The sequence below is a fragment of the Paenibacillus sp. FSL K6-1318 genome (genome assembly GCF_037976905.1).
Lineage (GTDB): Bacteria > Bacillota > Bacilli > Paenibacillales > Paenibacillaceae > Paenibacillus > Paenibacillus amylolyticus_A.
In genome coordinates, this window is sequence record NZ_CP150270.1 from 5,909,571 (window position 1) to 6,140,256 (window position 230,686).

209 protein-coding genes, 1 tRNA gene, 3 rRNA genes, 2 pseudogenes and 1 riboswitch (1 of these 216 running past the window's edge) are annotated in these 230,686 nt (G+C 46.3%); of the genes and pseudogenes, 23 read left to right on the forward strand and 192 right to left on the reverse strand.

Annotated features, from left to right (window positions below):
- The 9 genes from NYE45_RS26525 to NYE45_RS26565 all read right to left on the reverse strand — a co-directional run.
- Positions 1-487, reverse strand: partial view of an ATP-dependent Clp protease ATP-binding subunit gene (locus tag NYE45_RS26525; RefSeq protein ID WP_076292149.1) — the 5' end (the start) only. Its footprint begins 1,976 nt before the window's first position; the window shows 487 of its 2,463 coding nt (coding positions 1-487); its start codon is at positions 485-487; its stop codon lies off the left edge, out of view.
- 185 nt (positions 488-672) lie between these two features.
- Complete coding sequence (locus NYE45_RS26530) at positions 673-1,743, reverse strand: protein arginine kinase (RefSeq protein WP_062836167.1); 1,071 nt, start codon at positions 1,741-1,743, stop codon at positions 673-675.
- Positions 1,744-1,771: 28 nt separating this feature from the next.
- Positions 1,772-2,296 carry a UvrB/UvrC motif-containing protein gene (locus NYE45_RS26535; protein ID WP_264935652.1) on the reverse strand — a complete coding sequence of 175 codons (525 nt, stop codon included), beginning with the start codon at positions 2,294-2,296 and terminating at the stop codon, positions 1,772-1,774.
- Positions 2,297-2,327: 31 nt separating this feature from the next.
- Positions 2,328-2,789 carry a CtsR family transcriptional regulator gene (locus NYE45_RS26540; RefSeq protein ID WP_062836165.1) on the reverse strand — a complete coding sequence of 154 codons (462 nt, stop codon included), beginning with the start codon at positions 2,787-2,789 and terminating at the stop codon, positions 2,328-2,330.
- A gap of 461 nt (positions 2,790-3,250) precedes the next feature.
- Positions 3,251-4,426: a GNAT family N-acetyltransferase gene (locus NYE45_RS26545; RefSeq protein ID WP_340014579.1), complete on the reverse strand. Its 1,176-nt coding sequence runs from the start codon at positions 4,424-4,426 to the stop codon at positions 3,251-3,253.
- A gap of 184 nt (positions 4,427-4,610) precedes the next feature.
- Positions 4,611-4,727, reverse strand: a 5S ribosomal RNA gene (rrf, locus tag NYE45_RS26550).
- Between the two features lie 137 nt (positions 4,728-4,864).
- Positions 4,865-7,791 (reverse strand): 23S ribosomal RNA (locus NYE45_RS26555).
- Positions 7,792-7,998: 207 nt separating this feature from the next.
- Positions 7,999-8,074, reverse strand: a tRNA-Ala gene (locus tag NYE45_RS26560).
- A gap of 108 nt (positions 8,075-8,182) precedes the next feature.
- Positions 8,183-9,735, reverse strand: a 16S ribosomal RNA gene (locus NYE45_RS26565).
- Together the 16S, 23S and 5S rRNA genes with 1 tRNA gene alongside form the textbook arrangement of a ribosomal RNA operon.
- A gap of 757 nt (positions 9,736-10,492) precedes the next feature.
- Between NYE45_RS26565 and NYE45_RS26570 the strand changes: the two genes are divergently transcribed.
- Complete coding sequence (locus NYE45_RS26570; RefSeq protein ID WP_340014580.1) at positions 10,493-11,860, forward strand: molybdopterin-dependent oxidoreductase; 1,368 nt, start codon at positions 10,493-10,495, stop codon at positions 11,858-11,860.
- Positions 11,861-11,982: 122 nt separating this feature from the next.
- Here NYE45_RS26570 and ligA read toward each other — a convergent pair whose 3' ends face one another.
- The 16 genes from ligA to uvrB all read right to left on the reverse strand — a co-directional run bounded on the left by ligA (position 11,983) and on the right by uvrB (position 38,592).
- The gene (gene ligA / locus NYE45_RS26575) at positions 11,983-14,004 is read right to left on the reverse strand and encodes an NAD-dependent DNA ligase LigA (RefSeq protein ID WP_340014581.1); all 2,022 of its coding nucleotides are present in this window, start codon (positions 14,002-14,004) and stop codon (positions 11,983-11,985) included.
- Positions 14,005-14,127: 123 nt separating this feature from the next.
- Entirely contained in the window at positions 14,128-16,482 is a 2,355-nt protein-coding gene (gene pcrA, locus NYE45_RS26580) for a DNA helicase PcrA (protein ID WP_340014582.1), read from the reverse strand.
- 532 nt (positions 16,483-17,014) lie between these two features.
- Positions 17,015-17,710, reverse strand: a complete 696-nt coding sequence (locus NYE45_RS26585; RefSeq protein ID WP_340014583.1) for a heptaprenylglyceryl phosphate synthase — start codon at positions 17,708-17,710, stop codon at positions 17,015-17,017.
- A gap of 115 nt (positions 17,711-17,825) precedes the next feature.
- A complete protein-coding gene (locus tag NYE45_RS26590) occupies positions 17,826-18,701 on the reverse strand; it encodes a phosphatidylinositol-specific phospholipase C/glycerophosphodiester phosphodiesterase family protein (protein ID WP_340014584.1) in 876 nt (291 codons plus the stop codon).
- Between the two features lie 135 nt (positions 18,702-18,836).
- Positions 18,837-19,718: a dTDP-4-dehydrorhamnose reductase gene (gene rfbD / locus NYE45_RS26595; RefSeq protein WP_340014585.1), complete on the reverse strand. Its 882-nt coding sequence runs from the start codon at positions 19,716-19,718 to the stop codon at positions 18,837-18,839.
- Positions 19,715-20,740: a dTDP-glucose 4,6-dehydratase gene (gene rfbB, locus NYE45_RS26600; protein ID WP_340014586.1), complete on the reverse strand. Its 1,026-nt coding sequence runs from the start codon at positions 20,738-20,740 to the stop codon at positions 19,715-19,717. Before rfbB ends, rfbD begins: the two co-directional genes overlap by 4 nt.
- 54 nt (positions 20,741-20,794) lie before the next feature.
- Positions 20,795-21,343 carry a dTDP-4-dehydrorhamnose 3,5-epimerase gene (rfbC, locus tag NYE45_RS26605; RefSeq protein ID WP_340014587.1) on the reverse strand — a complete coding sequence of 183 codons (549 nt, stop codon included), beginning with the start codon at positions 21,341-21,343 and terminating at the stop codon, positions 20,795-20,797.
- A gap of 180 nt (positions 21,344-21,523) precedes the next feature.
- On the reverse strand, positions 21,524-22,402 hold the full coding sequence (galU, locus tag NYE45_RS26610; protein ID WP_340014588.1) for a UTP--glucose-1-phosphate uridylyltransferase GalU: 879 nt from the start codon (positions 22,400-22,402) through the stop codon (positions 21,524-21,526).
- Between the two features lie 75 nt (positions 22,403-22,477).
- Entirely contained in the window at positions 22,478-26,125 is a 3,648-nt protein-coding gene (locus NYE45_RS26615; protein WP_340014589.1) for a DEAD/DEAH box helicase, read from the reverse strand.
- Positions 26,126-26,235: 110 nt separating this feature from the next.
- Positions 26,236-28,749 carry a DUF3656 domain-containing protein gene (locus tag NYE45_RS26620; RefSeq protein WP_340014590.1) on the reverse strand — a complete coding sequence of 838 codons (2,514 nt, stop codon included), beginning with the start codon at positions 28,747-28,749 and terminating at the stop codon, positions 26,236-26,238.
- Between the two features lie 325 nt (positions 28,750-29,074).
- Positions 29,075-30,970: a stalk domain-containing protein gene (locus NYE45_RS26625; RefSeq protein WP_340014591.1), complete on the reverse strand. Its 1,896-nt coding sequence runs from the start codon at positions 30,968-30,970 to the stop codon at positions 29,075-29,077.
- A gap of 46 nt (positions 30,971-31,016) precedes the next feature.
- Positions 31,017-32,183: a trypsin-like peptidase domain-containing protein gene (locus NYE45_RS26630; protein WP_340014592.1), complete on the reverse strand. Its 1,167-nt coding sequence runs from the start codon at positions 32,181-32,183 to the stop codon at positions 31,017-31,019.
- Positions 32,184-32,459: 276 nt separating this feature from the next.
- Positions 32,460-32,672 carry a hypothetical protein gene (locus tag NYE45_RS26635; RefSeq protein ID WP_062837045.1) on the reverse strand — a complete coding sequence of 71 codons (213 nt, stop codon included), beginning with the start codon at positions 32,670-32,672 and terminating at the stop codon, positions 32,460-32,462.
- A 336-nt stretch (positions 32,673-33,008) separates the two neighbouring features.
- Entirely contained in the window at positions 33,009-35,867 is a 2,859-nt protein-coding gene (uvrA, locus tag NYE45_RS26640) for an excinuclease ABC subunit UvrA (protein ID WP_340014593.1), read from the reverse strand.
- 314 nt (positions 35,868-36,181) lie between these two features.
- Complete coding sequence (locus tag NYE45_RS26645) at positions 36,182-36,376, reverse strand: hypothetical protein (protein ID WP_340014594.1); 195 nt, start codon at positions 36,374-36,376, stop codon at positions 36,182-36,184.
- A gap of 224 nt (positions 36,377-36,600) precedes the next feature.
- The gene (gene uvrB / locus NYE45_RS26650; protein ID WP_340014595.1) at positions 36,601-38,592 is read right to left on the reverse strand and encodes an excinuclease ABC subunit UvrB; all 1,992 of its coding nucleotides are present in this window, start codon (positions 38,590-38,592) and stop codon (positions 36,601-36,603) included.
- A 169-nt stretch (positions 38,593-38,761) separates the two neighbouring features.
- Between uvrB and NYE45_RS26655 the strand changes: the two genes are divergently transcribed.
- Positions 38,762-39,559, forward strand: a complete 798-nt coding sequence (locus tag NYE45_RS26655) for a flagellar motor protein (RefSeq protein ID WP_062837042.1) — start codon at positions 38,762-38,764, stop codon at positions 39,557-39,559.
- On the forward strand, positions 39,543-40,367 hold the full coding sequence (locus NYE45_RS26660; RefSeq protein WP_340014596.1) for a flagellar motor protein MotB: 825 nt from the start codon (positions 39,543-39,545) through the stop codon (positions 40,365-40,367). The genes NYE45_RS26655 and NYE45_RS26660 overlap by 17 nt, the downstream gene beginning before the upstream one ends.
- A gap of 113 nt (positions 40,368-40,480) precedes the next feature.
- Here NYE45_RS26660 and NYE45_RS26665 read toward each other — a convergent pair.
- The 4 genes and pseudogenes from NYE45_RS26665 to NYE45_RS26680 all read right to left on the reverse strand — a co-directional run bounded on the left by NYE45_RS26665 (position 40,481) and on the right by NYE45_RS26680 (position 45,746).
- Positions 40,481-42,183: pseudogene (locus tag NYE45_RS26665) on the reverse strand (molecular chaperone HscC).
- Between the two features lie 247 nt (positions 42,184-42,430).
- Positions 42,431-43,609 carry an ABC transporter permease gene (locus tag NYE45_RS26670; protein WP_340014597.1) on the reverse strand — a complete coding sequence of 393 codons (1,179 nt, stop codon included), beginning with the start codon at positions 43,607-43,609 and terminating at the stop codon, positions 42,431-42,433.
- The gene (locus NYE45_RS26675; protein WP_340014598.1) at positions 43,602-44,798 is read right to left on the reverse strand and encodes an ABC transporter permease; all 1,197 of its coding nucleotides are present in this window, start codon (positions 44,796-44,798) and stop codon (positions 43,602-43,604) included. Before NYE45_RS26675 ends, NYE45_RS26670 begins: the two co-directional genes overlap by 8 nt.
- Before the next feature lie 12 nt (positions 44,799-44,810).
- Complete coding sequence (locus tag NYE45_RS26680) at positions 44,811-45,746, reverse strand: ABC transporter ATP-binding protein (RefSeq protein ID WP_339170599.1); 936 nt, start codon at positions 45,744-45,746, stop codon at positions 44,811-44,813.
- A gap of 210 nt (positions 45,747-45,956) precedes the next feature.
- On the opposite strand from NYE45_RS26680, the gene NYE45_RS26685 reads away from it, so the two are divergent.
- Together NYE45_RS26685 and NYE45_RS26690 are read left to right on the forward strand one after the other, a co-directional pair.
- On the forward strand, positions 45,957-47,168 hold the full coding sequence (locus NYE45_RS26685) for a sensor histidine kinase (protein ID WP_340014599.1): 1,212 nt from the start codon (positions 45,957-45,959) through the stop codon (positions 47,166-47,168).
- Positions 47,169-47,188: 20 nt separating this feature from the next.
- The gene (locus tag NYE45_RS26690) at positions 47,189-47,878 is read left to right on the forward strand and encodes a response regulator transcription factor (protein WP_340014600.1); all 690 of its coding nucleotides are present in this window, start codon (positions 47,189-47,191) and stop codon (positions 47,876-47,878) included.
- Between the two features lie 92 nt (positions 47,879-47,970).
- Here NYE45_RS26690 and NYE45_RS26695 read toward each other — a convergent pair whose 3' ends face one another.
- The 5 genes from NYE45_RS26695 to ftsE all read right to left on the reverse strand — a co-directional run bounded on the left by NYE45_RS26695 (position 47,971) and on the right by ftsE (position 54,034).
- Positions 47,971-49,299, reverse strand: a complete 1,329-nt coding sequence (locus NYE45_RS26695; protein WP_340014601.1) for a PDZ domain-containing protein — start codon at positions 49,297-49,299, stop codon at positions 47,971-47,973.
- A 64-nt stretch (positions 49,300-49,363) separates the two neighbouring features.
- Positions 49,364-50,836 (reverse strand): S41 family peptidase, encoded by a 1,473-nt coding sequence (locus NYE45_RS26700; RefSeq protein ID WP_289390471.1) that lies wholly within the window; start codon positions 50,834-50,836, stop codon positions 49,364-49,366.
- A gap of 136 nt (positions 50,837-50,972) precedes the next feature.
- Entirely contained in the window at positions 50,973-52,253 is a 1,281-nt protein-coding gene (locus NYE45_RS26705; RefSeq protein WP_145149303.1) for a M23 family metallopeptidase, read from the reverse strand.
- Between the two features lie 187 nt (positions 52,254-52,440).
- Positions 52,441-53,358, reverse strand: coding sequence for a permease-like cell division protein FtsX (ftsX, locus tag NYE45_RS26710; protein ID WP_062837032.1), 918 nt, complete (start codon positions 53,356-53,358; stop codon positions 52,441-52,443).
- Positions 53,348-54,034: a cell division ATP-binding protein FtsE gene (gene ftsE, locus NYE45_RS26715; protein ID WP_024631580.1), complete on the reverse strand. Its 687-nt coding sequence runs from the start codon at positions 54,032-54,034 to the stop codon at positions 53,348-53,350. The genes ftsX and ftsE overlap by 11 nt, the downstream gene beginning before the upstream one ends.
- A gap of 254 nt (positions 54,035-54,288) precedes the next feature.
- On the opposite strand from ftsE, the gene NYE45_RS26720 reads away from it, so the two are divergent.
- The gene (locus NYE45_RS26720) at positions 54,289-55,722 is read left to right on the forward strand and encodes a VanW family protein (RefSeq protein ID WP_340014602.1); all 1,434 of its coding nucleotides are present in this window, start codon (positions 54,289-54,291) and stop codon (positions 55,720-55,722) included.
- A 231-nt stretch (positions 55,723-55,953) separates the two neighbouring features.
- Here the strand turns inward: NYE45_RS26720 and NYE45_RS26725 are convergent, their stop codons facing one another.
- From NYE45_RS26725 to NYE45_RS26740, 4 genes are all read right to left on the reverse strand, one after another.
- A complete protein-coding gene (locus tag NYE45_RS26725) occupies positions 55,954-57,507 on the reverse strand; it encodes an MDR family MFS transporter (RefSeq protein WP_091036416.1) in 1,554 nt (517 codons plus the stop codon).
- Positions 57,508-57,579: 72 nt separating this feature from the next.
- Entirely contained in the window at positions 57,580-58,263 is a 684-nt protein-coding gene (locus tag NYE45_RS26730; RefSeq protein ID WP_340014603.1) for a hypothetical protein, read from the reverse strand.
- 34 nt (positions 58,264-58,297) lie between these two features.
- On the reverse strand, positions 58,298-59,026 hold the full coding sequence (locus tag NYE45_RS26735; RefSeq protein WP_340014604.1) for a polymer-forming cytoskeletal protein: 729 nt from the start codon (positions 59,024-59,026) through the stop codon (positions 58,298-58,300).
- A gap of 14 nt (positions 59,027-59,040) precedes the next feature.
- The gene (locus NYE45_RS26740; RefSeq protein ID WP_340014605.1) at positions 59,041-59,664 is read right to left on the reverse strand and encodes a YhbD family protein; all 624 of its coding nucleotides are present in this window, start codon (positions 59,662-59,664) and stop codon (positions 59,041-59,043) included.
- A 131-nt stretch (positions 59,665-59,795) separates the two neighbouring features.
- On the opposite strand from NYE45_RS26740, the gene NYE45_RS26745 reads away from it, so the two are divergent.
- Positions 59,796-60,584, forward strand: a complete 789-nt coding sequence (locus tag NYE45_RS26745) for an alpha/beta hydrolase family protein (protein WP_340014606.1) — start codon at positions 59,796-59,798, stop codon at positions 60,582-60,584.
- A gap of 198 nt (positions 60,585-60,782) precedes the next feature.
- Here NYE45_RS26745 and argH read toward each other — a convergent pair whose 3' ends face one another.
- From argH to argC, 7 genes are all read right to left on the reverse strand, one after another.
- Positions 60,783-62,186 (reverse strand): argininosuccinate lyase, encoded by a 1,404-nt coding sequence (argH, locus tag NYE45_RS26750; protein WP_340017443.1) that lies wholly within the window; start codon positions 62,184-62,186, stop codon positions 60,783-60,785.
- A gap of 106 nt (positions 62,187-62,292) precedes the next feature.
- Positions 62,293-63,528 (reverse strand): argininosuccinate synthase, encoded by a 1,236-nt coding sequence (locus NYE45_RS26755; protein ID WP_091013058.1) that lies wholly within the window; start codon positions 63,526-63,528, stop codon positions 62,293-62,295.
- Positions 63,529-63,621: 93 nt separating this feature from the next.
- Positions 63,622-64,587 carry an ornithine carbamoyltransferase gene (argF, locus tag NYE45_RS26760; RefSeq protein ID WP_047840650.1) on the reverse strand — a complete coding sequence of 322 codons (966 nt, stop codon included), beginning with the start codon at positions 64,585-64,587 and terminating at the stop codon, positions 63,622-63,624.
- Between the two features lie 198 nt (positions 64,588-64,785).
- Positions 64,786-66,039 (reverse strand): aspartate aminotransferase family protein, encoded by a 1,254-nt coding sequence (locus tag NYE45_RS26765; protein ID WP_169479733.1) that lies wholly within the window; start codon positions 66,037-66,039, stop codon positions 64,786-64,788.
- A gap of 383 nt (positions 66,040-66,422) precedes the next feature.
- Positions 66,423-67,262: an acetylglutamate kinase gene (gene argB, locus NYE45_RS26770; protein ID WP_340014607.1), complete on the reverse strand. Its 840-nt coding sequence runs from the start codon at positions 67,260-67,262 to the stop codon at positions 66,423-66,425.
- A 317-nt stretch (positions 67,263-67,579) separates the two neighbouring features.
- The gene (argJ, locus tag NYE45_RS26775; protein ID WP_340014608.1) at positions 67,580-68,818 is read right to left on the reverse strand and encodes a bifunctional glutamate N-acetyltransferase/amino-acid acetyltransferase ArgJ; all 1,239 of its coding nucleotides are present in this window, start codon (positions 68,816-68,818) and stop codon (positions 67,580-67,582) included.
- 129 nt (positions 68,819-68,947) lie between these two features.
- Positions 68,948-69,997, reverse strand: coding sequence for an N-acetyl-gamma-glutamyl-phosphate reductase (gene argC, locus NYE45_RS26780; protein WP_340014609.1), 1,050 nt, complete (start codon positions 69,995-69,997; stop codon positions 68,948-68,950).
- 331 nt (positions 69,998-70,328) lie between these two features.
- On the opposite strand from argC, the gene cls reads away from it, so the two are divergent.
- Entirely contained in the window at positions 70,329-71,777 is a 1,449-nt protein-coding gene (gene cls, locus NYE45_RS26785; RefSeq protein WP_340014610.1) for a cardiolipin synthase, read from the forward strand.
- Positions 71,778-71,933: 156 nt separating this feature from the next.
- On the opposite strand, the gene NYE45_RS26790 is transcribed toward cls, so the two are convergent.
- The 28 genes and pseudogenes from NYE45_RS26790 to NYE45_RS26925 form a co-directional block, all read right to left on the reverse strand.
- Positions 71,934-72,842 (reverse strand): YitT family protein, encoded by a 909-nt coding sequence (locus NYE45_RS26790; protein WP_062837019.1) that lies wholly within the window; start codon positions 72,840-72,842, stop codon positions 71,934-71,936.
- Between the two features lie 131 nt (positions 72,843-72,973).
- Positions 72,974-74,087, reverse strand: a protein-coding gene (prfB, locus tag NYE45_RS26795; protein ID WP_339167413.1) for a peptide chain release factor 2 whose coding sequence is annotated in 2 segments (ribosomal slippage) — positions 72,974-74,014 and positions 74,016-74,087 — 1,113 coding nt in all. Because the reading frame shifts where the segments join, the coding sequence is not laid out codon by codon here.
- A gap of 286 nt (positions 74,088-74,373) precedes the next feature.
- Complete coding sequence (gene secA / locus NYE45_RS26800) at positions 74,374-76,878, reverse strand: preprotein translocase subunit SecA (RefSeq protein WP_340014611.1); 2,505 nt, start codon at positions 76,876-76,878, stop codon at positions 74,374-74,376.
- Between the two features lie 753 nt (positions 76,879-77,631).
- A complete protein-coding gene (gene raiA / locus NYE45_RS26805) occupies positions 77,632-78,195 on the reverse strand; it encodes a ribosome-associated translation inhibitor RaiA (RefSeq protein WP_047840659.1) in 564 nt (187 codons plus the stop codon).
- A 421-nt stretch (positions 78,196-78,616) separates the two neighbouring features.
- Positions 78,617-78,814, reverse strand: a complete 198-nt coding sequence (locus NYE45_RS26810) for a cold shock domain-containing protein (RefSeq protein WP_024631599.1) — start codon at positions 78,812-78,814, stop codon at positions 78,617-78,619.
- 268 nt (positions 78,815-79,082) lie between these two features.
- Complete coding sequence (locus tag NYE45_RS26815) at positions 79,083-79,808, reverse strand: hypothetical protein (protein ID WP_340014612.1); 726 nt, start codon at positions 79,806-79,808, stop codon at positions 79,083-79,085.
- Between the two features lie 15 nt (positions 79,809-79,823).
- The gene (locus NYE45_RS26820) at positions 79,824-80,312 is read right to left on the reverse strand and encodes a hypothetical protein (protein WP_340014613.1); all 489 of its coding nucleotides are present in this window, start codon (positions 80,310-80,312) and stop codon (positions 79,824-79,826) included.
- A gap of 14 nt (positions 80,313-80,326) precedes the next feature.
- Positions 80,327-80,881 carry a hypothetical protein gene (locus NYE45_RS26825; protein WP_340014614.1) on the reverse strand — a complete coding sequence of 185 codons (555 nt, stop codon included), beginning with the start codon at positions 80,879-80,881 and terminating at the stop codon, positions 80,327-80,329.
- Positions 80,882-81,780: 899 nt separating this feature from the next.
- Positions 81,781-82,128, reverse strand: coding sequence for a hypothetical protein (locus NYE45_RS26830; protein WP_340014615.1), 348 nt, complete (start codon positions 82,126-82,128; stop codon positions 81,781-81,783).
- Complete coding sequence (gene fliS, locus NYE45_RS26835; protein ID WP_340014616.1) at positions 82,115-82,516, reverse strand: flagellar export chaperone FliS; 402 nt, start codon at positions 82,514-82,516, stop codon at positions 82,115-82,117. The genes NYE45_RS26830 and fliS overlap by 14 nt, the downstream gene beginning before the upstream one ends.
- A 23-nt stretch (positions 82,517-82,539) precedes the next feature.
- A complete protein-coding gene (fliD, locus tag NYE45_RS26840; RefSeq protein ID WP_340014617.1) occupies positions 82,540-84,429 on the reverse strand; it encodes a flagellar filament capping protein FliD in 1,890 nt (629 codons plus the stop codon).
- Positions 84,430-84,449: 20 nt separating this feature from the next.
- A complete protein-coding gene (locus tag NYE45_RS26845) occupies positions 84,450-84,836 on the reverse strand; it encodes a flagellar protein FlaG (protein ID WP_340014618.1) in 387 nt (128 codons plus the stop codon).
- Positions 84,837-84,964: 128 nt separating this feature from the next.
- Positions 84,965-86,203 carry a flagellin lysine-N-methylase gene (gene fliB, locus NYE45_RS26850; protein ID WP_340014619.1) on the reverse strand — a complete coding sequence of 413 codons (1,239 nt, stop codon included), beginning with the start codon at positions 86,201-86,203 and terminating at the stop codon, positions 84,965-84,967.
- Between the two features lie 131 nt (positions 86,204-86,334).
- Positions 86,335-88,053, reverse strand: a complete 1,719-nt coding sequence (locus tag NYE45_RS26855) for a flagellin (protein WP_340014620.1) — start codon at positions 88,051-88,053, stop codon at positions 86,335-86,337.
- 144 nt (positions 88,054-88,197) lie between these two features.
- Positions 88,198-88,443 (reverse strand): carbon storage regulator CsrA, encoded by a 246-nt coding sequence (gene csrA, locus NYE45_RS26860; RefSeq protein ID WP_127549079.1) that lies wholly within the window; start codon positions 88,441-88,443, stop codon positions 88,198-88,200.
- Between the two features lies 1 nt (position 88,444).
- On the reverse strand, positions 88,445-88,891 hold the full coding sequence (locus tag NYE45_RS26865) for a flagellar assembly protein FliW (RefSeq protein WP_340014621.1): 447 nt from the start codon (positions 88,889-88,891) through the stop codon (positions 88,445-88,447).
- Positions 88,892-88,979: 88 nt separating this feature from the next.
- Positions 88,980-89,549 carry a DUF6470 family protein gene (locus NYE45_RS26870; RefSeq protein ID WP_340014622.1) on the reverse strand — a complete coding sequence of 190 codons (570 nt, stop codon included), beginning with the start codon at positions 89,547-89,549 and terminating at the stop codon, positions 88,980-88,982.
- Positions 89,550-89,562: 13 nt separating this feature from the next.
- On the reverse strand, positions 89,563-90,483 hold the full coding sequence (flgL, locus tag NYE45_RS26875; RefSeq protein WP_340014623.1) for a flagellar hook-associated protein FlgL: 921 nt from the start codon (positions 90,481-90,483) through the stop codon (positions 89,563-89,565).
- 24 nt (positions 90,484-90,507) lie between these two features.
- Positions 90,508-92,064 carry a flagellar hook-associated protein FlgK gene (gene flgK / locus NYE45_RS26880; RefSeq protein ID WP_340014624.1) on the reverse strand — a complete coding sequence of 519 codons (1,557 nt, stop codon included), beginning with the start codon at positions 92,062-92,064 and terminating at the stop codon, positions 90,508-90,510.
- A 19-nt stretch (positions 92,065-92,083) separates the two neighbouring features.
- Positions 92,084-92,587, reverse strand: a complete 504-nt coding sequence (locus tag NYE45_RS26885; RefSeq protein ID WP_062836995.1) for a flagellar protein FlgN — start codon at positions 92,585-92,587, stop codon at positions 92,084-92,086.
- A gap of 11 nt (positions 92,588-92,598) precedes the next feature.
- A complete protein-coding gene (gene flgM, locus NYE45_RS26890; RefSeq protein ID WP_062836994.1) occupies positions 92,599-92,883 on the reverse strand; it encodes a flagellar biosynthesis anti-sigma factor FlgM in 285 nt (94 codons plus the stop codon).
- Between the two features lie 173 nt (positions 92,884-93,056).
- On the reverse strand, positions 93,057-93,464 hold the full coding sequence (locus NYE45_RS26895; RefSeq protein WP_340014625.1) for a TIGR03826 family flagellar region protein: 408 nt from the start codon (positions 93,462-93,464) through the stop codon (positions 93,057-93,059).
- 151 nt (positions 93,465-93,615) lie between these two features.
- Entirely contained in the window at positions 93,616-96,228 is a 2,613-nt protein-coding gene (locus NYE45_RS26900) for a fibronectin type III domain-containing protein (protein WP_340014626.1), read from the reverse strand.
- 49 nt (positions 96,229-96,277) lie between these two features.
- Positions 96,278-98,614, reverse strand: coding sequence for a fibronectin type III domain-containing protein (locus NYE45_RS26905; RefSeq protein ID WP_340014627.1), 2,337 nt, complete (start codon positions 98,612-98,614; stop codon positions 96,278-96,280).
- Positions 98,615-98,686: 72 nt separating this feature from the next.
- Complete coding sequence (locus tag NYE45_RS26910) at positions 98,687-98,881, reverse strand: hypothetical protein (protein ID WP_340014628.1); 195 nt, start codon at positions 98,879-98,881, stop codon at positions 98,687-98,689.
- Positions 98,882-98,932: 51 nt separating this feature from the next.
- Entirely contained in the window at positions 98,933-99,541 is a 609-nt protein-coding gene (locus NYE45_RS26915; protein WP_340014629.1) for a ComF family protein, read from the reverse strand.
- Between the two features lie 352 nt (positions 99,542-99,893).
- Positions 99,894-100,852 (reverse strand): annotated as a pseudogene (locus NYE45_RS26920) (helicase-related protein); the annotation flags it as partial.
- A 178-nt stretch (positions 100,853-101,030) separates the two neighbouring features.
- A complete protein-coding gene (locus tag NYE45_RS26925) occupies positions 101,031-101,255 on the reverse strand; it encodes a hypothetical protein (protein WP_340014630.1) in 225 nt (74 codons plus the stop codon).
- Between the two features lie 107 nt (positions 101,256-101,362).
- Between NYE45_RS26925 and NYE45_RS26930 the strand changes: the two genes are divergently transcribed.
- On the forward strand, positions 101,363-101,545 hold the full coding sequence (locus tag NYE45_RS26930) for a helix-turn-helix transcriptional regulator (RefSeq protein ID WP_340014631.1): 183 nt from the start codon (positions 101,363-101,365) through the stop codon (positions 101,543-101,545).
- 240 nt (positions 101,546-101,785) lie between these two features.
- Here NYE45_RS26930 and NYE45_RS26935 read toward each other — a convergent pair whose 3' ends face one another.
- Complete coding sequence (locus NYE45_RS26935; RefSeq protein WP_340014632.1) at positions 101,786-102,202, reverse strand: LytTR family transcriptional regulator DNA-binding domain-containing protein; 417 nt, start codon at positions 102,200-102,202, stop codon at positions 101,786-101,788.
- 22 nt (positions 102,203-102,224) lie between these two features.
- A complete protein-coding gene (locus tag NYE45_RS26940; RefSeq protein WP_340014633.1) occupies positions 102,225-102,350 on the reverse strand; it encodes a cyclic lactone autoinducer peptide in 126 nt (41 codons plus the stop codon).
- 339 nt (positions 102,351-102,689) lie between these two features.
- On the opposite strand from NYE45_RS26940, the gene NYE45_RS26945 reads away from it, so the two are divergent.
- The gene (locus tag NYE45_RS26945; protein WP_340014634.1) at positions 102,690-102,815 is read left to right on the forward strand and encodes a hypothetical protein; all 126 of its coding nucleotides are present in this window, start codon (positions 102,690-102,692) and stop codon (positions 102,813-102,815) included.
- Positions 102,816-102,862: 47 nt separating this feature from the next.
- On the opposite strand, the gene NYE45_RS26950 is transcribed toward NYE45_RS26945, so the two are convergent.
- The 5 genes from NYE45_RS26950 to NYE45_RS26970 form a co-directional block, all read right to left on the reverse strand.
- On the reverse strand, positions 102,863-103,492 hold the full coding sequence (locus tag NYE45_RS26950) for a hypothetical protein (RefSeq protein ID WP_340014635.1): 630 nt from the start codon (positions 103,490-103,492) through the stop codon (positions 102,863-102,865).
- A gap of 262 nt (positions 103,493-103,754) precedes the next feature.
- On the reverse strand, positions 103,755-103,907 hold the full coding sequence (locus NYE45_RS26955) for a YolD-like family protein (RefSeq protein ID WP_340014636.1): 153 nt from the start codon (positions 103,905-103,907) through the stop codon (positions 103,755-103,757).
- A gap of 325 nt (positions 103,908-104,232) precedes the next feature.
- Positions 104,233-104,856 (reverse strand): glycoside hydrolase family protein, encoded by a 624-nt coding sequence (locus tag NYE45_RS26960; RefSeq protein ID WP_340014637.1) that lies wholly within the window; start codon positions 104,854-104,856, stop codon positions 104,233-104,235.
- A complete protein-coding gene (locus NYE45_RS26965) occupies positions 104,843-105,121 on the reverse strand; it encodes a phage holin family protein (RefSeq protein WP_340014638.1) in 279 nt (92 codons plus the stop codon). Before NYE45_RS26965 ends, NYE45_RS26960 begins: the two co-directional genes overlap by 14 nt.
- 2 nt (positions 105,122-105,123) lie before the next feature.
- Positions 105,124-105,492, reverse strand: a complete 369-nt coding sequence (locus NYE45_RS26970; RefSeq protein WP_340014639.1) for a hypothetical protein — start codon at positions 105,490-105,492, stop codon at positions 105,124-105,126.
- Between the two features lie 215 nt (positions 105,493-105,707).
- Between NYE45_RS26970 and NYE45_RS26975 the strand changes: the two genes are divergently transcribed.
- The gene (locus NYE45_RS26975) at positions 105,708-106,256 is read left to right on the forward strand and encodes a stalk domain-containing protein (RefSeq protein WP_340014640.1); all 549 of its coding nucleotides are present in this window, start codon (positions 105,708-105,710) and stop codon (positions 106,254-106,256) included.
- Here NYE45_RS26975 and NYE45_RS26980 read toward each other — a convergent pair.
- The 51 genes from NYE45_RS26980 to NYE45_RS27230 form a co-directional block, all read right to left on the reverse strand.
- Complete coding sequence (locus NYE45_RS26980) at positions 106,250-108,145, reverse strand: phage tail protein (RefSeq protein ID WP_340014641.1); 1,896 nt, start codon at positions 108,143-108,145, stop codon at positions 106,250-106,252. The genes NYE45_RS26975 and NYE45_RS26980 overlap by 7 nt on opposite strands.
- Positions 108,146-108,155: 10 nt before the next feature.
- Positions 108,156-108,674, reverse strand: coding sequence for a hypothetical protein (locus tag NYE45_RS26985; protein ID WP_340014642.1), 519 nt, complete (start codon positions 108,672-108,674; stop codon positions 108,156-108,158).
- Positions 108,675-108,728: 54 nt separating this feature from the next.
- Positions 108,729-108,860, reverse strand: coding sequence for a hypothetical protein (locus tag NYE45_RS26990; protein WP_278294822.1), 132 nt, complete (start codon positions 108,858-108,860; stop codon positions 108,729-108,731).
- A gap of 55 nt (positions 108,861-108,915) precedes the next feature.
- The gene (locus NYE45_RS26995) at positions 108,916-109,233 is read right to left on the reverse strand and encodes a hypothetical protein (protein WP_340014643.1); all 318 of its coding nucleotides are present in this window, start codon (positions 109,231-109,233) and stop codon (positions 108,916-108,918) included.
- Positions 109,230-110,354 (reverse strand): tail fiber protein, encoded by a 1,125-nt coding sequence (locus tag NYE45_RS27000; protein WP_340014644.1) that lies wholly within the window; start codon positions 110,352-110,354, stop codon positions 109,230-109,232. Before NYE45_RS27000 ends, NYE45_RS26995 begins: the two co-directional genes overlap by 4 nt.
- A gap of 139 nt (positions 110,355-110,493) precedes the next feature.
- Entirely contained in the window at positions 110,494-110,889 is a 396-nt protein-coding gene (locus NYE45_RS27005; protein WP_340014645.1) for a hypothetical protein, read from the reverse strand.
- A 5-nt stretch (positions 110,890-110,894) separates the two neighbouring features.
- Positions 110,895-111,464 carry a phage tail domain-containing protein gene (locus NYE45_RS27010; RefSeq protein WP_340014646.1) on the reverse strand — a complete coding sequence of 190 codons (570 nt, stop codon included), beginning with the start codon at positions 111,462-111,464 and terminating at the stop codon, positions 110,895-110,897.
- The gene (locus NYE45_RS27015; protein ID WP_340014647.1) at positions 111,461-115,903 is read right to left on the reverse strand and encodes a phage tail tape measure protein; all 4,443 of its coding nucleotides are present in this window, start codon (positions 115,901-115,903) and stop codon (positions 111,461-111,463) included. The genes NYE45_RS27010 and NYE45_RS27015 overlap by 4 nt, the downstream gene beginning before the upstream one ends.
- A gap of 220 nt (positions 115,904-116,123) precedes the next feature.
- On the reverse strand, positions 116,124-116,438 hold the full coding sequence (locus tag NYE45_RS27020; RefSeq protein ID WP_340014648.1) for a hypothetical protein: 315 nt from the start codon (positions 116,436-116,438) through the stop codon (positions 116,124-116,126).
- A 12-nt stretch (positions 116,439-116,450) separates the two neighbouring features.
- On the reverse strand, positions 116,451-116,594 hold the full coding sequence (locus tag NYE45_RS27025; protein WP_340014649.1) for a hypothetical protein: 144 nt from the start codon (positions 116,592-116,594) through the stop codon (positions 116,451-116,453).
- A 46-nt stretch (positions 116,595-116,640) separates the two neighbouring features.
- Positions 116,641-117,006 (reverse strand): hypothetical protein, encoded by a 366-nt coding sequence (locus tag NYE45_RS27030; RefSeq protein WP_340014650.1) that lies wholly within the window; start codon positions 117,004-117,006, stop codon positions 116,641-116,643.
- A 105-nt stretch (positions 117,007-117,111) separates the two neighbouring features.
- Positions 117,112-117,696 carry a major tail protein gene (locus NYE45_RS27035; protein ID WP_340014651.1) on the reverse strand — a complete coding sequence of 195 codons (585 nt, stop codon included), beginning with the start codon at positions 117,694-117,696 and terminating at the stop codon, positions 117,112-117,114.
- A 5-nt stretch (positions 117,697-117,701) separates the two neighbouring features.
- Entirely contained in the window at positions 117,702-118,022 is a 321-nt protein-coding gene (locus NYE45_RS27040) for a hypothetical protein (protein WP_340014652.1), read from the reverse strand.
- Between the two features lie 2 nt (positions 118,023-118,024).
- Positions 118,025-118,399: an HK97 gp10 family phage protein gene (locus NYE45_RS27045; RefSeq protein ID WP_340014653.1), complete on the reverse strand. Its 375-nt coding sequence runs from the start codon at positions 118,397-118,399 to the stop codon at positions 118,025-118,027.
- Positions 118,400-118,402: 3 nt separating this feature from the next.
- Positions 118,403-118,768: a phage head closure protein gene (locus NYE45_RS27050; protein ID WP_340014654.1), complete on the reverse strand. Its 366-nt coding sequence runs from the start codon at positions 118,766-118,768 to the stop codon at positions 118,403-118,405.
- The gene (locus tag NYE45_RS27055; protein WP_340014655.1) at positions 118,755-119,051 is read right to left on the reverse strand and encodes a hypothetical protein; all 297 of its coding nucleotides are present in this window, start codon (positions 119,049-119,051) and stop codon (positions 118,755-118,757) included. The genes NYE45_RS27050 and NYE45_RS27055 overlap by 14 nt, the downstream gene beginning before the upstream one ends.
- A 5-nt stretch (positions 119,052-119,056) precedes the next feature.
- The gene (locus NYE45_RS27060) at positions 119,057-119,407 is read right to left on the reverse strand and encodes a hypothetical protein (protein WP_340014656.1); all 351 of its coding nucleotides are present in this window, start codon (positions 119,405-119,407) and stop codon (positions 119,057-119,059) included.
- Between the two features lie 34 nt (positions 119,408-119,441).
- Entirely contained in the window at positions 119,442-120,602 is a 1,161-nt protein-coding gene (locus NYE45_RS27065) for a phage major capsid protein (protein WP_340014657.1), read from the reverse strand.
- Positions 120,603-120,623: 21 nt separating this feature from the next.
- Complete coding sequence (locus NYE45_RS27070) at positions 120,624-121,373, reverse strand: head maturation protease, ClpP-related (protein WP_340014658.1); 750 nt, start codon at positions 121,371-121,373, stop codon at positions 120,624-120,626.
- Positions 121,366-122,511 carry a phage portal protein gene (locus tag NYE45_RS27075; protein ID WP_340014659.1) on the reverse strand — a complete coding sequence of 382 codons (1,146 nt, stop codon included), beginning with the start codon at positions 122,509-122,511 and terminating at the stop codon, positions 121,366-121,368. Before NYE45_RS27075 ends, NYE45_RS27070 begins: the two co-directional genes overlap by 8 nt.
- 15 nt (positions 122,512-122,526) lie before the next feature.
- The gene (locus NYE45_RS27080) at positions 122,527-124,203 is read right to left on the reverse strand and encodes a terminase TerL endonuclease subunit (RefSeq protein ID WP_340014660.1); all 1,677 of its coding nucleotides are present in this window, start codon (positions 124,201-124,203) and stop codon (positions 122,527-122,529) included.
- Positions 124,200-124,484: a hypothetical protein gene (locus NYE45_RS27085; RefSeq protein ID WP_340017444.1), complete on the reverse strand. Its 285-nt coding sequence runs from the start codon at positions 124,482-124,484 to the stop codon at positions 124,200-124,202. Before NYE45_RS27085 ends, NYE45_RS27080 begins: the two co-directional genes overlap by 4 nt.
- 189 nt (positions 124,485-124,673) lie before the next feature.
- A complete protein-coding gene (locus NYE45_RS27090; RefSeq protein ID WP_340014661.1) occupies positions 124,674-124,841 on the reverse strand; it encodes a hypothetical protein in 168 nt (55 codons plus the stop codon).
- A gap of 4 nt (positions 124,842-124,845) precedes the next feature.
- The gene (locus NYE45_RS27095) at positions 124,846-125,181 is read right to left on the reverse strand and encodes an HNH endonuclease (protein ID WP_340014662.1); all 336 of its coding nucleotides are present in this window, start codon (positions 125,179-125,181) and stop codon (positions 124,846-124,848) included.
- The gene (locus tag NYE45_RS27100; protein ID WP_340014663.1) at positions 125,178-125,369 is read right to left on the reverse strand and encodes a hypothetical protein; all 192 of its coding nucleotides are present in this window, start codon (positions 125,367-125,369) and stop codon (positions 125,178-125,180) included. Before NYE45_RS27100 ends, NYE45_RS27095 begins: the two co-directional genes overlap by 4 nt.
- Before the next feature lie 253 nt (positions 125,370-125,622).
- Positions 125,623-126,165, reverse strand: a complete 543-nt coding sequence (locus NYE45_RS27105) for a site-specific integrase (RefSeq protein WP_340014664.1) — start codon at positions 126,163-126,165, stop codon at positions 125,623-125,625.
- A gap of 84 nt (positions 126,166-126,249) precedes the next feature.
- Positions 126,250-126,912, reverse strand: coding sequence for a hypothetical protein (locus NYE45_RS27110; RefSeq protein ID WP_340014665.1), 663 nt, complete (start codon positions 126,910-126,912; stop codon positions 126,250-126,252).
- Positions 126,909-127,424, reverse strand: coding sequence for a hypothetical protein (locus tag NYE45_RS27115; protein ID WP_340014666.1), 516 nt, complete (start codon positions 127,422-127,424; stop codon positions 126,909-126,911). Before NYE45_RS27115 ends, NYE45_RS27110 begins: the two co-directional genes overlap by 4 nt.
- A 399-nt stretch (positions 127,425-127,823) precedes the next feature.
- Positions 127,824-128,225 carry a hypothetical protein gene (locus NYE45_RS27120; protein WP_340014667.1) on the reverse strand — a complete coding sequence of 134 codons (402 nt, stop codon included), beginning with the start codon at positions 128,223-128,225 and terminating at the stop codon, positions 127,824-127,826.
- 14 nt (positions 128,226-128,239) lie between these two features.
- Positions 128,240-128,443 carry a hypothetical protein gene (locus NYE45_RS27125; RefSeq protein WP_175380578.1) on the reverse strand — a complete coding sequence of 68 codons (204 nt, stop codon included), beginning with the start codon at positions 128,441-128,443 and terminating at the stop codon, positions 128,240-128,242.
- Positions 128,440-128,673, reverse strand: coding sequence for a hypothetical protein (locus NYE45_RS27130; protein WP_340014669.1), 234 nt, complete (start codon positions 128,671-128,673; stop codon positions 128,440-128,442). The genes NYE45_RS27125 and NYE45_RS27130 overlap by 4 nt, the downstream gene beginning before the upstream one ends.
- On the reverse strand, positions 128,670-128,909 hold the full coding sequence (locus tag NYE45_RS27135) for a hypothetical protein (protein ID WP_340014670.1): 240 nt from the start codon (positions 128,907-128,909) through the stop codon (positions 128,670-128,672). Before NYE45_RS27135 ends, NYE45_RS27130 begins: the two co-directional genes overlap by 4 nt.
- Positions 128,906-129,112 (reverse strand): hypothetical protein, encoded by a 207-nt coding sequence (locus NYE45_RS27140; protein WP_340014671.1) that lies wholly within the window; start codon positions 129,110-129,112, stop codon positions 128,906-128,908. The genes NYE45_RS27135 and NYE45_RS27140 overlap by 4 nt, the downstream gene beginning before the upstream one ends.
- The gene (locus NYE45_RS27145; protein WP_340014672.1) at positions 129,109-129,504 is read right to left on the reverse strand and encodes a hypothetical protein; all 396 of its coding nucleotides are present in this window, start codon (positions 129,502-129,504) and stop codon (positions 129,109-129,111) included. The genes NYE45_RS27140 and NYE45_RS27145 overlap by 4 nt, the downstream gene beginning before the upstream one ends.
- A 141-nt stretch (positions 129,505-129,645) precedes the next feature.
- Entirely contained in the window at positions 129,646-129,915 is a 270-nt protein-coding gene (locus NYE45_RS27150; RefSeq protein ID WP_340014673.1) for a hypothetical protein, read from the reverse strand.
- 54 nt (positions 129,916-129,969) lie between these two features.
- On the reverse strand, positions 129,970-130,368 hold the full coding sequence (locus NYE45_RS27155; RefSeq protein WP_340014674.1) for a hypothetical protein: 399 nt from the start codon (positions 130,366-130,368) through the stop codon (positions 129,970-129,972).
- Between the two features lie 102 nt (positions 130,369-130,470).
- Complete coding sequence (locus NYE45_RS27160; protein WP_340014675.1) at positions 130,471-130,860, reverse strand: DUF3797 domain-containing protein; 390 nt, start codon at positions 130,858-130,860, stop codon at positions 130,471-130,473.
- Complete coding sequence (locus NYE45_RS27165; RefSeq protein WP_340014676.1) at positions 130,857-131,240, reverse strand: hypothetical protein; 384 nt, start codon at positions 131,238-131,240, stop codon at positions 130,857-130,859. Before NYE45_RS27165 ends, NYE45_RS27160 begins: the two co-directional genes overlap by 4 nt.
- Positions 131,222-131,434, reverse strand: coding sequence for a hypothetical protein (locus NYE45_RS27170; RefSeq protein ID WP_340014677.1), 213 nt, complete (start codon positions 131,432-131,434; stop codon positions 131,222-131,224). Before NYE45_RS27170 ends, NYE45_RS27165 begins: the two co-directional genes overlap by 19 nt.
- A 12-nt stretch (positions 131,435-131,446) precedes the next feature.
- On the reverse strand, positions 131,447-131,635 hold the full coding sequence (locus tag NYE45_RS27175) for a hypothetical protein (RefSeq protein WP_340014678.1): 189 nt from the start codon (positions 131,633-131,635) through the stop codon (positions 131,447-131,449).
- Complete coding sequence (locus tag NYE45_RS27180; RefSeq protein ID WP_340014679.1) at positions 131,636-131,839, reverse strand: hypothetical protein; 204 nt, start codon at positions 131,837-131,839, stop codon at positions 131,636-131,638.
- An 80-nt stretch (positions 131,840-131,919) separates the two neighbouring features.
- A complete protein-coding gene (gene dcm, locus NYE45_RS27185; RefSeq protein WP_340014680.1) occupies positions 131,920-133,098 on the reverse strand; it encodes a DNA (cytosine-5-)-methyltransferase in 1,179 nt (392 codons plus the stop codon).
- Positions 133,099-133,122: 24 nt separating this feature from the next.
- On the reverse strand, positions 133,123-133,503 hold the full coding sequence (locus NYE45_RS27190; protein WP_340014681.1) for a zinc-finger domain-containing protein: 381 nt from the start codon (positions 133,501-133,503) through the stop codon (positions 133,123-133,125).
- Positions 133,500-133,865: a hypothetical protein gene (locus tag NYE45_RS27195; protein ID WP_340014682.1), complete on the reverse strand. Its 366-nt coding sequence runs from the start codon at positions 133,863-133,865 to the stop codon at positions 133,500-133,502. The genes NYE45_RS27190 and NYE45_RS27195 overlap by 4 nt, the downstream gene beginning before the upstream one ends.
- A 29-nt stretch (positions 133,866-133,894) precedes the next feature.
- A complete protein-coding gene (locus tag NYE45_RS27200) occupies positions 133,895-134,422 on the reverse strand; it encodes a Holliday junction resolvase RecU (protein ID WP_340014683.1) in 528 nt (175 codons plus the stop codon).
- On the reverse strand, positions 134,419-135,396 hold the full coding sequence (locus NYE45_RS27205) for a helix-turn-helix domain-containing protein (protein ID WP_340014684.1): 978 nt from the start codon (positions 135,394-135,396) through the stop codon (positions 134,419-134,421). The genes NYE45_RS27200 and NYE45_RS27205 overlap by 4 nt, the downstream gene beginning before the upstream one ends.
- A gap of 24 nt (positions 135,397-135,420) precedes the next feature.
- Positions 135,421-135,744, reverse strand: coding sequence for a hypothetical protein (locus tag NYE45_RS27210; RefSeq protein ID WP_340014685.1), 324 nt, complete (start codon positions 135,742-135,744; stop codon positions 135,421-135,423).
- On the reverse strand, positions 135,734-136,180 hold the full coding sequence (locus NYE45_RS27215; protein WP_340014686.1) for a hypothetical protein: 447 nt from the start codon (positions 136,178-136,180) through the stop codon (positions 135,734-135,736). The genes NYE45_RS27210 and NYE45_RS27215 overlap by 11 nt, the downstream gene beginning before the upstream one ends.
- Entirely contained in the window at positions 136,177-136,335 is a 159-nt protein-coding gene (locus NYE45_RS27220) for a hypothetical protein (protein WP_340014687.1), read from the reverse strand. Before NYE45_RS27220 ends, NYE45_RS27215 begins: the two co-directional genes overlap by 4 nt.
- 269 nt (positions 136,336-136,604) lie before the next feature.
- On the reverse strand, positions 136,605-137,300 hold the full coding sequence (locus NYE45_RS27225; RefSeq protein ID WP_340014688.1) for an ORF6C domain-containing protein: 696 nt from the start codon (positions 137,298-137,300) through the stop codon (positions 136,605-136,607).
- A gap of 231 nt (positions 137,301-137,531) precedes the next feature.
- Entirely contained in the window at positions 137,532-137,882 is a 351-nt protein-coding gene (locus NYE45_RS27230; RefSeq protein ID WP_340014689.1) for a helix-turn-helix transcriptional regulator, read from the reverse strand.
- A gap of 98 nt (positions 137,883-137,980) precedes the next feature.
- On the opposite strand from NYE45_RS27230, the gene NYE45_RS27235 reads away from it, so the two are divergent.
- Together NYE45_RS27235 and NYE45_RS27240 are read left to right on the forward strand one after the other, a co-directional pair.
- Complete coding sequence (locus tag NYE45_RS27235; protein ID WP_340014690.1) at positions 137,981-138,646, forward strand: S24 family peptidase; 666 nt, start codon at positions 137,981-137,983, stop codon at positions 138,644-138,646.
- 17 nt (positions 138,647-138,663) lie between these two features.
- Positions 138,664-139,887, forward strand: coding sequence for a site-specific integrase (locus tag NYE45_RS27240; RefSeq protein WP_340014691.1), 1,224 nt, complete (start codon positions 138,664-138,666; stop codon positions 139,885-139,887).
- Between the two features lie 1,448 nt (positions 139,888-141,335).
- Here NYE45_RS27240 and NYE45_RS27245 read toward each other — a convergent pair.
- The 50 genes from NYE45_RS27245 to prfA all read right to left on the reverse strand — a co-directional run bounded on the left by NYE45_RS27245 (position 141,336) and on the right by prfA (position 205,334).
- On the reverse strand, positions 141,336-141,740 hold the full coding sequence (locus NYE45_RS27245) for a hypothetical protein (RefSeq protein ID WP_340014692.1): 405 nt from the start codon (positions 141,738-141,740) through the stop codon (positions 141,336-141,338).
- Positions 141,741-142,096: 356 nt separating this feature from the next.
- On the reverse strand, positions 142,097-142,819 hold the full coding sequence (locus tag NYE45_RS27250) for a response regulator transcription factor (protein WP_026081439.1): 723 nt from the start codon (positions 142,817-142,819) through the stop codon (positions 142,097-142,099).
- Positions 142,820-142,826: 7 nt separating this feature from the next.
- Complete coding sequence (locus tag NYE45_RS27255; protein WP_074092506.1) at positions 142,827-143,987, reverse strand: sensor histidine kinase; 1,161 nt, start codon at positions 143,985-143,987, stop codon at positions 142,827-142,829.
- 47 nt (positions 143,988-144,034) lie between these two features.
- Positions 144,035-146,758 carry a stalk domain-containing protein gene (locus NYE45_RS27260; RefSeq protein WP_340014693.1) on the reverse strand — a complete coding sequence of 908 codons (2,724 nt, stop codon included), beginning with the start codon at positions 146,756-146,758 and terminating at the stop codon, positions 144,035-144,037.
- A 272-nt stretch (positions 146,759-147,030) separates the two neighbouring features.
- The gene (locus NYE45_RS27265; protein ID WP_340014694.1) at positions 147,031-147,741 is read right to left on the reverse strand and encodes a hypothetical protein; all 711 of its coding nucleotides are present in this window, start codon (positions 147,739-147,741) and stop codon (positions 147,031-147,033) included.
- A gap of 148 nt (positions 147,742-147,889) precedes the next feature.
- Complete coding sequence (locus NYE45_RS27270) at positions 147,890-151,618, reverse strand: SwmB domain-containing protein (RefSeq protein ID WP_340014695.1); 3,729 nt, start codon at positions 151,616-151,618, stop codon at positions 147,890-147,892.
- Positions 151,619-151,835: 217 nt separating this feature from the next.
- Positions 151,836-153,038, reverse strand: coding sequence for a methionine adenosyltransferase (gene metK, locus NYE45_RS27275; RefSeq protein WP_105600112.1), 1,203 nt, complete (start codon positions 153,036-153,038; stop codon positions 151,836-151,838).
- Positions 153,039-153,293: 255 nt separating this feature from the next.
- Positions 153,294-153,566 carry an alpha/beta-type small acid-soluble spore protein gene (locus tag NYE45_RS27280; RefSeq protein WP_017691962.1) on the reverse strand — a complete coding sequence of 91 codons (273 nt, stop codon included), beginning with the start codon at positions 153,564-153,566 and terminating at the stop codon, positions 153,294-153,296.
- 149 nt (positions 153,567-153,715) lie between these two features.
- Entirely contained in the window at positions 153,716-154,282 is a 567-nt protein-coding gene (locus tag NYE45_RS27285; RefSeq protein WP_340014696.1) for a hypothetical protein, read from the reverse strand.
- Positions 154,283-154,426: 144 nt separating this feature from the next.
- On the reverse strand, positions 154,427-157,024 hold the full coding sequence (locus NYE45_RS27290; RefSeq protein ID WP_340014697.1) for a hypothetical protein: 2,598 nt from the start codon (positions 157,022-157,024) through the stop codon (positions 154,427-154,429).
- 171 nt (positions 157,025-157,195) lie between these two features.
- Positions 157,196-160,810 (reverse strand): S-layer homology domain-containing protein, encoded by a 3,615-nt coding sequence (locus NYE45_RS27295; protein ID WP_340014698.1) that lies wholly within the window; start codon positions 160,808-160,810, stop codon positions 157,196-157,198.
- 515 nt (positions 160,811-161,325) lie between these two features.
- Positions 161,326-161,667 carry a hypothetical protein gene (locus NYE45_RS27300; protein ID WP_017691958.1) on the reverse strand — a complete coding sequence of 114 codons (342 nt, stop codon included), beginning with the start codon at positions 161,665-161,667 and terminating at the stop codon, positions 161,326-161,328.
- A gap of 192 nt (positions 161,668-161,859) precedes the next feature.
- Positions 161,860-165,834 (reverse strand): S-layer homology domain-containing protein, encoded by a 3,975-nt coding sequence (locus NYE45_RS27305; protein WP_340014699.1) that lies wholly within the window; start codon positions 165,832-165,834, stop codon positions 161,860-161,862.
- 165 nt (positions 165,835-165,999) lie between these two features.
- Positions 166,000-167,127, reverse strand: coding sequence for an MraY family glycosyltransferase (locus NYE45_RS27310; protein WP_289390507.1), 1,128 nt, complete (start codon positions 167,125-167,127; stop codon positions 166,000-166,002).
- A gap of 372 nt (positions 167,128-167,499) precedes the next feature.
- Positions 167,500-168,258 (reverse strand): WecB/TagA/CpsF family glycosyltransferase, encoded by a 759-nt coding sequence (locus NYE45_RS27315; RefSeq protein ID WP_340014700.1) that lies wholly within the window; start codon positions 168,256-168,258, stop codon positions 167,500-167,502.
- 7 nt (positions 168,259-168,265) lie between these two features.
- Positions 168,266-169,447: a polysaccharide pyruvyl transferase CsaB gene (gene csaB, locus NYE45_RS27320; protein ID WP_340014701.1), complete on the reverse strand. Its 1,182-nt coding sequence runs from the start codon at positions 169,445-169,447 to the stop codon at positions 168,266-168,268.
- Complete coding sequence (locus NYE45_RS27325; RefSeq protein ID WP_340014702.1) at positions 169,423-171,444, reverse strand: DUF5693 family protein; 2,022 nt, start codon at positions 171,442-171,444, stop codon at positions 169,423-169,425. Before NYE45_RS27325 ends, csaB begins: the two co-directional genes overlap by 25 nt.
- A 217-nt stretch (positions 171,445-171,661) precedes the next feature.
- Entirely contained in the window at positions 171,662-173,383 is a 1,722-nt protein-coding gene (locus tag NYE45_RS27330; protein ID WP_340014703.1) for a phospho-sugar mutase, read from the reverse strand.
- 110 nt (positions 173,384-173,493) lie between these two features.
- On the reverse strand, positions 173,494-173,925 hold the full coding sequence (fabZ, locus tag NYE45_RS27335) for a 3-hydroxyacyl-ACP dehydratase FabZ (RefSeq protein WP_036613058.1): 432 nt from the start codon (positions 173,923-173,925) through the stop codon (positions 173,494-173,496).
- A gap of 525 nt (positions 173,926-174,450) precedes the next feature.
- Positions 174,451-174,675: a DNA-directed RNA polymerase subunit beta gene (locus tag NYE45_RS27340; RefSeq protein WP_340014704.1), complete on the reverse strand. Its 225-nt coding sequence runs from the start codon at positions 174,673-174,675 to the stop codon at positions 174,451-174,453.
- 12 nt (positions 174,676-174,687) lie between these two features.
- A complete protein-coding gene (locus NYE45_RS27345; protein WP_062836972.1) occupies positions 174,688-175,527 on the reverse strand; it encodes a flagellar hook-basal body protein in 840 nt (279 codons plus the stop codon).
- A gap of 419 nt (positions 175,528-175,946) precedes the next feature.
- On the reverse strand, positions 175,947-176,831 hold the full coding sequence (locus NYE45_RS27350; protein ID WP_340014705.1) for a flagellar hook-basal body protein: 885 nt from the start codon (positions 176,829-176,831) through the stop codon (positions 175,947-175,949).
- A 102-nt stretch (positions 176,832-176,933) separates the two neighbouring features.
- Complete coding sequence (locus NYE45_RS27355; RefSeq protein WP_062836970.1) at positions 176,934-177,932, reverse strand: rod shape-determining protein; 999 nt, start codon at positions 177,930-177,932, stop codon at positions 176,934-176,936.
- A gap of 219 nt (positions 177,933-178,151) precedes the next feature.
- Positions 178,152-178,439 (reverse strand): sporulation transcriptional regulator SpoIIID, encoded by a 288-nt coding sequence (gene spoIIID / locus NYE45_RS27360; RefSeq protein WP_024632710.1) that lies wholly within the window; start codon positions 178,437-178,439, stop codon positions 178,152-178,154.
- A gap of 170 nt (positions 178,440-178,609) precedes the next feature.
- On the reverse strand, positions 178,610-179,350 hold the full coding sequence (locus NYE45_RS27365) for a M23 family metallopeptidase (RefSeq protein WP_062836969.1): 741 nt from the start codon (positions 179,348-179,350) through the stop codon (positions 178,610-178,612).
- A 470-nt stretch (positions 179,351-179,820) separates the two neighbouring features.
- Entirely contained in the window at positions 179,821-181,161 is a 1,341-nt protein-coding gene (gene spoIID, locus NYE45_RS27370; protein ID WP_340014706.1) for a stage II sporulation protein D, read from the reverse strand.
- 472 nt (positions 181,162-181,633) lie between these two features.
- On the reverse strand, positions 181,634-182,980 hold the full coding sequence (gene murA / locus NYE45_RS27375; RefSeq protein WP_082762960.1) for a UDP-N-acetylglucosamine 1-carboxyvinyltransferase: 1,347 nt from the start codon (positions 182,978-182,980) through the stop codon (positions 181,634-181,636).
- Between the two features lie 521 nt (positions 182,981-183,501).
- A complete protein-coding gene (locus NYE45_RS27380) occupies positions 183,502-183,759 on the reverse strand; it encodes a DUF1146 family protein (RefSeq protein WP_076332551.1) in 258 nt (85 codons plus the stop codon).
- Between the two features lie 604 nt (positions 183,760-184,363).
- Positions 184,364-184,768, reverse strand: a complete 405-nt coding sequence (locus tag NYE45_RS27385; protein WP_062836965.1) for a F0F1 ATP synthase subunit epsilon — start codon at positions 184,766-184,768, stop codon at positions 184,364-184,366.
- 60 nt (positions 184,769-184,828) lie between these two features.
- Positions 184,829-186,232, reverse strand: coding sequence for a F0F1 ATP synthase subunit beta (gene atpD / locus NYE45_RS27390; protein WP_047840699.1), 1,404 nt, complete (start codon positions 186,230-186,232; stop codon positions 184,829-184,831).
- A gap of 95 nt (positions 186,233-186,327) precedes the next feature.
- Entirely contained in the window at positions 186,328-187,200 is an 873-nt protein-coding gene (atpG, locus tag NYE45_RS27395) for an ATP synthase F1 subunit gamma (RefSeq protein ID WP_036612560.1), read from the reverse strand.
- A 327-nt stretch (positions 187,201-187,527) separates the two neighbouring features.
- On the reverse strand, positions 187,528-189,042 hold the full coding sequence (gene atpA / locus NYE45_RS27400; protein ID WP_047840700.1) for a F0F1 ATP synthase subunit alpha: 1,515 nt from the start codon (positions 189,040-189,042) through the stop codon (positions 187,528-187,530).
- 16 nt (positions 189,043-189,058) lie between these two features.
- Complete coding sequence (locus tag NYE45_RS27405) at positions 189,059-189,607, reverse strand: F0F1 ATP synthase subunit delta (RefSeq protein WP_062836964.1); 549 nt, start codon at positions 189,605-189,607, stop codon at positions 189,059-189,061.
- Positions 189,604-190,092 carry a F0F1 ATP synthase subunit B gene (gene atpF / locus NYE45_RS27410; RefSeq protein ID WP_062836963.1) on the reverse strand — a complete coding sequence of 163 codons (489 nt, stop codon included), beginning with the start codon at positions 190,090-190,092 and terminating at the stop codon, positions 189,604-189,606. Before atpF ends, NYE45_RS27405 begins: the two co-directional genes overlap by 4 nt.
- Positions 190,093-190,207: 115 nt before the next feature.
- Positions 190,208-190,432, reverse strand: coding sequence for a F0F1 ATP synthase subunit C (gene atpE / locus NYE45_RS27415; RefSeq protein WP_017691934.1), 225 nt, complete (start codon positions 190,430-190,432; stop codon positions 190,208-190,210).
- A gap of 78 nt (positions 190,433-190,510) precedes the next feature.
- Positions 190,511-191,329, reverse strand: coding sequence for a F0F1 ATP synthase subunit A (gene atpB, locus NYE45_RS27420; RefSeq protein WP_062836962.1), 819 nt, complete (start codon positions 191,327-191,329; stop codon positions 190,511-190,513).
- Positions 191,330-191,374: 45 nt separating this feature from the next.
- A complete protein-coding gene (locus NYE45_RS27425) occupies positions 191,375-191,752 on the reverse strand; it encodes an ATP synthase subunit I (RefSeq protein ID WP_062836961.1) in 378 nt (125 codons plus the stop codon).
- On the reverse strand, positions 191,745-191,999 hold the full coding sequence (locus NYE45_RS27430) for an AtpZ/AtpI family protein (protein ID WP_145051553.1): 255 nt from the start codon (positions 191,997-191,999) through the stop codon (positions 191,745-191,747). Before NYE45_RS27430 ends, NYE45_RS27425 begins: the two co-directional genes overlap by 8 nt.
- A gap of 186 nt (positions 192,000-192,185) precedes the next feature.
- Positions 192,186-193,343: a UDP-N-acetylglucosamine 2-epimerase (non-hydrolyzing) gene (wecB, locus tag NYE45_RS27435; protein WP_062836960.1), complete on the reverse strand. Its 1,158-nt coding sequence runs from the start codon at positions 193,341-193,343 to the stop codon at positions 192,186-192,188.
- Positions 193,344-193,393: 50 nt separating this feature from the next.
- Positions 193,394-194,023 (reverse strand): uracil phosphoribosyltransferase, encoded by a 630-nt coding sequence (upp, locus tag NYE45_RS27440; protein WP_017691929.1) that lies wholly within the window; start codon positions 194,021-194,023, stop codon positions 193,394-193,396.
- 433 nt (positions 194,024-194,456) lie between these two features.
- A complete protein-coding gene (gene glyA / locus NYE45_RS27445) occupies positions 194,457-195,704 on the reverse strand; it encodes a serine hydroxymethyltransferase (RefSeq protein ID WP_167350929.1) in 1,248 nt (415 codons plus the stop codon).
- Between the two features lie 217 nt (positions 195,705-195,921).
- On the reverse strand, positions 195,922-196,515 hold the full coding sequence (locus NYE45_RS27450) for a TIGR01440 family protein (protein WP_340014707.1): 594 nt from the start codon (positions 196,513-196,515) through the stop codon (positions 195,922-195,924).
- Positions 196,516-196,656: 141 nt separating this feature from the next.
- Positions 196,657-196,738: riboswitch (ZMP/ZTP riboswitch) on the reverse strand.
- A 96-nt stretch (positions 196,739-196,834) separates the two neighbouring features.
- The gene (locus NYE45_RS27455) at positions 196,835-197,407 is read right to left on the reverse strand and encodes a low molecular weight protein arginine phosphatase (RefSeq protein ID WP_062836957.1); all 573 of its coding nucleotides are present in this window, start codon (positions 197,405-197,407) and stop codon (positions 196,835-196,837) included.
- Positions 197,408-197,465: 58 nt separating this feature from the next.
- Positions 197,466-198,026, reverse strand: a complete 561-nt coding sequence (locus tag NYE45_RS27460) for a manganese efflux pump MntP family protein (protein ID WP_076332549.1) — start codon at positions 198,024-198,026, stop codon at positions 197,466-197,468.
- A 178-nt stretch (positions 198,027-198,204) separates the two neighbouring features.
- Positions 198,205-199,443: an L-threonylcarbamoyladenylate synthase gene (locus tag NYE45_RS27465; RefSeq protein ID WP_340014708.1), complete on the reverse strand. Its 1,239-nt coding sequence runs from the start codon at positions 199,441-199,443 to the stop codon at positions 198,205-198,207.
- Positions 199,444-199,641: 198 nt separating this feature from the next.
- Positions 199,642-200,301, reverse strand: coding sequence for a stage II sporulation protein R (gene spoIIR / locus NYE45_RS27470; protein WP_340014709.1), 660 nt, complete (start codon positions 200,299-200,301; stop codon positions 199,642-199,644).
- A gap of 256 nt (positions 200,302-200,557) precedes the next feature.
- The gene (locus NYE45_RS27475; RefSeq protein WP_340014710.1) at positions 200,558-201,778 is read right to left on the reverse strand and encodes an FtsW/RodA/SpoVE family cell cycle protein; all 1,221 of its coding nucleotides are present in this window, start codon (positions 201,776-201,778) and stop codon (positions 200,558-200,560) included.
- A gap of 273 nt (positions 201,779-202,051) precedes the next feature.
- Positions 202,052-203,272 carry an FtsW/RodA/SpoVE family cell cycle protein gene (locus NYE45_RS27480; RefSeq protein ID WP_340014711.1) on the reverse strand — a complete coding sequence of 407 codons (1,221 nt, stop codon included), beginning with the start codon at positions 203,270-203,272 and terminating at the stop codon, positions 202,052-202,054.
- Between the two features lie 85 nt (positions 203,273-203,357).
- Entirely contained in the window at positions 203,358-204,242 is an 885-nt protein-coding gene (prmC, locus tag NYE45_RS27485) for a peptide chain release factor N(5)-glutamine methyltransferase (protein ID WP_340017445.1), read from the reverse strand.
- A 24-nt stretch (positions 204,243-204,266) separates the two neighbouring features.
- Positions 204,267-205,334 carry a peptide chain release factor 1 gene (prfA, locus tag NYE45_RS27490; RefSeq protein WP_062836950.1) on the reverse strand — a complete coding sequence of 356 codons (1,068 nt, stop codon included), beginning with the start codon at positions 205,332-205,334 and terminating at the stop codon, positions 204,267-204,269.
- 517 nt (positions 205,335-205,851) lie between these two features.
- Between prfA and NYE45_RS27495 the strand changes: the two genes are divergently transcribed.
- Complete coding sequence (locus NYE45_RS27495) at positions 205,852-206,706, forward strand: carbon-nitrogen hydrolase family protein (RefSeq protein WP_340014712.1); 855 nt, start codon at positions 205,852-205,854, stop codon at positions 206,704-206,706.
- A 140-nt stretch (positions 206,707-206,846) separates the two neighbouring features.
- On the opposite strand, the gene ychF is transcribed toward NYE45_RS27495, so the two are convergent.
- Positions 206,847-207,947, reverse strand: a complete 1,101-nt coding sequence (gene ychF / locus NYE45_RS27500) for a redox-regulated ATPase YchF (protein WP_340014713.1) — start codon at positions 207,945-207,947, stop codon at positions 206,847-206,849.
- A gap of 192 nt (positions 207,948-208,139) precedes the next feature.
- Positions 208,140-208,610: a GNAT family N-acetyltransferase gene (locus tag NYE45_RS27505; protein ID WP_340014714.1), complete on the reverse strand. Its 471-nt coding sequence runs from the start codon at positions 208,608-208,610 to the stop codon at positions 208,140-208,142.
- Between the two features lie 213 nt (positions 208,611-208,823).
- Between NYE45_RS27505 and NYE45_RS27510 the strand changes: the two genes are divergently transcribed.
- Both NYE45_RS27510 and NYE45_RS27515 read left to right on the forward strand, forming a co-directional pair.
- Positions 208,824-209,258 carry a hypothetical protein gene (locus NYE45_RS27510; protein WP_340014715.1) on the forward strand — a complete coding sequence of 145 codons (435 nt, stop codon included), beginning with the start codon at positions 208,824-208,826 and terminating at the stop codon, positions 209,256-209,258.
- Between the two features lie 295 nt (positions 209,259-209,553).
- Complete coding sequence (locus tag NYE45_RS27515; protein WP_340014716.1) at positions 209,554-211,482, forward strand: leucine-rich repeat protein; 1,929 nt, start codon at positions 209,554-209,556, stop codon at positions 211,480-211,482.
- A 184-nt stretch (positions 211,483-211,666) separates the two neighbouring features.
- Here the strand turns inward: NYE45_RS27515 and fni are convergent, their stop codons facing one another.
- From fni to NYE45_RS27560, 9 genes are all read right to left on the reverse strand, one after another.
- Positions 211,667-212,734 carry a type 2 isopentenyl-diphosphate Delta-isomerase gene (fni, locus tag NYE45_RS27520; RefSeq protein ID WP_340014717.1) on the reverse strand — a complete coding sequence of 356 codons (1,068 nt, stop codon included), beginning with the start codon at positions 212,732-212,734 and terminating at the stop codon, positions 211,667-211,669.
- A 326-nt stretch (positions 212,735-213,060) separates the two neighbouring features.
- A complete protein-coding gene (crtI, locus tag NYE45_RS27525) occupies positions 213,061-214,542 on the reverse strand; it encodes a phytoene desaturase family protein (protein WP_340014718.1) in 1,482 nt (493 codons plus the stop codon).
- Entirely contained in the window at positions 214,539-215,687 is a 1,149-nt protein-coding gene (locus tag NYE45_RS27530) for a glycosyltransferase family 2 protein (RefSeq protein WP_340014719.1), read from the reverse strand. Before NYE45_RS27530 ends, crtI (NYE45_RS27525) begins: the two co-directional genes overlap by 4 nt.
- Before the next feature lies 1 nt (position 215,688).
- Complete coding sequence (locus NYE45_RS27535) at positions 215,689-216,450, reverse strand: lysophospholipid acyltransferase family protein (protein ID WP_340014720.1); 762 nt, start codon at positions 216,448-216,450, stop codon at positions 215,689-215,691.
- Positions 216,419-217,186, reverse strand: coding sequence for a carotenoid biosynthesis protein (locus NYE45_RS27540; RefSeq protein ID WP_076332536.1), 768 nt, complete (start codon positions 217,184-217,186; stop codon positions 216,419-216,421). The genes NYE45_RS27535 and NYE45_RS27540 overlap by 32 nt, the downstream gene beginning before the upstream one ends.
- Positions 217,186-218,058, reverse strand: coding sequence for a phytoene/squalene synthase family protein (locus NYE45_RS27545; protein ID WP_340014721.1), 873 nt, complete (start codon positions 218,056-218,058; stop codon positions 217,186-217,188). The genes NYE45_RS27540 and NYE45_RS27545 overlap by 1 nt, the downstream gene beginning before the upstream one ends.
- A complete protein-coding gene (crtI, locus tag NYE45_RS27550) occupies positions 218,055-219,518 on the reverse strand; it encodes a phytoene desaturase family protein (RefSeq protein WP_340014722.1) in 1,464 nt (487 codons plus the stop codon). Before crtI (NYE45_RS27550) ends, NYE45_RS27545 begins: the two co-directional genes overlap by 4 nt.
- Positions 219,515-221,065 (reverse strand): phytoene desaturase family protein, encoded by a 1,551-nt coding sequence (crtI, locus tag NYE45_RS27555; protein ID WP_340014723.1) that lies wholly within the window; start codon positions 221,063-221,065, stop codon positions 219,515-219,517. Before crtI (NYE45_RS27555) ends, crtI (NYE45_RS27550) begins: the two co-directional genes overlap by 4 nt.
- A 265-nt stretch (positions 221,066-221,330) precedes the next feature.
- Entirely contained in the window at positions 221,331-222,275 is a 945-nt protein-coding gene (locus NYE45_RS27560) for a MerR family transcriptional regulator (RefSeq protein ID WP_340014724.1), read from the reverse strand.
- Between the two features lie 374 nt (positions 222,276-222,649).
- Between NYE45_RS27560 and NYE45_RS27565 the strand changes: the two genes are divergently transcribed.
- The 7 genes from NYE45_RS27565 to NYE45_RS27595 all read left to right on the forward strand — a co-directional run bounded on the left by NYE45_RS27565 (position 222,650) and on the right by NYE45_RS27595 (position 230,303).
- The gene (locus NYE45_RS27565; protein WP_340017446.1) at positions 222,650-224,020 is read left to right on the forward strand and encodes a phospholipase D family protein; all 1,371 of its coding nucleotides are present in this window, start codon (positions 222,650-222,652) and stop codon (positions 224,018-224,020) included.
- Positions 224,021-224,146: 126 nt separating this feature from the next.
- The gene (locus NYE45_RS27570) at positions 224,147-224,770 is read left to right on the forward strand and encodes a TetR/AcrR family transcriptional regulator (RefSeq protein WP_340014725.1); all 624 of its coding nucleotides are present in this window, start codon (positions 224,147-224,149) and stop codon (positions 224,768-224,770) included.
- On the forward strand, positions 224,767-225,108 hold the full coding sequence (locus NYE45_RS27575) for a multidrug efflux SMR transporter (protein WP_017691902.1): 342 nt from the start codon (positions 224,767-224,769) through the stop codon (positions 225,106-225,108). Before NYE45_RS27570 ends, NYE45_RS27575 begins: the two co-directional genes overlap by 4 nt.
- Positions 225,108-225,422: a multidrug efflux SMR transporter gene (locus tag NYE45_RS27580; RefSeq protein ID WP_062836933.1), complete on the forward strand. Its 315-nt coding sequence runs from the start codon at positions 225,108-225,110 to the stop codon at positions 225,420-225,422. The genes NYE45_RS27575 and NYE45_RS27580 overlap by 1 nt, the downstream gene beginning before the upstream one ends.
- 302 nt (positions 225,423-225,724) lie before the next feature.
- The gene (locus NYE45_RS27585; protein WP_340014726.1) at positions 225,725-225,856 is read left to right on the forward strand and encodes a hypothetical protein; all 132 of its coding nucleotides are present in this window, start codon (positions 225,725-225,727) and stop codon (positions 225,854-225,856) included.
- A gap of 229 nt (positions 225,857-226,085) precedes the next feature.
- Complete coding sequence (locus NYE45_RS27590; RefSeq protein ID WP_340014727.1) at positions 226,086-227,033, forward strand: TetR/AcrR family transcriptional regulator; 948 nt, start codon at positions 226,086-226,088, stop codon at positions 227,031-227,033.
- Positions 227,034-227,066: 33 nt separating this feature from the next.
- Positions 227,067-230,303: an efflux RND transporter permease subunit gene (locus NYE45_RS27595; protein WP_340014728.1), complete on the forward strand. Its 3,237-nt coding sequence runs from the start codon at positions 227,067-227,069 to the stop codon at positions 230,301-230,303.
- The last annotated feature ends 383 nt before the right edge of the window (positions 230,304-230,686 follow it).

The following is a 230,686-nucleotide window of genomic DNA, read 5'->3' on the forward strand; positions in this document are numbered from 1 at the left end:
GCGTTGGTGTGCTGACATTGGCAGGTGTTCCATTATGGCTGGATACAGCCTCACTGCTGCCAAGCAACTGCAACACTTGTTGACGTGCTTTGTTCAGGCTAATTCCCAGGTTATTGAGCACACGTGCTGCAACACCCTCGCCTTCACGAATCAATCCAAGCAGAATATGCTCTGTGCCTACATAGGTATGGCCCAATTTACGAGCTTCATCCATAGACAGTTCAATTACTTTTTTCGCACGTGGCGTATATGCAATGTTGGTAGGTTGCTCTTGGCCACGGCCAATCAGCGTTTCTACTTCATCCTGAATTTTTTCCAATCCGAGTCCCAGGCCGATCAGTGCTTTGGCTGCGATGCCTTCGCCTTCACGAATGAGGCCGAGCAAAATATGCTCAGTACCGATGTTATTATGACCGAGACGGACAGCTTCTTCCTGCGCGAGTGCGAGCACCTTTTGGGCCCGTTCCGTAAATCTTCCAAACATCATATCTCCTGCACCTCCATGGTTTTGGATAAAACGAGGGTCATCTAATGAAATAACCGTCGTATTCTTCATATCATTTTTGTTTGCAGCCGTGCTGCGAATAAAGTCATTCGGCATTCATACATGCCTTATTATATAAAAGCCGCAATGCGGCATGAAACCATAATTCAATACAATATCAGGCTAAGCTAGGACTGCTTCGCTGCATTGATCGTATCACGAATCAACTGAGCACGATAGATGTCACGCTCATCTGTGCGCATATCTTCCCCGAATGTTTTCTGCAAGAATCCCGGCTGAGTCATCACATTCAACTCATTCATTACCGTGATGGACAACCCATCCAGCAATCCGAGATCCACGCCAAGACGTACATCCGATAAGCGCTGTGCAGCTTCCTTTGAATCAACAATAGCTGCATGAGACAATATGCCGTAAGAACGCATGACACGATCCGTGATCCGAAGTCTGGAGTCGGTAATTAACCGTTCTCTGGCTGTACGCTCATGACCAATCATTTGTAATACAACACTATGCAGGTTCTCGATGACTTCCTGTTCGGTCTGTCCCAATGTAATCTGGTTCGAGATCTGGAACAGGTTACCCATGGCCTCGCTGCCTTCGCCGTAAATTCCCCTTACAGTCAATCCTACTTGGGAAACTGCGGTTAAAATGCGGCCAATCTGCTGCGTCATCACCAGGGCAGGCAGGTGCATCATCACCGATGCTCTGACACCTGTACCTACATTGGTAGGACAACTGGTTAAGTATCCTCTGCGATCATCAAAAGCATAATCCACGTGCGCTTCAAAAGCATCATCTATTGCGGAAGCTTTCTCCCAGGCTTCTTTCACCTGGAACCCCGGATAGAGGCACTGGATACGAAGATGATCCTCTTCATTAATCATAATACTGACGGACTCATCCTCACTGAGAATAACTGCACCATTCCTGGATTCATTCGCAAGACTTGGACTGATAAGATGTTTCTCCACCAGCACCCGTTTGTCGAGTTCGTCAATATCGATCAGATCCAACGTATGAAAATCCCCAAAGGCATGAACCTCATCGTATTGAAGTACTTCGCTCAGCTTATTCAGCACCTCTTCCGATTGCTCATTGGAAGCCAGCATCGGAAACGGAACATGCTGAAGGTTGCGTGCGATCCGGACACGGCTGCTAATGACGATTTCGGAATCAGCCGCATCACTGCGCATCCAGTCGCTGAGCGCCTTCTCTGTAAAGCGCAGATTAGGCATTACGCATCCCTCCTACTCATGACAAACTTTACTCCTGAGCTATCCCTTTTTCAAGTCCTCTGATCTGGTCACGGATCTGAGCCGCCTCTTCAAATTCCTCTTGGGCGATGCTCTCCTGGAGCTCACGCTTCAGATCGGCGATTTGCCGTTTCACCTTGATGCGACCACCAGCTCGTGCAGGCACTTTGCCTACATGGGACGTACTGCCATGAACCCGCTTGAACAAAGGGTCCAGACGGCTGTCAAAATATTTATAACATGAACTGCAGCCGAACCGGCCTATTTTGCTAAATTGTGAGTACGTCATACCACACTCTTCACATTGAAGTGCTTTTGCAGGTGGTGTTCCTGCCGATCCACTTTTGCCGGCTGGATCAAAATCGAGCAACCCGGACAACAGATTGTGAATGGAAAATCCACCTGATGTTCCTGGGATCATCTCCCCTTTTTCACGGGCACATGACTCACAAATATGGAATTCCGTCTTCTCTCCATTTACAATCTTCGTAAAATGAAGTGTCGCCGGACGTTTATTACATTCTTGGCACAGCATATTGATGTACCTCCTTTGACCCCGATAGTTTTCATTTACCGAGCAAAGATATTAACATCGCCTTCAACATTCTGGCACGAATTTGATCCCGGTAAGGAAGTTTGACCAATATAACCTCTCTAGATACAGCAGCTCGCATCAACCCGGCTTCCCGCTTGCTCAAGAATCGCGCTTCTTCCAGTTGATAGATCAGACCTTCGGCAGCTGTCTGCCCGATCTCATCACCAATACTATGATGCAAATGATTATGCAGAGCTGATTGGGCCGGTAATTCAATGCGCTGTATGCGAACATAACCACCACCGCCGCGTTTACTCTCTACCAGGTATCCCTTCTCGAGGGTAAAACGTGTGCTGATGACATAATTGATCTGGGAAGGTACACATGAAAATTGATCTGCCAGATCATTACGCTGAATTTCAACCATTCCTTCGGGACTTTCATGCAAAATACTCTTCAGATATCGTTCGATAATATCAGAGATATTACGCATCCAATCATCCTCCACTGTCTGAAACGTTAAGTCAATAAGGACCCACACGCCCCCACAGAGTACACCTTCTCTACCCATTTAACCAATCAGGAAAACAGCGAATCTTGCTTCCACAGACGTCAACAGGAGAGCGAAGGAAGCACGAAGGTCCTTTAATATTTCCTTGATCCTCCGATGAAATGAATCCCGTATATTGGCGATCACGCATCAGATTGTAGAAAGAAAGCTACTTAAGTATTAAACCTTTAGTTGACTTTGACTTTCTTTGACTTTATAACCATTATAGCATATTTTGTGGGTTTGCCAAGTGGGGTCACTATTCATTTTTTACGATTTTACACGAAATATTCCCCAGACACAAAAAAACCTCTCCAAAATTGCTGGAGAAGTCCTTTTGTCTTTCGATAACGCCGTATTTCTATATAAGCTAATCAAGTTGAACAGAACAGCGAGAATGGGCATCAGAAGAAATCGAGCAAGTAGGTTTCCCTTACAGGAATCGCTTGTTCCAAAGCCTTGATTGTTGCTTCTGGTCCGTGAATTCTTCCGATTCGTGCCATTTCTAGTGGTCTGCGATATCCCATCAGCACCGCCGTGAGAGCTTGAATATCTACCTTAATGGTCTGATCATCAGTGATTGGCTCGGATGTTTTCCATATGGACGCCGTTCCGTTCATCGCCACGTTTAGTTGCCATACCCCTTCATTCCACGGAGCGTGGGTATCTTCTACCTGAAGAACAATCTGTACGGGTGAATCCTGGCTTGCAAATGGATACTGAGATATAAACTGCTCCACACTAACGATGCGTGCCATAAAGTAAGGTACAATCTCCTGCTGAATCCGTGGGTTATCCAATTGGAAAGCGAGCGTATCACTGGCTGGTGCCTGCAACGTAACTTCCTGGATCATGGAATCATGATTCGCAATGAAGGTCCACAGCCCTTGTCTAGCCTCTTCATTCAAATAGATGATCTCTTTAATGGTAAACTTATTTTCCTTTACCTCATATAAAAGATAACCTTGTGCTACATCAGCTTCATCATAATATACAGCCTTCTGGCTGGTCCCATTAACAAGAACTGAATTTTCCCACCTTGCATCATCCCGAACCAAAGTTCCGTTATAACGCTCAGCGTAAGCACTGTATACTTCCTTTAGTGTGCTGAGGCTCGGATCGCCACGTCGGATCGTTCCAGGTGTCGCTTTTTTCGAAGGCAAATGAGCTGTAGGTACTTTATAGCGTTTAAATTCAACATAAGTCTCCCACCCATACTTCCGATAGAAACCAAAAGAGAATGGATGCAAGAACGATATACTTTGTTTGTTACGTTTCATTTCTTCCAACGCATGCTTCAGCAGACCCGCTACCCAGCCTTTGCGTCTATACTCTGGCCAGGTGGCTACACCAGCAATACCGCCCATTTCGAACGATCTGCCATGAATATAGGTTTGAAAAGGGATAATGTGAAGTTTGGCTCCTAGCTGCCCATCCTCGTATACACCCCATATATCCTGTGACGAAAATTGACTACGCCGCTTTTCCTTTTGTTCATCACTCATTACCACTTGAAAAGCATATTCGGAAAGTGCCATCGCTGGTTCAAAATCATTTACCGTCAATTTCTGAATTTCCATCTCATCCTGCACCCCGTTCTCTAGAATGTTGAGATCATTTTCAAAATGAAAGTCTGATACGCCATCTATGTATCCACTATGAGTGTGTCAGAGGATTCCTGCAAAGTCAAATAAGAGATGCTTTCGCACCCCCTAAAATAAACAAATAAAAACCACCACCGAATAACATCGGCAGTGGTTCTTCGCTTGGCGGCGTCCTACTCTCCCAGGACCCTGCGGTCCAAGTACCATCGGCGCTAGAGGGCTTAACGGTCGTGTTCGGGATGGGTACGTGTGGAACCCCTCCGCCATCGCCACCAAACATGATTTTTCGAAGCTAAGCTTCTCGAAATCTCTGCAAGAAAATATCAGTCCATGAATGAACTAAATCTCCAAGCCCAGAGTGTTGTTCTCTGAAAACTAGATTCGAAACGAAACACGCGAGTTACAACTTGCTAATTGGATAAGCCCTCGACCGATTAGTACTGGTCAGCTCCATGCATTGCTGCACTTCCACCCCCAGCCTATCTACCTCGTCGTCTTCAAGGGGTCTTACATACTGGGAAATCTCATCTTGAGGGGGGCTTCACGCTTAGATGCTTTCAGCGTTTATCCCGTCCGTACATAGCTACCCAGCGGTGCTCCTGGCGGAACAACTGGTACACCAGCGGTACGTCCATCCCGGTCCTCTCGTACTAAGGACAGCTCCTCTCAAATTTCCTACGCCCACGACAGATAGGGACCGAACTGTCTCACGACGTTCTGAACCCAGCTCGCGTACCGCTTTAATGGGCGAACAGCCCAACCCTTGGGACCTACTTCAGCCCCAGGATGCGATGAGCCGACATCGAGGTGCCAAACCTCCCCGTCGATGTGGACTCTTGGGGGAGATAAGCCTGTTATCCCCAGGGTAGCTTTTATCCGTTGAGCGATGGCCCTTCCATGCGGTACCACCGGATCACTAAGCCCGACTTTCGTCCCTGCTCGACTTGTAGGTCTCGCAGTCAAGCTCCCTTATGCCTTTGCACTCTTCGAATGATTTCCAACCATTCTGAGGGAACCTTTGGGCGCCTCCGTTACTCTTTAGGAGGCGACCGCCCCAGTCAAACTGCCCACCTGACACTGTCCCCGCACCGGATTACGGTACCAGGTTAGAACCTAGATACGATCAGGGTGGTATCCCAACGTTGCCTCCATGGAAGCTTGCGCTCCCACTTCAAAGGCTCCCACCTATCCTGTACAGATCGTACCCAAATTCAATATCAAGCTGCAGTAAAGCTCCATGGGGTCTTTCCGTCTTGTCGCGGGTAACCTGCATCTTCACAGGTATTAAAATTTCACCGGATCTCTCGTTGAGACAGCGCCCAAGTCGTTACGCCATTCGTGCGGGTCAGAATTTACCTGACAAGGAATTTCGCTACCTTAGGACCGTTATAGTTACGGCCGCCGTTTACTGGGGCTTCGGTTCACAGCTTCGGATTGCTCCTAACCACTCCCCTTAACCTTCCAGCACCGGGCAGGCGTCAGCCCGTATACTTCGCCTTACGGCTTCGCACAGACCTGTGTTTTTGCTAAACAGTCGCTTGGGCCTTTTCACTGCGGCCCCCTCGTGCTATTCACACTACCGGGGCACCCCTTCTCCCGAAGTTACGGGGTCATTTTGCCGAGTTCCTTAACGAGAGTTCTTCCGCGCGCCTTAGAATACTCTTCTCGCCTACCTGTGTCGGTTTGCGGTACGGGCACCATCACCTGGCTAGAGGCTTTTCTTGGCAGTGTGAGATCATGACCTTCGCTACTGTAATTTTCACTCCCCATCACAGCTCAGCCTTAATGATGTGCGGATTTGCCTACACATCAGCCTTACTGCTTGGACAGACATCCATCAGTCTGCGTCACTACCCTACTGCGTCCCCCCATTGCTCATAACGGCTTACGGTGGTACAGGAATTTCGACCTGTTGTCCTTCGACTACGCCTTTCGGCCTCGCCTTAGGTCCCGACTTACCCTGAGCGGACGAGCCTTCCTCAGGAACCCTTAGGCTTTCGGCGGATCAGATTCTCACTGATCTTTTCGTTACTCATACCGGCATTCTCACTTGTATAATGTCCAGCGCTCCTTACGGTACACCTTCAACCCTTATACAACGCTCCCCTACCCCTGATGCAAAGCATCAAGCCATAGCTTCGGTGGTGTGTTTAGCCCCGTTACATTTTCGGCGCAGAGTCACTCGACCAGTGAGCTATTACGCACTCTTTCAATGGTGGCTGCTTCTAAGCCAACATCCTGGTTGTCTGTGCAACTCCACATCCTTTCCCACTTAACACACACTTGGGGACCTTAGCTGATGGTCTGGGCTGTTTCCCTTTTGACAATGGATCTTAGCACTCACTGTCTGACTCCCGGAAGTAAGTCTATGGCATTCGGAGTTTGACTGAGCTTGGTAACCCTTGCGGGCCCCGCACCCAATCAGTGCTCTACCTCCACGACTCTGTTTTCCGAGGCTAGCCCTAAAGCTATTTCGGGGAGAACCAGCTATCTCCGAGTTCGATTGGAATTTCTCCGCTACCCCCACCTCATCCCCGCATTTTTCAACATGCGTGGGTTCGGGCCTCCAGTGCGTGTTACCGCACCTTCACCCTGGACAGGGGTAGATCACCCGGTTTCGGGTCTACGTCCACGTACTAAGTCGCCCTATTCAGACTCGCTTTCGCTGCGGCTCCGGCTCTTCACCTTAACCTTGCACGGGAACGTAACTCGCCGGTTCATTCTACAAAAGGCACGCCATCACCCCTAAAACGGGCTCTGACTTTTTGTAAGCACACGGTTTCAGGTTCTATTTCACTCCCCTTCCGGGGTGCTTTTCACCTTTCCCTCACGGTACTGCTTCACTATCGGTCGCTAGGAAGTATTTAGCCTTGGCAGATGGTCCTGCCGGATTCATACGGGGTTTCACGTGCCCCGCACTACTCGGGATCCGTCTCGGAGGGAACAGACTTTCAACTACAGGGCTTTTACCTTCTTTGGCGGGCCTTTCCAGACCTCTTCGCTTAACCGGTTCCTTTGTAACTCCATGTGAGACGTCCCACAACCCCAAAGAGCAAGCTCTCTGGTTTGGGCTTCTCCGCGTTCGCTCGCCGCTACTGACGGAATCACTATTGTTTTCTCTTCCTCAGGGTACTTAGATGTTTCAGTTCCCCTGGTATGCCTCACACTAACCTATGTATTCAGTTAGGTGTAACTGGAAATTACCCCAGCTGGGTTTCCCCATTCGGACACCCCCGGATCAAAGCTTGCTTACAGCTCCCCGAGGCAGTTTCGTTGTTCGCCACGTCCTTCATCGGCTCCTAGCGCCTAGGCATCCTCCGTGTGCTCTTAGTAGCTTAACCATTGCGCTCGTGTTCGAGCTGTCGCTCCGCTTGGTTTGGACTACGTCCAAATCCAAAAGTCGCTCCATTTCGATCACTCGCTCCAGCAATCTACCGTTTTATTTAAACTTGTTTAACACAAGTTTAGCTAAAAGGAATGTTCTAATTCGCGTTTGTTTCGTTTCGATATCTAGTTTTCAAAGAACAAGCCAAATAGATGAAATTGTTTGGTGGAGCCAAGCGGGATCGAACCGCTGACCTCCTGCTTGCAAGGCAGGCGCTCTCCCAGCTGAGCTATGGCCCCTCAAATTCCATCAAAACTGAACAAATGGATAAGTAACGGTATTGCTGTTGCAGGTTCTAAGAGCCTGCTTATTTGAATGTTTCCGTTGCAGGAAACGATTCTCCATAGAAAGGAGGTGATCCAGCCGCACCTTCCGATACGGCTACCTTGTTACGACTTCACCCCAATCATCTATCCCACCTTCGGCGGCTGGCTCCTTGCGGTTACCCCACCGACTTCGGGTGTTATAAACTCTCGTGGTGTGACGGGCGGTGTGTACAAGACCCGGGAACGTATTCACCGCGGCATGCTGATCCGCGATTACTAGCAATTCCGACTTCATGCAGGCGAGTTGCAGCCTGCAATCCGAACTGAGACCGGCTTTGTTGGGATTGGCTCCATCTCGCGATTTCGCAGCCCGTTGTACCGGCCATTGTAGTACGTGTGTAGCCCAGGTCATAAGGGGCATGATGATTTGACGTCATCCCCACCTTCCTCCGGTTTGTCACCGGCAGTCTATCTAGAGTGCCCACCCGAAGTGCTGGCAACTAAATATAAGGGTTGCGCTCGTTGCGGGACTTAACCCAACATCTCACGACACGAGCTGACGACAACCATGCACCACCTGTCTCCTCTGTCCCGAAGGAAAGATACATCTCTGTACCGATCAGAGGGATGTCAAGACCTGGTAAGGTTCTTCGCGTTGCTTCGAATTAAACCACATACTCCACTGCTTGTGCGGGTCCCCGTCAATTCCTTTGAGTTTCAGTCTTGCGACCGTACTCCCCAGGCGGAGTGCTTAATGTGTTAACTTCGGCACCAAGGGTATCGAAACCCCTAACACCTAGCACTCATCGTTTACGGCGTGGACTACCAGGGTATCTAATCCTGTTTGCTCCCCACGCTTTCGCGCCTCAGCGTCAGTTACAGCCCAGAGAGTCGCCTTCGCCACTGGTGTTCCTCCACATATCTACGCATTTCACCGCTACACGTGGAATTCCACTCTCCTCTTCTGCACTCAAGTCACCCAGTTTCCAGTGCGATCCGGGGTTGAGCCCCGGGATTAAACACCAGACTTAAATGACCGCCTGCGCGCGCTTTACGCCCAATAATTCCGGACAACGCTTGCCCCCTACGTATTACCGCGGCTGCTGGCACGTAGTTAGCCGGGGCTTTCTTCTCAGGTACCGTCACCTTGAGAGCAGTTACTCTCCCAAGCGTTCTTCCCTGGCAACAGAGCTTTACGATCCGAAAACCTTCATCACTCACGCGGCATTGCTCCGTCAGGCTTTCGCCCATTGCGGAAGATTCCCTACTGCTGCCTCCCGTAGGAGTCTGGGCCGTGTCTCAGTCCCAGTGTGGCCGATCACCCTCTCAGGTCGGCTACGCATCGTCGCCTTGGTGAGCCGTTACCTCACCAACTAGCTAATGCGCCGCAGGCCCATCCCCAAGTGACAGATTGCTCCGTCTTTCCAGTTCTCTTCAGGCGAAGAAAACAACTATTCGGTATTAGCTACCGTTTCCGGTAGTTGTCCCAAACTTGAGGGCAGGTTGCCTACGTGTTACTCACCCGTCCGCCGCTAAGTATCAAGGAAGCAAGCTTCCTATCAACTCCGCTCGACTTGCATGTATTAGGCATGCCGCCAGCGTTCGTCCTGAGCCAGGATCAAACTCTCCAATAAAGATGAATTTCAGTAGCGCGGTTAAACACTATGAAAAACATCTCAGTATTTGAAAAGAGCGATAAGCTCATTTTGAATCTGACGATTCATTGTGAATCAAAAGTTACTATCCATTTGTTCAGTTTTCAAGGAACTTGTATGTCCGTTTTTGTTTATGCTTGTCAACCGGACAGGAATCTTATCATAACATGTTAACTAACTTACTGTCAACACTTTGTTTTCGTCACCGTTCAAATCATTTCGACAATCATTCGTTTGAGGCGACAAGAAATAATATATCATGTTGTCATTTATTTAGCAAGCATTTTTAATTAACCTTATGACTATCTTAATTTTTTCACCAGTGGCACCATGCATCCAACCTATATTCAACACATGAACACATTATCTGGAACAAAGCTAAGACACCATTAATGTGTACTTCATGTCAAAGAAACAGATCATTTCTATAATTACTCACTTCTATAACCATAAGTAATGAAGTATCTAGATGAGGTCTAGCTAGAGCACCCCATCGGGATAACGCCCCTGCCCTACTGTTAGTTTGAAGAAAGTGATCCAAAAACTCTATAATAAGGTATATAGATATAGGGATAAGGATAAGCAGTCAAGTTTGCTACTTTCATAAGTAGTCATGAACAAACGTTTAACCATCTCACATGCACCTATACACAGATGGCGCACTCCATTTACAGCTGGCTATTACATAACAAAGTCCTGAATAAACTCATTACTAACCTATATGGGGTGATCGCACTTGAAACAATGGTTGAAGAACATGCGTAAAGGTTACGGCAAGAAGCTGGTTTCCATCCATGCCTGGAATGCCTGGATTGTTGTGATCCTTGCTATATCCGGTCTTATGCTGGTAGGTGGTTTTTGGCGAGAGATACTTGGAATCGGACGTGTATGGTTAAAATGGCTACATATCATCGTTGGGCTAGCCATGCTGGCACCTGTTTTATATTACTTGATTTTAGCCGGAAAGCACTGGAAGCAGCTTCGTAACAGACCTTGGCAAAAGGTGAACACCATCATTGTTCTTGCGCTGCTGGTCGGGTGGCTACTTTCAGGTATTGTACTATGGCAGTTCAAGCTGGCCGGACCACGATGGTCGAATGCGGCACTGCTGATCCATGACCTGCTGACTTGGGTGGGCTTACCTTATATTATCTATCACTCCATCACTCGAACCAAATGGTTAAAGAACCCTGCACGTCGCGCGGTGAAAACAACTTCTCCTTCATTACAAACTCAAAATGCAGCTGAGACAAATGCCACAGCAGACGAAAAGGGTACGCTAGCAGCCGCTTCTTCTTCCGAAGCCTACAGCTCCAAGGAAGATCCGATCAATCAAGCCGAGCGACCTCAACCGGTGTATACACGACGAGCTTTCATCCGTTCTGCTGTCGGCGTTGGCCTCGCCGTGACTCTTGGACCTACATTTATATCCTGGGTAGGACGAAATCTAAAGATCGATAACAGTATTGATAGTATGCTGGAGAACGATCCTAACCGTATGGTTCCTTTGCCACAACCGCTGTCTGCCTCTTCACCTCCCATTGGAGGCGGAGCTGAAGGTCATTTCCGCGTATATACAGTTACACCCATACCGTCCTTCTCCAATGCTAACTGGTCTTTCCGAATTGACGGACTGGTTGAACGGGCACAGGTTTGGAACTGGGAACAGTTTGTGAAGCTCGCGCGTACCGTACAGGTTAGTGATTTTCACTGTGTAACGGGCTGGTCTGTATATAAGAATACCTGGGAAGGTATTTCTCTTGCACAGCTTTTGAAACAAGCCGGAGTAAAGTCGGAAGCTCATAGTGTTAAGTTTTATTCAGGTGACGGCGTGTATACAGATGCCATTACGATGGATCAAGCGCAAATGGAGGATATTATGGTCGCTGTCATGCATGATGGTAAACCTATCCCGGCTGATCTTGGCGGCCCAGTACGGCTCGTCATCCCTCAGATGTATGCCTATAAATCAGTAAAGTGGTTGAATCGTATTGAACTCATCGACAGCGAACACATTGGTTACTGGGAAGAGCGAGGATATGATAAGGATGCCTGGCTTACAGGCGCATCTCAGCGTATCCCTAACAATTTAAGCGGATCATGATCAATTAAGACTGGTGAGTGCTCATTTGTTGTAAAATCATTCAGCTAAAAAACAAAAGCCCCCGACCACGTATTCGTGTCTTCGGGGGCTTTCTTATATGAGCTCTTTTGTTCATTTATCCTCTAACTCTGTGGATTCAAAAGACGTACAAGTTCGTCCTCATCCTCAATCGTAGGAATACCAAGATCATGGGCTTTGGTTAGCTTACTACCTGCCTTCTCTCCGGCAATCACCAGATCTGTCTTTTTCGACACACTGCCTGTCACCTTCGCTCCGAGCGCTTCCAGTCTTTGCGTCGCCTCTTCCCGCGTCAGTTGGTGCAGGGTTCCGGTCAGTACGACGGTTTTGCCACTGAAGAAGGAATCTTCCACAACAGCAACCGCTGGCGCCTCAGGTGCCTGAGCTTTTACGCCCAAGTTGAGCATTTTCTCAATCGCAGCCTGTGTAAATGGATCTGCAAAGAAGGTCACGATACTCTCTGCCACGATACCACCGACGTCGGGTAGTTCAACCAGTTCTTCTACGGTTGCATTCATAATGGCGTGCAGATCTCGGTAATGATCGGCAAGCATGCGCGTAGTGGATTTACCTGTGTTCGGAATACCCAGTGAGTATAAGAAGGAAGCCAAGTCTCTATCTTTACTGAGCTCCAGCGCAGCGATAAGGTTGTTCGCTTTCTTTTCGCCAAACCGTTCCAGCTTCACCAGATCATCAAACTGTAGCGTATACAGGTCAGCAGGCTCACGTACGTTCAATTCATCATACAGCTGAATCGCTGTTTTCTCACTGAACGTCTCAATGTCCATGGCATCCCGGGAAGCAAAGTGGGAAATACGTGCCACCGTTTGCGGTTTGCATGCCAGTCTGTTGTTACAGAACAGATGCGCTCCACGTTGCTCCAGCGGGAACCCACATGCAGGACACTGTTCAGGGAAGACGATCTCCTCGCCATCACTCTCCTCTGTCACTTTACCCAGAATCTCAGGAATGACGTCATTGGAGCGGCGGATAAAGACCCGTGTGCCCAGAGCGAACTTCAGATTTTTACGCTCAATATCGCCGACATTGTTCAGAGTACAGTTCTGTACCGTTACCCCGGCAAGTTCAACGGGTTCTACCCGTGCCAGCGGAGTTACTTTGCCAGTACGACCCACATTCCATACCACAGCGTTAAGAACCGTCGTGGTCTCTTCTGCCTCGAATTTATATGCCACTGCCCAGCGAGGGAACTTATCGGTATAACCCAGCACCTCGCGGGTGCGCATGTCTGTAATTTTGATAACAGCTCCATCGATTAGATAGTCCAGTTGACCCCGGTTCTCTTGAATCGCAGCCAGTTGCTCCATTACATCATCAAACTCTTGGAAGTACGTGATGGATGGATTCACTTTGAAGCGGTTCTCACGCAGGAAGTCCATCATCTGCTGATGATTGGCAAACTGAATGTCATCCGAGTAACCTACGTTATAAAAATATGCATTCAGCCGTCGCTCAGCCGTCGCCTTCGGATTCAGGTTTCGGAGCGCTCCTGCTGCTGCGTTACGCGCATTCTTGAGCGGCTCTGCCGCCGTCTCATTGTATCGGTCCAGGACAGACAAATTCATGATGCCTTCACCCTGTACTTCAATCGTGCCACTTGTGTAAGGAATTTTAAGCGGAACGGATCGGATCGTTCTCACCTGTGCCAAAATTCCTTCGCCTACAGTTCCGTTACCACGAGTAGAGGCTTGTACCAACTCACCGTTGGTATACGTCAGGTTCAGCGTCAATCCATCAAACTTCAACTCAATGACATAACCCGGTTCCGGCAATGGCGTTTCGGGATTTTTACTGTTATAGTCATTAATCAGTTTCAGTACACGGGTATTCCAGCTGCGCAGCTGCTCAATATTCTGTGCTTTGTCCAGACTCCATAATGAGGATAAATGGCGATGAGGGGTAAACCCCTTGAGCAATTCGCCACCAACACGCTGGGTTGGAGAATCCGGCAGAACCATGTTGCTTTCCTGTTCCAGCGTAACCAGTTCATCGTACAGAAGGTCATACTCCTTGTCGCTGATCTGCGGCTGATCCATCGTGTAGTACTGATAATTATGCTGATTCAGCTCGGTAACGAGTTGCTCCATCCGGTGCATCGGGTCCATACAGGGCCATCCCTCCGTTAATTTGATCTATATATGTAGAACGAACCCTCCTATTGCACATGAACTCTGATAACAGAATAACTTTCTGTACTCTCCGTTATCGTGCAAAAGGAGGTTTCGTTCTTATTCTACTTTTGTAATTGGGGCAAAGCCGGCAAGCAAACGTTTCACACCCACCGGAGCCGGGAAGGCAATCTGCAGTTCGGTATCATTACCTGTCCCTTTAACTGCAACAATTGTACCTGTCCCCCATTTACCATGCTGCACTTTGTCTCCTGCCTTGAACCCTGCTTCACCATTAGAAGCTACCGGCTTGGAAGCAGATGATGGCGTAGAGTATGCTGGGCGGGACGTACTCGTGGTCACACGCGAAGTTGGCGTGGAGGAGGTAGCAGATGAACCGCTCTTGCTTTGGTGATCGAAGAGCTTGGTGCCACCACCGAAGTTACTTCCTCCACTGGAACCTAGTCCACGTCCACCATATGAGCCGCCTCCGCTACTGCCGCGGCGGTAACGATCACGAGCCATGGAGGTGTCTTCCTTGAGCTCATCCGGAATTTCATCCAGGAAGCGGGAAGGCGGGTTCGCTGTGGTACGTCCAAACAAGGTACGCATCTGGGCACAGGACAGGAACAGTTGCTCTTCCGCACGGGTGATCCCTACATAAGCAAGTCGGCGTTCTTCTTCCAATTCTTCATTGTCCATAAAGGCACGGCTATGCGGGAAGACCCCTTCCTCCATACCTACGATAAAGACAACCGGGAACTCCAGACCTTTGGCGCTGTGCATGGTCATCAGGGTAACCGCGTCGCTCTGATCCTCTTCATCATCGTTCATGCTGTCGATGTCAGCAATCAATGCAAGATCGGTGAGGAATGAAACGAGCGTTTTGTCTTCATTATTTTTCTCAAATTCCATCGTTACGGACAGGAACTCTTCAATGTTTTCCAGCCGTGCACGAGATTCGAGTGTGTTTTCATTTTGCATCTCTAGACGATATTGGCTCATCTCAAGGATCTTCTCGGTCAGTTCAGTTACAGACAGATACTCTACCATCTGATGCAACGCAGCGATCATGTCGTAGAACTCCACCAGCGCATTTCGTGTACGGCCAGCAAAACCAAGATCATCCACGACCTGTAGCACACGGAAAATGGAAATTCCACGCTCTCCAGCCGCAGCAGCGAGCTTCGCTACTGTTGTATCGCCGATGCTACGCTTCGGTACATTAATGATCCGGGTAAGACTGATATCATCGTCGGGGTTGGATAACAGGCGCAGATACGCCAGGATGTCCTTGATCTCTTTACGATCATAGAACTTTATGCCGCCGACAATCTGATACGGAATATCAGACTTGATCAGAATTTCCTCTATAACCCGGGACTGGGCGTTGGTACGGTACAAAATGGCATGGTTCTGATAGGATTTGCCGTTCTTCACATTTTTACTAATCTCGGAAGTAACAAAATACCCCTCATCATGTTCGGAATCCGCACGGTACACCTTGATCTTTGAACCACCCTCTTTGTCCGTCCACAGTTTCTTCGGTTTGCGCCCTGTATTCAGGCCGATCACTTCATTCGCTGCATTCAGGATATTGGACGTAGAACGATAGTTCTGCTCCAGTAAAATTGTATTTGCTTCAGGGTAATCTTTCTCAAAGTTCAGGATATTGCTGATATCCGCCCCGCGCCACCGATAGATCGATTGGTCACTATCCCCTACAACGCAGATGCGGTGATGGCTGTCAGCGAGCATGCGGCACAGCATGTACTGTGCACGGTTCGTATCCTGATACTCGTCCACGTGAATGTACTGGAATTTCTTTTGGTAAAAGTCGAGGACTTCCGGTACTTCCTTGAACAGTTGAATAGTCTGCATAATAAGATCATCAAAATCAAGTGAGTTGTTGGCTCTTAACTTTTTCTGATACATCTTATATATCTTCGCTACAATACCCTCGAAATAGTCTCCAGCCTGCTTCTCATATTGCTCCGGACTGATCAGTTCATTCTTAGCCGTGCTCATCATGGATTGAACTGCTTTGGGCTCGAATTTCTTGGTATCGATATTCTGGTCTTTCATACAGCTACGAATTACAGATAATTGGTCCGATGAGTCCAAAATACTGAAATTGGAGGTAAAGCCGATACGTTCAATATCACGGCGCAGAATACGCACGCACATGGAGTGGAATGTGGATACCCAAATGTCGCGGCCCTGGGAGCCACCAACCAGTTGGGATACCCGGTCTTGCATCTCACGGGCGGCTTTGTTCGTAAAGGTAATCGCTAAAATGCCCCACGGGGGTGCCTTCCGTGTTGCAATAAGGTAGGCAATCCGGTGTGTCAGCACCCGGGTCTTGCCTGAGCCCGCTCCGGCCATAATCAGCAGCGGGCCATCCGTCGCCTCGACGGCTTGCCGTTGGGGGGTGTTAAGCCGTGCAACGGCATCATGTATATTTACAGGTTGCATGCATGCATGCTCCTTTCGTTGGTTGGTCTATAAAGCAAAAATTTATAGGTTACACTCGCCACTCCGATGACAGAATAATCTTCCGATCGCTGTTATTCCCTGATTTTTCGATCTACTTTTTCAAAGGTGAAAATCCGGTAATAAAGGCGAACGCTCCGCTTCTCCAGCTTATTTCTGTCCTCTTCGTTCTCGTGTAAAAATTAGTTTAGCTTATATTTAGGGGTAGTTGAAAATTACAAGAGCGCACACTTCGTTTCTTCAGATTGCTTCTGCACTCTCCGTTTCCGTGTAAACATAGTCCCTGTATACGAATTTCTTAGTAAAAGAACAATATAGGATAATAAGCACATGCTTACAGCTTAGCTTTCTTACAAAAAGCTTTTAGGGAACGCTCCGCTTATCCAGCTTATTTCTGTTCTCTACGTTTACGTGTAAACGACATTACGCTCATATAACTTGTTTAATTAGCAAGGGCAAAGTTCTATTTTAACAGATCATAAGGGGAAAATGGGGGATTGGTAAACTAAACCGATTAAATGGTTCCTTTCACGGCCAACACCGTCTCAAGTGCCTTATTCAAATTGCTGTACACAATGTTGCCTACCACGACGGTATCTGCCACCTGGGCAGCTTGCGCTGCTTTCTCTGGATCATCAATTCCGCCGCCATAGATAAGGTGTGCCCGATCCAGTTGTCTATATGTCTCACCAACAAGCTCCATATCTCCGAACGTTCCGCTATACTCCATGTATACGATTGGCAGATTGAGCAGACGCTCTGCAGCCTGGGCATATGCCACCGCAGCTCCTGTCGTCAGTTCCGTATCTGCACCAGTCAACCGAGCTACCGTGGAGTTTGCATTCAGGACGATATAACCCTCGGCAATCAGCAGATCCCACGGGATGAGATAACCATAACGCTCTATCGCTTGCTGGTGGTGCCCAATCATCCATTTGCTGTCCGTTGCATTCAATACCATCGGGATCAAATATCCGTCAAATCCAGGAACAACGGCTTCCAGATCAGATACTTCAAGCACACATGGCAACTCATAACGACGCACACGGGACATCAGGTCTACCGTGTTATCATAGGTAATTCCCGAAGATCCGCCAACGATAATCGCATCGGTCCCCGACATGCAGACCAGATCGAGTTCTTCGTCCGTAATTTCCCGGTCCGGGTCAAGCTTAAATACATGTCTCCACTGCTTAATCATGTCTATCAACGAACATTCCTCCAGAGGTTCTTCTGCATCCTAGAAAGCTTGTAAACTAAGTCTAAGTCAGCAGGCAGTGAGTGTCAATGTTCGTATAAAAAGGGGAACAGAAAAACATGTATTTTTACGGTTTCCAGGCAAAACGTGTATTCATTTCATCCAACTCCTGCTCCGTCAGCACGTCAGAGTATACCCCGTACACGCCCCATTTCTCATAGTTAGCCACCTGTTCAGTGTCATTGATGGTATGCACGTAGGTGACTGAGCCTGCACTATTAAGCTTGGCAACGAAATTCTGGTTTACTTTATATTCCGGCATGGTTACGGCATCAATATCATTCTTTTGCACAAAATCAACAACCTGAGCTTCTGTATCCTGTGTGGCATATAACGTATAGATAATGGAAGGGAATGCATAGACTTCTTTCACCGTTTCGAGCATCGGTTCGTTATAGATCTGTACAACCACCCGGTCCAGCACAGAGGGGTCATGTTCTTCCGCTGCATCCACCAGAGACTTTAGTACCTGCTGAATATCCTCGTCCTTCTGTTCCTTGGTATCGGTTACGATATACATATCCGGATACTCGGCCAGTACATCTATAATGCCATCGGCATCCATGGGTTGATACATACCCAAAATAGGCGTATTCATAAATTCATCATGAGTCAGCGCCCCGGCCTGTTTATCTTCAGGAAGCTCTTCGTCTTGTCCTAGCATTTTGCTCATATTAGCGGTCCACTCATGTCTGGCTACAGCTTTGCGATCCGATGTCAGCATAAAGTCGATCTCAAATACACGTGTGCCTTTCTCGTAATTGGCAATCATCGCTTCATAGGCATTGGTGTATGGTTGATCACGAATGCTGCCCATGGCATGGGCGATTAATCTATAAGCGGTAAATCCGTCCCGTTGTTCTTCACTCTGGCTTTCATAGGCGAAAAAGAGTGTACCCACGGTAACGATCAGTAGTGTCAAAACGGCGGCGATGCGTTTCATATCACATTCACATCCTCAGTACCTTTTTGTTAGCTAACTACCCGAATTGAGGAGGTGCAAAACAAAATAGCCGCCCGGAGGCGGCTGTTAAATGGTGGGATAGATTTGGGAGATCAATAACGTAGGTTAATATGCTCAGTCTGTTTTTTGCACACTTAACTCATTCAAAAATGCAATCAACGCCTCACGCCAGGGTCTCAGAGGTTCCAGACCGTTCGTTCTAATCGCCAAATGATCCATGACAGAGTATGCAGGACGAGGGGCTGGACGTGGGAACTGTTCGGTTGTACATGGAGTAAGTTCAGCCGTTGGCTTGAATCCACCATGCTTATTCGCTTCATCGCTTATTGCCTGTGCAAACTCGTACCATGTGCAAGTTCCGGAGTTGGAAGCATGATAGATGCCATACTTTTCACTCGCGGAAAGGATATGGATGAATCGGGCAAGATCCACCGTATAGGTGGGCGAACCTTGTTGGTCATGAACAACTTGCAGATGCGGACGTTTCTCCATAAGTTCCAGCATGGTTTTGACAAAATTACTGCCATAGACGCCAAAAACCCATGATGTTCGAATGATAAACCATTGCGTGCACAGACTTTGAACCAACCGTTCCCCTACAAGCTTGGACTTACCATACACACTCTGCGGATTCGTTACATCGTACTCTCGGTAAGGTGTGCTCCCGCTCCCATCAAATACATAATCGGTACTGATATATACCAATTTTGCTTTCACACTCTCGGCGGCAACCGCAATATTTCTAGTACCTGATGCATTGATAGCGTATGCTGTATCCTCATCTACCTCAGCCTGATCGACTGCCGTGTAGGCAGCACAGTGAATAATGATGTGAGGCTGGAACGTCGTAATCATGTCTGTGCACTGCTGTTGGTCGGTAATGTCCATCTGATTTCTATCACAGGCCAGTACTTGATGCCCCTCTGCTTGAAAGGTCTTCACCACATCATAACCCAGCTGTCCCGCCGATCCAGTCACCATAACTCTATAGTTCATTGGGACGAATCACCCATCCGCTTACCGTACTGAAGCTGGAAATAATCCTGATACGCGCCTGATTGAATTCTCGTCCACCAATCTTGATGTTTCAGATACCACTGAATCGTCTCCCTGATCCCAGTTTCAAAATTGTGTGCAGGTTGCCAGCCGAGCTCTGTACGTATCTTGGTAGGATCTATACCGTAACGCCGGTCATGTCCCAACCGATCCTGTACATATTGAATCAAGCTCGCCGGCTTACCCAATTGCTCCAATACGCTCTCTACAATATATATATTAGTACGTTCGTTATTTCCGCCAATGTTGTATACCTCTCCGGATTGACCTTGATGAATCACGAGATCAATTGCGCTACAGTGATCCTCGACATAAAGCCAGTCACGAATATTGAGTCCGTCGCCATATACCGGGATGGCTTCATCATTCAGTGCGCGGGCTATAATTAGCGGAATCAGTTTCTCCGGGAATTGGAAAGGTCCGTAGTTGTTGGAGCAACGTGTAATGTTTACAGGAAGTCCAAAGGTTTCATGATAGGCTCTTACAAGCAGGTCACCACCAGCTTTACTGGCAGAGTAAGGACTGTTAGGCATCAAAGGTGTATCTTCAGTAAATAAACCTGTTGCACCTAGTGATCCATACACCTCATCCGTCGATACCTGAACAAACTTGGTGACTTGATACTTCTTTGCCGCATCCAGCAGAACCTGAGTACCCATCACATTGGTACGGACAAAGATATCGGGTGACAGGATACTGCGATCTACATGAGATTCGGCAGCGAAATTCACAACCACATCGATGCCTTGGGCAAAAATAGCTTCCATCTCCTGTACATCTGCAATATCTGCTTTGATAAATGTATATTGAGGATTCGCCTCTACCGTATGCAAATTCTCCAAATTCCCCGCATACGTTAATGCATCCACATTGATAATTTCATAACTCGGATGTTCACGAAGCATATATAGCACAAAGTTGCTGCCGATAAATCCGGCCCCACCCGTAACCAGTAGTTTCATGCTGTCTCTCTCCCTCTGCCTCCAGATACAGAAGTATCTGAAAAGTCTGTTTAATTAGTCGAAGTTCAGTTCGGCATCTTTCAGTAAAGGATGCTTCTGGTCCTTCTCCGATAATATAGGTTTCGTCACAGGCCAATCAATGGCGAGCGCAGGATCATTCCATAGAATTCCACGGTCATGTTCAGGCGAATAATAGGCGTCTACTTTATAAGTTACCTGAGAATGAGATACCAAGGTGCAGAATCCATGAGCAAACCCCTGAGGAACAAGCAGTTGCCGCTGGTTGTACTCACTTAGAATGACACTTTTCCATTGTCCAAAGGTTGGGGAAGATTTCCGCACATCCACAATTACATCATATATAGCCCCAGATATAACCCTCACCAGTTTAGTCTGCGCCTTGGGATGAAGTTGGTAATGAAGTCCACGCAGAACACCAGCTTCAGCCGACAAAGATTGATTGTCCTGAATAAAGACGTGTTGTATCCCATTCTCATGCAGGACCTGTTCATTATAACTCTCCATAAAATATCCACGATGATCACCATAAACCTTGGGTTCCAAAATGGCTGCGCCATCCATAAACAGCGGAATTACCTTCATGACATCCCTCCGTTTTGCTGTTGACATCATTTCTTCATATTGACTATGTATATGTAAGGTGTCGGGTAAGTGTTTGTTCATTGGCCTGTATAACCCTTATATTTAATCTTCCATAAAATAAACCAAAGCCCAGCCGCGATATCATGCTTCGGCTGGGCTTCAAGAGAAAAAGGAAAACTGTTATTGATTCTTTACGACCTGCTCCAAATACTTTAAGAGATCTTTCCGCAGATCTGGTCGTTGCAACGCGTAATGAATCGATGTCTCAATAAAACCTAACTTCTCACCAACATCATGACGGAGCCCATCAAAGTGATATGCGAGAATCTGCCGTTGTTCGTTCAACCGGGACAAAGCATCTGTGAGTTGGATTTCTCCGCCTACGCCAACAGATTGTTGACCTAGTATCTCAAAGATATCCGGTGTAAGAATATAACGTCCCATAATAGCCAGGTTGGAGGGCGAATCCTCGGTCTTCGGTTTCTCAATTAAACGGCGCGCGCGAAAGACACGTTCATCGGTAGGAGTCAGCAATTCTCCGTCCACAATTCCGTAGCGGGATACCTCGCCCCAATCAACAGGCTGTACACCAACAATCGGAGATTGCAGTTCATCGTAGACATCGATCATCTGCTTCAGGCAGGGATGGTCCGCTTCCACAATGTCATCCCCTAACAGGACGGCAAAAGGTTCGTTACCTATAAACTTGCGGGCGCACCAGATGGCGTGACCAAGTCCCTTCGGTTCCTTTTGACGGATATAATGGATATCTGCCATCTCGGAGGGTTTGCGTACTTCGTTAAGCAAGTCCCATTTTTGTTTGTCCGCCAGATTCTGCTCCAGCTCAAACGAATAGTCGAAGTGATCTTCAATGGCCCGTTTCCCTTTACCCGTCACAATAATGATATCTTCAATGCCAGAAGCTACGGCTTCTTCAATAATGTACTGGATCGTCGGCTTGTCCACGATGGGTAACATTTCTTTTGGCATCGCCTTGGTGGCAGGCAGAAACCGGGTACCCAGCCCTGCGGCTGGAATAATCGCTTTGCGAATACGCATACGAACCCACTCCTTTTGCTAGATACATATTTTAATATATTTAATGATTCTGAGTGCTTGGATGCTTGGACTTCATTATACCATTAGCAATTCGCGGATATCCTGTTCGGATAAGGTCGTCGATCCCCCGTCTCCCGGTTCGATCACTTCGGCAATTAAGTCCTTCTTCTGCTGCTGGAGCTCCAAAATCTTCTCTTCGATCGTACCTTCGGTAACCAGGCGGATGACTTGCACCACTTGTTTCTGTCCCATACGATGGGCACGGCCAATGGCTTGTTCTTCCACCGCAGGATTCCACCATAGATCATATAATATAACGGTATCTGCACCCGTTAAGTTTAGCCCTGTTCCCCCAGCCTTCAGTGAAATCAGGAACAGTTCAGCTTCGCCCTCATTAAATCTGCGGCACATCTCAACACGGCTCTGTGCAGGGGTCTGACCATCCAAGTAGAACAGATTTCTTCCCTGTGCTGCGAGCGTCTGACGAATCAGGTTCAACATGCTCGCAAATTGGGAGAAGATAAGAATACGTTTGCCTGCAGCCAAACAATCCTCGACCGTTTCGAGCAACTGTTCCATTTTCCCGGAATCGCCTTGATACCCATCGACAAAGAGGGCCGGATGACAACACAACTGACGCAAACGCGTGATGCCAGCCAGAATTTTGATACGATTCTTCTGGAATCCGTTATCCTCCATGTCCTTCGATGCTTCATCCTGAAGTTGAGAAAGATATGCGGCGTACAGTTTCTTCTGTTCAACCGTAAGCTCTGAGCGCTGTACCGTTTCAATTCGATCAGGCAATTCTTCCAGCACATCCTTCTTCAGGCGGCGCAGAATAAACGGACGCACCATCCGCGAAATCCGTTCTGGAGGTAGGTCACGGAACCTTCTATAACTTGGAAACAGCCCGGGGAATACAGCTTCAAAAATGGACCACAATTCATCCAGTGAGTTCTCTACAGGCGTTCCTGTGAGTGCAAAACGACGCGGAGCCTGAATTTGTTTCACTGCCTGCGCGGTCTGGGAAGAAGCATTTTTAATCGCCTGAGCTTCATCCAGAATGAGTGTATGGAATGTTCGGCCCAGATAGGTGTCCAGATCCCGCCTTAACAGAGGATACGACGTCACAATCACATCTGCCTCATCCATACCTGAAAGCATGCTGGCTCGCTCTTCTTTCTGACCGGCTGCGATCAGGACTTTCAGATGTGGGGCGAACCGCGTAAACTCATTAGCCCAGTTATAGGTCAGCGAGGCAGGCGCAACGACCAGTACCGGAGGATGAATGACCCTCGTTCGGATCGTCAGTCCATCCTGCTGCACCGTGGACCATAAACCATCCGTATTCTCTGAAGCCACCTTATCCAATGGGAGTCCCGTTTCGGGATCGATGTCGGAAGTCGCCAACGTTTCACCGCCCCATAATGAGCCACTCTCCCGGTATTTATCAACGCCCGCATTGTCCGTATTGTACTCGGGCTTCTCCTGAAGTACCGCTGTGATATACGCGATGCTTTGCAATGTTTTTCCAAGTCCCATATCATCCGCCAGAATGCCGCCAAAACGATAATAAGCGAGGGTACGCAGCCACTGGTATCCACTGTTCTGATAATCACGCAGGATAGGAGTGAGAGCTTCCGGTAATGCAAAATCCATCCGCTCGGGATCTCGCAGATCATCGAGGAAACGTTTCAGGGAGCCTCCCCACTTCACATGACCGGAAACCTCATCCCTGCCTGGCAATTGTAACGCCCGGACAGCTGGCAGCAGGATATGGCTGCTCTTGATGTCACCTGCTCCCAGTCCGAGGGAATCGGCCATATGAGCGAAACTGTCTGCACCTTCATTTTCAAGCGAGAGAAACACACCGCTCTTGAGACGGAAATATGGTTTCTTTTCCACAATGCGACGCATGAGTTCCTGAAGCTCCTCCTCGTCCACACCTTCCATCTCGAATGAAATCTCCAGCCAGTCCAATCCTCTTCCCAAATCTGCTCGTACTTTCGGCGGTGTTGGATAGGATTGCACCATCGCCTTCACGGCGTTCGGCATGTAGATGTCTACCCGTTTCTCAAGTTCAGGCACCAGATGATACATGACATCATAGATGGCATCTTCCCGTTCACTAGCCCAGACACTACCATCCCTTTCGAGAAAGGATCGATCAAGCCGTTCAATCAGATTCCGCTCTTTGTATCGGTCACGCACCAAAATAACCTTTTTTTCTTCTTCGTCTATTAAATACTCTGCAAGCGGATTAATAACCATGACCTCATAGTCGAATTCCAGACGCGCTGTGATCCGTTCACGATAGAAGTCGATGTACAGCTTCGGGGAAAGTTCCGGTTCCGCAATCTGTTCACGCACCTGTGAATCAATGGACAGATGTCCGAGCGTACGCAGTTCTGGCACGACATGCTGAACAAACTCATCCACCTGCTGGGTCGAAATATCGATGCTTTCCTTGATCCCATATGAAGTGAGCGCCCCACTCAAATCCTCCAGACTTCGCATCTGCATTGGTTCCAACATATGCAACTGTCCTTCCACTACGGCAGCATCATAGGCAGGAAGAAGAATCAGCTCACGCAGTCCGGAAATTTCAAGCTGATATCCCTCATTTGTTCCTTGGGCAATCCGGTAAAACAAAGGCAGTACTCCCTCACCGAGCGTGAGTGGTCCATTGGCGAATCCTGTACCCTCCATCCGGCTGTCAGCCTGGAGTAGTAATTCCAGCAGCGGTTTCCATACGAGCGGAGCAATTAAAATATCACGTCCATCTGAAGCTCCCAAATAACCGGAAATAGATTGGCGATATGCCTCCTCGCTCTGTCTCATTCGAATAAGCATCGAGAGAATCGCCTGATCCTGCGGTGTGAAAACATGCAACAGTGGATCATAGTGGAACAACTTGGTAAATGACATTGGCTCGCCCTTCTCAATGCAGTTCAGGAATTGCTTCACTTTCTGCACCACATACAGACGTTTGTTACCCACTTTCAATTCAAGAGCGAGTTTCCCACCACCCTTGTGAACTTGTATCAGCTTGAGTATAAACTGAATCTGCAACTCTTCCCGTAAGGAGGATCGGCTGACAGGAGCGGTGTATTTACGATCATTTCCGTGCAGCGTTCTCCGATCCTTGGCAAACATGGACAGAATCTGATCCGCCGTACGGTAAGAAGGTTTATCTGCTGATCGGCCCCAACCCGAAGCTGAGCTTGGACGACCTTCCTGGGCAAAGTGAGCCGGAGGAGGCTCTGGAGCATTATTCAGTTGCTCTCGTTGTGAAGCAAACTGAGGGCGCTCCCACATGCTCTCTTCGACCAGCGTCCCTACCCTGGACTTGGAACCTGAGCTGGTGGAACCAGGTCCTTGGACTCTAGAAGAATGAGATGTCTTTCCAGAATCACGCGTGGCATTACGCTCCTGCTGCTCACCCCATTCGTGAATAGCCAACAGAACAGCAGCCACATGTTTGCAATAGTCATAATGCCTGCCATCACCCGGACAGCTGCAGCCTGCTACAATCTCACCCAATCCATCTACATCCACCGTCACCTGATAACGCTCCGATCCACGTACCTGTGCCTCGTAATGGAGCTGATCTTCACTGACCACCAGATTGGTCACCCTGCCAGATTGGTTATAATCTTCTCCACGCTTGAATGCCGTGACCCCGCACAGCAATTTGATATCCATGATTGTGAATGGCGCCACGCTTCTTCGCCTCCTGTGTCATGATGTAAAAAAACCCCAAGAGCTCCTTAAAGCAGAGTTTGGGGTTGCTTCATGCTTGCTTGTAAATGTTGATGTAACACACAATCCGTTTATTTCACCAATTGACCACGTGTAACGCCCAGTTGGTTCGTTGCTTTTAGTGTTTTCCACACTTGTGTACCACTGATCTCACCGCGCAATGCACGGTTGTACAGATCAATGACTTCGCGTACCTGATCCGGTGTCTCTTCCAGGAACTCCACACGGTAACGGGATACACCCAGATCCATAAAGTTGGTCAGATACTCGGCACCTGACTGCTCCACTGCGTTGTATACCGTATTACGGCAACCTTCATCCACACGTACAGGGTGAGACATGCCGATCCGGTCTTGCAGGGATGCACGCTGTTCCTCACAAGGACGTCCACAGTTCGTGAAGTCCGTTCCTTCACTCATGAATGTACAGTACACACAGTGCTCCGTGTGGAACATCGGCAGATGCTGATGGATAACCACTTCGGTCTGACTTGTACGAGAGTGGCCCAGCAAATCAACCATTTGTTGAATGTTCAAGTCATAGGATGGGGTAATCCAGTCACATCCGGCTTCCAGGAACAATTCTACTGCTTTGTGATTGGCGATGTTCAATGAGAAGTCACCGATCAGTTCCGGGTGCTTCGCATCCGGGTTTTCCATCCGGTGACGAAGGTAGAAGTACAGTGCTCCTGTATTACGTACCAATACTGCATCCGGCTTCAGACGCAGGATGTTGTTATGATATCCGTTCTCCCCTGGCATATGAATACGCGGTGTTGCCAACGCGATCTTGCGACCAGCGGCATGCACAGCTTCCACGGCTGCCGGGAACTGCTTGATAAACTCGAAGTCGGCATAGATCATGCCGATTCCTGCTTCAATCGCTGCCTCCACTTGTGGTAGGCTGCGACAGAGCGCGGTCAGTTCTGCTTGACCGCGAGCGACTGGCGATGCTGGTTTAACCGAATCGCCGTACACATCTACCGCCCGCTTCACGTAGACGGGCGGTTTAGGACGCTCGCCCGCGAGTTGTTCTACCGCCTGACGGCGAATGTTATTCAACTCGCGCATTGGGATGATGACGTCACCGTGAAGGTTGACGTCCATTCCTTCCAACTGGAACACGGTGCCTCCCAGACGTCCGAACTGCTCTTCGAGCAATTCATGTGTCATTGGACGCTTCTGTGCGATGTCCAGTTCCATCTCGGAATCAATACGGACGGTCGTGCCCTTCTGCACATCTGTCCACCACGTGCTAAGCGGCTGCCCCGGGCTGCCGATAACTTTTACTTTCACTGGGAATACGCGGTACGGCTTCTCAGTCTCGAAACTTTGACGCAGACGTTTGTCCAACGCCGGGTCATTCGTTTTCCACACTTTGTCGCCAACTTTCACGCGACGCAGATCAACGTCACTGCGGCCTGGCACAACGTCAACGATCCAGCCCTCTTCGGCTTCGCCTTCGAGTTTTACGCCTTTGCGACGCACATCGTATACACGTCCGCCCTCTTCCTTCTGAGTCGGATCTCCGGCGTCAAATACAATCCCGTCTCCACGTTTCACAGGTGCATCCAGCTTCAGAACCACACCATCGCGCAATACTTGATCTACACGACCGAGGTAGACACCACGGCTTTTCGGGAATGTTCCATCCACCAGTTCTTTGTTGTTTGTACCGCTCAGGAAACCATGCGTAAATCCACGGGAGAAGCTCTGTTGTAATTCGCGAACTTCTTCCTTGCTTGGCGGCGTGTTATCTCCATCAAAATAACGGTCAATCGCTTTACGATATTTGCTTACTACGTTTGCTACGTATTCCGGCGTTTTGAGACGTCCTTCAATTTTAAAAGAAGTTACTCCTGCTTCGATCAGTTCCGGCATCAGATCAATCGCTGCCAGATCCTTCGGAGACAACAGATAGGCTACATCACCCATCGGTTTGTGCTCTCCATCCACCATCAGGTCGTATGGAAGACGACAAGCTTGTGCGCACTCCCCACGGTTGGCCGAACGTCCTCCCCACATTTCGGAAGTCAGACACTGCCCCGAGTAGGATACACACAGCGCACCATGAACAAATACTTCCATTGGAAGCTTCGCCTGCTCACCAATCTTCTGGATCTGCTTCAGGTTGTTCTCCCGTCCCAGAACGACACGTTCCATATCAAACGGCTTCGTAAACTCAACCGCTTCTGGTGACGTAATCGTCATCTGTGTTGAACCATGTATCGGGAAATCCGGCGAGATCTCGCGGATCATCTTCACCAAACCCAAGTCCTGAACAATTACAGCGTCCACGCCAGCATCGACACATGCATCAATCAGTTCTTTGGCATCCGTCAATTCATTTTCAAAAATCAATATATTAAAGGTCAAAAAACCTTTTACGCCATAACTGTGCAAAAACGCCATAATCTCCGGCAGCTCGTCCATGCGGAAATTGTTCGCCCGTGCCCGTGCATTAAACTTTTCGACTCCGAAGAAAATTGCATCTGCGCCATTGGCTACCGCCGAACGCATACAATCCCAGTCACCAGCGGGTGCCAGAAGTTCAACGTCTTCTCTTCGTATTGTTGCTGTTTTCATGTAGATCCTCCCCATAACCGGCTATCCGCCGGATTTCATCCCTATATCCTTAAATATCTGAACACGTCAAGCTAAACCTGTACCTAATCCGGTACACCTGCATTGTCACTGTATTGCTATATCTATACATTATGTCTGTATTGCCTGAACTCCAACCTTACAGTCATCCATATTCATCAGATCAGCAGTCATAACTCCTGAACTAGTATAGTGTACCACTTCTGCACCGACTCTTCTACGCTTTCCTGAAAAAACCGTTTACCATTTTCATTTCCAGCACGACAAAAAAACCGAAAGGTCCTTTGACCCTCCGGCTCCACTACAATTATTTAATAAATGTAAATGAGTTCACTGCTTTTTCCAAGGCGGCTGCCTGGACTTCTGTCTTATTGGCATCATTCAGACCACTTGTGATTGTATAGGTTGTTCCGTCCTTTTCAAACACGATCTGGCGACCCGCATATGGCACTCCCTTGTCCAGTTCATGATACGTAAAGGAAAATGCAGGCACACCCGCAAACGTCAGTTCCTCACTGCGAAGCAACTTGAAGTTCTTACGGGTTTTGGTCGCTTCCGCATAAGCTTCTCTCAGTTGACTTACCGTCATTTCGATCGACTTGTCTTCGCTCGCCGCAATGGAGAATTCTCCGCCGGTAAAGGTGTACACCACAGGTGAATATTCGAATCGATCACTATACGGCGTCCAGTAACGCGGAATATCCACACTGTATTTATAACGTTTGGACGTACGTGTAAGTGTCTTCGTTTTGTCTGTCAAATAAGGATCTTCATCCAGCTGACCGAAATTATCGGCAACCGTATCAAAATCAATCTCCACGCTCTTCATAATCCGTTCAAACCATGCCCGATCCGCAACCTGCTCCTCAGGGAACGTATACTCTGCATAATATCGATACCCATTCTTCTGCAAAAGAACATCGAACTCGGTCTGCCAACCCCCGCCAAAGTTATAACGGAATTCATTCACCTCGGCAGTCTCTCCCGAGATATCCATCGTATATGAGCCAATTGGCTCGTAACTCTCTGGTGTAAATGTCTCGCGCATCCACTTATCCAGTTGGCCGCTCCAATCTTTTACTGTTGTACCTGCCTTCGCCGAAGTAACACGCCATTGCAGATACGCACCATCCTTGGCTTCATAGATCATCTGATTGTTGTCCATTGACCATCCTGCAGGAATCTTCAATTCGATACCATAGTCATCATTCCACGCGGAGCGCATGCCATTATCTACGGTGGACAGATCCTTGATCGTTCGATCCGACTCTGCATAGGTTGGCTGGAATGAATTGAGCAGTGCCGCGCGTTTGCCCAGATCTTTATAATTCAGGGCTTCGTAATCCGCGAGGTACACATCATATTGACGGCCTTCGCTCCGATACTGGCGCATCTCCCACAACATGCCGTCTACATCTTTCACAATAATCCGTGCATGAGGCGTCTTGCCTTTTGACACCGCTTCACGATCCAGCACCGTATCTCCCGATTGCTTGGCCTCCTGCACGAGTTGCTGCAACAAATCATCCGAATCCAGAGCCACATCCTGGTCACTGACATACACTTCAAGATAATAACTGTTGTCCGCTGCGCCGAAAGTTATCATGCGCTCCTGCTCACCAGTCTGGAAGACCATGAGATCTGCCGGGTAGTTAATGGACCAACCGTAAAAGCTGTTACCGATTCTGGTTTTGCCTTCGTCCAAATGGGTACCATCCTCATCGTCCACCGAATCATCGGTTTGCAACAGACGAATCACCATTTCTCCCGAACTGTTTGGAGCAAGCGTCGCTCCGATACCGGCAGCAACCGGACGAAGTGGGACCATGAGTACGCCATTCACCATCTTGGGAGCGGCACCCATCTCATGTTTCACACCATCCACCCAAGCAATCGTACTGCCAATCGTTAGCGTGACCGTGTGCGGACCTTCCTTGATTTTGACGACATCATTTTTCTCCAATCGGATTTCGCTGCCAAATGCTTTCTTGAATACACCCACAGGCACCATCGTTACTCCCTTGACCTTGTACGGTTTGGCTATGGCCTGCTTATCGCCGTTAATGTAGGCGCTCGTGCTACCCGCTTTGACCCGCAGTTCACTCGTCGTCAGATCAGATGCCCATACAGGCAGTGCCGCGCCAATAGTCAGCATCCCGGTTAATACACCTGTGCTCAGCACACGTATCCATGACTTTTTCATTCCGTTCTTTCGTCCTCTCTCCATCCGGGTTGATTGCCGGGCTATATTATTCTTCATCTGCAAGGAACGCTTGATCTTCCTCGTCCTGGATGTCCGCACGATCAGCAAGCACTACCGTACGGGTGACGATATCACCATCCGTTTGCATCAAGAGCTTTACCTTTTGCCCAGGCAGATACTTTTTGAGCAACTCATTGATATCCACGACAGAGGACACACGTGTGCCTGCCACACTATAGATGACATCGCCCTCTTTGATTTTGGCTTTCTTCGCTTCAGGAGACAGTACGCCCGTAATCGTTAATGGGTCATCTGTAGGCAAGCCCACAATAGCAGACCAGCTTTCTTCCAGCTGTAACCCCAGACTTGCTCGTTTTATTTTTCCATATTTAAAAAACTGATCGATGATATATTGAACGGTATCCACCGGAATCGAAAATCCCAGGCTTTCTACGCCGACCGCAGAGAATTTCATGGAGTTAATACCGACCACTTCACCCTTCAGGTTGACCAGCGGTCCTCCGCTATTTCCTGGGTTAATGGCCGTGTCAGTCTGAATCAACCGGTAGGTCGCCTCAACACCACGATTCAAGCCGCTAATTACCCCTACCGTTGCTGAGTTGCGCAATGAAAAGGAAATCGGCGTACCTATAGCGATCACCGTCTCACCAACAGAGGTTTGTGAGGCTTTGGCGAAGCTCGCCGGTTTAAGTGATTTAGCATTGATTTTGATTAGCGCCAGATCACTTAGTGCATCACTGTATGTTTTCGTAATTTTGTATGTATTGCCATCCGTCGTTACGACCACCGGATTCTCTAATCCATCAACCACGTGAGCATTCGTCACGATCCATCCGTTGGAACGAATAATGACCCCTGTACCATGTGCAAGATTATAACGGTCGTCTGATGTTGCACCGTCCTGCACTTCGGTAGATTTCCCAATAATGCCTACGATCGAAGGAGACACTTTTTCAATCACTTTGGGAATGGCTTCACTTCCCTTGTACGTGTACGTTCCGGATTTGGCATCATATTGTCCACTTCCACCAAATGCCTTGACCAGATCCTTCGTGTTCACATAGACTTGACCATCTACTACTTTGGCTTGCATTGCCGTTTTGGATTCTGCCGCACCAGCCGTTGCCGCCACACTAATTGAGAGTACAGCAGCCATCAGTATGGCTATCCCCTTTTTACCCATCACACTCATTATCTCACCTGACCCTCTCTATACATCCTTCTTGCGCGACTCGACATCGGATTCATCGCTGAATCTATTCTCTCTTTCTCTCATCTGCAATTCCGGTATCCTTCAATGTATCATACAAAATCTGGATATACAATTGTTTTAAGTCCCTATTTTGGTAGAGAAGATAGAATCCTCTTCAATCCTTCAAACTAAATGAAAAAAACACCCTCCATGTCTCTCTGGAAAGTGTTCGTCTGTACCTCTTTTGCTTACATTCCATCCACTTCAGTAGCATTCCTACTGAGCAAACCAACCGGTTATCATCGCATAATCTGTCATTAGAAATACCAGTAGGCTGACTATTGCAAACCCAATCGCAAACAGATTCTTCTTCGGTGCCCGAAGCAGGCGAACGACTCCGATAAAAATCAGGATCGTAAATAAGATGACAAAAATATCAAATGCATTAAAATTCGATGTACTCGCCGTGGCAGCTTCTGCAAACAGCATGGATAGACAGACCTCCTCACCATAGTTGAACAGCTAACGCATACCCTAATATCTTCCTCTATGTTATCTGTACCCTGCTTGTAATGCAAGACCTATCATCCATAAAAATGAAAAAAATCCAATTTGGTCGAATATTCCTTCAACGCTTGTCCCTACACATATGTAAACACTTTCACGAAAACATTATAAGTCTGAGGAAGGCTCTACATACTCCAAAATTAAAACCCTTCCTGTCGGAAGCAGAACACATCAGATCGTAGTCCAATGCCTCACACTTTTCGAAAAGAAGGGCCTATTCACTATCGTTTATTGTTCAATAATCTCGACTACAAGGACTTAGTCCACCAATTGAAGCGCCTTGCTCCGCTCGGTATCCCGCTCCAGAACCGGCCTCAAGTACTTGCCTGTATAGGAAGCTTCCACTTTAATAATATCCTCAGGTGTTCCAGTTGCAACAATGGTTCCTCCACCGCTACCGCCTTCTGGACCCAGATCGACAACATAGTCTGCCGTTTTGATCACATCCAGGTTATGCTCGATCACTAGCACCGATTCCCCAGAATCAACCAGACGGTGCAATACGTTCAGCAAACGATCGATATCATCGACATGCAAACCGGTTGTCGGCTCATCGAGAATGTAGATCGTTTTCCCCGTACTGCGGCGATACAGCTCGGAAGCAAGTTTCACCCGCTGGGCTTCACCACCAGACAATGTAGTTGCAGGCTGTCCCAGATTAATATAACCCAGACCCACATCCATCAGTGTCTGCATTTTGCGATGGATCTTCGGAATGTTCTCGAAGAACTGGGTTGCATCTTCAACCGTCATTTCCAACACATCGGAAATGTTTCTGTTTTTATATTTCACTTCAAGCGTTTCCCGGTTGTATCGTTTGCCTTTGCAGACTTCACAAGGGACATAAACGTCCGGTAAGAAGTGCATCTCGATCTTGATAATGCCGTCTCCACGGCAGGCTTCACAACGTCCACCTTTGATGTTAAAGCTGAACCGGCCTTTCTTGTATCCACGTACTTTGGCTTCGTTCGTCTGAGCAAACAAATCACGGATATCATCAAAGACACCTGTGTACGTAGCCGGGTTGGAACGAGGTGTCCGCCCGATTGGCGACTGGTCAATATCGATAACTTTATCGATATGTTCCAGACCACGAATTTCTTTATGCTGACCTGGACGTACCCGAGCACGGTTCAGATCACGTGCCAGCGTTTTGTACAGGATCTCATTGATCAATGTGGATTTACCTGAACCGGACACACCTGTTACCGCAGTAAACACACCTACAGGAATCTTCACATTCAGATTCTTTAGGTTATTTTCTTTGGCTCCGCGCACTTCCAACCAACGGTCTCCTACACTTCTACGTTCTGTACGAATAGGAATGAATTTGCGCCCACTCAGATATTGACCGGTTAAGGAGTTCTCATCATTCATGATCTCTTCCGGTGTACCCTGTGACATGATGGTACCTCCATGGATACCTGCACCAGGGCCAATATCAATAATATAGTCGGCAGCCATCATCGTATCCTCATCATGTTCAACCACAATCAACGTGTTACCAATATCCCGCATATGCGCAAGCGTTGAGATCAGACGGTCATTATCCCGTTGATGCAATCCGATACTTGGCTCATCCAGAATATACAGTACACCCATCAGGCTGGAACCAATCTGTGTGGCCAGTCTGATCCGCTGAGCTTCCCCACCGGACAACGTTCCGGCAGCACGACTCAGTGTAAGGTAATCCAGACCTACGTTCACCAGGAAACCAAGACGGCTGTTGATCTCTTTCAAAATCAGCTTGGCAATCGTCTGCTCTTTCTCCGTCAATTCCAATGTATCGAAGAATCGGCCAGCTTCACCAATGGACAAACTAGTCACATACGCCATGTTGTGATCATTAATCGTAACCGCGAGACTTTCCCGTTTCAGACGCTGACCTTTACACGTACCACAAGGCTTCGCACTCATGTAACCTTCAATGAATTCACGGATACCTTCAGATGCCGTATCACGGTAACGACGCTCCAGGTTATTGACGATACCTTCAAAGGTAACCAGTGCTTCCTTGCGTTGTCCAAAATCATTTTCATACCGGAAACGGATTTTCTCCGTACCTGTACCCTGTAACAACTTGTTCATCTGTTCAGCCGGCAGTTCTTCGACAGGCACATTCTGCGGAATGTTGAAGTGTTCACATACTGACTTGAGGAACTGCGGATAATAGGTCGATGTTCCACCTGTCCAAGCATCAAAAGCACCGTCTTCAATCGTCTTGCTGCGATCCGGTACGAGCAGATCAGGGTCAACGATCATTTTGACACCCAATCCATCACAATCCGGGCAAGCTCCGAAAGGACTGTTGAATGAGAACATCCGTGGTGCAAGTTCTTCAATACTGAATCCGCACACCGGACAGGCAAAGTTGGAACTGAAGCGCAGCTCTTCTTCACCCATAATGTCCACCAGGAGTTGTCCTCCGGATAGATTCAGTGCTGTTTCAATAGAGTCGGCCAGACGCGCCTGTACATCATCTTTAACGACAATCCGGTCAACAACGACTTCAATCGTATGCTTCTTGTTTTTCTCCAATTGAATATCTTCTGACAAGTCACGCAGTTCCCCGTTCACCCGTACACGAACAAAGCCCTGCTTGGACACATCCGCAAATACACTTTTGTGCTCGCCCTTACGGCCAGAGATAATAGGTGCCAGAATCTGCAACCGGGTACGCTCTGGGTATTGCATAATGCGGTCAACCATTTGTTCTACGGTCTGGGAACTGATCTCTACCCCGTGGTCTGGACAATGTGGATGACCCACACGTGCAAATAACAGACGCAGATAATCATAGATTTCGGTCACGGTTCCCACCGTGGAACGCGGGTTACGACTTGTTGTTTTCTGATCTATTGAAATGGCAGGAGACAATCCTTCGATGGAATCCACGTCCGGTTTCTCCATCTGTCCGAGAAACTGCCGTGCATAGGCTGACAATGATTCTACATAACGTCGCTGTCCTTCGGCATAGATGGTGTCAAAAGCCAGCGAGGACTTGCCTGATCCACTCAGACCGGTCAATACAACAAAGCGGTCACGCGGGATGGTAATATCGATATTTTTCAGGTTATGCGCTCGTGCGCCTTTAATGACAATGTTATCGCTCGCCAATAGTATTCATCCTCTCAAATTTACTAATCCAAACCTTACCTTTCGATCCCTCCCAAACCCTCCCTTCCAAGGGAGGGCCCCATAGGGCGCAGCCCTCTGGACACCCGAAACAAACGGTGCAACGGTGAGGGGTCGGGTCGTGCTATGTGAAGGGTGGTCGTGTGCCCGCGGCTCCGTATAAGGTTCCGGCCAATTGCCGGAACCTTATACGGCCGCTCTACTGCGAGGGGACGCTCTCAGCTTCGCCACGTTCGCGGCAAGGTCGCCATTGCCTTCGGCTCGGCTCCGAGGTCAACACCGGGGCGCTCTCAGCTTCACCACGTTCGCGACAAGGTCGCCATTGCCTTTGGCTCGGCTCCAAGTTCAACACCAGGACGCTCTCGGCTTCGCCACGTTCGCGACAAGGTCGCCATTGCCTTTGGCTCGGCTCCAAGTTCAACACCAGGACGCTCTCGGCTTCGCCACGTTCGCGACAGGTCGCCATTGCCTCGGCTCGGCTCCGAGGTCAACACCGGGCGCTCTTGGCTCTCAGGGGGACACGACTCCCAAATGCTTTCCTATAAACCTTTTAACCAATTTCAACTTTTCTATCAGTATAGACCTGATTTCAAGATTTCAACATCTCTTATTATCGGTAGATATAGATGATTTCCTTACTCAACAAGAGAACGGCCAATTGGCCGTTCTCTTGTTACAAATCCATCTTTACTGAAGCATATGAATGAGCAGTATCTTATTCAGCGCGAAGTTCCAACAACGCATCGCGAAGCTCGGCAGCACGCTCAAACTGCAGGTTTTTGGCTGCATCTTTCATCTCTACCTCTAGGCGCTGAATAAGTGCCTGGCGATCTTTCTTCGACATCTTCTCGGCTGCGCCTGTGAGATAGTCTTTCTTAGATTCGGCAACTTTGGTTGCCTCAATCACATCACGCACTTTTTTGCGGATCGTCTGTGGTGTAATGCCATGTTTCTCGTTGTATTCGATCTGAATCGCACGACGACGTTCTGTTTCCTTAATCGCCTTGTCCATCGAATCAGTCACTTTGTCACCGTATAGAATGACGCGACCCTCGCTGTTCCGTGCTGCACGACCAATCGTTTGGATCAGTGAGCGTTCGGAACGCAGGAATCCTTCTTTATCAGCATCCAATATGGCTACGAGAGATACTTCGGGCAGATCGAGACCTTCCCGGAGCAAGTTGATTCCGATTAGAACATGGAAAACGCCCAGCCTTAGATCACGTAAAATCGCCATCCGTTCCAACGTTTTGATCTCGGAGTGCAGGTAACGAACCTTAATTCCAATCTCCTTGAGATAATCTGTCAGGTCCTCGGACATCTTCTTCGTTAATGTTGTGATCAACACACGCTCGTCTTTGGCAATCCGGTCGTTAATCTCACCGATCAAGTCATCGATCTGTCCCTTCGTTGGACGCAGTTCAATAATTGGATCAAGTAGTCCGGTTGGACGAATAATCTGTTGCACCATCGTATCCGTATGCTCAATCTCATAAGGACCTGGTGTGGCCGATACATAGATAATCTGATCCATCTTGCCTTCGAACTCGTCGAATTTGAGTGGACGATTATCCAGCGCTGACGGCAGACGGAAACCATGTTCAACCAATACCGTCTTCCGCGCTTGGTCACCATTGTACATCGCACGGATCTGTGGCAGCGTCACATGAGACTCATCGACCACAATCAACATGTCATCCGGGAAGTAATCCATCAGTGTGTAGGGCGTATCACCGCGTTCGCGGAAAGTCAGCGGACCGGAATAGTTCTCAATCCCTGAACAGAATCCGACTTCCTTCATCATCTCGATATCGTATCGTGTGCGCTGCTCCAGTCGCTGAGCCTCCAGCAATTTCCCCTGCTCACGCAACACTTCAAGACGCTCCTCCAGTTCACGCTCAATGTTCACCAGCGCAACCTTCATCGTCTCTTCTTGTGTTACGAAGTGAGACGCCGGGAAGATGGCAATATGTTCACGTTCGCCAATCAGTTCTCCGGTTAACACGTCAATCTCCGTAATTTTTTCGATCTCATCACCGAACAATTCAACCCGAATCGCATGTTCGCCCTTAGAGGCAGGGAAAATCTCAACTACATCCCCACGGACACGGAATGTTCCGCGCACAAAGTTAATATCGTTCCGTTGATACTGAATCTCTACCAGACGGGACAAAATCTGATTGCGTGGTTTCTCCATGCCTACCCGAAGTGAGAGCAACATGCTTGAATACGAGTGCGGTGAACCCAAACCATAAATGCAGGAAACACTCGCTACTATGATGACGTCCCTGCGCTCAAACAATGAACTTGTCGCTGCGTGCCGCAGTTTGTCGATCTCTTCATTAATACTTGAATCCTTCTCGATATACGTATCGGAGGACGGGATATATGCTTCTGGCTGAAAGTAATCATAATAACTGACGAAATACTCAACCATGTTATTAGGGAAAAAATCTTTGAACTCACTTGCAAGTTGCGCTGCCAACGTCTTGTTGTGCGCAATAATCAGCGTCGGACGTTGCAGCTGAGCAATCGTCTGGGCAATCGTAAATGTCTTACCCGTACCCGTTGCACCCAGCAGTGTCTGATACCTTTTCCCCTCCTGAACACCCTTCACCAGTTCTTTAATGGCTGCAGGCTGATCACCTTGGGGAGAAAACTCTGACTCGATCTCGAACGTTTTGTCGCTCATTATAATATCGCTCATTGCCGTATCTCACCCTATCGTCTAAAATAATAGTCACTATATATTGTCGAAGTTCCCCGAATTTTCATATGGGAAAACTTATAGTAATAGGAATATTTGTTCCCGTTTAATTATACCTCGTTCGTTTTAGTGATGCAAACGTGAAATGAAGATAGGAGTGGGTTAATTTATGGATATTGCGACACTTATCGGTATTATTGCCGGAATTGCCGCAGTCATTAGCGGTTTTTTGTGGGAAGGCGGTCAATTGTCCGGTCTCCTGCAAAAAACGGCTGCTTTAATTGTATTCGGTGGAACGATTGCTGCTGTGGTTGCCAGTTTCCCAGCGCATCGTCTGCGTACGATTCCTGCTGCCCTGCGTATGGCTTTTGGACGCAACAATAATGAATCAGGCTTGTGGGTTGAAGAACTGGTCGAGATGTCTTCGATCGCGCGCCGCTCAGGTGTACTTGCATTGGAACGTAAGGTTATGGATCATCCGCATCCATTTTTGCAAGATGGTATTCAGATGGTTGTCGATGGTACGGATCAGGATGTGGTTCGCCAGATCCTGGAGATGGAAATTGACTCAATTGAACAAAAACATGAGGGATATGCCAAAATATTTGAATCCGCTGGTGGTTATGCCCCAACCATGGGGATCATCGGAACCGTGATGGGACTTATTCAGGTCCTTGGCAGTTTGACCGATCCCACAGGACTCGGACCTGCCATTGCTGTTGCCTTTACCGCAACCCTGTATGGGGTCGCCAGTGCCAATCTTATCTTTTTGCCCATTGCCTCCAAGATCAAATCCAGAGGTGCCGACGAAGTGCAGACCATGGAAATGCTTCTGGAAGGTGTACTTGCCATTCAGAACGGTGAGAATCCCCAGCTTGTACGCAAAAGACTGGAGTCCTTCACCCTCACGCATCGTCAACACATACGCCCCCTAGCAAAGGAGGGATTGGATGAGTCGGCGCAGTAAAAGGCGCGGAAAACGTGAAACTGTCGATCATCGGGATCGCTGGATGATTACTTATGCCGATCTCATTACCCTGCTTTTGATCTTTTTTGTCATCATGTACGCCATGAGCAATCTGGATTCCGGTAAATATGACGTCGTTACTCAATCCTTACAAAATACATTCAACGCGTCCGACTCTGTACTTGAGCTTGGTGAAGGACTCGGTGAGAAACCCGGACAGGCGATTACAGAGACCCCACCATCCGAGGTTCAGGGTGAAGGAACGCCTTCCGATTCCGGGACTGCCACGCCAGAAGATGACGACAAGCCTCTCACAGAGCGGGAAGAGCAATTCAGATCACAGGAACAGGAACTGCAAAATCTGTTCAATGTGATTACCCAATATATCGAGGATAATAAACTGGAAAATCAGATTTTTGTTGCGGACAAGCCACAGGGCCTATCCATTACCCTAAGTGATCGTTTCCTTTTTGACCAGGGACAGGCCGCTCTAAAGGATGGTGCAGCACCAACGCTCAGTAAGCTTGCCAGCCTGTTCCGTGATCTGAACACCGTTGTCAGCATTGAGGGTCACACCGATAATATTCCTGTGGGGGCAAACTCAGCCTATACAGATAACTGGCAACTTTCAGGTGAACGCGCACTGTCTGTATTACGATTCTTTCTGGATACAGAGAAGCTCAACCCTGACGGTTTCCAGTATGCCGGGTATGCGGATACTCGCCCAACGGGTGACAATACCACACCTGCTGGAAGACAAAAGAACCGTCGAGTGGAAATTACTGTCTTGCGTCAGCTCCAACCTTAATTTTCACAGTTAAAACTGCTTCCATGTTTTCTCATCATTTAAAACATTAAAAAGCACGATCTCTCTGTTCCTCTTCGAACAAGACCGTGCTTTTCGTTATGATGTTACACTTCTCACCATAATCGCTGACTATTTTCAATTCGATCCAACGTCTCCTTCAATTTTTCTGCCTCCTTCTTAATTTCACGATGGTCTTGCTGTTTTAACTTCTGTTCAAACTCCAACATGGCATCCAGGATCACTAAACGTTGCTCCGCCAAAGTTTCTTCGTACAAGCGTTCTCCACGCGCCAAGAGATGCCGGTTCTCCATGCGTTCACGAGGATGCACTTTGATAGACTCCAACTCTTTGAAACGTTGGGCAATCTCTTCTTGGGACAGACCGCTTTCTTTCTCTTCTATGATAGCCACTTTCTTCTCACCCGTATCCACGGAAGATACCTCCACTTCCAATATGCCGTTAATATCGTAGGTGAAGCGAACATCTATAGCCTGTTCGCCCTCCGGTGCAGATGGCACATTAATAGTCAATTCACCAAGTTTAATATTGTTTTCAACTAGGCGACTTTCCCCTTGATAAACATCAACAGAAATTTCAGTTTGATGGTCCCTTGACGTGTAATAACGTTTAACCCTGCTTACCGGAACAACCGTATTCCGTTCAATGATTGGGTCAAAAATACCTGATTCATATCGACCGTTGCCTAAGGATTTTAACACCGAAGTCCCCAACGTATATGGACTTACATCCGTCAGAATAACCTCTTCCACGTCAGCATGGCGAGCTTTCATAGCAGCTTGAATTCCCACGCCAATAGCGATAGCTTCATCCGGATGCAAGTAATTTGCTGGTAGTCTGCTAAACAGTTTGCCCGTAAACGAATAGATTACAGGCATGCGCGTTGCTCCTCCGACAAGAATGACAGCATCCAATTCATTGAGTTGCACGGCGGCATCACGCAGCGCACGTTCCACGGGCTTTTGCAACCTAGCAAGTAGCGGTTTCGCTAACTGTTCAAATTGTGCACGCTCAATGCTCATCTCTTTCACGCCATCTTCAAGTGTCAAGGTCATCGTTCCTTCACGCCCTTCACTTAATGCCTGCTTGCATAGCTCTGCCTGCTTCCAAAGCGCCATCTGTGCCTTGTCAGACATATCATTCTGCTGAATTTGGTGATGATTCAAGAACCAATGCGTAATCAGTTCAGTAAAATCCTCTCCTCCCAGAAAGTTATCCCCTGCTACTGATTTCACTTCCATAATGCCGTCAAACAGCTCCAGGATGGATACATCGAAGGTTCCCCCTCCAAGGTCAAAAACAAGGAATTTTGTCTCTGGTTTCTGTTGATGCAAGCCATACGCAATGGCTGCAGCGGTTGGTTCACTGAGCAGTCGCTCAACTTTCATTCCTGCCAGTTGTCCAGCACGTTTGGTAGCTTTTCGCTGAGTATCACTAAAATATGCCGGAACACTAATGACAGCTTCTGTGACTTCAACACCTAATAGGCTTCAGCATCAGCTTTCAAAGATTTCAAAACAAAAGCTGACAACTCTTCAGGCAAAAATTGATATGTACCCAAACTAAACGTTCTGCTTGTTCCCATGTACCTTTTAAATACAGATGCAGTATTTGATGGATGCGTGATCAACCGCTCTTTGGCGACCTCGCCTACTACTATCTCTCCATTGTCATCCACACTTACCACTGAGGGTGTCAATCGATTCCCAAGGGCATTCGGGATAATAACGGATTCCCCATTGACCCAGCATGATACCAAACTATTCGTTGTTCCAAGATCTATTCCTATAATTGTCATAAAGCTTCTACCCTTCTTTCTGTTTAACATCTAAACTATTAACATCTACATTTACATAGAAAAACCTCATGCCTTGTTATGTGCTGGCTGCAACATATCATACGTGACAAATTGTAACCTGTCCAGTTCAGTTCCAGACTAACAACTCTCATAGTTCGATAGCAACAGACATATGTATACCTCCCCACTAATATCAAAGAAACCGAATGCAAATGTGCGTTCGGTTTCTTCAGAATTCAGCATTACCTTATGCATCCACACCCGGTTGACTGGGACGCAGAATCGCAGAACCAACCGTCAACAAAATGGCAGCCATTCCGAACAATATTAATAGTGGCAGTGTAATATCCGATAACGTACCGCCAGCGGAGATCGTTTCTACCGCCTGAATCGCCCATTTCTGTGGGACAAAGTTGGCGAGCTTCTGCATATAATCAGGCATCAACGAGATCGGCCAGAAACAACCACCTATCATACAAGTTGGCATAATGACGAGTGAATTCAGCATGTTCGCATTTTTGGGATTACGGATTAATCCTGCAACCGTACTCGCAATCCCCATCGAGACCAGCATGAATGCCGCCAAGATCATGAAATGAATTCCAAAAGGGATACCCGCATCATAATGCAGCAGCCACCTGCTGACTCCCAAAACCAGAACAATCTGAATCATGCCAATGACAAAGCTGCCCAGGAAATTGCCAAGCGCAATCTCATATGCGCGTACGGGTGCCGTATATACTCTAGCCATCGTGCGTTTCCTGCGATCTTCCATAATCACAGCAACTGCACTGGTCAGCAGGCCCATCATAAACATGATTGTAAATCCAGTCACATTGTTCAGGCCTGACTTGGGATAGATCTGCAGATCTGTGCCTTCACCAGAAACCTGTTGCTTTCCTATCTCCTCTAATAACAGTTCAAACGACTTCTGTGTGCTCTCCACTATGTCAGTCTCACTTGAGACTCGACCTGCCGCTACCTTAACAGCTGAAGCAGATTGTTGCAGGCCGCTAGTCAAACCTTCAACAGCCGCTCGTAGTGTATAGGAACCTTCACTTATGCGCAGTTCTACCAGTTGAATTTCGGTGGCCTTACCCTGAAACAGATCCTCCGTATAACGTGCCGGAATGATGATGCCAGAACTTCCTTTTTGCTGAGCAATAGCTTCCTTCACTTCTGCTTCATTGTTCATTGGCTTGAGCAGATACTCCTCTTTGCCAGCAAGTTCATTAATCATCCATGTCCCTGCTACCCCTGTATCCTCATTGACGTAGGGAATGACAGTCCGTGTACTCTGCTCACTTCCAAAAAGGGCAACCGCTCCCGTAACCACCAGGCAAGGCAGAAACAGAAACGTAATGAAGCCCATTTTACGGCCAAGTGTACGTCTGATCATCAACCAGGCGATGTGTAGACTATTCATATCGGTATCCTGCCTTTCTATAGATCAATCCTGAGATGAACAACAATACAACGCATACCACGCCTAACATTAGAATGCTGTACACAATCTCTCCTACAGGTGCATCCAGCATCATTCTCAGAAAACTCTGGAGCGCCCAGTGATTAACCGTAAATCCGCTAATCCGTTGTACGAAATCAATCGGAATGGGCATGAATCCACCGCTGATGAATGTCATGATAACGATGATACCTTGTATGGAAGCACTGGCCGAAGCCGTGCTTTTGCATACCAATGCTACGATCACGCCAAGCGTCATGGATGCCAATGTGATGAACACACAAGTCAGCACGATATACCAAGGATGCGTTCCCCAATCCACACCGTAGAGCCAATATGTCATAAGGATAATCGTCGTTGCTTGCAAGAAAGCGAGCAGACTATTTCCTGCAATTTTGCCAGCGAAAATAACTCCATTGCCTATAGGCGCAGCCTGAAGGCGAATTAACGTTTTGTTATCACGCTCTCCAAAAAGGCTGGTGCTGGTTGTCATGCCTGAGTACAACATGAACATCGCCAGCATGGATGCTGCATAGTATTGGGAGGCACTATACGCCGTACCTGTCTTACCGGGATTAATGACAGCAATGGAGGTGGAATTAGCCGCACCAGACTCCGAATAAGCGGCCATGGCAGCAATCACTTCCGGACCGAGCACTTTGGTAATCGCCATCTGTCGGTTCAATTCATCCGTAAAACGTGTGAATAAAGTTTCACCCAACGTATTAAGTGTGTTGTCCTTTCCTCGAATCCACTGTAACCGGGCCTTTTTCCCCATCATCACGTTCTGTTCAAAATCCGAAGGAATCATTACGGCAAAGTCCAACTTGCTGGTACGCAGCGAATAGACAGCCTCTTCTTCTGTTGTAAAGTACTGAACTTTAACCATCTCCGCTACCACTGGAGAGTTCACGAATGTATCCAGCGCTTGATTAAGCGTATCTGGTCCTCCGCCTGATTCGGAATTCATATGGATTATCCCCACACGTACTGTATCCGGAATAACATCATCCGCCGTACCCATCGTACTGGAAAGGGCCGTGCCCAATATGAAAATCAATAATAATGGCAGAATGAACAGGTTCAACACTACAGATCGAATCTTAAGAATACGTCTCAATTCAAAGATGCAAATATGCCATATATTCATCTCTCGCTCCCCCTAATCCCGAAGCGTACGCCCGGTCAGATTGAGGAACAACGTTTCCAGATCCGGCTCTTCCACCTTGAGCGACTGAATGGATATTTCATGTTTGCTGCAAATGAAAAGCAGATCCTGGAGATCCTGCTGTGCCGAAGGCAGCGTAATGGTCAGTGTATTCTCTGAAACGTCTACCATCCGGACGCGGGGGTGAAGTTTCAGTTCTTCCACGACGTCAGGACCGATACCGGAAGTGGAGAGTACTACTTTTTCCTCCGATGCTACCCGTTCTCTCAGCTCTGCTTCAGTCCCACAGGCAATGATTCGTCCCTGATCCATAATCGCAACCCGGTGACTAATCGCAGCAACTTCCTCCATGTAATGACTTGTATATATGATCGTTGAACCCATCTTATTGAGTGTGCGTACCGATTCAAGGATATGATTCCGAGATTGCGGATCAATGCCAACTGTCGGTTCATCCATAATAATCAGATCCGGGCGATGTGTAATCGCACATGCGATGTTTAACCTGCGTTTCATACCGCCGGAGAAGGTTGCGGGAGCATCCTTTGCTTTATCCTGTAACCCTACAAATTCAAGGGATTCCTGTACCCTCTCCTTAAGCAATTTTCCACGCAGTCCATACAGTCTGGCAAAAAAAGTAACATTCTCCGCTGCAGTCATCGTTTCATATAAAGCCAGATCCTGCGGAACCAGTCCGATCTTGCGCTTTACTTCAAGCGGTCGCTCCTTGACCGATATCCCGTCTAATCTGATTTCGCCCTGATCCATATTCAGGAGCCCTGCAATCATGCTGATGGTGGTACTTTTTCCTGCTCCATTGGGACCGAGCAATCCAAAAATTTCGCCTTTTCCAACACTAAGGTTCAAATGATCCACGGACAGCCTGCTGCCGTATCGTTTCACAACATGATCCACTTCAAGTATCCCCATCCCTTTTTCGCCCCTCTTCCGTTTCGGCTTTCGCCGCTGGATTTCATAATTTTATTGTAACGGATCGTAATCTGTAGCGAAGGTACGAAAAGTCATGAATCGAAGGTGACTTAAGTCATCTCCTGATTCGAATGCTGCTTATGGTATAATCAAGGGCGCATTACCGAGAGATTTTCTACTCCACTTTTATATAAAGGATGTCACAACCATATGCCGATGCGGTTTCTGCAATACGGATTAATTATCGTTCCAGCAGTGCTGTACCTGTTGATGCTACCCTTGGAAAACGACGCCGTCTATACCCTGTATATCATCATCGCGCTTGGTCTCTCCGTGTGGAAAGATTTCACCCGTTCAAGTGCACAGCAATGGCTGTTGCTTCTGGCCGAAATACTCTGGAGCTGTTGGCTGATTGCTTCGTATGGACCATTCATGTTATTCCTTTCTCTATCCGTGCTATACGTGTATATGTACAGACTGGAGGGGAGCCGGCGGTGGCTGATGTTTGGAAGTCAGCTTGTGGTAAGCAATATTGCATTGCATTGGCATTATTCTGACCCACAGGCGTGGCAGCCAGGGTTAACTGCACTGTATACAAACGCCACTGCTCTATTCTCCGCAGAGACAACAGCGATGGTTCTTGGCAACCTGTTTGTGCTCATCACAGCGGCTCTGTCCTGGCAGGGATCAAGAACGGCCAGCAGCCGCGGACAACTGGAACAAGTCTACGACGAGCTTCGCAGCAAACATTACGAGCTACAAGAAGCGCGTGCGCAACTGCTGTTATTTACAAAGCAACTTGAAGGAGCGGCTCAGGCAGAGGAACGTACCCGCATCTCAAGACAGCTTCATGACGATATCGGCCATCGACTTATTCGCACCAAAATGATGTCGGAAGCCGCCCTGTTGACCCTCCCCCGAGATCAGGAAAAGGGAACAGAAATGGTGAGACAGATTCGTGATCAATTGGCCACCAGTATGGATGATATGCGCAGCACACTGCACAAACTGCAGCCGGATTCTTATGTATCCAATGCCTACGCACTGGATCGCCTCCTTGAGGAAGTGGGCAGAGATACTGGCGTGAAGACACATTATGAAGTTCATGGCCCATCCCATGTGCTGTATCCCAGCATACAAATCGTTTTGTACAAAAATGTCAAAGAAGCCGTAACGAATGCACTGCGGCATGGAAATGCCTCTTCAATCTCAGTGGAGTTGGTGTTCGGGGATCAGAAAGTCTGTATGAGCGTAAGTAATGATGGCAGTATCAATCCCCATTCGACTAAGGGAAATGGCATAGGACAGGAAGGCATGCGTCTGCGCACACAAATGGTGGGAGGAGCCTTGGAGATCCAATCGGCTTATCCGTATACGGTGATTACACGCATTCCAATAACGAACAAAGTTGATATACTCTGAAAAAGGAAGTGAATGTTCTCATGTCCGAACGGAATGATGTGAACCAAAAGAGTGATGCAGCCCACCCTCCACTTATCCAACTGATTCTTGTGGACGATGATTACTTCATTCGTGAGAGCCTTAAAGTACTACTCGAACTGGGCTCCGGCATTCGCGTTACAGGCACAGCCTCCAATGGACAGGAAGCGCTGGAATTGCTTGAAGCAGGAACGCCTGCGGACGTGGTGTTGATGGATATTCGGATGCCGGAATGTGACGGAGTCGAAGGCACACAACTTATCAAGGTACGTTTTCCTGAAATCCAGGTGCTCATGCTGACTACGTTTGACGACGATGAGTATATTATTCAGGCATTACAGAATGGGGCAAGCGGTTATTTGCTCAAAAACGTCCCGCCTGAGCGGATCATTCAAGGCATCAAGACCGTACATAACGGCGATATGTTAATTCATCCGGATATTGCTCGCAAGCTAACAGGACTTCTTCGTCCTGCTACGACTCCCCTGACACAGAATCCAATCGAAGCCTATGGACTGACACGTATGGAGCTGGCGGTTGCCGAGGCCATATCGGAGGGGCTATCCAATAAGGAAATTGCCGCCAAACTGTTCCTCAGTGAAGGCACCGTCAAAAACTACGTCACGGATATTCTCGGCAAGTTGAGCTTGCGTGATCGGACTCAAATCGCCATCTTTATGTTAAAAAAATAACAAAAAAAGGTATTTCCCTTGCCTGCGACGGCGCTCGGAAATACCTTTTTCATTACTTGATTTATGCAACATATTCAATCCCATATGCTTAGTTACATCTCTATGGACCCTTTGTCACTAACCACAGGAGCAGGCGGTAACGCCAGTGGAACTTCATCCCTGTGTGGTTTTTTCAGACGAGCAAACAATTTGAGATTTATGATATGGAACAGCGTCAGTGGACGTAATCGAATTGCCCATACCTCGTGATTGTCCGGTGCCATAATGATCCCAAGCTGATGATGCTCCCCTTCATAGATCGCCCGTTGCATGAACTTGCTTTCTCCCTGGTGATTTCGCACCTCAAGTTTGCAAAAAGCCGGGTTCATCCGCAGAGCGCGATGCAACTCTTCCGGCGAATGTACTAACTTACCATTCACCTTGTACAACGTCTCTCCTGCTTCAATCCCCAAATCTGCAGCAGGACTCTCCGGGATAACAGCCAATACCTTCAACCCATGCTGCGGATGAACAAATACCGGACTGCGATTTTGCTCTTCAAATGCGCTGTACCATACCAGAAGTTCATGTCCAATAAATGCAATCAATGCAGCAATCACCATAAGTGGAGACCACCATGCAGCAAGCAAACTGAACACGAGCAAGGTTGTCCCATAGATCATCAAACGCTTGGATGTAATCTGCACCTTCTGTCCCGGAAGCATACTCTGCGTGATCTCACCAAATCCGAGCATGATGGGCAATGCAACCAGCATATAACTATGTCCTGCATTCATAAGTGGATTCCATGCCAGCTCCGCGCCACCTCCTGTGACGGGAACAAGAATCAGTAGGGGAATCGCCCAGAACTGTTGTAGTTGATATCCACCAACCAGTTTCCCACGTTTTCCCTCGAAGAGAAGCGGTGATGCCATCGACACTCCCTGCATACGTACCAACAGGGCTTCACCCATATGTAGGAGGGCCGCCAAAACAAGCAGTGCAGGCATATCCAGAGTACGTAGCGTCTCCGTGATACTGCCCATCCAACCGGATGGTTGCCAGCCTGAAGCCAGATTCAAACCAAATTGCACCACACCCAGCAACCCTGCCGCGTAGGCAAAACACAGATATCGGATACGAAACAAGGATAGAACTAACGTTGCAGCCCATATGCATATGAGACTTCCCAGCATAAGATGTGCACCGAGAAATAGGGACACGATTGAGACAATGGTACCGATGAGTATGCCTCCGAGCACCGCACGAATCGTCTGTGTTATCGAGCTTTGCAAACGGACATGAAACAATTTACGCTCCTGTAGTAACTGACGATGATAGATCAGCGCAATCAGGATCACCGCAATATAATAAAACGGCTGAATAAACAACTGCAACAAAGCTTCTCCTAATGTAGTTAACCACGGCCATACCCATTCCATTGTGGTCGGTCACCCCTCTCCTTCAGCCGGTTCAGAAAAAAAGAAGGCTGAAAATCAGCCTTCTTTATGGCTTCGACACTGCGGACGAAATATCCTTTGAGACATTTTCGATCGCGCGTTTCAGCTGTGCATCATATTGAGGATTGGCAATACGTTCAATCAGAGCCGCTTCCAGTGATTCAGCGGTTTTCTCGTCAATCTGGCCTGTAGCCTGAATGCCTTTTTGCTTCTGGAATGCCTTGACCGCTTCTTCTGTCTTCTGGTCGTAGTATCCGTCCACACGATCCGGTTTGAAATCGAGTCCTCTCAGCATCGTCTGCGCACTTTTCACATCCGTGCTATTGCTGTCATATTTCAGTGGTAACTTCTCTTTATTAATCGGTGCAACCGAGAAATAATCCGGTTGGTCTACCGCAATATCCGGTTTGATTCCTTTTTCATGAATCCAGTCCCCGTTCGGAGTGAGCCACTTGGCAATGGTGATCTTCAGCAAGCTGCCATCACCCATTTGCTTGTCATAACTCGTCTGTACGGTTCCCTTACCAAAGGAGTTTTCACCAATCAACTTAGCACCTGCTGACTGTTGCAAGGCTCCGGCCAGAATCTCCGACGCACTCGCGCTACCTTTGTTCATCAGGACTGTGACTGGATAAGCTTTCGCTGATCCATTGGATTTACTTTGTTCCTTTTTGCCGTTCTTGTCTTCGACTTGCACAATAACCTTGCCTTTAGGAACAAACTGTTCAGCAATATCAATCACGACTTGCAGTACACCGCCTGGGTCATTACGAACATCGATGACCAGACCTTTCATGTTCTGCTTCTCAAGTTTCGCCAATTCTTCCTTGAAGCGATCGCCCGTATTCAGAGAGAATTGGGTAATGGCAATAACGCCAATTCCGCCGTCCTCCATGTGAGCATATACGGTCTCCAAATCAATGTCATCCCGTACAATAACAAATTCAATCAGTTCGGAAGATCCGGCACGTTTAACCTGTACCTTCGCTTCACTGCCTTTAGGGCCTCTGATTTTGTTAACAGCCTTGTTCAGTTCCAATCCCTGCAGGGATTCTCCGTTTACAGACATAATCATGTCTTTCGCACGAATACCCGCTTTCTCGGCAGGTGATCCTTTGATCGGGGAAACTACAACCACGTTTCCATCCTGTGAGGATACCTCTGCGCCAATACCGGTAAATGAACCTTCGATCGACTCTTCAAACTGAGCAGCTGTTTCCTGCCCCATATAGTTGGAGTACGGATCACCAAGGGATTCCATCATGCCGTTGATCGCACCGTCAATCAATTTGGTCTGATCCACATCTTTATAATAGTTGCTTGAGATCAAATCCATCGCGGTTTCAATCTTCTTCAAATCGTTCTTCTGCTGCGTATTGCCGGTTACACTGGCCAGCAAACCTTCGCCCGGTGTGGCCTGGCTCGCTATTCCCGGATACGTCATTAATACCAGGGTTAGTAAACTACCGCCAAGCAGACCCACAATGACAAGCAGTAGCGCCGATCTTTTCTTCATCATCCGTTTGTCACCGCCTTTAGTTTTGAAGCGTGTCAGATTCCATGATTGCCAGAATCCATTCCCTGAACATGCCAGCTTAGTATATGTCTAGCTTGTACGGAATATGTTTTTTCCATTCGGTCTGTGGATGAGGAAATTACAAATAGTTCATTGGATTGACTGCCGTACCATTATCTCGTACTTCAAAGTGCAAGTGAGGTCCAGTAGAGTTCCCTGTATTTCCTGACTCAGCAATGGTATCACCTTTGCTCACGGTGTCCCCCTTGCTGACTTTAAATCCACCTTCGCGCAAGTGACCATATAACGTCCATAGTCCGCCACCATGGTCCACAATAACCGTATAGCCATAACCGCTATACCATTCAGCCATGATTACAATTCCGCCGGAGGCAGCATGTACAGAGGTTCCCACAGGCACAGCGAAATCGACACCAGCATGCATCTTGCCCACTACACCCGTAATTGGATGGGTACGGGGACCGAATGGAGAAGAAATACGTCCTCCAGATACCGGTCTTGAGAAGATACCATTACCGGACGAATAGGTAGGCTCACTACTGCTATCCGAGCTGACTCTAGTTGGAGCCTTGGCTGCTGCCTTCGCCCGAGCGGCTGCGGCGGCTTTTGCTTTGGCTGCGGCTGCTGCCTGTTGTTCACGCAATTTATTTTTCTCTTGAAGAAGTGCTGAACGTTTGCTGGCAATCTGCATCAATACATCTTCCTGCTCTTGTGTCAGCTCTTCTGATTCTTCAATCTTAGCATCATATGAAGCTAGAAGCACTTGCTTTTCCGCTTCTTTTTCATTCAATTGGGACTTACGCTGTTTCTTCTGTGAATACAGGCTCTTGGCTTCTGCATATTGCACATCCAGTTCTGCCTTTTTGTCCACAACCAGTTGCTTGTCCGCTTTGTGCTCATCCAGCAGATGCTGATCCTGATCCACGATCGTTTTGAGTGAATCCGCACGAGTCAAAAAGTCAGTGAAGCTGGTGGAAGACAACAATACATCCAGATAGGATACAGCACCGTCCGTATACATCAGACGCACGCGCGACTCCAGAAGTTTCTCCCTTGCAACAATACGTTCTTCTGCCGCTTGAAGGTCTTTCTTGGTTGTACGGAGATCTTCCTCCGTGTTCTCGATTTGCAAGGATACACTGGCGAGTTCATCACTAACGACATTGATCTGTTCCATGACAACCTTCAGATAAGCATTGGTTTTGTTCTTGTAATGCTGAGCTTCCTTTTTGTTGGAAGCTGCTTTTTTCTGCTCCTGCTTGGCAGTAGCTGCCTTGTTCTCCAGTTGCTGAATCTGCTGGTCAATATCGCTGATGCTACTCTTGGCATATCCGTCAGAAGGTTGAAGCGTCATACCGGCCAATAACGTTAGGGCCAGCAGCGAAGCGGTTTTTTTCAAAATGATGATCCCCCATCCTATGATTTCACAAGAAAGCAACCTGCACAGGTGGTGAACAGCATGTTCTTTGCTTTCTTCCAACTTAAAAGACTCCGTCTTTCCTACATATCGTCAAACAGCGTCCATTAATGAACCTGCTTTACCATTCTTTTCGACATATTCTGCAATTCGATCGATGAAAACAAGATTAAACGTTGAGTGATTTACGAATGGATAGTGTACTTCCCAAAATACCTACCAGCACACCGAGTCCGATCAATAGTGTTCCAAATAGCAACCAGATTTCGCCGAGCGGAATCAAGTTAAGCATCTGCATGAATACATCCTGACCAATCGTGTTCATCAACTGACTGTATCCAACAAACAGCACCCCAACCGTAATGACTGAGCCAATAAATCCAATGAGTGCACCTTCAATAAAGAAAGGCCAGCGAATAAAGGTGTTGGTTGCGCCAACCAGCTTCATAATGCCGATCTCCCGGCGACGGGCCAGAATCGTTACGCGAATCGTATTCGAGATCAGGAACATGGACATCAGACCCAGTCCCCCGACAAAAATAAATCCGATATTACGAACAAGCTTCGTAAATTTGAACAATACTTCCACCGTTTCCTTGCCGTAGTTCACTTTCATAATCGGCTTCTCCGGGTGTTTTTCGTTCAGGGCTTCGATTTTTTGCGCCACAAAAGTGACGGTTTCCGGTTCAATGACCTCAACTTCAATGGTCTCCGGCAGTGGATTGTTGTCCACATCGAAACCGCTAAGCACGTTATCTGCACTGTCTCCAAGACGTTCACGGAACTCCTTGAGTCCTTCTTCCTTGGAAACAAAACGAATCTCGCTTACTTCAGGCATCGCGCTGATTTCTTGCTCCAGTGTGTTACGCAGGTTCTCGTCCACATTCAGTTCGAGGAACGTGCTGATCTCCACCTGGCTATCAACCTGATTCGCCATGGAATTCACATTGAGCACCAACAGCATGAACACGCCAAGAATCAACAGCGACACAATGATGGACATGATGGAGGCCACAGACATCCAGCCGTTGCGGAATACGTTTTTGAATCCCTCCCGCAGATGGCGCAAGAGAGTACTAAAATTCATAACCGTATTCCCCTCTCATCTGATCCCGTACAATCTGTCCACGTTCAATGGCGATTACCCGTTTACGCATCGTATTCACGATATCTTTGTTGTGGGTCGCCATAACAATGGTTGTTCCCCGGAAATTAATCTCATCCAGCAGTTGCATAATGCCCCATGACGTCTCCGGATCAAGGTTACCTGTAGGCTCATCCGCGATAATAACCGATGGGTTATTGACGATAGCCCGTGCAATCGCAATACGTTGCTGTTCCCCACCTGAGAGCTGTGAAGGTTCACGATTCGCCTTACTGCGCAGTCCCACCAAGTCAAGTACTTCCATCACTCGTTTCTTGATATGACGCTTCGGTGCTTCAATAACTTCCATCGCAAATGCCACATTCTCAAATGCGGTCATCCGTGGCAGTAGACGAAAATCCTGGAACACAACGCCGATGTTACGACGCACATAAGGAATCTTTCTTGGCTTCAACTTACCAATATTAAATCCGTTAATGGATATTTGTCCTTTGGTCGGAACTTCTTCTCTGTACATCAATTTCATAAATGTCGATTTGCCTGCGCCGGACGGACCGACGATATAGACAAATTCATTGCGGTCGATCTTCACCGACACCCCTTGTAATGCGTGGGTCCCATTGGCGTAGGTCTTCCACACGTCCTGCATTTCTATCACATCATCACTTCCTGCTCGCATAGTTAGCCATTATCATTTCGACACAATCCCGGCATTTCCTTTAAAAAGACCTGAATTTCATCAGGAAAAAATCCACGTCGTCCCTGTTTTGATGGTGAAGCATGGATTCATATGAAGTTTATTGTAACAAATTTGTTACCTATTGAGTACCCGAAAGTTTTCCTGCATTGGATCATATATATAGAAAGTGTTACAAAGTCGGGAACAACTGAAGTATAAAGGAGCGTACGGTTATGAAAAAAATACATTTGACGGTCATTGTTCTATTCTCCATCCTCTTGATCGGCTCCGCGTCCTATGGATTGCTGTATATGTACGTGAATCAACCTGCCCTGCCCAAAGACGTTCATGTTGGCGGCATGCCGGTGGAAGGGAAGAACCATAAAGATGTACTCCAAGAACTGGAGGAGAAGATCAAAAAGCTCGAGGACTGGCCTGTCACTCTTGAGTTGACTGAACCTGACCCCAAGACGATGACGTACAGCGCAGCTCAGGTGGGTGTAAGCTACAACGTTAACGGCTTCAAGTCCGCGATAAAAGAGCTTGAGGAAGGCGACATATGGGAACGCGCTTATGCACGTTATCATTTTCCGAAAGAGTTCTCTCTGGATATGAGTTACGACTTGCGATCACTCCAAGAACATCTCAGCCCTGCCTGGGAAAAAGAAACCTTTGGTACACCTGCGAACGCCGTTCGACGCATTACCGCAAGTGACAAAATCCAGTATATCCCGGAAAAAGGCGTCCGCCGCATTGATTGGAATACACTCACAAATCTCATTCAAACCAAGCTTCACCAGGATTTCAGTGTACTGAACCCGGATGAGAAAACCGCCCCATTGCTGATCCAGGTACCACTGTATACGCTGAAGCCTGAAGTAACCCTTGACTCCCTGCGCCAGGAAGGCATTGACCGAAAGATCATCCAATTCTCCACGGGTCTTGGCAATAGTAGTGAAGGCCGGATACATAATGTCAGTGCAGCAGCGGAAGCGATTAACGGCATGATTTTGCCACCGGATGCCACATTCGATTATGAGAAGGTCGTCCGTAAAGCGGAGAAAGATTACGGGTTTCGTGAGGCCCCGGTCATTGTCAATGGAAGACTGACCCCCGGAATTGGCGGGGGAATCTGCCAGGTATCCAGTACGGTGTATAACGCAGCGCTGTTGACGGGTCTTGATATTATTGAGCGTCGCAACCACTCCCTGCCGGTCATATATTTGCCGAAAGGACTGGATGCCACCTTTGCCTCGGGGGCCATCAACTTTCGTTTCAAAAACAATACTGGAAAATCCTTACTCATTCATGCAGAGGTGAAGAACCACCAATTGATGGTGAAATTTTTCGGCACATTCCCGGAGAACGTCAGCTATGCACTGGAATCTCGCACCATTGAAACATTAAGTATTCCGGTGAAATATGTGTCCAGTACGGTACTGCCTGATGGTGCACAACAGGTGCTGCAAGACGGACAGCCTGGATATATTGTCGAGACGGTACGAACCAAGAGGGTAGACGGTAAAGTCGTCGAATCCAAAACGATTACACGAGATACGTACAAAGCACAGAATCGTCTAATTGCCCGCTCAGGTCATAGCAGTCTGCCTGATCCACAAGAACCTTCTGTTGTCGAGGACGGGATTAGCGATACGAAACAGCCTTAATTTTTTTCAAAGCAACCGACAACTTACAGATCACGAAAGGGTACAAACAAGGTCCTGCCGTAATTCATGGATAAGCATAAGCTGATCACACGAAAACAAAAAGACACACTTCCCGTCCCCTTTTGAGGATACGTGAGAAGTGTGTCTCTACATTTTTAAGATAAGTTATTCGAGTTTTATCAAGCTAGGATTAGCTTTAATACCGTAACTTACGGTTTACTGCATAACGGCTTAGTGACCGCCTGTGTATTCGCCTTGCTCTTCGCCTACGACCATTTTCTCTTTTCCCATGAAGAAGGAAGCGACCAACGCGAGTGCAGCCGGAATCACAGCCCAGGCGAACAATTGCACGATGGACGAAGACAGGGCATGTGTGATGGTGTCCAGCACCTGAGGCGGAATCGCCTGTCTGAGCTCTGGTGAGAGCAACGCATGTGGATCGGTCAGATCAACTCCCTGTGGCACGCCACCCGCTGAAGCACCGCCTGCTTCAGCAGCTGAACCAGCGAGAGCATCATTCATTTTACGCGTAAATACCTGGCTCTGTACGATACCAAAGATCGTAATCCCCATCGTCATGCCGAGTGACCGCAAAAAGTTAAGCGTGGAACTCGCCGCACCGCGTCTTTGCGGTTCAAACGCGTTCATAGCCGCATTGCTAAGTACCGAGAATGACGCTCCGACACCAAGTCCAACCATGACCATGTAGATACGTATCGTCCAAAGGGAAGAATTCTCATCCAGTGTAGTCAGCAATCCGAGTCCAATAACAAGCAAAGCCAACGTAGGAATCATAATATTGCGATACTTAATTTTGGTCATCAACACCCCGCCCAAAGACGCCGTCACAACGGACCCGAGCATCATGGGCAACAGTACGAGACCGGAGTTGGTCGCTTTACCACCGAGTACTCCCTGTATGAAGATCGGAATGTACACGGATGCTGTGATGAATGCCGCACCACTGAACATACCAATGACGTTACTTGACCAGTAAACCCGGTTGCGGAACATGCCGAAGGAGATGATTGGTTCCTTGGCTTTCGTTTCTGCAAAAAGGAAGAGCAACGCTAATGCTACAAATCCGGCAAACAAGCCAAGAATCTGCCAGGAACCCCAGGCAAACGTTTTGCCGCCCAGTTCCAGACCAAAGATCAGGCACACAACAGCACCGATCAGCGTTACAGCACCCAGCCAGTCAATCTGTTGGGATTGATGCTGATGGGATTCTTTATAAAAGAACGCAATAAACACAAATGCAATCAAGCCGAGTGGCAGGTTGATATAAAATACCCATTCCCATGTCGCATACTGGGTAATGTAAGCACCAAGCAGTGGTCCAAATACGCTGGACAGGCCGAAGACGGCTCCAAACAATCCACCTAATTTACCGCGTGATTCTGGTGCAACCACATCAAACATGATCGTAAAGGCAATCGGCACCAGTGCACCTGCACCAATACCTTGAATCGCTCTGTACATCGTCAATTCCACAATAGACGTTGCCGTTCCGCACAGCGCTGAGCCAAGCATAAACACAATAATACCAAATACAAAAAACTTCTTCCGTCCATACATATCGGATAGCTTACCGAATATCGGCATCCCTGCCATCTCAGCCACCATATATGCGGAGGTAACCCAGACGAACTTGTCGAGCCCACCCAGCTTCCCGACAATATCCCCCATAGCTGTTGCCACGATGGTATTATCCATCGAAGCCATTAGTATGCTGAGCAGTAACCCTGCCAGCACCAATCCAATACTGTTTTTACGTGCAACCATTGTACTCAATCTCTCCATTCACGCTCTATTCATATGACTGCATTAGTATATCCGAAAAGAAGTCTTCGTTAATCAGTCCAAGGACCGATTGCTTTGCAGCAAAACTTCCGATTGCGGATGAATTTGCAGAGATGAACGGTATTCCACTGTACCAATCCGGCAGCCTGGACCGATTTTTATTTTATCGCCACGGACAATTTCGGCCTCTGTATTCTCTAATTCGATGTCGTCACCTTCGATAATCTGTGCCTTGAGAATTGATTTATTCCCCGTAAACAAGTCATTCAACCGGCCACTCTTCACCGAGATGATGGAACCGCCCATTTCCTTGACCTCGGATGGACCCATGATTTTGAGTGTCATCTGTTCAGCGCTGAGCATACCCGCTATCGTCAAACGGCCGTTCAACTTGATATTTTCCGCCTGACAATCCCCGGAAAGATGAAGTTCACCTACCACTTTTATATGCTCGGCTTTGACATGCAAGCCAGAGGTCCGGATTCCATCCTCACCATCGCTGCTGGCGGCTCGTTCTGTCAGGGTAAGGGTTCCGGTAATTTTAATATCTGTGGACTCAAGCGATCCGTATATGACCGATGTACCCGTACATTTGAAACGATCACAAGATAGATTGTCGTTAAAGGACGCGTCCCCTACGACCTTGATCTTACCGTACACGCCACCAGAAGAACTGCCATCACCAACGATGCTGATATCCATTTTTTTGTCCAATGAATGCCCATGATTGTTATTCATGTCGATCCCATCCCTTTCTCTCCGTATCCAAACTTTAAATTCGCTGACTGCTGCCCACCTTGGCATCCCGATCAACCTCAAGTTCACCTGAATACTCGACCAGTCTGATGTTACAGCCACGACCAATATGAATGTTGCTTCCCCGCACAATATCAGCTTCGGTATCTTCCAGCACAATCTCATCTCCCTCAATTAAGGATGTCTTAAAAGAAGGGGTGCCGCCCAGACCAATACTTTTCCAAAATCCATTCTGTTGTTCCTTGCGACGAATATCGATACGCTCTCCGCCAATCTCTTTGGCTGAAGAAGAGGTATGCAGCCTGATCTCCACTGTTCCTGCATTCAGTAAACCGCTGATCTTAATATTGCCCCGTACATTCAGGGACTCACATTGCACATCGCCTTCAATATCGATCACACCGCCAATATCAATTCGTTCCCCATCCACTCTTCCGCGTACGGTACACTTTCCGTTCACTTCAAGCTCAGGGCTATGGAGATATCCGTTAATCGTCGTCATGCCATCCACCCGAACACGAGAACTGGTTAAAGGGCCATTCAACGTGCACATGCCGTTAATCGTTGCACTCTCGGAGCTCAAAGCGCCATGCATTTTCAATGTTCCATTCACTTCCATAGAGGTGCAGTCCAGGTTACCGTTCACCTTAGCCATGCCATCAATAGATACACGGTGAAACTCCCCGCCTGCCGTTTGACTTATGCCCGCCACATTCAGATCATTCCGCTTATTCCGCTCTTCCATAGATGATCCTCTCCTTAACCCAATTTGAGTTTTAATTCTTCCATAAATGTTCCCATCGGCTGTCTAAGAACTACCTTCACACCATTGTCAAAATAAAACTCCGTTCCTGCTGTCACCAGCATGAATGAAGGAACACCCATCTTACGAATAAGCACGAGTTCGCTGGGTTTGCCTGTGAAACGATAATAATATTCAGACATCACATCGATCAGCAATGCACCCTCTTGCCGAGTAATATCTCCGCTCATTAACAGCTTATCTAGAACATACAGCATCATAATCTGTTCCAAAGCATACAGCGGTTGTTCTCGACCTTCTTCTTGCAACAGATCCAGCGAGATTTGTGAAACAATGTTTCGCTCTAATAGTTGTGAAGCAGACATCTCCACTTCACCCAACGTAGGCGAGAACACGTCTGCCAGCTCATCCAGCGACAATCCGTCTTTCATATTGAGAATCTTGTCAATGCGCAGTAAAATCTGTTGTTTTGGAAAAAAGGTCTCTTGTCCAGTGTAGGACGACTTCCGAATGAACCATTCCTCCGGAATGAGATTTTTCCGCTTCCAGCGGTATAACTGGCCGTAGGAGATTCCTGTCAGGTCCAGCAGTTCTTTTTTGGAGATCAAATCATCCGTCATATATGGTCCCCCTTTATATTGAAATCAGTGTAACATAACATTGTTACGTTGTAAAACGTTTGTTATTGCATTCGATGAGCATTGCGTATAACCTGTTAAATATCAAAGTATGAAAGGGGTTTCTTATACTCATGGCACTTATTAAATGTGATTTTTACTCGGATACGCTTGGATTAAGTACCAGCATGCATGTCATTCTGCCGCAACAAACCCACACTCAGATCGGTATGGAGAATGTGACCGGCAAAGGACTGCACCCAACGCTGTACCTGTTGCACGGTCTGTCTGATGATGATTCCATCTGGCTGCGTCGCACATCGATCGAACGTTATGTGGCCAACCTCGGGATCGCCGTTGTTATGCCACAGGTACACCGCAGCTTCTATACAGATATGGTAGAAGGCGGACGTTATTGGAGCTTTATCAGTGAAGAGCTGCCGGCACTTGCTCGTTCTTTCTTCCCGCTGTCGCATAAACGTGAGGATAACTTCGTTGCAGGTTTATCTATGGGTGGCTATGGCGCGTTCAAGTTAGCTCTTCGAAAACCAGATCAATATGCGGCTGCTGCCAGTTTGTCCGGAGCACTCGATATGTCTGCACATATGGATAGAAACGCATCCTCAGCATTACAACAATCCGAATTGCTGCGAATTTTCGGACCCGATGTGGCAGGTACAGAGAACGATCTGATCCATCTGTTAAAAGAAAATCAATCTGGCGAAAGTCCTCGACCTGTGCTCTACCAATGCTGCGGAACGGAAGATTTCCTGTATGAGGATAATCAAACTTTCCGTCAAGCCTGTGAACAAACGGACTTCGAACTGACATACCAGGAAGGGCCTGGTGAACATGAATGGGGCTACTGGGATGCCAAGATTCAGGATGTATTGAAATGGTTGCCTTTGCCCAAACGGGACTAGTGGAGCATTGGGAGCTACTGCGGATAATGAAGGCTGGTACTCCGAGGACAGAATAACCTTCCTTCCGTTCGCGGTTGAGTTGAATATATCTAGATCACTGTAATACACAAAGAAGCAGGCCGTTGAGAACAAAGTTCTCTGGCCTGCTTCTTTGTTGTATTGTTGTATCTGTAAGGGTACCTTATAGTAGCGGTGGTATTAACCGCGGTTTGTAATCCATTGCTCGGTGATTTCCAGTACCTTCTCACTGCGTCCAATGGCTTCAGCGACTTGACCCGAAGCTGTTCCGCCGTAAACATTACGAGCGTTCACTACCGCTTCCGGTTGAAGCACGTCATAGATCCGGTCATCGAACAGTGGTGAGAACTGACGGAATTCATCAATCGTCAAATCCAGCAAATACTTGCTGTTCTGGATGCAGTACAGCACCGTTTTACCAATCACTTCATGCGCCTGACGGAAAGGCAAGCCTTCGCCTACGAGGAAGTCGGCAATATCCGTAGCGTTGGAGAAATCCTGGTTGACCGCTTGACGCATACGATCCTTGTTCACCGTCATTGTCGCGATCATCGGAGCGAACAATTGCAGTGCGCCCTCCAGCGTTGCTACCGTGTCGAACATGCCTTCTTTATCTTCCTGCATGTCTTTGTTGTATGCCAGTGGAAGAGATTTCAGTACTGTCAGCAAACCGATCAGGTTGCCGTACACACGTCCTGTTTTACCACGAACGAGTTCAGGAACGTCTGGATTTTTCTTCTGAGGCATGATGCTGCTGCCAGTACAGAACGCATCGTCCAGTTCAACGAACCCAAACTCTGTGCTGCTCCACAGTACCAGCTCTTCACTCAGACGGGACAAGTGAGTCATGATCAGCGAAGCTGCTGCCAGGAACTCAACGATGAAGTCACGGTCGCTTACTGCATCCAGACTGTTCTCGTACACCCCATCAAAGCCCAGTTGTTCCGCCACAAAATGACGGTCAATCGGGAAAGTCGTACCCGCGAGTGCACCTGCGCCCAGTGGCAGGATATTAATGCGTTTGTAGCTGTCCATCAGACGCTCCGCATCCCGTTGGAACATGGATACATACGCCATCAGGTGATGTGCGAATAGAATCGGCTGTGCCCGTTGAAGATGCGTATAACCCGGTACGATCGTATCGAGGTTATCTTTCGCTTGTCCAATCAGTGCTTCCTGCAAGGAGTGCAGCATGCCTACAAATCCAACTACGTGCTCGCGCAGGTACAAGTGCATATCCGTTGCCACCTGATCGTTCCGACTGCGCCCTGTATGTAATTTGCCGCCTACAGGGCCAATCGTCTCGATCAGATTTTTCTCAATATTCATGTGGATGTCTTCGTCCGATACGGAGAATTCCACTTCACCTGCACGAATTTTGTGCAAAACGGTGATCAGACCTTCTTTGATGGTCTCTACATCTTCCGCCGGAAGAATACCACATTTGCCCAGCATCGTTACATGGGCCAGACTGCCCTGAATATCTTCCTCAGCCAAAGCTTTGTCAAAATTGATCGATGCCGTATATTCCTCAACCAAATGATTGGTTTGTTTTGTAAAACGTCCTCCCCACAGCTTGCTCACGGTGAGTACTCCCCTTTCGCTCATGGACAAAGCCGCTCCTGCCAGATGTGCAAGAACGGCCTGCCTTGTCATTTATATTGATGTAGCTTTATTGTGCAGGTTGAAATTAGTTTTTGTTTTGCTCCACGCCGGAGTTTACTTTCAATCGCAGTGCATTCAAGCGGATAAAGCCTGTTGCATCGCCTTGATCGTAGGCTTGCGTTGGATCAGCTTCCATCGTAGCGATGTCCGGATTGTAGAGGCTGACAGGGCTTTTCACGCCTGCGCCGATGATGTTGCCTTTGTACAGTTTCACACGAACCGTACCTGTAACGTTCTTCTGACTTTCGCTAACCAGCGCTTGCAATGCAAGACGCTCTGGTGCGAACCAGAAGCCGTTGTATACCAGTGTGCTATAACGTGTGATCAAGCTATCACGCAGGTTCATCACTTCACGGTCCATCGTGATGGACTCCATTTTGCGATGTGCGGTGAACAAGATTGTTCCACCTGGTGTTTCGTATACGCCACGGCTCTTCATCCCAACAAAACGGTTCTCAACCATATCTACACGGCCAATACCATGTTTGCCACCCAGTTCGTTCAGTTGCTCCATCACTTGCAGTGGGCTCAAGCGCTCACCGTTCAGTGCAACACAGTCACCTTGTTCGAATTCCAGTTCAACATATTCCGCTTGATCTGGTGCATCTTCAGGTGCACTGCTCAGCAGGAACATGTCTTTGTTCTCATCCGCACTTGGATCGAACCAAGGATCTTCAAGCACACCACTCTCATAGCTGATATGCAGCAGGTTGCGGTCTGTCGAGTACGGTTTAGCCGCAGATGCGGTTACCGGAATACCATGTTTCTCAGCGTAAGCAATCATCTCAGCACGTCCAGGGAACTGGTTACGGAATTCTTCCAGACGCCAAGGTGCAATCACGTTAATGTCTGGTGTCAGCGCAGCCGCGTTCAGCTCAAAGCGAACTTGGTCATTTCCTTTACCCGTAGCGCCGTGAGCGATGGCTGTAGCACCTTCTGCACGAGCGATATCCACCATGCGTTTAGCGATCAGTGGACGAGCGATACTTGTGCCGAGCAGGTATTGTCCTTCATAGAGGGCTCCTGCCTGGAACATCGGATAGATGAAATCTTTGGCGAACTCATCGCGCAGATCGTCGATGTATACTTTGGAAGCGCCTGTTGCCAGTGCTTTCTCCTCCAAACCATCCAATTCATCCTTTTGTCCAATATCCGCTGTGAATGCAATAATCTCAGCATCGTACGTTTCTTTCAACCATTTCAAAATTACAGATGTGTCCAACCCGCCTGAATACGCGAGTACAATTTTTTCCTTAGCCATGTTCAATGGTCCTCCCCAAGATCAGTTGCTATAAACTTTTATCTATCATCGCGAAATCTGCGCCTAAAATCAACCCATAAAGGCAAACAGCATCTATTCGCTCATTAACGCAGCCATTAATGCTTTCTGTGCATGCAAGCGATTCTCCGCCTGATCAAAGATCAAGGAGTTCGGTCCGTCAATTACACCGGCACTCACTTCTTCGCCGCGGTGTGCGGGCAGACAGTGCAAGAACATGTAGTCTGGCTTCGCGCCTTTCATCAGTTCCTCGTCCACTTGATATGCGGCAAATGCCTGCTCACGAATCTTCTGCTCTTCTTCAAAGCCCATGCTCGCCCATACATCCGTGTACACGATATCTGCATCTTTGGCTGCTTCTTGTGCACTGTAAGTTACAGTCACTTCAGAACCGCTCTCCTGTGCAATGATGCGCGCCTGCTCCACAACCGCACTATCCGGCTCATAGCCTTCTGGCGTAGCTACAGCAACATGCATACCCATCTTCGCTGCACCGAGCATCAGGGAGTGCGCCATATTGTTGCCATCTCCGATGTAGGCCATTTTCAGACCTGCCAGCTTGCCTTTGTGCTCCAGCACCGTTTGGAAGTCTGCCAGTACCTGGCAAGGATGCGCCGCATCGCTCAGGCCGTTAATGACAGGAACATCCGCATGCTCTGCCAGTTCAGTTACATTATGGTGTCCAAAGGTACGGATCATGATGCCGTCCAGGTAGCGGGACAATACTTTGGCTGTATCATGTGTTGTTTCCCCGCGACCCAGCTGGATATCATTTTTGCTCAGGAAAAGTGCGTGCCCGCCCAATTGGAACATGCCCACTTCAAAGGATACACGCGTACGTGTGGATGATTTTTCAAAAATAAGTCCGATCGTTTTGCCTTTCAACGGTTGAAAGGGCACACCGCTTTTTTGCTTGCCTTTAATCTCAATCGCGAGATCAAGCAGATAACGAATCTCCTCGGCCGTATAGTCCGTGAACTCGATAAAATCCCGGCCTCTCAGATCAATCTTCTGAATCTTTTCCGTCTGTTGTGCTGTCATCTATAATGTCCTCCTTATTTCCGGTTCCCTGCACCCGCATGGGCAGAAGAGAAGCCACGTTGACACTTTGGCTTGGTGCTTCTCAAGTTTATTCATTTCCACCTTCTGCAAGCTCACCGCGCGGCTACAGGGATTCATCATCTCGTTCTGCTTCGAGGCCGGTAATGGCCCCGAGACAGAAAGGTTCTCATTTTTATGTTAGGCTTTCGCCGCTACGTGCTCTTCGATCAATGTGGCTACAAGGGATACCGCCTCGTCGATCTCTTCTTTGCTCACATACAGGTTCGGAAGCAAACGAATCACATTCGGTCCTGCAGAGACGAACAAGATACCGCGTTTTTGCCCAGCAAGCACTATATCGCCTACCGGCTCAGCACATTCGATGCCGACCAACAATCCTAAGCCACGAACTTCCTTCACAAAGGAATTGCCGGCCAAACGATTCCGCAGGGAGCTCATCAGGTATTCACCCATCTCTGCTGCACGCTCTGGCAAGCGATCTTCTAGCATCGTTTCGATTGTTGCGATTACAACGGATGAAGCGAGCGGTGTTCCACCAAACGTCGTCGCATGGCTACCTGGCGTGAACGCATCCCGCAGGAAACCTTTACCCAACATCGCGCCTACAGGGAAACCACTACCGATACCTTTGGCAACGGTGAACACGTCTGGCTCAATGCCATAATGTTCATGCGCAAACAATTTACCCGTACGTCCCATTCCCGTTTGAACTTCATCAACAATCAACAGCAACCCGTGCTCGTCACACAATTTCCGTACATGTTTGACGAATTCCGGCTCAACCGGATATACACCACCCTCGGCCTGAACCATTTCCAGCATAATGGCTGCTGTGTTGGGTCCAATTGCCGCTTCCAGTGCAGGAATATCATGCAAAGGTACGGTTACAAATCCGGCTGGCAATGGCAAAAATCCTTCTTTCACCTTATCCTGTCCGGTTGCTGTCAACGTTGCGAGCGTCCGTCCATGGAAGGACTGGGCAAAGGTAATCACTTCATAACGATCTGTGCCTTTCACCTTCTGGTGATAACGACGTGCGACTTTAATAGCTGCTTCGTTCGCTTCGGCACCACTGTTACAGAAGAACACTGCGTCAGCGCATGTATTGGCTGTCAGCAATGCTGCTGCTTTCTCCTGACCTGGAATCTGGAACAGGTTGGACACATGCCAAAGCTCATCAATCTGAGCTTTCAGCTTGGCTCCAACTTTCTCCGGTGCATGGCCCAGGCTAGTTACAGCGAGTCCGCACATGAAATCGAGATAACGGTTGCCCTGATCATCCCACAACCAGCTGCCTTTCCCTTTGACCAGACTGATTGGATAACGCGCATACGTTTGGAAAAGCGAGCTTTCCGTCTGTGCCGCTGCACCTGTTGCTGTTGCCCCCGCTACCGCTGTGCCAGAACCTGGCTGTTCGTTGCCTTTTGCCATGACCATATCACTCCTTATTTGTTGGTACACGAGCAATTATATAAGAAACCTGATTTACACTAGACACAGATTGCAGAACTATCTTTCGAACGTATGCATACTCCACTTTGATGACAGAACAACCTTCCGATCGCTGTTATCCCTGGATTTTTTTTATTCCCCTTCAATGGGAAAATCCTGTGATAGTGTATGCTTCCGAAGTAGCTTTCTTTCAGAAAGCTTTTAGGCGCACGCTCCGCTTCTTCAGGTTATTTCTGTCCTCTCCGTTATGCATTTTTATTCTTCAGATTGGTTCTGCACCCTACGTTATCGTGTAATATTAGATTTTTTATAAAAAAAGCCATGCACATATTTTTTATCTTGTATAAGAACCCAAATAAACCTTATTGCATACGGATGATTCTGGTTCCGATGATTTCTCCGCCGAGCACTCGGCTCAGAATTTGGGGTTCGCTGCCGTCTACGATGACGACCTCACGTACTTGACCATGAATACACGCGATTGCTGCACGCACTTTGGGAATCATGCCACCGTAGATTTCTCCGGTCTGGATCATGTCCTCAATCTCCTGTACAGATACAGAAGGCAGTACTTTTTTCTCGCCGCCTACGTTCTTCATGATGCCTGGAACGTCGGTCACGACAATCATCCGACTTACGCCGAGATGAGACGCCACTGCACCCGCAGCTGTATCTGCGTTGATGTTGTAGCGCTGTCCAGTTGCATCTACACCAACTGGTGCGATAACTGGCATGTAACCCATGTTCACGATGCCTTGGATAATCTCTGCATTCACGCTAGTGACATCGCCTACCCAACCGATCTCTGCGTGGTTTGTAACAGGCTTAGCCTGGATCAGACCACCGTCCACGCCGGACAAGCCTAGTGCACGACCACCCACACGTTGAATCAGACGCACGATCTGTTTGTTGATACTGCCCGCAAGCACCATCTCCACTACGTCCAGCACAGGTTCAGTCGTCTTGCGTAGGCCGTTAACGAATTCGGTTTCGATACCAAGCTTCGCCAGGTTATCCGAGATCGCAGGACCCCCACCATGCACGATAACTGGTTGTGTACCTTGAGACTGTAAATCACGCAGATCCGCAAAGAAAGACTCCGGCAATGCCGCCAGCGTGCTGCCTCCACATTTCATGACAAACGTTTGTTTCTCGGTACCTGCTTCCGTTGCGGTACTCTCATTTGGCAATGTTGAATTCATGAGGAAGCTCCTTTCATTCAAATATTCTAAAAGGCTTTAACACTTAAGTAAATCCATGTTAGACGGGTCTAGCCGTTACAAATTCGGATCGTTCTTTTGATCGCTGTTGTCTCCAGGTTTTTTTTGATTCCCTTATCTAAAGGGAAAACCCGGAGACAAAAACGCACGCTTCGCTTCTTCAGAATCAATTCCGACTTTTTCACTATCCCCGTCAATGATGTAACTCAAAAGTTTAATCCTTATAGGTGTTCTACATATTTTTGAAAAGCAGCCTTTCAATTATGAAGCTGCTAGATTAATAAAAACAATATAAAATATTACGTGCGGTATGCTGCGTTAATTCGGACGTAGTCATACGTCAGGTCACAGCCCCAGGCTGTAGCCGTTCCTTCGCCGTGGTGCAGATCCACCACAATGCGAACTGTATCGGTCTGCAAATACGCCAATGCCACTTCTTCGTCAAACACGACGGGACGGGACTGTGCGAGCACCGAGATCTCTCCCAAACGAATATCCACGGTATCCGGGTTCACCGGCTGTCCTGCACGCCCTACGGCTGCAATAATCCGTCCCCAGTTGGCGTCAGCGCCAAACATGGCCGATTTCACCAGACTAGACCCAATGACAGTTTTGGCGATTGCTTGCGCGGATTCATCACTTACCGCACCTGTAACTTCTACCTCAACCAGTTTGGTTGCACCTTCACCATCGCGAGCAATGGCTTTCGCCAGTACTTGGCATACATAGGTGAAGCCGGCTGCAAAAGCGTCCCAATCCGGGTGCTCCATCGTCAGCTCTTCATTGCCTGCATATCCACTGGACATAGCTACCAACATGTCGTTTGTACTTGTATCCCCATCGACTGTAATCATGTTAAATGTATGATTAGTTGCCTGGCGTAGCAGGCGCTGCAACGCTTCTGCACCAATGACCGCGTCAGAGGTCATGAAAGCGAGCATTGTCGCCATATTCGGATGAATCATACCCGAGCCTTTGGCGGCACCTGCAATTGTTACTGTCTTACCGTTAACTACAACGGAGACGCAGGCTTCCTTTTTCACCAAATCCGTTGTTAGAATCGCTTGTGAAAATTGTTCCGCCTCATTCGACTCCTTGCCCAGATGCGCCGGAAGTCCAGTGATTCCTGAATGTACAGCATCCATTTTGAGCAATTCCCCAATGACACCTGTGGATGCCACAGCCACGTCCTCTTCTGCCACACCCAACTCACGCGCAGCGGCCGAACGCATCGCATAAGCATCTTCTTCCCCTTGTTGCCCTGTACATGCATTGGCATTACCACTGTTGACGATGACAGCCTGAAGGCGTCCATTGCTCAAGCTTTCGCGCGTAACTTTGAGTGGTGCAGCTTGAAATACGTTCGTCGTGTATACAGCAGCAGCTGTAGCCGGTACATCACAGCGGATTGCTCCGATGTCATTGCGAGATGTCTTTTTCAATCCACAGTGAAGTCCACCAGCCGTGAATCCCCCAGGGGTTACAATTGTTCCGTTCTCAACCACGGTAAAACTTTGTTGCTTCACATTCGTTCCCATATCATATCCCCCGTATGCGTTCAGCTATATGCTGATGATCGCCTGCTTAACCTGATCCGTTCTCCCTAAGTGACTCCGAGAATGCACTCTTACACTTCATATTTCAATGCACCTCTTGAATTCCATCTCTTATGGATATACCGGTGTCATGTTCAACCCGAGGTTCTCCTCCCATCCCATCATCAGGTTCATATTTTGAATCGCTTGCCCGGAAGCACCCTTCACCAGGTTGTCGATGACCGAAATAATCGTCAAACGCCCTGTGCGAGGATCCACCGCAAATCCGATATCACAATAGTTGGACCCGTACACTTCTTTGGTAGAAGGCCAGATGCCCGGTTCACGTACACGTACGAAAGGTTTGTTTTCATAATATTTGCGATACAGATCCACGATCTCCCGGTCACTGTGTTCCCCAACGAGGCTTGCATACATCGTACTCATGATTCCACGTGTCATTGGCACCAGATGTGTTGTAAAGGTAACCGTTACAGGCGTTCCCGTTATATTACCAAGCACTTGTTCGATCTCGGGAATATGTTGGTGTTTGTTGAGTTTATAGGCTTTAAAATTCTCATTCATCTCTGCATAATGGTTTGTCAGACTTGTTCCGCGTCCCGCTCCGGATACGCCTGATTTGGCATCAATAATGATGGTAGAAGGGTCAATCCAGCCTGCCTCTACTGCAGGAATCAGTCCGAGAAGAGTAGCCGTTGGATAACAGCCCGGGTTGGATATAAGATTCTGTCCCTTCACTTCTTCGCCATACACCTCAGCCATGCCATATACCGCTTGTTCCAGCAAATCAGCTGGAGGAGCCGGATGTTTGTACCACTCTTCGTACACCGTTCCGTCCTTGAGTCTGAAATCGCCAGACAGATCAATGACCTTAAGTCCTGCTGCCAGCAGGCTTGGTACGAGCTTCGCACTTACGCCGGACGGGGTCGCTGTGAATACCAGATCCGCACGACTCGCAATTTCAGCCGGATCTACACCGTCGAGTGGCCTGCGAATCACGTCCGTCAAATGTGGGAATCCATCTGCGATGGACTCACCACTGCTCGATGATGAGATCACTGATGTGATTTCAACCAACGGATGGTTCTGGAAAAAACGAATCAGCTCCACCCCGCCGTAGCCGGTGGAACCGACGATTGCTACTTTTAATTTGTTATTCACTCTCGCTCCCCCAATCTCGATGTATGCGCTACTTGTGCTATGCCTAGGCTCTAATGAGGCCTGAACACAGCAATTCCGTCGCTTATATGCATATTTGTGTATTATTATACGACTCTGGTTATATAAATACAACACTCTATCATCAATTTCACATGGATTTCCTCCCAATCCGAACATATCTTTTTTTCACATCCGGGACGAATAGATATACTTCTGTTAAAATACGTATTAGTAGGAAACATTACAATCAGGGTCTCATTCATAACTAACCTGCTAATCAAGGACATATGAATAGATTCATGATGGTCATTATGAGACGTGGGGGACTATAGTGCATATCGAATCCATTTTACTTATTGTGCTCCTGGGCCTGAATATTATTTTTGCGGCAGCAGTCGTTTTCTTCGAACGGAAGGATGCTAGCGCTTCCTGGGCTTGGCTGCTCGTCTTGAACTTTATTCCGGTGTTTGGGTTTGTACTTTATCTTTTAACCGGTCAGAACCTGACCCGATACCGGCTTTTCCAGTGGAAAGAACGTAAGAAGCTCGGGCTGGAGGAACGCATTGAAGCCCAGCTCACACAGTTGCATGACAACCGAACACCCTTCCACAACCAAGCAACCGAAAGTAGTCAGGACATGATCTATATGAACCTGAAGCAGAACGGCGCTCTGCTGACAGAGGATAATGCGGTTGAGATCATTACGGACGGAACAGACAAGTTCCAGCGACTCTTGGACGACATCGAAGCGGCTAAGGATCACGTGCACGTGCAATATTACATTTATAGAGGCGACCGTCTGGGTAAAAGAATTCGGGATGCACTTATCCGCAAAGCGCGGGAAGGTATCAAAGTCCGTTTGCTGTATGACGCGCTCGGATCGCGACGGGTATCAAAACGATTTTTCAAAGAATTGCGCGAAGCAGGCGGTTTGGTTGAAGTCTTTTTCCCTTCCAAATTCAGTCTGATCAACTTGCGTATGAACTACCGAAACCACCGGAAAATCGTCATCATCGATGGTAACCTTGGATACACGGGCGGGTTCAATGTTGGAGATGAGTATCTCGGCTTGAACTCCAAATTCGGTTACTGGCGCGACACACATCTGCGTATTCAGGGGAATGCCGTTCATGCGTTGCAGACCCGTTTCCTCCTGGATTGGAATGAAGCGTCCAAGCAACACGATACACCTTACGTTCCAGCGCATTTCCCTCATATCGAGGGTACAGGAAAGATTGCCATGCAGATTGTCTCCAGTGGACCGGATGCAGAGACCGAGCATATCAAGAACAGTTATCTCAAAATGATTAACGGGGCCAAACAATCGATTCTGATTCAAACGCCTTATTTTATCCCGGATGCCAGTGTATTCGAAGCTATTCGTCTCGCGTGTCTGTCCGGCATTGATGTTCGCATTATGATTCCAAATAAACCCGACCACGCTTTCGTATATTGGGCTACGCTATCTTATATTGGTGAGTTGTTGAAGGTTGGCGCCAAGGTATTTATATATGATAATGGCTTCATTCATGCCAAAACACTTATCATTGACAGTTTGGTTGCATCCGTGGGGACCGCCAATATTGACTACCGCAGTTTCCGCTTGAACTTTGAGGTAAATGCCTTTATGTACGATGAAACAATTGCGACAGCACTCGTACAAACCTTTGAGCACGACTTGCACGTATCTCGGGAGATGACGCTCGATGAATACAAAAATCGCAGTTTGATTATTCGCTTCAAAGAAGCCATTTCCCGTCTGCTATCTCCGATTTTGTAGCGGTCAATATAAGATAAATTAAGGTTAAGTTGAACTTTTAATAAAAGAAAAGCAGGTACTCCCTCTCCGTTATCTCAGAGAAGGATGTACCTGCTTTTTTCTTGAAATTCCAAACCAATGTGCCTATATGGCTCACTCGCTATATTTTAAACTCGCTCACACATGTTCTCCCCGTTTAAAGCCTTCGCCAAGCACTTCGTGCGCGTTACTGATAATGACAAAAGCTCCCGGGTCCACAGACCGGATCAACGCTTTGAGTCTTGGCACCTCATTTTGCCCAACCACTACCATCAGTACCGTTCGTTGATCATCGGTGTAACCGCCTTTGGCTTCCAGCTTCGTTAATCCGCGATCCAGATCATCCAAAATCACTTTGCTAATCGCTTCTGTCTGGTTGGAGATAATATATGCCACCTTGGAGAAGCCTAGCCCCATCTCAACGGCATCGATTACTTTACCGGTAACATACAACCCAATCAGCGCATAGAGAGACTGCTCCAATGACAATACAAAAGCAGCCATAATAATAACGGTAGCATCCATAATGACGACACAGAGGGAGTAACTCAGGCCACTGTACTTCTGCACAATCCTGGCGAGAATGCTCATGCCACCTGTTGATCCTCTACCCCGGTATACAATTCCGATCCCGAGACCAACGCCTATTCCACCATACAGTGAACCAAGTAACGGATTCGTTGTTGGGATGGCCCAATCCTTTGTGAGATAGACTAAGAGCGGCAGGACAATACTGCCCAGGACTGAACGAATACCATACTGCTTACCAATAAGCAGAAAACCCGCGATCAGAAGTGGGATATTAATCGCCCATTGGGTATATGCCGGCTCCCAATTAAGCCATTCCTTACCCAGAATTGATAACCCGGACACTCCACCCGAAGCGATCTGATTCGGTAATAAAAATAAATTAAAGGCCACTGCAATTAAAAACGAACCTAAAATGATAGATATCGTATCCACGACGTTTCTCCATGGACCATTGAGTGGAATGAGGCTAGTTATCCTCTTTTTGCGATTATTGTGAAGTTGTGATCGTTGTTGCATGTTCTCGTGCTCTCCTTTGTTGTGACTGATCAGTTGTTCGCTCATTTTTGCTATCTTATAAATTTATTCAAAAAAAGCTCCTGTACACACCAGCATACGCCTACACGTATGGGTCCATACAGGAACTTTTATTAATCGGTTTCTACTTTAATCTGGCTACGCAAATAACCATCGATGAATGCATCGAGGTCGCCGTCCATTACTGCTCCTGTATTTCCAGTCTCTACGCTTGTACGGTGATCCTTTACCATACTATAGGGATGGAACACATAGGAGCGAATCTGGCTACCCCACGAAATATCCGACTGATCCCCTCGGATTTCATCCAGCTGTTGTTTTTGCTCTTCGATTTTACGCTCATACAATTTCGAACGGAGCATCGTCATCGCTCGCTCACGGTTCTTGATCTGTGAACGTTCATTCTGACATGTTACAACTACACCTGTTGGTAAGTGAGTAATCCGTACGGCAGAGTCGGTAGTATTGATATGCTGTCCACCCGCGCCACTCGCCCGGTACGTATCGATCTTGAGATCCTCTGTACGGATGTCCAGTTCAATCGTATCATCAATCTCCGGTACCACATCACAGGATACGAAGGACGTATGTCTACGGCCCGATGAGTCAAAAGGAGAGATCCGAACCAGTCGGTGTACACCCTTCTCGGCTTTCAGATAACCATAAGCGTTATGTCCTTTGATCGACAACGTAACACTCTTGATCCCCGCCTCATCACCTGGCAGATAATCCAGTACCTCAACCTTGAAGCCACGCTTCTCGGACCAACGAGTGTACATCCTTAGAAGCATCTGTCCCCAGTCCTGGGACTCGGTACCACCCGCACCCGGGTGAAGCTCCAAAATTGCATTCATCTTGTCGTACGGCTGATTCAGGAGAAGCTGAAGTTCGAACTCTGCGACCTTGTTCACGATCGCTGTAATACTGTTACCAATCTCGGCAGCGAGGTCTTCGTCGCCTTCTTCGTCCGCCAGTTCGATCATCATTACCGCATCATCGTAGTCCTGTTGGAGTTTGGTGTATTGATCCACAGATCCCTTCACCGCATTTAGTTCAGCAATTACGGATTGCGCCTTGTCACTATCGTCCCAGAAATCCGGGGCAGACATCTTCACTTCAAAGTTGCCAATCATCTCTTGCTTCAGATCTAAGTCAAAGAGACCCCCTAAGGTTTGTTAGTTTCTTGCCTATTTCACGCAGGTCATGCTTCACGTTTGGATCGATCATGTGCAATTCCTCTTTTCATTAAGATAAGCTCCCCGCATCCAGGGCATTCCTCCAGACCAAGCATTAGATGCGCCAACCTGGTGTTGAGATCACTGATATATCAGTATATCTCTTTCCCGCGATCATGGTCATATCATTATAACTATGCACCATTAATCGGTTTTGCATCCTTCACTTCATCCTATGGAATACCCGGCTGCGAGGAGCTGTTCATGTCATGCTATTTAAGTTGACCAAGTTAATGTTACACCCGCCACTCCGATTACAGTAGCATCTTCCGATCGCTCTACTCTTGACCGTGGCAGTGTTTGAACTTCTTGCCACTACCGCATGGACATGGATCGTTACGTCCGATTTGGTCAGAAACCTTCACTGGACGTTTCTCAGCAGGCTCACCGCTTGTCGAGATCTGACTTTCCTCAACAACCGCTTGACGCTCCTGATTGCTCTCGATCTGTGCTCTCATCACATATGTCGCTACTTCTTCTTGAATCGAAGCGATCATCTGATGGAACATCTCGAAGCCTTCGAACTGGTACTCACGCAGTGGATCTGTACCGCCGTAGGCACGAAGGTGGATACCTTGACGCAATTGATCCATTGCATCAATATGATCCATCCACTTGCTGTCTACTGCACGGAGCACAACCACTTTCTCGAACTCACGAACCATCTCTTCGCCAATTCGCTCTTCACGTGCATTGTACTTGTTCTGAACTTTCTCAAACAGATACTCGATAATCTCTTCTGCTTCCTTGCCCCACAGATCATCTTTCGTTACCGAACCGTCATCCAGCAATTTGCTGTTCATGTAATCGGCAACTTCCTGCAGCTCCCAGTTTTCCGGAATATCGTCACCACAATGAGCTTCAACGATACGTTCAATGGAAGGTTTGATCATATCCATAACGATCTGTTTAATATTTTCGGACTCCAGTACCTCGCGGCGCTGTTTATATATAATTTCACGTTGTTGGTTCATGACATCATCATATTGGAGAACGACTTTACGCACGTCAAAGTTGTTACCTTCAACACGCTTCTGCGCTGATTCTACTGCACGGGTAATCATCCGGCTCTCGATCGGTTGGTCTTCTTCAAAACCAAGGCGCTCCATCATGTTCAGTACATTATCTGCACCGAAACGTCTCATCAATTCATCACCCAGTGACAGGTAGAATTGTGTTGAACCCGGGTCACCTTGACGTCCCGCACGACCACGCAGCTGATTATCAATCCGGCGTGATTCGTGACGCTCTGTACCGATGATATGAAGGCCGCCTACTTCAGCTACACCTTCACCCAAGATAATATCCGTACCCCGTCCAGCCATGTTGGTTGCAATCGTTACCGCACCCGCTTGTCCAGCTCCTGTGATGATCTCTGCTTCTTCCGCGTGGTACTTGGCGTTCAGTACCTGGTGTTTAACACCACGGCGCTTAAGCATGTCAGACAGGCGTTCAGAGTTCTCGATGGACACTGTACCTACCAGAACCGGCTGATTCTTACTGTGGCGTGCCACGATCTCTTCTACAACCGCTTTGAACTTGCCATCGATGCTCTTGTACACAACATCTGCCATGTCATCCCGTTTGTTCGGACGGTTGGTTGGAATTTGCAGTACTTCGAGACCGTAGATTTTTTTGAACTCTTCTTCCTCGGTTTTCGCTGTACCTGTCATCCCCGCAAGTTTACGGTACATCCGGAAATAGTTCTGGAAGGTAATCGTAGCCAGCGTCATGCTCTCGTTTTGTACTTCAATGCCTTCTTTGGCTTCAATAGCTTGGTGCAATCCATCACTGTAACGACGTCCAGACATCAGACGACCTGTGAATTCATCAACGATCATAACCTCTTCATCACTGACAACATAATCTACGTCACGACGCATGATTACGTTGGCTTTCAAGCCCTGTACGATGTGATGGTTAAGAGTAACGTTGGCATGATCATACAAGTTCTCGATACCAAATGCTTTCTCTGCTTTTGCCACGCCCGCCTCAGTCAACGCTACGGATTTCACCTTGATGTCTACCGTAAAGTCTTCTTCTGGCACCAGACGTTTCACAAAACGATCTGCTGCATAGTACATGTCTGTCGACTTCTGAGCTTGTCCAGAGATAATGAGTGGCGTACGCGCCTCATCGACCAGGATGGAGTCCACTTCATCAATGATACAGAAGAACAATGGACGTTGTACCATTTGCTCTTTGTAGAGCACCATGTTATCACGCAGATAGTCAAAACCAAACTCGTTGTTCGTTCCGTACGTAATATCACATGCATACGCATGTTGTTTCAAAGCATGGTCCATACCGCTCAGGTTAACCCCTACCGTCATGCCCATGAATTCATAGATTTGTCCCATTTCCTGGCTATCCCGCTGTGCCAAATAGTCATTGACCGTGACCACGTGTACACCTTTGGACATCAACGCGTTCAGATATACCGGAAGTGTTCCTACCAGCGTTTTACCTTCACCCGTTTTCATCTCGGAAATACGGCCTTCATGCAGCGCGATACCGCCCAGCATCTGTACATCGTAGTGGCGTTTGCCCAGTACACGGCGTGAAGCCTCACGTACGGTTGCAAATGCCTCTGGAAGAAGTTCATCTGTCGTTTCTCCCTTTTCAATACGAGCACGATATTCGGCCGTTTTGCCTTTCAATTGTTCATCAGACAACGCCTGAAGTTGTGGTTCCAGTTTATTGATCACATCGACCGTCTTCATCAGACGTTTAACATCACGTTCGTTCATGTCGCCGAAGATCTTTTTGACAAGTCCTAGCATGGTATACCCCTTTCGTGCAAAACAGAATAGACCCCCTGTTGCCGCCATGCGACACCATCGGATGGATGTTGCTCCACTTGCCCGGGGGTGACAAACAATATAAAAAGTAATATGGATGAATCAACTCCAGGCTTGCCAAGGGTTCCTCATGAAGCTGATTCGGTGTTCAAACGGATCCGGTTATTAAAAAACTAGCCGAAGCCCGAGCCTTGCGAATCATGTTCATGGTGCTGTGCCTGTCATTGATTATGATTAGCGATCATTCGTTGACAATTCCTCATCAGGACAATGATTCTCTTTGCATAAATTGTAACAGTTTGTAAGGGCCGCCGCAACACGCCACGGCACACTTCTTTGAACTTCTGAGACATATCAAACCGAGTTTAAGTGCAAAAAATCATAGTCGTTAGCGGAAGCCTTCGATTGTCTTGTTTCGTTTTGCAGGATAGACAGCCCTAGCAACGAATTTTGATGGTAAATTTGGATGAAAATCTCAATATCCAGTTCTCGAATACATGTGTACGAATATTTTCGTAATCATGCGAGTCTGGTGGTAAACTTGTACAGATTGTGATTCTTCTTACTATCTATTAGACGCAGCAGCATAGGGAATAGTTTCACCATTTTATTTCCAAAGGTCATTTCCCAGCTCCTCTACGCACAAAAGAGCCCCATCCCCTAAGGGATGGAAGCTCTTGTTAAGTCTAATACAGGAAACTGCAGTTCCTGTGTTCATTATTATTAACGTTAAGATTAACCTTGTTCGATCAATCCGTACTTACCATCGTTCCGTTTGTAAACAACGCTAACTTCTTCACTGTCAATGTTGGAGAATACGAAGAAGTTGTGGCCAACCATGTTCATTTGGAGGATTGCCTCTTCCACGTCCATTGGTTTCAACATAAAGCGTTTCGTCCGTACAACTTCCAGATCATCGTCATCCGTGTCCGCATCCAGTTCAGCTGTAGCTACAGTACCTGTTGGATCTTCAACGAAGAGTGTCTTCAGGCTGCCTTCCTGACGGAACTTACGGTTAATTTTTGTTTTGTGTTTGCGGATCTGACGTTCCAGCTTGTCCACCACGGAGTCAATGGAAGCGTACATATCGTCGCTCTCATCCTCAGCGCGGAGCACAATGCCTTTCAAAGGGATCGTCACCTCTACCGTATGCAAACCTCTCGTCGTGCTCAATGTAACAGCACCGTCAGAGTTAAGGGGTGCATCGAAATACTTCTCGAGTCTACTCAACTTTTTGTCGACATAATCCTTCAAAGCATCAGTAACCTCGATTTGTTGACCTCGAATACTTAAATTCATAGGGCACTCCTCCTTTTTCCTTTGCCACTTCATTATAACACGAATGTAAGCGCCATGTAAAAACTCCCGGTGACCGAATAATGACATCTGTTCAAGCCACATCTGCCAACATAGGCATAACGCCATATTTCGCGATATTTCATCATATTCAGCCATAATCGAATATTTACTTGGTATGAATTATTAGGCGCTTGATGATGTAATTAACCGTTTTTGAGCTTGCTCAATCTATTATGTAAAATGAACTTCAATCTATCTCTTGAATCTATTAAATTCATTAAGATAATGTTCCTCGAATGATCCTCAAATCACAAATCTATTAGAACAAAAAAAGACCCCGGAAAGTACCGGAGTCTGATGCTAGCGATAATTCAATTTGGTAACCATCTAACCATATATGTAGGTCGGATTGTCCGGATGATTATAATTTGATTACGTTAGCTGCTTGCGGTCCACGCGCGCCTTCGACGATGTCGAATTCTACGGATTGACCTTCTTCCAAAGTTTTGAATCCTTCGGATTGAATTGCGGAGAAATGTACGAATACGTCGCCGCCATCTTCAGTCTCAATGAAACCGTAACCTTTTTCTGCGTTGAACCATTTTACTTTACCTTGCATGCACTAACATTCCCTTCGTCATCAAATGAAGTGAAGCTTTCGGCCTTAACCTCTGCCCACAATTCAGATAATACCATCCAAAGTTATCCATTGTCAATTGGTAAAGTAAATGTTTTCTTGGAATTTTTTGTAGATTATTGATAGAGTCTGATGAATTTTCGCTAATCAACGTGTGAGTGCTCGAAAAAGACTAAAACGAGCTAACATGTTACAGTTCTAGTCTGCCTTAGAAAATAGTATGTAAGCACGTCATGTTGTGTAACTAACATTATTTAGAACAGATTGAAGTATACACCTGCTCTGGATTAAGAAAATTGAGGAACACTAGTCCCAAGTTGTTATGCGCATTTTCTAATTGATCATTATAATCAACGTTATAACAAGCCATATATACCTCTGGAGAACAAAAATTCTCACTTAAGTAGCCATGGGCTAATTTGAGGTAATCAATCTTTTTCTTATCTCTTGAACTTAGCCTATCCATTGGCAAGTTAGTAGGAATTACAGTGGTAATATTAGTTTTACACTCAACAAACTCCAACGGATCATTATCATCTATATAAAATACTGAATCAATCTTGCTTAGATTACCTACTAACTCATCTTCATTTCTAATAGTAGGTTCCATAAAAACCTTATTTCTAGTCAAACTCGTAGTGTAGGGGCCGTACCTGTAAACAACTGCCTCAAGAATTTCTGATTTAATTTTATTAAATATGTTGCTATCCATATGATATATTGTTTTCAGTATTTTTTTCATTCGATCCTTCAAGTCATCTCTTATAGCATGTCTGGGTGAATTGAAGGTCTTATCGATCAAAACATCTACCTTCTCTATATATTCAGGTTGAGTGATTTCATGATTTTTTCTTTTACTATTGAAAACTCTGGACATCAGGACAAATGCAATGGGAGATAGTTCAATTATTGATATCAGTTCATTAACCTCAGGACGTGTGCTAGGATTTCTGTAATCGGTAAATGTAAGAGCCACTTTTTCTAACCTTTCCTAAAAAGATTGTATCTTTTTAAGTGGGATAACTAACGCCGAAAGACCCATTTTCATCGTTAAATCATGAATAATTTCCCTAACATACGGCCAAGCATTCAATGTAACATTTCTTTCTGCAAAAACACTTAATACATTTGCATATTCTTCACTAATCACTGTTGCATCAACCTCGTCAATGTTTAAATAGTATTCTAATTGCATATCCAGTTCAATATTGAAAAGTGTATCCTTAAATAAAATCTCATTAAAACTTTGTTCTTCATCTGACTCGTTAACATATGCTTTAACCTTAAACTGAAACGGAAATACTACTTTTAAGTCGATTTGTTGCGCATCTTCTACTGCGTAATCCAAAGCTACATCAAGAGATGGATTACTATGATTAAACTCCTTATTCTTCTCACATCGAACCGCTTCAAAAACAATCTGATTGAGCTGCAACGACTCTATAAATTGACTGTATTTCGTTTCATTAAATTCACTCATAACCCAAACTCCTATTATGCAATTTTATAAAAATCTCTTAATTGTTGCGAACTATGTTCATTAATCACAACTTCATTTTTTCTTTCAAGGTATGGGAGATTCTCTACTTGAAGATCAAATTTAATATAGTTAGGAGCATCCTTAATATACGCAATTATTTCTTCTATAGACTCTCTATTCAACTCTTGCTCAAGTATTTCCTCAGCAATTTCAATTTGGTTTTGTAATATATCTCTCAGCAACTTGTAATCATTGATACTCAACTTTCGTTCATCTAACACATCAATAATTTCATTGAATACCTTCACTCCTCTTTGAGAGAATCCTTTATCCACTTTCTTGACCTCTTTTATCCAGTCCTGATATCCTTCGTCTGTTGTAAATTTGAGGCTGAGCATGTAACCAAATAATTTCTCAATTTTAATTCGAAAATAATCCGAAAATCTTTGCACCATCATCTGAATTTCCGTTTTCTCTTGTTGCACCCCTCTGAATGAGTAACCTCCATTAACCCATTTTTTTATTGTAATTGCGTTATTCAAAATAATCGCCTCCATAGTCAGAGACATCTCGACCCCTCCCACTCTTCCACAATTGAATGTGAACGTGAATACATTCCTGCTACTCCATTGTTACCATGTATATGAGTAAAAAACCGGAACATCACGAAAAGTTTAGAAACAGGGGCCATGCCTCATCAACTTACTAAATAGGTTATTAACCAATTTCTATTTAGGTTAGACACATACCTCGTCAGCATCACAGATACCTATTCCCTTGTTAAATGCATATTAAAAAGATTATCCTAATTATAACAGATCGATAATAGGGTTTTCCATCTCAATACCTGTCTATAATTGTCGAAAAATGTCGAAAATATTAAGAATTTCACTCTATTCCCTTCAACATTACGATACATTTCAAGTTCTAATCCACTAAAACTATATAACTACGCAACCTCCCCATAGCATCTCTAGCAAGCCCTGTCTTCTTTTTACGAGAGACAGTTTCTTATAAGAACAATATATGGATATAATTCCAACCCAATATCATGCTACTTCTGAACTCTGCAATAAAGAAAGTTTACCTATGGATATGATTATTAGATCTAACGTGTTGCTCTCACTAAGCACTCCCTTTTTATATATTCCTTTTTCATCAAGTTCAATTTGAGATTCAAGAAATAAATTCGTGTTTCTTGCTTGGCGTGGATTCAACATGTGATAACTCTATGCGCCACGAAGACCCTATGCTTCATTTTCGGAATCAGATAACCCAATAATTCCTACGTGGTCCTAAGGACTTCTTCCAGCAGTCTACTCGTTTAATTCCAATTACGGTAGTATAAAACCATAAACTAGAATTATCCCCTTTAAGTGGACACTTGAAAAACCTTCATTCACATCATCGACTAATAAAATCGCTTCTATTGGTCATATGTTGCGAATGAAGGTTTTTGTGTGAATTTTTATTTTTTTCTGTCCATCAAAAAACTATCTGGTGTATATCCTGCTTCATACGCGTTTCTTTGTACTTTCGCCTGTCCTCGCTTATGCAACCAGTCCTGTGCTTCCAGTCGAAGCATGTTCATTCGAGCTAGAATCTCCTGATCTTTTTCCAATAGCCTATTAATGATGGCCTTCTCATGTTCACTTGCCTGTTCTTGAGAAAAGTGTTCAATCAATTGATCCACAATCTCTTGTCGTACTTCAGTAAAGGATTCAAGTTGTTCGTACTCCAAGTCATATAATCTAGCTAAAATGTCATTAGTCTTAATCTGCAGTTGACTAATACACTCTGACCTATCCATGTGCATTCACAGGTTGATCTCCCTGACCTGTCACAAGCTTCGACGCTTGAATCCACGTTTCACGAAGTTCAGACAAATAACCTACAGCTTCTTCAGCCTTAGTTTCATCCCGATGAATGTTGGCTTCAACAAGCAAATAATTCGTGTATTCATATAAAGAGTATAAGTTTTTTGAGACATCATAATCCTGATTCAATGTACTCATTAATTCACTAACAATAGTCTGAGCTTTTCCCAGATTCAAATTAACCTTTTCAATATCCTGTTGTTGCATAGCAGCAATGGCTGTCTTCGCAAAACGAATAGCTCCATCATATAACATAATGACTAACTGTGCGGGATTAGAAGTTTGGACAGAGGATTGACGATATTTATCATATGGAGAAGTGATCAAAAGTCTCACCCTTTATTTTAAAATTAATTACCAAATTGAGATAGAAGACTGGACGACTGTGACTGCAACTGCGTCATTGCTTTTTCCATGGCAGCAAACTGTTTATAATAACGATTCTCTGTAGTCGTAATATTACGTTGCATCGTATCAATTCTGCTATTATATTCCTTCAGTTTCCTACCCATCGGATTTTCTGCACTAAACGTGCTCGTAATATCTGTCGTAAAACGGTTCGTACCTGAACGATCAGATATCCTTTGAATTGCAGTAGAAGCCTTGTCTGACAATTTATCAAATAACCCGTCGTTTGGAGAAGAAACCGGCCCTTGGAATACATCAATCACAGCCTGTGGATTGGTACTGATCATACTTCTGAGCTTAGCTTCGTCTTTTATGATTAGTTTCCCGTTCTCAGAATACGTACCTGTAGTAATCCCCATCGCACTAAGAGGCCCAAGAGCTCCCGTGATTACACTACGCATATCTGACAGTACCGACTTGATGATATCATTATTCTTCAGCATCCCACTCTGAGCTTTTTCAGTCCATGCCAGAATTTCAGATTCTTTCATTTCTTTTTTATTTTCGTCTGTGAGTGGTCTAAAATCATTATATCTGGTTTCTCTAATGGTCGAGTTCAATGATTCAATAAGTGTGTTGTAATCATTAATGAAACCTTTAATGGTCTCAAGCGCCTTATCTGGATCAGTTTGGTTTTTGATGATGACAGGGTTATCAACCCCGTTCACTTTCGTTTCTTCTTGCATTGTCAATTGTACACCATTAATGGTAAAGGTATTGGTTCTAACATTATTAATCTTTTGACCATTTACCTCAACAATAGCATCTCTACCTACCATGTCTTGTCCATCTTTATCTTTGGCTAATGTCAAAGGAGTAGCACTTTCTTTGACTGGCTCTGCTCCCTTAAATAAAGCTAGAAATTCATAAGACTTACCACCAAGCTTAATTTCATCTCCACCGTTAGTGGCAAAGCTCAATTTACCTTGATCGAAACTTGCGGTTACCTTTGCCTTTGGATTACCATTAATCTCATCTAATATACTCTGAATGGATGCTGTATCTTTGAATTCGAATTTCTCACCATTTATACTAAAACTGTACGTCTTAGCAGCCGCCCCTGGGTCTGGTGCCTTACCATCAAGTAATGTCTTTAAGTCAGCAAGCTTCTTGTCTGCTGTAACGGTTGTTCCTGCTCCTTTTGTTTCTATACTCGTTCTCTTAGAGAACAAAGCAATAATTGAGTTACTACCTGACGGAGTCTCGATAACTACTTTTCCGTCGGCTCCACCTGATTTTGAAGCAAATGAGAGCTTACCCGTAGCTTCATCATAACTTGCAACAACATCAGCTTTCGCATCAGCATTAATGACCGAGATCAAGGATGCAATCGACGTGGCGCCTTTGAATTTATCTTTGAAGCTCACACCATTAATCGTAATATCGAATTTCTTCGCATCGTACTCCGCTCTCTCCGTAGCACTCAAGTTAGAGAGATCAACGCCATCCAGAGAAGCTAAGGTAGTGTTACGGCTAACCCCAGGGCCTAAACCTGATGTTTCAAGCGTCTTTGCCACTGCCAATTTTTCCACACTGACTTTCATTTCAGCCATTGTTGCACTTGCACTCGCTTCCGCTTTGACTGCGGTTGTATTACCCGATACTACTGATTTATTCGCATTAAGTGCCGATGAAGCACCATATTTATCTGTTAATTTATTGGCACGAAAGTCATATAACTTACTACTTACCTCACGATAGCTCTCACGCTGCCATTGCAATATCTGTTTATCTTGGTTCAATCGATCCAGTCGCAAATTTTTGGTAGCCATCATGCTTTTGACCATACTATCGATATCCATACCTGAAAAGCCGTTAACGCGTGTAACCATTGTACACCTCCAGATCTATGTTATATCTTCTCGTCGACTAAAATTCCGGCAAGCTCCATCATTTTAGCAACCAAATCCAATGTTTTCTCAGGAGGAATCTCACGGATTAATTCCCCTGTATCTCTATTAAGTACTTTGACCATAATCTCATGTGTTTTCTCGTGAATACTAATATCCAAAGTCGTTTGCGGGCCTTGCAGGGATTTCACTGCATTCTCAATCGTTCTAATCAATTGTTCTTGACCAATAGATAAAGGAGCTCCTTGCTTCTCCAACTGACTCAAACTCAAACCTTTAGTTACATTTGAGTTCAACTCTCCTCGTTGCATCTCAGATGCTGAAGTTGTATCCCCTTGTTGACTGACAGATGATGACGTATTAGCGGATAATGAGAACTGTACATTCATCTTTACCACTACCTCCGGCTGCATATTTACTTTTTATATCGGTTATCATCGCGATTCTCATTAGAGCTTTATGAAAAATATGTATAAAGACCCTGGACAATGTCAAGGCCTTTATATGAATGGCATATTTAATTTTTGATCAGAATTGACATGTATCCCATAGAAGTGAAGTCATTGTCTTCCAACAACTCAAGTACATTATTTAAGTACGTACCATTGTGCTCTACTGTTTTGGCAAAAGATTGTACAAGCTCAACCACAAGATCCATAGTTAAACCCTTATGGAAACCAGACATACCAATTAAATGCAGTTTAATCATAGAGAAATGAACGACCATCATAACATAATCATCATATACTCGATTGCGGCCAAACGGGAACAAATTTTTAAAAACATAGTTCACGAGGTAATTTTCTAGAATATACTCATGTTCTTTCATAAAAGGACTATAGTGTTCTTCACTTGCTGCCTTGTATCTTTGAGCAATCTCTTCCTCTGTAGATTCCTCGGTGTATACAATACCATTCAGTGTCTCCACAACACATTTCATATATCTTGAACTTTTAAATCCATGTCCAAAACGATAATCCATAAGCTCCTTACAGAGCTTCATCTGCACAATATGATTTCCCGGAATATCCATTAAGTACTCTTTCGTGCTAGGGTCTTCCAACATTCTTGAATATGATGTAATTGTATCTAACACTGCCTCATATTTTTCTTCGTTAACTTGAGACTGAATCTTCTGGTAAAACAAACCTAAAATAATTAATCTTTCAGATAATGTGTAGTCACGATTTTGCAAGACCTGAATAGTGAAAATTCGCAAATTCCAAAAATATGACGTTAATTTATTTTTTGCATTCGGATTATTAGTAATAATTTGCTTCATAATCCAAACTTTATTATCTTCACTTTCTTCAATTTCATTAAACTGAATTCCTTCAGGTTTCAACAACGTAAGTCTCGCTGCCTCTGGACAAGATAATGTCGTTGATTTTTCTATAACACCATCTACACTATTAACACTTCTTGGATAGGTATTACAAACGTTCGAAAGATAACCTTCACCTAAGCTGAGTTGAACCTTGCAAAGGTTCTCTTCTGAAAGGAATGTACATCTTCCTTCGCTATCCATTTTAATTTTTGCATATTTTTGAGAACTGGGTTCAGAGCGGTGTCTTGCAATATTTTTATTAAATAAAGGTTTGAATTCAACATCACGTGATTTGGCATACTTTTTATACGTAGATTGATCGATATCTACTCTCCATCCGACACAACAAGAATCTTCACATGCTGAGCCTATACAAGCGAACTCCTGCATATACTCGGGAACCAGAATAGTTCGGCTTTTAGTTGTCATGTAGCTTACCCCTTATCTAACTTTTGTAAATAAAAATAGATATCCTCACGTAGAAGATATCTATTTCAACTTGCAAATGTACAAGATTCCGAAGGAATTGGATAACCAATTCCTCCAGAAAGATTTTAAAATTAACGAAGCAATTGCAGAACGCCTTGTGGTTGTTGGTTTGCTTGTGCCAACATTGCTTGAGCTGCTTGAGCCAAGATGTTGTTTTTCGTTTGGGACATCATTTCTTTCGCCATGTCTACGTCACGGATACGGGATTCCGCTGCAGTCAAGTTCTCAGAAGAAGTTCCCAAGTTGTTGATTGTGTGCTCCAAGCGGTTTTGAACAGCACCCAATTTGGAACGCTCGCTGGACACAGAAGCAATCGCTTTGTCTACAATTGTGATTGCATTAGCTGCATTCGTGTTGCTAGTCAGATCAAGAGCTTTCTCAGCGTTTGTGTTGTTAGTTCCATTTGTTACGTTATCTGCTGTAGAGAAACCTGTACCAGAACCAGTGATTCCCAGTGCAGCAGCACGCATATCGTTAACACCCAATGACAGGGATTGGTTTTGGTTTGCACCGATTTGGAATGAAGCAGAACGATCTTCAGTTACAGCAGGCTGAGTTACTTGAGGCTCTGTTGTCACTTTAGTCGTTTCTGTTTTCAATTTAAATGTGCCATCCAACGCTGTTGCATCCCCTGCATCAAGATCAAACTTAATGCCATTAGCATCATAGTTGAATGCAGCAGTTCCATCCCAAGAGAATTCTGTGGAAGAAACAGAGTTTCCATCCTTATCTTGAAGGTCAACAGTTAGTTTACCTGCAGCAAAGTTAACTTTCACTTGCGAAACATCGGCAATAAGCTGATCGCTAGTTGCATCAATCTTAAAGTTAGTCAATGTAGCTGCATCTGCTGCTGTGCTATTGTTTGTCGCCCAGTCTTGTGCAGTAGGGATAGTGCTGATTGGAGCTGTAGTTACATTACCAGAACCAGCATTTGCATCTTTCAAGTCAATTTTTACACTCTCACCTACAGCCCAGTCTGCAGCATCGGCTCCTTTAAAGGAGAAAGAAATACCCTCATTATTGAAGGAATACGTATCAGTTGCATTATCATAAGCTAATGCTTGTGCATCGATTTTCAAAGATGCCGGTGTACCAGCAGTATCAACGCCATCAAACGAGAGCGTGAAACCGTCAGCGCCTCTTGTGATAGAAATTTCATTTTTACCCGCAGCAGCTGTAGCATCGACTTTCGTCCAATCAAAACCATTTGCAGCTGTTCCGGCAAATTTAACGTCAAACGCCACTTGGGAAGAATCTGCACTCCAGCTTACTGGCTCTTTACCAACTGTAACAGTTTGGTTAATTGCTTTATTAACATCAACTGTTGTAGCTGGAGTAGTTACCGCTGCTTTTGTTACAAATTTATCAGACAAATCACCGTTCAACAATTTCTTCGTATTGAACTCAGTTGTGTTACCAATACGGTTGATCTCGGAAGTCAACTGGTTCATTTCTTTTTGCAATTCGCCACGGTCTTGCTCTGTGTTTGTATCATTCGCAGATTGAACAGAAAGTTCACGCATACGTTGCAGGATGGAGTGAGTTTCGTTCAATGCACCCTCAGCTGTTTGAATCAAAGAGATACCATCTTGAGCGTTACGAGTAGCTTGGTCCAAACCACGGATTTGTCCGCGCATTTTTTCGGAAATTGCCAAACCAGCAGCATCGTCACCAGCACGGTTGATACGAAGACCAGAAGACAATTTTTCGATGTTTTTGTTCGTGTTAGCAGTGTTAGTGCTCAGTTGGCGGTGTGTGTTCAACGCCGCGATATTATGGTTGATAATCATTAGAAATTTCCTCCCTGAAAATAAGTTAGTTCCACATCCTTGTGGTAAACGCTGCGACATTAAGGTCGGCCGCCCTGCCGAAGCAGCGTCTAAATTATATATCGACGAGAGGTGTGCAACTGTTTATAGCAAAATGGAATATTTTTAATCTTTTTTCAATTCCGAGTTACGCAGGCGTTCCATAAATGCTTCAACATTGGCGGCAAGAGGCGTAGCTGACTCCCGGTTAGCTTCCTGAATGGACGCATATATCTCCTGACGATAGATATCAATATGTTTGGGTGCAGAGATTCCGATTCTCACCGTATCTCCTTCTACAGCTAGCACCGTAATCTCGATCTGATCCTGGATGATGATAGACTCGCCTTTTTTTCGCGACAATACGAGCATCTCACACACCTCCTTTAGCGGAATTCAACTGTTCTTCTGGCCAGATCAGACAGCGCGTCTCATACCCCGATTGATGTAGTACAACTTGCTTACCTGTTCGGTTCTCTGGGTTCAACACAACTGGAGCCAATAGATTCATCGTAGATCGGCTTACCTGTGTATGAATCGTGACCATAGAATACACTTCAACCTGGTCACGAATCTCAAGTTCATCTCGATCTGCCTCGGGTAATTCAAAGCTATATCCAGGAGAGAAGAGGAATGGATTAACAAGCAGGAAGGAAAGCTCTTGCTCCTGAAGAGATTGTAAATATACAAAGGGAGTATCCTCCCACGGAATTAATGCAAATTTGTGCTCATCATCGAATCCAGGAAGACCCTTGGAAAAGGAATAAATAACCTCATCTTTCACTTCGATCTCGCCCCACATACTTGTCTTAATTTTCATAATAACGAAGCCTCCCAAACAAAGATTTTACGCAAAAAGAGCTGTAGATGTCTGCTTCAAGACTGTCTACAGCTCTACTTTATAGTTGTTACATTCCGACATCAATAGCTGGTGGCGTATACTGTATTGATGCATATTGTTTCACATAGATGTCCAGTTTACCTCGCTGGTACTCAATTTCAGGCCGATTGACCGTAACATTCAGCTCTGAAACGGCTGGGGTAAACTGGAGTTCTGGCGCACGAACATTGACACGAACTTCTACATTGTCAATTGATGCTGGTCCTCGCATTTCCGGAAAAGAAGTCCCCTGCCAATCCTCACCAATAATATTAGCAATCGTATTACCTGGTCTATGAATCTCTGCCAGTTGATCTCCTTGTTGAACACGATTAGCAATGTTTTGTAAGAAAATCTGCTGAATACCAGAATAAATCCGCGCATTCATATCAATCATATTCCCACCATTATAAGCTGCGAATGCTTTAGATTGATCAACATTCAGCTCTGGGGCATGACTTTGAACTGTTAACTTAGCAGGTCTTGTGTGAAGCTGCACATCCGCCTTAGGCTGACGCAATGAGAATTGCCCAAGATCAGCATCTATGCTTAATAGAGATGGTGTCGTTCTAATCTGAACAACAGGAAGAGTATTCATACCACTCCTCCTTTTATCTCAGAAAGTCCACAAGAGACGGTGATATAATCTTCGAACCTGCTGATAGTGAGGCGTTATATATGTTTTCCTGTATTTTAGATTTCATGATTAGCTCTGCATAATCGGCATCCTCAACCTTTGCCTGAAGATCTGTCAGGTTCACACCCAGATCATCCAAACGTCCCATCATCAAATCAATTCGATTCGTTTTGGCTCCAATTTCAGAACGGATGGCCAGCATTTTATCCATTCTGCTGTCAATGGTACCAAGTTGATTAGATAATTCCTTCTGATCTCCATCTGTTAATGCCTGGAGAATGGTATTCATGACAACAAAAAGGTTGTCTTCTTCTGTATCGGTACCAAATACTTCGTTACCCGTTACATTAATCGGTAATTGAACACCTTCCCCAACAATGAAATTGATCTTACCTGTATCGGTAATGACAGAAGCAGCATCTGTTGTATCTGAAGATCCATTCCCATCTTTGGTAAATTGATATGGTTTGATATCATAGGTTTCACCATTGAATACATATTTACCATTTAGTTTACTATTAGCTACATCAATGAGCTGTTCTTTTAACTGACTAACCTCTTCTTTGACACTATCAAGGGCAGATTGAGGGTTTGTTCCGGTGGATGCTTGCACAGTCAACTCACGCAAACGCTGTACGATACTCCCTGCCTGATCCATGACTGTATCGTTAAAATCTAGCCAAGATGTCGCACTATCCACATTCTTCTGGTATTGTTCATTCGATGCCAGTTCTGCACGGTAACGCAGAGAGTAGGTAATACCTACCGGATCGTCTGAAGGCTTGTTAATTTTCATGCCAGTTGCCATCTGTGTCTGTGTATTATTCATTTGTTGCGCGTTGCGGTTCAGGTTCAACAGCAACTGGGAGCTCAACATATTATTCGTTATTCTCATCTGTTTAGGCCACTCCTTCTCTCATTATCTGCCTACAGTACCAGTAGAATTAATCAATTTATCAAGTAGTTCATCATATGTGGTCATAAAACGAGCCGATGCACTGTAAGCGTGTTGGAATTTAATCATATTCGCCATCTCTTCATCCAGTGATACGCCGCTTACAGATTGACGACGAGTCTCTACCTGCTGTACAAGAAACTCAGTATTAGATGTCTGACGAGCAGCTTCCTGTGATTGGACACCCAATTGGCCAACGATTGCACTAAATTGTGCACCAATGGTTGCGGTACGCAGACCATCTGCGGTCTTCATAGGCGTATCTTTGAGATTGGCAAGTAGAATGGCCAAAGTGTTATTTCCTTTCACTATACTCTCAGTTCCAGAAGCATCCGTAGTAGTCCGTAAAGAGGTAGCAATTTTGTTCGGATCAGCCAGAATCTCAGCATTTAATGAAATATTTCCAGCTGTGATTGATGTTCCTCCACCTGCTGCTGTAAAGAAAGGAAGTCCTGGGGAATTGGTTCCATCCATGCTATATCCAAGCTGATGCAGGCCGTTCAAACCTTTCACCGTAACCTTGAGGTCCGTAGTTAGTGTACGCGTCGTACCCGTATATGTAACACCATCCAAGATCGTGTTATCAGGTAAAACAGAGCCGGCTGGAATTGTGATTTCAATATCTCCATTAGCTAGTGTATTAGCTAAGTCATCCATTTGTTTCTGATAATCAATCACCAAGGTATCTCTGGATTTAATCATCCCGTGAACCTCGCCGTTGTTAAGTGTACCTGCTGTATACGCATCATTCAGAAAAGCTGAATCTACCACTACTTGCGCAGCTCCACCTGTAACAAGTGCCTCTCCACCCATCTGAATCTGGTATCCTTGTGGAGAATCTGTAACATTAATATTGATAATCTTGGACAATTTATCTGTCATCAAGTCGCGCTGGTCGCGCAAATCATTGGCGTTATCACCAAGAGACTCGACTTTCACGATGGCACTATTGAGGTTTGCAATGTTACCCAGATAACCCTGGATTTCATTAGCTTTCACTTCGATATTGTTATCCAAGTCCTTGTTAAGATTATCTAATTGGCGGCTAATCTGATTCATCGCATCCGTAAGAGCGAGAGTTGTTTCTTTGACAATCCGACGTGCCGTAACGTCCTCAGGATTCTTACTCAGATCTGACCATGATTTATAGAAATTATCCATAACGGTTCGAAAGCCAGTGTTTGATGGTTCGTTTACAATAGCTTCAAGTTTCTCAAGTGTGTCTCGTTGAATGGACCAACTCCCGAAGTTGGTACTTTCATTGCGATACTGGTCATCCAGAAATTTCTCACGCACACGTGTAATGGAGTTGAACTCTACACCTGTACCGAGTTGTCCCGGTGTTGTACTATGCAAAAATGCAAACGGCTCCATTGGAATGGATGCCTGCATGTTTACCTTTTGACGTGAGTAACCTTCCGTGTTGGCATTGGCTACGTTATGGCCTGTTGTGCTAAGAGCTGTCGTCTGTGTGAACAAACTGCGTTTAGCCGTTTCGATTGAATGAAATGTAGATGTCACCTGGTTTCCCCCTAATTAATCAGGCACGCGTGTCAAACAGACCGATTCGCCCTGGATTGCCGTTCTTATCAGCAGGATGCTGATATGTGGCATCCTGTTCTGGCCGAGAAGCAAAGATGTCCATTGAAAGATCAATAAACATCAACGATTGCTCGATCAGCTTTTGATTCAGTTGATTAATTTCTTTTAATTCATGTAGTGTTCCCGCTAGCTTCTTCTGGACTTCGAGCAATCGCTGTTTGTCAGCCGGATCAAAAATCAGTTTGGAAATCTCCGTAATGTTCAGGTTCAACATGGACTTAATTCCACGTTCTTGAAGCAGTTCGTGAACTGCGCTCTGCCGTTCGATTTCCAGAGGCTCCTGTTGTTTCATGAACCGGGATTCTTTGTTCAGAACGGCAATGAGTTCATCCACATCGTTTTTGACAATGACCTGTCTCTTGACCTCGCTGAGTGCCAGCATATCGCGGTGACTTTGTTCCATTTGCTGCAAAACTGCAATTAATCTATCCAGTGCTGCCATTACGTGATCACCTATTCCTTATCAAAAGACTTAAAATACGGTAGCAACTTGTCAGCAAGCTTGCTACTATCTACCTGATACGTTCCGGAACTCACCTGTTCTTTCAGTTCTTGTATCCGTTGTACGCGTCCTGCATCCTGTGTACGACTTTGTTCCTCAAGCATCTTCATCGCCTCCGGAGAAATGGATACTTCGTCCTTACGGCGGCTCTTCTTGGCATCAGCCTGCTGATTGGATTCAACGTTCCTTTGATATGAATTGATGGCGCCAATTCTACTCGGTTCATTGATTTTCATATGAACTACACTTCCTTCCACGTTAGAATTTTACATTGATATGCGTTTTTCTTACTTTATCTTTATGTTATCGAAATGATTAGGATAATAAAAAAAACCGATAATCTTTAATAAGTTTATCGGTACGTTTCAAAACATTTGTTATAGCAAGATCTGTATTTAAGACCTCGTTCCTATGAATCGCGTAGTTTGTCGAGAGCATTGTAGGTTCGTCCGCCTATATTGCCGTTATCCTTCTGACCTACATCACGAGCTGCACCAGCCAAGTCTTTCGTCAAACGATTACGACAAGAGTCACACATATGACCTTCACGAATCAATGTTCCGCATACTTCACAAGGATACATCATATTCGGGGCATTTTCGATGGAAATCCGTCCCTCACGGATGAACTTGGTAATGGTTTTGATCGAAACTTCTGTTGCATCAGATAGTTCCTGTATGTTGGTGCCTTTGTTTTCGCGCAAATACTCTACACAGATCTGATATTCCTGTTCCATTTCCTTAATACAATTCGAGCATACATCTCGAAAATTCAACGCATATAATTTACCACAGCGAGGACAGTTACCTAGATTCATCGCTAAAACGCCCCTCTCAAACTTCCATTTCCGAATAGATAATAACTATACATTACCTTATTTTCTCTGATGAATCCATAGTCTATTTGCAAAACAAAAGAGGGGAGAAGGATGCACATATACGCAACCCCGCTCCCCAAATTTTACATTCCTAATTCAATGTTCTAATACTTAGTACAGAAGACCATACGCTTGTGTTCTGATCGTTGAAGGCCCGAATGCGATATTTATGCAAACTGGACGGTAACAGGTCAGAATGAATAAACGTTGCATCACTGACCGTCGCCAAAATGAGCCCATCAGCTTCAATTTCGTAAAACGAAGCTCCTGCTACAGCGTCCCACGTCAGAATAACATTCGTTCTGTCCGAAGTTCCTTTCAGCACAGCTGTAGTTAATTGAGTCGTTCCCATTAAAATCTCATTCCAAGCTCCCGCACCGGAAGCATTTTTGGCACGAATACGGAAGGTATGTTCCGTATTTGGTGCAAGTCCGCTCTTCGTATAAGCAACTCCACTCACGGCCACTACCGTACCATCAATCTCTAGGTCATAACCGGTAGCTCCAGTTACAGCACTCCATCTCAGTGCTATAGCCGCTGTGGTTGCAGAGTTAATACTCAAGCCTGAGACACTGGCAGGTAACGTAGTTTGGGACAATATTGCTGTCCATGCACTCACATTAGTGTCGGTCAGGGCACGAATACGATATTTATGAATCGTTCCACCAAATACTCCATTGTGTACATACATGAGATCACTCACCGTAGCAACTACTATGCCATCTGCCTCAATCTCATATTTAGTTGCACCAGCAACTTCATTCCATGTCAGCGTAACTGCCGTTTCTTCAGGTACACCTTTCAGCGTTGTGGGTACATTCAACTGGGTCGAAGCAGTTACGATCTCACTCCAGCTACCCATGCCGGCAGCATTTTTGGCACGAATGCGGAAGGTATGATCTGTATTGGCTAGAAGACCACTTTTTGTATAAGCAGATCCACTCACAGAAATCACAACACCGTCAATTTCCAAATCGTAAGCGGTAGCGCCTGTAACAGGGCTCCATTTCATTGAGATGGCAACAGATGTAGCGGTATTTAGCATGAAACCGTTAACTGTAGCAGGGATCGTGCTTTGCGTCAGCACTGCTGTCCATGCACTTGTGTTGGTATCTGTCATCGCACGAATACGATACTTATGCGCTGTTCCTGGCAACTGTCCTATGTGACTATAGCTCGGCTCTTCTACCGTAGCAACTACTACTCCATCCGCCTCAATCTCATACTTCGTTGCATCAGTAATAGCTGCCCAAGTTAAGTTGATTGCAGTTTCTTCCGACGTTGCTTTTAATACCGGTGTATTTAGAAGTGTCGTTCCATTGATGAGTTCACTCCAAGCCCCTACACCAGCGGCATTTTTCGAGCGAATACGGAAGGTATGATCTGTATTGGCTGCAAGACCGCTCTTCGTATAAGCTACTCCTGTTACTGGGACAATCGTTCCGTCAATCTCCAGATCATATCCCGTGGCTCCGGTTACTGCTGTCCATTTCAATGCAATGGCTACGTTCGTAGCCGAGCTAAAGGTTAATCCTGTAACGGAGGCAGGGATGGTGCTCTGCGTCAGGATTGCTGTCCATGCACTTGTGTTGGTATCTGTCATCGCACGAATACGATACTTATGCGCTGTTCCTGGCAGCAATGCTGCATGGCTGTAACTAGGCTCTTCTACGGTTGCCACTACCGATCCATCAGCCTCAATCTCATACTTCGTTGCATCAGTAATAGCTGCCCAAGTTAAGTTGATTGCAGTTTCTTCCGACGTTGCTTTTAATACCGGTGTATTTAGAAGTGTCGTTCCATTGATAAGTTCGCTCCAAGCACCTACACCGGCGGCATTTTTCGAGCGAATACGGAAGGTATGATCTGTATTGGCTGCAAGACCGCTCTTCGTATAAGCTACTCCTGTTACTGGGACAATCGTTCCGTCAATCTCCAGATCATATCCCGTGGCTCCGGTTACTGCTGTCCATTTTAATGCAATGGCTACATTCGTAGCTGAGCTAACCGTTAATCCTGTAACGGAGGCAGGGATCGTGCTCTGCGTCAGGATTGCTGTCCATGCACTTGTGTTGGTATCTGTCATCGCACGAATACGATACTTATGCGCTGTTCCTGGCGACTGTCCTATGTGACTATAGCTCGGCTCTTCTACCGTAGCAACTACTACTCCATCCGCCTCAATCTCATACTTCGTTGCATCAGTAATAGCTGCCCAAGTTAAGTTGATTGCAGTTTCTTCCGACGTTGCTTTTAATACCGGTGTATTTAAAAGTGTCGTTGCATTGATAAGTTCGCTCCAAGCACCTACACCGGCAGCATTTTTCGAGCGAATACGGAAAGTATGGTCTGTGTTCGCTGCAAGACCGCTCTTCGTATAAGCTACTCCCGTTACTGGGACAACCGTTCCATCGATTTCCAGATCATATCCCGTGGCTCCCGTCACTGCTGTCCATTTTAATGCAATGGCTACATTCGTAGCTGAGCTAACCGTTAATCCTGTAACGGAGGCAGGGATCGTGCTCTGCGTCAGGATTGCTGTCCATGCACTTGTGTTGGTATCTGTCATCGCACGAATACGATACTTATGCGCTGTTCCTGGCAACTGTCCTATGTGACTATAGCTTGGCTCTTCTACTGTTGCCACTACTACTCCATCCGCCTCAATCTCATACTTCGTTGCATCAGTAATAGCTTTGCCCAAGTTAAGTTGATTGCAGTTTCTTCCGACGTTGCTTTTAATACTGGTGTATTTAGAAGTGTCGTTCCATTGATGATTTCACCCAAGCCCCTACACCAGCGGCATTTTTCGAGCGAATACGGAAGGTATGATCTGTATTTGCTGCAAGACCACTCTTTGTATAAGCTACTCCCGTTACTGGGACAACCGTTCCATCGATTTCTAAATCATAACCTGTGGCTCCCGTCACTGCTGTCCATTTTAATGCAATGGCTACGTTCGTAGCTGAGCTAACCGTTAATCCTGTAACGGAGGCAGGGATCGTGCTCTGCGTCAGGATTGCTGTCCATGCACTTGTGTTGGTATCTGTCATCGCACGAATACGATACTTATGCGCTGTTCCTGGCAGCAATGCTGCATGGCTATAACTAGGCTCTTCTACCGTTGCCACTACTGCTCCATCCGCCTCAATCTCATATTTTGTTGCGTCGGCTACATCAGCCCACGTCAGATTGATTGCTGTTTCTTCCGACGTTGCTTTCAAGACAGGTGTGTTCAACAGCGTTACTCCGCTGATCAGATCACTCCATGCCCCTGCACCGGCGGCATTTTTCGAGCGAATACGGAAAGTATGGTCTGTATTTGCTGCAAGACCGCTCTTCGTATAAGCTACTCCCGTTACTGGGACAACGGTACCATCGATCTCGAGGTCATAACCTGTGGCTCCGGTTACTGCTGTCCACTTCAGAGTAATAGGCGCGTTGGTTGCCGCACTAATCACTAATCCATTAACGGAATCAGGTAACGTATTTTGTGATTTTACTGCCGACCATGCGCTAACGTTATTATCACTTATAGCTCGTACACGATACTTATGTGCTGTTCCAGGTTTGAGCCCCGTGTGCGAATAGATTGAATCTGATATATCTCCAACGACAACGCCATCCGCCTCAACTTCATATGACGTTGCACCATCAATTGGTGACCAGATGAGAACAACTTCTTCTTGTGAAGGGTTGGACTGAATAACGGGTGTACTCATCTGGGTGATTCCTGTAGTTACATCACTCCAGCTTCCTGCACCACCAGCATTTTTAGGTCTGATTCTAAAAGTGTACTCTGTATTAGCTGCAAGGCCTGTTTTACTATAAGTGGTGCCTGTTACAGCAACATTAGTCCCATCAATCTCCAAATCATATCCGGTAGCACCCTTTACCGCAGTCCAAGCTACCGTTAATTTGTTGAATGTGGCATCAGTAACCGTCAGCCCATTGGTACGGTCAGGTACTGTTAACTGGTTTACCATTTTACTCCACGCACTCTCATTGTTAGCCGAGAAGGCTTTTAGCACATAGGTATGCGTTGAATTAGCTTCAAGCCCTTCATGTACATAAGAAGTTACGTTTCCTAATTCAATTGGTGTACCACCATCAATCTGCAACTGGTAGCGATCTGCAGACTCAACCGCCATCCACTGAATCGTATTCTTGCCTTCCTCTGGCGTTACGGCCAAAACGGGTTTCTCAAGCAAGGTAGTTAATGCAACCGGCTCACTCCACTCACTAGCTCCTAGTCGGTTAATTCCACGTACTCTATAGGTGTATGCAGTATTGGGTGTAAGTGAAGAACTTGTATATTTGATTCCGTAAAAAGGTCCTTTGACTACGCCATTCTCTTCAATCTCATATTGGACAGCTTGTGGAACAGCAGACCAATCGAGATTAATAGCTACATCACTGGCGTCAGCCGCCAAATTAGCCGGAACAGCTGGAACCGTAGTAACAGGCTGTGTTGTCCCCGGCTCTTTTACAAAACTAAATGATTCTGCTTTCCGTATGTAATACGGATTCAGGTTAGATACAAAATCTACTACCGCTCCTGTATCTGCATTAATCACAAGACTTAACTGTGTAGTCTCATAACCTTGCACATATCTTGGCGTAGTCATTCCAAACTCATCAACGGTGGAATTATTCCATACCCCAACATTGGTTCCAGATTGTCTGTATTCCATAGTCGTGTAATACTCCCATACCTCAGCAAAGTCGATGATAAAGGCATTGGTAACTTTGCCGGTATAAGTAGATGTGTAGGAGCCAAATGAAATGATCTTGGTTATATCCTCAACTGCCCCATTGATCGATTGACTTCTCCTAAAAGAATATCCTGATGTTGAAATCTCGTATGATCTCGCCCAACTCAGTTTAACTGATTTTTGATTCACCTGTAGTTGGCCGTTGTTGTTAGTCAACACATACTGGTAATCATTACTTGATGAGACTATCCCGCTTCCTACCGCCGCATGTGCCCGGTTCCCCCCGTACACGCCAAACTGCCCGAATACCAGCATGAATACTAGTAGACGGACAGTCCCAAAGTAAAATCTGTTTTTTCTTTTTCCTGCGACCACTCTTGTTCTCTCCTTCAAAAGATATGATGTGCCACTCCCTATGCTGTCACCTGTGGTGAACGGCAAAACTATCTATTCTGCGTGAGAAAACCAATCCCTCTTTTTTACATGTAAATTTTTTCTTATACCGCTTTCATTCATAATTTCTTTAAACAACCATATTGCAAACGGTATAAATGGAAAGGAGATACGCACAAATATACCAATCATTAATAAAAGAACATATTTTCCTGTCGACAATAAATCATAAAGTATAAATCCACTCATCTAAAGTCGCTGAACATTACTGGACAGTCATTTATTATTTGGATTTAGCTCCTACGATCTTGCCAGTGTCAGTGTGAAAATCTCGACCGGAAGCTCCATGGAGAAGCCAGCATTTAGGATAACCTGCCCACAAGCGTCCAAGGTGCTACCTGTTGTGTATATATCATCGATTAGCAGTATCTGTATGGGTTTGGCATGTGAAATGCCCTTTTCTGTTGACAGATGAGATCCTCTGTAGAGCTTTTCAATTAACTGCATGCCATCCGGGTTGATGGAAAAAGCGTTCTTCATCGTTTCAATACGCTCACCGCGTGATTTGAAGCTTTGTTTGGTGGTGTTGATCTGGCGCCGCAACAGATCAATGATGGGTAGGCGGCAGGCGGTGGCGAGCCCAGCGGCTAGCCGCTCCGCCTGATTGAAGCCGCGCTCGGCCAGGCGCTCGCCGCTCACGGGAACATAGGTGACCGCGTCAGGCCGCCATTGCGGTTTCGTTTGTTGAGCAGGCTTGGCGAGATGAGCCACGGGAGCTGGGGGTTCTTTTGCCAAAGCAGAATTCTGCTCCTCACTCATCGCTTGAAAGGCTTGAATCATCAGCGCGGTTAGGAGCGGCGCGTATCTTTCATGGCCTCGGAATTTGTACATGCCAATCCATTCTTTCATAAGAGTGTTGTATTGTACGGCGCGCGGTTGAAGATAAAAGAACGGTTTTGCATGTGTGGACGAGCACAGTCCGGGCATCCGACACCCCGACCACAGCGCAGGCGCGGATGGAACGGATCCATGGAATCTGCTTCACACAACGTGAGCATATGCCTGGATAGGTAGAAGACAGCATGGCTCGAGTGCCGCATGTCAGACAAGTCGCTCCCGGTGGGGCGAGCAGGTGATGAAGACGCCCGGTCAGGTGCTGCGCATAATCAGTTATGTTACTGAGCCAGTTGAACATAGGGGAGTAAACCTCCAGTTTTGGGAATGTAATATGAAATGTGGAACCGAACTTGGCAGATGACAATTAGGTTTGGGATGGTGGATGCAGATAGCCTTTGCGACGAGCGATGGTATTCATTTTCCGGATCTGTGCAACGGCCTTCACCTGAGAACGTGTCCGACGAGACGAAGCAAAAACCACTCTACCTGCCGGGTCATCCATGGAACGCCCTGCTCTGCCCGCCATCTGAACCAGCGAAGCTTCATCAAAGAGACCATTGTCTGCATCCAATATAAAAACATCGCTACACGGAATGGTTACACCACGCTCCAGAATTGTGGTGGTTACGAGCAGACGAATGGTACGTTCACGAAAAGCAGTAACTTTGGTAGCGCGGTCAGGATCCTGAGATGAAGTTCCTTCGATATGGATTCCGGGAAAAGTACGACGCATTAGATTCACAAACGCCTCAATCTGGGCAATGCGTGTCACAAAGACAAATACCTGGGCGTCACGCTTCAATGAAATTTGGATGTTATTTTTAATTACAGCTGGTAATTGCCGTCTTTGAATACACTGGGCCACTGTAGCCATCTTGATCAGTCTTGGCACGGGCAAAGGATGACGGTGGAAACGTACCGGGACTTTGGCATGAGTGAGTTTACCTTGCGCCGCTTCCCTCTGTAGCCGAGCTGGCGGTGTAGCAGACAGATAGACGAAATTCCCCCCGGTTTGCAGGAAGATGACGCGGCATGCGCGAGCATGGGATCGTTGTGATACGGGAAAGCATCCAGTTCGTCGATGATGACGAGATCGAATCCCTGGTAAAAACGCATCAGTTGATGTGTGGTCGCAAGCGTAAGCTGAGCATCTTTCCAGCGTTCGTCACTACCTCCGTAAAGGGTAGCGAGTGAGGTGTCCGGAAAAGCTTTGGCCAGACGCGGAGCTAGCTCCAGCACTACATCCCTGCGCGGCGTAGCGACCAGTGCTCGTCCACCGTGGTCCAATGTATGTTGGAGCAGGGGGAAAATCATTTCTGTTTTGTGTATAACTGTGCATTGTATGCGGCGTATGCGGGTTGTGCATTCTGTACATTCCATGTCATGCATTGTTTGCGATTTTTGCGGGGTTCGCGGTGCTTGTGTGGTCATTACGTGGTCAAAGGTGGTCAAAAAGAAGGAGCGGAAAACATCGATTATATCGGTGCTTTCCGCTCCTTTTTCACATAACTTTGCTCGCATCCGACACTCCAATTTTATAAGCGTATATTACGGATTTTCGTGTTTGTTCCAGAAAGAGATTTTCTAAGTCGAACGCCAAGTCATCTATGGATTTTCCGCTATTGATCATATCTACAAAACACTTGTACTCTCCGCCGCTTTCATCAGAAACAACCATATCTACTATTCCGTTGATCCTCTTCTCTCCTGGTTCTTCTTTCCCCATGATGAACCTCCCGTGTTGTTAATTTGAGATAAATTAGAATATAATAACAATTGAAACCATAAGGCATGAGGTGTAAATGGATGTATCCCGAACCTGGGAGGAGCCGTTTGCCATACCTCTTAGCCAAAAATAAAATGAAGGCTGTAGACTTAGCGAGAGATGTTGAAATTTCCCAAGGTTTCCTCTCAGAAGTCATGGCCGGGAAAAAATTCTTCTCTTATCCACTCGCGCCGAAAGTCGCCCACCGACTCGGCTGTAAAATGGAAGAGTTGCAAGAATGGAAGTACTAGGCGAACGGCGGAGGCGCAAGCCCCTCCCCGGGCGAAACTTAGCCATAAGCGAATTTTATCCATGAACCTCTCTCTTAATCCATTTATTACATACCTCATATCTCTATTAAATCCCATAATTAGACTCTTGTAAAAGGTTTTTCGCCCGGCGAATTTTATTTATTCGACACCATATTTCGACAGACATTACGCGAGAAGTATGCTTACATTAACTAGTAAAAAAAATAGCCGCATACGCGACTATCTGCTGAATTTAAGGAATGTTTTGAATATGGCGCCAGAACTGCACTTATCAGCGATTTGAGGAAACTCTTCTATGATGGCATCCAGCCTATCCTTAACAAACGTACACTTTTTAGACTGCTTGTTGACATCATTTTCGAAATATGCCAGCTTGAAATTCATATCAACTGAACGTATATTTTCGACATTGATGATGTTACTACGGTCTGCATTTCTAAATTTGTAACCACTTGCGTTCAAGGTGTTAACCCAATATACCATGGTGCCTGCCAGGTAATAATGCTCTTTCGCGGTATGGACAATAACCATGTATGAATCAGCTTCAAGATGAGTTATGCCCTTGATAGGTATATTGGTACCCCCAGACTTTCCATCCCTCTCTTTCGTTACAGAAAGTTCCTTGAGTTCATACAAAACTTCCACCTCACCGAATTTACTATTTTTTCAGCAACTCTTTAGGAGTGTCGCCTTGATATATAAAAAGCACACTCGCAGGCGTAACGATCAGCGCAGCAAGCGAGGCTAGTCCAGTAGCAAGTCCATAAAGGTATCCTTTTTTCATTGTTTCACCTCCTTCAACTTAATAAGCGTTAAGCACTGCACAAAAAATGCTATCGCTATTACAGACGACATGAACAAAAAGTTTGTTGCTATAATTATTATCGACAGAATGCGTAATTTTGGATAGTGAATAGGGTCTATTTTTGATTGTTCTTCTATCCTGCTTGGCGCATACATAAAGGCCAATAATATACTCAATGAATTTAGCAACAATATTAATACTGTAGATAAATCAATCAATGAGATGACAGTAAATAAAACAGTTGTAACAACAACGCATTTATCACCAGACTTCAGGTGAATCCCTCCGGAAGTGGATCGAAGAATTGCGAATGAAATCATGATAGTGATAATCTCTTTGAGTTTCCCGATGCATAGTCCGATGAATAGCGATAGCAGGATAATCGCCACTGTGTTTATCACGACTGCGATTGTGAACCGAAATACATCCGCTGAGGCAGGATGATGCGGCACGCGGTTCTTCAGACCCGCGCCAACCGATTAGAGATGTTTTCAATCATTCATGATGCTCCTATCCTTTTTGACCGAGAAATAAAGTAAGTAACCGAGCGTGATCGAAAACAAGAGTATCAACAAAAACAGGCTGTTCACGTACAAAACAAATGAAATTATGCACAAAAACAAAAACATTAGAATACTTGTGATAACCTCTTCAAGCCTGAATTTCAGCTTTTCAAATGGAAGCGGTATACCATATCCGAACTTATTAGGGATAAATCCCAGCAAAGAAACGATAACAGCCGTTGCTGTTTGAAGTACATACCCGTTTGTTAAGCTTGATTGTGCGGCTTCTATAGAACCGAAGAGTGTATAAGTTAGGCCCACCTGAATCAATCCAAAACCAGCAAAACCAGCTAGAGTAATGATGAATGATCCGATCAATGGAACTCTGACAATGGCGGCATAGTAAAATACAAAAATTAAGATGTTAATCAGTGGGGCGTAGTTGGCTAGCTCTAATTCATTCCGCAAAATGAAACTTTGAAGGTTCATCAGTAAAATTACCGTTAAAGCTGACCAAACGTGCTTGAATGGTTTATACCTAAAAAGATACATACTAAGCAGAAACCATGAAAATGCTTCTATGGTAGAAAAAAACATGAACCCAAACGCCTCTTGCATTGCAACTGCACCACCCTATTCGAAGTAACTAATATAGTTATTATATAGGAGTTAGTGGCAATTACATAGCCAAATTCATACAATTATCAGGTGTTAGCAGAGATTATTTCTGCAATCGAAATTTCTTTCTCTTCATCTTCTAACAACAGGTTGACTCTACCTCTACTTTGATTAATACCAATTACAACCCCGCTGTAATATTCGTCGTCAAACGGGCTGAACACTACCAGATCTACCTTGGTTTTTTCATGGTGAGATTCTGCTAAAGTGCGAACAATTTCTTCAATAATTGCTCATCCATAATGGGTTTCCCTCTACGTTGTTGTTCTTTCTGATGCCGCAACATTGCTTCCCGGTGCTCAGGCAAAATCATGCGTGAACTTTCAAAGATTCCATTGCCTTCAAGTTTACCCATAATATATTCCTCCAATTGATAAGAACGTACGTTTGTTTGTATTATATGCGAACATACGTTCTTTAGGCAACTGAAATATCAGGAAATTATGGAATTTGACATAGAAACATTTCCCTATATATGATAGGCTGACGTTATAAGAAACATCCTCAGGGAGGCGTTCCGAAATGAAACACAAGAAATTTACCAAAGGATTAGTCAAAGTTCTAAACTTTCTTTTCCTCAGACCCCAAACCACGCTTTACTCACCACTAACTTTAGGTTAAATAAACGACTCTGCGGCATATAAGCCAACAGAGTCGTTTATTTTTCCGAACGCTTGGGCTTATGGAGTATTTAGTGTTGCCGTTTTAGTCTTCTGATTCCAATCGATCTTGGCACCTGTGATATTATCGCCTGCTGCGCGTAATGGGATAAGCACCGTGTTATTGATCATGACCGCACCTTCAATCTGTTTACCATTTACGATTGCCGTTACCTTCTCTTCCGCATCAGGTTTCTGAGTATCAGACGCATTGAATAGTTCAAGCTCAGCCTGTCTTCGCCGCACCAGTCCATTCAAGACGTTACCGCCTGCTTTGTTATACTTGGTTATACTCGCGGCAATCTGGGCTACTGAGCGGCCGTTACATAGCTGCTTCAAATTTCCCGGTCCGGTGTTATAGCAAAAGCTTGTGAGAGCATCGAATTGGTTTTGGTTGAGCTTGTCCGTCACAGGGACGTATGACGGGTTATTAACGTATGCCTCGTATTTGGTAAGATCCGAAACCAGCATAGCGTCAGCCTGTGCCTGTGTGATCTTCTGGCCTTGTTTTACATCCGGGCCATAATGCCCCCAACCGATTGTCCAATACTGCTCTGTAGATACTGGCTTGTATGCTGTGAGCTTGCATCCTTCAAACGATTTAATTAGTTTAATCCCTGTATTTGAAATCTTACGCTTCTGCATCTGTATCCGCCCCTCTCTTGGCCTGTTTAATGATCTGATTTCCATAGACAGCAAAAGCGCCCACCAGGACGCCTTGTATACACGATTCAGCCGACCACCCCAACATCCAAGCGGTCACCAGTAGCGAGAATCCAGTGACGATGAAAACGATAGACCAGTCTGGGACAACAGGAACTTTCTTCACAATGAATCCTATCGCCCAGCAGCAAGCCAGTACCACCAACAGTCTCGGATCTATTAATACATAAATGCTATTCCAATCCATTATTAAAGACCTCCCCTTACGAATACCGCCGTAACGATAGCGATTATAGTGCCGCCGAGAACGAATGTGAGAAACTGGAACCATTGCTTGTTATTTGTGGTCCGCTCCTTCACACTGTCCTGTTGCGTCTGCTGTAGCCAGTTAAACAACTTCATTTCCAGGGTATCAATCTTGGTCATCACCTGATCGAACTGGACTTGCATCATTCTAGTAGAGTCCTTCAGTTGTCGGATCTCATCGTCATGTCTACCCGTTGTTTGCTCGATAAGTTTAAATCTAGCCTCGTCTGATAAAGTCTGCGCAGATAACCGCGTGAACTCTGCGCTTAAATTCTGCAGCTGTACCGTTAAGTCGTCTGTTTTCGTGCGCAACCCTTCAATTGTCAGCACCTCCTCTTTCATGCCCCTCTCCTCCATCTCTCTCTAAAGATTTAAAATGCAAATAGCCCCCAACAAATACGGGAGCAAATGAAGATATTCAGTTATACAAGCATAAGAACCACCACCTTATTTCGGTTATGGTATAAAACTTTTTCCAGTGTTTACCGTAATAGATGATATAGTCTAATTAAAAGGAGATATGCCCCTTGAGAAAGTCTTTGGTAAAAACTGTCGTGACTCTCGGTATTGGAATGATGATCGGATCGGCAACATTAGCTGCCGCAGCTCCATCCACAATCCAAGCCGTTATTTCAAACTTTAAAGTTGTCGTTAACAATGAACAAGCAAACCTGAAAAACGCCCCTATCGTCAGTGAAGGTGTGACTTATTTGCCAGTGCGCGAAGTGGCCGGCCTGCTTGATGCAGATGTAAAATACGATGCTAAGAATAAACAAATCACTCTTAATTCGAAAGGAGATAACACCGTGATAACAGAAACTGAGCAAGAATGGGTATTCCTTCGTGACATCGCTTCTAAATACACCCTCAAGGTTCAACAACAAAAGAGCGGATCTCATGATCTCTTTGATGTAAAATCAGGCGACTCTGTACTGTTCACCGTTGATTCCACGAAACTTGAACAAGGTTACACGGCCTATACTGAAGATGGTCACCCTATTTCGGTTAAAATCAACCAAGGCAACCAAATCCTCATTAGCGAATCCGACCTGAAGGCAGCTGGGATAATTCAATAATCCCCGCCGCCTCTGCTTTGCGCGAATATTTGCGTAAATACTGATGCCACGACACGCCCCAGTGAATTAACTGGGGTTATTGTGATTTCGTGATAATCCCCCCGGTTGATTTTCCCGCTATTATCTTTCGAGAGGAATGGGATAATATCTATTTCTTCGCCAGATGTACTCAATCCAGGCACCAACACACCATCCACCCTTACCTGAACTGATTCGGGCATAGGACCTTCCCATATCCCGAATTCAATTTCATGGGAATGTGCAGGAATCGTATGCGTATGGTCCATATTGTGAGTATGTGGCGCTATCGTAACCGTATGATTATGTGATGGTATTGTTACGCTGTGCCTATGATCGGTAGTTAATGAATGGCCGTGTCCGCCAGATGCGACGAATGTGATAGGTGTTCCGTCTGCTTTCATGAGCGCAGTACCCGTAGGAATGCCGTGATTATGATCCAGAACACTATTTACGTATTCTGGAATGTTAATGGCGAAGAGATCCCAATCATCCAATGTGGATGACGATTCAATCCGAGAAGGCTGAGTTGAAGTTGTTGGCGTTTCTCCGCCGCCATTAGCTGTTGTATTCCTGGTACTTGGACCGGATGAAACTGAAGGAGCTGATTCAATAGCTCGGCTATATCCCCGGAAGGGTTCTACTCTGAACGACAACGCAACCTTATTCACCCTGGCAGTCTCTGCCGGGAGCCAGAACCGCAATACAGCTGGATGTGTTGGATCACAGTTATCTGCAAAGTCGTGACTATCATAGTTGGTAGCACCTTGGGCATATACCTCACTGATATGCATCCGGTTTCTCAAGTCCGCTATGCTTCCTGCAATGTCCTGGGACTTGTTCGCAATCTCGAGTGTCACGGCTCCCGGATCTCCAAGCAAGTTTCCTTTGCTCACTTTAACGACTCTGGCCTTGATGTCGATGCCCAGGTCAGAATCCTGCACCCGAACCATTGCCCCAGAAACGAACCGGTCAATCGGATCATTAGTGAGTGCGTAAATCTCCGCAGCATCCACCGTGTATTGGACGCTTGGCTCTTTCAGTTCGTCCAGTAGCGTCTGACAACGTGCCAGAAGCGTTTCAGGATATTCAAACCTCCGATCCACAAAGATGGTCTGTACGATCCCGTATTTCTGGATGTACTCCGGTTCCGCTTCGATATACGGCTTACCGCCATTGATATCCGCGAATGTGAGCTGATTTACACCTTCACCATATCCAAGTCCGAAAATCCTAGTGGATACCTTAGACGGGTCCACAGTGCGTGAGATGCCCTGCAAGTTAACCCCGTACCGGATGTATGCCTCTTCTTGTTCAGACGGCTTTATCAGATTCAGTTTCCATGGATAGACGGTTGTATCAAACGTCCACATATATTCATCCGGGAAAGGTTGTGGAATAGAGAACAGCGCACCCAACAAATTCTCATTTTCCCAGTTGTATTCAAACTGACGGTCAAACTGGACTGTGCCCAGCTGCCAACGCTTCACGATCTGTTTGGACAAGATGTATTGAATAACATCCCGCGTATACACACCCAGGTTGCCGACTGTGTGATACAAAAAAAGCACGTCATCCAGCAAAGTGGCCAGAACGTGCTCGCATGTATATGTGATTGTTGCCCCGTCAGAGCCGCGCCTTGTTTGGCTCGGCAAGATTCGGAATAACTCCAACCTCTCATCCCCGTCATGGATTTCCACAAAGTAGAGTGGTTGACACTCGCTATTCTTGGTATCATCTGCCGGAAGGCTGAATGATGCAGTCCATAGGGCATTCATTGGAGCCTCATAGCTCACGTCAAAGGCGTTTTCAAGGTACGCCACCTTGCGCATCTGTAGATCATAAACGGTTACGTATGCTGGTCTTCTCATTTCCTGCCTCCTATACGAATCGGTCTTGGAATGTAATCCGCATTAACACGGATCGGCCAGTATCCGGGTCCGTATACGTAATTGTGTTGTTACCCAAGTTCAAGTCAAAGAAATTCCCATCCATATTGAACAAGGCGTTGTTTCCGTTATGTGTGACTTTCAGGTTTTTCGAATCTATTATGATTCTGTCACCTGGATTAATCGGTCCTACGTAATCTATATAGTCAACATGGAACCGGCTTCCGTTTGCTTTCAGGGTCCCAACCCCATGCATGATTGCTTTTTGTAGTCGTTCACGAATGAAGGTAGCCGAAAGGCCGCCTTCACCGTCCAACTTTGCCGTATTGGATATTTCACGGACAAAATCCGCATGCAGTTCGCCCACACCGTCCATAATTACGGTTCCTGTCATTTCAGCACTGGAAGCAGCGGTTAACCCTCCCACTCCGTTCAGTGCCGCTCGACCGAAGACGAATACGGATATCTGCCGATTAAACGCCATACGGTTAAAAGCTCCCCGGTTAAACACGGCCTTCCCTCCTTCTGGACAAAATAAAAACACGTTCCGTTATGGGCGTGTTCGTTAGACGATATTTCCGTTTTGGTCCATTCCTGCTGCTTCCAAAGCCTCAGCTACTTTATCACGGCTTTGAACGGGAACAGATTCCAGCTTGATCAAACCTTTATGGATCATCATTACGTATACAGCCAACATAGTTTCACCTCCCCTCAAGAGCACTACGGCCCAACGGATCAGAATCCTAGCAAGCTTAACTCTCATCAGGCGAAACCACACTGAGCACGAGCATGTGTAGTTCCATGAGGGCAAGCTGATTAGCGTTACTCTCGGCTGCTAATCTTTGATTCTCTAGCTTAGATTCTGAAAGCTGTTGCTTTAGGAGGTCCATTTCCTGCGAAATATCTGGCAATGGATCGTCATACTCTCCTTCAATCTCGTATCCAGTAAAATCCGATATACCTCGGAAGGCGAACACTTCCGTCTGATCGCTGTACCCAATGATACTGTCCGATGTTTTGACGATTCGCTGCGCTTCGAATGTAACTCCAAACGCTGTTAGATTCTTCATGATCGGATCAACCCCCCATTAGATATTTGCTCAGATGTTGAACCGCTAGGTTGTGTACCATATTTGACGATTTCCCCTGCTGAGTCAGCGTAGATACCTATATTGTTGCCGCTGCCGAGCATACTATTTGAATACACCTTGGATAAAGTAGATGCCCGGATACCATAAGCTTTGCTCGAAATCGTACAATTAAACACATTCACAACTGAGTACGTCGTATATAGTCCAGGCTGCGTAGAAGTTGCGGTCATCGTAAGCGCAAACAGAGATATCGCTTTGACGTAATTAACCAATAGCGGTGTGGCGCTTGCCCCTTGGTTAATCGTCAAGTACCGCAACTCTATATTTGACAATGTCGATCGTTCAACTGTAATCAATCCTGAAATTACAACAGGAGACCCGCTTGAGGGTCCAAGGATTTTGAGGATTCCCGTTCCGAATTTGTTGCTGATGATTAAGTTTTCTGTATACGTCCCCGCGGCTACATTTATGGTGATATCATTAACGAACACAGCGGGCACTAAAGACAGCGCCTTATTAATTGTTTTAAAGGATTGACCTGTGGATAGGCCATCATTACTGTCGTTACCTGTAGCGGCGTTAACGTAGTAGTCAATGTTAGCGGTCGATAAATCAATGCCCGATGAAACAGTAGCCCATACCGATCCGTTATAATACTCCAACTTACCGGACCTAACACGCATTCCATGAGGTTCGCTAGTGGCGGCATTAGCATTTACATGATTGTCGAGAACTGTTTGAACAGCGTTTGCTTTGGTTGTCGCATCTGTTGCCGCCGCCAATCGTGCATCATTAACCGCCTTCGGTGTAGCTGCTTCTGTTTGGCTACTTGATCCGGTATCGCTAGAGAGCTGCACAATCCCTTTCTCAGTCAAGGAAGCATCCTGTGGCGCTGGTATATTGTTCAGCCGTTCGTCAAGGTCTGTAATGTTGTCTCGGAATGTATCATGATCGTATGCGGTGAAGTATCTCGCCAGTTTCGTTCCCGCCGCCCACGATTTAGCCACGCCCTCAAACCCTCTGGTTACGCCAGCAAGGTCGTTTCCGGTCTTATCGGTGTAAAGTATGGTTTCAGCAGCTTCATCCGTCCCAATGGTCAATTGGTTTGGCGCTGGAGGTAAAACTGAACCATCCAATACCGTGATACTAGTTTGGCTATCGTTAATGTCTGCCGCTAGCTCGGTCTGTCTGCTATTGACCGCAGCCGGGTACATGGTTTCAAGCATCAGTCATTCCTCCTTAACTTAGTGTCGCAGCAACTGCTCCAGTCAAAATTTTAAATACATCATTCGCGAGAATACTTCGCGGCGATTCTAATGCTCCAAAATACAATAAGTTCCCTCCTGTGGCTGCATCCCGTAAACCAATGTGCGACAATGTGCCCCATTGAGATGTGGCAATTGCGAAAGGGATATCTTCAATGTTCTTGATCGTTGGCTTGCCTCCTTCAATTGCTGGAGGCCCAAACACAATTGGTAGTCGCGCATATCCTCCGCCTGAAACTTCCTGTCCTGTATCGGCTGCTGTTGGATTTGTTGTATAAAGCGCAACATAAATCGTGGTAGGTCGTGTCCAAGTTGTATTACGGAAAGCCTGATTAAGTAAAGCATTTGCTAAGTAATTTGACACGTTCATGCGTATCACCCCTCTAATAAAAATTCATTCGTTATGCGTAACCGGCTCAGAGGAACGGCTCCTTGGTTCGTAATCACGATCAATGGAGCCGTTCGGACATTCCCCTTACTGACGATCTGTTCTTGATGAGGCGATGTCGTGATCAACGTCTCTTCAATCTGTTCCAAGCCATAAGCAAAGGGATCATGTGCAATCAGGGACAAGGAGAACATACCCAGTCCCATAATCCGTTCTGGATCAAAACCACCCGTCAGTTGCACGATAAACGCCTGATTCGGCCTCTCTCGCTGTCTCAGTTCGAGTTTGCGAGGTTTTCCGTAGCTGTCCACTAAATGGGAAGCCAAACTCATGACGGCCTGTTGTAGCGCCATATAGTCCTTTGTAATCATCGCGCAGTCATAAACAAACGTTCTCGACCCGATATCAGCGCCGAAATTGTATTGTCCATTACGTCCAGGAATGTTCAGTGTTCGATCCACCGTATCAGGTAGACCCGGACGTCTGGACGTGCCGCGCACCAAGAAGCCCAACTCTATGTTGGACTTCCCGCCAAGCCATATCATTTCATTACTCATCGTGCACCTCCTGTGCCTCGCGTTGCCTGTTGTGCCATCATGAACATTTCAGCTGCCAGTTCCTTAGCGATTGCTCGGATATCCTCGTCCCTTCGAACGTTGAATATAGTCCCGGCAAAGATGCCTTCCATGTTGAGTGTCACAGGCCCCATTCCTGTTGATTCTGATCCATTTGAATTACCCACGGAAGGTTGAACTGCTTTAGCCATATCTCTGGCCTGATTCTGGACATTGGACATCATGTTTGCCATACCTTGAACCAGTCCGGCCCCAGCCATTTCGCCGATCCAGGCCATTTCACGAGATGGCGAGTGGATATCCAGTGCCTTTTGCATCGTTGTCCGGACGGAATCCGCAATTGCCTTGGCTTTCGCCTGTACTGCACCTTGCATGGATGTCAAACCGTCAAGCAAGCCCTGCATCGCTTGTTTACCAATGGTAGGCAAGTCTGCTTTCATGGCATTGAACTGGTTCGTGGTTCCGAATCGGATCGCCTTGACCTTTGCATCGAAATCAGACTTGAGTCCGTCTATTTGTGTTGCAGCATCCACCCGCAATTGTGAAATTTGCTTGTTGGTATCCTCGCGCAATCCAGTGAGCTCCCGAACCGCTATCGCTCGGGATTCTGCCGACTTCGTTTGCCAGAGGTTTGTATACTCTGCAAGCTGTTCGTCAGTCAGTGTGTTCAGTGCTGCCAGCTCAGGAGCCGCTTTCGGCCCCATCTGCCGCAATTCCTCAAGTAGACCCTTGTCGATCCCTCGCGCCGCCAGCGCCTCAATGTTCGATGCCCATGTAGCCAGGTAGTCGACTTGGCCCCGTAAGTTATCCAGTAGCTGTTGACCGGATGTTTCTGATTTGGCTACAACCTCATCAAACAATCCTGCAAAGTCGTTGATGGCCTTGGCTCGCTGTTCCACAGCCTGTTCGTAAACGCCATTTAGCCGCATCTCTTCAGCTGCGACATTTGCATTAATCTCTTTGGTTTTGGCGAGGAAGTCCTCGCTGGCTTGAGTAAGTTGGTTGTAAATTTCCAACTTAACTTTTCCTGCTGCCTCTTCAGCTGCTTTCGCCTCAGCAGATCCGGCCTTGTATCTAGCTTGGACCCGTTCCCATGCTTTGAGTTGTTGAGCAAGAGACATTTCGTTGGCCGCTGCCGCTCTTTCGATATAGTCCTTGGATGACTCAAAGCTCGACTTAGCTAATTCCTGTTTGATTTTGTAGGCTTCTTTTTCCGCCGCAATATACTGGGTAGTACCGGCTTTGTATTTGGCCTGAACCTTCTCCCACATCGCCAACTCCTGTTGGAGTGTAGCCTTGCCTGTGGAAGCTCTGGCATCGATGTAAGCCTTGGAAGCCGCAAATGAATCCTTGGCCGCTTTTTCAGCCGATTTGGTTTGTTGCTCATGGGCTTTCTTGATCTCAAGTGTAACCTTCTGAACTTGGGCAGCAGTCTTTGCATATGAGGACTTTACTTTCTCCAATGCAGCTACATAGCCGGCCGTGTCGATGTTACCCATCTTGAAATTGAACTGAGCTGTAGCGAAAGCATCTTTGAAAGCCTTGTTGACCTTGGTTGCCGTTTCCTTGGCTGCCTTGGCTGCTGTTTTTGTTTTGTTACTGATACCGTTAGCCAAACCTTGGCCGATGTTTTCCCCGTATCCGGTTGTGAGACGCGAAGGAGAGTGAATATCGAAAAACTTCTTGAAGAATCCGCCAATGGCTTCGGAGATCTCCTTTGCCTTATTGACTACAACATCTTTCATGTTGCCAATACCCTGGACCAGACCTTCGATGATGTTTTTCCCGACATTCTTCATGGTCTCGAAAGCCGTACTGAATATGCCCTTGATACCCTTCCAGACTGTTTCGGTCACTCCCTTGGCCGCTTCCCAAGCACCGGACCAATCACCCTTGAAGATTGCCAGCCACGTTTTTATGATCCCGGAGATAACACCAATGGCCGTATCAACAACAATCTTGATTGCATTCCAGGCGCCAGTGAACACGCTCTTGACGACATTTAAAACTGTCTTGAATAAGGTTGTGATTGTGGCGCCCCAGGTATCCCAAAACGCCTTCAGATTGTTGAACACAGTCTTGATGACCGTGAATATCACAGTGAAGGTCGCGCTGAATAATGTCTTCAGGATTTCAAAGACACCTTTGAACGCAGCTGTAATTGTCGAACCCCATTTATCCCAGAACGCTTTAATATCGTTGAATACAACCTTCACAAATTCCAAAATAGCTTTGATCACTGTGTTAAAGACTATATTCAATCCTGTCCAGAACGCCTTGAAGAACAGGGTGATGTCATTACCCCACGTAGCCCAAAACGATTTAATGCCGCTGAAGATCGATTTCACAACTTCAGTCAGGGCCTTCAGAACCGTGTTAAAGACAACCTTGATACCAGACCAGAGTGTATTGAATAGTGCGGTTATCTCCCCGCCCCAATTCGCCCAGAACGATTTCAAAGCACCGAATATTGCCATCGCTGCCGTTTTAATGCCTTCCCACACTGCGTTAAGCGCATCACGCACCGTCTCGTTCGTGTTGTACAGGTAGGTAAGACCTGCGACTAGCGCAGCAATAGAGGCAATAACAATACCGACCGGACCTGTCAATGCAGTCATTGCCGGCCCTAGCATGGTCAATCCGGCTTTGAGTTCTGGCAATAGACCTATAAAACTGGTTACAGGTCCGACAATCAGAGCCAACCCTGCCGTGATTGCACCAGCCACAGCCACAAACGATTTCGCGCTCTCAGGTAGATTATTGAACACATCAACAACCGATTGAATTGCTGCGGCTGCGGCTCGAAGCGCAGGGATAAGTGCTGAGCCTATCGTAATCTTTGCCGTTTCAACTGATCCGCTCAATTCTTCAAGCGCACCTTTGAACGTATCCATCTTCTGGGCCGCAACCATTTGTGCATCAATCTTGTCCATGGCCGCTGCCATTTCTTCAATTCCCGTTGCGCCTTCTTTGTACAAGATGTTACCAGCACGGATCGCATCTGAACCGAACATGGTATTCAGAGCGGCTTGCCGCTGCATGTCGTTCAATCCACCCAGTTTGTCATTCAAGATTCCAGCGATTTCGGACATGTCCTTGAGTGAACCGCTAGCGTCATAAAAGGATGAATATACCCAGCCGTTTGCTTCTGCCATTTCTTTTGCTTGCTTGAAATACTTCGCTGTTACAGTTTTTGCTCCATCCGCCTGAGCCAGATAACGCGCTAGTGCTGAGGTGATACCATCGACACTAACCTCCGCAGGCACAATCCCTCTTTTCGCTAGGTATTCCATCGCCTTGGCAGTGTCTAACGTTAACAAGCCGAGATCCTTAAAGGTGGCATACGCCTCGTTGGTCGTAGGCTGTAGGCGCATAAGCATCGTTTTGAGAGATGTACCCGCATCCGACCCTTTAAGGCCGTTCTGAGCGAATGCAGCCAATGCCGTGGCTGTATCTTTGAATGATAAACCTACCGAGGCCGCAACTGAAGCTGATTGAGACAAACCGAACTTCAGCTCGTGAACGCTGGTTGCTGATGCGTTCGCTGCCCCGGCCAAAATGTCAGCCGCATCTTGGACGGAAAGCGAATCGGCTTTAAACGCATTAAGCGCCGTAGATGCAATTTCTGCCGCATCCGCTAGTTCCAGTTCACCCGCAGTCGCTAATGACAATGCGCCGGACAAACCGCCGTTCATGACATCTTGGACTTTTACCCCGGCTTTGATCAATTCTTCTATACCTTGAGCTGCTTCTGTGGCGCTATACTTGGTGTCTGCACCCATCGTGATTGCTAATTGTTCAAGTTCGCCGCGAAACTTACTTACTTCAGCCGGATCCATGACGGAATATGCGTTTGCCATGCCCTGTTCAAAATCCGCTGCGCTTTTAACAGCAACGCCAAGTCCTGCGGCAAGCACGCCTCCTAGAACCGTGATCCCGGCGCCAACCTTTTTCATTTGCTCGTAGGAATTGCCCATCGCTTGCTGAGCTTGTTCAAATGATTCTTCGAACTCTCTACCAAGCTTACTTACCTCTCTGGTTTGCTCGGTAATTTCGCCAGTCGTTTCGTCTAACCGCCTGTTTAGCCCCTGCAAGTCCTGCTCTGTCTTGACAACCTCACGCTGGAATGCCCTGTATTGCCCTTCGGTAATATCCCCTCTGGCAAACTGTTGGTTCACTTGTTCCTGTGCTGCTTTTAATCGGTTTAGCTTCTCCTGTGTATTACTGATCGCACTTGCCAAGAGACTTTGCTTTTGAGCAACCAATTCAGTGTTACCAGGATCAAGCTTCAGCAGCTTTTCAACCTGTTTGAGTTCAGTTTGAATATCTCTGGACTTTTTATTGACGTCACCAAGAGCCTTGGTTAAACCTGTTGTTTCTGCTCCGATGACAACGTTAATCCCTTTAATGGTTTCTGCCACACAGCCCACCTACCTTATGTTCCAGGCAGGCATTGGCTCGCTACTTAATGTGCGGCACGCTCTGTTCCTTAATTTTCACTTGTACAATCTGCTTGCAACGTAGACATTTGATCTCCACATCCGCAGTCCGCGCTTTAAACAGTAGGTGGCCGCACTTGGGACACCTCACTTGTTGTAGATCCATAAAATCACCACACAGTCATTTCGAGTTACAAATCGCTTAGGTTTGGGATTCGACCATGATTTTCAGCCGTTTCATCTCCGCTGCCAGCTTTTTCTTTGTATTAGCAATGCGAACGTCGATGCCTTGAATCTGCCTCTTTGTTAGACCGCCTTTACCAGGACGCTGCATTAGAACGGTCAATAAAGCGTTGAAGGTTCTTACTTTCTCGTTCTCATAATAGGCAGTGTATACATGGCCGCAATGAGGACAAGAGAATCCCACTCGATCCACTCTCGGAAGAACTTTCTCTTTGCCATAACTGACCAGCACGAATTCCTCTCCGCAACCATCAGTACATTCCACTTTCATCATACGGCCAACCTCCTACTTGCCATAAAAGGCATCAATATCCGCCTGAGTGGCTTCTCGTGGACCCTCATCCTTCTTGTCATTGCCTGTGAAGCTTTTAGCAAGATCAATCAGATCACCACAGCTCAGGTTGTTCAATTCTTCAAAGCTGAGCCCCACCCGTTTGCCAATCGCGATCAGATCTAATTCCAGACGAGAATCCCGTTTAGGTTGCGACTCCGCCTTTGACCCCGTTGTTTTTACGAAAAAAGCCTTCCGTCGCTTCCTCCAAAGCCGCTGCGAAGAACGCCTCATCGGACAAATCCAAATCGTCACCCAAGGAAGCTAACCACGGTTCGAAACTCGGAAACTCTTTACCGTAAGCATCCGCCTTCGCCATCGCCCATACCATCTGCAGGTTGGACAATATGTCGATGTTGGTTATATCGACCTCACCACCTTCCATGGTGCCTCCAACCATTTTCATCATGTCGCCAAGAAGATCCGTCTTAAATTCCTTCTTGTAAAAAAGAAGAGCCAGAGCGGTTGCTCTGACCCGTACTGTTTGGTTTCCGATTGTTAGTTCACGCATTTTCATCGTCTCCATTCTCTATTTTGGATAAGTCGAGGTCGTCCGCCTCCGTTGCACCCGTCTGCACCTCATCGTCAGACGGGCTTAACATGGCATTAGAGGCGTTTACTCCCCCGCCGTGAATGTTGGTGTGTAAACTGTCGTAAAGAAGGAATTAAACTGTGTAGCGTTTGTTGCGCTCAATTCTAAGTCACCCTTGACGATGTTTACTCCGTCTATCTCAATTGGCGACACAGTTACCGACAGCGTTTCACCAGTGATCTCAATCGAATCACTCTTGGTCGTCAATTCTTTCGCCATCCGCGCTGCTTGGCAATCGTAATATACGAAACGACGATTCCTCTTATCACCTAGAACCTGACCTGAGAGAGCGAACTTCTCTGGCATTCCATCAGAAACTTCCACCAAAAGACCATTATCGTCAATCTTCCATCCGAACATCCGGACTTTGACTTCATCGGGAATCAAGGCCATTTCCAGTTCAGCCGTATAACCGTTATTACTTGTTACTACAAAATACGCAGTATTGTCTGCATAAAAGGAGGAAGCCTCGCCTTGAGCCTCTGGCGACCAACGAACCGCACCGGGAATTGGAATCGGAACTTCCCAAGCCGGCTGCTCGGTAGCAGCATCATCGAAAAACGCAATGTGTACCTTATCCAAACCAAACGTTACTTTATTTTCTGTCATATATTTCACCCTCCAATAAGTTGTATTTCATAAATAACTTGATGTAGCTTTTCGCTTTCCAGGTACGTTTCCGATTTACTGAACGGCAACTGCATTTCCCGCAATTTGTCCTTCACCTTTTGCTCCGCCACCAGATCCTTCTTCTCTGTGTAAAGTTCTACCTGGTAGACAGATACTTCAGCGTGATTAAAGTTGTCAGCCATGAAGTCATTTCCGTAGGCGAACAGATACACAAGGTAAGGCGCCTTCGGTTCCGTTGTGAAATGCGAATAAGCGACTGGATACCCAATCGCTTGAAGACCTTGATATAATTCGGCTTGGTTCATCTTCATCCCCCACTGCGAATGATCGATTTAATTCGATTCACCATGTCCGGTAACTCTCGGTCGACCGCCGGTCTGATATGTGGTTTCCCCGCGACCCGCCCACCGCGCCTTTTGGCATGACCGTTCTCGAGCAAATGCGTAAGACCCGGTTTGTTTTTGTTATAAACGCTATAACGAAGGCCGCTGCCATCTGATACTTTCTTCCTTGCCCAACCCGCGGCATATCTTCCGCTTTTCTTTGGTGAGTTGGCGGAAATATCCTTTGTCACCTTCCGGGATGTCTTGTCTAACTCTTTCTCAATTCCGCTAGTGACATCCTCGGTATACGTCTTTACGGCCGAAGTGATTTCGTTGGCTAGGTTATCAAGTGAGACCACGATTTATAGCCTCCCCTCAGCAATAATGGTGAACGTGGCGTTCAGTTCATCGTCATTGATGATGCTTTTCACATCGTACGACACGTTTTTAAACCGGATCTCGATCCGCGTTTTCTTTTCAGCAAACAGCTCGTCCAACGCTTTGGAATATCGGACCACAAATCTGGTGACATGTTCCGTGTTGGTTTGAGCTGCTGCCATGAATTCCGAACCCTTGGTTGTTTTGACCATGGACCAGAGCCTACGCAGTTCGCTGAACACCTCTGACTCGTTCCCGATATCATCCTTGACAATAACCGGTCCCATGACTGTGATCCGCTTGTTGAATCTACCGCTATGGCTGTTCGCGTTATATTTATTGTCCCTCATCTGCATCAACCTCACTTAAAACCTTGTCCAACATGAGATTGTTGATTTGAGTCAGGAAGTTGATGTTAAAGTACTCCAGTGCATCGTTGTAAACGTACCGGGATCGCTCAAACACCAACTCCTTGAAAACTTCATCGGTTTGGATGTCATAATCACCACAAGACCTTACCAAGGCATCGTTTGAAGCCTTGAGGATCCTCAATAGGTTCCCATCTTCCTCATCGTCCAGGTGCATACGATCCAAAAATTCCTTTACAATCTCTTCCGTGACAGTTCCGGCCACCGGAATCACTCCTTCAGGGCAGATTCAGCAGCAAGGGCTTCTTCCTTACCCTTCACTTTCTCGCCGTTGGAGAGTTCATAGGTTCCGCCCCCAACATGATGTGGGAATGTCTTCTCATCATCGGGATCGTCCGGTTTTTTGTTGGTCGAGTCCTTCACTGGCGAAGCGGAACTTTCATTCTCCTGAACCTCAGCCAGATAGATTTTGTTGTACTTCGGGTGAATGTTCGAAAGAAAAGAAATCCGATCATCATTGGCCTCGTACCCCTCTGCTGGATAAGTCTCGCCAGGCTGATAGATTCGATCATCGTGCCCGGTTTCTTGGAACCGGTTGACCACTTTCGCTTGTAAACTCATGCAATCCCCTCCTTCAAAGAGTTAGACACCCCAATTAAGGAGTGTCTACACCTTCTGCGCTGAATTGGATGTCCAGGTCATAAACCAACGCGGCCTTGTTGTCTTTCGGTCTACCGTTCGCAAATTGCTTGATAGTGTAAAGCATTGCATCTTCGATAGCGAGGGTTTGATCGAACTTGTTCGCCTTGTACCCGCCTGCAATTACAGCAAGGTATTGACCCTTCACAAAGAACAACGCCTTTTTGGCTGGGATTTCCTCGGACTCAACCAATTGAATGTTATACGGGAGAGATGTAACCCATTGACCGTTTGCTGTTTGAATCGTATTACGAAATTGAACGCTGATGAGATCAATTGGATTAACTACCATAACGACCTTATTAGATACCTTACGAGCCTTGCCTTTCTCGTCAGTCGTTAAGTTCTGAACAACTCCATGAAGCTCCCCGGCCACAACTTCACCCATCAGAGACGGAGCAAACGTCAATGTTCCAGAGGATGTTTTCGGAGTAACGGCACCAGTTGAAGCGTCTCGGTTCATCATCAATCCAATCGGCTCGCTTTGCGCAGGACCGCGACCGTTAACCAGTCCGAATTCAAGACCGACCGAGTAACTTTCCACCAGCACCGTGCGAACATAACGCTCAACCCATGTCGGCCCCAGTTCGAGCATGTCTTTTGGAATTACCGCAAAAGCAGTGAGTTTCAGTTGACCAATTTTCTCTTCTCGGAATGCTGCGCTAATCTGTCCTTTGATCTCTCCGTACAGATCGCCCCACGCATAAGCTTTAGTCGCATCTGAATAGATAAACCGTGTTACTGCGCCGAGGTCCTGCAAACCGATTGCTTCCAGGAGAGGATGTTCAGTTACCAAATCCTCGAAAACCCGTTCTTGCGTTGTCTCCGGCAGGATCATGTTATCCGTGAATCCGCCGCTGATGATAACCTCGTTAAAGAATTTTTTCTCTTTCGAAGTCAACACGTTGTGCCCGCGAGCGGCAAGGACCTGTGAATCAGTATTATCATTACGAACCTGTGTCGTGATTTTTTCCGTCAAATCTTCCGCAAGAGCGTCTTGCATTTCGTTCCATGCAACAGCCTGACTCTCGGCATCAGCACCGTCTTTCACCAGAGCCATGTAAGCTGCTTTCTTAGCTTCGAAATTCTCCATTTTACCTTTGAGTGTCATTGTCATTTGAATGCCTCCATTTTCCCATTAAAAAATGAACCTTGGTCCGGCAGAAGCTGCTGGATTTGGTTCATCCTTAGGGTTTTGATTTTTTAATTGTCTTACTTCATTCTGCAATGTAACGACCTGCGCCCTGAGTTCAGCGACTACTTCTTCCTCTTTTACCACACCCGAAGCCGTGGATGTCGCAAAACCAAGGTCAACTGCCTTCTGTGCGCTGAACCATGTTTCTGCATCGACCATGTTCCGAACTTCCTCGCGGGTGATGTTGGCCTTGGTCATATAAATATCAATGATTCCTTCTTCCAGTTCGTCCAGGACATCCGCTTCTTTTCTCATGTCCGTTTTGGTTCCCCAAACAAAAGAACTGGCTTCGTGGATCATGTACATCGACCCAAGGCCCATAATTAATTCGTCAGCAGCCATTGCGATCACGGAAGCAGCCGAACAAGCCCACCCGTCAATATTGATGGTTACCTTGCCGCTATGCTTCTTCAGGCGATTGTAAATAGCTATACCGTCAAAGGCATCACCCCCAGGGCTATTCAGGTTAATAACAATGTCGCCGCTAATACTCTTCAGTGCATTATCGATGTCGGCAGCTGAAACCGAATCCTCCCACCACGAATCACCGATGATTCCATAGATCGTGAGTTCCGTTGAATTAGCGGCCTCATTGCGAACTGTTTCAAACTTACGCGCGACTTTTTGCAACTGATCGGTATAAGCTTGATTCTTGAATGTCTTGAAATAATCTTGTTTCGTGATTTTACGCATTTGTATCACCCCCTTCCGGATCAGAAGAAGCTGACTGATAGTTCTTCGTTAACACATACTCATCAAGTGCCGGATTGTCCACAGGTTCATCTCCCAACATAATTCGGATATCATTTCCGCTGTAAGTTCCACTGGCACGCAACTTATCAACCGCATTCGCCAGCTCCAATGGGTTCATTTCAGCAATGCCGCGAACCTTGATTCTCTTTCCGGCAATGTAATCTTTCTTATCTACCAATTTGGCGTTCAGTTCATCTTCTATTTTCTTGACCAATGGTTGGATGCAGAACTTGATATATGCCTTAATAGCAGTTTCGTATTCAGACATATCACCATGAATTAAAGATGTTGGTATGCCAATGATATTTGCAACATCATCCGTCAAATCTCGCTTAACCTTTGCCAGCTCATCAACCGATTTCCCGTTGTTCGATCCGTCATTCACTTCGCTATATTGAAAACCTTTGAGCAATGGCACCAGTGCAACGGAATTGCGCCTGAACGAGTCAAACAACCTGTTAATGAAGTTCTGCAATCTCGTTTTGTTGTCATCGTTTATTACTTGCGTTGAATCCAGACTAACGGTACCCCTAATCTGATTACTTAGTTTTTGAGTCTCAAGCATCCTGCCAAACAGATCCGAGTAATCATCAAAAGCGCCTTCCATGAATTTTGATAGCTTTTCGTTGTTATAGGTCCAGTGAAGAACCTCATCCATTTGAAACGTGCGCTTGAAGGTGTAGTCTTTGACAACAACGTCTCTAAACACATCGGGAAATACCGCGTATTCGTCCCGAGTAAAACTGTCAGCGATTAGCAAGTCATTACTGTCTGAAAGCACAATCAACACTTCGTTATCATCAATCAGTTTGTGCGTGACTCGCTGCCAAAACTCGGCTGCTGATTGATCAGTGTTCGGCCTTACATTCAACAAATAGTCCCAATCATCACTCACGCGCTTATCGTCTTTCATGATCCTGAATTCACTTTGGCCAATCGTACGCCCAATGAAATTGATACACGTTTCAAGCGCCATTTTCTTGAGATAAGCCCTACTGGATGAATCTATACCAAAATCCAAGTCAAACAACGATTCCAGCTCTTTATTGCGCCTCAGTACACTGTCCAAGAACCCCATGATCCACCTCCTTTCCTAGAATTCCAGATCTTCCAACGCATCTAGTGCATCTTCCATGCTGTCTTCTGTCAGTTCCTCGAAACGATAAAGGCCGCAAATGAGCGCTTGGAATCCGTCTGTTTTCCTTCGGATCGGTTCCTTCTTGCCGTAAACCTTGTTACCGTCTTTTTTGATCGTCACAAGGACGTTGTTGGTGTACCAGCGCATTAATGGGTTGTCACCCCATATGAACATACCTTTGGCGAAATACATCTCTACACGCGGCGCTAAGAGGCCGTGAATAGCTTCCGGCCTACGAATAACCTCAACCTCGAAGCCGACAGCCTCAAGCAATGGTTTCAGCATTTCCATTCGGTAGTTATCACCAATGACTTTCTTGATGCTGTATTTCATCCTCATTGTGACGAACCAATTCACGATATGTTCCAGGTTAATCATTTCCTCGTTCAAAACAGTGAGTAACCCTTTGGACTCCCATTCCTTAATCGGAGCAAATTTCTCTTTGCTGTCCACTCGTTTCATGGAGTATCCGTAATACTTATCAACAAACTCTTTTCTGGTGAATGAGTGAGTAATAAACGGTACCTTTCCGTCATGTTTGAAAACTAAACCGACAGATGCAAAATCTCGTATTTGCGCAAAGTCAATGCACCCAATGGCTTCCTTGCCCTCTAGATCCGGTAACGGTTGATTAGTTGAAGCAATCTCTTCCCATTTTGCTACAGATCGTTCCAAGTCGGTGACTGGAAGATTCATACGTTTAGTCATGAACTCTTCTCGGTTTGAAGGATCGTCCGCCAGGTCTTCGTATTCCTCATAGATCGTGTCATAAAGACCCTGAGAGTACTCATTCCTCGGTTCGCTCAGCATTGGGTTTGCCAATTCCCATAGTTTTGGACTATCAACTTCTTTTTCATCGTTCAGCTTGCAAAGGAATGGGAAGACTGAGTTTACCCTGGCCTCACCACTCAGAACCTTCTTGGCTTTGTCTTTGAACTTGTCCAAGAATCCGTCCCGAACATATCCGTCTGTTCCGATGTAGAACTCTCGTGGGTTTTTCTTCTTACCCAAACCAGATATGTGAACCCGGACGTCAGAGTTATCCTCGAAATAGTGGATCTCATCGAACACAACCGCGCCATCACGAAGACCGTCCTTCGTATTACCGTTGGACGTTCTGAATTTGAAAATGCTATCAGTTTTTTTTGAGAGCACCTGCATTGCTGTCGGCTTGAAGTGATTCGATAATATCTTTTCCCGCTTGATGGTCTTAGCAGCTTCCTCCACAGAAGTCTTTGCTTGCTCTTCCGAGTTTGCTATAACGGATATGTTGTATTCCCTGATGCCGTGAAGATCGCTAATCAGAAAATGACATATGACAGTGATTAGTCCGTTTTTACCGCCGCCCCTGCCCATCATCCAAAGGAACTTCCGATAGAAGACTCTGTCAGTATCCCTAAAAAATAAAAAAACGAAAGCAACCAAGAACTTTTGGAATGGCTGCAAAGGGAAATACCACTTCGCCGCAAACCGGATACAGTTCTCAATCATGTCGTCGTTGAAATACAAATCGTCACGGGAAAGAACATCCCGTTCCAGGTATTCAATTAACTGTTCTCGTTCCTTGTTAAACTTAACTTCCCCCGTATGGTAAAGCTGGATATAAGCATCAACGTGTTTCTGCCGAATCATATCAGATCACTTTTCGTTCCGCCCCTAGTTGATGGACCTGATTGCTCAGGCTTCGGTACGTTCAAGTTCAATGAATCCAGGATCTTTATCATACGGTCGTTTGTTTTATGCAAGTCGGTAATCGACGGGTTTGATTTTGGACCGTGCATACCAGAGATTTGAATCCCCTTTTTTTCAATATCCCAAATTAGTTTATTTTTTAGATCCCAAAGTGATAGATAGTCTTGTACCAAATCTTTGTGATAAGAAGGAGGTGGCCCGTTCGCTTTCAACTGTTTCATAAGATCACGCTCAATTTGCTTTCTTAACTTATCTCCGTCTGCTGCAGTCAACAAAATCACCCCCTTTTATTAATTTCCATCTATTCCCAATATACCAACGTGATATATTTACTCTAAAAAACCCGACAGAACACTCCCACACCGGTGCCCGGGCCCCGGGGAATCGCCAAACCTTTTGACCCGGGGGTACTATTCTTTCAAATATTCTTCGAGTTGTTTCTTTTCTTCTTGAACTTTAGCGAGCTCGAGCGAACGGTTAGTTAAATCCTGATCCAGTTCAGCCATGATTGCCTTGGTTCTTTCTTCTTTTCTCTGAACCTCGTCCAATCTCTTTTCAATCAATTCCTTGATGTACATATCCCTACCACCTTTCATCTTTTTCCCACTTGTTCACGTTCCGTTCAAACACCCTGTCATGCTCCCTGTTATGGCAGTCAACACATACCGTCTCAAGGTTATCTATATCAAGCGCCAGGTCTGGATGATCCTCAAGTTCTTTGATGTGATGGACCACAAGCTGTATCTTCTTACGACCAGCTGATTCGCTGTACTCGTTCGTGTCAATGCTCACCAGTCCGTTGCGTTTACATGGTTGGCACTCATAGTTGTCACGCTGCTTAACCTCAGTCCTCAGTCGCTTCCAATCTCCACTGTCATAGAACTTCCGCTTCTGCTCAATTGTTTTGTACATGATCACACCAGAGTAAATGCTTGGCTAACGATTCTGCGGATTGTTCCTTCGCATTCTTGTAGCGCCAAATCCTTTGGCATACCATTATCAACCGCCTCTTGATAAGTCTTGGCAATCCCCTGAAGAAGCGGAGTTACCCATGGTTCGAACTTCACATTCACTTGCAAGCCTGTTGCTTTTACCTTATCATCCACACCAAATCACTCCGTTCTCACATTTTGTATAAATATTCAGTCCATTTAACGCACAAATAACCCTTTTAAAATAAGGGTTTATCGCGTCTGTTTCGGTATCTTTCCCGTCACATTGCAGTGATTTCTGTATAAATATCGAGTTATTCATATCTTATTAGAGAGCATAACTGCGATCGTTTAAATTTTCCCTTATCCCATAAGGCTTTGGAGTCGTTATTAATTTTGAGTTATACACTCGCTAATTATGAATAACTCATAAGTCGAAGTTATCCATGGCAGCATCCATCATGTCCTGGTCCATGCCAATGTAACGTTTTGTAATCGACTTATCAGAATGGTTAAGAAGATTTTGCACAAGGCTTATGTCCTTAGTCTTTTGGTACATATGGTAGCCAAATGTCTTGCGCATGGTGTGTGTCCCAATGTCAGCTAACCCAAAACGCTTTGCTGCCTTGCGCATGACCTTATAAGCCATGTCTCGCTTAATTGGTCTGTTCTCTCCTTGCCTGGACTGAAACAAGTATTCGTCCCGTTCCATGCCTTCCGTGTATTTCTTCAGCTCACGGCGTAACGCGGCGTTTATCTTGATCCACTTCTTCTTGTTGGTTTTCATTTCAATTAGAATCAAGTGTTCACCTTGAACATCCCTTACACGCAGCTTGAGTATATCTTGAATGCGTAATCCGGTATTGATGCCAAATGTAAACATCATGTAGTTTCGTTCGCTTTCTGATCTCAGGAACTCTTTCACCTCGTCAATGATAGCCGGGTCCCTGATCGGCTGTACGAAGTTCACCGGCCATCACCTCCCAGTTAAAATAAAAGAGCCATCCGGTTATACCGAACAACTCCGTGTTATTGTTTTATTGAATTATCCGCATCAAGTCGCATTGGATGAACGAACGCCAACTTTTGCTTGTACATAAGGCTGTGAAATAAACCTGAATGAAAACTCGATTACATCCCCAGGCCGGAAAGTGTTTGCGCCTTCCATGCGCCAATAGAAAAACGGTACGTGTCTTGGCTGGAACCTTTGAGCACTTTCCTGTTTTCTGATATGTTCAATCGGAATGGCGCGCGCGAAATTGTTCACGCCTTCCTCAAGCTTGATCGGCTCAGTGTATACGTCCCACTGCAGCTTTTGGTTGTTCCCGTAAGCCGGTCCTAAAACGTCATCGGCTTGGATCAAAAATCCATAGATCAATTTCAAACCTCCAATCTTTCGACTCGACTTAATATCACACACTACATGAGTTACGCCGTCTCTATAAGCATTGATAGGCGGGTAATTTAGATACAATTTTAGCTGAGACATCTTGGTCACATCTTGGGTACTAATCTCTGCGGGGAAAATAGCTTTACCTGTCAGCGTGCTGCCCTTCAAGGCAGGCCTGTGCCACTTTGATTCAACGCCAGCCGCGTTTTGAAAACGATATTCGACTTGTTTTGGGTTGCTTTTTTGATCAGTGGTGTTGTCGGACATACCAGCGTGCACACAACATAAGTCTTCGGTATCCTTGTAGATCCATCTCGTGATACTCATGCGAAAACCAACCCCCACACGTCAATATTTTGCGCACTAGAACTTTTGTTGACTAACGCAAGCTTAAAGTGGGTTGCTCCCAGTTCAACAATAGGCGACATTACGCTTTTCCCTTCAGCGCCCATCGAAAAGGTATGAGCATCCGAGAAGTTGTATCCGCCATTAACTGATAACCTCAAGACTACGTCTATATTTCCGACACCTTGTCCCAATGTTAATGCGAACAATCGCATCTTCGAAAAGTCCTCTATCGCCCAGTTCTCGGATGAATTTACCGTACCTCCCGCTGGAACCGCCAAGCTGTTAAGAAGTTTCAGTTCGGACGTTCTTTGCGCAAATTTCATCATACGAACAGCGCCTTTTTCCGCATCATACCCATGCGTAGTTGACGGGCCAAATGTAGCTACATCCTCGCCATTCACACCTTCCTCAGCAGAAAGAGGGAGACCAGTAGATACTGCCAATGCAGAAACCCTTCTCCCGTTTTTATCGCGACGATTAATTAATGACATCCTTGCCACCCTCCCGTATCTATAAAATTAAAAAACACCCAATCATGTGTTGAAGACTGGATGTACCGTTTGGATGCTTTTATAGTTTTATAGGCTCTTAAAAAGAATGAGCCACCCGGAAACCCTCCGAGTGACCCAAATAATCCGTATTTCTATGCCGCCCGGATGGAGCGACTTGGGGGTGATCTTACCCACCTTCCCCGCATCACACCGCCCTTCGCCAGTTATGAAGCTTGACTGGGTCACCTAGCATGATCGAGTCCGGGGTGGAATAACGGTACACCCTGGCACACCGGAGAGAAGCAATTCCTCTCTTATGTGCCTAGTGTATAACTGATCAACCGTCACTTTGCCGTCATATCACCGTCATTCTAGCGTCACTTTACCGTCAGTTTACCGTCACTTTTTCCCAATGATTCCGCAGAGTTTAAGATGTTCAGCGATGGTATCAACACCCACTCCTATGCGTCGGTCTATAGTCTTCTCACTTCGACCTCTCTGTTCCCAGAAAGCATCGATAGTTCCGGTGTATTTCACGCCTTTGATGTATCTATGTTCAAATATTCTTTTAACGTCTTCATCTATAATCAAGCCGACAGCAACATTAATTTCATCTACTTTCGGACCATCTTCGCTTAATTTTTTCAATTGGTTAGGAGTGAGTGTTGCCGGATCTCTCCGCCTTAAGTCTTTGACTTGCAAGGCCATTTTTGGATAGCCCATCAAAAGCTTTTTGACCTGGACACGTTCAACCTTCGTCACTCGTTCGAAAATCTCCATTTGTACCACCGCAAGCCCCATATTTGGCCCCTTTCCTAAATATCAAATACTGCTTGTCCTACTGGCAACTCAGGCTTCGAAGCTTGGCGAATCAACCCTGCATCCAGCCAACGTTTTGGTGCTTTCTTCTTATAATTATCCCAAACTGGTGTTCCCGCCACAATACTTTGAAATTTATTTTCCTCAACGGCTTTTTCTGTCCATTCCCAATGGTACTTTGCTTCAAGTTGATCGGTCATTTGACTTCACCGCCCACTTGAAGACGCCGTTTTTCAGACATCTGATATTCAATGCATCTTGCTTTATAATAAGCAGCTTCACGCTGCATTTGATCCCGTTCAAACGTAAGTTGCCAGTTAACTTCAGTAATGGCCTGTAATGCTTGATCTTTCTCCCCAATCAATTCAATCAGGTCTGAAGGAGACGCGCCTTCCAATTCGTTCAAATGATGCGCTACACGGTTGTTCATTCCACCACCAACTTCCCTAATTCCTTGATTTCCGCTTTGGTCTTCGCTTTGGTGAACCCATTAAGGAAAGCGATTTTCTTCATAGTGCGTTTGGATTCCGTTTTTGCAATCTTCTTTTCCATAGAGTTCAGATCGTGCCTAGCCCAATCGTAGTACCTCTTCTGCGCCCTCAGACCTGCGACAAGACTTACTTGGAGGTCTACTGCGTCGTCATAAGTTAGTCCAAATTGTCTCATGCTTTGTCCTCCTGAGGCTTATTGATGGGCGACCAGTGCGTTACCCACGGTATTAAAGCATTGTTGATTCTCCAGCCATACTTACCTGTGCCAGGAATGCTTGCATGCTGTGCAATTAATGTATTACGCCCATTCGTTACGATGTGATCTACATGACTCGGGATACTCCGGTCTGTTGGATCGTATTTACGCCACTCTATCATTCTGTATCCGCTCCTTCCTTGGGAGCCAACCCATGGGTTTCGATTTTTTCACGGGCGCTTTCATTGTGTTTTTTCCATTCTTCAGCGTCCAATTTATCTTGGTCTCTGACCTTATCTGATTCGATAAAACGAGCAATGTTAGAAATGTTCCGTCCCAAGGATCTCCGTATTTCTCCGAGCTCTTCTCGCGAAAAATCGATTCCTAATGACTGTCCTTTGATCACTTTCACCAACTCATGCACTGGCAGGCTTTTCAGTAGTTTGGCAACTTCCACCCATCCCACACGCTCGTCATGCTTGCGTTCCTTTTCGATAGTCTCCAGTTTTATTTGAACTCGCTCATTTGCTCCTGAAGAAATGCTATGGATGTATTTCGTTAGTTTTTCACTCATGGGTACTACCTCCGATTTTTGGTTTGTTAAATGTATATGACGTAGAGGTTGTATATCCTCCTATTTGGGGAGACCGACCAAAACCTGATACGGCCTCCACTTCGTTAAGTATTGCGGTCGTCTCGGTGGCCTATCGGCCTTCTAGCATAGTTCGCTTGTTATAGCCAAAATGTCCGCCTCTGGCTTATTAAAATCTTCAATTGTTTCAGATACGCTTCTTACCAGACCTCCATCGTCAGATTGAGTTCTCGCATGAATCACCAATGCATAATCACGTTCAACTTCTTTGATTTCATCGTCCGTTTCTTCATCGTAATCTGCTACGATCTCGTTATACTTTTCAATGGCTTGATCTTCCGTCTCAGCTTTAATCAGTGCCCAGTACGGACTGTTGAATTCGAAATATCTCATGGTATCAATCTCCTTTGAATTTATTTTTATAAGTCCAGTACAGCCAATAGATGATTACCAGCAGCTTACGACAAGACTGTCTCCTTGCAATACATCTAGGAACTCATGGTTGAAATCCCATCCTTTTAACATCCCGTCAGGACGTTGCTCTTGTATGACACGCTTCCTGATCTTGTCGATGAATATTTTCGAAACCGGGAAGCAGCAGTAATCTTTATTTTCATTGGCATAGCCAAACGTGATCTCGCCGTACTGGTCGAACATTTTCACACGGTCTACATTGTGTACCTGTCCAAGCAACTCGAATGTACAAGGTTGGCTTAACATGAAGTGGATATTGATGTCGGTGTTCCATTCGCCTTCCATGTCCTGCCACGTATAAAGCTTTTTGATTTCCATTTCAGTGATTTCGATTTGCTTCAACTCTTTTTTGGTCAACGCTGTTTGTGTCATCTATATATCACTCCTATTCTTTTGTGTATTCTTGAATCTTCTCTTGAGCGCTTTTTGCTGAATCCAACCACTTTTTAATCGCTTCACGATCTCCGTCAACCCTCACGCAATATTAAAGAACCTGTTTTGATCAACCCAACGTTTCCCTTCAGACGTATTAATAAAATCTTCCGTTTTCTTGGTATGATTGATGCGTTTTACATACCCCAACTTCTGCAAAGCGTCTACGTTTACATAGCCGTAAAACTTCCCTTTTCTATCATGGATTTCATATACTCGTTTCGGTCCTATCGTCGCCCAACACGCAACCTTTAAATCTCTTAACGGCTTGTCATCCTCATCAACTTCAATACTCCATCCACACTTGCAACTGCGCTTAAAAATGTCATCTTCAATCAGCAAAACACCTTCACCATCGCCTACCAGTTCATTGCCACATTCTTTGCAATTAGCGTATTTCCGAATCAGTTTGACTGACTTCCATGCGTTCATTGGTTCCCCTCTCCTTCCTGACCCAACAAAGCCCTCAGCTTTGCATATATAAAGCTTGGTGGCGAAGCGAGTACATACCTACCAGCTATCTCATCAATGCCCTTGCGTAGACGATCTCGTTCAACAATTGCTGCCGCTGATATAGAAATTTCATCCGTTATCTGTTTGGTTAGCATTTCAATGGTGCTGTTCTTATCTTCAAGCTCCTTGCGGAGCCGCTCGTTTTCTATGTGTTGCTTTCCTGCTAGTTCGATCAGCCAACGAACCTCCCGTATTTCATCACCTGCCATTGGTTCGCCTTCCTGAGCTGCACTCCACCACTCCTTGTTGAATTCCAAGCGACCTTGAATATCGTTGTCATCTACTTTGAACATTTCCATGACTGTTCTTCCTCCCCTAAAACCCATTTTTTATATTCCGCCAACTGCTGCTTAAGCAACTTGTTTTCCAAGCGCACTTCGCTGATTGATTGGCACGTTTTATGCTTCATGAGGTTATCGTTCCAGCCCAGCTCATCCTCGTAAATTTGACCATCGCAGATATAGCAGATTCCTAGGATACATCCGCTTGCCATGGAATCACTCCCCTAATCTTGAATCCACTCATACTCCGCATAAAACTGTTGTGACAGCATCTTCTCCAACTCTCCCCAGCCGTCCATATGCTGGTAGTACACGTATCCGTCTACACACTCACAGATGGCAAATACCTCGTCTCCGTCTTCAAGGTGTCTGTAAAATCGTGCCAAACGCCTCTTGATCGGTATGCCTGCCATCTAATTAAAAACAGGAACCATGTAACCGTTGATGTGATCGAAAGTTGCTTCAATGTCACTCATTTTAATTGCTTGTTTGCCCCATGCATCAACCCTAAGCAATTCACCTTTATCATCAATTAGCCAGATATAAGTTTCCATGTCAGCATGTACGGCATATGTTTTATTTTTAAAAGTAACCACTTGGTCAATTTCAAGTTCCATGTGTTATCTCTCCTTTGGTGGGCCTAAACCCTATGTGGTATGTGGTGGGAAGAGGACCTGCCCCTTCTTCTTTGGTATCCCTACAATTGATCGTTTATCGCTTTGATAGCTGCCATGATTGGGTAGATCTGGACTGGATTAACCGCGTTACCCAGTGCTTTTAATCGACCCGTACGATTCGTTTCACCGGCAGTTACTCTCCTGGGCTCCCAGTCGTACTGCTCGGCTCCTTGTCCTGCTGGCCATCTATATCCGTCCAACCAACTGGAAAGCCCATCAAGGATTCCACCCAGTTCGGATTCAGTTGACCACCTATCAGTTCTGGTTGGTTGTGTCCCACCGCACCCACAAGCATTGTTCCGTGGCTCCCTGAAGCTTCTGACGGTGCCAACGGACGGACCGGCTTCCAGTCCTGACTTGCTGTAGGTGTCGGCCACATCGATCGTAGTACTGCTCCTGGTACAGTGTCCCTGTCTATTTGAGATGGAGGCAGAGTTGCATTCTTCGATTCCTGAGCCGCTGGGGTAGGCCACATCCTCACCGCACCGGGAAGTCCGTTCCTGGGATCCAGCGCATTGATGTTTCCTCGTTTCTCTGGATCGTTCGCCCTGGGTGTCGGCCACATTTTCACAGCCGCAGGCAGATCCGGTGATCTTCGCGCTCTCTCCGATGGGCAATCCCCTCTCAGGCTGGCTCTCGGTGTAGGCCACAATGAAGATTCGATCTCTTCTGTGCGGGGCACCGACGGCACTAGACGGTATAACAACATAGAAGGGCTGATAGCCAATGTTTTCAAGATCGTTTTTGATGGTTTCGAGGACCATTTCCGCTTCCTCGCATATAGTTGAGTCGTCTTCCATGATAAGTTCGCTGTCGGACTGCTCCATACTGATGAGCCCAGCAACATTTTCGCCAACAAACCAAGTGGGTCGGACTTCTTCAAGAATCCGTACAATCTCAGTCCAGAGGTAACGGTCGTCGCTCGTGCCTTCTCGCTTCCCGGCATGACTAAAAGGTTGGCATGGGAATCCTCCTGAAATAATGTCAATTGTTCTACCGTCTCCAATGATTCCATCCTCCTTTAATCGATCTGCAGTAAGTGTGCATACATCGTCGTATATGGGTACTCCCGGGAAATTCTTCTGCAATACCTTCACAGGAAACGGCTCCCGTTCGCAAAATGCTACCGTCTCCATGCCTGCCCAATGAGCTGCTAAATCAATTCCGCCCACTCCCGAAAACAGGCTCAGCTTTCTCATGTGTGTCTTGTCTCCCTTCCTCTGTTATCCCCTGCCTGCTCGGGATTTCCGTTCTCGTTTTAGATGTTTGCCTAACTCCTGTAGTTCCTTGCCTATCTGACATTCTTGGAGACAGTAAGTGTCTAATCTGTTACGGAGTCTGCAAGGATTGCAGTTTGCATTTACCACTTCATCAATTTTCTTGAGAGCAGCTTGTCTGCCCATCGGATTCTCAGGCCCTGCCTCTTTTGGCTTTGGAGCCGGACGTTTCACTGTATCTTCCGTGGCGTGCCGAATGAGTGGAGTTGTGCTTGCAGCCTCTTCATAAGACCAACCTTTATGCAATCTTTTGATATACGTGCTGTAAGGTACCTTGTTAGCCGCAGCGATTACTTTCATCTTCTCCCACTTCGATACCAGTCTCATGTTGTAACACCACTCTTTCGGTGTGATTTTGGCGCTTTCTTCCGATCTACTTTATCCGTAGCAGCTCGTTCGCGGCTCCAGCCACTTTTATACCTGGCATAGTAAGTTGCCTTTGGGATGCCGTTTGCCTCGGCTATCTCCGGCCATTTTCCATGCTTCTCATGTTTTCGAACAGGATCGGTGACCGCCTCTTCAATCGCCCAGTTGTACCGTTTCACCCGTTCGATAACATGCCATTTACTGATATCGTTCTTGGCAGCTATCTTGATATCGTCTTGAGTGATTTCCTGAGTCATTGATAACTGACGTGCTTCAAACCCACAGAACGGGCAGCGGAACAAATCCGTCCGTATCTCCTTCATGTCCGATGTACACTTATAACAGGTGATAATCATGACCCTGACGCCTTCCAGTGACGTTCTACGGACCAAAGGTAATCTACGGGCACCCGTTTGTCTGGAACCTCGTAGGCGTGAACGTCGAAGTCCGAGATGTGAATACTTGACCCTTGTTTCCGTTTGTAAGCGTCCCAGAAGAACCTAAGGACTGTATATGGCAGTAGATAAGTTTTCCGTTGCTTCCGAAACTCTACCAACAGGAATGAGATACCGTTCATCTTGTGAGCTTTTAACAGGTACTCTACTTGATGGTCCTTGAGGTTCTTGAGCTGGAACCGATCCAGGCTCGCAATCGACTTTGCCTCAAAAGCAATGCCGCGACCTGTTTTGATAATCCCGTCATAGTCTACAGTTGAAGGCTCTTCGTAATATCCTTCAATCACAGTAGATCCGGCCACTCTGACAACTTTGACCGGAGTAGGCCGCTTGTTTACCACGGCCAGTCCCAGTTTGTCGTATCTATCGTTTGAAAAAGTTATGATTGCTTCAAATCCCATCCCACGATTGCCTTGTAATGTCATGAGACACCTCCTGCAGCCTTGTTTTTCTGCATTTCTTCAGCAAATCTCATCATCTCTTCGAACTCATCCTGAGAAGGCTCATCCGCCTGCCCTGAAGGAGTTGCGGCAACAACAGGTATTACGGGTTTACTTGACTTTCCGCCAGCAATCGCACGCGGTTTCTTTGATTTGTTCATATCAATGACCAGGCGTGTATACTTCTCTCTGAATTTCTTAGCACTCATGACGTTGCTGTTCCAAAAGTGGTCATTTACCACCCAGTCCATTACCGCATATATCTGATCGGTGTTTGACTGCTTGTCCTTTTCGACCAGCAGGCGGAAGTCATCCGCCCATGTCTGCATGTTAGCTTTGGCCGTTCCATTGGATAGTCCTTCTCGCTCACACATCCCATCAACATTGTGTCTGAAATGGATAGCCATTTTGTAGTAAGGACTTTCTTCACTGTATTGAGGTCTTTTTCTTGAAGAAGATTTTGAAGAATCAACAGATTCAGGTGCAGGGTCTTGAATTGCCGAAGGCGATTCTTGACGCTCTTCCTCTTTATAAGGATAGTTATTTATAGATAGTTCTTTATAGGGTGCATGCTGTGCACTACCCTGGTGCATGTGGTGCACTACACCTGGTGCATGTCCTGCACTACCATGGTGCATGTCCTGCACTACCCGTGATGCATGCTGTGCACTAGGTCTCAAGATTTCGTACACGTTACTTTCGTTCAATCCGTCCTTCCGGCGTGTTCGCTTGACCAACAATTTCCGTTCAATCAGCCAATCGATGCAGTCAACAGCCTTCCGGCGACTCATGGAGCATTTTTCGGCAATCGTGTTGTAACTTGGGAAGGCAGCTGCGTTGTTAGCGCAGCGGCACAAGTAGAGGTAAACCAGTTTTTCATGTGTTTTCGTATCTATATCATCAAAGATTTCATTGGGACCCATAAAGAACCCAGTATCGAATTTAAGTTGATTAATCATAATGTTGTAAATCCTTTCCCGCGTCTATTTCAAAGCCGCGCTTATGATCGTTGCCGCCAGACGCCGGAAGCGGATACCCGCCTCGGTCTCGTCCAGCAAATCATGGCATTCGTCACATAGGTGTGCTAAATCATATACTTCAGTCCGATGATCAATTTGCTTCCTGCCAGTAAGGTGAGCGCGTTGGGTGGCTCGGGCCTTTTCGCATGCTTCACAAATTCCCTGAGAGCGTTCCTTGAGTTGCTTGTCTACCGAATCCCTAATGTCACCCATTTGGCGCTGGGTCGGCTTCACTCGCTTGCTTTTAGTCTGTTTTGACTTTGGATAGGGATTGAATTCAAGTCCCATACACGGCCTCCTGACCGCCTTGCTTGCTCATTGGCTGATAATTTGGTATGATTACAGCAAATGTGTTATAAAAATGGTTTGATTGGCGGTTGCGTTCGCGAGACGCAGCCGCTTTTCTATGTCCGCATGACTCATCGTAATGAACACGGCACCCTTCACAGCAAAACATTGATCCGTTGTCCTCCACCTTCAAAATGTTGTACCTCGATATTGAAATCTCGCAGTTCATGCAATACCCCACCGTCATACCTTGAGTTGTGTACTCCCGATTATCAACCGGATTATCTACTCGCTTTAAAAGCTTCTCAAGTCGAAGTATTTTCAACCGGAAATCAGCCTGCTTGTACACATCCTCTGCATCAGCTAACTGGTGATACGTTTTAAGCAGTTGCGCACGCAATGCACGTCGCTGGCGATCCTTTGTTTTTTGGTTCATGCTTGTCCCTCCCGAGTACGTAATTTATTTTCCAAGTATTCAATGTCTGTATCGAACCATGTTTCAGTTCCAGGGAATGCCGCTGACCGTAAACGCCGTAGCGTGTTGAGTCGTCTATTCAACAGCACACGCTCTTTCAATCTATCTTCCGTCATGCCCATCCCGCCTTGTCCTTGAAATTTTTGTACACATCGTCCAGCACTTGAATGTACTGAAATTTGTTTTCGTTTGCCCAATCAGTGCACATAATTGTGTGAGCTTGCGCCCCGTAGAACTCCAAGCAACCCTCTTCCGTAGAGATGCTTACAAACGAGTCGCCGACAACCTCACGAAAGCGTTGGAGAACTTGGAGCGGCACTGCCCCTGGAAAGATCCACGAAACTGCGTTTTCTGTGACTAGATCGTACATTCTGTTCACCCTTTCTTAAAATACTAACTGGCGATTTTTATCTTCGATTTCCCGAAGTAACCGACCCTGCGGATACCAATCAGCTACCCTATCCAACGCTCTATCAAAATCCTTGATCAATGTATCTCGCATGGAGTTTGTCTGGAAGTAGTCCTTGTGGTCCCGCCAGAGCGCTGAATATGTTTTGCTCCGCAGGCTGTTATTCCGGTAAGAGGGTGAGTCAACTCCGCCAAGAACCGATACTACAACCTCGTTTGCTCGTTGTGTCAATTGACGTTGCTGTCCGTAGTCGATTGTTGTGTTGTTTTCGATACGATGAAGTCGTTGATCAAATTCTTGCGTTCTTTGATCGAGAGCAAATATAGCTTGCAGTTCAGTACTGAGTGAACTCACCGCATAACTACCAGTTTTACGGATTGATGGGATTACCTCGTGGGTTATCCATCTCTTAAATTGTTTTGCATCTGGCTTGCGACTTCCGAGAATGAGAGAATACAAACCGAATTCGTTCACTATGTTTGCTTCTCCGTGTAATCCCCCTAAGTTGAACTTAGCCACCTCGTCGTTATCGAGTCTCTGTAAAGCGACCGTAGGATTGGATAAATCAAGGACTTCGCACACGTCTTTTGCAACCCACCACGGCTGCCCATCTTTCTCGATCACTCTCACTGCTGAACTGTTGAAGTTGAATATTTGAATTTGATTGTTCAATTTGCTCACCGCCTTATACTGAATAATTTTTTCTACCGCGTGTTTTAGCTTGTTCCCACCATGTTATAAATTCAGTTTTGTCTGCATATAGCGACCTACCAATCCTGAAAACAGGTATTCCACCGTTCTCAGGATTGGTATTCATCAAGTCATATACCGTTCTAAGCTTGATGTTAGTGAATTCATGGATCTCGTTCGCTGTTAAACTGTTAGGAAGAGTTGCTACGGATTTCATTTGGCTTCACCCTTTCTTGAGTATTCCGGACTTCTTATCCGAAAAAATTCGGATTTTCTTCCGAAAAAAATACGGCCTTTCGGCTGTCTATATACCTCCTTAACTTTTATTTCAAACTCCCTTGAGACTTTCGTGGAATCCTGTTCGTACTTCCAGAGCGTATCCCTGTGGATGCCTAAAAGCTTTGCTGCATCTACAAGATTCAATCCACAATTGACCCGAGCAGCTTCCAATGTCAACATTGACATGACTTCTGTCATGGTCTCTTGATCAACTATGTTGACCACCCCCTGCCTTGTTGCTGTGTTGACATCCCAAATAATATCCGATTTTTTTCGGATAGTCAACCGATTTTTTTCGGATTTTTTCTTTTCTTTTCGGTTTTATTCGGATATAATTGTGCCTATATTGTAGAAGAAGATTATTCTTTTAAGGAGTGGAGTAGTTGGAACGCGGAAAACACACGGAATTTGAATTGAAGATTAGAGAAGCTATAGCAGAAAACTTGAGAACACTAATTAAAGAAAACAAGTTATCACAAAAGAAGTTAAGCGAAATAACAGGGATACCTACAAGTACACTTTCTGATTATGTTAATGCGCGTTCACTTGCTTTGCCGGGTAATGTTCAAAAACTAGCCTTGGCCCTTGGAGTTCCAAAGCACAAAATTGACCCTAGTTATGGTGAAGCTATTGAAGTGCCAATGGATTCAACAAACAAAATACCTTTGGTAGGAACAATTTGCGCTGGTGATGGCCTGCTGGCAGATAACAACATTGAAGAGTATATATACTATCCTTTCCCTAATAAGAGACAACCGGATTTCGCTTTACGGGTGAAAGGCGATTCTATGATTGATGTCGGTATAAGAAGTGGCGATATTGTTTACATGAAAAAAGCGCCTTGGGCTGAAAACAACGGTCAAATAGTAGCTGCGCTGTTGAACGATTCGGAGGAAGGTGTATTGAAAAGAATGAAATGGTCTGAGGGCGCCCCGACAATATCCTTAGTTCCCGAGAATAAAGACTTTAAATCCTTCACAGCACTTCCTAATGAAATAAAGGTTTGCGGCGTCTACATGGGTCATTTTAACGTTTATGATCAAGATTGAGCACTGGAGGTGTATAAATGGCGTACATACGACGCAGGGGATGTAAGTGCGACCCCAAGCCTAAAGGAAAAGTGAAATGTAAATGCGGTGCTAAATATTCCTTTACGGTTGATATAGGTATCGATCCGGCGACTGGTAAGCGCAGACAAAAGACTGTTAGTGGATTTACAACAAAAAAAGAAGCTGAAGACGCTGCACGTATTGTCGAATATGAGTTCGCTCAAGGCTCTTATGTTCACGAAAAGGATATTAACTTCAAGGATTTTTCAGCGGAGTGGTTGAAAATGTATGCTGCTTCCGGAAGAATCAAAGAAAGCTCTGTAGACGTGCGCAGAACATGCATAAATAGAATGATGGATTATTTCGCTTTTATTCCATTACGCGATATGACTAGGAAGATTTATCAAGATATGCTTTTCGATTTACACTCGCGAGGATATTCTAAAGAGACAATAATAGCTACTCACGCTACTGGTAAACTAATCTATAATAAAGCAGTTGAACTTGAGATCATAAAGAACAGCCCCACGAAATACTCGATAGTGCCTGTTAAGAGGAAAACGGTAGAGGAATTAGAATCAGGAGACGGGTTGCCTAAATTCATGGAAAGAGATCAATTAAAAAGATTTCTCGGATCATTGAAAACTAGGATAACGATTCAAGAATACACTCAATTATTTGTCCTTGCGTACACTGGCATGAGGATCGGCGAACTTTGTGTTCTGAGATGGTCAGATATAGATTTTGAAGCAGGGACAATTAGTATCACTAAAACGTTGTACAACATAAATAACAATACTCTGAAGTTTAAATTACAAACCCCGAAAACCGTCGGTTCGCGAAGAACCATCACCATTACCCATAAGGTTATTAGAGAACTGAAAAAGTTAAGGGCAGATCAAAGAAAATTTAAGATGAAGAACATGAAAGAATATGTCGAACATGACTTTGTCTTTGTCAATCGACTAAAGCACCCGGGTTATCCAGAGATCCAAAGAATGCTTGGTGATAAAATGCCTCGTTTTCTAAAAATGAGTGGCATTGATTTAAAACTAACCCCACACTCACTGAGACATACTCACGTTTCTCTGCTCGCAGAAGCGAAGGTAAGTTTAGAGGCTATCATGGAAAGGCTGGGTCACTTGGACGATAAGGTCACACGCATAATATATATGCACATAACAAAATCAACCAAACAGGATGCGGCAAGGAAGTTCGACGAATTGATGGACGGACTTTAGGAAACAGTGGTCAAAATGTGGTCAATAGATAAAAGATATGATCAAAAAATCCTTATACATCAACGTTTTCGACCTTACTTCGGATAGACCATTTCTGTCTTGCCGGCCCCGGTCACGGCCCACAGCAAGAACCGCCCCGGCCCATCCCCTGCGGGTGGCCGGGCCAAAAACGCAAGCGCCGCGGCTGCTGCCGCGCTCTGCGCTGCGCTAAGCCCCCACCGGGCGAGCCCGCCGCCAGTGGGGGCCAAGGCCGTGCCACGCGGTGCTTCGCCGCGTCGTGGCACGGCCCCTTGCGCTGCACTGCGTAGCAGCAGCGCACAGGCACGGCTGCGCCCCAGCGCGAGGCAAGCCTCGCAGTAGGCGCACGCCGCCAGGCCGCAGGCAGCGCAGGGCACGCGCTGCCTGGCTTCGCTGCCACAACGGTGGCAGCGGGGCGCGCTCCGCGCGCGTCCAAGCCACGCGTGCCGACGGCGCGTGGCAGGCCCTTCGAGGGCGGCTGTGATACTCAGCCGCCCGTGCAAGCGCGCGAGCTGCGCAGCCGCGCGCCACTCCCTTGGCGGCTGGGCGGTATCCGCCAGCAACGCCTCCGCTTCGGCCGCCAGCAGTTGGCGGCCGCTGATCCGCTCAGCCAGCAGGGCTGCGTCCCGCTCCAGCTGAGCCCACTGCCCGGCGGGATACGGCCCCGGCATCCCGCCTACCTGAATGCCACGTACAGCGGCACTCCCCGCTTTGCCCGCTATACCTTTTCTCGCCTCAACTTCCCCCGAGGCCAGTTCATATACATCCAGCTTACGTGCAAGATAGCTCTGCCATTCGCACTCACCCCAGTGATCCATGCCCCGCTCCATCTCAAAATGCTCAACCAACCAAGAGGCCTGACTTAACGGCAACCCCGTATCCAACAACAACCAGCACAGCACATGCCGACCACTTCCTCCCACGAGCCACCAAGTTACATCCACTCGCATATCGAGAGACAAGGCCATGCTCCACCCTTCCCCTATACGGCACACATATAAGACAACTTTCATTTACTCTCCTCCCTCCAACCTACTTTCTCCTGAACGCAAAAAAAGCACATGCCTACCCGGCTGTTCGCCGGAGCATGTGCTTCATGTCCATATTCAATCTTGCGTATAATTAATCTACTCATTACTATACCAATTGAATCTCTACATCACAAGGTTCGTCTTGCATCATACAATTCTGATAATAACCAGAATCTTTCTTTAAAAAGCGAAACTTTTTCCAATCTGGTTCGTCTATACTTTTAAATTAAGAGTTCTGACTTCGAAAATCTTATTTCTGTAATCAAGAACTCATCGCACCCAGACAATAACCATAGATTGCATAAAAACCCATTTTTAATTTAAAAGCAGACTTGGCTACAATTACAAAAAAAGACTACAGCTTCTGCTGTAATCTTTTCACTGTAGATCTGCGAAATGCTACTCCCATTTCCGTTCACATGATGATTTATGCTCTGACTCACGCAAATCAATCAGGCGAAACGTGTGATCGGTCTGCGCTACCCGTTCAATATCAGCAGGGACAGCAGGCAGATAGGATGTCTCCAATCCTTGCCTTTGCATAAGCTTTTCAATAATCGTAATCGTTTCCGCTTCTGTACGATCAGCGACAACGGTCAATCTGAAGCTCTTTCCACGGTATACTAATTCCCGGCAAAGTTCTCTTACAATGCCTTCGATCCGCCCTGCCTGATTGGAAGGGATGAGCAGAATCTGCTCGAAACCGTCAGGTTCCGGACGGGATAGATGGCGCTGGTGCATGGCATGAACGGCCATTGCCGCCAGGAAGTATATGAGCAGAATCATAGTCAGATGAGCAACCATGGCAACTGCACCTCCTCGGAAGGTCATGCTCACCTATGGCGAACATCCCTGTATACAACAAGTATATGCTGTACTTCCTGAAGGGTTACACTTGCATTTCCCATCACTCATATTCCATTCTGATCGACACCGGACGAAGAAAGACAGGCCAGGTCATTCATTCACGCCTAAGCTTGAACATATGTTCCGCACAACCTTACACTTTGCTCATTTGCAGTGATAAAGTCCATTAACCCGCAGACCAATCCAACATTCTGGAAAGGGCGCGAGTGAACACCAATCTATACTTCATCAAGGTTGAACCAACCAATGGACTGACTTACGATATAAATACTGCTTTATAAAGAAATAAGGTATTAGAGCGTAACCCAACCATATTTGATCGAATTAATAACAGCTTGTGTACGGTCGTCTACTTCCATCTTCTGCAGAATACTGCTGACATGGTTTTTTACCGTTTTTTCACTGATGAACAGGAATTCACCAATCATCTTATTGCTCTTACCTTCTGCCATCAAGCGCAGTACTTCAGCCTCACGACGTGTGAGCGGGTTATTGTCGCCAGCGACAAATTTAACACCTGCTTCCTTCGAAGCTCCTTCACTCATTGCCCCTGTTTCATTAAGATACGTCATACGACGCAGCTGCATAATCAGTTTGCCCGTTACTTTCGGATGAATGAACGCATGTCCTTCATGCACGGAACGAATCGCATTGATCAGAGACTCGGCCTCCATATCCTTCAGCAAGTATCCGTTAGCCCCTTTACGAAGCGTCTCAAATACATAACTTTCATCATCATGAATGGACAGAATAATCACTTTGACATCAGGGAACAGCTCACGCAATTTCTCCGTTGCCTCAACCCCGTTTTCGATCGGCATGTTAATGTCCATCAACACGATATCAGGTTTATCCTGATTGCAGAATTCGAGCACTTGAATACCATCGCCGCATTCGCCGATGACCTCAATGTCGTCCTCCATATTTAAAATGCGTTTCAGTCCCTCACGGAACAGCTGATGATCATCAGCCAATAGAACTTTAATTGACGCTTTACCAGTATCACGGTTTTCCATCATCCTGCTACTCCTTTCCCTTATCCACGTTTGTCGGGATATGAATCACTATTTTGGTTCCTTGATTTTCTCCGGATTCAATCTCTATTCTTCCTTCTAACAGTTCAACCCGTTCTCTCATCCCAATCAGACCGAAGTGGGTATGATCCTTGCTTTTCTTCGCAAGAAGCTCCGGTTTGAACCCAAGCCCATTGTCCTGAACGACAATTTTGACGAGTTGAGCCTGGTATGTAATTTCCACTACAACATAAGTGGGATAAGCATGCTTTGCAGCATTCGACAGACCTTCCTGCACGAGGCGGTAGATCGCTGCCTCCATCGCAGAAGATAAACGGTGTTCTTTACCTCTTGTTTCAAAAAGCGACCGGATTTTCGTTTTTACCTCAAAATCCTGCACGTACTTCCGAAGCGTTGGAATCAGTCCCAGATCATCCAGTGCCATAGGACGCAGATTGAAAATAACTTTTCTCATTTCTTCAAGACTGGAACGAACCTGGCCTTTCAAATCTACTATTTCGGCCTGGACCATCTTAAAATCCTGCTTAATGAGCATTCTTTCTACAATTTCCGTCCTAAGCACTAGATTGGCGAGCATCTGCGCAGGCCCGTCATGAATCTCACGAGCAATACGTTTCCGCTCTTCTTCCTGGGCCAAAATTATTTTCAAACCAATCATTTGTCGATTTTTGGCAGATTCGATGATCCGGGTCACTTGACCCAGTTCACCTGACAGGTACTCGAGTACAACACCCATCTGCGAACCGATGGTCTCGGCACGCTCCACAGAAGCTTCCACATTTTTGGCACGCTTCTGCAGGTCATCCCGACGGGCCTTCAGATACATTTCCTTCTCACGATAAATCATCAAATCCAGCTGCAGCTGTGTTGCTTTCTCATACGCCTGCTTGATATCATGCTCGGAATAACGGACAAAGTCGCGGCTAACCTCCGTCAGCCGGATCCGGGAACGGCGGTAGTTCAGCTCCAATTGATCTACTTTCTCGATCGTTTCCGCCGTCTCCTTCAGCACCGACTTTAACTCCTCGTTGAGTGTTTTCAGCTCATCGCGAGTCGCGTCCATGATCTCGAACATTTGATATTTGCTGTTTTCCATGACTTGTATGGCGTTTTTAATGACGCGGTCTATGGCATCGGCTTGTAAATCCACGTTTGTTCGACTCCATTTCTATCGTTTCCGGTATATATCATACCATATCACGATGAGATGGTAACGGTCTTCGTTTTCTGTTCCCATTTTACAGTCAGTCCAAGTTGCTCGGAAACGAGTCTAAGAGGGACTAAAGTCCTACCACCCGTTACGTATGGTGCAACAGTTGCGCTCTGTCTTTTACCATTCAGAATGAATTCTTTCTGCCCTACAACCAGATCAATTAACTTGCCACCACGTAATACCGTGATCCGTTGATTTTTACTATCCCAGCTTGCCTGACCACCAAAAGCGTCCAAAACATGCTTGATTGGCACATACGTCGTACCATTTTTCAGTACCGGTGCTGCATCAATTGCTTTTTTCGTTCCGTTCACCGTCATCGATTTCTGTCCAAGCACGAGCGAAGCTGTACCCGTAGGCAATCCGACTTCACTGGACTTGGAAGGCATCGTGAATGCGATGTTGTCAAAGGCAACCGTACCTGATTTCGCACGCTCATCCTGACCTTCTTCCACGTTCACCACATAGACCCGCTTCAGCTTCGCCGGATAGGCGATGTTCAATCCGTTCAGATCAACGCTGAGCTTCTTCCAACCGTTCCAGTCAATCGCCTTGGCGAGATCGGCATATACCGTTTTGCCATTGGCATCCGTGAATTCGGCACGTAGCCAGTTCAGGCTCTTATCTCCCATAACATCCATCGACATCGATGTAGCTGCAGCAGATACCTCTCTGCCAGTAGAACCATTCAGTTGTGCATAAGCGTACATTTTGCCTGTTCCAGCTGTCATATCATAACCGAGTTGCAGTACATTGGAGCCGGCTTTCTCACCTGTTCCTGCTGTGACAGTTGCCGAACCAGTTACACCAGCTGCGTTCGTCGTGAAGTTGATTGGATAATTCACATTTTCGAAGTTCTCCCAGATCGTTTCGCTGGCAGCAGCCGAGAGTACCACGACTGTGCTGTAACCATCATAACGACCAATCGCATATCCCACTTGTGCACCAGAATTAACGGAAGATACCGTTAGTTGGTCAGCAGTCACTTTACCCTTGAACCCGATAAATTCCCATGTCAGCGAGTCCGCCGGAACCGTAACACTTTGTCCGCTCTTCGTTGTTGCCGTTACCGGAATGGACATCGTTGTGCCCGCTTTAAGCGAACCCAGACCCGATCCTGCTGTCAAGGAAGCCAATTCACTTCCACCCAATACCGATACTTTAATGGAGGATGAAGCTCCATTGCTTGTTGCCGTCAGCGTTGCTGTGCCTGGCTTCACGCCTTTGATCGTGCCGTTGCTGACACTCACGATACCGTTGTTGCTGGACTTCCAGGACATGCTGATATCGCCTGTTGCGATCGGGTTGTAGTAGGTGTCATATCCTTTGGCTGTGTACTTGCCCTCTTGTCCCACCAGCAACGTTTGGCTACCACTCACGGCAAAGCCCTTCAGTTTACCTACAGGAGCCGTAGAGAACACACCCAGCGTGTTTACAACCTGACGTTGCTCGGTACCATACTCTGTGTTGAAGGTCAGACCGGCGGTTTGCTCACCTAACGGACGTGTTACCATTGTTGTGGAGCCGCCTCCGTCCAGGTTCATGCCTTTCCAGACACCCACACTGGTCATAAAGGTTTGCAGTTCCGTCAGCGACATCCCGCTGCTGTTACTGTTTTTCTCCGCTGCAATGATGTAGACATACCGACCATCCTGGGAGTATCCTACTGCTGTTCTTGCACGAATGCCGCCGATGCCAGAAGATGCGATATCACGGGAAAAGGAAGCTGCCTTACCACCATTCACCAAAATGGTGTGACCGCCAATCATCATCTCCAGGTTACTTGGATCGACCGATTGCCCGGTTGTTTTGGCTTTCAGCTTGTAATCCGCATCCAAGGTTTGGCCAACGGATAGATGGCTCATGATCCATGTCGCCGCTGTTCCATGCGCACGCAAAATGTACCCATCCTGCGGCACCGTCATGTTTAACGCTTTTTTATCCGAGATTTGGGTAATGACTCCGTTCTGCACGAGAACCTCTGTCGGCGTTGTGGAAGGGTCATTCGGACGTTTGGTGGAGGTCCATGCAGGTGTATAAATATACATCGAGTTGGCATGACTATATTTCACCGCACCCGACTCTACCGTATAATCCTCTTTATTTATCCCACGCAAAGCAAAGGTTGAACCATCCTGCGCCTTCACGGTCCCATCAAAAGAATACTCGTCGATCATCGGTTTGCCATCTTTGGTTACCGTGAGGGCATACATGCCCGACAGTTCGGAAGGTGTGGAGACCAGTACGCCATCGGAGACCTGTCCACCAATGGGCGCGAGCTCTCCGGATACATTGAAGTAATCACCGTTCACAGCGGCTACTGCACCATTTTCCTTAGCCATGGCACCTGTGCTCTGTTTGCTATTCAGATTACCGCCCTTGCCTGTCATCACATCCAGCTTCACATACGGGTTCTGCAGATCCACCTGGATGACATCCGCCAGTACGTTGACCTTGGAACCGGAACGTGTTGTCGTATATTTGTATTTCATGAGCTTCGCACCCGAAGTCAGAATTTCTTCACTTAACTTGCTTGTATTCGTAGATGCTGCTGCGGCTACCGATTGCCACGAAGTACCTGACCACATCTGTCCGCCTGCGCTCATCACCGGTGCAATCCAGATCACGCCCGCCAGCGTCACAATCGCCCATTTCTTCACCTTACTGCCCTTAACGTCTTCCAGCTGTTTCCCATGTTTCCCCAGCATGTCTGAAACGTCTCTCCCATCTTGTATATCAATCTTAGACATCACGAACACTGCCAAGTAGGCAGCCGATAGCGAGATCTCTAGTATACTCTTCTATTAATAGACTGCTTTTTGTGGAAAAAGTTACGCCAACAGTCAAGATTCAGGTATATATTGGTTAATCAATTCCAGACGTTTCTACTATGTAGTTAAACTAATCAAAAAACAGACTTCGTCTGTGCACGAGTCAGCACAACTGAAGTCCATTTATGATTCATATGTTTCCTATTAACTTACAAGTCTTCTACCACAAATTCAATATCATTATAGTACCTCTGTAATGATAATTGAGTTCGACTCTCTAATACATTTTTCACCAATTCATGTGGTGATCGTTTAAATCTAGGATTACCCGCTATATTTTTTATCATCGGACCTTGTTCTTTATTATACTCCCACTCTGCACCAAAACGTTTTATAATAATTTCCCCAAAACAAAAACCTATTGAGTATATCTCATTTTGATCTATCCCCTGTACTATTAACTTATCTAATATGACAAGCGAAATTGGGTCCGCTAACTTAATATGATTTGTCTCGACGAAATCATGCATAAAGTCACTCCACTCAGTGCCTAGGTAATTGGATGGTCCGGGTGAAAGAGCCACTGCATGCTCTGCAAACCATTGCAAAGCGTATTTCCCTACGAGTTCACCAAAATAGTTAAGAATTTGATGCAGTTCTTCTTTATTTTGATATACATACCACTCATGAACACTTCCTTCAGCAAGCTTTGTACTACTAATTGACTTAGAATTCGTTTGGAAAGTGCAACGAATGGCACAAGATTCCCAATTACTTATATCAATCTCTATCATTTCTTTGGAATAACCATTTCTAGATCTAACGAAAACCCAAGGATTGGATGAAGAATCTTGATAAACGAATGATAATCCTTGAAGTCGTTCGTATAATACTTTTTTGAGTATCTTTGTAATGTTCAAAAAAGTCACCCTTTCTATATATCGTCACCTCTCTTTTGTCCTTTATCTAATTAAAAGGATCTATTTGGAGAGAGCTTGTTAGATTTGTAAACCTCTCAATAAAAAGAACACCTCAAGAAATGCGCTTCCTTGAAGTGTCCCTATCAATTTATAGATATCCTAATTTGTCCAGAACCCGTTTCAACATGACCGCAGCCTGTGCACGAGTTGCATTTCCCTGAGGTTCGAATGTTCTGGCTGTCATGCCTTGAATGATTCCCTCTTGCACCGCTTTGGCAACAGAATCCTTGGACTGGATTTTGTTGCTGTCCTTGAACTTGGATAAAGTGGTGGCAGCCGAAGATTGAAGAGAGACTGTTTTCCCACCGTAGTTCATCGCACGTACCATCATAAGTGCCATCTGCTCACGCGTAATAGGGCGATCCGGCCTAAAGGTACCATCGGTATTTCCAGTAATGATTCCGGCTTCAGCTGCAGCACCGATATAGGCACTTGTAGTGCCACCTCCAAGAACATCACGGAAACGACCTGTCGCTGTTTGATTACCTGCGAGTCCCATCCCTTTAGCCACTAATTCAGCAAACTCAGCACGGGTAATATTTTGGTTAGGTCCATAGAAAGAACCGTTCGGCGTACCAATGATCCATTTGGCAGATAGTTCTTTAATGACTGCACTAGCCCAATGGGATGATGTATCTTGGTAATTTACGATATGTGTGACAGGAACAACCGTTTGATTGCCATTTAATTGTCCTTGAATGACAACACCATTGATCGTGGTTTTAAACGAACTAGGCACGTTAGATAGAATAAATGTACCTGGATCGATATAGGTTAGCCCTGAAGTTGTCGTCGGTGTTTTCAATGGCAATTGTATAGAGAGCTGGCTCTTAAAGTTCTGCTCCTCACGTTGATTGTTATTTCCGTTAAATGCAGACAAGTATATATTCGTATTATTTCCCAACTTCTGTGCGCCCGCAGCTAGCAATAAGCCATCTAATGTGCCCGATCCAGATACTGGTACTGTCTCGATCTGCACGTAAAGATAGGAAGAACCTGTACTTGTTGATGCACCCACGCCTTGAATTATGGAAGACACATCCAAATTGGACAAAGGAAGTGTCCATAAGCGATCACCATACTTGATTCCAATTGAACTGCTACGGTTGCTTGATGCCAACTGAGCCAATGCACCTAGCGGGAAGCCAACATATGCCGAAGATTCATCGGCATTAATCTCAAATACAACAGGCTGTGCCGTTTTACCAGCCGTAGTCGCGTACTCATAGGCCTGTAGCAATTTGGTAGCATCTACGTTAAATTGACGAGTTGAAAGGTTATTGCGCGTCATTGCCGACACATTGGTAGCTGTATCGTTACTCATCACAAGTAAAGACTGACCATAGCTCGATCCATCTAGTTCCGTTAACCAAGAAGGACGACTACTCGTCTGACTGCCTGTGGAACTGCCATTAACTTGTAAGGTAAGCGGCCCAAAAGCTGCAATAGTATTATTTAATGCATCTCTCAATGGAACGGCTCCCGGTGCATAACTAACCGTTCCCGTCTGTCCCGATGTCGCTGCACTCGAAAGCTTCAAGGTTAACAAGGAACCTGAAGTGGCAGCAGAGGTTACACTTACTGCGGAACCACCAAACTGTACAGCGAACTGAGATGCTGTAAGAGCCGTCTGGGCCTGAAGTGGATCCTTAAAAGTGATGGACACGGTGTCCCCTTGAAGGGCGGCCGAGAGAATTTTCCCATTTCCATAGGTGTAGGTTACTGGCGCTAAATTAATGTAACCAGCGGGGTTGCCATTCAAATCTGTCAATCTCAAGGTTCCGGGTACGTAAGACAAACTGACGTTTTGCGTGCTGGCAACTGCACTTGCCAAAGTCAGGGTAACCAAGTCATCCTCGATCTCTGTATCATTTACGAACACTGCCTTACCATCTACCAATACGGAGTATTGACTCTTGAGAGGTTTGTTCGTTCTGCTCAGTGGTTCATTGTAACGAATCCATAATGTAGACCCACTTACTTCTGCGCTTTGAAATTCGGGTGCTTTCGTATCAATACTGTTACGAACGTAGAACCCACTGAAGCCCGCAAGTGCCTGTCCACGGGTGTCCTTTACAGGCCATGAGCCCGGTTCATATGATACCCTCACCACTTCTCCGTTCTGAATGGAACGATTAAGACTGAGCGTAACTAGAGAGCTAGTATTCGTAGAGATGTTACTAATTCCTACCGATGCTCCGTCAGCCGTCACACTGAACTGTCTTGCTGCATCACTTGAATTAACATATACCGTTTCTGGGTAGTACATACTAATCGTATTACCGTACGCTGTACCTTCACGCGGTTTGGACATGATGGAATCCAGACCGTTCTCCACATCTCTGGCTGAGAATGCTGCTGCAGCGTTAAAAGACATATCCTGAATCTTACGAGTCCCCGTTCCTGGGGCGTACGCAATTCTCACAACCTGTCCTACCGCTACACCCGTATCCAGTACCACATATACGCTGTCTCCTGAAACATAGGATGTGCTTACATTACGGTTCTCTCCGTTAATCGTGACTGTGAAGCTGGAAGCAAACGGATCAAGACTTGAGAGCAATTCGTCATATGTCAAACGAATGATGTTATTGCTGTACATTTTGGCTGTCTTTAGTATTGGAGCTGTTGTATCCGAACTCAATGTCCTGAAAGTCCATGAATTTGCCCCGTTCAATCCAGTAAACAGATTTCCCGCGTTATCCCGTAGAAAACCTCCCAGTACATCCACAGTGTATGTGGTATTACTTGTTAAGCTGCTTAACGGAATAATCCGTAGTTGTCGATTATTAGTGCTGTTGAGCAATACTGTTGCAGGCACTGTAACGCCATTACCATTCTTTAATGTAACCGCTCCAGTGATATAAGCTGAACTCAACTCTTTGTTGAACGTCACTGTTAGTTCATTCGTTAGCGAAACATTGCTTGCCCCATTGGTTGGCGATAATGAGGACACTGTTAATGCTGTGGGATCGGAAGAAAATGCAGTGAAATTCCATTCTCCTCGACTAATGCCTTTTACATCATTACCAACGCTGTCTCTCAATGCCCCTTCGGGCATCACCACCGAGTATGTAATTCCATTGGAGAAGTTGTTCGTAGGATCAATTGTGAGCGTTCTACCATTTATTACAATACGCGGTGAACCTGCCGTTATATCCAATTCTTCAACAACTGTACTTCCCTGGAAAATTTGAATTTTACCTGCCCCAGCTGTAATACTGTCATTGTAGGTCAGTTGTATGTTGGACGTAGTTGGAACAGATACTGCTCCTAATGTCGGGTAATAGGAGCTTACCTTGGCTGTTCCTATGCCCTTTGTGCTAAACTTCCATTGCTGTAATGTTGGACCTTTCACCGCTGTTCCATCAACGGTTACCAAGGAACCTGTATCGAATTGGACATAGTATGTTCCTCCACGTAACAGTGGATGAGTAATACTTACCTCTTTTCCTACCCCATCAACATTCTCCGGTGCATCAGGATCTGCTAGAGTTCCCTTAATTTTCACGTCTGAGCTATCCATTCTTATAGTAGCCACCGGAATATTATCCTGCAAGCGCGTAATTACTATATTTCCCACAGTGTTCTCAGACTTCTTGACGGCTTCCTTGAACTGAATAACAAGTGGTGCTGCGCCGTCAACCTCAGTAGCTCCCACAGCAGGGATAGTAGTCTCAATTAATGTGTCATTAAATTCATCAGCAGCATACGCCGTATTTGAATCTACAATCGGGATACCGTGCCAACCTTGAACAGACATTAGCACGATTAACAATCCGATGATCCCCTTACGGATCAGTCCTTTAATACTCACCTTTCGTTCCTCCTCATCCAGATTCAACTGTTTATCCCATGTATAGTCCTCTTTATGTATTTCGGCAAAAAGGAAATATTTGATTAGCAAATAGTTATAATATGTAAATCTAATTTCCTTTTTCGTAATGCAGGGATATCCATAGTACTAATGCAAAAAAAAGAAGTCCAAGATTCCTTAGAGGAATCTTGGACTTCTAAACGTGTTGGGCAGGAACTTACAGACCTGCTTGAGTTTTCAAAAGGTCTACTTTGTCCACTTGCTCCCAAGGTACATCCAAGTCTGTACGGCCGAAGTGACCGTAAGCAGCAGTTTGTTTGTAGATTGGGCGACGCAGATCCAGCATACGGATGATGCCAGCCGGACGAAGATCGAAGTTGTTACGCACAAGCTCAACCAATTTCTCTTCGCTGACTTTGCCAGTTCCGTATGTATCTACGTTGATCGATACCGGGTTGGCTACACCAATCGCATAAGCAAGTTGGATTTCCACCTTGTCTGCAAGACCAGCAGCTACAAGGTTTTTCGCTACGTAACGAGCCGCATATGCTGCAGAGCGGTCTACTTTTGTTGGATCTTTACCAGAGAACGCACCACCGCCGTGACGTGCATAACCGCCGTAGGTATCTACAATGATTTTACGTCCAGTAAGGCCTGCATCTCCCTGAGGTCCACCAATAACGAAACGTCCTGTTGGGTTGATGAAATATTTAGTCTGCTCATCCAGCAATTCCGCTGGAACGACAGGCAAGATGACATGTTCTTTGATGTCTTTTTGGATCTGCTCCAGCGTAGTCTCTTCAGCGTGCTGAGTAGACACAACGATTGTATCCACACGTACCGGCTTGTCACCGTCGTATTCAATCGTTACTTGCGTTTTACCATCCGGACGAAGATATTCCAATGTACCGTTCTTACGCACTTCCGCCAGACGGCGTGCGATACGGTGGGACAGAGCGATTGGCAAAGGCATGAGTTCCGGTGTTTCGTTCGTTGCAAAACCGAACATCAGACCTTGGTCACCTGCACCAATGTTTTCTGTTTCACGAGCGACTTGTTCCGGGTCACGGTTCTCAAGCGCTGCATTAACGCCTTGGGCAATATCAGCGGACTGCTCATTCAGAGAAGTCAGCACTGCACAAGTGTTATAATCAAAACCGAACTTGGCACGTGTGTAGCCAATATCCTTAATTGTATTACGAACGATGGACGGAATGTCCACGTATTCAGAAGCTGAACTGATTTCACCGATGACAAGCACTAAGCCTGTGGCTACGGAAACTTCGCAAGCTACGCGTGCATTGGGGTCGTTTGCAAGAAACGCGTCCAATACGGCGTCTGAGATCTGATCGCAGATTTTATCCGGATGTCCTTCGGTTACAGACTCCGATGTAAATAGATGCCGGCCTTTAACAGACATGAAGTTTCAACCTCCCATAACTAGTAGTATGGCGATTGCCCGAACAAAACATGACAGCGATTCGTTCACTGTACCCTCGAAGCTTTCCAACATGGAATAAGGACGCAGGGTCCGCAGTTACGAAGATAAGGATTTTTCAGGTAATTGCCTCAAACGAAAATCAACCTTTCCCTAGTGGAAAAGGTTGCATACCTCAAATGCCATCTTAACTTATTTGTCAAGACGTGTCAAACGAAACGGGGTAAGGAAAATGCCCTATAAGTGCTGCTCTGCCTGACGAATTAGCCTTTTGGTAATCTCTCCACCAACCGATCCATTCTCACGGGAAGTCAGATGTCCCCACCCTTTATATTGCCCATAGGAATGATCACTCACTTCACCCAGTTCAGATCCAAATTCTGTATCCGCACCAGCCAAACCTCTGCCACCATAACCCACATTGAGACCAAACTCTGCAGCAATCTCATACTTCATCTGATCCAGCATTTGACGACTTTCGGGTACCACTTTACGATTGCTTCTAGCCATGGTTCCTGCACCTCCGTTAAGTTGGTTGTCAACAGTTATAGAGTGAGCAGGAACAAGGCTATCTAGCCGTATTAATGTTTGTTAGAACTGGGTAATCTGAGCAAATGAAATGTATGACTACTGAATAATTTCTTTAAAAGCTACAGATCCTATTGCAGAGTATATCCACCACGAACCATTACGGTTAGGCTGTATTTGTTTCCTTCCAATACCGTGATCCCCCGTCCATCCCTTGGAAAAGAGAGCAGGTGATTAGTCGGCGCTGCCTGTCCATTCGTCAGGTCAATCCCGTCCGTCAGATCCGCTACACCATTCGTACCTTCACTGACGATCACAGCCTTACCGCTACGTACAATGAACTCCGCGCCAGACTTCCCGATCAGCTGTTGTCCCGGCTTCACGGTAACAATCTCAACGGCATCAGAAGCACCTGAAACAAGTGGAGGAAGTGAAGTGTCTCCGCCTGTGCTACCGGAGTTCCCTGTTCCCGTAGAGCCGGAATTATTACCGGATGAGTTACCAGAACCTGTGCTAGCACCACCACCCAATGCTTTTTGAATCTGCTGATCAACATAGCTTTTCGTTACAACCGGATCGTCTGCTGTTCCTGGCTGGCTTGTACCTGCACCGATAGCTGTATTGCTGTATACCGACCCAACCCACACGCCAACACCAATCGCAAGCGCAGCAAGGGATACTTTCATATAAGGTTTCATGTGAATCATTTTCCTCCTCTGGTAATCTATTAACTTTAACTATAGAGAAAAAATAGGGATGCCACAAGCAAAACCTCGTTTCCGTTGGGGTAGAAACGAGGTTTTGATAGCAATCATAGTGGATTATTAAGTCTGCAAATACTATTATTCTATTATTGGTTCTTCTTTTGGTAACTTGGAAAGATCATATCCATAAACTTGCTCTGCAAGAAGCAAGCGTTGTCCCTGGAATTGATCATACAAGTTTAGTCGGTAAGAGCCGCCTCGTAATTTCTCGAAGAAGCTATCTTCGACGCTCCAGTTCAGTGTCTGGTTAGTTCCCACTTTCAGATCAGTACCAGGAGTTAACTCTTTCTCGAATACTTTTCCATTTTGAGCTGTAAAGGTTAAAATCCACTTGTGTTCATTCTCAGCCATCTCAATCTCTTCGCTACGAGTAAGCGTGTAATTCATATCAACTTGCACTGAATTGCTACCAGCCAGATACGCACGTACACTGTTGGAAGTAAGTGTAAATGGATAGAGATCAATATTGTTCAGAGACCCTTGAACGCTAATGGAGGTTGGCGGTACTTCAAATGCCATAGCATTGACATAAGCAGTCGCCTCCCCTTCACCCGTTACAAATTTGCTGTCTGCAATACCTTCACCCACAATTAGACGCAGGTCAGAGAAGGTAACAGATTTCGGAATTTTAGCCCAGAACGTAACAATCGACTTTTGACCCGGTCCAGGCAAACGCTCTGCTTGTTTCGCTGTTGCCCTGTAATATTGGCCATCCGATGTTTTGAAGTATCCTACTAGTTTACCGAGACCACTTTGACGCAGTGATTTGTTCGTCATTTCGAATTCGGTATATACGATGTCCGATGATGTTCCCGGATAACGTATCGTTCTGCGCACACCCATTTCGGTCTCTTTATCAGCTGTGCCCGATGTATATGTCTTGCCGTTTCCGACATAAGATAACGGTGGAATTAATCCAGATGTATTTAACGTGATCCATTCATTCGTTTCTTCTTCACTAACTTTCTCGTTCAAACTAAGTTCAAGACGAGATATACGTAACTGAGAAGGAATCTTGGTCAGCAGATAAGCCTCCGTTGTCATGCCCGCTCCAAGTAGCTTGCCACTTTGTGTGTAGATTAGCTTCTTGTCTCCTTCAATCTCAGCAGAATCAATCATAAACATTGCTTCAAGTTCAGGAAGTTGGACTGTTTTGTTACCTGCGTTACGAATGGTCACTTTTGCCGCAATAATATCACTATCAAGCCACGGCAACCGCTGTAACGATCCAAAAGACACACCAAATGTACCTTTGTTATTCTTAATGACCGTTTCGGTCGTCAATCCATCTCCGCTGGATACCGATTCAGGGATTGCGTAAACGCCTACAGGATAGGAGAAAACAAATCCATTGGTTGGAGAAGAAGCTGTTGCTGACTCTGTACTTTCATTTTTGTCCACCGGACTCATTACATAAAGCTTGATCTTTTTTGTATCCCCATCACCTTGAAGGGTTGCATTAAGCTTAATTGTCTTGATATCGCCTGGGTTCAACTTCAATGTATCCAGTGCTTTCGTTTCGATCGGATAGATTGTTCCGTCTGAATTCCGTACCTCGAAAGTATATGTAGGCACCTTAATGGCTTTCTTGCCTTCATTCTTGAGCTTCATTTGAAGGTTAAGACTATACTCACCATCATCGATTCGAACTTTAGCAGATTCAAGCAATGTGGATAGTCGTTGTCCTTCTACCGATATAATGTTTGGTTGATTGGCAGCAACCTCTACTTTCGTCTTGCTAGCCTCTGGCAATTGTAATGCAGCAACAGGCAGAACACTCTTCTCTTCACCCTGTTCTTCTACCAGCAACAACTCAGACTTTTGCAGCTTCACTGACGTAGGAAGAGATGCCATCAGATTGAGGGCCTTATTAGCTTGGGCCTGGATGCTAACATTCGTACTGTCTTTATCCGGAGTTAAGGGATAGTTCGTACCACTTGGCGTACGTAAGATCCATTTGATATTCGGATTTTCAAGTAATTTATAACTGATATTGTTTAAATTCACGCCAATTTTCACATACTGTTTCTTATCTTCACCTGGAAACACTTTAATGCCTGATACTTTAACCTTCACGGCAGAATCACTCAGACGAACCGTCTTCGGCTTACCTACAGGTGTAGTAATGCTATAGGATGCGGGCACGTTAAACTTACCCAGCGTACGTTCATAGTTAGCTTGACTGAAATCCCATTTCACGATGAGAAAGTTCAGATCGCTCAGTTTAACTTCGCGACCCACTTTCATGACATAGGTCAACTCGACTGTTGATCCAGGCGCGACTGTTTTCTTTTCCTGATCTTTTGCGATCAATTTGGGCGAAAATAGTGTTCCGCCTTTCGTCTTTACCTTGCTCCAGTAATCGAGCATCATCATTGGGGTGCTGTCATTGTTCTTGTAAGACAATGTATACGTAACCACATTGCCATCGTCCTGTGCCAAGATGTTTACATCTGTTAATCTTACGGAACTTCGTGCTGTCACTTTAACAGCTGACAGGTTACCCAGGGTATGTACAACCTTCTGCGTTGTTGTTGTCGTTTTCTTCGATGTACTGCTATTTGAACTGGTGGCAGACGTTTTATTAGTTGTGCTCGCTGCCATGGCAATGCTAGCCGTTGAACTGATCAACATTGCACTTGCGAGCAAGCTCACAAACATTTTCTTTTGATTCACTTCCAAACCTCCCATAAGTTGCTTGTTGCTTTATAGTATAAACGTTTGAGAGGGGTAGAAAGTTACGATCTTGTTAGCATATTTAATCGTTTTCTCTGTATCTGCGCATTTTTATGCTAACAAAAAAAAGGATCTTCAGATAAAATCTGAAGATCCTTTTCCAGAAGATTATTAAGGAGCAACTACTACCGAAACAACGTTAGAAGTTAACGATCCGGATTTAGCAACAAAATTATAAGTTCCTGTAGGTGCACTCGGAGCAACAGTAACTACACCTGTTGTAGCATTAAGAGTGATTGTAGCAGGAAGTGTAGCTTGACCTGTTGCTAGTTCAAATGTACCTGTTTGACCAGTAACAGTATCACCAAATTGATCTTTCACAGTAGCAGACAATGTAGCAGCTCCACCAGCTGCGGAAGAAACAGGAGTTCCAGCTACAGCAGCCTCAACTGTAGTTGCTACAGCAGCAGCTTTAGTCAGTTGAATAGTAAGCTTTTGTACAGTACCATCTGTATGAGTTGCAACAAGAATTACATTACCTGCATCAGCAGAAGGAGATACTGTAAGTTTACCAGCAGCATCAACACTTACACCAGGATAAGCAGCATCCAAAGAGAAAGTGATTGCACCCGGAACAGTGCTTCCCGCTCCGTCTTTAGCAGTAGCAGTGTAGTTTTGTTCAACAGCTGTTGGCTGCACTGCAAGAGTTGCAGGTCCAGTAATCGTTACTGCAGTAGCAGCTTGATATCCAACACGAATATCAGTTTCTTTGTTGCTGAATGAAGCAACTTGATTCTTAACTACAGATTTATCAGTCAAATACTTAGAACCTTCAAAGCTGATAGTGTACAAGCTATCTGCGGATCTGCTTGATTGATCTTTCAAAGTAATTGTAACAGAATCTGCACCAACAGCAACAGTATAATCGCTAACTGGAGTCAGTGTTTTGTTATCAATGTAACGGACAACTTTGAAGTCTCTTGCAAGTGTAGCTACAGTTACTCCAGAATCCAATTGGATATCTTCAGTAAAGTCAACTTTAATATCTTGACCATTTACCTTAACGTTAGTGTAACTAGGTGTAGTAGTGTTTTCTTTCAACTGAGGTGCAACTTTATCAAGGACGCTTGTAGTTTGCACACCAGCAGTTGGAGTTGTGCCTACCAAAGTAGTCAACTGTCCACGGTCAACACTTACAGATAAACCACTTGCAGATGTAGAAGTAAGATCACTGTTCAATACCAATTTAACTGTGGATGTACCAGTAACTTCAACATCTTTGATACCTACATTTGTTCCGTTAACAGTGAAAGCTGCTCTTGGAGCAGATACGATACCGGCGTTGAATTTCACTTCAACTGTGTCTTTGCTAGTCAAAGCAGCACTGTATCCAGTGTAATCTGTGTCATATGTTCCCAAACCTACTTGAAGATTAGCGCTCAAGTCAACTTTGTTAGTTGCAGGAGTCGTTGTGAAATCTTTCAACAAGTTACCAGCAGCATCTTTAACTCCAAGAACGTACAGGTTTTGAACATTTTTAGAAGTAGAACCACCAGATGTTGAAGCAAATCTTACAACTTGGTTTTTGTAAGTTTCTACAAATGTGATTGCAACTGCATTCGCATCTTGTAGAACATTGATTTCAGCCATTTCAGAAGTCAAAGGCAAGCGCTCGTTATTGATGTCAACATGGTAGTTGGAGTAGTCTGCAAGCGTTGCAGCATCCAATTTCTTGTCGAAACCAATTACTACTGTACGGTTACTTGCATTAACCAGTTGGGAATCAATTTTTGGAGCAGCTGTATCAGCTACATTGATTTTGCCAGTGTAATCAAGCATTGTGTTTTCAAGTCTTGTGTTGTCTTTGATGTTTTTGATTGTGATATTGTTATCGCCAGCGGACAAGTCGCTGTACAATTCAATTTTTACAGTATCCAAGTCACCGATACGTGTTGCTGACTTAACTGGGATAACTTTGTTATCTTTGTCAGTTACAGTATAGTTTTTCGCATCAGTTACAGTGCTATCCAACAAAACTTTAGAGAATTTAACTTGAATCTCTCTTTTGCCTGTGGATTCAACTTTTTTCACTTCTGGACGAGTCATATCAACTTCAGGAGTTACATTAACTGTAGTTCCTTTAGCGATTTGGTTACCAGAGTAATCTTTTACACCTTCAACATGGATAGCGATACTTCCAGTTGGCAGAGAATTAGATCTGTTAAATGTGAATTTGTATTGGTTATCTTCGATTGCTTTAAAGGAAGCAGACTCTTTGTTAGAGTTACCTGATGTCCAGTAAACGTTCGAAGCTTTGATTGTTTCTGGATCTACTTCTTCAGAGAAAGTAACAGTTACAGTTTCCAAAGTAGCAGATGCTTCAGTAATAGTTGGAGCAGCAGTATCTTCTACAACTGTGATATCGTGAGTTGAAGTCAACGATACAAAGTTAGCAAAATCTTTAACAGAAGCAATTGTCAGTTTATGGTCACCAACAGTCAGTGCTGCAGTGTTATAAGGAGTCAAGATTACTGTTCTGGAAGTTGGTTGAGTTACTTTTCCGAAGAAAGTTTTTCCATCCAACTCGAAGCTTTTTTGCTCTGGCAATTGTACTGGCTCAGAGAAAACAACTTTTACAGATTTAGTTCCCAGTGATTTAACAGAATCAACTTTAGGAAGTTCATTATCAGAAGTTGTGAAGGAAACTTCTTTAGCACTTACAACTTTGTCGCCAGCTTTAACATTGGAAACTGTCAAGAAGTCAGCTTTGTTGTTAGTAAGCGTACCTACCAAAGTGATTGTTGCTGTTTTTTCATCAGCGGACAGAACTACTTTGTCGATTGCTTTTCCGGATTTCAAAGCATAGTTGCTAGCTTCTTCAGCCGTTTCTTTGTCGACTTTACCATCGTAAGTTACAACAACTTCTTTCAAGTTAGAAGCAGTTACGCTCTCAACTTTAGTAGCTGTAGTTACTACATAAGTAACTTTCTCAGTGAACTCTTTATCTTTGTAAGTGAATTTCACTTCAGTTTCTTTGTTAGCTTCAAGAGCTTTATCCAAAGTTACTTTAACAGTTTCGCCATCGCTGATTTTGAACTCAACTACTTTACCAGCTTCGGATACTGTGTAAGATTCTACTTTCAAGCTTTGAGCTTGATCGATAGAGTAAGCTGCACCTACCAACAATTCGCGGGAAGCGTTGCCGCTGAAGTTAGCGTTAGCGTCGATCAGACCTGCGTTGATCGCTGCTTGAACATAACCTTTAGCCCATGCTGCTGCATTGTTGTTAGTTTCAGTTGGGATTTCAAGATCAAGTGCACGAGTCAAGATTGTAGCCATTTCAGCTACTGTCACTTTACCGTTGAAGTCAAAGATTTTTTTCTCTACGTTTTTACCTTCCATGATACCCGCAGCAGTTACTGCTTCGATGTAAGGTACAGCCCAGTTTTTAGCTGTGTAGTTTTTGTCAGTGTAAGAAAGAGTTCCAGTGATCTCTTTCAGACCGAGCAATTTAGTGATAACTTTTGCGAACTCAGCGCGAGTCATCTCTTTGTCCAGACCAGCTGAACCATCTGGATAACCAGTGAAGATACCTTTTGCTTTCAATGCATCAAACTGTTGTTGTGGTGTTACTGCTGTGTCACCGAATGCTACAGATGCAAACATTGAGAATGCCATTGCTGTAGACAATGCTACGGATAAAATTTTCTTCATAACCTTTTTGTCTCCTCCTTGGGCGTTCATAACATTGGAATTTTCTTTAATAGGGTCGCTCGTATTCCTCATTCTATTGTCGCACCCCCTTTCCAGAGTTATGAGCAAGTTAATATAAATGATGTCTGTGAGCATATCACAGAAACTTGTAAACAAGAATAAATGATAGAATCATACGTAAATAGAGTAGTTTCCTAATCCTACCTTACGTATTATACAATGGGTCTCTCGTGCCGTAAAGCAATTTTTTCTAATAAATAGACAAGATTCTTCACGAGGTCATTCTTGGTAAGTTCCCCAATGTTTTTGACTCTACATCTTAAACGCAGCAAATTTCAAAAAGTTGCGGATTCCACAAAAAAAGTTTTGAACTTATTTATGTATTGATGCAGTGCGGGTCTTTGACATGTTCAAAACCTTTATTTAGCGGTATTTACTAAGACTACTCCAAAATAATCCTGTGTAAGTAATGATATGAACTTTTATTTATACCCGTTATTTTCCACGATGAAGCGACAAATTCTACAATATTGAAAATAAAAAAAGAGGGCCCATAGGGCACCTCTTCTTGGATCAGTAACTATTACTTAGCGGATCTTCATCGCCAGCTCAATAATCTGAGCACGCATATTCGGATCACTATTCAATCTCAGATACATATCGTCAATTGGTTGTCTGTTCTCCCGGTATGTCTTCTCATGCTTCATTGTGGTGTGAGACCATTCAATCAATTCGTTCTCAGCCAGAACCAGATTGTTATACGCATCATGGAAGCCAGTGGACTGTACAAGCCCTTCCATGACTTCCTGAGAGATCTCCTCTGTCTTACGTGTATCTTCCAACTTTTTCTCCAGAATGACTGCCTGCTTCTCGAACTGTGTCTTTGCCTTCATGTAACCCAATTGGGCTCTCGAATAAATCGGTTTCATTAGCTAACTTCACCCTCTAGATCATTGTGTATTTACCGTTATTGTATCTTAATCTCTAGCAAATTACAAAAATAGTTATTGGTAAATAACTGTTTCCTTCTATTATAAAAGAGTTGATATGCCGTCATAAAAAGACCTGTCCCTTTAGTCCAAGGGACAGGTCTTTCAGTATTGAACAGTTTTCTATATGCTTTAACTCAAGTTTTTAGGAAACAGCTTCGTGCTCTTCTTAAGTAATTCAACTGCAATTTTCGCAGCTTCTGCACGAGTCATATTACCTTTAGGGTTAAATTGATACTGAGCTTTGGTTGAGCCAGGCACTGTTACCGGGCTTCCCTCCATGATTTTCGCTTTAGTTATTGCGAGCACAGCAGGACGAGCATAGTACTCAATAGAGCCTGAATCCAAGAATGATTTCCCAAGTGTATCAGCAAGCTTGCTATCGTTCGTAGCTAACTTTGAGTTCATCGCACGAGCGATCATAACAGCTGCCTGTTCACGTGTAATAGGCATTTCCGGTTGGAAATATCCATCACTTAAACCTTGAACGATACCCGCGCGAGCCGCCGTCTCAATAGCTTCGTAGGTCCAGCGATCTGACTTCGTACTGACCGAGACGTCCTGGAAGGTCTGTTGATTGGCATAATTCAACGGTATATCCAGACCTCTCACAAGTAGCGTTGCAAATTCCCCACGAGTGGTCTGATCATCTGCTCCGAATGAACTTGCTCTCAATGGATTCATGATCCCTTTTGAATACAAGGCATTTAATAAATTGCGTGCCCACGGGTGGTTCGTAATGTCAGGGTAGCTTCTGCTAAGTTTCATTACTTTATAATACCCGAATTCATCAAATGGAACAGTAATGGTATGCCCTTTGGTATCAACTACGCCTCCAATAGGCACCCATTTCCCTACATTGGTCTTGTCTGAATATCTGAATACTGTGATAGTTGAACCTACATCATCTACGATTGAAGGGTCATAGGCAATCGTTAGACTTCCTCTCTGTGAGGGAGTTAACACTCTCTCAGCAGCATACTGAGTGAAGTTGCCTTCAAGGCTATACGGAGATAGACCATTTGTACCTGCGCTGTAACCACTTTCTCCTTTATCACCGAGTTCACCCACGCCCCCATGAATCCAGTAAATATCTGAGATCGGAGTAAAGTTATTTGTATTTAGTGTTGAACTAAACAATCCTGAAAGTTCTGGTGAGACTGTAATAAAGCTCTGTGCATTTTCGCTACCCTCATCTGGGGAACCAATCCAGTTACCGTAATCATTCTTTCTCTCTACGATCCCTTTATCCGAGTCAGCTATTCCAAACAGAATTTTATTATCCGGATAAAACTTGGTCATATTTCTTACAGTTGTTGATTGTAGAACCGTCCCTTTCGGTAGGGAAAGCTGCAATTCCTTGTTAAACACCGTGTACTTATTAGCTACTTTTGGAGCCATATATTGCGTGTCTGTTGTGATTGTAGATGTATAGAAAACATTAACTGTGTCATTAATCGTACCACCTGGACGCGTGATCTGGATTTTAATTGCGTTATTTTTATCAGGTTTCAATCCCACGTAATCTAGTACAAAACGATTATTAGAATCAGTACGTTTAACAGCAGGCTGTTTATCAATGACTACCTGAGTAGCACCTTCAGCTTCAATATCAAACCTTACAAAGTTTTTGTTAACAACAATTTTGTCTCCCACTGTTGGCTGAGGAGCAAGAATGCGATAAGAAGAAGGTTCGCGTACGATCTCAAGTCGTTGTGTTGTTCTGGCACCAGTTCTGTTAATAAGTTCAAGAGTATATACATGCGTTCCTGGTGCATCAAATTTCAGGTTCTGAATTCTGGCGAAGAATTGATTTTCATTACCTACAAAGTCAAATGTCGGCATGCCATTATCACCCAACTTATTTGTTTGTAGCACACGATCTGTTGCTTGTGTATGTGTGAAAATTAATTTGGAACCAAAGTATACATTCGCAATCTGAGCTCCACCACCATTAATTACAAGGTCGTAGGATTCTTCACTTGTTACATATTTATCCTCTTTAAATGCGAACTCAGGCGTAACCGCAAAGATTTTTTTCAGTTCATCCTGTGTATAACTGGTCAAAGATTTATCCACAAATGGTTGTCTGGAATCTTTAGGAACCAAAGTAGGCATAAAAGTTGTAACTGTTGATTGATTCGTATCAATAACATTGATTCTAAGCGTTGTTGTTATGGTTGTAGGCTGCTTGTTGGCATCCTCATCAATTGCACGGATCACAATTGTGTTCTCACCATATACAATCGGTCCTTCTTTCAATACTTTTAATTTAATAGAGAAATCACCTGTAGTAATATTAGGGAACCCTGGCGTAACCTGCGTATAATCAGTGTCTTTAAGCACCTTACCATTAACTACAAGTTCAGGTTTGAAATCATTCCCCAACGTCTTGAAGCCTATAAATTTACCTTTAATCGACATAGTCTGTTCAGTACTTTTTGAATCAAAACTGTAAGTCTGTCCATCTTGCAAATTCTCTACATAGATTGAGCTGACAGATGAATAAGAGATTTTAACTACTTTCGGCAAGTCTGTTGGTTTACCAAAATAGAATCGGACTTGCTGTTCTCCACTTAAAAATCCAGTAACTTTATAGATCTGTTGTTTTGAATTCAACCCCACTGTAGCATCAAACGGTACTGCGTCGATTTTCAATTTGTTTACACCTGTAGGTAAATATTCACCCAAAAGAGTCGCCGCGTTAATTGCTTTACTGGATTCAACTAAAATGAAGAATGTATCACTTTTCACTCTTGATCCATCCAGTTTAGTCTGTGACTCTATCGGACCACTTTTGTAATCTGGGAGGTAGTACATATTAAGAATATCTTGAGAACCTGGAGAATATACATATCCTCCTGTAAATCCTGTGCTGAAGTTACCATAAGTTAAATTAAGCTTCACTTCCTGATTTTTCTTAACATCAGTACTGCCATCCTCTAACTCCATCTTGAAAGGTGTATCCACTTCAAAGTCCACGAGTCGATACTCCATACTAATTCCATCTGAGCCAGCTATTGGAATAGAATTAGTCACTTGAAACACAAACGGTGGCGTTTGATCTATATTACTATTAGATATAGTAATCGTTCCGTTCGTTGGGCTAAAATCCGAATTACTTGCTGAATACGGCAACAATGCTTGTCCGGACAATTTACCTTCAGTTTCTCCCATTATTGTAAAATTTGGATTAGCATCATCCAAAATAGATTGTTTCTCTGTCCCTACCGTTACATCGAGCTTAGTAAACGGCTGGTTTTTATCGAAGTAATAGACTGAGCGCTCCGTCTCAATGGAGTTGGATGCGCTTGATATTTTGAACTTCAACTTATTCAATCCTGCTTTAAGTTTAAGTTGAGGCAAGAAAAAATCTCCATTTTGAAGCATAGCTGAATCGTAAGAATCGCCACCATTTACTGTGACGGTAACCTGTGTAGCATTTTGCACTTTACCTTGGATTGATACTCGTTCTGTGTTAACGACTGTCTCAGAGCCTGCATTTAAATCATAAGTTGCATTACCTGTACCTCCAGAAACAACAGTAGAGATTTTGAAATTGTCTATAAAAGGAGCTTGATCATATAAAACATAGAATGTATCCGAACGTTCAACAGATCCCTGTACACCTAAAAAGGTGATTTTGTTGAATCCAGGAAACAGAGTAAGGTTGTTTGCATTAAATTTACTGTTACCGCTACTATCAGCAGTTACTGCCGTAGTAATAGACTTTGTTTCATCAGGAACCCACTTGTCCACGCCACCTTCAGTAGTCGAATTTAACTGTTCAACTTTCACTTTCATCGTATCTTTTGAAACAAATGAATAAGAACCTGAAATACTTATGGTTGATGTTGAAGTGGTGTAGGCATTAGTTCTTGATAGAAATTCTTTTCCTGTTTGTCCTGAAGTTAAAGACAAAATGGATGTTTCTCTTAACACCTTAATATCTGGCGTAAAATATGTGGTATAAGCATTAGATCCAGGAGTTACCGGATCACCGTCTGCAGCCGAAGCAACAGCCCCACCGAATAGACCTTGTGGGAACAATGAGAACACCATGGTGACCAACATGATCCAGATCAACGGCCGTTTCTTTTGTTGCATTACGTATCATCTCTCCTCTTTTTAAGTCAGTTACCTTTATATATCGGCAAAAGGTTCCAATTATTTAGTAAAAATCTCAAAATAAACAAAAAACCTTATCCACAAGGGATAAGGTTGGGTCTGGAATAATATTCAAGAATAGCTGTAACCAATACATTTATCTATTTATGATTTCGAACGGGTCTCCGGATTCAGCTTGACGCGCATGCGCATCAGGAAGTTGATAACCGGTCTTCTCGTCTTACTGACAAGTCCGATGACTTCTGCTCCCACTTGGAGGAAGAACATCATGATACAGATGACCACGAACGTTACCCAGTTCGCTTCGAACATGGCAGCGGACGATTGGATAATGGCCAGAACTCCGAAGAACGCGGCAATTCCATAAATGATCAGTACCGTCTGACGATGACTGAATCCAAGTTCACGCAAGCAGTGATGCAGGTGACCTTTATCCGGTGAGAAAATCGGCTTCCGTTGTACTGCACGACGGATGATCGCAAAGAAGGTATCCGAGAGCGGCACACCGATAATGATCAGCGGTGTAATGAAGGACACGACAGCAATTTGTTTGAATCCCAGCATGGACAGCATCGCAAGAGAGAAACCAAGGAACAGTGATCCGGTGTCCCCCATGAAGATCTTAGCTGGATGGAAGTTGAAAAACAGGAATCCAATGATGCTACCCAACAACACAAGGCACATCAAAGCGATCATCATGTTCCCCATCAGGAAGGACATTACGGCAATGGTACCAATCGCAATACCAGATACACCCGCTGCCAGACCATCCAGACCGTCAATCAGGTTAATGGCATTCGTTACACCAACAATCCACAAGATCGTCAGCGGAATAGATACCCAAGCTTCGAGTGAAGAATAGGAATCCTGAAAAGGAATGTTAACGAAATCTACGCGGATATTAAATCCGAATACAACGACAGAAGCAGCAACGATCTGACCGAGCAACTTCACTTTCGCCGACAGTTCAAACCGATCATCGAGTGCTCCGATCAGTACGATAATGGTTCCACCAATCAGAAACGCGCTGACAAAACTCATATCCCGAGTCGTGAACCATGCCGATACAAACGGAAGCAATGCGGCAACTGTAATAATAAAGGCCAGAAATATTCCCAGACCACCAAGACGTGGCATGATCCGTGTGTGTACTTTACGTGCATTCGGCGTATCCATCGCGCCAATGCGGACTGCGAACTTTTTGACAAGCGGTGTCAGGGCAAGAGCCAGTCCCATTGACACGATAAATCCAATGATAAAGATCGCTACCATTTGAACATTCGACCCCCAATTATAATACCTGTACGAAATTATAAATCCCCTGATCTCTTTTTATATATAAAAATTATTGTTAGTCACTTTTGATGAAAATTTTGTTACACGATAACGGAGAGTGCAAGGAAAACCTAGAGAAGTGTAACGTTCGCATTTATCACCGGATTTCATCCTTTGGAAAAGGATAAAAGGAAATCTGGGGATAACGGCGATCGACAGGTTGCCTTGCAATCGTAGTGCCAAGTGTAACACTTCTGTTTTCATGGAGTGGCACACATGTAATCCGGAATGAATTATACGCTCATCACACCCGAAAAGCCATCCTCAATTTCTAGCAAAAACACGCATTTATCTCGCAATTACCTGTTTTTAACGGACTTTCGTCACGTTTTCTTTGTCCCGCATCACCTTAACAGCGAATTTCGGAAGCGCAAGCATCCGGCCAGCACGGCTTGGGTCACGCAATAAGCGATAGAACCACTCCAGTCTTAACTTTTGGAACAGCTTAGGCGCACGTTTCGTTTTGCCCGAAATCACATCAAAGCTGCCACCAACGCCCATGGTTACGGGAACCTGTAGAGCATCTTTGTGCTGGTGAATCCACGGTTCTTGTGTGTCGGCCCCACGTGCTACAAACAACAGATCAGGTGCAGCTTCCCGAATGGAAGCGATGACCTGTTCATCCTCAGCCGGACCAAAATAACCGTCGCGATAACCCACAATTCGAATCGCCGGATACTGCTGTTGTAACCGAACTGCCGTTTCTTGAATCACCTCAGGGGTGGAACCCAGCAGATATACGCCCCATCGATAGTTTTCTCCAACACGCAGCAATTCATGTAAAAGCTCATAACCCGGCACTCGCTCAGCTACAGGATCTCCACAATAGTTTGCAGCCCATACGACACCTGTTCCATCAGGAACAATTAATTCCGCAGCTTGCATGACTTCCATAATTGCGGGATTTTCCAATGCGGCCATAACCATAATCGGGTTGGCTGTGATGACCTGGTGTGGCTGCTTGGACAGCACAGCTTCCTGGAGAACCTTCACCGTTTCTTTCATTGTCAGTTTGGAAAAAGGAATGCCGTAGATCGAAACGGTAGGTATTGATCCGGTCTGACTCATCTTTATCTCATCCTTTGCGGCCTAAATAGTTAATAATCTGCTGTGCAGGTACTCTGGCTTCCTGCTTCAGTTCGGTGATGCCTTCTTCATGTTCCTTCAACCACTGTGAACGTTGATCCAGCAGTCCCACTACCGTCTTGGCGAGCTTGTCGCCATCGAGTGTATCCGTATTGCCTGCCGGCTCACTATCCAGACGAAGCAGGAATTGGTCAATTTTCGGATCATATGAGATGCCCACCGGAGGAACATATTGCGATGCTGCATAGATCAGACTGTGCAGCCGCATACCGATGACAAGATCACACTTGCTGACTTCCTCCAGCATAAGCTGAGGATCGGTCAGATCCTGTGTGATGCTAATCTCACTACCTTTGCTGGTGACATCACCGAGCATTTCCATAAGGAATCGTGATGCCTGTTCATCAATCGGCAAATGAAATGGCAGAAAACGCAAGTGCACGGCTCTTTTGGAGCATAGCTTTTTCAATCCGGCTGCAATAGCAGTAAGCTCTTTACGGTCTGACTCCCAGAAACGTACCGATATGCCGATCACAGGAAGCTTGGTATGTGCTCCAGATGAAGGTTCCACTCGGTTAGCTTGATTAGCAACATTTGCTGAAATAGCATCTGCGCCATTCTCAACTTTTGCTTCAGGTAATGGCAAGCCCATTACTGGGTCAGGTACTACATGGATCTGATTCCACTGTAGCCCGAGCCCACGCAGGTAGTCTGCAGATTGTTCATCCCGAACAGATACATAGGTGCAGGCCTTGAAGACCGATTTGATCATCGGATTGAAAATTTTACGCTTCACAGGGCCAATCCCCTGTGCGTAGATAAACGTTGGTTTTTTCAACCACTGGGCCAGCTTGATTACACCCAGATAATAAGGAATGGATTTCAGTCCAGTTGCATCCTGCAACAGACTTCCTCCGCCACTGATTAATCCGTCACTCTCCTTGAGAGCTTCTCGGACTTCCTTCAGTTTCATTCGATGCACGGAGCGCACACCGTACATGGAGGTTGTCCACTCGGGGTCACCCGAAAGTACAATCGGTTCAATGGTGACGTTCGACCTCTGACTTTCCTCTTCCAGCGCTGTCAAAATCGACTTTAGCACCGCTTCGTCTCCGCTGTTGCGGAATCCGTAATACCCCGAGATGACTAACTTTTGAGAAGTGGTGACCATTTTTTCCAACATCCTTCCGCTACTTGCCACACACCCACAGCAATGATACCGAAGATTAAGCCAAGTCCCAATCCCATCACTCCACGAATGAGTGACAATACAGCCGGCGTATGGATATGCGCGAACGTATCCACCATGGACAATTGTCCAATTGCTGCAATAATGAGCACAAAGATGACTTTACGATATTTTAAAGCGGCGAACACGCCAACGATAAACAGCGGGTGTCCCAGCATAAATTCTTTAAATCTCGGCCGTACACCGAACGTATCTTCCAGCGTGGTACGCAGGAACATCTCGAATGGTGTTACTGAACCCGAGTTGCCTGTACGGCTCAAATAATAGTATCCAACAACGGCAGCAACGAGTGCCAAAACAACCATTAAAACATTAATTGGCATACGAAGCATTTCTTTAATTTTCTTGATCGAGAACGAACCTGAGCCACGATAAAACACAATATAGATCGCTACCAGTGCCATAGGTGCAAAGTGTAACAGACTTACGCCGCGGAACTGGTTAATCACCAGACTGTACGTAATGCTGTTAAGCAACGCGATGACAAAAGGTACCGCCAGGAACGAAAGAATTGACGTTCTTACATATAACACCAACGTTTGTTTCAAACGACGACCCGCAGATGCGTCGGGTTGACGCTGTTGCTGATAGTTCACTGTACGAACAGCCAGCACCATCGCTATGGTCGGCGCGGCTATGGCCACAAGCAAGGCAATTCCTTGCTCCAGCAACGTTGGTTTCAAAAGGAACAATCCGGCACTGCCCACCAGAGCAACTACAAATGCGATCAATGTCAGTAGTGGGATGAAATAAGAAACCATAAGTGCAATCATGGCAATTGCACCAACGAGAGCAACCAGCTTGGCATAACGCTGAATCGACGAATCCTTAACTGTAAATGCTTCAGCTTGTCCAAGTTCAAATCCATGCTTCGCCATGCGTTCTACTGCATGACCCGGTTCACCCAGGCTGTTGATCAGATTCTCAATTGGATCTGTAATCATGGCCTTTGCTGTGTTCCGGCTTGGCGATGCATTCATATAAAGCATACGAATGTTGCGGTCTTTGGTTGCCAGAACAAAACGGTCAGCAATCGTATCTACGTCCAGATTGGCATCTCCATCACTAAGTGAGTACAGACGCACGACATTGTAGTCCGTTTTATAAGCGAGGGTCTGGAATCCAGACTGCGGTTTCTTCAAGTTCTCAATGGCTGCAAGACCAATATTGTGCTTGTTCAGCAATTGTGCGAACTGGTCGAGACTTTTCATCTCTGCATTATCATTGTACCCTTTCACAGCATCACCATCAAACAAGATGCGCTTCACGCCATTTTCCTCGAAGAAGGTAAGCAAGCGCTCCATCGATTCCTGGCTGTATGGCACACCGTCCGAGATGCGCGGCAAAATGTAGAAACCTTTTTCACGCAGCATCTTCACCGCAACCGGATCAGGCTGCAAAGGCTGCATGTTGGCATTCTCCGGAGGAGTCTGCAATATTAAGCCGCTACGACCTTCATATTCCCATGGTTGCACCGGAATCTGACGATCAGCGAACGTTTGTTCAATAATAGGGGTATACGTCTGTGCGTTTTCCTCCGATGTAAATAACACATACGTGTAATTTGCGTTAGAAGGAATCACATCTTTGGTCAGGTTTGCGAGATCCTGGCCGTTGTACACCATCAGTCGGCGTGTCTTTCTCAGCTCGTCCAATGTACTTTCGAACACAGCCATCGTTGTTACGCCTGCGTCTTTCAGACGAGTCAATTGTTCATTCATGAAATCTTGCGGATGTGCCTGATAGGCGGAAATATCCAGCAGACCTCTATAGTTGAAGACAAGCTCCACCTTTTTGGCAGAAGATTCTGTCTGCACCCGATCACTGATGACAGGGATGGACGCAACCAGACCGATAATAACGACGAGCCACAACCACTTCCGAGAAGCGTTATTCCAATAAAGCCATTTTTGACGCACTACATGTACCTCCTCAAGTGTTGGAACCAAATGCACGTTCAGCTCAAGTAATTCGTTCATTTAACATTTATACAATAGGTTACAAACAGCTTGTGTCAACAAGCCCTGTTATATGCTAGAACCATCTGCACTTTTATTTCAAAGAAAAACCCCTCCGCCAACCAACCTTACGGTGCGGAGAGGCCTTCTCATGTTCTTGCTCATTGCTGCATTCGTATTATTGTGCGTCTACACGTGACATCACTGTAGTCACCAGACGCTCGATCCGGCTTTCCGCATCTTCCAAGTTCTCTCCACGCACGGCGAAGTAAACTTTGATCTTCGGTTCTGTTCCTGAAGGACGCAAGCAGAACCATGAACCGTCTGCCAAAATGAACTTCAGTACGTTCTCCTTCGGAAGACCGTCCAGACCAAGGGAATAGTCCAGCACATCTTGTACAGCAATTCCCGCTACTTCTTGTGGCGGATTGGAACGCCAGTCGGTCATTTTGGCCTGAATCTGAGCCACACCGTCTTTGCCTTTCAGCGTACGGGACTCCAGCTTCTCCAGGAAGTAGCCGAATTGGTTGTATAGCTCTTGCAAGACATCATAGAGCGTCTTGCCTTGACTCTTATAGTACGCAGCCGCTTCAGCAATCAGCATCGAGGCAAGGACAGCATCCTTGTCACGGGCATAGTTGCCGGAAAGGTAGCCATAACTCTCTTCATATCCGAACAAGAATGTATGACTGCCTGTAGCTTCAAACTGGTTCATTTTTTCACCAATATATTTGAAGCCTGTCAGTGTGTTCATCACTTCTGCACCGTAATGTTCAGCAATGACAGCACCCATCTCACTTGTTACGATCGTTTTGACAACCGCACCATTGCTTGGCAGTGTACCCGTCTCTTGCAGGCGACTTAACAGGTAATGTACCATAATGGCACCCGACTGGTTACCGGACAAGACGAAATATTTACCATCGTTGTCTTTCACAACAGCACCCATGCGGTCTGCATCCGGATCTGTTCCGATCAGAATGTCCGCGCCTACGGATTCTCCCAGCTTCATTGCGAGCGTAAACGCTTCGCGTTCTTCCGGGTTAGGGGACTTCACTGTAGAGAACTCAGCATCCGGCTGTTCTTGTTCCGCTACAATGTGCACTTGCTCGAATCCGATCTGCTCCAGCACGCGACGTACAGGGATGTTGCCTGTTCCGTGCAGAGGTGTGTATACGATTTTGAAATCACGGCCTATGCCGGATTGGATCAGTTCGCGGCTCAGACTGCGGCTTGCTACAGTATCCACAAACGCTTGATCTTGTTCTTCACCCAACCAGATCAGAAGGCCTTGAGCTTCTGCTTCTTCTTGCGTCAGCTTCTTCACGTCAGCAAGAGAAGGCACTTCCTGGATGTACTGAATGACTTTTTCCGCTTCATCCGGTACCAATTGACCGCCCTCATGATTGTAGACTTTATATCCGTTGTATTCAGGTGGGTTATGGCTCGCTGTAACGACAATTCCGCCAGTTGCATTCTGATGACGCACCGCGAATGACAACTCCGGAGTTGAACGCAAGGATGGGAACAGCTTGGCTACAATGCCGTTTCCAGCCAGTACAAGCGCAGCATCCAGTGTGAATTCAGGTGAGAAATGACGGGAATCATGAGCAATGACAACAGAAGGTTTGCCTTCTTGGTCAGCATGCTGCTCAAGCAGATACCGCGCAAACCCTTGAGTCGCCCGACCCACAGTGTAACGATTCATCCGGTTGCTTCCGGCACCAATGACTCCACGCAATCCTCCTGTACCAAACTCCAAGTTTCTGTAAAAACGTTCCTCCAGCTCTTTCGGCTGATCCTGCAAGTCACGAAGCTCCTGTTTCGTTGCTTCATCAATCGAAGCATCCTCCAACCATTGCTGCAACGTTTCTGCTGCTGCTGTGCTTAACTGTTCCATTCCGATAAACCCCTTCCGTCTATATAAATTCAGGTGTGCTGAGTACTTCAGCATCTTGCATCATTCGGTCCGACTGCGTTCCTGCATGATGTCAATGCTCACGTATGTAATCAGCTTGGGTCAGACAGTGCAAACATGATCTCGCCTTCAGCGACCACTTTGTCGTTCACTCGGGCAGTTGCTTTACCTTTACCGATAGAACCCTTTAGACGTGTAATCTCCACTTCCAGAATCAACGTATCTCCGGGCACAACTTGTCCACGGAATCGGAAGTTGTCCAGTCCCGCCAAAAAGCCGATTTTTCCTTTGTTGCCTTCCAAATTCAGAATGGCTACTGCACCAACTTGCGCCAGCGCTTCTGTAATCAGTACACCCGGCATTACCGGATACTCTGGGAAATGACCAATGAAGAAAGGTTCGTTAATGGTTACGTTTTTCAGACCAACGGCACGTTTGCCATCCTCAATCTCTAGAATCTTGTCCACCAGCAGAAACGGGGGGCGGTGCGGGATGATTTCTTGAATCTGTTTGATATCGAGCACAGTGTAATCTCCTCTCGGGATGTTTATATGAGCAGTCTTCATCATGGATTGACTCTTAGCGCTACGATGGTCGTTACGGTTACGGATCGTCCTTCTGATCGCTGTTGTCCCCGAATTTTTTTGAATTATTTTCCAGATGGATAACATTAAGAAACAGCTTATGCTTTCGAAGCAGCTTTCTTTACAGAAAGCTTTTAGGCGAGCGCTTCGCTTCTTCTGAACGATACCGTTCCTCCACTTACTTCGATACTGCAAGGTCAACCCCAACATGACAAAATCAAACGCTCATATAAATGGGTTTTTAATTTTTAAATTTTGTATGGAAAGCATATTTTCGGTTAACACTAGTTATATCCTTCATGACTGCAGTAGTGAAGGTTAAGATAAGGGGTCTCTCTTCGCGATGACGAATGTCTTTCGCAGGGGAGGCCTCTTTTGACGTCAAACGTCATCCATCATTATACTGTTTTCAACGTCAAAAAGAAAACTCCTGCCTGCGCAGGAGTTTTCGCTTAACTCGTTACATTATGGAGCGAATACCAGATTATATACATGTTCCCATGTACTCCATTGCCATACGGAACCGATATCCTGTTTGCCCAGTACCACATATCCAGCTACCATTCCGCCAGCAAGGGCAAGAATAAGCAGGACCGGAACCAGAAACCATCTTGCGATGCGCCATCCACTCTTCTTCTTCTTGACTTCCTTCTTCTCTGGCTTACTGTTCTGCTGCTGTGTTTCTGTCATCACATTCACCTTTTACGCTCTTATAGTGTTGGCAAGACCCATCATGGAGTCACTCGAAGTTAGTGCCCGTGCCGCCAGCTGATATGTCCGCTGTCCTTGCATAAGCAAAGCCATCTCCTGTGTCAGATCCACATTGGATTGCTCCAGATAACCTGGACGGATCATGGCAGTCGCTTGACGTGTAGCTGCATCAGCGCCAAATACATCATCCTCGGTTAATCCCGCATCCAGCCCAAACAGGTTATCCGCATACTGTACGAGCCCCTCAGGGCGTTCAATGTCTACCACTTGCAGCTGTGCTCCAATGGTGGCGTTCGCCTCATTACCGCGTCGGATTAACAGGTTGCCATTTTCATCAAAAGCAACTTTGCTATTATTCGGTGCCGTAATACGGTTTCCTAAACGATCCAGAGCAAAGTGACCTTCGCCATTAACCATTACCATCATATCTGGTGAATTGGGAGTAGGTTTCGGTCTTGTATCAGGTACAAAATGAAATGCACCCTGACGTGTCCACATTTTCTCCCCATTCGCTTCTACTGCAAACATGGCATTTCCTTCAATGGCCAGATCGGTTGGAAGACCTGTCTCATTTAAGGTACCTTGGGACATATCCTTCGTCACATCTGCCAAACGAGCACCAAAACCGAGGTTATAGCCCATCGGTGTGGAGCGTCCGTCGAGCTTGTACTTGTCCGGTTGTTGTTGAACCCGGGTCAGCACATCCTCGAAAGCCGCTTGCTTGCTCTTATAGCCTGCCGTATTCACGTTGGCAATATTATCGGAAATGACATCCAGACGCTGCTGAATAGCGGTCATGGAAACTTTGGCACTAATCATGGAATTATTCATCGGTGGTTTACCCTCCCTTGTGTCCTGTCCACCCTCCCAAACCCTCCCTAGTAGGGAGGGCCCCAGATGGCGCTGCCCTCTGGACTCCCGAAACAGGCGGATTAGGTAAGTGGGGTACGATCTTGCTAAGTGACGGTGGTGTGTGTGCGCCGCGACTGCCCGCCTATGATTCCCGCCATAGTTTCACATGGCTGAATCATAGGCGGGCACGCTCTTTATGCGGCGTGTAGCTCCGCGTGGTCTCTCCCTGCTTTGCTTCGCAAAGGACTGTCGAGACCGTCGCTGCGCTCAGGCACTGCTGCGCACTCCTCGCATAAGCTCGGTTGCGTCTAGACTCTTGCGCTTCGCGTGAGCCTCTCTGCTTTGCTGCGCAAAGGGCGTTTGGCTCTCCTCTGCGCGGTTATATTTAAACGTCGGCGTTATACACGACCGACGTCATTGACGGCTTTTTCCAAACTGCGGTCGTAGAATTGTACGACCTTCTGGTTCGCTTCATACGCACGGTATGCAGCGTTCATATCAACCGTTGCCTGTGAAGCATCGACATTTGAGCCTTCCAGGTATCCCTGACGGATCTGCACATTATCACCGGCAGCCAGCATCCGGGCAGTTGCTCCATTTTCATCACTCAGACTGAAATTGCCATCACCTTGACGAACTAGCTGATTCGGCTGGTCAATGACACTAATACCAAGAGTAACGCCTGTCGGTGCACCGGTTGCTGCATCCACAAGACGGCCTTGCTCATCCACTTTAAATTGCTCTACCGAACCTGTCAACACTACAGGTTGTCCATTATTATCCAACACTTGCGAACCTGTTGAACTCAGTAACTGTCCGGTTCCTGTAATCTCGAAGTGACCATCACGTGTATACCCGGTGTTACCTTGTGCATCCTGAACTGTAAAATACGCCTGAGGCTGGTAAGTTACCGTACCATCGGCCCGTACAAATTTGCCTGAAGCGTCAAACGGGACAGGTTGTCCAGTCTGCGGATCATTGACAGTCATATTGGATGAAATGGAAAAATCATTTTTCTGTCCAGTCTCCATAATGGTCCCCTGCAAATTCATGGACAAACTCTCTTCCGCGAACACCCCTGTGTTCAGCTTGCCCAGCCGCTTTGTCGGGAGATTCGCATCTCCGCCTACCAAGGTAATGAGCATCTCCGGGAAGGAACGGCTTACGCTGTTCACCTGTTTGTATCCCGTCGTGTTCGCATTTACAATATTCTGTGTTGCTGTGTCATGGCGGCGTTGTTGCGTAATCATTCCCGCAGTAGCGGTGTACAGACCTCTTAACATGAATTAACCCCTCTCCTCAAGCGCTTGTCCTGCATTACAGGCTGGCTGCTTGTCCGTTCTGCTTTCCGAGCATGGCGAACCTTTGCTTTTTATATCGGCAGATTAGAACTTTTTCTTAACCACCTGATCCAAATTATTAAGCATAATGCCTGTCCCCTTCACGACACAATGCATTGGATCTTCAGCAACCCACACCGGTACATGCAATTCATTGGACAAAAGCTCGTCCAGTCCGTTCAGCAATGCGCCTCCACCAGTCAAAACAACACCACGGTCGATAATGTCCGCTGACAATTCAGGCGGTGTACGTTCCAATACCGATTTGGCTGCCACGATGATGGATTGCACAGAATCCCAGAGCGCTTCCTGTACTTCATTCCCCGATACCGTTACGGTAACAGGCAAACCGGATACCATATCGCGTCCGCGAATATCCATCTCGGACTGACGTCCACCTGGCGTCACGGAACCAATCGCAATTTTGATATCTTCTGCGGTCCGTTCACCGATCATGAGCTTGTACTTGGCTTTAATAAACTTGATAATCGCTTCGTCGAACTTGTCCCCTGCAACTTTAATAGAAGAGGCGGTGACCACGTCGCCCATAGAAAGGACTGCAACGTCAGTCGTTCCGCCGCCGATATCCACGACCATATTGCCGCTCGGCTGAAAAATATCCATTCCCGCACCGATCGCTGCCGCTTTAGGCTCTTCTTCCAAGAACACTTCTTTGGCACCGCTGCGCTCCGCCGCCTCGCGAATGGCCTTCTGCTCTACAGAAGTAATGTTCGTTGGTGCACAGATCAGAATTCGAGGGTGGCTGTACCAGCTTCTTGCACCCACACGATTAATGAAATGTCTGAGCATCGCTTCCGTAATTTCGAAGTCCGCAATAACGCCGTCTCGCAGCGGTCTAATGGCAACAATGTTACCTGGAGTACGCCCCACCATACGACGCGCTTCTTCCCCAACAGCAAGGACACGCTTCGTATCTCTTTCAATGGTCACGACGGAAGGTTCATCGAGGACAACCCCACTTCCTTTCACGTGAATAAGCACGTTCGCCGTGCCAAGATCAATACCGATATCCTTGCTAAACATAAAAGAGCCCCCAAAGTGATATTATTTGGTCAGCGTATCCTGTGAAAAAGAGTCCCTTATCACGTCACCGCTCGTTCGACAAAGTGCAACATATATATGTAAAAATCGGGCTGATAAGATGTCATAATTCGATCCTGTACCAGCTTTTAACATATCATACTTCAGGGGAGGGATTCAATGCATGTGTGAGCTTTTTGGCCTACGTCTTGGTGAAGATGCTTACGATTTGGCGGAAGCCAACACCTCACGTTTCTTGCCACTCGTTTTTTTGTATTTGATTTTGGTCGCTTCCCCGCCCCGCAAATGGCGGATCGACTTGTGGTACTCCAAAATGTGTTTCACCTGGTCAGCAAGATCAGGGTTGATTTCCGGCAGACGCTCCGTCAAATCCTTATGCACAGTACTCTTTGACACGCCGAATTCCTTGGCTATGGTACGGACCGTATTCCTCGTCTCAACAATGCAGCGACCAATTTTGATGGTCCGTTCCTTGATGTAATCGTGCACGCTCCCGCCTCCCTACTGTGTGGATAGTTTGGTACATTATATGAGGAGCATGCCTATATATTCGCGGTTTAGAGGTGTGACAAGCTTCGAAGGTCCCATTATTTTCTGAAAAGCACAAAAAGAGCAGAGGTTTAACCCTCTGCCCATCATGTTGCTGCGGTAATAATCATTTATTTTTCCGGAAGATATCCTTGCGGGTTAACAGGCTGTCCGTCTTCGTACACTTCAAAGTGAAGGTGGTTGCCGAGCGTTTTACCCAATTCATTGACGCCAGCAGATGCAATCGCATCTCCCTGTTTCACTTCGTCGTCCTGTTTCACTTTGACGTCTGCCAGGCTTTGGTATACCGTCTTCAGGTTATCGCTGTGTGTGATTTCCACAACCTGACCTGTGAGCGGATTTTGCTCAACCCGTGTAACTTTACCGGCAAGCGCTGCTTTGACTTCAAACGTTTTGTTATCCCCACGTGCCAGATCCACACCCGTGTTCGGGATGAATGTATCATTGTACTGCACCATCGCCGCTTCATGTTCCTCGGTTGAAGCTTCGCTATCATAGAAAGGTTTCACTACCGAAATTTCGGACGGTACCGCTACCGGCCATACAAAATTCTCCGACTTTGCAACAACTTCCACACTTTCCTGTTCTCCGCCTGCTGCTGTTCCTTCTGTACCCGCCGATGCGCCTGTTTCTACTACCCCGCTAGCAGGGTCCGAGTTCAGCGTTTTGTCGCCTGTGCCCTGATAGACCCACACTAAGGTTAGTATAATGCCTGCTGCTGCGATGTAGGCTGCCGGGAAGACCCAACGTTTGGACATTGCTCTTTTCCATGAAGAGGGCTGGCTAGCCGGTACTCCTTGAGTTGTTTTAGGAGTTTCTTCTTGGTTTGTTTTTTTGTTTTGTTCATTCATGTTAATCACCTCAGTAACAAGTGTTACCGGGTGCAACTCTTTTATACACGCGCGACTCTAATTATTTTCACGGAGGTTTCAGAGAGTGCTATATATGTGAAGTGGTGAGTGATTAGTGCGTGCACCGCTCCGGGGCCAGAAAACCTTTCGACCGGTAGTAAAGGCAAGTTTACGCTTCCGATGCAGCTTTCTCTCAGAAAGCTTTTAACTTCGCTTCTACAGGTCTTTTCTGTCCCCTGCGCTCCCCATACACTAGCACTCTCTGCATACATAGCCGAATCTCGCAAGTTCCGGAAAGGGTGGTTGGTAATAAGTTCGAATTGGCTTTAATGACCAATCCTTCTATGAAGTGAGTTTACTTGCAGAAAGCGAAATGGTATAGGATGTGACTGGATACCGGCCGCCTGAGGCTTTCCTGACGTCCTCATGCGTCAAAGCATTTATTATCTATCCATCCGTGTTCATCTCTCCTACTTCGATGCCAGCATCTTGGATGCCTGTCCGAATGAGATACCCGTATAGTAGTGTTTGAGAATCTGGGTGGCGGTGTGACCCTCCTGCGCCATGCCGTTTGCTCCCCATTGGCTCATACCCACCCCATGTCCGTATCCATACGTTGTAATCTGCACCTCGTCACCCTCGGTCTTCCAACTGAATTGGCTGGATCTTAATCCAAGCAGCTTGCGGACCTCGGGGCCGCTGAATGTTTCACCTGCGATCTGCATTTCCTTAATCCGATGTCCTTTGGTTGTAGACAATACTTCCATCCACGATCCACTCTTCTGGGTAGTCACGGGAATGGCATCCAGGTTCAGCTTCTGCAGAATCTCGTTACGCTTCATGGTAACGGTCTGTTTGAATCCTGGAGCAAGATTTTTGTCCCACGGACTGTCTACACTTTGCAGATACGGCACAGCGTTTCCCCATACATCCTCCGCATTCTCGGTATACCCATTACTTGTGGAGAAAAAGGATGCGGTAATCGCTTTGCCCTGATATGTCATGACCGTATCCCGACTTTCACGTACAGCCTGTTGCAGCTTCTCCCATTCCTGCGCCTTCCCTAGACGAGTCCAATCTTCTTTCACCTGATCTGGCGGAATAAACACCTGATGGCTGACCGTATCCGTCACATCCGCCGCACCCAATGGAACACCGCTTGTATCACTCGCAGCGAGTCTTCGTACGACAAATGTGCGAGCTGCAATGGCCTGCGCTTTTAACGCCTCCAGTCTGAATTCCGCTGGCATCTCAGCAGCCACTACGCCGGTAACATAGTCTTCCAGTGGCAGATTCATCGTTGTGCCCGTTGCAGACAGGTATACGCGTACTTGGGGTTCGGGATAGGTGACAGGAACTGCTGGCGCAGGAGCTGGGGTTATTGTACTGCTGGCATCTGTTGGCGCAGGGATTGGCTTTGGTGATTCGCTCGCCCGCGGCCATACCAGAATTACCGGAATCAGTAATGCCATCGCCAATAAAGCAGATACAGCGGCAGCGGGTTGCCATCGCGTCGTGTTACGCCCCCATCGGGGTTTTCGTCCGAATGTCCGCATTCGGCGACGCTTCACTCGTCGGAATTGGTCCAGCTCAATAACGGGTATATGGATGTGCTCGGCTGTCTGTCGGTTTAGCTCATCTGTCGACACCCGTCTTGGACTTGATATTTTTGCAGGCTGTGATGAAATATTCCTCAGGTTCGCTGAGGCTAGCTTGTCTTGTGCCACTCCAGAAACGGTATTCTCCTCCGGCTCTTGCATACCCGGGCGAGGGACAAGGGGCACCTTTACCTGAACACGAGCTTCTTTCATTCGAATATAACCCTCCGTTGTCTATGGCCGGTTAAGTGCCGGTCGTGTTGTTCAAATCCATAGTTTAGGGTATGAGCTAGCCCGATCTGATAGAACCTGATTTAAGAGAAACGAGGCCCTTTTCGTTCCGTTAGCTTTCCAGCTTTCTTTTGCCATGTACATCTTAGAAACGTTGATCTGTCGCCGAATACCGATGTTTAACTCCAAACGGAACCCTATATTAAGTACGCTCTTTCATTTGGTTCAGAATCGGTACAGAATACAATGTTATGCTATACAAGTTAGGACCAGCTATTAATAGAATCAGGTATTAAATATCTCGTTGATCTTTTTGAAAATAAACACAACAAAAAAAGCCAAGCCGGATGGCTTAGCTTTATCATCTTTTACAATATGTGCTCCATCGTATTCATAATCCACACAACCGTGTGACTCATACTACAGAACAGTATTCTTTTAAATCAATCCAGTGTTAAGCCAAAGTTGGTTGTACCTTAAACATCGGTACTTCTTTCTCCACTTTTTCACTAGGTGCTTTGGTTGCTTCCAGCTTAGGCTCATCAACCGAGATCCGATAGATGTCAGCGCCAAGTCCGTTAAGCTTCTCCGCAAGATGTACATAGCCACGGTCGATGTGATGAACACCGCCCACTTCCGTTGTACCTTCAGCAACAAGACCTGCAATAATGAGTGCGGCACCCGCACGCAAATCGGTAGCCGTTACTTTGGCACCCTTCAGTTTGGCATTACCTGTGATGATGGACGAACGTCCTTCAACTTTGATCTCCGCATTCATCAATTGGAATTCATCCACATGCATGAATCGGTTTTCAAAAACAGTCTCTGTCACGACACTTGTTCCTTCAGATGCGAGCAAGAGTGCCATCATCTGGGATTGCATATCTGTCGGGAATCCTGGGTATGGTAATGTTTTTACATCCACAGCCTTAAGAGGACGATCTGCGATTACACGCACGCCATTCTCATCCGGTTGGATCGTTACACCCATCTCTTCAAGCTTCGCAATAACGGAGCCCAGGTGATCAGAGATTGCACCTTCAATGTACACGTCACCACCAGAGATTGCAGCAGCAGCCATATACGTACCAGCTTCTACCCGATCCGGAATAACGGTGTGTGTTACGCCTGTCAGTTTCTCCACACCTTCGATGCGGATCACTCCAGTACCAGCACCACGTACAATGGCACCCATTCCATTCAGGAAGTTGGCAAGATCCACAATTTCAGGTTCTTTTGCCGCATTCTCCAGAACAGTTACGCCTTCGGCCAATGTTGCAGCCATCATAATATTTTGAGTGGCACCTACGGAAGCCACATCCAGATAAATTTTCGCGCCACGTAACCGACCTTGGCTACGAGCTTCGATATAACCTTGGCCCAAGCTGATCTCTGCGCCCATGGCTTCAAAACCTTTCAAATGCTGATCAATAGGTCGTGTACCGATGGCACATCCACCAGGAAGTGAGATTCTTGTATGACCCATTCGCGTCAACAAAGGCCCCATGACCAGGAAAGACGCCCGCATTTTACTTACCCATTCATACGGGGCTTCACAGGAAGTAAGTTTCTCCGCATTTACGGTAATCACTTCGTCCCGGTATGTAACTCCCGCTCCCAGCGATTCCAACACCTTGTTAATCGTCATCACATCGTCTAGAGGAGGCGCGTCAATAATAACGCTTTGTCCTTCTTCCCCTAAGAGAGAGGCAGCGATGATCGGAAGAACAGAATTTTTAGCGCCGCTAACTTTGACACTTCCGGTCAACCTTTTGCCACCGCGGACGATAAATTTGCTCATCATGGTTCCCTCCGCGCTTTTATTCCCTTTTCTTCATTCCGGAATACGTAAGCCCCACTATGCTAGAAAGGACTGTTGCTGTGTGTGGAATTTCGACATATTCTGGCATGTTGCCACAGATGTCTGTTCAGAAAAGAATTGGTTTTTATAATCCATATCAATGATACCATGTGCCGTGCCTCTTGCCATTCAGCATGTAAAATCAGTGTCTTACAAGCCAGCAGAGCATCAGAACAGACAGAGTGGGATGGTTATTAGCCGGCATCAACCGGATATCCCGTTTATAACTACAAAATAAGTGAACAATTGTGAATTCCCTAACTTCCATCATAACATTGTTGAATTGTACGATACAAGCATTTTTACATAAAACATCTCAAATTCATCCAATTTCACGTCACATTTTTTTCTTAATTTCTTTACCGACAACTCATACTCTAATTGTTAACACAATTAATCGATGTTATTCGACAATGAGCTCCTTGAAGATCCTAACAGATGATTAACCAACCATCTCAACATTAAAACAAATTCTTCAACATTTGGGTCCAGGACAAGTAGTCAATGACAAAGCCAGCAACGGCGTGCCCCAAAATGATGGCGAGCAACAAATGTAACAGTCTTCCCTGAGCACCTCGTGGCTGTCTGATGATCAAATCCAGTTTGAGATTCTGCAAAGCCCACCAAGACAACGCTATACATAACAGGGAGACGATAATTGAGACCAAGCCATTGGTGCTTAGCGCCTGATTCACCTGATTCGTCAGATCAGTATCCATATATTCATTACCTCCACATTTGTTGCAGCGATCAGCATATCATATGCCCAGCAACCATAACTTGTTAGTATACTGGAATACCTTGAGCATAACATGCTGAGCGTACTGTCAGATTTACTCCTGCCAGGCAGGAATCTCCTGATGCCCAATCACCGAGCAGCAACAATGCGGCTGTGCATGACTATGGAATCTACTACGCAGCTTCCTTCTGCTGACTCTATGGAATATAGGCTCTTTCATCATACATTGTCAATTACATTGATTTCCACTTCTAAAATATTTTAATTTTAAAATGCCGGGATTTTGTGACTAAAACGACATAAAAGAGCGCTATTTCGATATCGATTCTGTCATTTCCTCGGAAATAATTTGAATTCCCCCATGAAAAAAATGGTTCTCTCAGTGGTAAATGCGCCCACTACTTTAGTCCTACATTCTATTCAAATTCTCATAATCGGTGAATAATCTGCTTAAGAAACTTCTGTTTAATGAAGGGATGTCGTGGAATTTGAAGCCAGTTGTTTTACTATATTCGATAAAACAATTCTATCAACCAAACTCAAAAAAGCCCGGCAGACTAAGCCGCCGGGCTTCCAAGAATCGTTTATTTGCCGAATACATTAATCCGGTTAACCGCTTTTTGCAGAGCAATCTCTGCACGACGGTGGTCAAAATGGTCCTGATTGCTTTGGCTTGCAAGCCGACGTTCTGCCCGCTCTTTCGCCGCACGCGCACGATCCACATCAATGTTTTCCGGGAATTCAGCACTCTCTGCAAGTACAACAACCTTATCTTTACGTACTTCGATAAACCCGCCACCGATAGCAACTTGTTTATTTTCTTTTCCGTTACGAATATAGATTGGTGCAATCTGCAAAGGTGTAACCATAGGAATATGACCAGGCAGAATGCCCAGTTCCCCTTCAATACCACGAGCCGTGATGCTATCCACTTGTTCTGAATATACCAGACGCTCGGGTGTTACAATTTCCAACAAAAAGGTGCTCAATTCCATCCCTCCTGAAACTATCCGAAGGATAGCCCACATAAGGACAATCCTGGATTCAGACTAAACCAGTGTTTTGGCTTTCTCCACTGCCTCTTCAATTGTACCAACAAAGAGGAAAGCTGCTTCCGGAAGATCATCATACTTACCTTCGAGAATCTCTTTAAAGCTGCGCACCGTTTCTTTAACCGGAACGTATTTACCTGGAATACCGTTAAATGCTTCAGCAACGTGGAAAGGCTGGGACAAGAAACGTTGGATTTTACGAGCACGGTATACAAGCGCTCTGTCTTCTTCACTCAACTCGTCCATACCCAAGATTGCAATGATATCTTGCAATTCATTGTAACGTGCCAAGATACGTTTAACGCCTTGAGCTACGCTGTAGTGTTCTTCACCTACAACTTCAGGGGACAAGATCCGGGAGCTGGATGCGAGCGGATCTACCGCAGGGTAGATACCCATCTCGGAAATTTTACGCTCCAGGTTCGTCGTTGCATCCAAGTGAGCAAACGTCGTTGCAGGAGCCGGGTCAGTGTAGTCATCCGCAGGCACGTAGATGGCCTGGATGGAAGTTACAGAACCTTTTTTCGTTGAAGTGATACGCTCTTGCAATTGACCCATTTCTGTTGCCAGCGTAGGTTGGTAACCTACCGCGGAAGGCATACGTCCAAGCAAGGCAGATACTTCTGAACCGGCTTGGGTGAAACGGAAGATGTTATCGATAAAGAGCAACACGTCACGGCCTTCTTCATCACGGAAGTATTCCGCCATCGTCAGACCTGTGAGGGCTACACGAAGACGTGCGCCTGGAGGCTCGTTCATTTGTCCGAAGACCATTGCTGTTTTGTTGATAACGCCGGAATCACTCATCTCGTGATACAAGTCATTACCTTCACGTGTACGCTCACCAACACCGGCGAATACGGAGATACCACCGTGTTCTTGTGCGATGTTGTTGATCAATTCCTGAATGGTTACCGTCTTACCTACACCGGCACCACCGAAGAGACCGATCTTACCACCTTTAGCGTAAGGTGCGAGCAAGTCGATAACTTTGATTCCTGTCTCCAGCATTTCTGCTTGGGTAGTCAGTTCATCAAATGCAGGTGCTGAACGGTGAATCGGGTTCTTGTGCTCAGCAGCTACAGCACCGCCAGTATCAATTGCTTCGCCGAGTACGTTAAATACACGACCCAGTGTTGCTTCTCCGACGGGTACAGAGATTGGCGCTCCTGTATCTAAAGCTTCCATACCACGAACAAGTCCATCCGTGGAGGACATCGCAATACAACGTACTCGGTTGTCACCCAGATGTTTCGAAGCTTCGAGTGTAAGGTTTACACTAACGCCGCTCTCACTTACTGTAGTGATCGTAATGGCATTGAGGATTTCCGGCAGACCGCCGCGATCAAACTCGACGTCAACAACCGGACCCATGATGCTCACAACGCGTCCTTTGTTCATCTTAACGTTCCCCTCCTACAAGCCTGCTACTTTTGCAAAAATAATGTACCGTTCGTTTATCTTTGCTCTGCAAGCCTTCATTAATAAAAAAACGGTTAGCCTTGTGCTGCGTTGGCACCTGCCACAATTTCCGTAATCTCCTGCGTAATCGCCGCTTGACGGGCACGGTTGTAAGTCAATGACAAGTCATTAATGAGTTTGGATGCATTTTTGGTTGCATTACCCATTGCCGTCATTTTCGCGCCGAGCTCACTTGCCTTACCGTTCAGAAGTGCACCATAGATCAGCGTTTCCGCGTAACGCGGAAGCAAAACCTCCAGTACAGCTTCAGCAGACGGCTCGTATTCGTAGCTTGCCGTTGGTCCTTCCGCAGCAGTTACCTCAGGTGTTTCCATCGGAAGAAGTTTTTCTACCGTAGGAATCTGGGTCAACGCATTCACAAAGCGGTTATAACAAATGTACAATTCATCAAATTCAGCCAGTTCAAACCCATGAACAGCTTCGTGTGCGATGGATTTGATGTCTGCAAATGAAGGCGAATCCGACAGATCCGTTGTTGTGGATGCCATCGCAATTTCACGACGTCTGAAGTAATCGCGTCCTTTACGTCCAATGACGAACAATTCGTAGTCATCCTGGGAGTTGTGGCGCTCTTTGAGCGTCTGATTAACCTGACGCAAAACGTTCGCATTGTATCCACCTGCAAGACCACGGTCCGATGTAATGATCAGGTAAGCTGTCTTTTTGACCGGACGGCTCTCCAGCATCGGATGCTGTATCCCTTGCGTGCTTGATGCAATACTCGCGACAACTTCTTTCAGTTTCTCCGAATAAGGACGGGCTGCTTCCGCTTTTTCCTGCGCTTTACGCAGTTTTGCAGCAGCTACCATCTCCATTGCTTTGGTGATCTGCTTGGTGCTTTGTACGCTTTTAATTTGCCGCTTAATTTCGCGCATGCCTTTTGCCATGATTTCACCACCTCAAAACTTTGGCAGAGCCAAAGTTACTTCGTAAGCAATAACATAGTTCTGACAAAGTCAAAACTACATCGTAAGCACAACCCTACTTTGGCAGAGCCAAAGTTACTTCGTAAGCAATAACATAGTTCTGACAAAGTCAAAACTACATCGTAAGCACAACCCTACTTTGGCAGAGCCAAAGTTACTTCGTAAGCAATAACATAGTTTTGACAGAGTCAAAACTACATCGTAAGCATCATCTTTTTTGACAGAGTCAAAGTATTACATGCAGACATGCGGAATCGGTTAGACAACTCCGCACCTGCAATCATTTATTTAGACAGAGACAGCAAAGCTCTTTCTGAACTTCTCAATTGCACCTTTCAGTGCATTTTCGTTGTCTGCAGTCAATTCTTTAGTATCACGGATGGATGCGAGAATCTCCGGATGGCTGCTCTCCATGAACGCGAGGAACTCACGCTCGAAACGAGTAACATCACCTGTTGGAATCTCATCCAGGAATCCTTTAACCGCGGTGTACAAGCTGACAACCTGTTGTTCTACAGGCAGAGGCTGGTTAACACCTTGCTTCAGGATTTCCATCATGCGTGCACCACGATTCAGGCGGGCCTGAGTCGCTTTATCCAGATCGGAACCGAACTGGGAGAACGCTTGAAGCTCACGATATTGAGCGAGGTCGAGACGCAGGGAACCTGCAACCTTTTTCATCGCTTTGATCTGAGCAGAACCACCGACACGGGATACGGAAATACCTACGTTGATCGCCGGGCGTTGTCCAGCATTGAACAAGTCAGCTTCCAAGAAGATTTGTCCGTCCGTGATGGAGATTACGTTCGTTGGAATGTATGCCGATACGTCGGAAGCTTGTGTTTCAATAAACGGAAGTGCGGTTAAAGAACCACCACCAAGTTCATCATTCAGCTTCGCAGCACGCTCCAGCAAACGGGAGTGCAGGTAGAAGACGTCACCCGGATAAGCCTCACGGCCCGGTGGACGACGAAGCAACAAGGAAAGCTCACGGTACGCAGAGGCTTGTTTGGTCAAGTCATCGTAGATAACCAGAACGTGCTCGCCTTTGTACATGAAGTACTCACCCATCGAACAACCGGAATACGGTGCGATGTACAAGAGTGGTGATGGATCGGAAGCTGCTGCAGTTACAACAATCGTGTACTCCATTGCGCCTTTACGACGAAGAGTTTCCACAACTTGAGCAACTGTAGACTGTTTCTGACCAATAGCTACATAGATACACTTCATGCCGCTACCTTTTTGGTTCAGGATCGCATCAATTGCGATGGATGTTTTACCTGTTTGACGGTCACCGATGATCAACTCACGTTGTCCACGACCGATTGGTACCATTGCATCAATGGCTTTGATACCTGTTTGCATCGGCTCATGAACCGATTTACGATCCATTACGCCTGGTGCTTTACCTTCAACTGGACGGAATTCCGTTGTAGCGATTGGCCCTTTGCCATCTACTGGAATACCGAGTGGGTTCACAACGCGTCCAATCAATGCTTCGCCTACAGGCACTTGCATGATTTGACCAGTACGTTTCACTTGGTCGCCTTCACGAATATCGTAGTAAGGTCCCAGGATAACGACACCGACATTGCTTTCTTCCACGTTCATGGCGAGTCCCATAACACCGCTTGGGAATTCAACCAACTCGTTGGACATGACGTTCTCAAGTCCGTAAACACGAGCGATACCATCACCAACCTCGATTACCGTTCCGACTTCGACTACATCGATATCGGTCTTGTATTGTTCGATTTGGCTCTTAATTAATGTACTGATTTCTTCTGGTTTGATACTCAAGTGTCCTCACCCCAATCTACTGTACTCGTCTGTTAAAAGACTGCTCAAGACGTTCGAGCTTGCCAGCCAAGCTGCCGTCATAGATCGTATCGCCAATGGCGACTTTCAATCCGCCCAGCAGAGTCGGATCAACAATGTTCTCGATACGAATCTTTTTATTCACACGGCCACCGAATTCACGGGCTACCGCTTCTTTTTCTTCATCATTCAATGCATAAGTCGAGTAGACACGCGCATCAGCGATGCCGAGCGACTCACCTTGGATTTTCCGATAATCATTCAGCAAGTCTCCCAGCAATTCAACGCGTCCGCGCTCAATCAACAACAAGACTGTACGAAGAACAGACTCGGATACCTTACCATCAAGACTTGAGTGAAGCACGTTCTGTTTGGCTTCATCAGAAATATTAGGGGATACGATAAATTTCTCGATATCAGCATCTCCGGTCAATGCACTGACTACTGCAACCAGTTCCTGTTCAACCTCAAGCACCTGCTGTTGCTGAAGAGCAACTTCGAACAATGCTTTCGCATAACGCTTGGCAACAATCGTATCGCGGCTCATTGTCGGCCTCCTACCTCATTGAGGTATTGGTTCACAAGTTCTTCTTGTGCAGGACCGTTCTCAACTTCTTTTTTGATCAACTTGGATGCAATCTGAACGGAAGCTGTGCCCAGCTCGCTGCGAAGCGCTGCGACTGCTTTGTTCTTCTCGCTCTCGATCTCGCGTACTGCATCGTCTTTCAGACGATTAGCTTCTGCTTTCGCATCAGCCAAGATCGATTCAGCTTGTTTGCCACCCGTTTGTTTGGATTGTTCAATGATGTCGTAAGCATCTTTGCGCGCTTGCTCAAGAGCTTGTTTTTGTTCCTCCACATAGGCAATGGCCTGTTCCCGAGTCTGTGCAGCCTCATTCATCTGCGTCAACACGAGTTCACGACGTTTTTCCATAATGGAGAACAAAGGACCGAAAGCATAACGGCTAAGCAGCCAATATAAAATAGCGAATGCAATAATCGCAAGAAGCGTATTTTCCCATATGAAACTCAATCTGTTCACTCCTTCCTGGAGGTATCCTTGAAACGTTCATCTGCACGTAGCAGACATTACCTAAAAAGAAGGCGCGGATGGCTATGGCCTTCCCCGCCAAACCTTTAAAATTAAATTAAGCCATACCGTAGAACATGAACGCGAGTACCACACCGATGATCGGCAATACCTCGATCAAACCTACACCGATAAACATTGTTGTTTGAAGAGTGGATTTTGCTTCCGGTTGACGGGCAATACCTTCCACCGTTTTGCTGATTACCATACCGTTACCAATACCTGCGCCAAACGCGCCCAGTCCTGCAACAATTGCTGCTGCGATTAATGCCATTGCTCCCATTTGTATATCCTCCTTAAAATGTTAAATCGAATTTTTTATTGTTCAGCCTGGTGAAGAAATCTTCGTAGGGCTTGAAACTTAATGCTCGTCGTGCGTCTCGATGCTCTGTGAAATGTACACCATCATCAAGATAACAAACACAAATGCCTGGATCGCGCCGATAAAGATACTAAAGCCTTGCCACACCATTAGTAGCGGAATCGCTGCAATAGCACCAAACACTTTGAATGTGGTCAGTTTCAGGATCGTTGCGATCAGTACCTCACCTGCGAAGATATTCGCGAATAGACGCATACCGTGTGTCAACAGCTTGGATGCCGTCTCAATCAGGTTGATTGGCAAGAACAAAGCGAATGGCTTCAGGTAATGCTGGAGATATCCTCTGGTGTTGCGGAACAATCCGAGTCCATGAGATACAAGGAACGCTACGAGAGCGAGTCCCATCGTTACAGACAAATCGGCTGTCGGTGATTTCCACCAGGCCAGTTCAACGTGTGGATGTGCTTCCGGGTCCTTGGCATGTGCTTCTTCAAACGCCTCCACCGCTGTAACAATCGGCTGACCGAACACTTGCGCATGTTCTGCGCTGTCCACTGCAGTTACCGCTTGGAACGGAAGTCCGAGCATGTTTCCTACAAAAATGAACATGATCATGGAAAGAGCGAGAGAGATAAAATGTTTACCTTTCTTCATATCCATTGTACTGGAAATCAGATTGCGGACGAATTCTACTGCCCACTCCATAAAATTTTGCAGCTTGCCGGGGTTTTCAACGGATAGTCTTCGTGTGGCCAGTACAGCAAAAATAAAAACAAGGGCACCTGTAACTACCAGCATCAACACAACCGATAGATCCAGTCGAAATCCGCCAAGCATAATAATTGGAGCTTCATGCATATTTTTCTCACCCCTTTCTCGACTTGAAAGCTGCAGCACCTAACATCATTCTGCTCTGCGGGAATGGACAATCCCTATAATCAGTAAGGAAAATTGTGCAATGACGAGACCGCCTGCAACCGCATATGTATTGAAGTACTGCGGGAAGCGCATCGATATGAATATACCGAGCACAGCGAGTGCCGCTCTTGTCAAAAATCCCAGGTTCACACGCTTCAAGTTACCTTCTGCCGCATCATCAGACATTTTCCTTACTTTGTAGCCCAAGTAAAATGCATTGATCCAGCTAATTCCTGTACCCAGGGCTAGTCCCAAAGCAATTGTCTCCACACGTGGCATAAAGGCCGCTGCGAGAAAACAAATCATAAGAAAGTACATGATGAAAACAGTCATCGATCTGCGGTATCTGGTTAGTTCACTCATCACTTTCCCCCATGAATTTTTTCGCGATAAAGTAGATGCTCACACCGCCTGCCGCAAGAAAAAAGAGAACGCTTACGGCGATCCATATTCCGTTACCTCCAATGGTCTTGTCCAACCAGGAGCCAGCGTAATATCCGACAACAGCGAGAATGGCAATCTCGATCCCAAAAGCTGTCACGAGCCCCATCGCTTTCCATACATTATCGTCATGGTTACGGGATGAATTTGGTTTGTTCGAATCGGCCATTTTCCACGCCACCCTTGCAATCCCAGTTAATTTTACTGAATGATGAGAGCCTTTGTCAATTGAATGATTTTAGCGTTTTAAAGGGGAAAACGACGGGAATATAGACCCTCAAAGCCCATAAACCCGCGTAAACCGTACAGTTTAACTGTATGCTATGCCCTTTATAAATCCGTCAGAAAAAATGTATTATTTTTTGAATTTTCTGTGAAATGATTCCGGACGGTCACTATTTACACCGAAATGGTGCAAAATCGCATTGACAATTCTTTCCGAAGCATGTCCATCACCGTATGGATTAGCAGCCTGACTCATGCTTGCATACAGTGTTTCATCTGTAAGCAGAGCTTTGGTCCGTTCATATACACGTTCCTCTTCGGTACCAACCAGTTCCAGCGTTCCAGCTTCAATACCTTCCGGGCGCTCTGTTGTATCGCGCAATACGAGTACAGGCACACCAAACGAAGGCGCTTCTTCCTGCAAACCGCCTGAATCAGTCAAAATCAAGTGAGTATGCGGGTAAAAGTTATGCAAATCCACCACGTCTAGTGGATCAATTAATTGAATACGGGGATGATTCCCCAAGATCGCGTGAGCCGGCTCCTTCACAGCAGGACTTGGATGCACCGGGTACACGATGGCAATATCTTCAAATTCGTCGGCAATCCGTTTGACGGCCTGGAAAATGTTGCGGTGAGGCTCGCCCTGAGATTCACGGCGATGAGCTGTCATCAGCACAAGGCGTTTGCCTTGGGCCCAATCAAGTACCGGGTGCTTGTAGTCCTCCCGTACTGTATATTGAAACACATCTGTTACCGTGTTGCCTGTGACGTACGTACTAGACTCCGATTTATTTTCTTTGGCAAGATTCGAAGAAGACCAGTCCGTAGGCGCAAAGTGTAGATCAGCCAGTACTCCCGTCAACTGACGGTTCATCTCTTCAGGATATGGAGACAGCTTGTTCCACGTCCGCAGCCCCGCTTCCACATGCCCTACCTGAATCTGTTGCAGAAATGCTGCATAGCTCGCTACAAAGGTAGTCAATGTATCCCCGTGAACCAGTACAATATCCGGTTTAGCTTCGGCTAACACTGGCTCCAAACCGCCAAGCACACGAATTGTAATTTCATTCAATGTCTGACGGTCTTTCATCACATCCAGATCATAATCGGGATGAATGTCGAAAACTTCAAGTACCTGATCCAACATCTGGCGATGCTGCGCAGTTACGCAAACAATAGATTCAATAGACTCGGGATGTTTTTGCAATTCCAAAATAAGCGGAGCCATCTTGATGGCTTCCGGACGCACCCCGAAAATCGTCATGACTTTAATTTTCTTGGACATTCGAGCAAAGCCCCTTTTCTATAAGTTCCGATTACAAGCATGCAATATGCTTATTTAGTGCCGTATAGACGGTCTCCTGCATCTCCAAGTCCTGGAACGATGTAACCATGATCATCCAGACGGTCGTCCAATGCTGCCACATAGATATCCACATCGGGATGTGCATCCTGTACAGCTTTAACGCCTTCCGGTGCTGCCACCAGGTTCATCATCTTAATTTGAGTACAGCCACGTTTTTTGAGCACGTCAATGGCTGCAATAGCCGAACCGCCAGTCGCGAGCATCGGATCAATCACAATCAATTGACGCTCTGTTACGTCTGTAGGCAGTTTGGTGTAGTATTCTACCGGTTGCAGTGTTTCCGGGTCACGGAACAGACCAACATGTCCAACTTTTGCCGCTGGCAACAATTTCACAACGCCATCCAGCATTCCAAGTCCTGCACGCAGAATCGGCACCAGTCCGAGCATACGTCCAGAGATGACTTTACCTTGTGTTGCGGCTACAGGTGTCTGTACATCAATCGTTTCCAGTTCAACATCTCTTGTAATCTCATAAGCCATCAACGTTGCTACTTCATCCACCAATTCACGAAAATCTTTCGTATTCGTACGCATGTCGCGTATAAACGTCAGTTTGTGTTGAATCAAAGGGTGATCACATATTACTAATTTTCCCATCTAATTTGTCCCTCCGGTAAGTTCTTCATGTTCAGCATTTCCAAATATACCTAGCCACCATTCATGGGCTCGATAAATCCTGTATATTATATCATCACCAACAACGAATTACACCATCAAAGGGCACCCAATCATTACAGAATACCGAATCCTATAAAAAACAGGACCGGAAAATGATCCATCCGGTCCTGTTTTGCTCATGCTGTTGTGTTATTGAGATAAGGAAAATGATAAATACAATTGCACTCCGCCACCAGAATGCTCCTTCAATCGCTGTTATTCCCGAATTTTATGAATCACCTTATGAAGGTGTAAATTCGGGAATAAATGCGAACGCTTCGCTTCTACGGCCTCATTCTGTCTGCTTCGTTATTTTGTATTCCATTTTAGAGAAACTCAAATACAAACAGCACGAGCAATATTTTTAGTAATCCTAGTATTTAAGGTCGGTATAGAGCGGGAATTGGTCTGTCAGTGCAGTCACTTCTGCACGAGCTTCATCCAGCTTCGCCGTATCTTTAGGATTTTTCAATGTTTTGGCAATAATCTTACCAATAGCAACCATCGCTTCTTCGTTCATGCCACGGGAAGTTGCAGCAGGTGTACCAATTCGAATACCGCTCGTTACAAACGGGCTTGTAGGGTCGAATGGAATTGCATTTTTGTTCACGGTAATGCCGATGGAATCGAGTACATGCTCAGCTTCCTTACCTGTGATGTTCACACTGCGTGTGTCGATCAGCATCAAGTGGTTATCTGTACCACCAGATACGATGTTCAATCCTTCAGCAATCAGTGTTTCAGCCAGAACCTGTGCGTTTTTCACAACATTCTCTGCATACGTTTTGAACGATGGCTGCAAAGCTTCACCGAATGCTACCGCTTTGGAAGCGATCACGTGCATCAGAGGTCCACCTTGGGAACCAGGGAATACGGCTTTATCAATTGCTGCTGCCCATGCTTTACGGCACAGGATCATACCACCACGAGGTCCACGCAGCGTTTTGTGTGTTGTTGTTGTTACGAAATGCGCATGTGGAACTGGGCTTGGATGCAATCCAGCAGCAACCAGTCCTGCGATGTGAGCCATGTCCACCATGAACAATGCGCCTACATCATTGGCGATGGAAGCCAACTTCTCAAAGTCAATGGTACGCGGATAGGCACTTGCACCTGCAACGATCAGACGAGGGCGGTGTTTGAAAGCCGCTTTGCGCACTTCATCATAATCAATCAGGAATGTGTCTTCTTGTACACCGTATGCTACGAAGTTGTACAGCAAACCGGATGCGTTAACCGGGCTACCGTGTGTGAGGTGTCCACCATGGGCAAGGTTCATACCGAGTACAGTATCACCAGGCTTCAACGCTGCAAGATATACCGCCATGTTTGCTTGTGCACCGGAGTGAGGTTGAACATTCACATGTTCTGCTCCGAACAATTCTTTTGCACGATCACGCGCGATGTCTTCAACGATGTCCACATGCTCACAACCGCCATAGTAACGTTTACCTGGATATCCTTCAGCGTACTTGTTGGTCAGAACAGATCCCAATGCTTCGATTACTGCTTCACTTACGATGTTCTCGGATGCAATCAGTTCGATGTTGTTCTGTTGACGTTTCAGTTCAAGATTCATTGCTTCCAGTACTGCCGGGTCATTCTTGCGCAATTGTTCCATGATTAAATTCCTCCCAGTTATAAGTGAAGTTATAAAGCGGAACTAATGTTTACACGAAAACGGCGAGTGCAACACCAATCTGAAGAAACGAAGTGGTCGCCTTTATCACCGGATTTCCCCTTTAATAGGGAATTAAAAAATCTGGGGATAACAGCGATCGGAAGATGGTGATGCAATCAAAGTCAGGAGTGTAACCCAATCAGTCTCGTTTTATATGTTAGTCACAAAATGTCGAATCTGGTTGTTCTTCCATACGATACACCGCGCGTTCGCCGCCAATCAACTTCGGACGAGTCAACGCTGTCGTCACACGTGCATCTCCAACATAACGGAGCGCTGTACGAAAAGGTACGGCTACATGCCGGAGATGCATTCCAATCATCGTCTCCCCAATGTCCAGTCCCGCATGGGCCTGCAAATGTTCAGCCAGGCATGGATCGGTCAGCGAACGATATGCTGCGGATGCCATTGAACCTCCGGCCTTGGGCACGGGTACTGCACCAACCTCAGTCAATCCAAGACGAGTAAGCACAGAACGTTCCATTACCAGCGCACGGTTCAGATGCTCACAACATTGGAATACTGTGTCAAAACCGAACTCCTCCTGCACCTCGCGTATACCCGCAAGAAGCTGCTGCGCCACCTCAATGGCACCACTCGTACCAATCCGCTGGCCTGCGACTTCACTTGTGCTTGTACCGATCACAACGATCTGTCCAGGCCCAAGCTGTCCGGCAAGCGCCAGTTCATGCAGAATGGATGCGGTCTGTTCCTGCAATCCGGGTTGTTCCGAATCTAACTCAATAGTCATCCTATCATCGCCTCCCGATAAAATCATGCCCGCTTTAACTTGGTTGTCCTTTGTATTCTTGCACGGCATCTCAGGTACTATTATAGCGAATAATCAGATGAAAGACGAAAAAAAGAGCAGTCTGCGGGTAACGCAGAATTGCTCTTTTGCCCAGGCGACCGGCCGTTTGTTCCGGTGCTCCATCGTGGTTATGCCCACTTCGTCGCCAGTTACACCGGATCCCTGTTTTCCCCTTCATCATAAAACAACCCGCGGCTAAAATCAACGGTTAATTTACATCATGTGTCCTGTTTTTATAACCTGCCCTGCAGGATCAGAATTATCCTAGCTTATCCAAAAGCCGGTCCAATGCGGTCCGAATCTCGGCCGCAGCGATATTGTAATCATCACGACTTCCACCAAACGGATCAGAGATGTCGAAACTTGGAATTCGTTGTCTGATCTCGATAGCTCGCTCACGCTCCGATGCCAGGATCTCTTGCCCAAGGGCACGTTTCATCTCCAGCGTCGCAAACAGGCTGTCCAATTCCTGAACATCATTCAATACCTGTTCATCATCCTCCACATATTCTTTCAATGTATAGGTTTTGTGGACCGAGTCGGGAAATACCTGCATGACATGCTGTTTATGACTGCGTGTTAACGTAAGAACCAGATCAGCCCATCCCACCAAGTTGGAGCTAAGTTGTGTGGAATGCGGCGGACCTTCAACGTTATGATCTCTCAAAACTGCTTCAGCATGACGGGAAATCGGCATACCCGACGTTGCTGCGACACCTGCGGAGCGAACCTCTACCTGAATGCCGCGCTCCGATGCCAATTTTCGCAAAAGCCCCTCTGCCATGGGGCTGCGGCACGTATTTCCTGTACATACGAATAAAATATGTTTCATTGTGTTAGCCTCCCCATTTTACATATGATGCGAATGATATGATTTCTCAAGTTTTATTCTAAAATATAAACAAAAGTCCAAACGCAAGCAAGATTGCGCCACCAATGGCTTCACCGTAATCACCAAGATTCCGGCTCACCCGGCGACCTAATAGCAGACCCATAACCGACATCACCCCGCCACACAGGCCGAAAGCAAGTACGGTCAATACCAGATCACTACTAAACATCCCTAGTGAAACACCCACGGAAAACGAATCCACACTTACACTGAGGGAGAACAAAACGACGCCGAGCAGGGAACGGTGGTCCACCAGCTTCGTATCGCCTTCTCGGAATGCATTCAGAATCATATGACCGCCCAGCAGGATAAGCAATCCACCTGCCGCATAGGTCGTAATGTCACCCAGCAGCGAGCTGACGTATTTGCCCATGTACATGCCGATGAGCGGCATGATGATATGAAACAGCGCTGTTACTGTACTGATCCGCAATACATCCCGCAGCCGAATGCCCTTCATGCCAATTCCGATTCCGAGCGAGAACGCATCGAGGCCAAGCGCAACAGCCATGATCAAAATGGTTACCAACTGCCCTACATGGGCAGACACATCCCACATCCCCATACCCCCAAGTCACGTAAAGGTTCTTGTACACGTTATGCGGACAAGGACTCAAACATGACCGATGAAAGGTAAACGGCGACGGATCTAATGATTTCGATGCTGGCTTTATAGGTATATTGATGTTGTTTTGTAAAAAAGTTGAGCACTCTCCTGACTGTATGATCAGGAGAGGTTATGAGGGTTGCTGGTTGCCAACTTGTATGAGTTGGTTCCCCGCAGCCTTGAGCAGCCGATTCATGACGGCTGCTCCCAGCCCTTCGCGTGAGCAGGCTTCAGCCACAATATATGTGGCGCCTTGCTCATCGCAGCTGCGCAGCGCGGCATATAGCCGGCGCGCTGCTTCTTCCAGCTCGCTGGCGTCGCCCAGCGAGAACACGGCATCGGCGCGGTACTGCTCCGCGTGCTCGGCGAACGCCAGCACAGCGGTGCGCTCTCCGCGCAGCGCCGCCTCTGCAAGGGCGGCGCCGATCCAGGCCGCCACCGCTGCGGGCGGCCCCTCCACCACGCACAGCGCCCCTGCGGGTGCGTAGTGCGTGTACTTCATGCCCGGCGAGCGCGGCGCCGGGCTGCCCACGCCATCGGCCACATCCGCGAGTAGCGCGGGGTCCGTGGCGACACGGGCGGCAACGGCGGACAGCTGTTCCGCCGTAATGCCGCCAGGGCGCAGGATGGTGACGGTACCGTTGTCACCGACCTGCACCACCGTGGACTCGACGCCCACCCCGGTGGGGCCGCCGTCCACGATGCCGCCGATGCGGCCATCCAGATCCTCGCGCACATGCGACGCGAGTGTCGGGCTTGGCCGCCCGGAGCGGTTGGCGCTTGGCGCAGCCACAGGGCACGCCGCCGCCGCGATCAACTGCAAGGCCACCGGATGGTCCGGCATGCGCACGGCCACCGTGTCCAGCCCGGCGGTGACACGCGGGGACACCGCCCCCGGCCTAACCGGCAGCACAAGCGTCAATGGTCCCGGCCAGAAGGCCGCCATTAGCGCTTCCGCCGTTTCATTCACTTCCGTGACCAGAGCATCCAACTGGTCACGGTGCGCGATATGCACGATCAGTGGATTGTCAGAAGGTCGGCCTTTGGCGACAAATACGGCCTCCACGGCTGCCGTGCTACGCGCATCAGCACCCAAGCCATAGACCGTCTCGGTCGGAAAGGCCACCGTCTGACCTTGACGAATGCAGGCTGCGGCGGCCTGCAAGTCGGCGAGCGCCTGTTGATCGGCGCTCCCCTTTTTCACATCCACCGTTTCAATATTACCCATTCCATGATCATTCTCAGCGCTAACCAAGACGCGTACATCCCACATCTCGGTAACCAGCTCTCCCGGAACTTTCATATCACGGTCTTCTTTACCATCCCTCATCTCAGAGGTGTGTTGCAATGGTTCGTTTTCTCTGCTCATATATCATCATTCCTAAACTTCAAGTAGGTTAGTTCATATCCATATTCAATATAAGTAATTATAACATACCTGTCCCGCCTCGGATGCCCTTCACACTTCACTCCACGCATGAGTCTCAATGTAACTTCACCACCAGTTCATATAAAAAAGGCAGCTTCCTGAATCGAAGTCGCCCCTTTACATAGTACAAATTCGTTGTTATGCGAATAATCCAGTGACCCAACTCCACAGTTTCACAGCCATATCCCACAGAAAGAATCTCGCCTCCGGTGTATCTCCCTGTACGGATGCCTCTACATCTCCAGGTTCTGCCGTTATGGCCGATACCGTTGAAGGTTTCGCCAGGGCATCCCCAGTCCCTGCATCAATGAAGCACAGCGGCGGGAACAACACACACCACCAGTTCTGACCTTTTCCTTCGCCCAGCGTGATCCGAACCGCTTCATAATCGCCAGCAGGATACACGGTACCACCATATAGTTTGGTCGGGAACGGAACAGAACCCAACTCCACCTGATATGCATAATGCAAGCCACGACTCGCTAACTCTTCTCCTACTTTATTCTCAATCTCGGACAAATGCTCACGAATGACCTGGCGCGCTTCATCCAGACTTTGCGGATTCTCCAGCTCGGCTACCCACTCGCCCATCTGAGCAACGACAGCATCCCGAATCTCGCGTTTCACCAATTGATCTCCCGGTGCATCCGAGTTTGCTAGAATACGCAAACGAATCGATTGTTCTGGAATCGCTGCGGCTGCCACAGCTGCATCCGTTTTCTGACCTTCCCACATCATGATAATCATCATAAGACATACAATAATAAGTCCAATTTGCTTTACAATTCGTCTGTTCATTCCGTTCTCCCCCTCGGCTCTCTGATCACGTTGCCTGCAACTCTCTCATGTCTATCAGTATGCCCCGGAGAACCGGAAGTAAACCTAGCATTTGCAATAAATCTACTAAATCGATACTATGATTTACATTCCCTCACCACTCATGCTAAAAAGGCTGATCTGCACCTGGTTACAGGGCAAATCAACCTCTTTATTTCTAAGTACGATCACGTTATACGCTCCATCACTTAACTTTTCGCCTATACCGACTCAACAGTTACACAGCACTTTTCTCTTTCTTGAGCATATTCCATAAACGTTCCGATAACCGGGGTTGCTGCTCCCCCATCAGAAGTTCATCCTCCTCTTCTTGCCCGTACAACTTAATGCTCATGACTACACCAATACAAGCCATATTAATAAGCAAAGAGGTCCCCCCGTAACTGATGAACGGCAACGTAATACCTGTGAGCGGCATCAGCCCAAGGAACGCCCCCACGTTCTCGAACACCTGATACAATAGCATCCCGATAATGCCTACAATGATGACGGGTCCCGCGCGATCTCTGCATCTCAGAGCAATCAGCACCATGCGGTGGATCAGAATAAAGTACAACAGAATCAGTATGGATGCACCGACAAACCCAAACTCCTCTGCGATCACGACAAAAATGGAATCGGAATACGTATAGGGCACTCGTCCACTCTGAACGGATGTTCCTTGCAAATAACCTTTTCCGATGATACCCCCTGAACCAATGGCCAATCCTGCATTTTTCGTATGCCAGGAAGCTTTGGAGGTAGCCTTTTCCGGTACAAGCCAGGGGTCAATCCGTTCCGCCCAATGCTCCCTTTTTATCTTTTCAAGAAAGGTGAACACTTCGTCATGGTAGAAGGTATAGGCTTTGACAAAGCCAAAGAACGCCACTGCCACAATCGCCAGCCCAATCAATGCGTGCTTTAGTCTCATATTTCCAATCCAGAATACCGCAGCCACAATAACCACATACCCCAGCGCATTCCCCAGATCATTCTGAGCCATAACAAGAGCAAACGGAATAAACGCCCAACAGCCAATCGGCACAATATCTCTCCAAAATTTCAGCGTACCTCGTTGTCTCTTCACGATCAAATGAGCGAGAAACAGAATCAGAATCATCTTGAACAGCTCTGCCGGTTGAAAAGAAAAATTGTCGCCCAGCTTCAGCCAGCCGTTGGCATTATTGATTGAACTGCCCAGGACATTGGCCAGGATCAGCAGTATGATCCCCAAGCCATACAAATAAAACGCATATTTCACGTATAACTTGTAATTCACAAGCCCGATTATAAGCACCGCAATAAACCCGGCTACATAGAAATAAATCGTTTTGACATGATGATTCGCCAGGTTGGCATCTGTCTGCGTTCCGCTGTAAATCGCAAATATACTTATAATCATGAGCAACAGCATTACAAAAAGAATCACACCGTCCATCTTCTTCAGCATTCTCAACATGACTCCGTCCAGCCCCCTGAAATCTATCATTCTATCATTTCCAATTAAACTCAATATTACCATTGTATATAATTGGATAATAAAAAGGAAATCTGGATCGCTTCAGGTTAAACATTGAATTATTCCATGGCCGCCGATTAACACCGTAAAAACAATAAAAACCCTGCAACATTCATCCCAATGTGACTTGGGCTGATCTGTTCCAGGGTTCTATAGTTAACGGACTCATATGAAAATACCTGACGTGTTATTTCAAGTTTTGATTCGAGAACGTTATTGCTCTTGCTGGGATGGCTTGCGTCTTAGCAATTTCTTCACCAAATCGGTAATGCTAGGTTGTTCCGCAGAGCCGAGGATATCCTCGTTCTCTTCCGTATGAACCTTGATACTCATCACAATCCCCATACTGATCATGTTGATCATAATGGAGGTACCACCCGAACTAATAAACGGCAGCGTAATCCCTGTCAATGGCATCAGACCAATGAATGGACCGATATTGACAAAGATTTGGTAAAGCAGCATCGCTATAATACCTACAATTAGATATGGCCCGGCACGATCCTTACACTCCAGTGCAATCAGCACCAGCCTGTGAATCAGGATAAAGTACAGGAGAAGCAATACCGAGGCACCGATAAAGCCAAATTCCTCCCCAATCTGTACGAAGATGGAATCCGCATAGGCCAGCGGCACCCGATTCGACTGAATCGTCGTGCCTTCCATATACCCTTTGCCTGTAATACCACCAGAACCAATCGCAAGCTTCGCATTATACGTCTGCCAGAGCACATCTCTTGAGGTCAACTCTGGTACAAGCCAGGGGTCAAAACGATCCGCCCAGTGTGAACGTCCAATGCCATTCAGAAATTTAACAATCTCATCATGGTAATGAATATACGCCTGTGTACCACCGATAAAGGCAGCCACTGCGATCATAAAGCCAATAAGGGCATGCGTAAATTTAATGTTACCAATCCATAGTAGGCCTACAAGAATGACTACATAACTTAACGCATTTCCCAAGTCATTTTGAAGCAATACGAGTAGTAAAGGCGGCAGAACACAGAGTGAGATTGGAATAACATCACGCCCAAAATAGAGCGGACGATTTTTCTTTCGGGCCAAAAAGGCCGATAAAAACACAATCAGGCATAACTTGAACAACTCAGCAGGCTGCAAACTGACCCCGAAGATAGACAGCCAGCCTTTCGCCCCGTAATACTCCTTACCAAAGAACATAACAAATATGAGCAGGAGCATACCCACGCCATAGATATATAAATAATTTTTGATTATGAATTTATAGTTGATCATCGACATCCCAAAAAAGACTACGAAGCCCAAAATATAAAAGATCACTGCGCTTTTCGGGAGTGCCTCCAGCTTTGGACGACCAAACGTTGTACTGTAAATCGACAAAATACTGATACCCATCAGAATAACGAGTATAAAGACAATAGAATAGTCTATCTTTTTAAATTTGTGCAGCATGTAATTATGTTCCCCCAAGCATTCAGAAATCTTCGGTATATCTCATTGTAGAGGATTTCACGGCAAAAAGAAAACCCGCAGAACCTTACATTTTCGTCACCTGTTCCGAAGTACGAACACCCAGGACATGCCGCTCGATTCCGGCAAGGTCCGGTACAATGATAATTTCCGGCCAATGTCCCGCCGATTCAAGCAAATCTGCGATGTCGCGAGCCTGCCCCTGACCCAGCTCAAAACCAATGATCTGCGGCGGCGCAGGCAGCAGCGCCAGTTGCTCCAGCATGATACGGTACGGTGCAAGCCCGTCCGGGCCGCCATCCAGTGCCATGCGCGGCTCATGATCGCGCACCTCTTGCTGTAACCCGGCGATATCCGCCGCCGGGATGTATGGCGGGTTGGACACCAGGATGTCCACCCGAGCCCCGGCGAACGGGGCCAGCAGATCGCCTTCACGGAAGTCGATCTGTACGCCGTTCGCGGCCGCGTTCCGCGCGGCCACTTGCAGGGCAGCCGCCGAGAGATCCCCGGCGCCGACCTGCCAGCGCGGGCGCAGTGAAGCCATCGTCACCGCGATGGCACCACTGCCCGTGCCGATATCGACGGCGAGCGGAGCGCCGTCAGGAAACACGCGGTCGGCTTCGCGCAGCACAGCCTCGACCAACAGCTCGGTCTCCGGCCGCGGAATCAGCACGGCCGGCGTGACCTCGAAGGGCAGCCCATAGAATTCCTGGCTGCCGATAATGTATTGCGCCGGCTCACCCGCAGCCTTGCGCGTGACCGCGTCCTCCCAGCGGCTGCGATGCTCGCTGGGAAAAGGCTCCGGCTGCATCATGTAATACGCGGCGCCATAAACGCCGAGTACATGTTCCAGCAGCAGCCGAGCATTGTTTTGCGGCTCGTACACGCCGCACTTCTCCAAAAAAGAGGAAGCCTCCACGAAGGCTTCCCGACAGCTCTGTTCCGGCGTCATGACAAACTGCGCGCGGGTCACAGATTATTCTCCTCTATCCATCAACTCGGTCTGCTGAGCAATCGTCAGTGCAGACAAGATATCTTCAATCTCCCCGTTCATGATCTGATCCAGCTTGTGCATCGTCAGACCGATACGGTGATCCGTCACACGGCTTTGCGGGAAGTTGTACGTACGAATCCGCTCACTGCGGTCGCCCGTTCCCACTTTACTTTTCCGCTCAACGGATATCTTTGCTTCCTCTTCCATACGTTTCATATCGAAGATACGTGTACGCAGAACCTGCAACGCTTTTTCTTTGTTGGAGTTCTGTGATTTTCCATCCTGACATGTCGCAACGATTCCCGTTGGAACGTGCGTTACCCGTACTGCGGATTTCGTGGTATTAACCGATTGTCCACCGGCACCACTGGAACAGAAGGTATCAACACGGATGTCTTTATCATGAATTTCGATATCAAAATCTTCAGCTTCAGGCATAACTGCAACCGTTGAAGTTGACGTATGAATACGTCCGCCAGACTCGGTTGTTGGAATACGTTGTACACGGTGTGCGCCGCTTTCGTATTTCATTTTGCTGTATGCGCCGCGTCCGTTGATCAGGAAAACAACCTCTTTGAATCCACCGAGATCATTCGTGTTCACGTCCATCAGCTCTACACGCCAGCCTTGTGCATCTGCATAACGTGTGTACATACGGTAAAGATCTGCTGCAAACAACGCTGCTTCATCTCCACCAGCTGCTCCGCGAATCTCCACAATAACGTTCTTGTCGTCATTCGGATCTTTTGGCAACATGAGTACACGAATCAATTCGTCCAGTTCTTTCTGGCGAGTGCTCAGTTCGTCAATTTCCATTTTGACCATTTCGCGCATCTCATCATCCAGTTTTTCGCCCTGCATTTCCTTGGCTGCTTCAAGATCCTCACTTACCTGTTTGTACTCATTGTACGCTTCATAAGTCGGTTGCAGATCGGATTGTTCTTTGGAATATTCCCGCAACTTTTTGTTGTCGCTTGCTACATCCGGGTCACACAGCAACTCACTCAACTTGTCATAACGGTCGGCTAACGCCTGTAATTTATCCAACATGTATAGTCACCTCACGCATTATTTTGTCCATGCAAATATCGTTTACAATAATTATTTCGGTTTCATTATTCATAACATCTATAATCTATATTCCACAACGCACAGGATTCTCACCGAATCCCCTGACCGCAGCATGTATTCACATTCATGTATGATCGACGTATAACATCGCTACAACGTCATCAAATCCTTTACTTTTAAAGTGATATCAAGAAATCGTGTACCCTGTGTGAAGCCCGCTTCAGCTCATCCGTTCGAGCGCGAAATTCAACGTGGTATACGACTCTTAATTATAGCATATTCTTATGGTTCTGAATAGTAACTGTTCCGCAGGCGGATGAACTAATTTTTATAATGCAACTTTCTCACCCTTCACTCGTGACCATCCTGCTCATGAATTAGCCTACCGGAAATGAATGTAACAAATAGATCATTCAAGTTTCTTTCTGATGTTGTAAAATATATACAATGGACTCTATAATTCATGGTTCTGATATTTTAGGAGGGAATGGATGATATGAACTTAACACCAGCTGTTTTTCCAACAGAAAAATTAAAGATTGCTTTGGCACAGTGTTCTTCGATCGACGGAAATATTGAAGAGAACGTTAACAGGGCTTATGAGATGATTGAAGAAGCTGGAAAAGAGCATGCCGATATTATTATGTTTCCAGAAAAATATCTTACAGGGTATGTGCCAGAAATCGTAGAATCCAATTTAACTGAATATACGCTCTCCATTAATGATGCGAGGATTGAAAAATTGCGTCAAGCATGTCAAAAGTACGGCATTTGGTCAATCATCGGAACCCCTGTAAGAAGAGGCGAGGATGTGTTCATCTCTTCAATTATAATAGATCCCCATGGAAATGAAGTAGGCTTTTATGACAAGTCTCATTTGTTTCAAACGGAGAAGGAAATATTTTCAACCAATAATGAGCAGGTCATCATCAAATTAAAGGGCTGGAACATTGGGATGGCCATCTGTTATGACGCAGGTTTCCCTGAACATTCTCGTCTTTTAGCACAGAATGGCTGTCATTTATATATGGGTAGCTCTCTCTTTAGTAAAGGAATGGGGTATAAAGAGTCACGAGTATGGTTTCCTGCCCGCGCTCTGGATAATACGATATTTACAGCGATGTGTAATCACGTTGGAACAACCGGAGTCTGGGATACGTGTGGACATAGTGGTGTATGGAACCCTCTAGGTGATAATCTAATTGATGCCTCGCAAGACAACGTTGAATTGCTGTTAGCTGAATTAGACCCCGATCTTCTTAATCAAGCTAGGAATGGCGAAAGAATGCTTGCAGATTCGTTTGATATAAATAAAGAACACTATTCTTTCAAGACTATTGTTGGTAACTAAGCAATCGTCGTATGAATTGAAGTATACATATGTACATTACGATTGAAGTGGCCCAATACATCGATACTAAAAACCCTACAATCTTCACGAGAAGATCGTAGGGTTTTGGTTATTGAATCTACATATAAAGGTGTAACAACTTATACGTTGAAACGGAAGTGCATAACGTCGCCGTCATTTACAACGTACTCTTTACCTTCAAGACGAAGTTGTCCGCGCTCTTTGGCACCGTTCATGGAACCCGCTGCAACCAGATCGTCGTAGGAAACAACTTCTGCACGGATGAATCCGCGTTCGAAGTCGGTGTGAATGACACCCGCTGCGCCTGGTGCTTTCGTTCCTTTACGGATTGTCCATGCACGAACTTCCTGTACGCCTGCTGTGAAGTATGTGTACAGACCGAGCAATTTGTAAGCCGCTTTGATCAACAGGTTCAGACCGGAATCCTCGATACCGAGTTCTTCCAGGAACATTTGTTTATCTTCGCCTTCCAGCTCAGAAATTTCTTCTTCAACCTTTGCACTAATTGGCACCACTTCTGCGTTCTCAGCAGCTGCGAATTCTCTTACTTTTTGCACGTAAGCATTGTTCGCCACGTCGCCGATTTCGTCCTCAGCTACATTGGCTGCGTACAGAACAGGCTTCAGGGTAAGCAAGTGCAGATCACGTATGATCAGAAGCTCATCATCCGTAAGTTCCATGCTGCGTGCCGGCTTGTCATCGTACAGCACAGCCTTCACTTTCTCCAACACTTCTACTTCTTGAGAGGCAGTCTTGTTGCCGCCCTTCATGTTTTTCTTGGAGCGATCGATTTTCTTCTCAACACTCTCGATATCGGCCAGGATCAGCTCCAGATTGATCGTCTGGATGTCGCTCACCGGGTCAATTTTACCATCGACGTGTGTGATGTTCTCATCTACAAAGCAACGTACCACGTGTACAATTGCATCCACTTCACGAATGTGGGCAAGGAACTTGTTACCCAGACCTTCACCTTTGCTCGCACCGCGAACAAGACCAGCGATATCTACAAACTCAAACGCCGTTGGTACTGTTTTCTTAGGTACAACGAGTTCTGTCAGTTTGTCCAAACGCTCATCGGGTACTTCAACGATCCCCACGTTAGGGTCAATCGTACAGAACGGATAGTTTGCCGATTCGGCACCTGCTTGTGTAATTGCGTTAAACAACGTAGATTTTCCGACGTTCGGAAGCCCTACAATTCCTGCTTTCAAAGCCATGTATATGACAACTCCTCATTGATTACTTGTTCGGTATGGATAATCCTATACATTATATATGACAAACCTCAAGGCATCAAGGAACTTCGCCAATTCGACCAGAGTCCCATCCGCTTCCCGAAATCCCCGGTTACTGCGGATGATTCGTTTTGTGTAGATGATAACTCTGGCTAAGATTATCCGCTATTAGGTTTACCCTTTGATTTCTTTGTACATGGTTAGATCCGTTACCTCATATCCCATCTTGCGATACAGGCTGCTCGCCCGCACATTATGTCCAAAGACATGCAAACCAATGCGATCCACGCCAAGACTCAAGGCTGTCTGTTCAAGCGCCTGCATTGTCTCTGTTCCATATCCCTTACCACGGTGTGCTTCTTCAACCACAATATCCAGCAAAAAAGCATCCTTCCCACGGCGATTATCCGTGATGTTAAACCAGATATACCCCACATTTCCATCCACAGGATGCATCAGATTGTAGAGATACGCTCCCGCTGTGTTCAAGCCTTCTGGCAGATAACGTTCATAAGATTCCTCCGCCAGTTGCTGTGCCTCTTCCTCAGCCCAGGTGCCCGCTTCTACTTTTTCCTGTGCAAAATCCTTAATCGATCGAATGCGGAAACTCGCATAATCTTCCTGATTCATTGGAGAAAGTTTCAACTTATTCCCCTCCTTATGTTGAGTGGTCTTAATTATGTATGAACTCTGTGCAGTCCTTTTTGCACTACTAGTATCTTATTGTATCCTGTTCTCTCGCTTAGCGCATGAAGTTATTCTGACGATTTAAATTTGAGTTTCATATTTTCCATCTTGTTTATAACTATTGATCTGTTTGAACCGTTTATACCTCATGAAGGAAAGGAGTGGATCACATTGAACACACGTCGCCAATTCTCTAAAAAGAAAATGATTATCTTATCCGCTATCATACTCGTCATATGCATCATCGCCTTTATGAGCTTGCTGAATGCAGTCGATCCCTTTTGCCACTTAAGGATCACGATCCACAATCAGTCTGACTATGACCTCACCAATATTCAGACAAGCCTGACCAAAGGCGACAACTCGTTTAACAACAATGAGAGTGGCTCCCTACATTTATTGGAGGAGAATATCCCCAGCGGTGAGAATCTAAAATTCTTCCCACAGCTGCAAGTTTCAGGAGAATCGTCTGTTTACCTTACGTTTACCGACAGTCGTGGAAAAACATATAACGAGGTGGTATGCGGTTATACGGAATACTTGTCCGGCAATTCGTACGTTACTGTAACCAATGAGAATGTCACTGTGAAAGAGGAATGTATGTAAAAAGGTGGCATAAACTTCTGATCGGGATATCTTTTATAACAGATCCTTGAGTTACAAGAATGATACTATTCTAGCTCAATTGGAAGTGATGACACAGTAAGTTTAGGAGCTTCAGTAGGGGACAGTTTTCCCATCGTGTGAAATATCTCATTTCGCTATAAATGATAATGAATATTCAGATTTAATTACAAAGATTTCTTTAAACTCAGAGCATGTACAGTATGCTATAGTTCAAGTGATTGTAACAAGATACGGCCATTTTGTATCATTTAGAATTTTAATAAGGAGAAGGATTATGAAAAAAATAGTAGGAGTAATGTTAGCAGTAGCAATGTTAGTTTTACCAATCAGTTTTAATAAGGTAAATGCTGATGTACCTAGTGAGTTTGAATATACATTGTCTAATTCAACAGCGACAATAACCGGATATACGGGTAGTTCAAACGATATTATTATCCCTGATGAAATAGATGGGTATGCCGTAACTGCCATAGGAAATGAAGCGTTTCGTTCTAAAAGATTAACAAGTGTAACGATTCCCGAAGGTCTACTATCCATTGGTAGTAGCGCATTTCATAGTAATTCTTTAACAAGTGTAACGATTCCGGACAGTGTCACTTCTATTTCGGATCGTGTTTTTGCTTCGAATCGTATAGTTGATCTTGTTATCCCTGATGGTGTGACAAGTATAGGGGATTATGCATTCTCCTCTAATAATCTAAGTAATGTGACACTTTCAAACAACATTACGGTTATTGGTACTGGCGCTTTTTTCCAAAATAATTTGACAAGTATCATATTACCTAGTAGTTTGACGAGTCTAAATCCTGCGATATTTATGAGTAATAAATTAACAACTGTAGTCATTCCTGATGGTGTGACGCGTATTGGTAATGGTGCCTTTCATAGTAATGAATTAATAAGTGTGACCATGCCTGATAGTGTAACGACTATTGAAATAGATGCTTTTTCTAATAATAAACTAGTGGGTGTGACTATTCCAAATAGTTTAACATCCCTTAAAAATAGTGTTTTTAGTAATAATGAATTGACGAGTATTACTCTTCCAAATCACTTGACTGTGATAGAGCACAGTGTGTTTGCTCGCAATAAACTAACCCATGTAACGATTCCTGCTAGTGTCACAAGTATCGATCCGTACGCTTTTGCTTCTAACAGTCTTAATACGATTACGTTTGAAGGTAGCTTACCGTCATTGGACGCGTTGGTTGTTGCTTCGCAAACAAAACAAGGTTATACATTTGAAAATTGGTATAGCGACGAAACATTGCAAGCAGCTTGGGACTTTACTCGTTCAATAAATGCTAATACAACATTGTATTCACAATATACTCCCCATAGATATACGATATCCTTTAATAGTAATGGTGGTAGTCAGGTGGCCGATTTAACTGATATAAACTATGATACGACGATTACAGCACCAGTGGCTCCAACAAGGTCAGGTTATGTATTCGGAGGATGGTATGTAGATCAAGCTCTTACAACAACTTGGAATTTCGATACTGACAAAGTCACAGAAAATAAAACATTATTTGCAAAGTGGAATGCTATTAATAGCCCACCAGTTACGTCACCAGTTCCAGTTACATCACCAGTTGTGCCATCAGTTACTCCAGCAGTTGTTGAACAAAAAATAGAAGATACAGAAAACATTGAATCAGAACAAGAACCTGAAGCACCGGTAGAAAAATATTTTACTGATATAGATGGACATTGGGCTGAAAATAGTATTAATAAATTAGCACAAAAAGGGATATTGAAGGGGTATGAAAATGGTCAATTCGGTCCAAATGACTTCATTCAAAGACATCATCTTGCATTGTTGATCAATCGCTTAGTAGAATTTGATGCAGTAAGGGAAGTTGTAAGCTTTGAAGATGTGCCAACTAATCATCCGAGTTATAGTGCAATATTAAACCTACAGCAAGGCGGAGTTATAGATGGTTATAACCATTTATTTAATCCGTCAGGACAGTTAACACTAGGTGAGCTTGCCAAAATATTAGTACATGCGTTTAATATAGAGCAAGCTAAAATTACAGGAGAAAATCAACATTGGAGTTATATCTATACTCAAACTTTATCAGAACTGGAGATTCTGAAGGCAGAGGACTTCGAAAATGGTGTACACCAACCAGTGACAAGAGCCATGTTGGCTGATATTTTATATCGTTTGTTACAGTATAAGCAGTTAATCTAACTGTCTCCGTAGTGCATTAGACTAATTGACAAGAATATTAATGTAGTTGCTTACAGTTTACTACTAAAAAACCTTTCTTTTATTTGATATCAATCAAGTAAGAGAAAGGTTTTTTAGTAGTATTCTATATCGCAGGTTTGTAGATCAATAGAGTGTCTAACAGGAAGCTTCATCGCATGCAAGCCTAACGCCGTTCCACCAGCCGCTCCGTCTGTTTCAAATCCTCAATCCGCCCTGCGCCAATGCCAAACATCACGGTACGCAGCTCGAATTCGACCTGTTCCAAACGCTCATTCAGCGCATCATCGGAAGCGACTGCAGATTCAAGAAGAGATCGGCCAAAACCAGCGAGATCCGCACCGAGCGCGAGGGCTTTGGCCGCGTCTACGCCCGTGTACAGTCCACCACTACCAATAAGTGCACCCACTGGGTTCAGCGCCCGCACTTCCTGAATACACTCCGCTGTGGGAATGCCCCAGTCGGCAAAAGCTTCAGCAGCAGCCCGGCGTACCGGGTTATTGTTACGGTACTTCTCCACCTGTACCCAGCTTGTACCGCCTGCACCAGCCACATCGATAAACGCCACACCCGCTTCATATAGGCGTTGAGCCGTCACGCCATCGATGCCAAACCCTACTTCTTTTACGCCAACAGGCACGTCTAACTCACGACACAAGTTTTCAATCCGTTGAAATAATCCACTGAAGTTGGTATTACCTTCTGGCTGAAAGACTTCCTGCAAGGTGTTAAGGTGAAGCACAAGCATATCCGCACCCGCAATATCTACCGCGCGTTGGAAATCAGCTGTGGTGAACCCATAGTTCAGCTGCACTGCACCCAGGTTGGCAATGACCGGGATGTCCGGTGCCCAGCGCCGCACATCGAAGGTACTCGCCAGTTCCGGCTGTTCCACGGCAGCCCGGATCGAACCTACGCCGAGCGCCCAACCTCTGGCGTTTGCTACTCGGGCGAGGCGCTCATTGATGGCGCCCGTTGTTTTGCTTCCACCCGTCATCGAACTGATGAGCAAGGGTGTGCGTACTTTTTTGCCAATAAACGAAGTCTCCAGATGCACCTCTTCAAAATCCAGCTCCGGCAGTGGATGATGACGAAAAGCATACCGCTCCATGCCGCTGGTTACCCCTTCTCCTGCCACATTCTCCTCAAGACAGAGGCGCACGTGTTCCAGCTTCCGTTCTCCCGTAGCCACTTCGGGAAGCAGCCGTTCGCCGGCTCGCTCTTGTTCATTCATGATGAGACCTCCTATGTGAGAATCGTGCGGATCGACAGAATAACCTGCCCGTTCCTTGCTTCTATGTATATACGTCTTTTTGCAAAAGACAAAAACATCAATCCTATGAGCATTACAAATTAACTCTATCCAGTATAACGTTCCAATCCACCTATTGAAAGGATGCCCTGCTACCAAATGTCTCACTTGATCCTCAGGGCACCGCTATTTCATGCCTACTCAAAAACTCGGATCTTCCGTCGCACCTTCAAAGCTGGTTAGCACGGACCATGACACGCACATGGAACAACAGAACACATTTCACTCCATCATCCTGCACAACAAACTTATCTCAAGATTTCCGATGCCAACTGCTCACCAACAAGCTGTCCGGACAACGTCACAATCGGGGTTCCTCCGCCAGGATGTGTGGTTCCCCCGACGTACCAGAGTCCTTGGACATCTTTGCTTCGGTTGCCTGGTCGCATAAAGGTCTGCTTCACTGAGTTGGACGAGATGCCGTAGATCGATCCTTGATGCGCCAAAGTATCACGTTCGATATCTCGCGGCGTGTACCGGATCAGCACATCGGATTGGTTCAACCCGGTAATTCCCCTCGCCGCCAATTGTTCTAGCACAAACGCACCGTAACGTTCCATTTGTTCCTCCCAATTCCATGAATCCGACAAATAGGGAGCATTGACCAGAATGAACAGGTTACTTGCTCCCGCCGGGGCCATACCTGCTTCGGAATAACCAGAGTAACAGATGTAGATCGTCGGATCGGCGGGCATTTTACGTTCACGGAAAATATGGTCGAACTCCGGTTCATACCGTTCCGGGAAGAAGACCGTATGGTGCAGCAGTGCATCATATTGTCTTCGCACACCTGCCAGCGTCACAAATCCCGAAATGGATGGTTCATACTTCCGTATGCGGGCATCGCTCATCTCTTTCCGATGTTCCGGTGCAAGCAACAGTCGATTCACGCTAAGCACATCTCCATTGGCAACCACCTGATCGGCTTCCCGGAAGCCTTGATCCGTATCCACGCCAGCCACTTTGCCATTCCGAACAACAATCTGCCGGACCTCTGTGCCGGTAATGATCTGTACACCTTTTTCCCGAGCCAGACGAGTCAGTCCTTCGATCAGTTGATAGGTTCCGCCTTTGACCCCATAGATGCCGACTTCTGCTTCCACATGACCCATCATGGCAAAGATGGAAGGCGATTGATACGGCGATGATCCCACATAGGTTGCGTACCGCCCGAACATAGCCAGCGTATGCGGATGCTGGAAATACGACCGCAGCAGCTTATCCAGCTTCACCGTTGGCCGCACGCGGAGCAGGCTGCGCAGCATCTGAAGATTGTATTTGTCAGAAGGAGACAGTAACAACTTACCCAGAAAATGACGATTGGCTTCCGCATACAGTGCAGCAGACTCATCCATAAACGCATCATAACGAGCCGCATCCTCCGGACTGTACACCGCGATCTGCTCCTTCATCCAACCACGGTTGCCTGACAAATCTACCACTGTGCCATCTGCGAATATATTACGCGTGCGCGGTTCTAACTCATATAGCTGTACGTAGTCTTCCATCGCTACACCAGCGTGATCAAACACTGAACGAAAGGTGGATGGCATCGTGATCGTGCTCGGTCCCCGGTCAAAATGATACCCGTCCCGCTCAATCTGTTGCAGCTTGCCACCTACGTGTTGTTGCCGTTCCAGAATGGTCACCTGCACACCTTGTGAAGCCAGTCGTATCGCACATGACAGACCTCCGAATCCTGTACCGATAATAATGACGTTACCTCTCAACTGTACCGCCTACCTTTCCATACATACCCCTTGCCGGAGCGACCTGCCTGCCAGGAAGCGAGTCCGATGGCAATGACACAGGCCATGCTGACCGGTTGCAGAAGGGCCAGCCACCACGGTTGTCCACCAGCATGATCCGCTACTCTTTTCACAGCCATACCTAATAAAGTTCCTATCAATCCATACAGAATGAACATCGAACTGCCCAGCAGTAGTCCAGTAATCAAGCCCAGCGGAGGCACAATATACATCAGTGTATATATCAACATCGTGCCCAGCAGCAGTACGTCTTTGCGTCCCATACCTTCGTACATGTTTTTCTTGTATCCATTCCATACTTCAGCACCGTTCTGATACATGCGGGTATTCGTTACGTCATGCACGTCGGTCAGCATCACCGGATGACCTGCACGCTTGACCGCTTTGGCAAGACTCATGTCATCCACCAGATGCGCCTGAATGGCAGCATGACCGCCGGATGCTTCGTAACTGGAGCGATGAATCAGCAAAAAAGCCCCCGTAGCGGCCACAAACATCGGACTGGAAGATCTGCGTATCATAAAAATAGGCAGATGACTGATGATGGTGAAGACCATCATCGGTACGACAAGCTTCTCCATCCACGTCTTCGTTACTTGATAAGGAAAACCGGTTACCAGCCCCCCGCTCTGCTCACACCCTGCTGCCAGAGTCTGCCGAATGGCACTTGGCTCGAGACGAACATCCGCATCCACAAACATAAACCATTCTCCCTTAGCCTCCTGAACCAGCCTGTGACACGCATGGGATTTCCCCATCCAGCCCTCGGGAAGATCGACACCATGCAGCAAACGCACACGCGTATCACGATCCGCAATCGCTTGTACCATGGCCGCTGTCTCATCTTCAGAGCGATCATCCAACACCAATACTTCCATCCGGAATCCCGACGTATCGCTCGCGAGCACACTTTCCAGACATCCTTCGATATGTAGTCTTTCATTTCTGGCTGGAATCAGCACCGAGACCAACAGATCTGGCGTTTGTATTCGGTCTGCTCGGAATGAACGTACTTTGGGCAGACAGGAGACGTTCCATAGAGCAAACAGCAACTGTATGCCCAATATGCAAGTAAGCACAATCCAGAAGATTTCAGATGCATTCATGCTAACGGTTCACCCGCTTTCGTGCCGCATCGTATTTTTCACTTGTCGAACGTACATGACGAATCAGCGGAAGCGCATCTGGCAAACTTCCCTGCCCCATCCGTACAAGCGCTGATCTATGATCGTCTAGTTGCTTTTCCAACAAACTGCCGAGTCTGGAGGCAATCTCTTCACTCTTCCATGCCTTCCAGTCTTCTACCACAGGAGAACCCGCCTGCATCGATATTTCCGGTAAATCATGCTGAACCATCCCATGGCACAAGGTTACCGGTACGGCGATGGCATTCGGAGAGCGACGAAGCAACAATCCGATGCCTGGACGGAATTGAATCGGTCTAGCCTCCTGATGCAGAATTTCTCCTTGCGGAAAAATCCAGACCCTTTTGCCTGAATCCAGCAGTTCACTGGTGTACTGTAGAGAGGTCCGAATACCGGACGCACTCTCCTTATTGATCGAATACGCACCCAATTTCCGAAAAAAAGCATATTGCTGAAGCTGCTGCTCCTCCATCATCACATAATGATCTCCTCGCGATGTCTGCCTGGCCGCATGATAGAGCAGCAGACCATCCCACCAGGAGCTGTGGTTCATGAAGTAGATCACCGGGCGATTAGGATCGATCGGGGAGTTGTCCCTGAGATCCACCTGCGGGTCGAGTGACCCCGAGAGAGTGAAGGAGCGGAAACGCCGACGCAGCAGATAATAGTGATTGTATAAGGAAAAAATCTGATTAAACGGTTTTGATTTTACGGCGCGAATCATAGAGCCAGCTCCCTTCGGCAAGAAGCACACCAGCAATCGCGATGATAAAGCTGCCTGTAATCCCTTCCTTTAGAGCAAGTAGGCCGAACAGAAGAATAAACAGCTGATACAACCATTTCGCACGCAGCAATGAGCTACGGTCATTAGGCATGGCCGGAAGGAAGAGGGATAAGAATGCGCCCATGATAAACCAGCTTATGTAATTGGTCCACGGAACACCGTAGAATCCACCTGGAGCTTGCCACTCCCAGAATCCTCTCGCATGTGCAACAGGGTCGAGTACCAGATCGAGTACAATCGCCCAGAACCCGGTCTTCACAGCTCGAAGCAGTTTGCCAGTCCAGGTTGAACCGCCACCACTTAACAGCGCGGAGTTACCCACCACTGCGATCCAGGCGAAACCCAGCGTAACAGGTACACTGAACAGATGAATCCCGAAGAAGTCAGAGTAGGCATACTCACCAAAAGGCCAATGGGTATGAACCCCAACCCACTCCACCCCCATACCTCCTAGCCAGATGATCACAGAGGCTATCCAGAGTCCGGGTTTCAGCCAGATGACTGACTGGTCGGACAGACCTGTCCGATTACGCCCTTGGTAGATCAGATCCAGCACATACAGCGCATAGAAGATTAGAAATAAACCATTCGAAAAGGATAATACGTCAGGCACGCCGATCGTCAGCATCAAGACGGCTCCAATGACATACCACGCCCAGTAAAGCCACTGGACCATCAGGATACCGCCGTTCGGGAAGCTTGATAGGCCAGCATCGGGTAACGTTTCACAATCGCACCCAGCATCTCCAGTTTCAATTCATCGCTCACATATGCCCGTTTGGTATATACGTCATAGTCGTTGCGTTCAACCGCGTGTAGAATGGTGGAGTAAAAGGCTGCTGCCAGCTCAATGGAAAACGCACTTTCCGTTGGGTACGTATCCAGACGATCCATACCAATACGGAACCAGTTCAATGCTGCCGCTTTTAATTCGTGAACAATGGCAATAAAGCGCTCGTCCACGATCCCGTCTTCGAAGTCCTGCTCGGTGTAACCATGCTTCTCCATGATCTCCAGCGGAACATACCGGCGCACTCTGGCCCGATCTTCACCAACATCCCGAATAATATTGACGATCTGCATCCCTTTACCCAAAGCAATCCCGTTCATGGCTACTTCCGCGCCGTTATCATCCCGCAATACAGGCAACAACATCTCGCCTACGGTTCCGGCTACCAGATAACAATAATGCTCCAGTTCCTGCATCGTTGTATAATGCGTTACTTTAAGATCCGTGAGTTGCCCTTCCATCTGACGGAAGAATGGACCCTTATCCAGATGAGGGAAACTGCTGAACAACCATCTCAGTGCTGGCCAGATAAAGTGTCCTTCCGCGTCATCCAACTGATCAAACAAATCATGGATTTCGTGAATCGTATAGGGCGAATGCTCCGGCTCGTCTACACTGTCATCAATCATGCGGCAGAAGGCATAAATGACATATACCGCTTCCCGACGTGGACTAGGCAGCCCTCTAAAGGCCTGATAAAAAGAGGAAGAACCCTTTTGCATCAACTCTTCACACCTGCTCAAAATCGCTTCATTCATGTTCCCATCTCCTTCATGAGTTGATTGACGGCCATACGTGCACTTTGCATCACAATCGGCACTCCGCCTCCAGGATGTACAGATGCTCCTGCTGCATATAATCCCTGTATACTGGGGAATGGTTTGGGTTGTGGTCGGTATACACCGGACTGGAACAATACTGGCGCAATGCCGAAGCTTCCGCCCCCATAGAGCCCGTCTCGCTCTGCGTCAGCGGGTGTACGCACCTTTTTCCACTTGATCGCTGCACGAAGTCCCGGGAATCCCCGTTGCTCCGCTTCTTCCAGTACACGTTCTGCCAATTCTTCGCTCTCCTGATCCCAGTCGACACCTTCGGCATCTGGTACGGGAATGAGGAAATACAATACACTCTGTCCTTGAGGCGCTGCAGTTTCATCCAATGCGACCGGATTAAATACGTAAAATGAGGACTTTGCCGGAATGCGTCGCTGATTGAAGACTTCCTGTAAACTACCTTCTAGACTCGGTGGCAGGAAGAACTGGTGTGTCGTAGCATCTTCCCAGGTTTTGTCCACGCCCACATAGAGCAATACACAACCGGAAGAGGGACGATACGGCTTTCTTTTTCGCACCACCTCTGGGGATTGACCCAGCAAACCCGAAAGATGGGGGAAATCGCCATTGTAGATAACTGCATCCACATTTTCTGCGCCTGCTGCTGTTTCTATACCTTCACACACACCATTTTTAATGGTGAGCCCGGTCACCTCCGTATTTAGCACGACACGTCCACCACGCGATATCAGTTCCTGTTCCAGAATGGCCGGCAATGCTGCATATCCGCCTTTGACCATCCAGATGCCATATTCATGCTCGGCGTAAGGCAAAAGAGAATAGATGCCTGGCGTCCCAAACGGTGATCCACCGATGTATAGACTTTGCAGAGAGTACGCATCAAGTAATTCCTCGTGCTGAAAATAATCGCCTACCGCTTTCCGAACACTTTTGTGGGCACGCAATCTGCCCATGAGTGACATGAGAGAAGGTGTGAAGAAATCCCTTTTGCGTGGAAAAGCCCTTTCCAGAAACGCGGCCCTTCCTGCCGGAAACAACGTGTCCATATCTTTCATGAACCGTGCGAATCCCCGGCTCTCTCCCGGGAACAAACGTTCAATCTCCGCCGTCTGCTCCTCACGTGACGTCATCTTGGTCATGACACGACCACTATGGTAATGCACTCTATATAGCGGATCACAGCGAAGCAGCTCAATCTTCGAACGATCTACGCCTGCCTCCTCCAAGATACCAAGTAACATCTCAGGCAGAAGCACAATGGTCGGACCCTGATCGATCCTGTACTCCCCTTCCTGCTCATATCCAATGCGTCCGCCAACGCGGGAACCCCGTTCATACACGGTGACATCCCACCCTTGACGGTTCAACAACAGTGCCGAAGTGAGACCCCCAATCCCTGCGCCTACAATAGCGGCCCGCTTCATGAATGCCCTCCGGCTTCCGCCGTCTTCACATAAGAGGATGGTTTAGAGCGTCTGCGCGCGTCCTCTTCCTGGATCAATCTGACACTGATCCGTGCCGATTCGAAGATCGTTGGCAACCCGCTGCCCGGATGTGTCCCTCCGCCTACCAGCCATACACTTTTCAACTCTTCAAACTGGTTATGGGGACGCAGATACATCATCTGACCCAGATTATGGGCCATATTGAACGTTGCTCCGCGGTACACATCCAGTTCATTTTCCCAATCGAGTGGAGTGAACAACATGCATTCTTCAATGCGGCTGCGAATGTCGGCCAGCTCAGGAATGCCTTCCATACGTTTCATCATTGCCTCCTGCACATTCTCCCTTTCCGCATCCCAATCGATGTCTGCGGTAAGGTTAGGCGTAGGCATAAGAACATATAAAGCAGATTTTCCTTCCGGTGCCAGCGTCGAATCGAGTCTGGAAGGGTTATGAATATATAGAGATGGATCGGCAGACAGCATTTTATGCTTCGTAATCTCATCGACGTTCAACCGGTAGTCCTCGGGAAAATAGACCGAGTGATGCGGCAGGTCCACTTCACCATCCACACCCAGATATAGCATTGCTGTCGAGCAGGAGTACTTTTTGCGTTTCATTTTCTCCGGGGTATATTTCTTAAGCACACCCGGTTCGAACAGATGGTTCACCGCATGTGCGAAGTCGGCGTTCACAACCACATGATCCGCATCGATGCGTTCACCGTTCTCAAGCAGCACGCCTTCTGCACGACCATTGCGAACGATGACCTGTTTCACCGGAGTGGAAGTATGTATGCGTCCTCCGTTTTCTTCCACGACATCAGCCATGGCTTGGAAGATCCGATTCACACCGCCAATGGGGTGGAACAAGCCGTAGTGATGTTCAATGAACGATAGTATGGTAAATGTGCCCGGACAATCCCAGGCAGACATGCCAAGATATTTGGATTGGAATGTAAAGGCCCAGCGCAGACGCTCGTCTGTAAAATAGCGGGACAAGATCCCATAGACCGTATTGTGGACATCAAGCTTGGGTAGAGCTGTTACCGCGTCTTTGCGTAAATAGTCAGTCAGCTTGCCAAAAGGACGACGGAGCAAAGGCATAACTTTGCCAAATTTCACTTCTTCTTCTTGCATGAACCGAAGGTAATTGTCTTCATTGCCCGGAAACAATTCCTTAATCTGTGCAGCTGTATCTTCCCGATTACGAGAAGGCTTGAACACCTTGTCACCAAAGTTCAGTGCGTACAGCGGGGTTAGCTCTTTCATATCCACATAATCGGATAATTTCCGTCCCACCACATCGAACATCTCTTCGATCAGCTGTGGCATCATCAAAAACGTTGCACCCCGGTCGAATCGATATTCGCCCAGTTCCAGTCTGGCAGAACGTCCCCCGATGACTGGCTGTTTCTCATACACATCTACTTCGTATCCCTGACCGGACAGTAGCATCGCTGCTGCAAGTCCACCTGGACCTGCGCCAATGACAGCTGCACGTTTGCGTTGTTGATTCGGTATCATGCCACTCACCTTTCTATGTAGGGAATTCCTATAGTTCTCTAGCCCCTAACCTATTATTAAACCGCCCAAGAACACTTTAAGCGGGTAACTAGCAAAAACATTATACAAATATAATACAAATATTATACGAGCTTGTAAACCAAAAAATGACCCGTCGGTCAAAATACTCTACTAATCCATTAAAAACACAAAAAACACCCTTTGATCACTTTCGTCAAAGGATGTCCTTTATACACTAACCTATTCATATCATTTGAGATTATGTTTAATTATTGGCCTGTCCGAACCGTGCACCAGGGGGTCGCTCTGCAAGATATTCCCGTTCCATCCACGACTGCCAGTCGGCAGAACTCTCCGGCATAATCCATTGCGGATAACGCGCATGCTCTGCACGCTCGTAGCCTTTACCTCCAAGTACAAAGCGAATATGCGGGAACTCGTTCTTAATACGCTCCACGAGCTGATCACATTTTTCAAGAAGCCCTGGACTTGTAATCGACAGGCAGACCAACTTGATCTTTTGCTCCCGGATAATCGGGAAAATGCCTTCTTCTGGCGTGTTGGCACCGAGATACAGTACTTCCGCTCCATTTTTGCGCATAAAGAGAGAGAACAGCAGCAACCCGACCTGATGATGCTCCCCTTCCGGACACAACGCCAGAACTTTGGGCAGATGCGGATAGATCGGGAACAGATGGAAAAACTGATAAAAGCGCTGTGATATCAGCTGTGTCATGAAGTGTTCCTGCGCCACCGAAGCCCTGCCTTGCTCCCATGCATCTCCAACACGAACCAGAATGGGTACCAGCACATGATAGAACATTGAGTCGTACCCGTACATGGTAAAACCAAAATCGATCAGACCATTGGCACGTTCACCCTGAAAGTTGTAGAGCGAGTCATAGATCTGATCTGCCATGCGTGCATAGGCTTCTTCCATCGTAGGCACTGGAGCCATGATCGGCGTGGGCACAGCCTCGGGCGGATTTAATTTGTTTACTTTCAACATCCGTACCGCTTCCGAGATATTGGTCTGATGCAGCTCTACCTGCTCTTTCAACCAGCGCAGATCCGCAACATTCTCTTCGGTGTACATTCGATAACCCGATTCCGTCCGCTCAGGGGTGACCGCACTATACCGATTCTCCCAAGCCCGTAGCGTTACCGTCGGGATACCGAGCATGGCAGCGACTTGTTTGATGGAATACACTTTATTACCCACTTTCTTTCCTATATGTGTCCATAATACACAGGTTATATCATTGGTTCCCCGTCCTTGTCAGGCATATGAAAACCCCAACATTCTACAAAAATAATACACTCATTATACACAACGGTCACAGACCTGTCGATTGCATCCTGCCAATTTTGTGATCTGCATTTTACGGATATATTTGCTCTCCTTCCGGTCTATACTGCGTCAACGTTAACATCCGTGTGGTAATAGAAGTCAGCAAGCACAGAAGGGGGAGTCCACCGTTGGTCTCATTACGCCGCCATACATCAGACCGCAAGTCTTCACGCGGCAAATTTCCATACATACGAACAGGTCTCGTCCTATTGGCACTATGGCTCATCGCCGTCATGCTCTATCAGACCTACAAACCATTACCAGCAGGCATTTCCTATGAAAGTCCAGAGTACCGTGTGGATCAAGTCGAGTTCCTGCATGATCTCACTTATCCTTCCTCTGACGGACAGATGCAGCACGAACAACAGATATTCCAGCGCATGATGCAGGTTGTCGAGGAAGCAGAGCAGTTTGTTCTGGTGGATATGTTCTTGTTCAATAATTATCAACATAAGGGACAGAACTTCCCACCTGTCAGTTCCGAATTTACCGAAGCGCTGGTCGCCAAAAAAAATCAGCACCCGGACATGGACATTTGGTTCATTACAGATGAAGTAAATACCAACTATAACTCAGCACCCAATCCGTTGCTGGAACAAATGACACAAGCAGGCATTCACGTGGTCATCACCGATGTGGACCCTCTGCGTGATTCAACACCAGTATACTCCGCGGTCTGGCGGACCTTCTTCCAATGGTTTGGCCAATCCGGGGATGGCTGGATCAAAAACCTGATGGCCACGGATGGTCCGGATGTCACTGTGCGTTCCTATCTGAAGCTGCTCAATGTGAAGGCCAATCATCGCAAAGTTGTCGTTAGTGAGAAGACGGCGATTGTCTCTTCTGGCAATATCCATGATGCGAGTACCTACCACTCGAACATTGCCTTTGAAGTAACAGGTCCAATCATTGGGGATATCCTTCAGTCAGAGCAAGCTGTACTTGATATCTCAGGCGGAGGCCAGGTTCCGACATACACTGCCCCTTCCACGGATTCCAACACGGGAGACTTACGCATTCGGTATTTAACTGAAGGCAAAGTGAATGACGCCGTACTTCATGAGATCAACCAAGCAGACAAAGGTGACACCTTATGGATGGGCATGTTCTATGTGGCCTCTCCGAAAGTGTTGGAAGCCCTGCTGGAAGCCTCAAAACGAGGAACCGAGATCCGACTTGTACTTGATCCGAATGAAAATGCCTTTGGTCAGGAAAAGATCGGCATTCCGAACCGTCCTGTCGCCGCCGAATTGCATGATAAATCCGACGGTAAAATTCAGATCCGCTGGTATAACACCACCAAGGAACAGTATCATACCAAGATGATTTATATTGCCAAAGCAACCGGGGATCATATTGTCCTTGGCGGTTCAACCAACTTCACACCCCGAAACATGAATGACTACAATCTGGAGAATGATCTATGGGTTGCTGCCCCTCCAGACAATAAGTTCACGCTTGATATCGCGAATTATTTTGAACGGATTTGGAATAATAATGATGCCGAGTTCACGTTAGACCTGGATGAGTTTCAGGAGAAGACCACGTTTTTGAAAGGTGTCCTATATAAGCTGCAACTGATTCTGGGTCTTACGACCTTTTGATCAGAAACCACATTCATACCTGTTATATCCGCCTGTACTCTACTGTGCAGGCGGATATTTTCATCTTGACAGGCGATGTGAAGTGTGAAAATATAATTACCTAACGACCGTTAGGAAGGTGATCTGATGACTGCACAATCCATTCGGGATGCAGCCCTGTTCCATTTTGCGAGAGATGGCTATGAGGGGGCTTCTCTGAGAGCTATTGCTGATGAAGTCGGGATTAAAAAACCGTCCATATATGCACATTTTAGCTGCAAGGATGACTTGTTTTTACACACACTGGCCTTTGCATTTCAAGAAGTGCAGCGGCACACACTGGAGTATTTCCGTGATCATGCGGACATGCCATTGGAGCACAGGCTGAAGGGTTTGCTGGTCTGGTTTGAACAAGAGTACAATGCACACGCCTCTGCTCGCTTGATGCTACGCAATTGTTTCTACCCACCACTTTCCCTGTATAGCGAAGTGATGGATCTGGTATATCCGTTTATCGACGGAATGGAACGCGCGCTAACTCGTCTGCTGCAACGGGCAATGCGTAATGGAGATATTCCGGCCATTCCCGCGGAACAGGCTGCCATTGCCTTCATGACGTTTCTCGACGGTATTACCGTGGAGATTATCTACGGAAGTTCACGTCGGTACAAGAGACGGTTGGAAGCATCCTGGCCTGTATTTTGGCATGGCATTCATCATTTGAACGAAGAGGCACAAAGCGTTGTGCCGGAAGGAGATTCAACAACATGAACCGCAACTGGTTATATGTATTTATCGGTGGAATTATTGAGATTGTCTGGGTAAGCGGGCTGAAACATGCCTCGAATGCCTGGGAGTGGACTTTGACGGGGATTGCCATCGTGATCAGCTTTGGACTGATCATTGCCGCTTCCAAAAGACTGCCTGTGGGTACGGTGTATGCCGTCTTTACGGGAATTGGTACGGCGGGTACCGTCCTTACGGAAATGGTACTGTTCGGTGAGCCGTTCCGCTTGGCCAAAGTATTGCTCATCGGGCTGCTGCTCTGCGGCGTAATCGGATTGAAGCTGGTTACGGATCAGCAAGAAGCCAAAGGAGGTGCAGTATAATGGCTTGGATGGCAATTGTAGGTGCAGGGATATGTGAAATTTTCGGCGTAATCGGTATTAATGGTGCTTCTACTCGCAAAGGATGGCCTTATATTGTACTGATGCTAGTGTCGTTTGTGTTCAGCTTCTCGCTGTTGTCCTACGCCATGACGTCCATTCCGATGGGCACAGCGTATGCGGTGTGGACAGGAATCGGGACAGTCGGTAGTACGTTAACAGGCATGTTCCTGTTCGGTGAACGGAAAGAAGCGAAGCGTATCCTGTTTATCGCGATGATTTTGGTTGCAGCCGTTGGGCTGAAGCTCATCACGTAACGGAACAACTGAATTACACGCTTATATCTCCGATTGCAGTACCACTTTCCGATCGCTGTTATCCCCAGATTTCTTTGATTCCCTTTAAAGAGGGATAAATCTGGGGATAAAGGCGAACACTTCGTTTCTTCAAGTCGGTTCTGCAATCTCCGTTATCGTGTAATTCTTAGCTTCCATTATGATATCTATTAAATCTTGTAATATAAATTAGACGACTTCGATCAGGAAGTCGTCTTTTTTGGGGAATGATATAAATAGGGAACCTCTTTATACTTTGCTACGTAAGAAAGGATGTCATAATCATGAGAAAGTTATTGGCGCGCATAGGTTCTTATACAGGGTATACCCTTATGATCGTCATGGCCATCTTCTATCTCATCGCTCTAGTCGCCATCATTATACTCGCCTTGTACGCCTTCACTGGAGGAGACTAACTTATCCGTTCTTGTGACCACTATTGTACATACAGACTGCAACTTCTTACTTGCTATGCTACTTCCTTGATTCACCCTCATGTCACCATACAGATATCCCTTCTTAACATACTCTCATTTTCCAATTTACTCCCATTTGAATTCCTTCAACCAGATCGTTTATACTTGGTTTGACCTTAAAGTCAATTCAAGAACTCACAAGTTCCCTGATGAGGTGAATGTATCGTTAATGAACCCTATACATGAGATGAATGAGAAGAAAAAGCTCATCATTACTACAGCACTCAAGCTATTCTCATCCAAAGGCAGTGCTGCAACATCCATGCAAGAGATTGCAGAATTATGCGGGATGTCCAAAGGCAGCCTCTACATCATGTTCAAATCCAAAGAGGAATTAGAAGCCAGTACTCTGGAGTATTGCATGTACACGCTAATGGACGAGATGACACAGATTGAGCATGAAACCAGTCTTACCTCGCGAGAACGTCTGCAAAAGCAGATTGAGACACTGCTCATCCATGTATCCGAGCTCAAGGAATTTTTGCGAGTACAGATGCGCAGCATGATGATGGATGATGAACAGCAACGCAAGGAACAATGCCATCCGCTGCAAAGAGATCTGGAGGTCCGTACCTTACATTGGTTTAAGGATAAGCTGGAGGAGCAGTACGGAGCGGAGATTGAACCTTATACGATTGACCTTATTTTGCTGACACAGGGACTGTTCCTCTCCTACGTCAAGATCTGGTTTACGGAGATGCCTTCCCTTACTGTTACCAAAATGGCAACAAATTTACTGCAAATGATGGACTATGCAGCACACGGATTCCTTAAGCAGCGACCTTTGCCTTTAATTCCTTTGGAGGACTGGCCTGCCTGGATTACCGAACCCCATCCGGATTCCACGGTGATGCGGCATCCTATTCATATTATCAAGCAAATGCAGGATATCGCTGCCTCCGAATTGCCTGCTGGACAACCAAAGAATGATGCACTTGAGACTATTGCCATTCTCAGGCAGGAGATGATGGAATTCACGCCGCGGCGTGCCATTATTCTGGGCATGATGCACAATCTGGAGAACGTAACTGCCATTCAACCTTTGCACTCCGAGCTTCAGCATATTCTGGATGCCATGTATAGCCGGTTCATCCAAGCTGACTCGTCACACACATAAACAGGAGAAACAGAGAGGAGAAGAAACCAACGTATGAAAGGTATTATTAATTTTTCACTGAACAACAAGTTTGCGATCTGGATTCTGACGATTATCATCTCTTTCGCAGGTTTGTACAGCGGATTGACGATGAAACAAGAGACCATCCCGAACATCAACGTACCGTTTCTGAATGTCACTGCCATTGATCCGGGGGCTGCACCGGAGGGAATTGTTGAAGATGTCACGAAGCCGCTGGAAGTAAAACTACGTAATGTAGATGGCGTGAAGACAGTTACCTCCACTTCCATGGAGAACGCAGCATCGATCACACTCGAATTTGATTATGGAACAGATCTGACCAACGCGACAGCAACTGTTCGTGAGGCACTGAATGAAGTTCAATTGCCTGACAGCGTACAGAAGCCGACCATTTCCAAGTTCAGCATTAACTCTTTCCCGGTTGTATCTCTGAGCTTGTCCGACAAGGACGGCGGTGACCTGGAACAATTGACACGACTGGTTGAATCGGATATTCAGCCTGCACTCGAAGATATTGACGGTGTAGCTCAGGTTCAGGTGTCCGGTCAATATGTGAAAGAAGTTCAATTGAAGTTTGACCAAGCTAAAATGGCCGAGCTGGGCCTAACTGAAGATACGGTAAACGGCATCGTTCAAGGTTCGTCCATTCGTGTGCCCCTTGGACTGTTTGAACTGGATAAATCCCAGAAGGCCGTTGTAGTAGATGGAAACATCATCGACATCGATGATCTGAAAAACCTTGCCATTCCAGTCGTACCCGGCGGTGCCGGAGCTTCCGCAGGCAATGGTGCAAGCGCAGCCCCACAAGGCTCTGGAGCACCAGCTGGTGAAGCTGGTCAAGGTACCACTCCTGGCTCGGCACAAGGAACAGACCAGGCTGCAGGTCAAGCTGCCGGCGGTAATGCCAGTGTAGGTAGTCCTTCAGGCGCTGCCAACGCGCCGGGCATTCCAACTGTAAAACTAAGTGAAATTGCCAAAATCGAAGTCATCGGTCAAGCGGAATCCATTTCCCGGACAGACGGCAAGGAATCGATCGGTATTTCCGTTGTAAAATCCAACGATGCCAACACGGTTGATGTCGTTAACGCAGTCAAAGATAAAGCGGAAGAATTGCAGACGCAGTTCAAAAACGCAGATTTGACTGTACTGCTTGACCAAGGTAAGCCGATTCAGGACTCGGTGAACACGATGCTGGGCAAAGCCGTATTTGGCGCCTTGTTTGCCATCCTGATCATCCTGCTGTTCCTGCGTAATATTCGTTCAACCATTATCTCCATTATCTCGATCCCGCTCTCCTTGCTGATGGCATTGACTGCGCTCAATATGATGGATATTACCTTGAACATGATGACGCTGGGTGCCATGACGGTTGCCATCGGACGGGTTGTCGATGACTCCATCGTTGTTATTGAGAACATCTACCGCAGATTAACACTCAAAGGTGAGAAACTGAAAGGCCGTGAACTGGTTCGTGAAGCAACGCGCGAGATGTTTGTGCCAATCCTTTCTTCCACCATCGTAACGATTGCGGTATTCCTGCCACTGGCATTGGTAAGCGGTATGGTGGGCGAGTTGTTCCTGCCATTTGCACTGACCATGGTATTCGCCTTGCTGGCATCCCTGATCGTTGCCATTACTATCGTGCCAATGCTTGCGCATACCCTGTTCCGTAAAGGGTTGAAGAACAAGCAAAATCACGAAGAAAAACCAGGCAAGATGGCGGAAGGTTACAAACGCCTGCTGAACTGGACCCTTTCACACAAACTCATCACAGTCAGTATTGCAGTGATCTTGCTGGTCGGCAGTTTGTTCCTGTACCCGTTCATCGGTGCAAGCTTCTTGCCAGAACAACAGGATAAATACGTGACTATTACGTACAGCCCACAAACCGGAGCTTTGCGTGAAGATGTCGAAAAAGAAGCACTCGTTGCCGAGAAGTGGTTGTTGGAACAACCAGGTCTGGAGAAAATGCAATATTCCATCGGCGGCACGAACCCACTGAGCAGTATGGGTGGCGGTGGCGGAAACTCGGCTCTCTTCTATATTGAATATAACGAAGATACGAAAGACTTTACCAAAGTGAAGGAACAGCTTGTCGAAGGTCTGAAGAAAGAAGTTACCGTAGGAACCTGGAATGAGCTCGACATGTCCGGCGGTCTGGGTGGCAGTGGCCTGAGCCTATCCATCTATGGCGATAATGTAGAGCAACTCAAACCTGTATCGGACGAAATTCTGAAACTGGTTGAAGCGGATACGGATAATTTTGAAAAAGCAGACACCACACTCGCTGACACCTACGGGCAGTATACGCTCGTGGCAGATCAGGAGAAATTGAGTTCCCTAGGCCTGACTGCTGGTCAGCTGGCTATGGCGCTGAGCCCGGCACGTGAACGTCCTGTGCTCACAGAAGTCGATATTGATAACAAAACGTATAAAGTATATGTAGAAACAGACAACAAAACATTCAGCAGTATTGATGAAATTGAGGATGAAACCGTCACTTCACCGCTTGGCATCGAAGTACCAATCAAAGATGTTGCCAAAGTGGAAGAAGGTACGTCCCCGAACTCCATCATGCAAATTGATGGTAAGGTTGTTGTACAAGTTACAGCCAACATCTTGGCTTCGGATGTAACGAAAGCTTCGAGTAGCTTACAGGCTGAGATCGACAAACTGGATCTGCCTGATGGCGTTGAAGTGAAGTTCGGCGGTACAACCGAACAGATTAATGATACGTTTACTCAACTGGGTCTTGCCATGCTGGCAGCCATCGCCATTGTATACTTCGTGCTCGTTGTTACATTCGGCGGCGGATTAGCACCATTCGCAATCCTGTTCTCCCTGCCATTTACGGTTATCGGTATTATGGTAGGTCTGTTCATCGCTGGTGGTACGCTTGACGTCTCCGCCATGATGGGTGGACTGATGCTCATCGGAATCGTGGTCACCAACGCTATCGTATTGATCGACCGTGTTATTCACAAGGAAAAAGAGGGTATGCCTACCCGTGAAGCCTTGCTGGAAGCCGGTGCAACACGTCTGCGTCCAATTCTGATGACCGCTCTCGCGACCATCGGTGCCCTGTTGCCATTGGTAACGGGTCTCGAAGAGAGTGCCGGTATCATCTCCAAAGGACTCGGAATCACTGTAATCGGCGGTCTGATCAGCTCCACGCTGCTCACACTGGTTATCGTACCGATTGTATATGAGTTCCTGATGAAATTTAAAAAGAAAAGAATCGAAGATTAAGAAGTAGAGCGTCGTTCTCATCTAACGATTCAAGAACAACTTAATACAGACTGTACGCTCTAACCTCTCGTCCCTTAGCGCATATTGGAATGATTGAATTCCTATGTGATGCTAAGGGGCTTTTTTTTATGTAAGCATTTTGCATAAATCCCCTGAGCAATTGGAATCGAATTATGCAAAATGCTGATGTAAATTCACACGATACATAGACTGACATATAATTCTTCATTTTAATCAAAATCACAAAAAGAATAGATCTGTTTGTCATTTGAAACAAATGAACGTGAGATTTCAGCCCATCAGCTGTAAATGGAATTATAATATGGATTAATTATGTAAGTTGACGGATTCCAGACTTCAGATAGATCACATGTGATTGGGGA

Coding starts and splice junctions, on each gene's coding strand:
- NYE45_RS26530 (WP_062836167.1), bottom strand. CDS start 1,743: ATGCCTAATCTGCGCTTTACAGAGAAGGCGCTCAGCGACTGGATGCGC.
- NYE45_RS26535 (WP_264935652.1), bottom strand. CDS start 2,296: ATGCTGTGCCAAGAATGTAATAAACGTCCGGCGACACTTCATTTTACG.
- NYE45_RS26540 (WP_062836165.1), bottom strand. CDS start 2,789: ATGCGTAATATCTCTGATATTATCGAACGATATCTGAAGAGTATTTTG.
- NYE45_RS26545 (WP_340014579.1), bottom strand. CDS start 4,426: ATGGAAATTCAGAAATTGACGGTAAATGATTTTGAACCAGCGATGGCA.
- ligA (WP_340014581.1), bottom strand. CDS start 14,004: ATGGACCCGATGCACCGGATGGAGCAACTCGTTACCGAGCTGAATCAG.
- pcrA (WP_340014582.1), bottom strand. CDS start 16,482: ATGCAACCTGTAAATATACATGATGCCGTTGCACGGCTTAACACCCCC.
- NYE45_RS26590 (WP_340014584.1), bottom strand. CDS start 18,701: ATGAAACGCATCGCCGCCGTTTTGACACTACTGATCGTTACCGTGGGT.
- rfbD (WP_340014585.1), bottom strand. CDS start 19,718: ATGAACTATAGAGTTATGGTGACTGGATCGGCGGGACAGCTGGGTTAT.
- rfbB (WP_340014586.1), bottom strand. CDS start 20,740: ATGAAACTACTGGTTACGGGTGGGGCCGGATTTATCGGCAGCAACTTT.
- rfbC (WP_340014587.1), bottom strand. CDS start 21,343: ATGAAGGTAATTCCGCTGTTTATGGATGGCGCAGCCATTTTGGAACCC.
- galU (WP_340014588.1), bottom strand. CDS start 22,402: ATGCGTATTCGCAAAGCGATTATTCCAGCCGCAGGGCTGGGTACCCGG.
- NYE45_RS26620 (WP_340014590.1), bottom strand. CDS start 28,749: ATGAAAACAGCAACAATACGAAGAGAAGACGTTGAACTTCTGGCACCC.
- NYE45_RS26625 (WP_340014591.1), bottom strand. CDS start 30,970: ATGAAAAAGTCATGGATACGTGTGCTGAGCACAGGTGTATTAACCGGG.
- NYE45_RS26630 (WP_340014592.1), bottom strand. CDS start 32,183: ATGAGTGTGATGGGTAAAAAGGGGATAGCCATACTGATGGCTGCTGTA.
- NYE45_RS26635 (WP_062837045.1), bottom strand. CDS start 32,672: ATGCTGTTTGCAGAAGCTGCCACGGCGAGTACATCGAATTTTAATGCA.
- uvrB (WP_340014595.1), bottom strand. CDS start 38,592: ATGAGCGATATTATAATGAGCGACAAAACGTTCGAGATCGAGTCAGAG.
- NYE45_RS26655 (WP_062837042.1), top strand. CDS start 38,762: ATGGATATTGCGACACTTATCGGTATTATTGCCGGAATTGCCGCAGTC.
- NYE45_RS26660 (WP_340014596.1), top strand. CDS start 39,543: ATGAGTCGGCGCAGTAAAAGGCGCGGAAAACGTGAAACTGTCGATCAT.
- NYE45_RS26670 (WP_340014597.1), bottom strand. CDS start 43,609: ATGAATAGTCTACACATCGCCTGGTTGATGATCAGACGTACACTTGGC.
- NYE45_RS26675 (WP_340014598.1), bottom strand. CDS start 44,798: ATGAATATATGGCATATTTGCATCTTTGAATTGAGACGTATTCTTAAG.
- NYE45_RS26680 (WP_339170599.1), bottom strand. CDS start 45,746: ATGGGGATACTTGAAGTGGATCATGTTGTGAAACGATACGGCAGCAGG.
- NYE45_RS26685 (WP_340014599.1), top strand. CDS start 45,957: ATGCCGATGCGGTTTCTGCAATACGGATTAATTATCGTTCCAGCAGTG.
- NYE45_RS26690 (WP_340014600.1), top strand. CDS start 47,189: ATGTCCGAACGGAATGATGTGAACCAAAAGAGTGATGCAGCCCACCCT.
- NYE45_RS26695 (WP_340014601.1), bottom strand. CDS start 49,299: ATGGAATGGGTATGGCCGTGGTTAACTACATTAGGAGAAGCTTTGTTG.
- NYE45_RS26700 (WP_289390471.1), bottom strand. CDS start 50,836: ATGATGAAGAAAAGATCGGCGCTACTGCTTGTCATTGTGGGTCTGCTT.
- ftsX (WP_062837032.1), bottom strand. CDS start 53,358: ATGAATTTTAGTACTCTCTTGCGCCATCTGCGGGAGGGATTCAAAAAC.
- NYE45_RS26720 (WP_340014602.1), top strand. CDS start 54,289: ATGAAAAAAATACATTTGACGGTCATTGTTCTATTCTCCATCCTCTTG.
- NYE45_RS26725 (WP_091036416.1), bottom strand. CDS start 57,507: ATGGTTGCACGTAAAAACAGTATTGGATTGGTGCTGGCAGGGTTACTG.
- NYE45_RS26730 (WP_340014603.1), bottom strand. CDS start 58,263: ATGAATAACAATCATGGGCATTCATTGGACAAAAAAATGGATATCAGC.
- NYE45_RS26735 (WP_340014604.1), bottom strand. CDS start 59,026: ATGGAAGAGCGGAATAAGCGGAATGATCTGAATGTGGCGGGCATAAGT.
- NYE45_RS26740 (WP_340014605.1), bottom strand. CDS start 59,664: ATGACGGATGATTTGATCTCCAAAAAAGAACTGCTGGACCTGACAGGA.
- NYE45_RS26745 (WP_340014606.1), top strand. CDS start 59,796: ATGGCACTTATTAAATGTGATTTTTACTCGGATACGCTTGGATTAAGT.
- NYE45_RS26755 (WP_091013058.1), bottom strand. CDS start 63,528: ATGGCTAAGGAAAAAATTGTACTCGCGTATTCAGGCGGGTTGGACACA.
- argF (WP_047840650.1), bottom strand. CDS start 64,587: ATGACAGCACAACAGACGGAAAAGATTCAGAAGATTGATCTGAGAGGC.
- NYE45_RS26765 (WP_169479733.1), bottom strand. CDS start 66,039: ATGGCAAAAGGCAACGAACAGCCAGGTTCTGGCACAGCGGTAGCGGGG.
- argB (WP_340014607.1), bottom strand. CDS start 67,262: ATGAATTCAACATTGCCAAATGAGAGTACCGCAACGGAAGCAGGTACC.
- argJ (WP_340014608.1), bottom strand. CDS start 68,818: ATGGGAACGAATGTGAAGCAACAAAGTTTTACCGTGGTTGAGAACGGA.
- NYE45_RS26790 (WP_062837019.1), bottom strand. CDS start 72,842: ATGCAACAACGATCACAACTTCACAATAATCGCAAAAAGAGGATAACT.
- secA (WP_340014611.1), bottom strand. CDS start 76,878: ATGCTAGGACTTGTCAAAAAGATCTTCGGCGACATGAACGAACGTGAT.
- raiA (WP_047840659.1), bottom strand. CDS start 78,195: ATGAATTTAAGTATTCGAGGTCAACAAATCGAGGTTACTGATGCTTTG.
- NYE45_RS26810 (WP_024631599.1), bottom strand. CDS start 78,814: ATGCAAGGTAAAGTAAAATGGTTCAACGCAGAAAAAGGTTACGGTTTC.
- NYE45_RS26820 (WP_340014613.1), bottom strand. CDS start 80,312: ATGAGTGAATTTAATGAAACGAAATACAGTCAATTTATAGAGTCGTTG.
- NYE45_RS26825 (WP_340014614.1), bottom strand. CDS start 80,881: ATGTCTCTGACTATGGAGGCGATTATTTTGAATAACGCAATTACAATA.
- NYE45_RS26830 (WP_340014615.1), bottom strand. CDS start 82,128: ATGCACATGGATAGGTCAGAGTGTATTAGTCAACTGCAGATTAAGACT.
- fliD (WP_340014617.1), bottom strand. CDS start 84,429: ATGGTTACACGCGTTAACGGCTTTTCAGGTATGGATATCGATAGTATG.
- NYE45_RS26845 (WP_340014618.1), bottom strand. CDS start 84,836: ATGAATGTACAGTTCTCATTATCCGCTAATACGTCATCATCTGTCAGT.
- fliB (WP_340014619.1), bottom strand. CDS start 86,203: ATGACAACTAAAAGCCGAACTATTCTGGTTCCCGAGTATATGCAGGAG.
- NYE45_RS26855 (WP_340014620.1), bottom strand. CDS start 88,053: ATGATTATCAACCATAATATCGCGGCGTTGAACACACACCGCCAACTG.
- csrA (WP_127549079.1), bottom strand. CDS start 88,443: ATGCTCGTATTGTCGCGAAAAAAAGGCGAGTCTATCATCATCCAGGAT.
- NYE45_RS26865 (WP_340014621.1), bottom strand. CDS start 88,891: ATGAAAATTAAGACAAGTATGTGGGGCGAGATCGAAGTGAAAGATGAG.
- NYE45_RS26870 (WP_340014622.1), bottom strand. CDS start 89,549: ATGAATACTCTTCCTGTTGTTCAGATTAGAACGACACCATCTCTATTA.
- flgL (WP_340014623.1), bottom strand. CDS start 90,483: ATGAGAATAACGAATAATATGTTGAGCTCCCAGTTGCTGTTGAACCTG.
- NYE45_RS26885 (WP_062836995.1), bottom strand. CDS start 92,587: ATGGCAGCACTGGATAGATTAATTGCAGTTTTGCAGCAAATGGAACAA.
- flgM (WP_062836994.1), bottom strand. CDS start 92,883: ATGAAAATCAATGAACCGAGTAGAATTGGCGCCATCAATTCATATCAA.
- NYE45_RS26895 (WP_340014625.1), bottom strand. CDS start 93,464: ATGAATCTAGGTAACTGTCCTCGCTGTGGTAAATTATATGCGTTGAAT.
- NYE45_RS26910 (WP_340014628.1), bottom strand. CDS start 98,881: ATGAGTGGATTTATACTTTATGATTTATTGTCGACAGGAAAATATGTT.
- NYE45_RS26915 (WP_340014629.1), bottom strand. CDS start 99,541: ATGAAAGAATGGATTGGCATGTACAAATTCCGAGGCCATGAAAGATAC.
- NYE45_RS26925 (WP_340014630.1), bottom strand. CDS start 101,255: ATGGGGAAAGAAGAACCAGGAGAGAAGAGGATCAACGGAATAGTAGAT.
- NYE45_RS26940 (WP_340014633.1), bottom strand. CDS start 102,350: ATGAAAAAAGGATACCTTTATGGACTTGCTACTGGACTAGCCTCGCTT.
- NYE45_RS26945 (WP_340014634.1), top strand. CDS start 102,690: ATGATAGTGATAATCTCTTTGAGTTTCCCGATGCATAGTCCGATGAAT.
- NYE45_RS26950 (WP_340014635.1), bottom strand. CDS start 103,492: ATGCAAGAGGCGTTTGGGTTCATGTTTTTTTCTACCATAGAAGCATTT.
- NYE45_RS26955 (WP_340014636.1), bottom strand. CDS start 103,907: ATGGGTAAACTTGAAGGCAATGGAATCTTTGAAAGTTCACGCATGATT.
- NYE45_RS26960 (WP_340014637.1), bottom strand. CDS start 104,856: ATGCAGAAGCGTAAGATTTCAAATACAGGGATTAAACTAATTAAATCG.
- NYE45_RS26965 (WP_340014638.1), bottom strand. CDS start 105,121: ATGGATTGGAATAGCATTTATGTATTAATAGATCCGAGACTGTTGGTG.
- NYE45_RS26980 (WP_340014641.1), bottom strand. CDS start 108,145: ATGAGAAGACCAGCATACGTAACCGTTTATGATCTACAGATGCGCAAG.
- NYE45_RS26990 (WP_278294822.1), bottom strand. CDS start 108,860: ATGTTGGCTGTATACGTAATGATGATCCATAAAGGTTTGATCAAGCTG.
- NYE45_RS26995 (WP_340014643.1), bottom strand. CDS start 109,233: ATGAAGAATCTAACAGCGTTTGGAGTTACATTCGAAGCGCAGCGAATC.
- NYE45_RS27005 (WP_340014645.1), bottom strand. CDS start 110,889: ATGAACGTGTCAAATTACTTAGCAAATGCTTTACTTAATCAGGCTTTC.
- NYE45_RS27010 (WP_340014646.1), bottom strand. CDS start 111,464: ATGAGTAATGAAATGATATGGCTTGGCGGGAAGTCCAACATAGAGTTG.
- NYE45_RS27020 (WP_340014648.1), bottom strand. CDS start 116,438: ATGATGAAAGTGGAATGTACTGATGGTTGCGGAGAGGAATTCGTGCTG.
- NYE45_RS27030 (WP_340014650.1), bottom strand. CDS start 117,006: ATGCGTGAACTAACAATCGGAAACCAAACAGTACGGGTCAGAGCAACC.
- NYE45_RS27035 (WP_340014651.1), bottom strand. CDS start 117,696: ATGACAGAAAATAAAGTAACGTTTGGTTTGGATAAGGTACACATTGCG.
- NYE45_RS27040 (WP_340014652.1), bottom strand. CDS start 118,022: ATGAACCAAGCCGAATTATATCAAGGTCTTCAAGCGATTGGGTATCCA.
- NYE45_RS27050 (WP_340014654.1), bottom strand. CDS start 118,768: ATGAGGGACAATAAATATAACGCGAACAGCCATAGCGGTAGATTCAAC.
- NYE45_RS27060 (WP_340014656.1), bottom strand. CDS start 119,407: ATGAGTTTACAAGCGAAAGTGGTCAACCGGTTCCAAGAAACCGGGCAC.
- NYE45_RS27065 (WP_340014657.1), bottom strand. CDS start 120,602: ATGACAATGACACTCAAAGGTAAAATGGAGAATTTCGAAGCTAAGAAA.
- NYE45_RS27070 (WP_340014658.1), bottom strand. CDS start 121,373: ATGCGTAAAATCACGAAACAAGATTATTTCAAGACATTCAAGAATCAA.
- NYE45_RS27075 (WP_340014659.1), bottom strand. CDS start 122,511: ATGGGGTTCTTGGACAGTGTACTGAGGCGCAATAAAGAGCTGGAATCG.
- NYE45_RS27080 (WP_340014660.1), bottom strand. CDS start 124,203: ATGATTCGGCAGAAACACGTTGATGCTTATATCCAGCTTTACCATACG.
- NYE45_RS27085 (WP_340017444.1), bottom strand. CDS start 124,484: ATGAAACAGTTGAAAGCGAACGGGCCACCTCCTTCTTATCACAAAGAT.
- NYE45_RS27090 (WP_340014661.1), bottom strand. CDS start 124,841: ATGTACATCAAGGAATTGATTGAAAAGAGATTGGACGAGGTTCAGAGA.
- NYE45_RS27110 (WP_340014665.1), bottom strand. CDS start 126,912: ATGAGTATCACGAGATGGATCTACAAGGATACCGAAGACTTATGTTGT.
- NYE45_RS27115 (WP_340014666.1), bottom strand. CDS start 127,424: ATGTCATTAATTAATCGTCGCGATAAAAACGGGAGAAGGGTTTCTGCA.
- NYE45_RS27120 (WP_340014667.1), bottom strand. CDS start 128,225: ATGGGGCTTGCGGTGGTACAAATGGAGATTTTCGAACGAGTGACGAAG.
- NYE45_RS27125 (WP_175380578.1), bottom strand. CDS start 128,443: ATGACCGATCAACTTGAAGCAAAGTACCATTGGGAATGGACAGAAAAA.
- NYE45_RS27130 (WP_340014669.1), bottom strand. CDS start 128,673: ATGAACAACCGTGTAGCGCATCATTTGAACGAATTGGAAGGCGCGTCT.
- NYE45_RS27135 (WP_340014670.1), bottom strand. CDS start 128,909: ATGAGACAATTTGGACTAACTTATGACGACGCAGTAGACCTCCAAGTA.
- NYE45_RS27140 (WP_340014671.1), bottom strand. CDS start 129,112: ATGATAGAGTGGCGTAAATACGATCCAACAGACCGGAGTATCCCGAGT.
- NYE45_RS27145 (WP_340014672.1), bottom strand. CDS start 129,504: ATGAGTGAAAAACTAACGAAATACATCCATAGCATTTCTTCAGGAGCA.
- NYE45_RS27150 (WP_340014673.1), bottom strand. CDS start 129,915: ATGAGATATTTCGAATTCAACAGTCCGTACTGGGCACTGATTAAAGCT.
- NYE45_RS27155 (WP_340014674.1), bottom strand. CDS start 130,368: ATGACACAAACAGCGTTGACCAAAAAAGAGTTGAAGCAAATCGAAATC.
- NYE45_RS27160 (WP_340014675.1), bottom strand. CDS start 130,860: ATGAACGCATGGAAGTCAGTCAAACTGATTCGGAAATACGCTAATTGC.
- NYE45_RS27165 (WP_340014676.1), bottom strand. CDS start 131,240: ATGGAAATGTTCAAAGTAGATGACAACGATATTCAAGGTCGCTTGGAA.
- NYE45_RS27170 (WP_340014677.1), bottom strand. CDS start 131,434: ATGGCAAGCGGATGTATCCTAGGAATCTGCTATATCTGCGATGGTCAA.
- NYE45_RS27175 (WP_340014678.1), bottom strand. CDS start 131,635: ATGGCAGGCATACCGATCAAGAGGCGTTTGGCACGATTTTACAGACAC.
- NYE45_RS27180 (WP_340014679.1), bottom strand. CDS start 131,839: ATGGAACTTGAAATTGACCAAGTGGTTACTTTTAAAAATAAAACATAT.
- dcm (WP_340014680.1), bottom strand. CDS start 133,098: ATGAGAAAGCTGAGCCTGTTTTCGGGAGTGGGCGGAATTGATTTAGCA.
- NYE45_RS27190 (WP_340014681.1), bottom strand. CDS start 133,503: ATGAGACTGGTATCGAAGTGGGAGAAGATGAAAGTAATCGCTGCGGCT.
- NYE45_RS27195 (WP_340014682.1), bottom strand. CDS start 133,865: ATGAAGGAGATACGGACGGATTTGTTCCGCTGCCCGTTCTGTGGGTTT.
- NYE45_RS27200 (WP_340014683.1), bottom strand. CDS start 134,422: ATGACATTACAAGGCAATCGTGGGATGGGATTTGAAGCAATCATAACT.
- NYE45_RS27205 (WP_340014684.1), bottom strand. CDS start 135,396: ATGATTAATCAACTTAAATTCGATACTGGGTTCTTTATGGGTCCCAAT.
- NYE45_RS27210 (WP_340014685.1), bottom strand. CDS start 135,744: ATGGGACTTGAATTCAATCCCTATCCAAAGTCAAAACAGACTAAAAGC.
- NYE45_RS27215 (WP_340014686.1), bottom strand. CDS start 136,180: ATGAACCAAAAAACAAAGGATCGCCAGCGACGTGCATTGCGTGCGCAA.
- NYE45_RS27220 (WP_340014687.1), bottom strand. CDS start 136,335: ATGACGGAAGATAGATTGAAAGAGCGTGTGCTGTTGAATAGACGACTC.
- NYE45_RS27240 (WP_340014691.1), top strand. CDS start 138,664: ATGGCGTACATACGACGCAGGGGATGTAAGTGCGACCCCAAGCCTAAA.
- NYE45_RS27245 (WP_340014692.1), bottom strand. CDS start 141,740: ATGGTTGCTCATCTGACTATGATTCTGCTCATATACTTCCTGGCGGCA.
- NYE45_RS27250 (WP_026081439.1), bottom strand. CDS start 142,819: ATGGAAAACCGTGATACTGGTAAAGCGTCAATTAAAGTTCTATTGGCT.
- NYE45_RS27260 (WP_340014693.1), bottom strand. CDS start 146,758: ATGCTGGGGAAACATGGGAAACAGCTGGAAGACGTTAAGGGCAGTAAG.
- metK (WP_105600112.1), bottom strand. CDS start 153,038: ATGTCTGTTAAAGGCCGGCATCTATTTACATCGGAGTCTGTAACCGAA.
- NYE45_RS27280 (WP_017691962.1), bottom strand. CDS start 153,566: ATGGCTAGAAGCAATCGTAAAGTGGTACCCGAAAGTCGTCAAATGCTG.
- NYE45_RS27285 (WP_340014696.1), bottom strand. CDS start 154,282: ATGAAACCTTATATGAAAGTATCCCTTGCTGCGCTTGCGATTGGTGTT.
- NYE45_RS27295 (WP_340014698.1), bottom strand. CDS start 160,810: ATGAGGAATACGAGCGACCCTATTAAAGAAAATTCCAATGTTATGAAC.
- NYE45_RS27300 (WP_017691958.1), bottom strand. CDS start 161,667: ATGAAACCGATTTATTCGAGAGCCCAATTGGGTTACATGAAGGCAAAG.
- NYE45_RS27305 (WP_340014699.1), bottom strand. CDS start 165,834: ATGCAACAAAAGAAACGGCCGTTGATCTGGATCATGTTGGTCACCATG.
- NYE45_RS27310 (WP_289390507.1), bottom strand. CDS start 167,127: ATGGTAGCGATCTTTATCATTGGATTTATCGTGTCAATGGGACTGGCT.
- NYE45_RS27315 (WP_340014700.1), bottom strand. CDS start 168,258: ATGAGTCAGACCGGATCAATACCTACCGTTTCGATCTACGGCATTCCT.
- csaB (WP_340014701.1), bottom strand. CDS start 169,447: ATGGTCACCACTTCTCAAAAGTTAGTCATCTCGGGGTATTACGGATTC.
- NYE45_RS27330 (WP_340014703.1), bottom strand. CDS start 173,383: ATGGAACAGTTAAGCACAGCAGCAGCAGAAACGTTGCAGCAATGGTTG.
- NYE45_RS27340 (WP_340014704.1), bottom strand. CDS start 174,675: ATGACAGAAACACAGCAGCAGAACAGTAAGCCAGAGAAGAAGGAAGTC.
- NYE45_RS27345 (WP_062836972.1), bottom strand. CDS start 175,527: ATGAATAATTCCATGATTAGTGCCAAAGTTTCCATGACCGCTATTCAG.
- NYE45_RS27350 (WP_340014705.1), bottom strand. CDS start 176,831: ATGTTAAGAGGTCTGTACACCGCTACTGCGGGAATGATTACGCAACAA.
- NYE45_RS27355 (WP_062836970.1), bottom strand. CDS start 177,932: ATGTTTAGCAAGGATATCGGTATTGATCTTGGCACGGCGAACGTGCTT.
- NYE45_RS27365 (WP_062836969.1), bottom strand. CDS start 179,350: ATGAATGAACAAAACAAAAAAACAAACCAAGAAGAAACTCCTAAAACA.
- spoIID (WP_340014706.1), bottom strand. CDS start 181,161: ATGAAAGAAGCTCGTGTTCAGGTAAAGGTGCCCCTTGTCCCTCGCCCG.
- murA (WP_082762960.1), bottom strand. CDS start 182,980: ATGAGCAAATTTATCGTCCGCGGTGGCAAAAGGTTGACCGGAAGTGTC.
- NYE45_RS27380 (WP_076332551.1), bottom strand. CDS start 183,759: ATGGATACTGATCTGACGAATCAGGTGAATCAGGCGCTAAGCACCAAT.
- atpD (WP_047840699.1), bottom strand. CDS start 186,232: ATGAACAAAGGACGCGTTGTGAGCATCATGGGTCCGGTTGTTGACGTC.
- atpG (WP_036612560.1), bottom strand. CDS start 187,200: ATGGCAAAAGGCATGCGCGAAATTAAGCGGCAAATTAAAAGCGTACAA.
- NYE45_RS27405 (WP_062836964.1), bottom strand. CDS start 189,607: ATGAGCCGCGATACGATTGTTGCCAAGCGTTATGCGAAAGCATTGTTC.
- atpE (WP_017691934.1), bottom strand. CDS start 190,432: ATGGGAGCAATGGCATTAATCGCAGCAGCAATTGTTGCAGGACTGGGC.
- atpB (WP_062836962.1), bottom strand. CDS start 191,329: ATGCATGAAGCTCCAATTATTATGCTTGGCGGATTTCGACTGGATCTA.
- NYE45_RS27425 (WP_062836961.1), bottom strand. CDS start 191,752: ATGAGTGAACTAACCAGATACCGCAGATCGATGACTGTTTTCATCATG.
- NYE45_RS27430 (WP_145051553.1), bottom strand. CDS start 191,999: ATGGCCGATTCGAACAAACCAAATTCATCCCGTAACCATGACGATAAT.
- wecB (WP_062836960.1), bottom strand. CDS start 193,343: ATGTCCAAGAAAATTAAAGTCATGACGATTTTCGGGGTGCGTCCGGAA.
- upp (WP_017691929.1), bottom strand. CDS start 194,023: ATGGGAAAATTAGTAATATGTGATCACCCTTTGATTCAACACAAACTG.
- glyA (WP_167350929.1), bottom strand. CDS start 195,704: ATGGAACAATTGCGCAAGAATGACCCGGCAGTACTGGAAGCAATGAAT.
- NYE45_RS27450 (WP_340014707.1), bottom strand. CDS start 196,515: ATGACTATTGAGTTAGATTCGGAACAACCCGGATTGCAGGAACAGACC.
- NYE45_RS27455 (WP_062836957.1), bottom strand. CDS start 197,407: ATGAAACATATTTTATTCGTATGTACAGGAAATACGTGCCGCAGCCCC.
- NYE45_RS27460 (WP_076332549.1), bottom strand. CDS start 198,026: ATGTGGGATGTGTCTGCCCATGTAGGGCAGTTGGTAACCATTTTGATC.
- NYE45_RS27465 (WP_340014708.1), bottom strand. CDS start 199,443: ATGAGCAGAGAAAACGAACCATTGCAACACACCTCTGAGATGAGGGAT.
- spoIIR (WP_340014709.1), bottom strand. CDS start 200,301: ATGAACAGACGAATTGTAAAGCAAATTGGACTTATTATTGTATGTCTT.
- NYE45_RS27475 (WP_340014710.1), bottom strand. CDS start 201,778: ATGTTGAGAATGCTGAAGAAGATGGACGGTGTGATTCTTTTTGTAATG.
- NYE45_RS27480 (WP_340014711.1), bottom strand. CDS start 203,272: ATGCTGCACAAATTTAAAAAGATAGACTATTCTATTGTCTTTATACTC.
- prmC (WP_340017445.1), bottom strand. CDS start 204,242: ATGACGCCGGAACAGAGCTGTCGGGAAGCCTTCGTGGAGGCTTCCTCT.
- prfA (WP_062836950.1), bottom strand. CDS start 205,334: ATGTTGGATAAATTACAGGCGTTAGCCGACCGTTATGACAAGTTGAGT.
- NYE45_RS27495 (WP_340014712.1), top strand. CDS start 205,852: ATGAACTTAACACCAGCTGTTTTTCCAACAGAAAAATTAAAGATTGCT.
- ychF (WP_340014713.1), bottom strand. CDS start 207,947: ATGGCTTTGAAAGCAGGAATTGTAGGGCTTCCGAACGTCGGAAAATCT.
- NYE45_RS27515 (WP_340014716.1), top strand. CDS start 209,554: ATGAAAAAAATAGTAGGAGTAATGTTAGCAGTAGCAATGTTAGTTTTA.
- fni (WP_340014717.1), bottom strand. CDS start 212,734: ATGAATGAACAAGAGCGAGCCGGCGAACGGCTGCTTCCCGAAGTGGCT.
- NYE45_RS27530 (WP_340014719.1), bottom strand. CDS start 215,687: ATGAATGCATCTGAAATCTTCTGGATTGTGCTTACTTGCATATTGGGC.
- NYE45_RS27535 (WP_340014720.1), bottom strand. CDS start 216,450: ATGATTCGCGCCGTAAAATCAAAACCGTTTAATCAGATTTTTTCCTTA.
- NYE45_RS27540 (WP_076332536.1), bottom strand. CDS start 217,186: ATGGTCCAGTGGCTTTACTGGGCGTGGTATGTCATTGGAGCCGTCTTG.
- NYE45_RS27545 (WP_340014721.1), bottom strand. CDS start 218,058: ATGAATGAAGCGATTTTGAGCAGGTGTGAAGAGTTGATGCAAAAGGGT.
- crtI (WP_340014722.1), bottom strand. CDS start 219,518: ATGAAGCGGGCCGCTATTGTAGGCGCAGGGATTGGGGGTCTCACTTCG.
- crtI (WP_340014723.1), bottom strand. CDS start 221,065: ATGATACCGAATCAACAACGCAAACGTGCAGCTGTCATTGGCGCAGGT.
- NYE45_RS27565 (WP_340017446.1), top strand. CDS start 222,650: ATGCTCTATCAGACCTACAAACCATTACCAGCAGGCATTTCCTATGAA.
- NYE45_RS27570 (WP_340014725.1), top strand. CDS start 224,147: ATGACTGCACAATCCATTCGGGATGCAGCCCTGTTCCATTTTGCGAGA.
- NYE45_RS27575 (WP_017691902.1), top strand. CDS start 224,767: ATGAACCGCAACTGGTTATATGTATTTATCGGTGGAATTATTGAGATT.
- NYE45_RS27580 (WP_062836933.1), top strand. CDS start 225,108: ATGGCTTGGATGGCAATTGTAGGTGCAGGGATATGTGAAATTTTCGGC.
- NYE45_RS27585 (WP_340014726.1), top strand. CDS start 225,725: ATGAGAAAGTTATTGGCGCGCATAGGTTCTTATACAGGGTATACCCTT.
- NYE45_RS27590 (WP_340014727.1), top strand. CDS start 226,086: ATGAACCCTATACATGAGATGAATGAGAAGAAAAAGCTCATCATTACT.
- NYE45_RS27595 (WP_340014728.1), top strand. CDS start 227,067: ATGAAAGGTATTATTAATTTTTCACTGAACAACAAGTTTGCGATCTGG.